The organism is Ruegeria sp. HKCCD7559 (assembly GCF_013110575.1).
In the GTDB taxonomy this organism is placed as follows: domain Bacteria; phylum Pseudomonadota; class Alphaproteobacteria; order Rhodobacterales; family Rhodobacteraceae; genus Ruegeria.
This window is the reverse complement of sequence record NZ_WVQU01000004.1, coordinates 1-225940: the sequence shown is the minus strand read 5'-3', so window position 1 is coordinate 225940 and position 225940 is coordinate 1. Positions and strand designations below refer to the sequence as shown.

Sequence of the window (225940 nt, the reverse complement as noted above, 5' to 3'; positions counted from 1 at the left end):
CTCATCCCCGTGACGCGCAGTGGCGTTCAGGCGGACCGGGGCGTCGGGCGCATAATGCGACTGCAATTGCCCCGGAGCGGTCAGCAGATCGCTGGATTGATGCAGGTGCAGGTGCATGTTCAGCACGCTTTCGATCCGGTCCAACGCAACGCCGCCCGGACGCAGCAATGTGAGCTCTCCGGCCAGACCGACAATGGTGGATTCCAGCCCCACCGCACAGGGGCCGTCGTCCAGAACTGCCGCGATCCTTCCGCCAAGACCGGACCACACATGAGCCGCCGTCGTGGGGCTGATCTGACCCGAGGGATTAGCCGAAGGGGCCGCGACCGGTCCGTCAAAGTCGGCCAGCAGCGCACGCGCCGTCGGATGCGCAGGCACCCGCACGGCCAGAGTGTCCAGCCCGGCGGTCACCAGCGAGGAAACCCCGTGCCCTTCGCGCAACGGCAGAACCAGGGTCAGAGGACCGGGCCAGAAGGCCTGCGCTAGCTGCTCGGCCAGATCCGACCATTGCACAAAGCGCTGGGCCGCTTCGACCGAGGCGACATGGGCGATCAGCGGGTTGAAGCTGGGCCGTCCCTTGGCCTCGTAAATCGATGCGACGGCCTGTCCGTTGCGGGCATCGCCGCCAAGGCCATAGACCGTTTCGGTCGGAAAAGCGACCAGAAGACCCTGGCGCAATAAATCGGCAGCCTGCGCGATGCCGCCGGGATCTGCCGTCAATTCCTGTGTGCCGGATGAGATCATATCTGATGACGCCGCGTTTTGGTTGCCTGGAACTTGAGGTAAGGTACGTAATCGGTTCAGGCCCACACGCTTACCGGCGCTTGCATTTGATTCCAAGCCCGCCGATGTATTCTGATCCGTTAGACCCCGAGAGAAATCATGCCATATCGCGCCCCAATCTCAGATTATCAATTTCTGCTGGACCATGTCGTCGGGTTCGACCAGGTCGCCGCCACCGAGATTTTCGAAGATGCCAGCGCCGATGTCGTCACGGCCATCCTGACCGAAGCGGCCAAGATGAGCGAAGAGGTTCTGGCCCCGTTGCAGCGTGCCGGTGATCTGGAACCGGCGCGGCTTGAGAATGGCGTGCTGCGCAGCTCTCCGGGTTATGCCGATGGCTGGAAGGCGATTGCCGAAGGCGGGTGGATCGGGATCAGCGCTGATCCCCAATTCGGCGGAATGGGCCTGCCGATGGCTGTCACCACTGCCGTGAACGAGATGATGAGCGCGGCTTGCCTGTCGCTGCAACTTGCTCCGCTGATGGCGCAGGGCCAGATCGAGGCGTTGGAACACCACGCCAGCGACGACTTGAAGTCACTGTATCTGCCCAAAATGATTTCCGGTGAATGGTCTGCGACCATGAACCTGACCGAAGCTCAGGCCGGATCGGATGTGGGTGCGCTGACCTCGAAGGCCGAGCCAAATGGTGATGGCACATACTCGGTGACCGGGCAGAAGATCTTCATCTCTTGGGGCGACAACGACTTTGCTGAAAATGTCTGCCATCTGGTTCTGGCCCGTTTGCCGGATGGTGTGCCCGGCACCAAGGGCATTTCCTTGTTTCTGGTGCCGAAATACATCCCCGATGCGGATGGCAATCCCGGCCTGGCCAACGACCTTAAGGTTGTTTCCGTCGAACACAAGATGGGCCTGCATGGCTCACCCACCTGCGTGATGCAATATGACGGCGCCAAAGGATGGCTTGTCGGTAAGGAACATGGCGGTATGGCGGCCATGTTCACCATGATGAACAACGCCCGCCTGGGCGTGGGTGGCCAGGGTGTGGGCGTTGCGGAAGGCGCCTATCAGCACGCTTTGGCCTATGCGCTGGAACGCAAGCAGGGCAGGACGCCTTCTGGTACGATCATCGATCATGCGGATGTGCGTCGCATGATCATGGATATGCGCGCCGATATCTTTGCCGCTCGGGCTATTCTTCTGGCCAATGCGACCGCGATTGACATGGCGAAAGCCACCGGCGACGCCGATTGGGCCGCGCGGGCCGCGTTGTTGACGCCAATCGGCAAGAACTTTGGGGCCCGGACCGGGATACGCGTGGCCGAAACCGGCGTACAGGTGCATGGCGGAATGGGCTTTGTCGAAGAAACAGGCGCGGCGCAATATTCCCGCGATGTTCGCGTGACCGCGATTTACGAGGGAACCGACGGCATTCAGGCCATGGACCTTGTTGCACGCAAAATGATGGACGGGGGCGAGGCGGCGTCGAACCTTCTGGACGAGATCGAAGAACAGGCCGAGCGCGCGCGCGCGACGATGCCCGATCTGGCCGGTCCAGTGTGGGAGGCAACAGAAACCCTGCGCGAGGCAACCGAATGGTTGGTGGCACAAGACGACATGAACGACCGATTTGCAGGCGCAACGTCCTATCTTCAGGCGTTTGCCCGGGTTCTTGGCGGGCATTATCACCTGTCCGCGGCTCTGGCTGACCCGGAAGGACCACGGGCCAAACTGGCGCGCTACTACATCAACGCCTTGTTGCCCGAGCATTCCGGGCTTCTGACGCGGGTGCAAAGCGGTGCGGGTGACCTCTTTTCGCTCAGCCCGGATGAGTTGGCGGCGTGATGGACGGGGATCGCGTATCGGGGATCAGATATCCGTGGGCTGAACCGCCCGCGCCGGGTGAAGCCGTCGAAGTTGCCGAGGGTGTACTGTGGATGCGCCTGCCTCTTCCGATGGCGCTGGATCACGTCAATATCTACGCGCTGGACGATGGCGAAGGTTGGACGGTGATTGACACCGGGCTGTCGTCAAACAAGACGCGGCGTATCTGGGAAACCCTGATGGGCGGGCCTTTGAAAGGCAAACCGATCACCCGTGTTGTGGTGACGCATCATCATCCAGACCATGTTGGCAATGCCGGGTGGTTTCAGTCGGAACACGGGGCTGAGCTGGTCACAAGCCGCACCTCATGGCTGTTCGCGCGGATGCTGACGCTGGATGTGCAAGAGACATGGCCGCAGGAAACGCTTGATTTCTATCGCAGCGCCGGCATGGCACCCGAGGTTCTGAATGCGCGGATGAAGGATCGTCCGTTCAACTTTGCCGACACGGTTTACCCCATGCCGTTGGGCTTTGCCCGGATCAAGCAGGGCGACGTGATCCGAATGGGAGGGCGCGACTGGGATGTGCATATGGGCAATGGCCACGCGCCGGAACACGCCACCTTCTGGAGCAGTGACGACAATCTGGTGTTGAGCGGCGATCAGATTCTCAGCTCGATCAGTCCCAATCTGGGCGTCTATGCCACGGAACCGATGGCCGATCCGGTTTCAGCGTGGCTGGAAGCCTGCGAGCGGTTGCAGACGCTTGCCCGGCCCGATCATCTGGTTCTGGGCGGGCACAAGCTGCCGTTTTCGGGCCTGCCGCTGAGGATGAAACAGCTGATCGACAACCACCACGGCGCGTTGGGCCGCCTGTTGAAACATCTGGATCAACCCAGAGCGGCCGCAGATTGTTTTCTGCCCCTGTTCAAACGCACGATCCGCGAAGGCGAATATGGGCTTGCGCTGGTTGAGGCGGTTGCGCATGTGAATCATCTCTACCACATTGGTGCGGTAACTCGGACGCAACGCGCTGACGGGGCATGGCTGTACCAGCGCAAAGGGTAGAAGAATGCAGGACCAGATCGAAACCTCGGCCGAGGCCGCCGAAGCCGCCGCTTTGCCGCGGTGTCACGAGGTGCACGCGGATCCCAATGCCGAATCCGGAGCCAAGGACCTGCCCGAGGGGTTGAAAAAGCCTGTTGCCAACAAAAGCCCGGCGCAATGGGCTTACGAGCGTTTGATCATGTATATCCAGAACTTTGAAAAGACGCTGGACGGTGATCACGAAGTCGCGATGGGCTTTACCGGCGGCGATGCCGGCGTCATGCGGATCGAAGGGATGGGGTATTTCGACCCCGACATGATCACCTTTTACGGATCCGACGGAACCGGGGCCCGCACGCAATTGGTGCAGCATGTCAGCCAGTTGAACGTGATGCTGCGCGCCCTGCCCAAATCGGTCGAGGACAAACCCGCCAACCGCATCGGTTTCCGTCTGGCGGCGGATCTGGAAGACAGCTGACTTGCAATTCACGCTTGCGCGCCTTTGAATGACTGCATCAGTCCGGAGGCGCCCACGTGACAAGATTTTTTCAAGCAGTAACACATGCCTATGCAGGTGCCTGGGAACGGCGCCGGGTCTTTGTGCCAATTTATGTCGCTGTTCGCTTGCTGCTGGTGGCGCTGATCGCGCCGGGTGTGGCTGTGGCGGTCAATCTGGCGGTCTCACTGTCAAATCAGACCGCTCTGACCGATCAGGACATTGCGATGTTCCTGCTGTCTCCGGCAGGGTTCATTGCGGGTGTTGCGGTGCTCAGTCTGTTTTTGCTGGCTGAGGTTATTGTGTTCGCGGTCATGGCCGGGTCCTTGCGTATGGGAGAAAATGACCCTTGGCGCGCAGGCAGTGCGGCACTGGCACTGAACCTGTCCCGCTTTCCGGCGCTGTTCGGATTTGCCGTTCGGTTCATCCTGCGCGTCCTGCTGCTTGCCCTGCCGTTTGTGGCCGTCGCGGGGTTGATCGCATGGTGGACGCTGACGGAATATGACATCAACTATTACCTGACATTCCACCCTCCGGCCTTTCAGGTGGCCGTGGTACTGATCGGGCTTGTCGTTCTTGCGTTGGCATGGGTGTTGATCCGCCGTCTGTCGGGATGGGCGCTGGCGTTGCATCTGGTCCTGTTCGAGGGGGCCTCACCACGCGGAGCATTTGCGAAAAGCGAACAAAAGATGGAAGGCAAGCGCGGGCGTTTGAAGATCGAGCTTGCTCTTTGGCTTGGACTGCGGCTTGTGATTGCAGCTTTGATCGCGGCGGTGGCCAGTCTGTTGTTTGCAGTTGTGCCTTTGCAGGAAGGCGGCAGCCTCAGACTGGCGTTGATCCTCAGCCTGATCATTGCGGGGCTTTGGTCCCTGGCGGGGTTGGTTCTGGCGGCGACGGCGCTGGGCGCATTGGCGGTCTTGCTGGACGGCTTCTTTGAAGCTGAGACCAAGGACGTTCCCCATCCCGAACCCCGAAGGATTCGCGTGCCGGTTCTTGTCACTGTCGCGACGGCCTTGGCCGCATTGGGCGTGGGCTTCTGGCTTGGGCAAAGCTTGCTGGAACGCGTGCAGGCGCCGGATCAAGCCGAGGTCATCGGCCATCGGGGCGCTGCGGCCTTGCGACCTGAAAACACAATGGCCTCGGTCCTGAAAGCGATCGAGGATGGAGCGGACTGGGTTGAGATAGACGTTCAGGAAACGGCGGATGATGTAGTTGTCGTGGCCCATGACAGCGATTTCATGAAGTTGGCCGGCGTCAACCTGAAGGTCTGGGATGCGACGATGCAGGATGTTGCTGATATCGACATCGGAAGCTGGTTCGGACCGGAATACGCCGCAGAGCGGACCCCGACCCTGCGAGAGGTTCTGGAAGCGGCCAAGGGCAAGTCGAAGGTTCTTATCGAGCTGAAATATTATGGTCACGACGTCGATCTGGAAAATCGGGTGATCGGCCTTGTCGAAGAGCTAGGGATGCAGAACGACGTTGCCACCATGTCGCTGAAATACCCGGCCGTGCAAAAGATGGAAAAGTTGCGGCCCGACTGGCGCTCTGGTGTGCTGGCGGCCACGGCCATTGGGGATCTGTCGGGGCTGGAAGGTGAATTTGTCGCCGTCAATGCAGGCATGGTTACACCTGGGCTGATCCGCAAAGTGCAGGACGCTGGTAAGGATATCTATGTCTGGACGGTGAATGATCCGTTGCAGATGTCCAGGATGGCCTCGATGGGTGTGGATGGTTTGATTACCGACCGCCCGGCCATGGCCAATGAGGTTTTGCGCGTCCGCGCTGAAATGGGGCCGGGCGAGCGGCTGTTGCTGTGGCTGGCAACCACCTTTGGATTGCAGGTCGATACAGAGGCAATGCGCGATGAAAGTCCTTAACATGGCGCTGTTTCTGTCTCTGCTGCCACTGTCGGCATGGGCACAGGATCTGATGCGCGGATTTGAGATGCCGGGCCACCGCGCCCTGATCGAGCAAAGCAAGGACGCCGAACTGACGCCGTTTGAAACCGATGGCTGTTCAGGCGGGTTGTCAGCCAGTTGGCGCTGGGTGGCAAAGCAATTCCCACAGGTTGGCGCGCTATATCAAGAGCACCCGCCGTGGGAGTACTGCTGCGTCATCCACGACCGGGCATATCACAATGCTGGCGGTGCAGAGACAGCCAGCGAAAGCTATGAGGCACGTCTGGCAGCGGATGACGCCTTGCACGCCTGTGTGGTGCAGCACGGAGACAACCATGCCGAGGACTATGCCGACCAGTACGACATGTCGCCTGAACAGATTCGCAGCGTGCACGCGATCACCGCGGATGCAATGTACGGGGCGGTGCGATTCGGTGGCGGGCCGTGCAGCGGCCTGCCCTGGCGGTGGGGGTTCGGGTATCCCGGTTGTTCGGTTCTCAAGTAACAGCGTCCTGCGCGCGAATGACGTGGTGACAGGCGTTCTGTTTTCTATTATCCAACAGATCAAACACGCGAATTGGGAATCTGAGACTCATGGCTGAACACAAGCACGGCGAAATGGACATCACGGTCCAAACCAAGACATTCAACGGTTTCATCAAAGCCACCACGTGGTGTGTGGTCGCCATTGCCTTCCTTTGCCTGTTCCTGGCGGTTTTCGCCTCCTAATTGTTTCGGGGGCTGACTTGCTCAGGATATTGATTGCTTGCTTGCTGGCAGCGACAGTGGCGGGCTGCGCCAATTCGAACCGACCACAGGCGGATCGGAACGAAATCGTGTCCCGGTCCTACCGTGATCCGGGGCCAGCGACCCTGACGCTGTACACAATGATCAACACACGCACCGGATCGGGCGCGCATACGTCGTTGATGATCTCGGGCAGCGAGCGGGTGATCTTTGACCCTGCCGGTTCGTTCCGGGCGGATGTGGTTCCGGTGAAGGATGATGTGCTTTACGGCATTACCCCGGCGGTCGAACGAGCTTATCGCAGCTCGCACGCGCGCGAGACGCATTATGCCCGCATACAGACCATTCAGGTGAGCCCGCAACAGGCTGAAATCGCCTTGCAACTGGCAAAGCAATCCGGTCCGGTCGCTGGCGCGTTCTGCACCAACTCGACTTCCCAACTGTTGAAGCAGGTACCGGGGTTCGAGCAGATTGATGTGACGTTCTATCCGGTGAACCTGTCGGAACAGTTCGCGCAGATTCCGGGCGTCGTGACCGAAGAATATCGGGAAAATGACGATGCGGATCTGCAAAAGGGGCTGGCGGCAAACAATGCGCGTCTCAACCAGCTCGACGCTGTCTCAACTCAGTAGATAAAGCAGACCATAGAGCGTGGCGGCCCCGGAAAAGATGGCCGCTATCACGTTTTTGCTGATCACTCCCACCGCCAGGGCAACGGCTGCCGCCGACATACGTGGCAGATCAGGCTGCCCTTCGGTGGCAGAGGGCCAAACGACCAGCGGTGCGATCAATGCAGGAAGGATGGCCACTGCTGTATATCGCAGGTGACGCAGCAGCCAAGGCGGCATTGGGCGATCACCCACAAAACCGATAAAGACAAAGCGCAGCGCATAGCTGCCTATGGCAAGCCCGATGATAATGGCCCAGATGGTGACGGAATCGGGCTGAGTCATAACTGCGCCTTTCTACGTTCGAGGATCAGTTCCGCCTGTGCTCCGGCAATCATTCCAGCGCATCCGGCGATCAGCAGGCCCAGATTGAACGGGATTACGACGGTCAGCAAAGATACCGCAATGGCCACAAGGGCCGCGACCACATGTGCAAAGGTCCGCATCATCGGCCCTATCATGGCCAGAAAGGTGATCGGCAGGGCAAAATCCAGTGCCCAGCTTTCCGGTATTTGCGCACCCAGCACTGCGCCCAGATAAGTGCCCAGAATCCAGAGCGGTGTGATCGGCGTGACAGAGCCCACGAAATAAGCCATCCGTTGCGGCACTGACAGGTCGGGCTCTTTCTCGAACCGCACGATCGAGCAGGCATAAGATTGATCCACGGTCAGGTATGCCGCAAAGGCACGCTGCCACATGGGCGCGGAACCCAGGTAAGGTGTCAGTGATGCGGAATACATCGCCATACGCAGATTCACAGCCAGCGCCGAGACTATGATGATCACGGTCGGGGTGTTGTCCTGCAACAATTGCAACGCCGCGAATTGCGCGGCACCTGCAAAAACGGTCGATGTAAAAGCCATCGTCTGGACAAGGGTCAACCCGGCTTCGGTCGCAAAAACACCGAACAGAAGGCCAAAGGGCACGGCGACGAAGACAAACGGCGTCCCATCCCGAAAACCTTTCCAGAAGTATGACTTGGATGTGGCAGAGGCCATGGCTAAATCCTATGGTGATTCATGCAGCAGTAACTGTCTTGGGAAGGGGTTGCAATTGGCCACGGAATTCGATCTGTCGGACTATCTTATCGCCCCTGATCCGGCTGCGATGCGCCTGACCCGAGCGGTCGAGGGTGTGGATCAGAACGGTGAAATCAGCCAGATATCTGTGGTCGAGGAACGCCCGCTTACGATCTTTCTCAATTCGCAGGAAATCGTGACGGCGATGACGATTGGCGATTATCCCGAATATCTTGCGCTGGGCTTTCTGCGCAATCAGGGGATGCTGCTGTCGGATGATGAAATCACGCGCGTGGAATATGACGAGGACCTTGAAACCGTGATCGTCCGAACCGCGCGCGAAACATCTTATGAAGACAAACTGAAGAAAAAGACCCGCACCAGTGGGTGTGCCGTGGGTACTGTGTTTGGCGACATGATGGAGGGCCTGGAAGACGTACAACTGCCACAGGTTCAGGTGCGAACTTCCTGGCTGTATGATCTGGCCTCGAAGATTAACCGCACTCCGTCGCTGTACCTCGAAGCCGGAGCGATTCACGGCACGGTCCTGTGCCGTGAAAACCGCCCGCTGGTCTATATGGAGGACGTGGGCCGCCACAACGCCGTCGACAAGATCGCAGGCTGGATGCTGTCAGAAGGAGAAAGTGCCGAGGACAAGATCCTCTATACCACTGGTCGCCTGACATCCGAGATGGTGATCAAATCGGCGATGATGGGGATTCCGGTACTGGCGTCCCGCTCGGGCTTCACCGCCTGGGGCGTCGAGATCGCGCGCGAGGTCGGGCTGACGCTGATCGGGCGGATGCGCGGCCAGCGCTTTGTGTGCCTGTCGGGTGAGGATCGCCTGCTGCGCGACGTGGACCCGTCAACCGTTGCTGTCGAAGACAGGAAACACCGCCGGAAAAGTGCAGGATGATTTTGGAAACCCTTAGACTTTTTTTCTTGTTTGTTGTTGCAGTCAGTATCTTGCCGCTGAGCATTCTTGCTGCACGAAACTACGCACGCAGCAAACGGACAATCGTAGATGGGATGGCGCGGTTGGACGAAGAAACTTTGGATCGATTGGGGTGGGAGGCAAGAGAATACATCGGCACATTCGACCTGTTTGCCCCATTCCGGATGGGATGGGCAGCTTGGGGATTGGCGGTGCAAAAACAACGCGCCGTATTGCAACGTATCCTTCTTCAAAGTTTGCCAGACTCAGTCGTTTTGCCAGGCGAAATCAGTCGATCACTTCGCAGGTATCGGTGCTTGTTCTGGGCGTTTTTCGCGCCTGTGACGGTTTTGGTGCTCTTTTCCGCTTTCATTCGCTTGAGCCATGTCTTGGCCGGCTTTTCCGGACTTCCTTTGAGCCTGTGTTTCATTTTGCTGGGTGCGGGCAACGGGGTTTGGATTTTCACACCGCTGGAGAAATTTCGAAAATGGCCGGAAATCGAGGATTTATCATGACGAAACCGCTCGGAATCATTCTTGCAGGCGGGCAGGCCACACGTATGGGTGGCGGCGACAAGGGCCTGTTGCAGATCGGGGGGCAGAGCCTGCTGTCCTATGTGATTGACCGTTTGTCCCCACAGGTAAGTGGGCTGGCCTTGAACGCGAATGGCGACCCTGAGCGCTTCGCTGATCTGGGCCTGCCCGTCCTGCCTGACACGATCGAAGGGTTCGCCGGGCCTCTGGCCGGTGTGCTGGCCGGGCTCGACTGGGCGGCAGAGCAGGGGGCGGACAGCATCGTGACAGCTGCTGCGGATACGCCGTTTTTCCCGCGCGATCTGGTGGCGCGACTGACGCAAGCTGCGGAAAGGCAGGTACACCCGTTGGTTTTGGCTACCACGCCGCGTTCGGGCGACGAGGCGCTCAAATCCGGTGGCGGCAAGCGAGTCAACCGACACCCGACATTCGGGCTTTGGCCCGTGGCGCTGCGCGATGATCTGCGGGCGGCGCTGATGGACGGGTTGCGCAAGGTGGTGTTGTGGACTGACAAACATGACGGGCGCGAGGCTTTGTTTTGCGCCGACCCGTTTGATCCGTTTTTCAACGTCAACACGCCTGAAGATCTGGATCGTGCCCGAACACTGTTGGAGCAGGCATGAGGGTCTATGGCGTCACGGGCTGGAAGAATGCCGGCAAAACCGGGCTGATGGAACGGCTGGTGGCCGAGATCACAGGCCGGGGCTTTACGGTCTCTACGGTCAAGCACGCGCATCACAGTGTCGATGTGGATCAGCCGGGCACCGACAGTCACCGGCACCGCGTTGCGGGGGCCAGCGAGGTGCTGCTTGCCTCGGGGCAACGCATTGCTTTGATGCAGGAATTGCGGGGCGCGCCTGAACCGCCGCTGGCCGAGCTGTTGGCGCGGCTCTCGCCGGTCGATCTGGTGTTGGTCGAAGGGTTCAAGCGCGAGGTCCACCCCAAGATCGAAGCGTATCGCGCCGCGGCGGGCCATGTGCTGATGGCACCTGAAAATGGCACCATCCGCGCCGTGGCCAGCGACACTCCGCTGGATTTGGACCGCCCGGTCTATGATCTGGACGATACTGCTGGGATTGCTGACTTCATCCTGAAAGAGGTTGGTTTGTGAGCCTGTTCCAGACCTTTGCAATGGTGGATTGGTCTGGCGGAAACGACACCGGGCCGACCCCGCGCAAGGATGCGATCTGGGCCTGCATTGCACGAAACGGAAAAGCGTTTGACCCCGAATACCTGCGCAACAGGCGGATAGCCGAGCAGAGGTTGGATGCTCTGATCCGGGCCGAGCTTAAGGCCGGTCGCCGTCTGCTTCTTGGGTTCGATTTTCCTTTTGGATATCCTTGCGGCTTCGCACGGGCGATGACCGGAACGGACGATCCGCTGGTGTTGTGGGATTGGTTCGACCAACAAGTCGAGGATTCTCCGAAGGCCAACAACCGCTTTGATCTGGCGGGTCGGATCAACCTTCAGTTTGGCGGCCGTGGTCCGTTCTGGATGAATGGATTGCGCCGAGATATTAACGGCCTGCCGCGTACCAAATCGGACTATTCCAACCCGTTCCCGAACCGTCGTGTCGTTGAGACTTTGGCAAAAGGAAGCTTCACCTGCTGGCAGATGGCAGGGGCAGGCGCGGTTGGTGGCCAAGTCATGATGGGGCTGCCGATTCTGAACCGGCTTCGCCACCGGTTTGCCGGGCAAATCTCGGTCTGGCCGTTCGAGCCGCTGGATAAACCTGTTGCCTTCGTGGAAATCTGGCCGTCTTTGACCCTTGGCGCTGCGCCGGATGGGCGGATCAAGGATGCCTGGCAGGTTGAACAGGTCGCCTTGACTCTGTCGCGTTTGACAGAGCAGGAGTTGGATGCGCAATTGAACGTCTCAGCGGCAGAGGAAGGTTGGATATTGGGTGTACCTCAGGACAAGCCGAACATAGCCCCGCCCCCGTTGCGGAACGATTGCTTCGCGTTGCCCGCCGGTGTCAACTGGACACCGGTGGATGAGGCGCTGACTTGTTTGCGTGACAGGCTGCACCCGATTACCGCGTCTGAGACGATGGCGCTGACCCAGGCATGCGGGCGCGTTCTGACCGGGGATGTGGTCGCCCGACGCTCGAATCCGCCGCAACCGAATACGGCCGTGGATGGGTACGGGTTTGCCGGTCCCGCCCCTGATGGCCCACAGATCATGCCATTGGTTGACGGGCGCGCGGCGGCAGGGATCCCGTTCGATGGTGACGTGCCTGAAGGCCGGGCCTTGCGCGTGCTGACGGGGGCGGCGCTGCCCGCCGGTGTCGACACGGTCATTCTGGAAGAGGATGTCACGGTCAAGGACGGCCACATAGCCTTCCACGGCCCGCTGAAAAAAGGCGCCAACACACGGCGCGCGGGAGAAGATGTGGCCGCAGGCGATATCGCCCTTCCTGCCGGGCGCAGGCTGACCCCTGCCGATCTTGCGCTGCTGTCTGCCGTGGGGATTGCCGAAGTCAACGTGCGCAAACCGCTTCGCGTGGCCGTGGTCTCTACGGGCGATGAATTGGTCGAAGCCGGAGAGAACGCTGGTCCGGGTCAGATTTTCGACGCCAATCGCCCGATGCTGCTGTCCTTGATCGATCGTATGGGGTTCGTACCCGTGGATATGGGGCGTGTTTCGGATGATCGGGACGCCTTGCGGGATCGATTGGATCAGGCCGCAGAGCAGGCGGATGTGATTTTGACCAGTGGCGGCGCGTCAGCGGGTGACGAAGACCATGTTTCGGCCCTTTTGCGTCAGGCCGGAGCGATGCAGCACTGGCGCATTGCGTTGAAGCCCGGGCGGCCGCTGGCTTTGGGTTTGTGGTCTGGCGTGCCGGTGTTTGGCCTGCCCGGAAATCCGGTTGCCGCCATGGTCTGTACGTTGATCTTCGCGCGTCCGGCCTTGGGGCTGATGTCCGGCGAAGGCTGGGCTGAACCGCAAGGTTTCGAAGTGCCTGCCGCCTTTGAAAAGCGCAAGAAGCCCGGTCGCCGGGAATATCTGCGCGCCCGAATGCGGGACGGGCGGGCCGAGGTCTTCCACTCGGAAGGATCAGGCCGGATCAGTGGCCTCAGCTGGGCTGAAGGGTTGGTTGAAATCGAGGACGGTGCGCGCCATGTCAAACCGGGCGATATGGTCCGGTTCCTTCCTTATGGAAGTTTCGGGTTGTGACGGTCACGATTTCCAGAGGGTTCGCCGATCAGGAACGCGCGCAAGCGGCGGTACTGTTCTGGCAGGCATTTGCGGCAAAGCTGGGCAAAGTCATGGGGCCGGACGAAAAAGGACTGGCTTTCTTTGAAATCGCATTGAACCCGGATTTCGCGCTGGTTGCACGGGATGAAGCGGGCCGGATGCTGGGGCTGGCAGGTTTCAAGACACGCGACGGCTCTTTTGCGGGGGGCAATATGTCTGATCTGGCTCGGGTCTATGGCTGGTTCGGGGCGACCTGGCGCGCCTTGGTTCTGAGCGTGCTGGAGCGCGAACTGAAACCGGGCGTGTTCCAGATGGATGGTATTTTTGTCGCTGCCGAGGCGCGCGGCAAAGGAGTTGGCACGGCATTGCTGAATGCCATCAAGTCCGAGGCCCGCAACCGAGACATCTCAGAGGTTCAGCTTGATGTCATCGACACGAACCCCCGCGCCCGCAACCTTTACGAGCGCGAGGGATTCCAGCCCCGGGGTCAAGAAAAAACCGGACCGCTGAAGTATCTGTTCAATTTCAGCAGCGTGACCAAAATGTCGTGGATTGTCGGGGCGGATTAATCAAACGTGCCCGCCACGCGACCCAGCAACATGAATGCGCGGGCCGTTCGGGTTTCACCCAGTTCACTCAGTTCCGCATCGCTTGCCGTGGGTTCGAACTCGGCCATCATCTTGTCAAACCGGCGCAGGAAATGGTGCGCGGCGTCGCGGAAAATCGGATCCTGTTTCATCCGGGCTGCCGTCAGCGCAAGTGAGGATCTGTCGCGTACCCCCCCCAGCGCCGCCACGGCGCGCCCGCGTGTGCCCTGGGCGAACTGGCGCCAGATTTCTGGCCGGGCCTTGTCGGGCCGCAGGTCATCCATGTAGATGCCTTCCTGGCTGAGCAGCGTCAGAACATCCTGCGAAGCTTGCACAAGCTGTGCCGTCTTGCGGTCCTTCAATGCAACACGCAGCGCATTGAACCCCTCGGTGTCATCCTGCGTTTCGGGGAAGTTCAGGGCGCGGATGAAAACCTCGGTACTCAGCGGCGGTGTGATCTCTTCCGCAGGTGTGCCCAGTTCCAACGAGGTCTGGTCGCCCTGAGCGGAACTCTGCGCGGCCGTTGCAGAGCGCGCTGTGCGTTTGGTCGAGAACGTTGCCAAGGCGTCTTCGGTTTTCCGTGTGGCCGCAGCGATTTCATCCAGCTTTTTTGTCACCGCAGGTTCATAGGTGCTGGAGGCGCGCTGCTGCTGCGCCACATAGGCCTGCCGGATCGCGTCGATTGCCGTTTGCAACCGCGCACTTTCCTCTCGCATCACCCGGCTGGCGCGCATCGCGGTGGCCGCAACCCAGATCATCGCCACGGGCATGAACACGGCCAGAAAGGCGACGACAAAGCCGCCGTTCTGCCCCTGACCGGGCAGCACGAGAAAGACGACCGACACCACCAGCCAGATCAGGCTGAGCACCAGTGCGGCAATCTCGATTTCGGTGACAGCCGGAGTCTTCGGGCGATCATAGATGCCCAGCGACGTCGGCTTTTCGGTTTCCGGGTCAGGTTTTGGCCCCGACATTACATGCGCTCCGGTCAGGCGTACTCGATACTCAGGATTTCGTAAGAGCGCACGCCTCCGGGGGTGCGCACTTCGACACTGTCCCCTTCATCTTTGCCGATCAGGGCGCGGGCGATGGGGGATTTGATGTTCAGCAGGCCGTTTTCGATATTGGCCTCGTATTCACCAACGATCTGCCAGGTCTTTTCTTCATCGGTATCTTCGTCGACCAATGTGACTTTTGCGCCAAACTTGACCGCACCCGACAATTTTGCCGGATCGATGACATCGGCCAGCGACAGAATACCTTCCAGTTCCTTGATGCGACCTTCGATGAAGCCCTGTTTTTCACGGGCAGAATGATATTCGGCGTTTTCCTTCAGGTCGCCCAGCTCGCGCGCCGAGGCGATGGCTTCGATGATCGCCGGGCGTTCAACGGATTTGAGGTTCTTCAGCTCAGCCTCGAGCGCGGCATTGCCCGCAGGCGTCATCGGGATCTTTTCCATACTCTCTACGTCCACGCATAAATTGAGTCGCCCCGCCGCACAGGAGCGTCGGGGCGAATGTTAGATTGGCAGTTACCTGACCCAAATGCCACGTGAATTGCAAGAGGTGACAGCGTCAGCAGCGGTCAATTCGCGACTTCGCGCCGTTTTGGTTTGGGGTGGGGCCTGTGCCGATGATCCGGATGCCGCGACCTGCGCCAACGCTGCGATGGAGTGCAAAGCCAAATCATCTCAATCATATTGCACCACTTCGAACTCGATCCCGTTGTCATCGCGAAAATAGAACCGGCGCCCTGGTTCGTAATCGGCATGGTTGTGGGGCTCGAATCCTGCCTTGCGAACCTTGTCTTCGGTGGCATCGATGTCTTCGACCAGAACACCCACGTGGTTCAGCCCGCCGATCACATCATAGCTGCTTTCATCCGACTGTTTCGGATCATCAGGTTTGTAAAGCGCCAGATACGTGTGGGCCGAGCCGACATGCACAGTGTATCCGCCGGCAATTGCGGGGCCTTCCCAACGGGTCTTCCAGCCAAAGACCTTTTGCATCCAATCGGCCGAGGCTTTCGGGTCGCGGACAGTGAAGTTGGTGTGTTCAAGCGTCGCCATCATGGGATCTCCTGTGTTTTTTGGCTTGTCCCGACTCAGCGTAATTTCTAAACCTAACTTTAGGTCAAGGAATTTTTCATGAGGGTTTGATGGCGGTATCAGAGGGGCTGGCGATTGGCGCATTGGCCCGGCGCACAGGTCTGGCCGTGTCGGCCATCCGGTATTACGAAGCGCAGGGTCTGATTTCGCCCTGGCGCAACGCGGGCGGACAGCGACGCTATCAGCGGGCCGATATTCGGCGACTGAGCTTTGTCATGATTGCGCAGCAGTTCGGCCTGACCCTGCCTGAAATCCGTCAGGTGCTGTCGGGCCTGCCAGGAAACCGCACGCCGACGCCCCAGGACTGGAAGGCAATCAGTGTACAGCTGAGGGCCCATCTGGATCAGCGAATCGACACCCTGATGCGGTTGCGCGACAATCTGGATGGCTGCATCGGATGCGGGTGTCTGAGCCTGCCGAAATGCGCGCTCTACAACCCCGATGACCGGGCAAAATCGCATGGTAGCGGTCCCAGGTACCTGATGGGGGATGCACCAGAGGGGTGATGTGTCGAATAGCGCCCTTGTTACGCCGTGTTTCGATTGACCAATGTCTTTCCGACCATGTAATCAGCCGTGAAACAAAATTGCGCAGATCATGCGGTGACAGCGCCAATTCGGAAAGTTAGCTAGGGAGCCCGCGATGGCCGAGATTGAACGCGAAGCGATGGAATACGATGTGGTGATCGTGGGTGCAGGACCTGCGGGCCTGTCGGCGGCCATCCGTCTGAAACAGCTGGATGCCGACCTGAACGTTGTCGTTCTGGAAAAGGGTTCCGAGGTTGGCGCGCATATCCTGTCGGGCGCGGTTCTTGATCCCTGTGGTCTGGACGCGCTGATCCCGGATTGGAAGGAAAAAGGCGCGCCGCTGAATGTGCCCGTGAAGGACGACAAGTTCTACATGCTGGGTGAAGCAGGCCAGGTCCGCATCCCGAACTTCCCGATGCCGCCGCTGATGCACAACCACGGCAACTACATCGTTTCGATGGGCAATGTGTGCCGCTGGATGGCGGAACAGGCCGAAGAACTGGGTGTCGAGATCTTTCCGGGCATGGCGTGCTCGGAAATGGTCTATGGCGACAATGGCGAAGTCAAAGGCGTGGTAGCAGGTGTTTTTGGTCTGGAGGCAGACGGTTCCTACGGCCCCAACACCGAACCGGGGATGGAGCTGCACGGCAAATATGTCTTCCTGTCAGAAGGTGTGCGCGGGTCGCTGTCCAAGGAAGTGATCGCCAAATACGACCTGTCTGCGGGCAAAGAGCCGCAGAAATACGGTGTCGGCATGAAAGAGATCTGGGAGATCGACCCTGCCAAGCACAAGGAAGGCAGCGTGACGCACACGATGGGCTGGCCTTTGGGCAGCAACGCAGGCGGCGGATCCTTCATCTATCATCTTGAAAATAATCAGGTCTATGTCGGCTTCGTGGTGCACCTGAATTACAAGAACCCGCATCTGTACCCCTATATGGAGTTCCAGCGTTTCAAGCACCATCCGATGGTGGCCGATCTGCTGAAAGGCGGCAAGCGGGTCGCTTACGGCGCCCGTGCGATTACGGAAGGCGGCTATCAGTCGATGCCGAAACTGGTCGCGCCGGGCGTGGCGCTTTTGGGCTGTTCGGCGGGCATGGTCAACGTGCCGCGCATCAAAGGCAACCACAACGCGATGCTGTCGGGCAAAGCTGCGGCCGAGGCTGCTTTCGAAGCGATCAAGGCCGAACGTTCGGGCGATGAGCTGACGGCTTACGAGACCGAAGTTCGCAATGGTGCGATTGGTTCCGACCTGAAAAAGGTTCGCAATGTCAAGCCGATGTGGTCGAAATGGGGTCTTACCGCCAGCCTGATGTTGGGTGGTCTGGACATGTGGACCAACACGTTTGGCTTTTCGCTGTTCGGCACGTTGGGCCATGGCAAGAACGACGCGGAATCGACCGAGGATGCCAGCAAGCACCAGCCAATCGATTATCCAAAGCCGGATGGAACGCTGTCCTTCGATCGTCTGACGAATGTCTCGTTCGCAGCGACAAACCACGAGGAAAGCCAGCCCTGCCATCTGCGCCTGGCCGATCCCGAGATCCCCGTGAAGGTCAACCTGCCTAAATACGATGAGCCGGCACAGCGGTATTGCCCGGCAGGTGTGTATGAAGTGGTCGAGGATGAGAACGGCCCGCGATTCGTCATCAACTTCCAGAACTGCGTTCACTGCAAAACCTGCGACATCAAGGATCCCAGCCAGAACATCACCTGGACCACACCGCAGGGCGGCGACGGTCCAAACTATCCGAACATGTAAGCAAAAAACGGGCAATGGCTGCGCTGTGAAGGCTCTGCCATTGCCTCTTGCCTGCCGAAGCCCTAGCTTACCCCTCAGTCAACGATAGCAAGGCAGGATTTCGGTGTTTTCCCTGGTTCGTCGCGCGGCTTTGTCCGTGCTGTTCATGTCGTCGGTCGCAGTTCCGGCCTATTCGGAAACGGGCGCCGGGTCTTATCTGGCCGGGCGGCAGGCGATTTACGAAAACGACTATTCTGCCGCTGAAAGATACTACGCTCAGGCTCTCAGGTTTGATCCCCAAAATGCGCTGTTGCAGGAAAGCGTTGTCGTTGCACGCATCGCCTTGGGGGAAGTGGCGCGCGCGCTGCCGATCGCCCAGCAGATCGAGGAAGCAAACCTGCCCAGCCAGGCTGCGCGTATGGTAATTTCGGCCAATCTGATCACCGATGGGAAATTTGACGACCTGCTGGCCCGTGACCCTGAAACACAGGGTGTTGGCCCCCTTGTTGACGGCCTGATGATCGCCTGGGCCCATCTGGGGCAGGGTGAGATGACCAAGGCGATGGAACAGTTCGATTCTGTCGCGACACAGGATGGTCTCAGGGAGTTCGCGCTTTACCACAAGGCGATGGCATTGGCGTCTATCGGTGATTTCGAAGGCGCCGAGGCGATACTTGCCGACAATGATGGAACGGTTGCCCGGTTCTCTCGTCGTGCTGCTTTGGCCCGCACCGAGATTCTGTCGCAGCTGGATCGCAACGAAGACGCCGTTCAGTTTCTGGACGATGTGTTTGTGGCGGGCAGTGACCCGACCATCGAGTCGTATTTGAGCCAGTTGGCGGCGGGTGAAACATTGCCGTTCACCCATGTCCGATCCGCTCAGGACGGCATGGCCGAGATTTTTTTCACCGTCGGTGCCGCATTGAACAGCGAAGCATCAGCCGATTACGTTCTGCTGTACGCACGCCTGGCCAGTTTCCTGCGCCCCGATCATGTGGATGCCATTTTGCTGAGCGCGGATCTGCTGGACAACTTGCAGCAATATGATCTGGCGGTTGAGGCATACCGCCAAGTCCCGGCGGACAGCAACGATCACCATGCGGCCGAATTGGGCCGCGCCGAAGTTCTGGACCGTTCGGGAAAAACCGATGCGGCCGTCGAGGTGTTGCAGAACCTGGCTGCGCAGGACCCTGATTTTCCGGGTGTGCATGTCGCTTTGGCAGATTTGCAGCGCCGACAGGAAAACTATGCCGCTGCCGTGGCCTCTTATGACACTGCGATCGCGCTGACGGATAGCGCGGCGGGTGGGAATTGGTTCCTGCATTACGCACGTGGCATCAGTCATGAAAGGCTGAAGCACTGGGATCAGGCCGAAGCTGATTTCCGCCGAGCGCTGGAACTAAACCCGGATCAACCTCAGGTTCTGAATTACCTTGGGTATTCTCTGGTTGAGCGCAAAGAAAAGCTGGATGAAGCATTGGATATGATCGAGCGCGCAGTAGCTGCGCGTCCGGACAGTGGCTATATCGTGGACAGTCTGGGCTGGGTACTGTTCCGTCTGGGGCGTTATGACGAGGCCGTCGAACACATGGAACGTGCGGTTGAGCTGATGCCGGTGGATCCGGTGGTCAACGATCATCTGGGTGACGTCTATTGGGCTGTCGGGCGCGCGCGCGAGGCCGAGTTCCAGTGGAGCCGCGCCTTGTCCTTCATCGACCCGGAAGACACCGACGGCGAAGCCGATCCGGATCGAATCCGGCGCAAGATCGAAGTCGGGCTGGATGCCGTTCTGGCCGAAGAAGGTTCGGAGCCATTGAAAGTCGCCAATGGAAATTAAGGCGTTTGCGCCCGCCAAGATCAACCTGACCCTTCATGTGACTGGCCGTCGAGACGACGGCTATCACCTGTTGGATTCGCTGGTTGTATTCGCCGATCTGGGTGATCGGCTGACATTCACCCCCGGCCCCGAATTGTCCATGGACGTGCGCGGCGAGTTTGCCGGCGGAGTCCCTACGGACAGCCGAAATCTGGTCTGGAAGGCGGCAGAAGCTGTCGGTTGGACCGGTCATATTCAACTGACCAAGTCCTTGCCCCATGGGGCGGGCATTGGCGGAGGGTCGTCTGATGCCGCGGCCACGCTTGGGGCCCTGGCAGATCAGGGCCACGACCTTCCGCGGGGCCTGCCGTTGTCATTGGGGGCGGATGTCCCCGTCTGCCTGGAAGGTCGGGCGATCAGAATGCAGGGCATTGGCGATCGTTTGAAGGCGGTGAACCTTCCGCACCTGCCCGCCCTTTTGGTCAACCCAAATGTCCAGGTGCCCACCGGTGCCGTTTTCAACGCGCTGGCGTCCAGAGACAACCCGCTAATGCCTGAAAGCATGCCTGAGTTTGACAATGCTGATGAGTGCGCCCAGTGGCTGCGCAATCAACGCAACGATCTGCAGGTGCCCGCCATGGACATCGCACCTGAGATCGAGCAGGTGTTGGACGAGTTGCAGATGACCAATCGCGCGCTCATGGTGCGCATGTCAGGGTCAGGATCAACCTGTTTTGCGTTGTATCCGACGATGAAAGACGCGCATTTTGCGGCCTATGAGATCGGCGCAGCCCATCCTGATTGGTGGTGCCGCGCCACACAGCTCAGTTGAGACGTGAAACCACGTAATCGGCCAATTCGCGCAGCAGACTGCGAATATCGTGGTCAGGCAATACATCCAAAGCGGCTTTGGCCTTGTTTGCCCAACCCAAAGCGTCTTGCCGGGTTTCTTCCAGCGTGGCGTATTTGTTCATCAGACCCAGCGCCTGATCCAGATCCCCGTCCTGTTGGCGGCCCTTTTCGATCGTACGTTCCCAGAAGGCGCGTTCTTCCGGCGTGGATTGCGCCACGGCTTTGATGACGGGCAGGGTCAGTTTCCGTTCACGGAAGTCATCGCCAACATTCTTCCCGGTCGCCTTGCTGTCGCCCTGATAATCCAGCAGGTCATCGGCAATCTGGAACGCGATGCCCAGTGAATCACCATAGTCGAAAAGCGCTTTGACCTGCTCTTCCGAGGCACCTGCGATCACGCCGCCCACTTCGGTCGCGGCTGAAAACAATGCCGCCGTCTTGCCACGCACGACCTGAAGGTAAACGCTTTCATCCGTACTCAGATCGGTTGCGGCCGTCATTTGCAGCACTTCGCCTTCGGCAATGGTTGCAGAGGCATTGGCCAGAATATCCAGAACGCGCAGCGAGCCCGTTTCCACCATCAGCTGGAAACTGCGTGAAAACAGGTAATCGCCAACCAGAACACTGGATTTGTTGTCCCAAAGCAGATTGGCGGTCGGGCGGCCCCGTCGCTGTGCGCTTTCATCCACGACGTCGTCATGCAGCAGGGTGGCGGTGTGAATGAACTCGACCGTCGCGGCAAGGCGCACGTGATGGTCGCCGGAATAGCCAAACAGGCGTGCTGCGGCCAGTGTCAGCATCGGGCGCAGGCGTTTTCCACCTGCTTCGACCAGATGCCGCGTCACTTCCGGGATGCGTGGCGCATGGTCCGATGCCATCCGCGTGCGGATCAGCCCGTTCACGGCCTCCATCTCGCCCGCCAGAATTTCAGCGAGACGCTCATGCGGTTTTGAGATCATGTCGACGGTCATCACACTCCTGATACAAGGCTCGACTTTCGCCTCGCCTTGCCCTTACATCCATCCCCATGAAAGAACTGTTGCGCAGTACCGATCCGACAATCCTGGCCTTTGCATCCGCTCTCCTTGAGGGCGAGGATATAGACTGCTTTCAGATGGACGTAAATATGAGCATCCTCGAAGGTGGTATCGGGATTTTCCCTCGTCGGCTGATGGTTCGGTCCGAAGACCTGACCCGGGCCGAGCGTGTGATGCGCGACAACGAGATCCCGCTGGGCCGATGATGCGCTTCGACGACAATGAATTGACGTGCAACGATTTCCTTGGTGGCCGGGTGCGATTGCTGCAACCTGCGTCAGGTTACCGCGCCGGGGTAGACCCTGTTCTGCTTGCCGCATCGGTCCCTGCAAAGGCCGGGCAATCCGTGCTTGAACTGGGATGTGGCGCGGGGGCTGCCATTTTATGCCTGTCCGCGCGGGTGGCGGGGCTGCAAATGGTTGGGATCGAATTGCAACCGGCCTATGCGGATTTGGCCCGCCGCAATTCGGAAATCAACGGCTGTGATCTGGACGTGATCGAGGCTGACCTGAACGCTTTGCCTGATGACCTCCGACAGCGGCACTTTGATCACGTAATCGCGAACCCGCCCTATTACCGTTCTGGGGCGCATAGCCCCGCCAGCGACACAGGGCGAAGCATTGCACTGGGCGAAAATACGCCTCTGATCGACTGGATCACCGTTGCGGCCAAACGCCTTGCCCCTCGGGGGTTCCTGCACGTGATCCAGAAAGCCGACCGTCTTCCCGATATGCTGACGGCTTGTGAGGGGAAACTGGGTTCAATCGAGGTGCTGCCGCTCAGCGCGCGGGTGGGCCGCGAGGCAGAACTGGTCATCCTGAGCGCCCGCAAAGGGGGACGCGCGGCATTTCGCCTCCATGCGCCGTTGATTCTGCACGCCGGTGAGCGCCACGAAAAAGACGGTGAAAGCTATACCGAGGCGGTCTCAGCCGTGCTTCGACAGGCCGCTCCGTTGCCTCGGGACTTGTGCCATCGGCAATGACCAGCCGAATTTGTCGGATTTGTTACAGATTCTGTGCGTCTGCAGCGTGACAGGGTGGAAACGATGTGGTCAAATTCTTACGTGACATACAGACACATAAACAAGGAGGATCGCAATGAGCGTGAGCGCACATCTGACGGAACTGAAGAAAAAGCACGAATCTCTCGGTCTAGAAGTGGAACAAGCCCAACGCTCGCCAGGTATCGATGATCTCCATATTGCTCAGTTGAAAAAGCAGAAGCTCAAGCTGAAAGAAGAGATCGAACGCCTGTCCGCTTAAGTTTTCAGGCTGGCGCGGGCCGCTATCAAGGCCCCGCCGGTGATCAGAAAGGCCGCGATCGCAAGCCCCCAGGACGGGGTCGCGATCCCGGCCACTACCAAAGCAAGGGTCGACAGTAACGGGGCCGCATAGGATGAGGTTCCGAGGATTTGGATGTCGCCTTGCTTGACGCCTATGTCCCAGACGTAGAACGCCAGCCCGACGGGCCCAAGGCCGAGTGCCAGCACCGACGCCCAGCCCAGTGCCGTATCGGGCAGTACAGTGTCTTCCACCGCCAGATGAAGCAGTCCCGAAGCCGATGCAGCCGCAAGGCAGAAAATTGCGACGGAACTGGTCGGCGTGCCCTCCAGTTTGCGTGATAGAACGGAATAGCCCGACCATGTCAGTGCGCACAGCAAGGCCAATGCGTATCCGGGCAGGTATTGGGCCTGAAAGCCCGCGCCGCCACCCCCGGCAATGATTACAGCGGCCCCTGCGAATCCAAGGCATGCCCCGATCAGGTGGCCGATACGCAGATGCTCACCCGGAAGCAGGCCCGACAGAAGCACAATGAGCAGAGGCCAGAGATAAGCGATCAGCCCGGCCTCGGCAGCCGGCGCCATGCGCAGGGCCGAAAAATACAGCGCGTGATAGCCAAATAGGCCCAATGCGCCAAACAGGTAGGTCGTCCAGGGAACTTGCTTTAGATCGCTCAAACCACCTGTCGCCGTTGCCCAGACAAGCCCAAGCGCACCACCAATCGAAAAGCAGATCGTGTTCAGCAGCAGGGGCGGCGTGGGCGCCGACCCGACAGTGAACAACGCCAGCAAGGCCCATAGCAAGACAGCCACGAAACCGATGGCCGTTGCGCGCATTTTGGTCATGGGCGGGAAACCTCTTCAATCGGTACAATTTTGAACTCATCCGATATATGCGCGGTTTTTTCAATCTCGGTCAGGAACCAATCGCGAAACGCCGCGATCTGAGGTTTCTTTTCAGCCCCCGGCAGGCACAGAAACCGGAACCGGCCTTGTGTTTCCAGGGCCACCTTGAACGGTGCAATCAGGCGGCCTTCGGTCAGGTCCTTGAGAATCATGGCGCGTCGCCCCAGTGCCACGCCGACACCGGCAACAGCGGCATCAATCGCGTGATCGGCATTGGAAAAATGCGCGCCATGGGTCGGAGTAAAATCCACCCCCACGGCACGGAACCAAGCGGGCCAATCGCAAGGCGGGGTCAGAAAGCTGATCGAATCGTCATGGATCAGCGGGGCGTCGCGCAGGCTGTCTGGCGTGGTGAATTGTTCTGCAAGTTCCGGTGTCATGACCGGGGTCAGCCATTCCTTTCTGACGGGAAAGGAATACAGCCCGTCATCGGCCGAATTCCCGAAACGGATGGCGACGTCCACGTCGTCCCGCTCCAGATCCATGTTGCGCAGCGTGGCCGAGAATTTCAGATCGATCTCGGGATGCGCCCGAGCAAATTCGTAAAGCCGCGGCGCTAACCACTTGGCGGTCAAAGCTGGGCCCGCGGTGACGGTCAGGCTTGTGTCATCTTCCTGTCTGCGCACTGCACGCCATGCGGCTTGCAAGGTGGCAAACCCTTCTGCCGCACCAGGCGCAAGGGCACGGCCCGCCTCGGTCAGTTCTACGGCGCGGTTCAGACGACGAAACAGCGGCCGCCCAAGGTGTTCTTCAAGCGACTTGATCTGAAAGGACAGGGCGGCTGGCGTCACATGCAGCTCTTCCGCCGCCTTCGAAAAAGACATGTGCCGGGCTGCGGCGTCAAAAGCACGCAACGCGGTCAGCGGAGGCAGATAGTCACTCATAGTGAAGGAAAACTTAACTGATGTCTCAAGAAAGCTCGTTTGTCGTGTTTGTTTTTAGCCTCTATATTCACATCAGGTCAAATAAAACTGATTTGAAAAGGAGGCTGTCATGATCGAGATGACAACAAATCCCGCCGCCCAGATGGCGATTCTGCGTGCCCACCAAGAGCGCAGCAGGGTGATCTGGCAGTTTTGGGGATGGATATTCGGTTCCCGCTGATCGCAGCGCGCGCGTTCTTACGGGATCAGAAAGGGCCGGCCCAAAGGGACCGGCCCGTTTTTAGTTCACAACTCTGGATCAGACGAAGAACTGCGCACCGTTGGCCGAGATCGTCGAACCGTTGATGAACTGCGAATCGTCCGATGCCAGGAAGACCACGCAGCGCGCGATTTCCTCTGGCTCACCCAGGCGGCCGGCCGGGATTTGGCCAATGATGGACTCGCGCACCTTCTCGGGCACAGCCATGACCATTTCGGTTGCGATATAGCCGGGGCAGATCGCGTTGGCAGTGATCCCCGCCCGCGCGCCTTCCTGCGCCAGGGATTTTACGATGCCCAGGTCACCTGCCTTGGTCGCTGCATAGTTCACCTGAGCGAACTGGCCTTTCTGACCGTTGATCGAGCTGATGACGATGACACGACCGAACTTGCGCTCTCGCATGCCGGGCCAGACAGGGTGCACCGTGTTGAACACGCCGGTCAGGTTGGTGTCGATCACGTCTTTCCACTGATCAGGTGTCATTTTGTGGAATGGTGCATCGCGGGTGATGCCGGCGTTGGCGACGACCACATCGATGGGGCCAACCTCGGCCTCAACCTTTTCAATACCTGCTTTGGATTCGTCATAATCGGCGACGTTCCACTTGTAGGTCTTGATCCCGGTTTCGTCAGTGAAATTTGCGGCGGCTTCGTCATTTCCCGCATAGGTGGCCGCAACGTTGTATCCTTCGGCTTTGAGCGCCTTGGAAATTGCTGCGCCAATGCCGCGGGAACCGCCGGTAACGAGTGCTGTTCGTGCCATTTATGACTCCTTCAATTATAGTCGTCTTAGTAATGCTGTTACTCTGAGAGATGGTTGTGCGCAATATTGTTTCGTCTTGAATCTTGGATTCCGGGCGGCAATATCGTCGCATCCAACGGTTGGAACCTCAATGTAACAAAAAAAGGCGCCCACCGGGCGCCTAATTCTATTTGATTGCCAACGCGCTTAGTCGCGCTCCACACAAAGGGCAACGCCCATGCCGCCGCCGATGCACAAGGTCGCCAGACCCTTTTTCGCATCGCGACGCTTCATTTCGAATAGCAGGGTGTTCAAAACACGGCACCCCGAAGCGCCGATCGGGTGGCCGATGGCAATGGCGCCGCCGTTTACGTTCACGATCGACGGATCCCAGCCCATATCCTTGTTCACGGCGCAGGCCTGTGCGGCAAAGGCTTCGTTGGCTTCGACCAGGTCCAGATCGTCTACCGACCAGCCTGCTTTTTCCAGTGCTTTGCGCGATGCATAGATCGGGCCGACGCCCATGATTGACGGGTCCAGACCGGCGGTCGCATAGGACGCGATGCGCGCCAGAGGTTCGATTCCCCGCTTTTCGGCGTTTTCGGCTGACATCAACAGTGTCGCGGCCGCGCCGTCGTTCAATCCCGAGGCGTTGGCAGCGGTGACCGAACCGTCCTTGGTGAAGGCCGGACGCAGTTTGGCCATGGCTTCCATGGTTGCGCCATGACGGATGTATTCGTCCTTGTCCATCACGATGTCGCCCTTGCGGGTCTTGATGGTGAAGGGCACGATTTCGTCTGCGAACTTGCCGGCCTTTTGTGCTGCTTCGGCCTTGTTCTGCGAAGCAACGGCGAATTCATCCTGCATCTCGCGGCTGATCTGCCATTTCTCTGCAACATTCTCGGCAGTCTGACCCATGTGATAGCCGTTGAAAGCATCCCACAAGCCATCGCGGATCATTGTGTCGATATACTTCATGTCGCCCATCTTGTGACCGGCGCGCAGCGCGGCGGCGTGGGGCGACAGCGTCATGTTTTCCTGACCACCAGCAGCGACGATTTCCGCGTCTCCCAGCTGAATATGCTGGGCGCCCAAAGCAACGGCGCGCAGGCCCGAGCCACAAACCTGGTTGATTCCCCAGGCCGCGCTTTCCTGCGGCAGACCGGCGTTGATGTGGGCCTGACGTGCGGGGTTCTGCCCCTGGGCGGCTGTCAGAACCTGCCCCATGATGGTTTCGCTGACTTCGCCTTTTTCCACTCCGGCGCGCTCGACAACTGCTTCCAGAACGGCAGCGCCCAGATCATGGGCAGGTGTGTTCGCAAACGAACCACTGAAGCTGCCAACACCTGTTCGTGCGGCGGATGCGATTACTACGTTGGTCATATGATCAGTCCTTTACCGTCATGGGACAGCGGAATTTCTGACGGCGCAGGTCGAAAGATGTCCTCTCGAAACAAGAGCGCCCCGTGATCCCCCGCTCAAGTACTCTTGCAATAGCGTAACGCTGCACATGCAGCAACGGGCAGCTTGTCTCAGTGTCGGAAATGGTAGGAAAATGTCGATGAACAGGCAATCAACTGCCTGTTTTTGATCTGTTTTCCTGCTTCCAGGGTTCCGCAACACTGGGTGCGCCATACAAGAATCCTTGCAGGCAATCCACGCCACTTGCCACCAAGAAAGCGGCATCCTCCTGCGTTTCAACCGATTCGGCCGTGACCAGAATTTCGAATTCACGGGCCACCGCGATCAGGGCCCGCACCAAAGTCTGGTTGTCGGGATCGTTGCTGATGCCCCGCACGAACTGGCCATCGATTTTGGCTGCGTCGAACAGAAACTCGCGAAAATGGCGAAAGCTGAAATTGCTGGCGCCAAAGTCATCCAGCGCAAAAGCGATGCCGCGATCCTGCAAGCGGTCCATGAAGTCGACAACCAGCTCAGGCACTTGCATGGCCGAGCTTTCGGAGATTTCGAGGATCAAGCGTTCGCCCAATCCGGCATCTCGTTTCAGGAATCTGTCCAGTATTCTGGACCAGTTGGAATAACCGATCGAGCGCGCAGACATGTTGATCGACAGGCGTATTTCCGGGTTCCTCGCCAATGTGCGCAACCCAAGCTCCAACGCGACGCAGTCCAGATCGCGGCCGATAGGAGTGTTTTCGACCTGAGGCATGAATTCTCGCGCCGGGATGACGCGGCCGGTTTCGTCCAGAACCCGAATGAACCCTTCGTAAAACGCGACTCGGTACGGGGCGTGCGCCTGTATCACCGGCTGAAAAGCCAGTTTGCACTGCTTATGCTTCACTGCATCGGTTGCCATCTGCACAACCGAACGATCCCGCGTCGAAACGGCCGTATTCAACGGACTTTCCGACCCCTCAGGCAGATGTGCCAGTTTTTTATTTCCCATAAGCGCGGATTCCCATGTGTCCGGGACAGGTGTCCGGTCACAGTCTCGGGGCAAAGAGATGAATCTGCGGTTAAGGGTTCGGAAAAATTTCCGTCTCGCGGGCTCAGCGGGTGGATTGCCACGCGCGTGTCAAAGAAGCTGCCGCGCCAAGTATCGCGCCCATCGCACCTAGCGCCATCATTGCAAAACCCAATGCGATCAGGGCTGCAACGGCGCCCCCAAGGGCTGCGAGCATGGCCATCAACAGGCCGAACAGGCCGAAAAAGGTTGAAATGGTTGTCAAACGATTCATAAAGACCCTCGCTCACTCACACACGGCGCCTGTCGTCTGATATGGCGCTCAATGGCCGAGATTCAAGGCACAATCAGGGTGCAGCCGGCTGTTTCAAGCCTGTTCTGCTTGTCCGCTGGGCAGCTTTTTGTCCAGATGCTCAAAACCGGGCGTTCCGCGGTCTTCCGGGTGGCGCGCCAGATGCTTGGCCTTGATCTGTTCCGAACTGTCCCGGCTGCCGTCATGGCTGTACCCAGGTGGGGCAAAGCAGTAGGCCAGCCGCTGTTTCAGGGTCAAACCCGGCTGGGTCGCGTCGCGCCAGATGGCCACCCATTCGTGAAAGGCCACCCGCAGGGGATTGAAAGTGCCGATATTGTGCACCAGGCCATAGTCCACCCGGTCGTCCTCCTGCTCGGGGACGAAGGTGCCGAACAGCTTGTCCCAGATGATGAACACCCCGGCATAATTGCAATCCAGATAGCGTGCGTTGCGGCCGTGATGGGCGCGGTGGTGACTGGGGGTGTTCATTACCGCCTCGAACCAGCGGGGCATCTTGCCGATGGCCTCGGTGTGAATCCAGAACTGATAGATAAGATTGAGGCCACCGACGAACAAAACCATCGCAGGATGGAACCCAAGCAGGATCAGTGGGGCGCGTACGACCATCATGAAAGTAAACGTATAAGTCCAGGTCTGCCGCAGCGCGGTCGTCAGGTTGTAGTGCTGCGAGCTGTGATGGTTTACGTGGCTGGCCCAGACCCAGCGGATGCGATGGCCAAAGCGGTGGACCCAGTAGTAACGCAGATCGTCCAGGACAAAGCACAGGATGATAACCGGAATTGACGTACCCAGGTTCATCGGCGTGATCTGCCAAAGCCACATGAAAAACGCATAGGCGATAAAGCCCAGCAAAAAGCCCGATGCGATGTTTCCGGCCCCCATGATCAAAGAAGTCACCGCGTCGCGTGTTTCATAACGCCCGCCTTTGCCTTTGACTGCGATCCACAGAAACTCGGCCAGAATTGCTGCGATGAAAAAGGGAACGGCCCATTGCACCGCATCGGGAAAACTAATTTGGTCTGTCATGCGGGCTCCATCAGGTCACGCCAGTGATGGCGTTCGAATTCGTCCAGTCGGATGAGTGTTTTGGGCACCGAGAATTCGTGAAACAGAATCTCAAATCCTTCCGGATGATCCAGAAGATCATAGTCCAGCAGATGCCGGGCCACGGTGTCGGCCCCGAAGGACCAAAGCAACCCATTGCCTGAACTGGTGCGCACCATCGCGGCGTGGCCATCATGGGAAACCGTGACGTCGACCACATCATCGTCCGGAAAGTGACGTGCCCATTGTGATCGTGCAATGTCGGGCGTCAGCATCACTTGCTGCGATTTGCCGGTGAGATGCAATAACAGGGTGACACCAGCTATGCCGCCGACGACCAGCGTCAGTAGAATTTCAAGTGGCATTCCATCCTCCTGAGCGCAGAGTGCAAAGGAGTTGAAACTCTGTCAAAGGTGGCGTTGCGTCAGCTGTTTTCCAGCCGTTCCAGTATCTCGTGTTGCACCACACGTTCGACGAAGGGCACCAGCCCCTCGGGGCCGGATGTACGATCCTTCAGATGGATGCAGATATCCGGGCGCCGGGCGGCAATTATGCCCACCATTTCACCACGGATCGTGTCGTCAAGCCCCGCGCCCAAGATGGCGCAGGCAATTCGGGGCTCGGCATCCAGCTGTTTCCGGACCTCGTCCGTGTCATGTGCGCCCAGCCACTGAATCGGCAGATGATCCAGTTGCCGTGCCACATCACCGATCACATTTGGCAACCGTCCGATCAAAAGAACCACCGGCTTCATCGTCGCCTCCTTCCTATAAGGTCACAAACGAAAACCGGCCCAATTGGGCCGGTTCGAGTGTATCACAAACAGGCGGACGCTGCGCCATTCGTCAGCTATTGGATTCCACAAGCGTCGAGATAATCGCCTTCGCACTGTCCGAGTTCCACTCGGCGTCGCCGATCAGCCGGGCGATTTCCTGCCCTTCGGGGTTCAGGATGACCGTGATCGGCAAGGCGATGACGCCGAACTCACGGGCAGCGGCTGAACTGGGGTCCTGGTGACGGGGCAGGTTGGCGATGCCGTTCTCTTCAAAGAACTTTTTGATGCCGGCAGGCGAGTTGCGGCCCGTGGCCAGTGTCAGAACCTGAAACTTGTCGCCGCCGAACTCTTCCTGAAGTTCAGCGATCTGAGGCATCTCTTTGCGGCAGGGCGCACACCAGGTGGCCCAGAAATTCAGCAGCACAAACTTGCCCTCATAATCGGCAAGCGTGCCGACACCGCCGTCATCTTCCAGCTGGAATTCGATTGATTTGGCGGGTTTCGGTTCCTTGTGCAGGATAAGACGTTTCAGGCTCTCTTCCCGCAGAGGGGCAAGCGTCTCGGCATCGGTCGCCAAGGCGGCATTTGCACCCAGCGCAAGGGCCATATAAAGGGGGATCAGACGAAATAGGCGCATATCAACTCCGGGTTTTCTTACATGACCGATCAATCCTCGAACCAGATGTGGGGCGGCCGCTTTGCCGCCGGTCCAGACGCGATCATGGAGGCAATCAACGCCTCGATCGGGTTCGATCAGCGGATGGCAGCCCAGGACATCGCAGGCTCGCGCGCCCATGCGGCCATGCTGGCAGCCACAGGCGTCATAAGTGATAGTGACGCCGAAGCCATTCGGGAAGGGCTGCTCACCGTTTTGTCAGAAATCCAGAACGGAGAGTTCCAGTTCTCGACCGCGCTGGAAGACATTCACATGAATGTCGAGGCACGTCTGAAAGAGATCATCGGAGAGCCCGCAGGCCGTTTGCACACAGGCCGGTCACGCAATGACCAGGTCGCAACCGATTTCAAGCTCTGGGTTCGTGATCAGCTGGACGCTGCTGAGAGCGGCTTGCTGGCCCTGATCCGCGCGCTTTTGGCGCAGGCCGAGGCCGGGGCTGATTGGGTCATGCCGGGCTTTACCCACCTGCAAACGGCGCAGCCGGTGACATGGGGCCATCACATGATGGCCTATGTCGAGATGTTTGGCCGTGATCTGTCCCGCGTTCGTGACGCCCGCGCCCGGATGAACGAATCGCCACTGGGTGCTGCGGCGCTGGCCGGGACATCGTTCCCCATCGACCGCCATATGACGGCCGAGGCGCTGGGCTTTGACCGGCCTGCCGCCAACTCGCTGGACGCCGTCAGCGATCGTGACTTCGCGCTGGAGTTCCTGTCCGTGGCCTCGATCAGCGCCGTGCATCTGTCGCGGTTTGCCGAGGAACTGGTGATCTGGTCTTCGGCGCAGTTCCGTTTCGTTACCCTGTCGGATCGGTTCTCAACCGGATCGTCGATCATGCCGCAGAAGAAAAACCCCGATGCGGCAGAGCTGATCCGCGCCAAGGTGGGTCGGATCTTTGGCGCCAACACGGCGCTGATGATGGTGATGAAGGGCCTGCCACTGGCCTATTCCAAGGACATGCAGGAAGACAAGGAACAGGTCTTTGACGCCGCCGACAACTGGATGCTGGCGCTGGCCGCGATGGAAGGCATGGTCAAGGACATGACCGCCAACCGCGACAGCCTGGCCGCCGCCGCCGGCTCGGGCTTTTCAACCGCGACCGATCTGGCCGACTGGCTGGTTCGGGTGCTGGGCCTGCCCTTCCGCGACGCGCATCATGTTACCGGATCGCTGGTGGCCATGGCCGAGAAGAAGGGCTGCGACCTGCCCGATCTGACGCTGGACGACATGCAGTCGGTCCATGCCGAGATCACAAATGACGTCTACTCTGTCCTTGGAGTCGAAAATTCTGTAAACTCACGCCAGTCCTATGGTGGCACAGCTCCTGATCAGGTGCGTGCTCAGGTTGAACGATGGAAGGCAATGGTGTGATGACCGTGCTGCGCGCGATTCTGATTGCAGGGTCCGGCCTGATGCTGGCCGGATGCGGAGCCGATGGTGAGCCCGTTCAGCCAGCGCCCGCTCAGCCAACTGTCAGTGCAACCGTCGGTGTCGGCTCTGGCGGAGCGTATGTAGGCGGTGGCGTAGGTCTGAGCCGTGGCCCGCTGGGGATCTACCTGGGATTCTAAACCACTTTCATATTGCGCATCGGTTTTATATCCACCAACGTGAGTTGGCATGTCGGTGCGCATGTCATCCAAAGAAAAGATACTGAAATGAGAACACTAGGACTGTTTCTGGTATTTGCGGCTTTGACGGCTTGCGAACCTACATCGGCAAGACGCCCGGAACCTGCGGCAGAGCCCAAACAATCGGGCACCGGAGTTTCGATCTCGGGCTATGGCCGGGTTGGAGTTTCGACCCGAAATTAAACTTGGTCGATGGGTTCGGAATCCATTGATCCGAAGCTATCTTCTGGTCTAAGCGCGCAGACATGGATCATTTTCTCTACCGCGACGGCGCGCTATTCGCCGAGGATGTCCCTGTCTCCGAAATCGCTGCCGCGGTCGGAACGCCGTTCTATGTCTACTCCACAGCAACCTTGCTGCGGCATTTTCAGCTGTTTGACGATGCGCTTGACGGCACGGACCACCTTGTCTGCTATGCGATGAAAGCGGCCAGCAATCAGGCGATCCTGAAAACTCTGGCAAAGGCGGGCGCAGGGATGGACGTGGTTTCGGGCGGGGAATACCTGCGCGCCAAGGCGGCGGGCGTTCCGGGCGACAAAATCGTGTTCTCTGGCGTGGGTAAAACGGCGGATGAGATTCGTACCGCACTGACCGGCGGCATCCGTCAGTTCAACGTCGAATCCGAGCCCGAGATGGAAGTGATCAACGCCGTTGCACTAGAATTGGGTGTGGTTGCGCCGATTACTGTAAGGGTGAACCCGGATGTCGATGCCAAGACCCATGCCAAGATTGCCACGGGCAAGTCCGAGAACAAGTTTGGCATTCCGATTGCCCGTGCCTCGGAAGTTTACGCCCACGCTGCCAGCTTGCCGGGGTTGGAGGTGATCGGCATCGACGTCCATATCGGCTCGCAACTGACCGAACTTGAGCCTTATGAGCTGGCCTACACAAAAGTAGCCGAGCTGACCGAACGCCTCCGTTCTGAAGGTCACAACATTCGGCGTCTCGATCTGGGTGGCGGTCTGGGCATTCCTTACACCCGGTCGAACAACGCACCCCCCTTGCCGATTGAATATGGTGCGCTGGTCAAGAAAACATTGGGGCATCTTGGCTGTGAGATCGAGATCGAGCCGGGCCGCCTGATCGCGGGCAACGCCGGGATCATGGTTAGCAAGGTCATCTACGTGAAATCAGGCGAAGGTCGCGATTTTTTGATCCTTGATGGGGCGATGAATGACCTGATCCGCCCGGCAATGTACGAAGCTTACCACGATATCGTCGCGGTGCAGGAACCTGTCGCCGGTGTGGAACAGCGCCCTTATGACATCGTGGGCCCGGTCTGCGAATCCGGTGACACTTTTGCCAAACAACGCAACATGCCGCCGCTCAAATCGGGTGACCTGATCGCCTTCCGCAGCGCGGGTGCCTATGGCGCGGTGATGGCCAGCGAGTACAATACCCGCCCGCTGATCCCCGAGGTTCTGGTCAATGGTGATCAATTTGCAGTCATTCGTGAACGACCAAGCTTTGACGAAATCATAAACCGCGATACCATACCTTCATGGCTTTGACGCGATGATCGCGCGGGCCTAACCCCGGAGGCCCGTCTTGTCCGACCGTTCAAACCTGCCCATTCCGCGCCTGTCCGTGTGGCTGACTCATGTCGGCATGGTGGCAGAACAGGTGTTGCGCGCGTTCTGGCCGGCGTTCTCGATTGTACTTGCTCTGCTTGCGGCTTTGATGCTGGGGCTTCAAGATGTTGTTTCCGTGGAAATTGTCTGGGCGGTCGGCGCGCTGTCCTTGGGGTCGTTTTTGACGGCTGCGGTGCTTGGCCTGAGGGGTCTCAAGTTGCCTTCGCGCGCCGAGGTTTTGATGCGGCTGGATGAGACCTTGCCGGGACGCCCAATTCAGGCCTTGATGGATGATCAGGCTATCGGTGCGGCCGATCGGGATTCCGTGGCGCTGTGGCAAGCCCACAAAGCCCGGATGGCGCAACGGGTCGCGACGGCCGAGGCCGTGAAACCAGACCTTCGGCTGGCATCGCGAGATCCTTATGCACTGCGCTACGCGGCGTTGCTGGCTTTTGTCGTAGCGCTTGTTTTCGGCTCTTTGTGGCGCGTGGGGTCTGTGGCGGACATGGCCCCGGGCACTGCTGCCGCCGGGCAGGGGCCGACTTGGGAAGGATGGGTCGAACCTCCGCGCTATACGGGCCTTCCAACGCTGTATCTTGCGGACCAAACGGATGCAGAGCTTGCCGTTCCCAAGGGTAGCCGCGTTACCTTGCGGCTTTATGGTGAGGTTGGCGCACATAGCCTGACGGAAAACAGCTCGGCCCTGGGGGCCGAGGCGGCGACCGACCCCGAGCAGGAGTTCGTGGCAGAACGCTCTGGCCAATTGCGCATCGACGGGCCAGCGGGGCGGGAATGGGCCGTTGAGATCATTGACGACACGGCACCACAGATAGCCGTGGCTGGATCGGCTGAGGCCGAGGCGGGCGGGCAGATGAAGCTGCCATTCGTCGCAGGAGATGACTATGGTGTGGTTGCAGGCTCTGCCCTGATCGAACTGGATCTGGCTGCCGTTGATCGCCGCTATGGTCTGGCGGCAGAGCCCGAACCACGCGAAGCGATCGCAGTTGAACTGCCTATGCCGATCACCGGCGACCGGGTGGATTTTGCAGAAGATCTGATCGAGGATTTCTCGCAACACCCATGGGCGCATTTGCCGGTTCGGATCACCTTGATGGCCACGGACGCGGCGGATCAGCAATCGTCTTCCGAACCTTATGTGACCGATCTTCCGGCCCGCCGGTTCTTTGATCCGCTGGCCGCTGCGGTGATCGAACAACGGCGCGATCTGCTGTGGTCGCGGTCCAATGCGCCTCGGATCGCGCAACTGCTGCGGGCTGTATCTCATCTGCCAGAGGACCTGTTTCGCTCGGAAACTGCCTATTTGCGTCTGAGGGTCGTGCTGCGGCGGCTTGAGACCTTTGATCAATACGGGCTGAAACCCGAACAGCAGGCAGAGATCGCCCAGGCGCTCTGGGATCTTGCCGTGTTGATCGAGGACGGCACGCTTGCGGATGCGCTGGAACGGATGCGGCGCGCGCAGGAACGTCTGACCGAAGCAATGAAGAACGGCGCCAGCGACGAGGAAATCGCGGAACTGATGCAGGAATTGCGCGAAGCGACGCAGGATTACCTCCAACAACTGCAACGGTTGGCCCAGCCGAACGGCGAAGATGGTGAGCGTCAGCAGGGCCAGAACGGCGAGTCCCTGCAAATGACGCAGGATGATCTGCAACGCATGATGGACCGCATTCAGGAGCTCATGGAACAGGGCCGGATGGCCGAAGCCCAGCAGGCACTGGAAGAGTTCCAGCAGATGATGGAAAACATGCGTGTGACTCAGGGCCAGGGCGGAGGGCAGCAGTCCGAAGGTCAGCAGGCCATGGAAGGTCTTGCGGAAACCCTGCGCGAGCAACAAGGTCTGAGCGATCAGGCCTTCCGTGATTTGCAGGAACAGTTTAATCCAGGTGCTCAATCCGGTGAAAGCCAGGGCAATGAGGGACGCAATGGCGGGCAAGGCCGGGGGCAAAGCCACGAAGGTCAGGGCGGTCAGGGGGAAGGCTCGGATCAGGCTGGCGAAGGCCAGCAGGGTCAAGGCTCACTTGCGGATCGGCAGCAAGCGCTAAGAGATGAGCTGAGCCGCCAGCAACAGGGTTTGCCCGGCGCCGGTACGCCCGAAGGTGACGCCGCGCGCGAGGCGCTGGACCGGGCCGGGCGCGCCATGGACGAGGCGGAACAGGCCCTGCGTGGGGATGATCTGGCCGAAGCCATCGACCGGCAATCCGAGGCGATGGAAGCCCTGCGCGAAGGGATGCGTTCGTTGGGTGAGGCGATGGCGCAGAACCAGCAGAACCAACCGGGGCAAGGAACGCAGGATGGCGACATGCAAGCCAACAATCGCGATCCGCTGGGCCGAAATCCGGGTGCCGCCGGTTCGATTTCAACAGATGAGAATTTGCTGCAAGGCGAAGACGTGTATCGCCGGGCGCGGGAACTGCTGGATGAAATCCGGCGCAGAACCGGGGAATCGGACCGCCCCCAGATCGAACTGGAATACCTGAAACGTTTGTTGGAGAGGTTCTAGACCTCAGTTCTGGGCACCGGATCCAGCCTGTGCTTCAAGCCAGATACGCGCCTGATCCACAAGCGACACGTATGAGCTGAGCAACGGGTCGGCCTGAGGGACCGCTTCGCTGATCTGTTGGGCATTGCCATAGATCAGATACAGAACCACGCCGATGATCAGCATCAACGCGAAGCCGCGCAGGAATCCGCCCGATTTGCGGGGTGGCTGCGGGACTTCTTCCGACTCGTCAGATCGCATTGTCGAATTGATGGCTTCAACATCCGGCAGCGCGTCTTTCTGCCCGGCATCGACAGCGGTTTCCGAAGCCGAAGGCCGCTTGGGGCGCACCTTGGGTTCTGGTGGCGTATCCAGCCCCAGATCGGGCTGGCTCTCAAGGCTGCTGCCTTCCTGCGCCCGCAATTCCGCTTCGCGGGCAGCTTCCTCTTTCAGAATGCTGGCAACGGACGGATCGACATTCCCTGTAGGCGCAGCGGGTTCTTCAACTTCTGGCTTGTCTTCGGATACCGCTTCTTCAACAGGACCCGGCTCGGCGTCTTGCGGAGCGTCGACCACGTCGGGCGATGTGTCATCCTGTTCGGGGGTTTCCGCTTTTTTGTCCGGTGCGCCTGCGGCTTCGGCAGGGTGCTTCGCTTGAAACCAGGTCTGATCACAGTTGGAACACTGTACGTCGCGGCCTTCCTCGGGGATGACCTCGTCAGGAACCTCGTACTGCGCGCTGCAATTCGGACATGTAAGACGCATGCTGCCTCCTCGGCCGGGCGAAGGGCCGATAATAGTTTTTTCAGGAATGATATTCGGTTAAGACCCAACAGCAAAGAGCGTTTTCGGTTTCGCGGGTCAAGTGTCACCAATTGGACCCGGTAGAGCCATTGAAACCATCACCATGCTCGGGCAAGAAGAGCGGCAAAATAACGGGGGCACGTGTGATCGAGCTGGAAAATGTCAGCTACACCTACGGTGGCGGCGAGTTGCTGAGTGATGTCTCGGTACAATTGCAGCCGGGTTCGTTTCACTTTCTGACCGGGCCTTCCGGGGCGGGCAAGACCACGTTGCTCAAGCTGTGCTATGGTGCCCTGCTGCCGAGCTCGGGGCGGTTGAGTGTGTTTGACCAGGATATTTCAACCCTTGATCGCGACCAGCTGGCCGTATTGCGTCGCCGCGTTGGTGTCGTGCATCAGGATTGTCAGTTCCTTGACCACATGACGCTTGCCGAAAACGTCGCGTTGCCGCTGATGGTGTCCGGGCGTTCGGAAACATCCGAGCAGGAAAACCTGACCGAGCTGCTCAGCTGGGTGGGACTTGGCGCCAGGCTCGAAGCGCTCCCGCCTGAACTGTCCGGCGGCGAGCGGCAAAGGGCCGCTCTGGCGCGTGCCGTCATATTGTCGCCTGACGTGGTTTTGGCGGATGAGCCGACGGGCAATGTTGACTGGGAAATGTCGCAACGGCTGCTGCGTCTTCTGATCGAACTGAACCGGATGGGCAAAACCGTCCTGATCGCCACCCATGATCTGAGCCTGATCCGCGCGGCCAAAAGCCAGGTACAGGCTCGTGTCCTGCGTATTTCGCAGCGCAAGCTGCAACTGGCGGGGGCGGATCTATGATCATTCCTGATCTCAAAAATCTGTTGCGCGGTGACAAACGGGCAGACCGGGTTGTTCCCCCAACGGGATATACGGCACACCTGACCCTGTTTGTCGCGGGTGCGATGGCGTTTCTTGCAGTATTCGCACTGGCCCTGTCTCTGGCTTCGGGGCGCATTGCGGATCGCTGGGCCTCGGAACTGGCCGGAGCTGCAACCCTGCGCATCAACGCGCCAGTGGAACAGCGTGCGGCCCAGACCGAGGCCGCGCTGACCGTTCTGAGCCAGACGCCTGGCGTGGCCTCGGCCCGTGCTTTGACGCAGGAAGAGCAGGCGGCGTTGCTTGCCCCTTGGTTCGGGCCGGATCTGCCGCTGGATACGCTGCCCGTGCCGCAGCTTATCGAGATCATTGAAACCGAACCGGGCATCGACGTGGCTGGGTTGCGTTTGCGACTGGGGGCCGAGGTGCCGGGCGCCGTGCTGGATGATCATACGCGGTGGCGGGAGCCTTTGGTTGATGCGGCGATGTCCCTGCGTCGTCTGGGGTGGATTTCGATCCTGCTGATCGGTGGTGCGACCGCGGCCATGATTACTCTTGCCGCCAATGCGTCGCTTGCCGCAAATGCCCAGATCATCGAAGTGCTGCGCCTGGTCGGTGCACGCGATGGGTTCATAGCGGGCGCATTCGTAAGGCGGTTTACATATCGCGCATTCTTTGGGGCATCAGTCGGTACATTGCTGGGCATGACCGGTGTTCTGATGCTGCCCGAAGCCTCGGAATCGGGTGGTTTTCTGGCCGGCGTCGGCTTTCAGGGCAAAGACTGGGCGTTGCCGGTTCTTATCCCGATCCTTGGTGCCATGGTCGCGTTTTTTGCTACTTGGGCTGCGGCCCGACGCAAATTGAAGGAGCTTTCCTGATGTTGATGGCTGTTCAATGGGTTAGGTCATTGATCTTCATGATCGTGATCTACGCCTGGATGCTGATCCTTGGCATTGTCTTTCTGCCCTATGCACTGTTTTCCAAGGCTGGCGCCCTGAGGGCGTGCAAGACCTACGCGCGCAGCACCATGTGGCTGGCTCGTTGGATGGTTGGCATTCGGTGTGAAGTGCGGGGTACGGTTCCAACGAATGAAGTGGTCATAGCCGCAAAACACCAGTCGTTTCTTGATATCATCATAATTTTTGATGCCATTCCGCACGGCAAGTTCATCATGAAGCGCGAGCTTTTGTTTACACCCGTCATTGGAATGTATGCGCGGCGACTTGGCTGTATTCCGGTCAATCGCGGCAAGCGCGGTGCTGCCGTGACCAAGATGGTCAAGGATGTATCGAAAGAGTTTTCGGAACCCGGGCAGCTAGTGATTTACCCGCAAGGGACACGTGTGGCGCCCGGTGCGAAGAAACCTTACAAGGTTGGAACAGCCGTTCTTTACGAAGGGCTCGGCTTTCCCTGCGTTCCGGTCGCGACGAATGCCGGCGTCTTCTGGCCCCGAACGGGTGTCATGCGCAAACCGGGCCTTGCGATCGTCGATTTCCTCGACCCAATCGAGCCGGGTGTTGGTCGGGACGAATTCCTTGCCCGGCTGGAAGATGTGATAGAAACGCGTTCCAACGAGTTGATGCGGGAAGTGGGGTTTGATCCGGATGGAGCACATTCGTGACATCGAAACGCTTGAATCTTTGTATGGTCGGCCCGGTGCTCCGTCCTTGCGAAAGGTCGTTCATCAACTGACGCCCCTCTATCGCAAGTGGATCCTTGCATCGCGCCTGTGTGTGCTCAGCACAGTTGGCCCTGAAGGTGTGGATGGTAGCCCTCGGGGCGATGATGGCCCGGTGGTGAAAGAGCTGGATGCGAATACGCTGGCTCTGCCGGACTGGCGCGGCAACAACCGTCTGGACAGTTTGCGCAATATCGTGCGCGATCCACGTGTTTCGCTGATGTTTCTTGTTCGGGGGGCCAACAACGTCGTTCGGGTGAACGGGTTGGCGCGGGTAACGGCGGATGAGACCCTGCGGCACCAATTCGAGAAGGTCGGCAAACGCCCGGCGACCGTTATCGTCGTTGAAATCGCCGAGATATACAGCCAATGTGCCCGTGCTTTGATCCGGGCGCGCATCTGGTCAAGCGGTGATGACAGCGGCGATCTTCCCACGATAGGTCAGCTTCTGTCCGAGGCATCAGACGGCGCGGAAGGCGGCGCGCAATATGACGAGGAATGGCCTGCACGCGCCGCAAAAACGATGTGGTAGATGTGGGTGTCGGCTGTGGTTCAAACCGCAGCGGCCCCGATCCTTGATACTTTTTCCACCCAGCGATCTACGCTGCCGGGCTTGGGATAGCTTGCGCCGGAAAAATAGGTGAAACGGGTTGGTTTGAAGCCGACGAACCCAAGAATCTGGTCCCGTACCTGACGGATTAGCGCCTGCCGGTATATCAGGCGCATGAACCATCCCGGGGTGTCTGACGTCAGGATGACGCGTGCAGTACGCCCAGTCAGCATGGGCGCCGGAAATCCGATCTTGGTGGTGTTCCGTGTGTCAAAGGTTCGTCCCGGAATGAACATTCGGTCGATCAGTCCTTTGAGTTTGGCTGGAAGGCCGCCCCACCACATCGGGGTGGTCAGGACCAGGTGGTCGCTCCACTCAAAGTCCTGAAGCACTTGTTCCAGAACCGGCTCAAGTGGTTTGAAGTCGTGATAATTGCCCTGACCGAAGTCAAAATCGAATTGCAGATCGCTCAGATGAACCAACCGTACATCGTGCCCGTTTTTGCGGGCCGCGTCTCTGTATGTTTCGGCAAATGTGCGTGACAGGCTGCTTTCTGCGGGGTGTCCGTCAAGGATGAGAATCTTTTTCGGTTGCATCGGGTATCTCCTGAAAAATGACCGTGGTCAATTTATAGAATCAAAAAATGACTACGGTCAATAAAAATTTGACCACGGTCAGAAATTATGCGATTGAGCCGTATGCAAAAGACAATTCAGAAACGTACGATCAAGACCCGCGCCAAGCTTCTCTCGGCCGCTGAAGAGGTCATCCGCAATGGCGGATATGAAGCGTTACGGGTGGAAGAGGTCGTGAAGGCCGCTGGGGTCGCGAAGGGCACCTTTTTCGCGCATTTTCACGACAAGGATGCGCTGATGGAAATTCTGATCGCAGACAAGCTGAACGCCTGTCTGGATCAGGCCGAGGCCGGAACACCGCCCAAAACTGTTGCAGAAATCGTCACTGCGCTGGAACCGGTTCACAGTTTCATGACGTCCGAGCGATATGTATTCGATTTGTTGATCAGGTATTCCGGTGCTACGGCTGTCGCCGAAATAGGACCGGTGGCCTATTGTTTTGAGCGATATTTCCGCATCGTGATGCTGTGGCTCGAAGATGCAGAGGTGCGCAAGGTTGTGCCACCCGAGTTGTTGGCCGAAGGTGTGCAGGCCTTTGCCATTCAGGCCATGTCACTAAGATTCTGCGCATTGCATTCCGCGACGACTTTCACCGACAGGTTGGAGACCTATCTGGATGCCTGGTTGACCCCGACAGGCTGATCGCTGCCGGGGTCAAGGTTGTCAGCTGTGGATCGGACCGTCGCCGCAGGCCAGTGCGGCCTCGCGCACGGCCTCGGAATAGGTCGGGTGCGCGTGGCAGGTCAGGGCCAGATCTTCGGCGGATGCGCCGAATTCCATCGCCACGCAGACCTCATGGATCAGGTCGCCTGCGCCGGGGCCGATGATGTGGCAGCCCAGGATACGGTCGGTTTCCTTGTCGGCCAGGATCTTGACGAACCCGTCAGAGGCAAAGTTGGCTTTGGCGCGGCCGTTGCCCATGAACATGAACTTGCCGACCTTGTAGGCACGGCCTTGTTCTTTGAGCGTCGCCTCGGTTTCACCAACATTGGCGACCTCGGGCCACGTATAGATCACACCCGGAATGACACCATAGTTCACATGCCCATGCTTGCCCGCAACCTGTTCCGCCGCGGCCATACCTTCATCTTCGGCCTTGTGCGCCAGCATCGGGCCTTCGATCACGTCGCCGATGGCGTAGATGCCCGGTACGTTGGTCTGCCAGTCCGCACCCACCTTGATCTGGCTGCGCGGGGTCATCTCGACGCCCAGAGCGTCCAGCCCCAGACCATCGGAATAAGGCTTGCGCCCGGTGGCCACCAGCACGGTATCGGCGTCGATCACATGCTCGCTGTCGTCCTTGAGCAGCTTGTATGTCACTTTGGCCTTGGTCTTGGTTGCTTCGGTTTTCTGCACCGCTGCACCCATGATGAAGTTCAACCCCTGTTTCTTGAGGATACGCTGGAATGTCTTCTGCACCTCAGGGTCCATGCCCGGCGTAATGTCCTTGAGGAATTCGATCACCGTTACATCTGCGCCCAGGCGGCTGTACACCGAACCCAGTTCCAACCCGATCACACCCGCGCCGATCACCACCATTTTCTTCGGGATCTTGCCCAGAGACAGCGCTCCGGTTGAGGTCACAACGACTTTCTCATCGACTTCGACACCGGGCAGCGAGGACGGTTCGGAGCCTGACGCAATGATAATGTTCTTGGTTTCATGGATTTCATCGCCAACCTGAACTTTGCCGGCCGCAGGGATCGAGCCCCAGCCTTTCAGCCAGTCGATCTTGTTCTTCTTGAACAGAAACTCGATGCCCTTGGTGTTGCCCTCGATCACCTCATCCTTGTAGGCCTGCATCTGTTTCCAATCGACCGAAGGCGATTTGCCCTTCAGGCCCATCTTGGCAAAGTTGTGTTCGGCTTCATGAAGCTGATGGCTGGCATGCAGCAGAGCTTTTGACGGGATGCAGCCCACGTTCAGACAAGTGCCACCCAGCGTTTCGCGCCCCTCGACCACAGCGGTTTTCAAGCCCAGTTGAGCGCAGCGGATCGCGCAGACATAGCCGCCGGGTCCGGCGCCGATTACGATGACGTCATAGTTTGCCATTACATTCTCCTAAACCGACCGGACGATCCGGCGCTTTCCCGACCCGATCTGGCGGGTCGGGAATATCTTTGTCAAACGGGTTCCAGCAGCTTGATCGAGATATGCGCAATGCCGCCTCGTTCATGGTGCATTGCCAATTCTTCGGATCCGAAAAATGCCTTGGCCTTGTCCAGGTTGATCACCTCGAACATCGCGATCGCATGGTCCTTCTGATCGGGGTCGCGCCAGACATGCAGGTCGCGGATACCCGCGGCCTTGCGCATCGGCTTGTCCTCGCGGAACACTTTCAGCCAGGCGTCGAAATCGGCCACATCGGCCTGCCAGAGTACATGTGTCGCCATGGTCACAGATCCATCAGCAGGCGGCGCGGATCTTCAAGCGCCTCTTTCACGCGAACCAGGAAGGTTACCGCGCCCTTGCCGTCAACAATGCGGTGGTCATAGGACAGGGCCAGATACATCATCGGACGGATCTTGATCTCGCCATTGATGACCATCGGTCGTTCCTGAATCTTGTGCATGCCCAGAATGCCCGACTGCGGGGGGTTCAGGATCGGCGAGGACATCAGCGAGCCGTAGACGCCACCGTTCGAGATTGTGAAGGTACCGCCCTGCATCTCGGCCATCGAAAGCTTGCCATCGCGGGCGCGCTTGCCCTTTTCGGCGATGGCCTTTTCAATGGCTGCAAAGGACATGCTGTCCGCGTCGCGAATGACCGGAACCACCAGACCCTGCGGCGTGCCGGCCGCAACGCCCATGTGAACGAAGTTCTTGTAGACGATGTCGGTGCCATCGATCTCGGCATTGACCTCGGGCACTTCTTTCAGGGCATGGCAGCAGGCCTTGGTGAAGAAGGACATGAAGCCCAGGCGCACACCGTGCTTCTTCTCGAACTGGTCTTTGTACTGATTGCGCAGGGCCATGACTTCGGTCATGTCCACCTCGTTATAGGTGGTCAGGATCGCGGCGGTGTTCTGCGCATCCTTCAGGCGCTTGGCGATGGTCTGACGCAGACGGGTCATCCGTACACGCTCTTCGCGAGCCTCATCTTCGGCAGCAACCGGTGCGCGCGGAACCTGAGCAACGGGCGCCGGCGCAGCCGCCGCAGGTGCGGGGGCCGAAGCAGCCGCGACTGCCTTGGCGACATCTTCCTTCATGATGCGACCATCGCGACCGGTGCCGGTGACCTGATCGGCTGACAACCCGGCTTCGGCCATCGCCTTTTCGGCAGACGGCGCATTTGCAACATCCTTGCCGGTGCTTGCCGCAGCAGGAGCCGCAGCAGCAGCTGCCGGTGCAGGGGCTGCGCCTGCGGCCGCGCCCGAGATGACTGCCAGCTTGGCGGTTGCATCAACGGTTGCACCTTCCGGCGCGACGATTTCCGCCAGAACACCCGCAGCCGGGGCGGGTACCTCGACCGAGACTTTGTCGGTTTCCAACTCACACAGCATCTCGTCCTGCGCGACGCTGTCGCCGACTTGCTTGAACCAGGTCGAAACAGTCGCCTCAGTCACAGATTCGCCAAGCGTGGGCACCATCACGTCAACCGACCCGCCCGATGCAGAGGGTGCGGCCTCGGGGGGTGCTGCGGCTGTTGCCGGGGCAGGCGCGGCCGCACCTTCACCGGCAGCAATCGTCGCCAGCAGAGCATCGACACCAACCGTGTCGCCTTCGGCGGCCACAATCTCACCCATCACGCCAGCTGAGGGAGAGGGCACTTCGACCGTCACCTTGTCAGTCTCAAGCTCACACAGCATCTCATCCATGGCGACCGCATCACCGGGCTTTTTGAACCATGTTGCAACAGTGGCTTCGGTGACCGACTCGCCAAGCGTGGGAACACGAACTTCAATCGTCATCGCTTATTTTCCTTCGAGGCTCAGCGCTTCGTTAACCAGCGCTTCTTGTTGGGCTTTGTGTTGGCTGGCCAGGCCCGTCGCGGGCGAGGCCGAGGTTGCGCGACCGACATAAGCCGGACGGGTATGTTTCGCGCCGATCCGGGACAGAACCCATTCGATATTGGGTTCGATAAAGGTCCACGCACCTTGGTTTTTGGGCTCTTCCTGACACCAGACCATTTCGGCATTCTTAAACCGTTCAAGCTCGTTGATCAGAGAATGCGCCGGGAAAGGATAGAACTGTTCGATCCGCATCAGATAAATGTCGTCGATGCCGCGAGCATCGCGTTCCTCCAGCAGGTCGAAATAGACTTTTCCGGAACACATCACCACACGTTTGATCTTGTCATCCGCCACCAGTTTGGTGTCGGAATTGCCCTTCTGTGCATCATCCCACAGTACCCGGTGGAAGCTGGATCCGGTGGTGAAATCATCGGCGGTGCTGACGGCCAGTTTGTGACGCAGCAGTGATTTCGGTGTCACCAGGATCAACGGCTTGCGGAATGTCCGGTGCAGTTGGCGGCGCAGGATGTGGAAATAGTTCGCAGGCGTCGTGCAGTTCGCCACAATCCAGTTGTCCTGACCGCACATTTGCAGGAACCGCTCCAGCCTTGCCGACGAGTGTTCGGGGCCTTGCCCCTCGAACCCGTGCGGCAGCAGACAGACCAGGCCGGACATCCGCAGCCATTTCGATTCACCCGAACTGATGAATTGGTCGAACATGATCTGCGCGCCGTTGGCGAAGTCCCCGAACTGGGCTTCCCACAGGACCAGCGCATTTGGTTCGGCCAACGAGTATCCGTATTCGAAGCCGAGCACTGCATATTCGGACAGCATCGAGTCGATCACTTCGTAATGCGATTGACCTGCGCGAATGTTGTTCAGCGGGTAATACCGTTCTTCAGTTTCCTGATGAACGAATCCGGAATGGCGTTGGCTGAAGGTGCCGCGCGTGGCGTCCTGCCCTGCAAGGCGTACCGGGTAGCCCTCGGTCAGCAAGGATCCGAAAGCCAACGCCTCACCAGTGGCCCAGTCAAAGCCTTTACCGGTTTCAAACATCTGTTTCTTGTGCTCAAGCAGACGACCAACCGTCTTGTGCATGGCAAATCCGCTTGGTGCGCGGGTAAGGGCATCCCCGATTTCGGCCATGGTTTCCGGCGTGATCGCCGTCTCGCCGCGCATGTATTCGTCTTTGTTCTTGTCAAGATGCGACCAGCGCCCATCCAGCCAATCGGCCTTGTTGGGTTTATAGTCCTTACCGGCCTCGAATTCGTCGTTCAGATGAGCCTGGAAGGCCGCTTTCATATCCTCGATCTCACCCTCGGGGATCAGGCCATCCTTGACGAGGCGCTCAGTGTACAAAGACAGAGTGGTCTTATGCGTCTTGATCTTCTTGTACATGATCGGGTTGGTGAACATGGGCTCGTCGCCCTCGTTGTGACCGAACCGGCGATAGCAGAAGATGTCGATGACCACGTCCTTGTGGAACTTCTGGCGGAACTCGGTCGCCACCTTGGCTGCATGAACAACTGCCTCGGGGTCATCCCCGTTCACGTGGAAGATCGGCGCCTCGACCATCAGCGCGATATCCGTCGGATAAGGGCTGGAGCGTGAGAAATGCGGCGCGGTGGTAAAGCCGATCTGGTTGTTCACCACGATATGCATTGTCCCGCCGGTGCGATGCCCGCGCAGACCGCTCAGGCCAAAGCCTTCGGCCACGACGCCCTGTCCGGCAAAGGCCGCATCCCCGTGCAGCAGAATGGCCATGACCTTGGTGCGGTCCGTGTCGCCCAACTGATCCTGCTTGGCGCGGACCTTGCCCAGAACCACAGGGTTTACCGCCTCAAGATGCGACGGGTTCGCCGTCAGCGACAGGTGCACGCTGTTGCCGTCGAACTCGCGATCGCTTGAAGCACCGAGGTGGTATTTCACGTCGCCCGAACCATCCACGTCTTCGGGTTTGAAACTGCCGCCCTGGAATTCGTTGAAAATGGCGCGATAGGGCTTGCCCATCACATTGGCCAGAATGTTCAAACGGCCCCGGTGCGGCATCCCGATCACGATATCGCTGAGGCCGAGCGCACCACCACGCTTGATGATCTGCTCCATCGCCGGAATAAGCGCCTCACCGCCATCCAGGCCAAAGCGCTTGGTGCCCATGTACTTGACGTGCAGGAATTTCTCAAAGCCCTCGGCTTCGACCATCTTGTTCAGGATCGCCTTGCGGCCCTCCTTGGTGAAGGCGATTTCCTTGCCATACCCCTCGATCCGTTCTTTCAGCCAAGCGGCCTCTTCCGGGTTCGAGATATGCATGTATTGCAGCGCAAAGGTGCCGCAATAGGTCCGCTTGACGATCTCGACGATCTGCCGCATCGAGGCGACCTGAAGTCCCAGAACGTTGTCGATAAAGATCGGGCGATCCATGTCGGCATCGGTGAAGCCGTAGGTCTTTGGATCCAGCTCTGGGTGATTGGATGCCGTGCGCATCCCCAACGGGTCAAGGTCGGCGGCCAGATGGCCCCGGATCCGATAGGCCCGGATCAGCATCAGCGCCCGCAGACTGTCCAGCACCGCGCGCTTGATCTGGTCATCGCTGACTTCGACACCTTTGTCGGCGGCCTTTTCCTTGATCTTCTTGCCTGCGGCCTTGGCGTCAATCTCGGCCCACTCGCCGGTCAACGCACCGGTCAGATCATCCGCTGGCATGGGCGGCCAGTCCGTGCGCGCCCACGAAGGCCCTTCGGCCTCGCGCTGCACATCCGGCGCGGCGTCACCCATGGCCTTGAAGAACTCGACCCAGGCAGCGTCTACCGCACCGGGGTTCTTGGTGTACTGCGCATAAAGCTGTTCCAGGTACTCGGCGTTGTGCCCCTGCATGAAGCTGGAGGCGTGAAAGGCAGTATTGGGCGAGTGTTCGGTCATTGGGCTACCTCATGTGGGTTGGGACCGTATTGATTGGTGCCTGGCTGGCTGGGGCGGGTCAGCCACCACAGCACCAGGAGGGGCGACACCACCAGAACGATAAGTGTCGGGATGACGATCAGCAATGTTGCGCGGGTAAACAAAATGTCGAGCGTTCCGCCATGCTGGAAACTCGAGGCGATCCCGATACCAAAGATCAGGACGACAAAGGCCCCAAGGATCAGCAGGATCGGCAGCAGAGCATACAGCCCACTGCGCCCGGTGTCGTGCATCCGCCGCCACGCAACGGCCAGATGCGGGAAGAAGACGATCAGGCCGACGATGCTCTGCACCGGAGCCGAGGACGTTGCGGTGACGGACTTCACCTCATCGCTTTCGGTGATCGCGACCTGAGTGAAGAACTGCCAGTCGATGATGCCGGCAATGATGTTCCAGATCACGATGAACAGGAAAAAGAACCAGTACTCGGGCCGCGAGGCACGACCTGAGAAGGTGAAGACATTGGCAAAACAGGTGCGGATGGCGTCGGAGAAGGTCATGGTGTCACTCCTCCCTCGGGCGCTCCGAAGCGATTGCTTTGCGGATCTGATGCTACAAGCATCATGCCAAGAACGTTGGCTGCAACCAGTGCGCTTGTGATAAATCCAATAAGGAGCGCTGCGGTGATAAGCACGATGACGAACAACCCGAGAAAGAGGATGCCGAAACCGCTACCGGCTAGCAGGACTAACCCAAGCCAGTATGTCACCTGATAACCTAACCAGAGAATAATTAAAGGCATGAATGGATAGAATGCCTGACGACCCTCCTCACCAGTATCTTGCAACCGGCGGCTCATGGCCGATAGCAGAGGGACACAGGCTACCATAACGACAAACAGTTGCCAGATGCCCCAAGTCTCGGCTTTCTGCCATTTAAGCTGTGTTGCTGTAACGATCGGCAAGACAAGCGCGACCGGTGCAAACCACCAGAATTCTGAGCGTGTGGCTCTGCCGGAGCAAACAAAGGTTTTCCGAAATCCGGTCGATATGGCCTGCATTGGTACCATCAATACCCACCTGCCCGGCGACACCGCCGGGCAGCGCCCGACCGCCCCCATGGGCGGGCGCTTTGCACCCACCCGCGGTCGGGCGCTGCCCTCAGCACATATGCGCTATGGGCAATCACAGCTTACCCAATCGCTTCCAGCACAGCCTCGCCCAGCTGAGCCGGGCTTTCGGCCACGACGATCCCAGCACTGCGCATGGCTTCGATCTTGTCCTCGGCACCGCCCTTGCCGCCAGCGACAATCGCGCCCGCGTGGCCCATGCGGCGGCCCGGAGGGGCTGTGCGGCCCGCGATGAAACCGGCTGTCGGCTTCTTGCGGCCCTTCTTGGCCTCATCCGCCAGGAACTGCGCGGCTTCTTCCTCGGCCGAACCACCGATCTCACCGATCATGATGATCGACTCGGTCTCGTCATCGGCCAGGAACCATTCCAGCACGTCGATATGCTCGGTGCCTTTGATCGGGTCACCGCCGATGCCCACACAGGTGGACTGGCCCAGACCCACATCGGTGGTTTGCTTGACGGCCTCATAGGTCAGGGTGCCGGAACGCGACACAACACCGACCGAGCCGCGCTTGTGGATATGGCCGGGCATGATGCCGATCTTGCAGGCGTCGGGCGTGATGACACCGGGGCAGTTCGGGCCGATCAGACGCGACTTGCTGCCTTCCAGCGCGCGCTTCACCTTCATCATGTCCAGAACCGGGATGCCTTCGGTGATGCAGACGATTACTTCCATCTCGGCATCAATCGCTTCGAGGATCGAATCCGCCGCAAAAGGCGGCGGCACGTAGATCACGCTGGCGTTGGCTTCGGTCACGTGCTTGGCCTCGTGGACCGAGTTGAACACGGGCAGGCCCAGATGCTCCATCCCGCCTTTGCCGGGGGTGACGCCGCCGACCATCTTGGTGCCATAGGCAATGGCCTGTTCGCTGTGGAATGTACCCTGCGAGCCGGTAAAGCCCTGACAGATCACTTTGGTGTTTTCGTCAATGAGGACTGCCATTTTGTCCCTTTCTCTAGGCGGTGTTGGATTGATTGGGTTCGGTCGCCGGCAGAACCTGCGGCGCATAGGTAATTTTCTCGAGCGTGGCGCGTCCCAGCGCCAGATTGGCCGTCGTGCGCAGGCCGCTGCTGATTTCAGCGATGCCGCGCCTGACTTTTTGCCGGATCAGGGGCCAGCCTGTTGGCCGCGCGCGCGGTGCACCCATATTGTATTCGCCGGGCGCTTCGTTGCCCTGTTCGACCATGGCCGGGATCACCTGATAGATGTTGATCTGACGCGCCGCCGGCGAGGCGGACGGGTTGAACAACAAACCATCCAGCGTGATGTCAAAGGGTTTCTGCGCCAGAAAGTGCCGGGCCGCTTCGCGTGTCAGCGCATAAGCTGCACCACCGGGATGGCGCGAGCGCATCAGGCGCAATTCCCGCCCCAGATGGGGCAGCCGCTTGCGCCCAAGGGCCACGTAAAGCTTCGTGCTGCGCCAGCGTTCAAACCGCACGATGTCGGCATCCTCTGGCCACCATGATGCATCATTCAACCAGTCTGCCAATTCCGGTGTCAGAAACACATCATCCTCAAGGATCAAGGCCTGTTCCGCCCCCGAGGCGATCAGCGCCTCCCACGCTTTGGCATGGCTGAGGGTGCAGGCCATGTCCTTGGTGTGGAAATAGCCCCAAGGTCCTTCCGCCCGGCAGTCTCGCAGGAAATCCTCACGGGTGGCGGCATCGCAATCAACAGCGTTGACGCGCGTCGCTGACAGGCCTGCTTTGTGCAGCTCCTGCTCCATCAAACGCGCACGCCCTGTGGCGCGTTCTAGGCCTATGAGGAAGATGGGGATGGTCATGGGTTACGTTCAGTTTCCAGAAAGATCAGACAGTCCACACCGAGTGCAATCCGTTATGCGAGCCGGTAAAACCCTGACAGATCACTTTAGTGTTTTCGTCGATGAGGACTGCCATTTGGCGTTCTCCTTTATTGGATTTCTGTGGGCAGCGCCTATCCGTCGAAAATCAGCGACGGGACTCTTCCCTGTGGAACTGGTTGAGAAATCAGAAACACGTTGCTTGTCGTGCTTCCCATGTCTTTTGCGTCGTGTGTAAGAAGGCTGCCGTTCGGAAGCTGGATAGCGTATTCGAACCTTTCGGATGGAAACTCTTTTTCAGTTCCAGAACCTACCGATGAGCGAGCTGCATTCAGAATAGCATCTCCAACGACTGACGAGGGCTCAGAACTAACTGCTCTAACACCGCAGACTTCAACGTCAGATGCACCTGGTAGATTCTGAAGCCCGACAAAAACCTTGCTGTTCGGCACTACGTATACAGTATGAATATTGCCTAGGTTCTCTGATGGTTTCAGTGATGCGGCGCGAGCGTTAGTCTGAAAGCGATCGAAGCCGGGCAAACTCTCAAGGCATGTGCTTGAGAATGCTTTGGCTGCTTGTTGCGCAACGCTTCCTCCAGAAGAAAGCCTTGAAGGGCTTTCAACACATGCAGAAAGCAAAGCGCTCGCGGCCAATAATCCCGGCAATAGGCTTATACGACGGGCTGTGTTCACCCCTTAACCGCCTTCACGATCTTCTCGGCACCGTCTTTCAGGTTGTCCGCAGCGATCACGTCCAGGCCAGAGGTGTTGATGATCTCTTTGCCCTTTTCGACATTGGTGCCTTCCAGACGCACGACCAGCGGAACTTGCAGGCCGACCTCTTTCACCGCGGCCACAACGCCCTCGGCAATCACATCACAGCGCATGATGCCGCCGAAGATGTTGACCAGAATGCCTTTGACCTGCGGGTCCGAGGTGATGATCTTGAACGCCTCGGTCACTTTCTCTTTGGTGGCACCGCCGCCCACGTCGAGGAAGTTGGCAGGCTCAGCCCCGTACAGCTTGATGATGTCCATCGTCGCCATCGCCAGACCGGCACCGTTGACCATGCAGCCGATCTCACCATCCAGTGCGATGTAGTTCAGGTCGTACTTGGAGGCTTCCAGTTCCTTGGGGTCTTCCTCGGTCGTGTCGCGCAGTTCGGCAATATCCGGGTGGCGGTAGACCGCGTTGCCGTCAAAGCCGACCTTGGCGTCCAGCACCTTGAGGTCGCCGCTGTCCGAGACGATCAGCGGGTTGATCTCCAGCATCTCCATGTCCTTCTCGACGAAGGCTTGATAGAGCTGACCCATCAGTTTGACGCATTGCTTGACTTGCGGGCCTTCCAGACCCAGCGAGAAGGCGATGCGGCGACCGTGATACGGCATGTAACCGGTGGCCGGATCGACCGAGAAGGACAGGATTTTCTCGGGCGTCGCTGCGGCCACTTCTTCGATGTCCATGCCGCCCTCGGTCGAACAGACGAAGGAAATGCGGCTGGTCTGGCGGTCCACCAGCAGGGCCAGGTACAGTTCACGCTCGATGCCCGAGCCTGCTTCGATATAGATGCGGTTGACCTGCTTGCCTGCCGGACCGGTCTGATGCGTGACCAGTGTACGGCCCAGCATCTTTTTGGCTTCTTCAGCGGCTTCTTCAACCGATTTGGTCAGACGAACACCGCCTTTTTCACCGGCGTCGGCCTCTTTGAACGAACCCTTGCCGCGACCACCTGCGTGGATCTGTGCTTTGACAACCCAAAGCGGGCCGTCCAGCTCACCTGCTGCGGTTTTGGCTTCTTCGGCGCGCAACACGGCGCGACCATCGGACACCGGTGCGCCATAGCTGCGAAGGAGGGCTTTGGCCTGATATTCGTGAATGTTCATCGAAACTGTCCCGTCTGACTGCGTTTAATCGTTATAGGGGTGTCTAGCGGGCAAGTTTAAAGGGTTTTTTGATGCTCGATGGGTTTTTAGCGAAGATTTTCAACATTTGTGATCACGGGTTTTTAGGGTGTGATCACAAAATTTCTGATGCGGCAAAACGATTCGAAAAAACGGCGCCGCGTCAGAAAATCACATTCGAAAAAAGGGATTTGCGGCGTTTGCGCCAACATTTGCGACCGGGACATGCGCGAACCAAAAGAAAACCGGCCCTGAAACGGGCCGGTCTGTTATTCGGACTTCAGAGCTGTTTTACGCCAGCGAGCTGTCAATGCCCTTGCATGCGTCGATCAGACCCTTTACGGCGTTCACCGAGTTGTCGAACCCTGCCTGCTCGTCTTCGTTCAGCTTGATGTCAACGATACGCTCAACGCCGCCTGCGCCGATCACGGTCGGAACACCGACATAGAGCCCGTCTACACCCAGTTCGCCGTTGCAGTAGGCCGCGCATGGCAGAACGCGCTTCTGGTCTTTCAGATAGGCTTCGGCCATTTCGATCGCCGACGTTGCAGGCGCGTAGTAGGCCGAACCGGTTTTCAGCAGGCCAACGATTTCGGCGCCGCCGTCACGGGTGCGCTGCACGATGGCGTCCAGTTTCTCTTGCGTGGTCCAGCCCATCTCGACCAGATCAGGCAGCGGAATACCGGCAACGGTCGAGTAACGGACCGACGGCACCATGGTATCGCCGTGGCCGCCCAAAACGAAGGCGGTGACGTCGCGCATCGAGACGTTGAACTCTTCCGACAGGAAATGTGCAAAGCGCGCCGAGTCAAGCACCCCTGCCATGCCGCAGACCTTGTTGTGCGGCAGGCCCGAGAATTCGCGCAAAGCCCAGACCATCGCGTCCAGCGGGTTGGTGATGCAGATCACGAACGCATCGGGTGCGTGGGCTGCGATGCCTTCACCAACCGACTTCATGACTTTCAGGTTGATGCCCAGCAGATCATCGCGGCTCATGCCCGGTTTGCGGGCCACGCCTGCGGTCACGATGCACACATCCGCGCCAGCGATATCGGCATAGTCGCTGGTGCCTTTCATCGAGGCGTCGAACCCTTCCGAAGGGCCGGATTCAGCGATGTCGAGCGCCTTGCCCTGAGGCAGCCCGTCTGCGATGTCAAACAGGACAACGTCACCCAGTTCTTTGACAGCTGCGAGATGTGCGAGCGTGCCACCGATGTTCCCCGCGCCGATCAGCGCAATCTTGGGTCTGGCCATTTGGAATTTCTCCATATCCGGTCGGTATTGAAATCGCGGTCGTGCTAGTCGTTAAAACGTCAATAGGCAAGAGTTCTGCGACGTGGCATACAACCGCATACTGTTTGCAGGCCCCGCTTTGATTGCGCTAAACGGCCTTTGAGACAAGCCAAAACCGGGACTGTCACATGTTCGAATTGAACTTGATGTTTTTTGCCGTGGCGATCCCTGCCGTGATCTTTGCCGGTATTTCAAAGGGCGGTTTCGGTTCCGGCGTGGCATTTGCCTCGTCGTCGATTCTGGCCTTGATCCTGACGCCCGGGCAGGCTTTGGCCTTGATGCTGCCAATCTTGATGGTGATCGACGTGGCCACGTTGGGTCCCTATTGGAGGCGGTGGAGCTGGCCGGATTCCCGTCTGCTGATCCTTGGCGCGCTGCCCGGTGTGGCGGTGGGGGCGTGGCTTTACCGTGCAACGGATGATGATCTGTTGCGTCTGCTGATCGGTGGCATCTCGGTCGCGTTCGTAATCTGGCACATCGCGCAGTCGAAAGGGTGGGTGCGCGGGTTTGCCAGGCGATTGCCGCCGTCTTCCGGTTTGTTTGCCGGGCTGGTCGCGGGTTTCACAAGTTTCGTCAGCCATGCCGGCGGTCCTCCGGCAGCGGTCTATCTTTTGTCGCAACGCCTGACGAAAACCGAATTTCAAGCCAGTACGGTACTGGTTTTCTGGGTGATCAATATCGCGAAATTCATACCCTATGCGTATCTGGGTATGTTCACATGGCAGACGTTATGGGCGGATTTGCTGCTGACACCCTTTGCGATCCTGGGGGCATGGCTGGGCGTCCGGGCACATTTCATGTTGTCCGAACGCCTGTTCTTCGGGCTTGCCTATGTGCTGTTGACCCTCACCGGCAGCAAGCTGATCTGGGACGCGCTTACCTGATCAGGCATTGGGTGGCAGCGCCTCGACCACCTCTTCAAAAGCCTGACCCGAAGCCACAAAGCAGGTGATCCCGTTTGGCAAAGTCACCGTGATCGTCCAACTGCCGGTTTCGTCCGAGGCAAAAAGCTCCATGACGGCGCCTTTCCGGGCCAGTCCCAAACCCCTGCGCGTTTCGCCATAGGCCTCGTGCAACCGTTCCAGCACAGCCTCTCTGGGCGCACAGTTTTGACCCTGAGCGTGCACATGTTGCGCGGCCAGGACCATGATCCCAAGCCCCATCGTCATCTTGAACACCGTCTTTTGCATGCCGCACCCTTTTTGATTCCAGCTGCCGATCAGGGTGCGTGGCAAGGGACGAAATCCGGTTAAGGGAACGCACGTTGCGCAGGGTTTGCTGCGGTGCGGCGATTTTGTGCTTGAACTTTCCTGCAAAAAATGTCCCATTCCGCGCAACTTTATTTCAATGGGAGTGGTCCATGGATCCTCGTCTGCGCCCCTATCGTTCGGTTCTCTACATTCCTGGTTCGAGGGACCGGGCCCTGGACAAGGCCCGATCTTTGCCTGTGGATGCGATCATCTTCGACCTGGAAGATGCAGTTGCAGCGGACGAAAAAGAAAACGCTCGCGAAACGCTGAAAGGGGCCTTGGCCGCTGGGGGCTATGGTGCGCGGGTCAAGATCGTCCGGATCAATGGGCTGGACACCGAATGGGGGCGTGCCGATGCCGAGGCGGTGCGCGACATGGATGCCGATGTTGTCCTGTTGCCCAAGGTGAATTCGGCGGCTGACGTGGATGCTCTGGCGGCGATCACCGGAGAATTGCCGATTTGGGCCATGATGGAAACGCCGCGCGGAATGCTGAACGCTGCCGAGATCGCGGCGCATCCGCTGATGGCCGGATTCGTGATGGGCACAAACGATCTGGCCAAAGAGCTGCAAACCCGCTTTCGCCCCGATCGCCTGCCGATGATGACTTCGCTGGGTCTGTGCCTGTTGGCCGCCAAGGCCGAAGGGCTGATCATCATTGATGGCGTTTACAACGCTTTCAAGGATGCCGAGGGTCTGGCCGCCGAGTGTGCGCAGGGCCGCGACATGGGCTTTGATGGCAAAACACTGATCCATCCGGCCCAGGTCGATGTGGCCAACACGGCCTTCGCACCATCGGATGACGAGATCGATCTGGCCCGCCGCCAAATTTCGGCATTCGAAGAGACCGAAGCGCAAGGGCAGGGTGTTGCCGTCGTGGATGGCAAGATCGTTGAAAACCTGCACGTTGCAACGGCCCGTGAAATTCTGGCAAAAGCAGAGGCGATTTCAGCTTTGCAAGCGGGGTAAGCCAGCATGGGCTTTGTTCTTCTGATCTTGGGCGTGGCACTGTGGTGGGCCGCGCATCTGTTCAAACGTGTGGCGCCTGAACGCCGTGCCGCGATGGGCGACGGGGGCAAGGGTGCAGTAGCCCTGGCGCTGGTAGCGTCGATCCTGCTGATGGCGTTCGGCTATCGCATGACCGACTTCATCTATGTCTGGGCGCCGCCGACCTTCCTGATTCACGTCAATAATCTGTTGGTTCTGATCGCGATCTTCATGATGAGCCCCGCGGGCACCAAAGGCCGGGTGCTGAACAAGTTTCGCCATCCGATGCTGGGTGGTTTCAAGCTGTGGGCCTTTGCGCATTTGCTGGTGAACGGAGATCTGGCCTCGATCATCCTGTTCGGCGGTCTTCTGGCATGGGCCGTGGTCGAAGTTGTTGTGATCAACAAGACCGAACCCGACTGGACGCCCAGTGAGCCGGGAACCTATGGCAAGGATGCCATGTTCTTTGTGGCGTCGATCGTGCTGCTGGGGATTATCGGATATATCCACGGCCTGGTCGGTCCGTCTCCGTTTGGCTCATGAGGACCTGACCCCATGGCGAAACTCTATCGTTTGTTGACCGAAGAAGACACGTCAGCCTTCTGCCACAAAGTGTCAGATGCGCTGGCGAAGGGATGGGAGCTGTACGGCGACCCGTCCTATGCCTTTGACTCAGCCAACAATGTAATGCGGTGTGCGCAGGCTGTGACCAAAGAGGTCGACGCCGACTATTCCCCCGACATGAAACTGGGACAGCAGTAATGGTAAAAACAAATCCGGGCCGATTCTTCGAGGATTATTCTGTAGGGCAGGTGTTGCATCACGCCGTGCCGCGCACAGTGACCGAGGGCGAACGCGGTTTGTATCACGCGCTTTATCCCGCGCGTCACGCGCTGTATTCTTCGGACGAATTTGCCCGGGATTGCGGTTTGCCGGAAAGTCCGCTTGATGATCTGGCGGCGTTTCATCTGGTGTTCGGCAAAACGGTTCCGGATGTCTCGTTGAACGCGGTTGCCAATCTTGGCTATGGCGAAGGCCGCTGGCTGAAACCCGTCTATGCCGGTGATACCCTGCGATCTGTGTCCGAGGTGATTGGCGTCAAACAGAATTCCAACGGGAAAACAGGTGTCGTCTGGGTCCGCACCCGTGGATTGAACCAATTAGACGAAGTCGTCATCGAATATGTCCGTTGGGTGATGGTGCGCAAGGCAGACGTGAATGCGCCAGCGCCCGAAACGGTTGTTCCCGAATTGAAGAAGGCCTTGACGCCCCAGGATCTGATCGTGCCCGAAGGTCTGGATTTCTCGAATTACGATTTCGCTTTGGCCGGTGAAGCGCATCGTTGGGGCGATTATGAAATCGGAGAGAAAATCGACCACGTGGACGGCGTCACCGTGGAAGAGGCCGAACACATGCTGGCCACGCGATTGTGGCAGAACACCGCCAAGGTGCATTTCGACCTGACGTTCCGCCCGGAAGGCAGGTTGATCTATGGCGGGCACGTGATCTCGATGGCGCGGACATTGTCGTTCAATGGGCTTGCGAACGCGCAGATGATTGTCGGCCTGAATGGCGGCGCGCATGCCAACCCATGCTTCGCGGGCGACACGATCAAGGCCTGGTCCGAAGTTCTGGATAAGGCGGAAACCGGTGTTCCCGGCGTGGGTGCGATCCGCCTGCGTCTGGTGGCGACAAAGGGTGGTGATCCGTTCGTGTTGAAGAATGACGAGGGCCGGTATTTGCCGGATGTGCTTCTGGATCTCGATTATTGGGCGCTCATGCCGCAATAGGCCTGCTGACGGTAATGTGAGCCATTTGCGTGCAAGCCGTGTTAGGCTTGCACCATGCATATTCTGCGCGCGATATTGACCAGCGTTTGTCTGGCGCCGGCGGCTCAGGCCTGCGATCTGGCGCTGGCCTTGGCGGTTGATGTTTCCGGCTCGGTCGACGCCAGCGAGTTTCGTATTCAGATGGACGGGTTGGCCGCTGGTCTGCGCGACCCGATCGTGTCCGAGGCATTGGTTCGTGGTCAGGCTCAGTTGATGCTGGTTCAATGGACCGGGTCGTCGCGCCAGCAGGTCACGATCCCCTGGACTCGAGTCGACAGTTTCGCGGCGCTGGATCGTTTCGCCGATCAGGTTGCCGAAGATCCACGCATCTGGCGGAACTTCTCGACCGCGATTGGCGAGGCGCTGCACACGACGCTGGACGCGTTTGAGTCCGTATCCGATTGCAAACGGAGACTGATCGATCTGTCGGGGGACGGCGTATCCAATGAAGGCGTCGAACCGACGCAAGTTCACGCGGCTTTGCGGGACCGAGGCATTGTCGTCAATGCGTTGGCCATCGAAGAAAGTGAACCGGACCTGACGGCCTATTTCTTCGAAAATGTCATCGTGGGCGAGGGCGCTTTTGTCGTTTCGGCTTCGGGCTTCGCGGACTACCCGGAACGAATTCGCAAGAAACTGCTGCGCGAAGTGACGCAGCAAACAGCGGGCCTGAAATGACAGTCAGGAGATTCGTGATCACATGCCTTTGGTCTTGAAATCGCTAACATTGATGAAGGGGAATGTTAAATGTGATCACGACAATATTTTGTGTGATCACATACCGGAATAATCCGTCAAATTGCGCTGAATTTAGTGGTTTTTGCACCCGCAGCACGTGACAGTGTCGCAAAAAACAGTAAAACGTTCGGTAGCCAACCGAAAAGGAGCCGCCATGGCCGATGTAAATCGGGGCAACCGCCCACTTTCGCCGCACCTGTCGATCTATCGTCCACAGCTGACGTCGGTCACATCCATCCTGACACGCATCACCGGAAACGCGCTACTGCTGGCGGCGCTGCTGATCGTCTGGTGGTTTCTGGCCGCAGCAACGTCGCCCGAGGCCTTCGCCGTTGCGAACGGAGTGATTACTTCGGTGCTTGGCGATCTGGTGATGGCTCTGTCCGTATGGGGTCTTTGGTATCACACGCTGGCCGGTGTACGGCACCTGATCTGGGACAATGCGATTGGGCTGGACCTTCCCACAGCGACAAAGCTGGGCTGGGCCGTTGTCATCGGATCGGTCGTGCTGACCCTTCTGACCCTTGTCATCGTCGCGTGATTGGAGGCCTGACATGCGTTATCTGACCGACCGCAAACGCGCCGCTGGCCTTGGCTCGGCGAAATCCGGCACCGCCCATTTCTGGGCGATGAAAGTCAGCTCGGTGGCTCTGCTGATCCTTGTTCCTTTGTTTGTTTTCACCTTCGGCCCGGTTCTGGGTCAGCCGTTTGACGTGGTACTTGAATACTATTCGCGGCCCTTCCCTGCCATCGTGGCAGCACTGACGCTGGCAGTTGGCTTCAAACACTTCGCAGACGGTGCGCAGGTGATGCTTGAGGACTATGTTCACGGCACGCTTGAAAAGGTCCTGATCATTCTGGTGACCTGCCTGTCCTACGGTGCGGCTGCGGCCGGCATCTTCGCCATCGCGCGCATTGCCCTCTAATTCCCGGAGCTGAAAGAAATGGCTGCATACGAATACGAAACGCATGAATATGACGTGGTCGTTGTTGGCGCCGGTGGGGCCGGTCTGCGGGCGACATTGGGTATGGCGGAACAAGGCCTGCGTACGGCCTGCGTGACCAAGGTTTTCCCAACCCGTTCTCATACCGTGGCCGCGCAGGGTGGCATTGCCGCGTCGTTGTCGAATATGGGCCCCGACCATTGGCAATGGCACATGTACGATACCGTCAAGGGCTCGGACTGGTTGGGCGATACCGACGCGATGGAGTACCTTGCCCGCGAGGCGCCAAAGGCGGTCTACGAGCTGGAGCACTATGGCGTTCCGTTCAGCCGTACGGAAGAGGGCAAGATCTATCAGCGCCCCTTCGGTGGACACACCACTGAATTCGGAGAAGGTCCTGCGGTACAACGCACCTGTGCAGCTGCCGACCGGACCGGCCACGCGATTCTGCATACACTGTATGGGCAGTCGTTGAAGAACAACGCCGAGTTCTACATCGAATATTTCGCCATTGACCTGGTCATGTCCGAAGACGGTCAATGTCAGGGTGTCGTCTGCTGGAAGCTGGACGATGGCACCATGCATGTCTTCAACGCCAAGATGGTGGTATTGGCGACCGGCGGCTATGGCCGTGCCTATTTCAGCGCCACCTCGGCCCATACCTGCACCGGCGATGGCGGCGGCATGGTGGCCCGTGCCGGGCTGGCCTTGCAGGATATGGAATTCGTTCAGTTCCACCCTACCGGCATCTACGGTTCGGGCTGTCTGATCACCGAAGGCGCGCGCGGCGAAGGCGGGTACCTGACAAACTCGGAAGGTGAACGGTTCATGGAGCGCTATGCGCCCCAGTACAAGGACCTCGCACCACGCGATTACGTTTCGCGCTCGATGACCATGGAAATCCGCGAGGGACGTGGCGTAGGGGCCGAAGGGGATCACATTCACCTGAACCTCAGCCACTTGCCTGCCGAAGCTCTGGCGGAGCGCCTGCCCGGTATCTCGGAAAGCGCCAAGATTTTTGCGGGTGTGGATGTCACGAAGGAACCGATCCCGGTTCTGCCCACCGTGCATTACAACATGGGCGGTATCCCCACGAACTATTGGGGTGAGGTTCTGAGCCCAACTGCCGAGGATCCGACTGCGGTCGTTCCCGGTTTGATGGCCGTTGGCGAAGCCGGTTGTGCCTCGGTCCACGGTGCGAACCGACTGGGGTCGAACTCGCTGATTGACCTTGTGGTCTTTGGCCGGGCGGCGGCGATCCGGGCTGGCAAGGTTGTCGACGCCGAATCCCCCAACCCGGTTCTGAACCAGGCGTCGGTCGACAAGGCGTTTGACCGTTTTGATGCGGTGCGTAACGCCAGCGGTTCAATCCCAACCGCCGATCTTCGGCTTGAGATGCAAAAGACCATGCAGGCGGATGCGGCCGTGTTCCGAACCGCCAAGACCATGGCCGAAGGCGTCGAGAAGATGACGGCGATTGCCGCAAAGATGGACGACCTGAAGGTCACAGACCGTTCGTTGGTCTGGAACAGCGATCTGATGGAAACCCTTGAACTGACCAACCTGATGCCAAACGCGCTTGCCACCATCGTCGGCGCCGAGGCCCGCAAGGAATCCCGAGGGGCCCACGCGCATGAGGACTTCAGCGAGCGAGATGACGAAAACTGGCGTGTTCACACGGTCAGCCGGGTCGAGGGCAACAAGGTTGAGCTCAGCTATCGTCCGGTCATCGTTGATCCGCTGACGACCGAGAACCAAGGCGGTATCAGCTTGCAGAAAATCGCGCCCAAAGCGCGGACGTTCTGAGGGCTGGGCAGGAACAGGGGCGAGATGGCTGAGTTTTCTTCGACCGATTATTGGCAACGCCGATATGAGCGCGGCAAGACCTCGGGAGCGGGGTCTTACGGGCGTCTTGCTGTCTACAAAGCGAATTTCATCAACACGATGGTCGAGATGGAAGGCGTGGACTCGGTTGTAGAATTGGGATCGGGCGACGGAAATCAGGCGCAATTGTTTGATATCCCGAATTATACCGGTCTAGATGTCTCGGACCTCTGCGTTCGGCGCTGCAACGAAGTTTTTCGATCCCGCCCCAATTGGGTGTTCAAAAACGCCGATTCCGAGGTTGAGCCGCATGACGTTTCTCTTTCGCTGGATGTCATTTATCATCTGACCGAGGACAGCGTTTTCGAAAACTACATGCGGCGGTTGTTCGGACTGGCAAAGCGTTTTGTCGTTATCTATTCGTCTGATTTTGACCAGAACCCTTCCAATCAGCATGTGCGCCATCGCCCGTATTCCCTGTGGGTTGAAGAATTCATGCCCGGCTGGCAGCTCTATTGTGAAGAAGAGAACCCGTTTGCCGTCAAAGGGCATGCGCATGCCTCAAAGAACAGCTTTGCCGCGTTCAAAGTGTTCGAGCGGAGTTGAACGTGTGACTGGCGCAAGCACCATATCAACCCGGGAAGCCAAACAAGCCGCTTTTGATCATGTCACATGCCGGAGGGGCGTTCAAAAAAGCGCAAGTCATGGTGAAATCCCAGGCGTGCCAAGGCGTATGCTTTGCTGGTGCCCGCAATGACGGTCGAGAAACTCAAATCCGGGCAAAGCGATCCCAAGATCATCCTGATCGGCTTGAACCGCTGTGCGACGACCTCGTTTCACAAGCTGTTTCAGAACAGCGGGATTCCTTCGGTGCATTGGGAAGATGAACAGGGTCTAAACCTTGCACATCGGATGGTAACCAATATTGCCATGGGGCGCAGACCGCTGGATGGGTTTGGTGCCGTCCGGGCCTTCACCGATATCGCCTTTGTCAATTCGCGCTTCATGCTGGACGGCGCGCGGTTCTTTCGAGAGCTGCACGCGGCTTACCCCGACGCCTTTTTCTTGCTGAACACGCGCAATCGCGATGACTGGATCGCATCACGTGCCAACCATTCCGGCGGTAGGTACCTAGAGCGATGCTGCAAGGCCAATGGACAGACGGCCGACGAGGTAAAACGGGGCTGGGCGCATATGTATGACGTGCACCATTCCGAGGTCGAAGCTTTCTTTGACGACAACCCGCGCTTTCTGCGCTTTGATATCGACCGGGACGATCCGCAAAGCCTTGCGGATTGGCTTTCGCCGGATTTCGACGTGAACATCGCCCATTGGGGGCATTATAACCGAGGGGCGTCTGAATGCGCCCGGACAGGCTGAAAGGCGGCCTTGTGCTGAATGGAGAATTGACATGGTTCAACTGACCCTGCCCAAGAATTCCCGGATTACCACCGGCAAGACCTGGCCAAAGCCGGACGGCGCCACGAACGTGCGCAAGTTCCAAATCTATCGTTGGAACCCCGATGACGGGCAGAACCCGCGTGTCGACACCTATTTCGTTGATATGGATACGTGCGGTCCGATGGTACTGGACGCGCTGATCAAGATCAAAAACGAGATTGATCCGACGTTGACGTTCCGCCGGTCTTGCCGCGAAGGCATCTGTGGATCTTGCGCGATGAACATCGACGGGATCAACACGCTAGCCTGTATCTATGGCATGGATGAGATCAAGGGCGATGTGAAAATCTATCCGCTGCCGCATATGCCGGTGGTCAAGGACCTGATCCCTGATCTGACTCATTTCTATGCCCAGCATGCGTCCATCATGCCGTGGCTGGAGACCAAGACCAATCGCCCTGCGAAGGAATGGAAACAATCCATCGAAGATCGCAAGAAGCTGGATGGTCTTTATGAATGCGTGATGTGCGCCAGCTGCTCGACCTCATGCCCCAGCTACTGGTGGAATGGTGATCGCTATCTTGGCCCCGCGGCCTTGCTGCATGCCTATCGCTGGATCATCGACAGCCGGGATGAAGCCACTGGTGAGCGTCTGGATGAACTGGAAGATCCATTCAAGCTCTACCGCTGTCACACCATCATGAACTGCGCCAAGACCTGTCCGAAAGGTCTGAACCCGGCCAAGGCGATTGCCGAGATCAAGAAGATGATGGTCGAGCGCGCGGTCTAAACACAGGCCCGATTTGCGATTTTCGCATGTCCATCTTGCAAAAATAGGCGATGCAGCCCCGGCTGCATTGCCTTATTTTTTTGGCAGGGAGGAGTGATGAGCTTTAGTCAGGATCACTCCAATGAGCAAAGACACATCCAAACGGAAAAGCGCCGCCCAAGACGCGCTGGAACTGCTTGAACAGGCATGGGCCTATTACACGCCCGAACCTGCGAAGGCTGACAAGGAACCAGAGCTTTTCGAATACGCAAACGCAGCCTGATACAGGCTGCAAGGCTTGCAAACTGACGGTTTATCGGCAAAGCAGAGGGATGCCTGTTCTTCTGCTTCTTCTGGCGGCCGGCGTGTTTGCCTATTTCCTCTGGCGCTCGCGCCATACCGGGCTGACACGTGATTGCAGGTGGCGGCAGGACAAGAGCCACGGCATCTGGCGGTGCAGCTTCTGCGGTGCCGAAATCACTGCACTGGACCAACCTTTGCAGTGTTTAAAGGCGCGTGACCCCTGAAAGATAGGGCTTTCCGAGGGTTGAATAATGCGCCACTCTGCCCGGCATGACCGTTTCAGAAAACACTCTCCACCCGCCTGAAGATGCCGAAGCCCGTCGCGCGGTTTCCCCTGTCATCTGTTACCCGAACGAGGCATTGCCGCGACCGGATGTGACTTGGATGAAGTCCCTTCGCGAACGCGCAAGCAAAACGGGCGAAGTGCTGGTGCCGCCACGTGATGCACGTTGTTTTGAAGTGCCTGCCGGCCATTTCTTTCGCATCACTTCCGTCGAGGGGCCGCAGGTTGGCGATCTGAACCTCTGGAACCGAAACAACCTGTCGGAACGCTTCTATTCCGGAAAAACCCGGGCGCTGCATGGCACGCATCTGACCACCGGAGAGCGGATGTGGTCCAGTTTTCCTCATCTGCGCCCGATGGCCACGATTATTGCGGATACGCTGGAGTGGTACGGGATCGATTCCTATGGGGGGTCGGTTCATGACGTCATCGGCACGCGATGCGATCCGTATACGGGCAACCTTTTGTCCGGTACGCAATACCATCATTGTTGCCACTCCAACCTGACTCGCGCGCTTGCGGATCACCTCAATATTCCGCTGACCGAAGCCGAACCAGCGGTGCACGACGTACTGAACGTCTTCATGTGTACCGGTTTCACCCGCGACACGGGTCAGTACTTCATGAAAGCCTCACCCGTGCGCCCCGGAGATTTTCTTGAAATTTTTGCCGAGATTGATTTGCTGGGAAACCTCAGCGCCTGCCCGGGCGGGGATTGTTCCTCGGAACATTCCTCGGACACGGCTGCATGCCACCCCTTGCTGGTCGAGGTATTCGCTCCTGCCAGTGGTGATTTGAAGGGGTGGGACAGCCCTGCGAGCAATGGTTATGATCGCTCGCACGGGCGTTAGCAAAGGCAGGCACCCGTTTCCTCGTGCCTGCCCACCATCAGCTGTTGGGGAACGCAGCCTGAAGCGCGATTTCCACCATTTCACCAAAGCTGCTTTCACGTTCTGACGATGGCAGGGCCTCTCCGGTCAACAGGTGGTCGGAAACAGTGAGAACGGCCAAGGCTCGGCATTTGTGGCGCGCCGCCAGGATATAGAGTTCGGCCGCTTCCATCTCGACCCCCAGAATGCCGTGACGCACCATCTGTTCATTGAGATCTGGACGTTCGTCATAAAAGACATCTGACGAGTAAATTCCACCAACATGGGTCGGCGTTCCCTTGGCGGCAGCCGCTGTGGCGGCAGCTTGCAGAAGCCCCCAATCGGCGCAGGGCGCAAAGTTAAGCTCTTTCATGATGCCGCGCGACGGCGTGCTCAGCGTGGTTGATGTCATGGCCAGAATAACGTCACGAATTTTGACGCTGTCCTGCATCCCCCCGCAGGATCCGATGCGGATCAGGGTTTTCGCATCGTAATCGCGGATCAACTCGTTTACATAAATGGAAAGGGACGGCATTCCCATGCCGCTTCCCTGAATTGTTACGGGGTTACCCTTCCAGTTTCCGGTAAAGCCAAGCATTCCCCGAACGTTATTGACCTGTTTGGCATCATCCAAAAACGTCTCGGCCGCCCATTTCGCCCGGTAGGGATCACCGGGCAATAGAACGGTTTCAGCTATTTCGCCTTTTTCGGCGCCAATATGAATTGTCATTTTCCAAATCGCTCAGATTAGATTTCCAGATCAGAAATATCCGCGCCTGCCGTCAGCGCGTCATGCACCCATTGAGGTTTGCGGCCGCGACCGGTCCAGGTTTGATCGGGATTCTCCGGATTACGGTATTTAGCCTTTGTTTTTGTGGGCTTAACGCCGCGCGACGTTTCTTCGGACAGTTCAGACAAAGAGAAGCCGAATTCTGCCGCAGCCTTTTCTGCAGCTTTCAAAGCCTCCTGTCGTTCGCGTTTTTCTGCCCTGACCAAAGCTTTTTCAATGTCATTGCGCAAAGCCAAAAGGTCTTTGCGTGACATATTCTCAAGATTGATCCCCATCATTCTTCTCCATCAGATAATAATTACGGTGCACATGAGCGCGCACCGTAATTCCAATTATCAGCGTATTCCATCCCGAATTTTTCAGAGACGGAAACAGGAGAAAAAGTGCCTTGCAGCTAATTTACTCTGCGGCGAGGTTCCGAGGATCCGCCAGAGTAACAATATCGCCCATTATCGAATTGAGTTCGAAGTTTTTCGGGGTGTAGACCTTGGCCACACCCATGGTTTTCAGTTTTTCGGCATCTTCGTCCGGAATAATGCCGCCCACCACTACTGGGATATGAGATAACCCTGCCTGCCGCAGACGTTCCATGACGTCTTTGACCAGTGGAAGGTGGCTGCCGGACAGGATCGACAGTCCAATGACATGCGCGTCATCTTCGCGGGCGGCCGCAACGATTTCTTCGGGAGTCAGGCGAATGCCCTCATAGCTGATGTCCATACCGCAATCGCGGGCACGGAAGGCGATCTGTTCGGCACCGTTGGAATGGCCGTCCAGCCCGGGTTTGCCTACAAGGAACTTCAGACGCCGGCCCAGCTTGTCGCTGACGGCATCAACGGCGGCACGCAGGTCGTCCAGCCCTTCGGTCTTGTTCGAAACAGACCCCGAAACACCAGTTGGGCCGCGATAGGTTCCATAGACTTTGCGCATTTCTTCGGCCCATTCGCCCGTTGTCGCGCCGGCCTTTGCGGCGGCAATGGACGGTTCCATGATGTTTGCCCCGGTCTGTGCCGCTTCGCGCAGCGCGGCCAGGGCGGCGGTTACGGCCGCTTCGTCCCGTCCTGCGCGCCACGTGTTCAGGCGGTCGATCTGTTCTTGTTCCACGGCAGGATCAACAACCATGATGCCACCGTCTTCGGTTTGCAGGGGTGATGCCTCGCCTTCGATCCATTTGTTCACACCAACAACAACGGTTTCGTTGCGTTCGATCCGGTTCAGGCGTTCAGCGTTGGAATCCACCAGTCGGGACTTCATGTATTCGATCGAAGCGACCGCGCCGCCCATCGAATCCAGGTTGGCCAGTTCGGCCCGCGCGCCTTCTTTCAACTCTTTCACCTTGGCATCGACAGCGGGGTTGCCATCGAACAGGTCATCGTATTCCAGGAGATCGGTTTCGTAGGCCAGGATCTGCTGCATCCGCATCGACCACTGCTGGTCCCACGGGCGAGGCAGACCCAGCGCCTCGTTCCAGGCGGGCAACTGCACCGCTCGGGCGCGGGCATTCTTCGACAGGGTAACGGCCAGCATCTCGATCAGGATGCGATAGACGTTGTTTTCGGGCTGCTGCTCGGTCAGGCCCAGAGAGTTCACCTGCACGCCATAGCGGAATCGACGGAATTTCGGATTTTCAACGCCATAGCGTTGTTGCAGGATCTCATCCCAAAGATCCACGAAGGCACGCATTTTGCACATTTCGGTGACAAAGCGGATGCCAGCATTCACAAAAAAGGAAATCCGGCCGCAGAGCGCCGGGAAATCCTCGGCAGGTACACGTGGGCGCAATTCGTCCAGCACGGCGATGGCAGTGGCTAGGGCATAGGCCAGTTCCTGCTCTGGGGTCGCACCTGCCTCTTGCAGGTGATACGAGCACACGTTCATCGGGTTCCATTTCGGAACATTGGTATAGCAATACTCGGCCACGTCCGCGATCATCTTGAGCGACGGCTTGGGCGGGCAAACATAAGTGCCGCGGCTCAGATATTCCTTGATCAGGTCGTTTTGAACTGTGCCCTGTAGTTTGGATACATCCGCGCCTTGCTCTTCCGCGACGGCGATATAAAGCGCCAAAAGCCATGGCGCAGTGGCGTTGATCGTCATCGAGGTGTTCATCTGCTCAAGCGGGATCTGGTCGAACAGAACCCGCATGTCGCCCAGATGACAGACCGGCACACCGACCTTGCCGACTTCACCGCGGGCCAAGGTGTGGTCGCTGTCATAGCCTGTTTGCGTGGGCAGATCGAAGGCCACGGACAGACCGGTTTGGCCTTTCGCAAGATTCCCCCGATAAAGCGCGTTCGAGGCTTTGGCCGTGGAATGACCGGCATAGGTTCGGATGAGCCAGGGGCGATCTTTCTGCGTCTGCGTCATAGCGGGGCCTCGCGTTTCAGTGGGCAATAAAATTACGTCTTGAGGTTCTAAAGCGCAATTTTCGGGACATGTCAATTCGCTGCGTTGCGGCATGTCGCAATTGTTCAGATTGTGGGCGGCTGTGATTGGTGGCAATCTGCCGCCATGACGCAAACCGTGGAACTTCCGCTTTGGCTTTTCGTGCTGATCGTGGTCTTTGCCATGGTCACTTTCGCATCGCATTTCCTGTTTCCGTCCGTCCGCTGGTTTTTCCGTCGCAGACTGGAACGCGCGGTGGCGCGCCTGAACCAGCGCCTTCAACGCCCGATCCAGCCCTTCAAGCTGGCGCGTCGACACGACATGATCCAGCGCTTGATCTATGATCCGCAGGTCGGCCAAGCGGTTCAGCAACATGCGCGTGAAACCGGCATGCCCGAGGCCGTCGCCTCGGAGCAGGCACGTCGTTATGCCCGAGAGATCGTTCCGTCCTTTTCGGCCTTCGCCTATTTCAGCTTTGCGATCCGGTTGGCCCGCTTGCTGAGCAACACATTCTACGAGGTGCGGCTTAGCTATCAGGACGAAGAATCCGTCAGGAGCATTGACCCCGAAGCTACGGTTGTCTTTGTCATGAACCACCGGAGCAACATGGATTACGTTTTGGTCACGTATCTTGCAGCCCGACATTCTGCACTGTCTTATGCTGTCGGAGAGTGGGCCCGGGTCTGGCCGCTCAGCCGATTGATCCGGGCGATGGGGGCGTATTTTATCCGGCGCAAGTCCGGCAGCGAACTCTATCGTCAGGTTCTGTCCACCTATGTGCGCCACGCAACCGAAGCCGGCGTAACTCAAGCCATGTTTCCAGAAGGCGGGCTGAGCCTGACCGGGGCTATTGCGCGCCCCAAGCTTGGACTGCTCAAATACATTATGGACGGAACATCGCCACAGGGGCGCGATGTGGTGTTTGTCCCGGTTGCCCTGAATTACGACCGTGTGTTGGAAGACACCATCCTGACCCGCGCAGCACTTGGGACAGAGCGACGGTTTCGCGCACGGATCGGCGTCATCACGCGCTGGATAGTGAAACAGATCTGGCGTCGTTTGATCGGCCGATACAAGCGGTTCGGTCTGGCGTCCGTCCGGTACGGCAGGCCGATCTCTCTCAGGGAATTCCGCGCTGAAGGCAGTGACGACATGATGACGGATTTGGCCCGGGCGCTGATGCAGCGTATCCAGCATGCTATTCCGCTGGTGCCGGCACCAGCGGCCTGTTTGCTGGTGCGCGACAACGGCCCGATGTCCGAAGAAGACGTGCTGTCACAAATCCGACAGATGATGGAGCGCGATGATCCGCAGACCAAGGACAATTCGCAGGCCATATCAAATGCTCTGGATCAACTGGTTGAACGCCGGGTTCTGAACCGACAGGGGAATATGCTGTCCGTATCAGGTCAGCGCGGCGATCTTCTGGACTATTACGCCGCATCCGTCCCAACGGATTCAAGTTACCAGGTTTCTGCAGCCGCAAAATAGCTTTCTGCAACCGCTGGGTCATAAAATTACAATATGGCACCAAAAACGGTTGCAATATTACTCATCGACCAATATTCCAGTCTGTGAAGCGCGCGATTCTGCGTCGCGGCAAAGGCACTGAACAGAGGAGGCCGGCATGGCTTTGGACACCGAAAGTGGTATCGCGTCGTACGAGGCACCTGAAAAAGATCTGTATGAAATGGGTGAAATCCCACCCATGGGATATGTCCCAAAGCAAATGTACGCTTGGGCCATTCGCAAAGAACGTCATGGTGAGCCGAACACCGCCATGCGGCAGGAAGTTGTAGATGTTCCAACCTTGGACAGCAACGAAGTGTTGGTTCTGGTTATGGCCGCAGGGGTCAACTATAACGGCGTCTGGGCCGCTCTGGGGCAGCCGATCAGCCCGTTTGACGGTCACAAAGCACCCTACCATATCGCGGGTTCGGATGCGTCGGGCATCGTTTGGGCCGTTGGCGACAAGGTGAAGCGCTGGAAAGTTGGCGATGAGGTTGTGATCCACTGCAACCAGGACGACGGCGATGACGAGGAATGCAACGGCGGTGATCCGATGTATTCGCCCAGCCAGCGGATCTGGGGCTATGAAACGCCGGATGGCTCGTTCAGCCAGTTCACCCGCGTGCAGGCACAGCAGCTTATGCCGCGCCCCAAGCATCTGACATGGGAAGAAGCGGCGTGCTACACCCTGACGCTGGCAACCGCATACCGGATGCTGTTTGGCCACGAGCCACACGATCTGAAACCGGGTCAGAATGTCCTGGTCTGGGGCGCATCCGGGGGTCTGGGGTCCTACGCAATCCAATTGATCAATACCGCAGGCGCAAATGCAATCGGTGTGATTTCAGACGAAAGCAAGCGTGATTTCGTTATGGGGCTGGGCGCCAAAGGTGTTCTGAACCGTCGCGACTTCAACTGCTGGGGTCAATTGCCCACGGTCAACACACCGGAATATGCCGAATGGTTCAAAGAGGCCCGCAAATTCGGCAAGGCGATCTGGGACATAACCGGCAAAGGCAACAATGTTGACATGGTGTTTGAACACCCGGGTGAAAGCACTTTCCCGGTATCAACCTTCGTTGTGAAAAAAGGCGGTATGGTCGTGATTTGCGCCGGAACATCGGGTTTCAACTGTACATTCGATGTGCGCTACATGTGGATGCACCAAAAGCGTTTGCAGGGCTCGCACTTTGCTCATCTGAAGCAGGCGGCAGCCGCGAACAAGCTGATGGTCGAGCGCCGCCTTGACCCCTGCATGTCCGAGGTGTTCACCTGGAATGACTTGCCCGAGGCCCACATGAAAATGCTGCGGAACGAGCACAAGCCGGGCAATATGTCCGTTCTTGTTCAGGCGCCGCGTACTGGTCTGCGTACCCTCGAGGAAGTCCTGGACGCAGGTTGATAACGCGCCAGGGTTGTAGACAAAAAACGCCCGCGAATCACTTTGCTGGTTCGCGGGTGTTTTACGTTTTTCAGGCCTCTGACAATCTTTCAAATGCTTGCAATTTTGCCCATCGCTATTTTTGGGGAGTAGAAACCGGTGAATAGGCCAAAAAAGATCATACATGTTATGGTTGTGTTAACCCTTCGTTAACTGTTTCAGAGAGACCCTGATGGCGCAAAATGAGTGGATATTGGACGTATTGTCGGACCTCAATGCTTTCGCCGTTGCGAATGGTTTGAGCGCGCTTGCAGAGCAGCTTGATGACACAAGACTGATCGCGGCTGCCGAGATTGCGTCCTTGAAGAACGAGGCACGAGCGCCCGCGAATGGCAACGAAGGTCGATTTGGGTCAAATCCTTCAGGATTTGGAAAACACCAACACGCTTGAAGAACTCAGCGCCGTAGCTGAGCGTTTGCGGGACGCGTTGAAGGTCGAGCACCTGACGTATCACTGGGTTGACGGTGCCGGAGATCAATACGGCTACACCACCTATTCAGACGCCTGGGATGAGCGCTACAGGGAAAAAAACTATCACCGTATCGACCCTGTGATCTTGGGGTGTTTCCAGCGGTTTCATCCGGTTGACTGGAAGTCGTTGGATTGGTCCGGCAAGGTGGCAAAGGCCTTCCTTCTGGATGCGCAAAACCATGGCGTTGGAAATCAGGGGTATTCCATCCCAATTCGGGGTCCAAATGGTCAGTTTGCCTTGGTGACGGTCAACCACAGTTGTGATGATCAAACCTGGAAGAACTTTATCTCGACTTACGGGCGAGATTTGATTCTTGTTGCGCATTACATAAATCGCAAGGCGCTGGAGTTTGAAAAAGACAGGCAGCCGGACTGCCCGCGCAGCTTGTCGCCAAGGGAAATCGACGCGATCACACTTTTGGCGTTGGGATACAGCCGCGCCCAAGTGGCCCATTCCCTGACGATTTCCGAGCATACGTTGCGCGTTTACATTGAAAGCGCGCGCTCAAAGCTGGGTGCACATAACACAACCCACGCAATCGCCACGGCACTCAGCCGGGGATTAATAGTGGTTTAAGAGGCGAACGGCCTCCACACGCAAAATTAACCACGACTCTGTACTCCCTTCGCTCCTGCACAGGACGACAAGGGGAACAAGTCATGTTGCGTTATCTATATGCCGATGAGATACACAGATTTCCGACTCTGGCAGAGGGGATGTTCAAAGATCGTGCGGATCAGTTCAAGACCCGGTTGGGGTGGGATGTCCACGTCAACGAGAAGGGCGAAGAACGGGACGAATACGATGATCTCAATCCGCTTTATGTCATCTGGGAAGAGCCGGATGGCAGCCACGGAGGGTCGATGCGTGTATTGCCTACGACCGGTCGGGTGATGATCAATGAGGTTTTTGGTCATCTGAATGGCGGCAAGCCGATTTGCAGCCCCCTGATCTGGGAGGTCACCCGGTTCTGCCTGTCCCGAACAGCCAGCCCGCATACTGCCGGCGCCATCATGTTGAGCGGCGGTGAAATGATGGAAGGTTTCGGCCTGACGCATATTGCCGGTGTATTCGATGCCCGGATGATCAGAATCTATCGCCTGATCGGGTCATCGCCCGAGGTTCTGGGAACCCAGGGCAGCGGGCGCGATCAGATTTCAGTCGGATTGTGGCCCTATTCCGCGGATGACTGCAACCGTGTGGCAGAGCGTGCGGGCATCCCGCGCGACCTGTCTCGGATGTGGTTCAAGGCCGCATTCGGGCCGAAGAGACAGCACCGGTTCGCCCTGTCCGCTTAAGTGTCGGAAAACGCCAATCCACATCTGGTGATGGCTGGCGCGGCCCTGTAGGGTCGCGCCATGTCCTTGCCGAATGTAACGTTCTCAGATGATCAGGCCGCCGCGTATGACAGCATCGCCGAGATGCTGCGGGCAGCAGGTGTTGATCTGGAAGATGATGCCCTTCTGAAACTGCCGGGCGCAGGAAAATCCGGTGTGATGGCCGTGATCGGCAAAGCCGGCTCGGGCAAAACACTGCTGTTGGCCGAGCTGTACAAGGCACTGGCAGAGACGGGTGTTCAGATCGTGTCCGGCGATTATGAAAGCCGCAAATCGAAAGACAAGCGCAGCCTTGCCATCCTGGCCCCGACGAACAAGGCTGCAAGCGTTCTGCGATTGCGCGGCGTGCCTGCGACCACGATTCACCGAATATTGTACACGCCGGTTTATGATCCGGAATACGAGCGCATTGCGGAATGGCTGGCCGGCAATGACGAACGCCCCGATATCGAAGGTTTGACGGATGAAGCCTTGGATCGCGCGGCTGCTTTTTACCAAAACAACAAATCGATCCCCGGGGCGTTGGCCGCCGCCGGTTTGCGAGGGTCGGATTTCATCACCGGGTGGAAGCGCCGTGATGAACCGCTTGATATCGGGTTCGTCGATGAGGCGTCGATGCTGGATGACCGTCAGTTCGATGATCTCAAAGAGATTTTTCCGACCCTTCTGTTGTTCGGCGATCCGGCTCAGCTGGCACCGGTAAATCAGTCCGGCAGCATGGTGTTCGAGGCTTTGCCCGAACCCAGGAAGCTGACACTTCAGCGCGTGCACCGCCAGGATGCGGACAACCCAATTCTGGATCTTGCGCATGCGCTGGCTGACCCGGAAATGGGCTTCGAGGATTTCGAGCGACTGATCGAAGAAACAGCCCGTAGGGATGACCGAGTTGTCTGGGGCCAGCGGGTTGAGGTCGATCTGATGGCCCGAAGCCCGGTTCTCGTCTGGCGCAACGCCACGCGCATTCGTTTGATACAGGCCTTCCGGAAAGTTCACGGCGCACCGGATACAGAATTGCTGGCAGGTGAACCGCTCATTTGTGATGGGATCGAATTGCCCCTGAAACATCGCAAGAAACGGCTGGACCTTGAGGCGCGTGGGCTGATCAAAGGAGCTCAGGTGGTATATCTGGGGCCGGGACGAAAGCCGGGGTTCTCGCGTCTTCACGTGATGGGGGCCGAAGACCCTCAGGTCAGTGCCGCCTCGATCGTTCAGATCGAAAAACCGGACGAGGAAGAGCCTTTTATTCCCTACGCTGCCCGCATGGGGGCGACCTTTTTGCACGGAGCGGCCGTGACGATCCACAAGGCGCAGGGGTCACAATGGGATACGGTTCAGGTGTTCGCTCCGGACCTCTATGCCGCCGCTCGTATGGGCCGGACCGAGGCCGGACAGCCATTGTGGAAGCGTCTGGCATATGTCGCGATCACGCGCGCGCAAGAGCGGTTGATCTGGGTGGTGCGAAATCGCCTGTCAAAGCCCACGCACCCCCTGCGTGTGGATGACTTGAGGGCGATTCCGGCGGCGTCGCTGACATTGGAGGCGGAAGAGACATGAAATCCATCATCGTAACGGGTGCCAGTTCAGGTATTGGCCGGGCAACGGCCCTGCTGTTCTTGTCTCAAGGGTGGACGGTCGGGCTGTTGGCGCGCAGCAAAGACAAACTGGATGCTCTGGCAAAAGAGCATCAGGCAGCCATCGTCCTGCCTGCGGATGTGACCGACCCGAATGCGGTTGGACGGGCTTTTCGGTCTTTTACAGACCGCACCGGGCGGCTGGATGTTCTGTTCAACAACGCCGGGATCTTTGCGCCGGGCGGCACGATCGACGAGATCGCTCTGGACGATTGGTACCAAAGCGTCAACGTGAACCTGAACGGCATGTTCCTCTCCGCGCGTGAAGCTTTCAAAATCATGCGTCACCAAAATCCACAGGGCGGTCGGATCTTAAACAACGGCTCGATAGCGGCACATGTTCCGCGCCCGAATTCGGTACACTATTCGGCCACAAAGCACGCCATTACAGGGCTGACGCGCAGCCTTTCGCTGGATGGGCGTCGCTTTGGAATTGCCTGCGGGCAGATCGATATCGGAAATGCGCGCACGCAGATGGTTCAGGGCCTTGTGGACGCGGCGCAATCCGCGGGTGAGACACCAGACCCGACGATGGCCGTGGAAGACGCCGCGCGTTCGGTTCTGCATATGGCAAGCCTGCCGCCCGAGGCCAACGTGCAGTTCATGACCGTCATGGCCACGACCATGCCCTATATCGGCCGAGGATGACGGTTACTTTTCTCGCAACAGCCGGAAGGCTGTCGAGGCGCCCCAGCCTGCCGCGATCGCTATAACCAGCGACATCAGACCGTACCAGACGGGTTGCTGGCGGGACATATTGTACAAAAAACGCTCTAGGCCAACTTTCCGGACATCAATGATCGTTTCATATTGCGAGACGACCTCTCCGCCACGGGTCAGGAAAATCCGGGCGGTATAATCGCCTTCGGTCAGGTCGGCGGGCATATCGATCGAGGTGCGGAACAGGGTCTGTTCATCCACTGCCACGGTATTTTCGCGGATCGAATACAGGTGTTCGTGTTCTCGAATTCTTATTACGGCGTCTGCAAAATCCTGTGCGCCCCGGATATGCATCGCGGCACCGACCGAGCGGATCGCGCGTTCGATCGAAATCCGGTAGCGCAGGTCTTCGGTGTCGGACAGGATGTCGTCAAAGGGTCCGCTGGTTGCGACGGCGTAAAAGCTGGGTGCAAGATCGACAAGAACACTGTCGGTGTTCACCCAGATCCCAAGCTTGCGTTCCTTGCGTCGCACGGTGACAGGTTCGGACGGACCAGCAACCGCGACGATGACTTCGACCGGAGGGCCTGAAGGGATTGGGGTTTCCCGCTTGATTGCCCCAAATATCAGAAGTTCCGATCCGTCGAATGTCGCGGTGATGGCAACCCGGTCCTGGCTGAGACCAAGGACAACCTGCTCTTCCGCCGCCAAAGCGGGCATGCAGAACAAGCACAGGGCGGCAATAAACGAACGCAACATCCTCAGTGCCCTCCACCGCTGCCAAGCGAGTAGAGCTCGGCAGGTTCAATAAGCAGATCAAGTGCCAGCTTGCCACATACGGCCAGTACCAGAGCGGCAAGCAGCACGCGCAATTGTTCCGCCGGCATGCGGGCTCCGATCACGGTTCCGATCTGGGCGCCAATGACGCCGCCCACCAGCAACAAGACCGCCAGAACAACATCAACCGTATAGTTGGTGGTGGCGTGCAGCATCGTGGTGAAGGCTGTCACAAAGATGATCTGGAACAGCGACGTGCCGACAACGACCTTGGTCGGCATACCCAGCAAATAGATCATGGCAGGAACCATGATGAAGCCGCCGCCAACGCCCATGATCGCGGACAAAACCCCAACGCACAGACCGACCAAAGCTGGCGGGATGACCGAGATATACAGGCCCGAGGTGCGGAAACGCATTTTGAAGGGCATGGCATGGACCCAGCCCCGCTGCCGACGCTTGGCAGGGGCCGCGCCGCCTTTCTTGGCTTTACGCAGGGCCCTCAGGCTTTCGACAAACATCAGGCTGCCGATGACGCCAAGAAAAACAACGTAACAGAGTGTCACCAGCAGATCGACCTGACCCAGGCTTTTGAGATAGTTGAAGACAACCACGCCCAGAGCGGCCCCAACAAGCCCGCCAACCAGCAATACCGTTCCCATCTTGAGGTCCACGGTCTTTCGTCGGAAATGTGCCAGAACTCCGGAAAAGGATGATGCGACGATCTGATTGGCTTCGGTAGCAACAGCCACCGCCGGCGGAATACCGATGAAGAACAGCAGCGGGGTCATCAAAAAGCCGCCACCGACACCGAACATGCCGGACAGGATGCCGACCATACCGCCCAACCCCAACAAGAGGAAAGCGTTTACTGAGACTTCGGCGATGGGCAGGTAAATGTGCATGGTACCGTTACTTTGCGTATGGCCGTGGCTTGCCTGTTATGGGTTGAGATTTCAAGGGTGGTAATTGTCGTGTGCCGTGGGTCAAACAACATCAAACTCCCCCGGGTTCCGCCAAAGAAAAGATCTCTTCTGGCGGTAGAAAAAGGTCAAACCCGATTTTACCGGCGACGCCCATGACAAGAAGCGCCAAAAGGATACGCAATTGTTCGGCTTTCAGACGTGCACCAATCTGCGTTCCCAATTGCGCACCCAAAACACCGCCCAGCAACAGGAACAGGGCGAGGACAACATCGACACTGTAGTTGGTCGACGCATGTATCATCGTTGTGAACCCGGCAACGAAAATGATCTGGAACAGGGATGTCCCGATAACCACCTTTGTCGGGATGCCAAGGACATAGATCATTGCGGGAACCATGATGAACCCACCGCCGACTCCCATGATCGCCGACAGAACACCAACGCCGAAACCGACCAGCGCCGGAGGTATGACAGAGATGTAAAGTCCAGATGCCGGGAACCGCTTCTTGAACGGCAGGGCGTGAACCCAGGTTCGCTGACGTCGCTTGGGGGCAGGACCATTGCCTGACTGGCTGGCCTTTCGGATGGCCGCAAGGCTTTCGATAAACATCAGGGTTCCGATGGCGCCCAAAAACACGACATAGCAAAGCTGTACCGCCAGATCGACCTGCCCGAGATGCTTCAGGAAATTGAAAACCACCATTCCAAGGGCCGCACCAAACAGCCCTCCGGCCAGCAGAACGCTTCCCATTTTCAGGTCCACGGTCTTGCGTCTGAGATGGGCCAGCAAGCCCGAAATAGACGAGGCAACAACCTGATTTGCTGATGTGGCCACAGCAATCGCCGGGGGTATGCCGATAATGAACAGCAACGGGGTGATCAAAAACCCGCCTCCAACCCCGAACATGCCGGACAGAATGCCGACAGCCCCACCGATCCCCAAAAGCAGGAATGGGCTGACAGAAACTTCTGCTATGGGAAGGTATACGTGCATACCCTCTTAGAACGGTTGCGGCATGCAAAATCAACTCTGCATGCCGCTCCGCAGCGAACAGGACTGAAACTCAGTTCGGAACTGGCCTTATCAGCGCTCTTTGACGTAGGGTTCTCCGCCCGCCCGAGGTGGGATGGCTTTGCCGACGAACCCGGCAAGAATCACCACCGTCAGGATATAGGGCAGGGCGTCCATCACCTGCACGGGAATCACGACGCCACCCAGGTCGATATTTTGGAACCGCAGCGCGATCGCTTGCAGCAGACCGAACAGCAAGCAGGCCCACATGGCATGCCACGGGCGCCACTTGGCAAAGATCAGCGCGGCCAAGGCGATAAAGCCACGACCAGCGGTCATTTCCTTGACAAATCCTGCCTGCAAGGCCGTAGCCAGATAGGCGCCTGCAATACCGCACAGCACACCACAGATGGCGACGGCGGCGAACCGCAGGCCAACAACCGAGACACCGGCGGTGTCCACTGCGGCAGGGTTCTCACCCACCGCCCGCAGGCGCAGACCGAACCGGGTGCGATACAGAATCCACCACGTGGCCGGAACCATCAGGAACGCGACATAAACCAGGATCGAGTGGCCCGAGAGCAATTCGGAATAGATGGGACCAATAATCGGCACACCGCTGAGGGACTCGGCGAATGGGAAGTTGATCGGTTCGAACCGGCCCCCGCCAAACAGGGAGGGTGTCCGCCCACCTTGCTGAAACCAGCTTTGCGCGACCAGGACAGTCAGGCCCGAGGCCAGAAAGTTGATGGCCACGCCCGATATCAATTGGTTGCCCCGAAATGTGATCGACGCCAGCCCGTGCAGCCCCGACAGCAACAATGAGGATGCGATACCGGCCAGCAGGCCCAGCCACACGGACCCTGTGACAGCTGCGATTGCAGCCGAAAAGAACGCTGACATCAACATTTTGCCTTCGAGACCGATGTCGAAAATCCCGGCCCGTTCCGAAAACAGACCGGCCAGACAGGCAAGCAGCAGTGGCGTGGACAGGCGAATGGTCGAATCCAGAACCTGAATGAGGGTTACGAAAAATTCCATCACTCAGCCCTCTTCCGCATACCCAGGAACAGCTTTTCAAGCGGCATGCGCACCATATTGTCCAATGCGCCGGTGAACAGGATGACCAATGCCTGAATGACCACGATCAGTTCCCGCGGAATCGAAGCCCACAGCGCCAGCTCGGCGCCGCCCTGATACAGAAATCCGAACAAGAGCGCGGCCAGAAACACGCCGAACGGATGTGAACGCCCCATCAGAGCCACGGCGATGCCAATGAAGCCCGCGCCCTCGGTCGAGTTCATAACAAGTCGCTCGGCTTCGCCCATGACGTTATTGATGGCCATCAGCCCCGCCAGTCCGCCGGAAATCAGCATCGCGACAATCGTGATGCGCACAGGTGAAATACCGGCATAGACAGCGCCAGTCTCGGAATGGCCGTAAGCCCGGATTTCATAACCCAGACGCGTGCGCCAGATCAGTGCCCAGACAACGACGCAGGCAAGCAATGCGATGAAAAAGGTGATGTTCGCCGGGGCGCCGCGGAAAACAACGTTCTCTGCGGTCGAGAACATTTCCTGGAAAGAGGGCAGATGCACGCTTTCAGAGAACCGCGCGGTGGCCGGGTCCTGCGACCCTTGGGGGCGCATGACATTGACCAGCATGTAATTCAGGAAAGCAGCGGCGATGAAGTTGAACATGATCGTGGTGATCACGATATGGCTGCCGCGCTTTGCCTGAAGATAGGCCGGAATGGCTGCCCAGAGCGCGCCGAACAGCATCGATGCCGCACAGGCGGCAAGCAAGGCAATGCTCCAATGCGGCCAGTCGACATAAAGACAGACCATGGCCACGCCCAGCCCGCCCAGCATCGCCTGACCTTCGCCCCCGATGTTGAACATACGGGCATGGAAGGCGACGGCCACCGCAAGACCGGTAAACATGAAGTTTGTCGCGTAATAGAGCGTATAGCCCCAACCATAGGTCGACCCCAGCGCACCAGTGACCATCAGTTTGACGGCTTCGACAGGGTTTTCGCCAATGGCGAGGATGACCAGCGCCGAAAGGATTGCGGCCAGTATCAGACTGATCAGCGGGATCAGAACGACATCGGCCCATTTAGGCATTTTTTCCATGTTACGCGGCCTCTCCCGCAACACCGGCCATCAGAAGGCCCAGTTCTTTTTCATCTGTCTCATGGGGCAGGCGTTCTCCCATGATATGTCCGTCAAACATCACCGCGATCCGGTCCGAGAGCGAGAAGATTTCTTCCAGTTCGACCGATACCAGCAGGATTGCCTTGCCCTGATCACGCAGCGCGACAATCTGTTTGTGAATGAACTCGATGGCGCCGATGTCCACGCCCCGCGTGGGTTGCCCGACCAGCAACAGGTCGGGGTTGCGTTCAATCTCGCGGGCGACAACGATTTTCTGCTGGTTGCCGCCCGAGAAACTCTTGGCTGCCAACCAGGGATTGGGCGGGCGGACGTCGAATTTCTCGATCTTGGCTTCGGTATCGGCGCGCAACGCAGCGTTGTCCATGAATATACCGCGTTTATAGGCCGGGTCGCGGTGATACCCGAAGGCCACGTTTTCCCAGGCGTGGAAGTCCATGATCAGGCCTTCGCGCTGCCGGTCTTCGGGCACGTGGGCAATGTGTTGCGCGCGGCGGGCCTGACCATCTGATCCGGCCCCACTCAGTGCCAGCGGTTCGCCGTTCAGCTTGATCGTGCCCTGTCCGGGGCGCATTCCACCAAGAACTTCCAGCAGTTCGGATTGACCATTGCCCGCCACGCCGGCGATGCCGACGATCTCACCTGCGCGCACGGTCAGGTCGATATTTTTGACCCGTTCAACGCCCGCCGAATCAAAAACGCTGAGATTTTCGATCTCGAGAATGGGTTTGCCGGGCGTCGCGGGCACTTTGTCGACTTGCAGCAGAACCTTGCGGCCGACCATCAGTTCGGCCAACTCCTCGGGGCTGGTCTCGGATGTTTTGACCGTGGCCGTCATTTGCCCGCGCCGCATAACCGACACCGTGTCGGTGTTTTCCATAATCTCGCGCAGTTTGTGCGTGATCACGATGACTGTTTTGCCCTCGGACCGCAGTCGGTCGAGAATGCGGAACAGCTGATCGGCTTCGGCTGGGGTTAACACGCCGGTCGGTTCGTCCAGAATCAGAATTTCGGCCTTGCGGTACAGTGCCTTCAGGATCTCGACCCGCTGCTGCATCCCCACGCCGATCTCGTCGATGCGCTTGTCGGGATCGACGAACAGTTCGTATTCTTCCTCGAGCTCTTTCAGCTCTTTGCGGGCTTTTGCCAGTGATGGCGCCAGCAACCCGCCATCCTCGGCGCCCAGTACGATGTTTTCCAGAACTGTGAAATTTTCCACCAGCTTGAAATGCTGGAACACCATCCCGATGCCCGAGGCGATGGCCGCCTGGCTGTCCGGGATGTCGGTCTTTGTCCCATTGATCCAGATCTCACCTTTGTCGGCTTTGTAAAAGCCGAAGAGAATGCTCATCAACGTGGATTTGCCCGCGCCGTTTTCACCGATGATCCCATGGATCGTACCGGGTGCAACGCTGATCGAGATGTCTTTGTTGGCCTGAACTGGCCCAAAGGCCTTGGATATCCCTTTGAGCTCAATGGCTGGGACGGTCATGTCTTGCCCTCAACTGCCGAGAAACCCATCCAGCTGTCCGCTCGGATGGCGAAGTGGGTGGCGAGGCGGAAGGCACTCTCCCGCCCCGCCCGTAATCAGAACTGCAGTGCCGGGCAGCTGTCGTTCTCGTAATAGCTTACAACATTGATGTCGCCGTTGATGATCGCCTTGCGGGCTTCGTCGACGGCGTCGCTCATGCGAACCGAAACAAGCTCTTTGTTGTTTTCATCCATGGCAACGCCAACCCCATCTTCGGCCAGACCCATGGTGAAAACGCCGGTTTCGACGTTTTCGCCTGCTTTCATCGCTTCATAAACAGCGACGTCCACACGCTTCAGCATCGAAGTCAGCACTTTGCCTGGGTGCAGGTGATTCTGGTTGCTGTCCACACCAATCGACAGGATGTCTTCGTCAGCTGCAGTTTGCAGAACACCTACGCCGGTTCCGCCGGCAGCAGCGTAAATCACATCAGCGCCCTGGCTGATCTGTGCTTTTGTAAGCTCCGAACCTTTTACCGGATCGTTCCAGGCAGCAGGCGTTGTTCCTGTCATGTTGGCAACAACATTGATGTCTGGGTTCACGGCCTTCGCGCCCTGGGCATAGCCGCATCCGAAATGGCGAATCAACGGGATGTCCATGCCTCCGATGAAACCAACGGTGCCGGATTTCGACGCCATGGCGGCCATCATGCCGACGAGGTAGGACCCTTCGTGCTCGGCAAAGCCAATCTGGCGGATGTTTGGAGCGTCCAGCCAAGTCACGTCAACAGCGACGAATTTGGTGTCGGGGTAGTCACTTGCAACAGCGGCCAGGGCGTCAGCGATTCCGAACCCCATGGTGATGATCGGATTTGCACCGGATTCCGCAAAACGGCGCAGGGCCTGTTCGCGCTGCGGTTCTGCCTGAATTTCGATTTCCAGATACTTGCCGCCGGTTTCATTCGCCCAGCGCTGCGCGCCGTTATAGGCGGCCTCGTTGAAGGACTTGTCGAACTTGCCGCCCAGGTCAAAGATCACGGCCGGCTCGGCCAGAACCGCTCCGGCTGACATTGCGACCGCAGCGGCAGCACCCATCAAGGATTTCATCAGGGTCATTTCAGTCTCCCAATATTATTTTGTTGGCACAGGGTCAGATTAGCCCCGTTCACCCACTTTTAGCGAGCATAACTGTTGTGATGGCGGGTATTAAGGGGGTTTGCAACCACCATGGTCAAATGAATTCTGACCAAATGGTCTAAAAAACGGGCGATTGCCGTTGGGGCAGGCGGCATTCCATTACAAGTGCATCAGTTTTTTGGCCCGTTTCGCGTGCATAGTACGCCTTGCGCAGCCCGCACTGCCGATATCCGCATCGATTGTACAGGGAGATGGCCGCAATGTTGTCGGCCGCGACATCCAGAAAGGCACGGGTTGCCAGCAAATCGATCGCCTGATCATGCCATTCCTGCATGAGTCGAAGTGCCAGGCCCTGCCTTTGAAACGAAGGGTGGGTCGCAATTGTCAGCAACTCGGCTTCGCCCGCAATCACCTGAAACAGTGCAAAGCACCGGGAATCTCCGACGGCATAAGTAAAGCGGTTTTTAAGAAGGGCGGCGAATTCGTCTTCTGTCCAGCCGCGCGATTGCGAAAACGCTGCGGCATGGGTCGATGCCATCTCGTGCGGCGTCATTCGTTCAGCAGGACAGGGGGTGTATCGCGGGACGGAGCCGCATCGGCGGGCCTTACGTACAAAGGTGCAGGCGGCAAGCTGGTGCGATCCCAGTGCCGTGCGGCCAGCCGGGCAATGGCTTGTGCCAGCAAGGCAGGGTCAGAGCAGGAATACAACGGCCCGCCAAGTTCCGCTTCGGCCCGAGGCAAGAGACACGGATCGGCACCGGGCATTTTCACATAAACCTGGTCGCGCGGGGCAGGGATCGCCGGTATCTGCCCGTCTTCCGCCAGCTCACGCAAGGCATCGAAGCCGGAAACTCCGACCGCAGGGATTTCAAGCCCAAGTGCAAGACCGCGCGCGGCCGAGACCGAAATACGGATGCCGGTGAAGTTACCGGGCCCTATCCCAACGCCGATCGCGTCCAAACTGGCCCAATCACATCCGGTTTCCGCCAGCACGTCTTCCAACAGCGGAAACAATCGTTCGGCTTGTCCGCGTGACATTGCTTCGGCACGAGACGTCACGATTTCGCCATCACGCAACAAAGCGGCCGCGCAATGCGCGGCCGATGTGTCAAACGCCAGAATCGTCGGGTTAGACGGCAACAGGGCGAACCTCGGTCACTTCCGGAATGTAATGGCGCAGAAGGTTTTCGATACCCATCTTCAGGGTCAATGTCGAAGACGGGCAACCCGCGCAGGCCCCCTGCATGTGCAGATAGACCACGCCGCGATCAAACCCGTGGAACGTGATATCACCCCCATCCTGAGCCACGGCAGGACGCACACGGCTGTCCAGCAAGTCCTTGATCTGGTTGACGATATCAGCGTCCTCACCAGAGTGCTCGGCATGGCCCGAGGCCCCGGCGGAATCTGCGCCCATAACAGGTTGGCCGGATTGATAATGCTCCATCACCGCGCCAAGAATGGCCGGTTTGATGTGGTCCCACTGTACGTCGTCCGATTTGGTAACGGTGACAAAATCGTTGCCAAAAAACACGCCAGTCACACCGTTGACCGCAAATATGCGTTTGGCCAGAGGCGATTTTTCGCCCGCTTCCGCAGTTGGGAAATCCGCTGTTCCAGCTTCCAGCACCGTTTGGCCGGGCAGGAATTTCAACGTGGCCGGATTGGGGGTGGATTCGGTCTGGATGAACATGTGGGCGCTCCGTCTGATATGCTTCTGATATGCGCGCAGGCGCACGGGAAGTCAAGATTTGGAACGATTCTAAATTGTGGAAGAGTATTCTAATGCGTCATCCAGACGGTCATCGCCCCAGAACAACTCTTCCCCGGCCAAAAAACTTGGTGCACCAAACAGACCAAGCGCCTTGGCGCGGGCAGATTGTTCAAACAGGGCCTGTTTTATGTCCGTGTCCCCTGCGCGGTTCATCACGCTGCTGTGCACCCCTGCTTCGTCGAGGCAGGAGGCCAGAACGCTGTCCTCGGAGATATTCTGCCCGGCGCCGAATTCGGCGCTGAAGACGGCCCGAACAAACGCCGCCCGTTCCCGATGATCCTCGATGGCCAGAGCCAGACGCGCTGCCCTGAGCGAATTCTGCGGAAAAGGATCGGGCTTTGCAAAAGGAAGCCCGCGCGCCTTGCACAGACGTTCCATATCGCGCCACATGTACCGGCCTTTGGCCGGATACAGGTTGAAAGGTGAGGTGCGCCATCCCTGTTCCGCGAAAATCGGACCCAACAGGAACGAGTGCCATTCGATGGCGACGCCTTTGTCTTGCGCGGCCGCTTCGATCCGCATCGCGCTGAGGTAGGAATAGGTCGAGGCGAATTCGAACCAGAACTGTATCGTTTTCGCCATCGCCGCTCCTCAGGTTATTTCTTCCAGTTTCTCTTTGCTCAGATTACCTGGAACGATCGTGATCGGAATCGGCAGGCTACCCGAGTTCTTTGTCAGTTGAGTCACCAACGGACCGGGACCTTTCTTGTCGGTCCCCGCCCCAAGAACAAGAACACCAATCTCGGGATCGGACTGAACATGTTCGATGATCTCTGGCACGGGATCGCCTTCGCGAATGGCCAGTTCAGGTTCCACGTTCTGTTTGTCCCGCATCCATTTGGCAAACACTTCGAAATGCGCGTGGATACGTTCGCGGGCTTCTTCACGCATGGTTTCGGCCACACCGATCCAGTGATTGAACTCGTCAGGCGGGATGACGGAAAGGACCGTCACACCACCTCCGGTATGGGCAGCCCGCATTGCGGCAAACCGCATCGCGTTCAGGCATTCGCGGCTGTCATCCAGAACGACTAGGAACTTACGCATGGGTATCCTCTTTAGGTTTCCGGGATCATGCCCGACCGATCGCGCGCTGGCAACTCGGGCAAGCCTGGGGCATTGCGCTAGCGTTCGCTTGCAGCCCAATCCCAATAGAGCGCGCGGGCACGGCGAGCAATAGGACCCACCTGAAATTGCGTATCCTCCAGCGCAGTTACCGGTGTGACCTTGCTCATGTTTCCGGACATGAAGACCTCGTCGGCCTCGTGGAAATCCTCGAAGCTCAGAACCGTTTCGTGGACCTTCACACCATCCGCGCGCAGGTTTTTGATATGCCGGGCCCGGGTAATGCCGGCCAAGAAGGTTCCGTTCGGGATCGGTGTAAAGACTTCGCCATCCTTCACCATAAAGATGTTGGCCGTCGCCGTTTCCGCTACATGCCCCATCGCATCGGCCACCAAAGCGTTGGAAAAGCCTTTCGAGCGTGCCTCTTGCAGCATGCGGGCGTTGTTGGGGTAAAGGCACCCCGCTTTGGCGTTTACGACCGCGCTTTCCAGAACCGGGCGGCGGAAGCGCGTGGTCGACAGAGTGACCGACGAGGTTTCCGGGGCCATTGGGATTTCTTCCAGGCAGATGGCAAAACCGGTGCTGTTTTCCTGCGGGACTATTGCCGTGCTGTCACCGTCGATTCCCCAGTACATCGGACGAATGTAAACGGCTGTGTCCGGGCTGTAGGCCTGCAACCCTTCGCGTACCAACTCGACCATCTGTTCGGTCGTCATGGTCGGCGTCAGCATCAAGGCTTCGGCTGACCGGTTCACCCGTGCGCAATGGGCCTCCAGATCCGGGGCCACCCCGTCAAAATACCGCGCGCCATCAAAGACCGAAGATCCCAGCCAGGCGCCATGATCCGCCGCGCGCATGATGGGTGCGTCCCCCTCATGCCATTGGCCTTGAAAATAGGTCCGGATGTTCGTGCCGGTTGCCATGACGCCCTCCTTTGATTCAGGCAAACCCTAGGAGGGCGTCAGGCGAAGGTCCAGTGCAATCAGCGTGATGCGGCGCCGACCATGCCAACGATTTCGTAGGTCTTTTGCAGGATCGGAGCAGCGATTTCACGTGCGCGCTCGGCACCGCGGGCGAGAATCCGGTCAATCTCGGCCTGATCCCCCATCAGACGTGACATTTCGGTCGAGATCGGAGCCAGTTTCGCCACTGCCAGATCGGCCAGCATCGGTTTGAACTCACCGAACTGCTTGCCGCCTACTTCGGACAGAACCTGTTCGATGGTTTGATCGTTCAGGGCCGCGTAAATATTGACCAGGTTACGCGCCTCGGGGCGGTCCTCGAGCCCTTCGGCTTCTGACGGCAGAGCATCGGGGTCGGTCTTGGCTTTGCGGATTTTCTTGGCAATCGCTTCGGCGTCATCCGTCAGGTTGATCCGGCTCATGTCAGAAGGGTCGGATTTCGACATCTTCTTGGATCCGTCCCTCAGGCTCATGACACGTGTGGCCGCACCTTCGATCACTGGCTCGGTGACGGGGAAGAAATCGACGCCGAAATCGTTGTTGAACTTGATGGCGATGTCGCGGGTCAGCTCAAGATGCTGTTTCTGGTCTTCGCCGACCGGTACGTGGGTTGCGTGGTAGATTAGAATGTCCGCAGCCATCAGAGCAGGATAGGCAAACAAGCCAAGCGAAGCGTTCTGCTGGTTCTTGCCGGCCTTGTCCTTCCACTGGGTCATGCGCTGCATCCAACCCATACGAGCAACACAGTTAAATATCCAAGCCAGTTGCGCGTGTTCCGGCACTTGGCTTTGATTGAACAAAATCGATTTTTCGGGGTTTAGTCCAGAAGCGATGTAACCGGCACAAAGCTCCCGCGTTGCATGCTGTAACTCGATTGGATCTTGCCATACCGTGATTGCATGAAGATCGACCATGCAATAGATGGTTTCAAATTCCTCGCTTTGCATTCTCACCCAGTTCCGAAGCGCACCGAGATAATTGCCGAGGTGCAGGTTACCCGAAGGCTGTGCGCCGGAAAACACGCGGGGCGTGAACTGGGTCTCGGTCATCAAAGGGAACTCCTGTCTGGAAAAATCAGCCTCCGTCGCTTACCCATGAGGCAAAGGGACGTCAACAGCCGCGAAAGGCCATCCCAATGAGCAGTGAGCATTACACACCCGCCGTTAACCCGTTGCCGCCCGTTGTGGTGGCGCTGGTTCTGTTCATCATCGGCGTCGAACTGGCCTTCACGCTGGGATCGCGCGGTTTGATCGGAGGACCGGCGGCCGTGGGTTGGCGTCTGGACGCGATACAGCACTATGCCTTCTCGGCGGATATTTTCGATTGGATGGTGCTGAACGGGCGTTGGCCGTTCGAACATCTGGTCCGGTTCGTGACCTATCCCTTTGTATCCGCCAACTTTACGCAGGCGATTTTTGTCTGTGTCTTCGTTCTGGCGATGGGAAAAATGGTTGGTGAGGTTTTCGGTGGTGTCCCCATGCTGCTGATCTTCGTCGTCTCGGGGATTGGCGGCGCGTTGAGTTATGCCGTTTTGCTGGACCCGCGCTATCCCCTGATCGGAGGGTTTCCACCTGTTTATGGCCTGATCGGAGCATTCACGTGGTTGTTGTGGCGCAAACTGTCTCTTGTGGGGGCAAATCAGGCGAGGGCGTTTCAGCTGATCGCCGTTCTGATGGGCATTCAGTTCCTGTTTGGTCTGATCTTCGGCGGAAACGCGGAATGGGTCGCCGATCTGGGCGGGTTTGCCACCGGCTTTGGCATGTCATTTCTGGTGGCGCCGGGGGCCTGGGCCCGGATCGTCGGGCGCATCCGACGCGATTGATCAGGCCCGGCGCAAGGCGCGTTTGAACTCTGACAATTTGAACGCTCCCAGGACATGACCAAGACAGAAATACGAGACGGCGGCGACCACGATCAGGACCAAAAGCGCAAGATAGCGCCAGCCTGGAATGTCCAGCGTCCAACCCAAGAAGTGGATCAACGCAAACAAAACCGCGCCCATGCCGACCGAGGCCAGAACGATCCGTCCCGCACGTGCCCTGAAACGGTCATCGAAACGCGCTTCTTCGCCCATGCGACGTGCCCCGATCGCCAGAAGAACAACCATGGCCCAGCCGGCAGTTGACGCGGCAATCGCAGGGGCGATCCAACCCACCAGCGGAAATAGGCCAAACGCCAAGGCCGCGTTCACGACCATTGCGACCACCGCATAACGGAACGGGGAACGCGTATCCTCGCGCGCAAAGAAAAGGGGTTGCAGCAATTTTTGCAGCATGAATGCAGGCAGACCGATGCCATAGATCGCGACCGCCAGCGCTGTCGCAGCGGTATCCTCGGGACTGAACTGTCCCCGTTCGAACAGCACCGAAACCAGCGGGTTCGGGATGATCAGGAACGCCACGGTCGACGGCAGCGTCAACAGCAGCATAAATTCCCCGGCGCGGGAAAACGCGTTGCGGGCTCCTTCCTTGTCGTCGACGCGCAGGCGGCGGGACAGGTCTGGCAGCAGGACAATGCCAATGGCGATTCCGACGACGCCCAAAGGCAGTTGGTAAAGGCGATCCGCGGCAAACAGCCAACTCACGGCCTTTTCAGTCTTTGATGCCACCAGTTGTCCGACCACCAGATTGACCTGCGTAACCCCCATGGCCAAGGCGGCGGGAACCGCGATGCGGACCATCCGGCGCATATGGGGCGTCAGGTGGGGCAGGCCGGGTCGGATACGGATACCGGCACGCTCGGTCGCCACCCAGACCAGCACCAGTTGTGCGACGCCGGCGACCGGAATGACCGAGATCAGCCATCGTATCACCTCACCGCCAGAGATGGCCCCGGCGATCAGCGCGGTGCAGGCAAAGATGTTCAGCAAAACAGGTGCCGCTGCGGCCGCTGCGAACCTGCCGGTGGCGTTCAATACCCCCGAAAATAACGCCGCCAAGGACATGAAAAGGATATACGGGAACACGACATAGCCATAGTCCACGGCCAGATCGAAACGTTCATCCCCATGGAACCCTTCGGCCGTCAGCCACACCAGACCCGGCATAAAAACCATGGCCAGCCCGACCAGCGCCAGAACGGCCACGGCCAACAGATTGAACGCATCCTGCGCGAACCCCTGGGGGTTCTCGTCCGCCTCCAGCCGTTTCGAGAACATGGGCACAAAAGCCGCGTTAAACGCGCCTTCGGCGAAAAAGCGGCGGAACATGTTCGGCAGGCGAAAGGCCGCGACGAAAGCATCCATCACCGGCCCGGGGCCGATGAAGGCGGTCAGCAGAATTTCCCGCAGAAACCCCAGTATTCGACTGGCCAGCGTCCAGAAGCCGACCGTAAACAGGCCTGAAAACAAACGGATTTGCTTCATGAGGCCGCACGCTCGGCGCCTTCGGTGATCGCCTTGCGCAGCTTGGCCTCAAGCCCACGTTGCTTGTTTTCGGAATGATATTTCAAGCCGAACATATCCTTGACGTAAAACGTATCGACCACCTGTTCGCCATAGGTCGCGATCACGGCATTGGCGATGTAAACATTCGCTGCCGCGAGGGTCCGGGTCAGATCAAACAGCAGACCCGGACGGTCGCGGGTGTCCACTTCGATGATCGTGTATATTTCAGAGCCGTCATTGTCGAAGGTGATATGCGTTGGAACGTTGAAGGCACGCTCGCGTTTCTTGATCTTGTCGCGTGATTTCAACGCCTCCTTCGCAACCACTTCGCCGCGCAGCGTCTTGTGGATCATCTGCGTAAGACGTGGCAGGCGTGAGGCTTCAAACGGGTGCCCTTCGGCGTCCTGAATCCAGAATGCATCGGTGACATAGCCGTCTTTGGTCGTATAGCTGCGCGCATCCACGACATTCGCGCCGACCAGGGCCAGCGCGCCGGCAATGCGGGCAAAGATACCGGGGTGGTCGCCCATTGCAAAACAGGCTCGGGTTGCGTCGCGATCCTCGTCCGGTTGCAGGCGGATCTCCATCGCGCCGGGGTCGCCGCTTTGTTCCAGCGCACGCAGCATGTTCGCAAACTCGACATGTGTGGCCAGATTGAGACCCTGCCAATACGGGTCATAGTGGCGCCCCGTCTCGGATTTGAGATCGGCCTTGGACCAGGCCGCCAGTTCGGTGCGCAGGGCCTTTTTTGCCTCGGCGCCGCGATTGGCGCGGTTGAGGTCCTCCATCCCGGTCTCCAGCGCGCGCTTGGTTTCGGCGTGAAGGGCACGCAAAAGCGTGGCTTTCCAGTTGTTCCAGGTGTTCGGTCCCACGCCGCGAATGTCGCAGACGGTCAGAACGGTCAACAGGTCCAGCCGTTTGACGGTTTGAACTGCCTTGGCGAAATCGCGCACTGTGCGGGGGTCTGAAATGTCACGTTTCTGTGCCATGTCGGACATCAGCAGGTGATAACGCACCAGCCATTCGACCGTTTCCGAATCTGCTTTGTTCAGGCCCAGTCTTGGTGCCACCTTGCGCGCGATCTGTGCTCCAAGAATCGAGTGATCCTCGGGTCGCCCCTTCGCGATATCATGCAGCAACAGGGCGACATATAGCACCTTGCGATTGACCCCACCTTTCAGAATCGAAGAGGCAAGAGGCAGCGATTCAATCAACTCTCCGCGTTCGATCTGGGCCAAGTTCACGATGCACTGGATGGTATGCTCGTCCACCGTATAGCTGTGGTACATGTTAAACTGCATCATTGCCACGATGGGCTCGAATTCGGGCAGGAAGGCTGACAGCACACCCAGTTCGTTCATCCGCCGCAAGGCACGCTCTGGGTTGCCGTGTTTCAGCATCAGGTCCAGAAAGATGCGCCGCGCCTCTTTGTCATTGCGCATTTCGTCGTCGATCAGATGCAGATTTGCCGCCACCAGACGCATGGCATCCGGATGGATCAGCATTCCTGTTCGCAAGCCTTCTTCGAACAGGCGCAGAAGGTTTACCTTGTCGGACAGAAATTTGTCAGGGTCCGCTACGTCCAGACGACCGTGAACAACCCTGTATCCCGCTTTGATCCGCCGGCGTCTGCGGAAAATGCGCTCCAGCAATGGTGCGCCTTTCACGTGCAGCGCCTCAAGCTTCGTCAGAAAAATCCGCGTCAACTCGCCCACACGCGTGGCTTCGCGGAAATAGCGTTGCATGAACACCTCGACCGCCCGGCGACCGGCGTGATCCTCATAGCCCATGCGCGCGGCGACCTCGACCTGCATGTCAAAGGTCAGTTGCTCGGTGGCGCGACCCGTCACCAGATGCAAATGCGAACGAACGGCCCAAAGAAATTCTTCGGCCTGAACGAAGGTCTTGAACTCTTCCGGGGTGAACAGACCCAAAGGCACAAGTTCGGCCACGTCCTGAACGCCATAGATGTACTTTGCGATCCAGTAGAGGGATTGGAGGTCGCGCAACCCCCCTTTGCCCTCTTTCACGTTGGGCTCGACCTTGTAGCGTTCTCCCTGTTTCAGGTGCCGCTCATCTCGTTCGTTCAGTTTGGCTTCGATGAACTCCCGCTCGGTTCCTTTGAACAGCTCGGTTTTCAGGCGCCGTTCAAGCTCGTCGGCCAGCGCCTTGTCACCCGCCAGATAACGTTGTTCAAGCATTGCTGTGCGGATCGTGAAATCCTCGGTGCCCAGCCGAAGGCAGTCTTTGATCGTGCGCGAGGAATGCCCGACCTTAAGCCTGAGATCCCAAAGGATATAAAGCATCGATTCGATGACGCTTTCGGCCCAGGCGGTGATTTTATAGGGGGTCAGAAACAGCAGATCGACATCCGAAGAGGGCGCCATTTCACCGCGCCCGTATCCGCCAACGGCCAGTACGGCGATCTTTTCACCTTGCGTTGGCGTCGCAAGCGGGTGCAGGCGCGTGCTGGAGACCAGCATCGCGGTTCCGACCAGCTGGTCCGTCAGGTAGGTATAGGAGCGGGTCAGCGCGCGCGCGTCGAACGGACGCTCGCTGAAGGCATCGGCAATGGCTTTGCGACCCGCTTTTTGAGCGTCGCGCAGAATGCGCACTGTTTCAGAGCGCATTTTGCTGTTGTCAGAGCAGGTCTCGAACACCTCGGCCAGCGCATCATTGACGCTGACGCTGTCAAAGATGTTTTCGGCAGGGCAAATTAGCGCGCCATCCGGCGCCATGGTCTCGCCCGATCGCTCAGAAACCGGCACCAGAGAAGCTTTGCGGGGCAGGGTCAATCACAACCACCTGTTTATTCTGAATCGTCGCTACGGCAAGGCCGCGTTCATTGGTGCCGTTCGGGCGGAGACGGAAGATACCGCCAACACCTTGGAAACCGGCATTTTGCGTCAGGGCAGCACCGGTCAGCGCATCGGATTTGCCCTGGCTGACCAAAGCACCAATCGCCGCAATGCCGTCATAGGCCAGACCGCTGATCGGATGAGGCGCTTCTCCATATGTCGCGTTATACCGTTGACGATAGGCTTGGGCTTTGGACGGGTCGGGCAGGGCGAACCATCCCCCTTGCACGCCTGGCAGCTCCAGCGTTTGCGGGGGGATATCCCAACGGGTCAGACCGATGAATTGTGTCGTCGCCGGAGAAACGCCGGCCTCAGGCAGCAATTGCGAGAAAAGTGGCAAGGCACCCGCTGTCGTTGCCGTCATGAAAATCGAGTCCGCCCCTGTCGAATCGACGGTGGCCTTGATGGTGGGAACCGAGTTGATAACACCCTGTTGCGACCGGTCGTATCCGACCGTTCCCGCATTGTTGACCCGGCTGTTTGCCAGTGCATTGGCGATGGCAGCTTGCCCCACTTGTCCCGCAGCATCATTGCTGTGCACGATAACCGTGTTCGTTTTGCCTTGCCTGCCCGCATAATTTACCAGCCGGTTGGCGGTGTTTTCAAAGGTCGGTCCAAGTACAAATACATTGCCACCCGCAATGCTGGTGTTGTTCGAGAACGACAGGACATTCACGTTATTGTTCAGTACGGCCAGCCCGGCAGCGTTTGCCGCCTGGGCGTAAACAGGGCCGACAATGATCTTGGCGCCTTCGGCAACGGCCTGCTGGGCCACCGCTGTCGCCGTGGTCGGATTTCCTGCCGTATCGTAAACACGCAGGTCGATTTTGACGTTAGGCAGATCGGACATTGCCATACGGGCCGCATTCTCAAGGCTCTGCGCCAGCGCGGCGTCGCCCGAGCGGGGAACCAGCAAAGCAACCGGAACAGGATTCGACGTGTCAATCGAAGGGCCACCCCCAACGCCGCCGGGCTCACAAGCGGCCAGAAACGCTGCGGTCGTCAGGGCAATGGCGGCTTTCGCCAGCTTGCTTACGGGCTTGCAAACGGTAAACATCTAAATGAAAACTCCCTGATCCGGCGGCTGTGAATGCTTCTGTTCTGTTGAGCCGCGATAATAAACGTCACGCTGTGAGGGTCCAGCTTTGAATTTCCAAAAGATCAGATTGGCTGCGGGCCTGTATTTTGTTGCCACTCCGATCGGAACCGCGCGCGATATTACGCTCAGGGCGCTGGATGTTCTGGCCTCGGCCGATGTGATAGCGGCGGAGGACACCCGGAGCCTGCGGCGGTTGATGGAAATCCATGGCATCCCGCTGGAGGGTCGGCATATCCAGGCCTACCATGATCACAGCGGCGCCGGGGCGCGTGGCAGACTCATGGATGCCCTGGCGCAGGGGCAATCTGTCGCCTATGCATCCGAGGCGGGTATGCCACTGATCGCTGATCCGGGATATGATCTGGGCAAGCAGGCGGCCGAAGCCGGGCATATGGTGACCTGTGCGCCCGGGGCATCCGCCGCAATAACAGCGCTGACCCTGGCGGGCCTGCCAACGGATTCATTCTTCTTCGCAGGTTTCTTGCCCAATGCATCGGGCGCACGCCGGACCCGGATTGAGGCTTTGAAAAACATACCAGGCACCTTGGTGTTCTACGAATCCCCCAAACGCGTCTCGGCCAGCCTTGCAGATCTTGCGGATTGCCTGGGGGCAGACCGTCAGGCGGCCTTGTGCCGTGAACTGACGAAAAAGTTCGAAGAAATCCGCCGTGGAAGACTGGCCGATCTGGCGGCAGAAATTCAGGAAAAACCGGTCAAGGGTGAGATCGTTCTGCTGGTGGACCGTAGTCATTCGCAAAGTGTTAACGAATCCGACGTAGAAGAGGCTTTGAAGCGAGCTTTGGAAACCCACTCGGTTCGGGACGCAGCGGATCTTGTGTCAGAAATGTATGATCTGCCGCGCCGTCCGATTTACCAGAAAGCTCTGAAACTGGGAAAGGGATGACATGGGGCGGCGTGCAATTCAGGGCTCGGTTTCCTATCAGGCGGGGCAGTCGGCCGAGCTTCGGGTCGCCTCGGACTATGAGCGCCGGGGTTTTGCAATTGCGCATCGCCGGTGGCGGGGTGCCGGTGGTGAAATCGATCTGATTGTGCGGGATGGCGACGGGCTCGTGTTCATCGAGGTCAAGAAAAGCTCCAGTTTCGAAAAAGCTGCAGCCCGGATCAGTCAAAGACAAATTGACCGAATCTGTGCCTCGGCCGCGCAATACTTGGAAAACGAACCGGGTGGGCAATTGACCAATGTCCGATTTGACGCGGCACTGGTAGATGGCACTGGCGCGGTTCAAATCATCGAAAACGCCTTCGGTCACGCCTAAGCCCCATTGAACCCTCAGGCCTGCTGGGCCATGTATCTTGCGTGAAACTGAGGGACACGACATGAAAATCGCCTTTCAAATGGACCCGATCGGGGCCGTGGACATCAACGCCGACAGCTCATTCCGTCTGGCGGAGGAGGCGCAGGCGCGCGGTCATTCGTTGTTTTTCTATGGGCCGGATCAGCTGGCCTATCAGGAAGGTCGTATCACGGCGCGCGGCCATGACATGACCGTGCAGCGGGTCGCCGGCGATCCGGCGATTCTGAGCCCCGAACGTGAAGTTGACCTGGCCGATTTCGACGTGGTCTGGCTGCGTCAGGATCCACCCTTTGACATGCATTACATCACGTCCACCCATCTGCTGGACCGCCTGAAAGGGCAAACGCTGGTGGTCAACGACCCGTTCTGGGTGCGGAACTATCCTGAAAAACTGCTGGTTTTGGATTTCCCTGACCTGACGCCGCCGACAACGATTGCCCGTGACATAAAAACGATCAAGGCGTTCAAGGAAAAGCACGGCGATATCATCCTAAAGCCGCTTTATGGCAATGGCGGTGCGGGCGTGTTCCGACTGGATGCCAATGACCGCAACCTGACCTCTCTGCACGAGCTGTTCACGGGGTTCTCGCGCGAGCCTCTGATCGTGCAAAAGTTCCTGCCGGATGTCAGCAATGGCGACAAGCGGGTGATCCTCGTGGACGGTGAACCGGTTGGCGCAATCAACCGGGTGCCAGCCGCGGGCGAAACGCGGTCAAACATGCATGTGGGCGGACGCCCGGAAAAGGTCGGGTTGTCAGAGCGTGATCTGGAGATCTGCGCAGCCATCGGACCGCTACTGAAAGAAAAAGGCCAGATTTTTGTCGGGATCGACATCATTGGCGACTATCTCACCGAAATCAACGTGACCTCGCCCACCGGCATTCAAGAGCTGGAACGGTTCGACGGCGTGAACATCGCCGAGAAGATCTGGCAGGCGATTGAAGCCAAGATCTAGGCCATGACCCGGGCGCTGATGCGAAAGCTCAGCGCCTCTGCAACATGTGGCCTGCGGATGTCGGCTGAACCGTCCAGATCGGCGATCGTCCGCGCCACCCTCAGGATCCGATGAAAGGCACGCGCCGATAGGCCGAACCGATCTGCGGCCTTCAGCAAAACGGCTTTTCCTTCTGCATCGGGTGTTGCGATCTGTTCCAGAACTTTGCCTTCGGCGTCGGAATTCTGACGCAGGTCCGGCATTCCCCGAAACCGCTCTGCCTGTATGGCGCGGGCGTTTTCAACCCGCGCGGCAACTGTCGCCGAGCTGTCGCCGGATGGGGGCAGATCAAGATCGGTGAAGCCCACAGGCGGAACTTCGATCCGCAGGTCGAACCTGTCCATCAGGGGCCCCGAGATACGGTTCAGATAATCCTCGCCGCAGCCGGGTGCGCGAGAGCAGGCGCGCGATGGATCCGTCAGGTAGCCGCATTTGCACGGGTTCGCGGCGGCCACCAGCATGAAACGGCAGGGGTATTTCACGTGGGCATTGGCACGCGCCACCATGACTTCTCCGGATTCTATTGGCTGGCGCAGGGTCTCCAGAACCGTACGGGGAAATTCGGGGAACTCATCCATGAACAGCACGCCGTTATGCGCCAATGAGATCTCACCGGGCTTGGCACCTTTGCCCCCGCCGACAATGGCTGCCATCGAGGCCGTATGATGCGGTTCCCGAAATGGACGCGTGCGGTTGATGCCGCCTTCATCCAGCAACCCGCACAGGGACTGGATCATCGAAGTTTCCAACGCTTCGACTGCGGTCAGCGGTGGCAAGATGCCCGGAAGCCGTGCGGCCAGCATGGATTTGCCCGACCCCGGCGTGCCGATCATGATCAGATGGTGACGCCCGGCTGCCGCGATTTCCAAGGCGCGCTTGGCGCGTTCCTGCCCCTTTACATCGCGCAGATCCCGCACGCTGGGCGCCAGATTCACCTCGCCGGGTTGTGCCGCCGGCAAAGGGCACTGTCCCGAGAAATGGCGGACAACATCGCCCAGGGAACCCGCGCCGATAACCTGAGTGGCGTCGACCCATGCAGCCTCGGCGCTGGAGGCTTTGGGACACAGCAACATGCGATCTTCTGACGCGGCCGTCATGGCCGCGGGCAGGGCGCCGACGACAGGCACCAGAGATCCATCAAGCGACAACTCTCCCAGTGCAACTGTTCCTTCGGCGGCATCGGCTGGGATGACCTCGAGTGCCGATAACAGCGCGACTGCGATGGGCAGGTCGAAATGGCTGCCTTCCTTGGGCAGATCCGCAGGAGACAGGTTGATCGTAATTCGTTTCGACGGCAGAGCGATGGCCATCGCACTCAGCGCGCTGCGGACGCGGTCGCGGGCTTCGGACACGGCTTTGTCGGGAAGGCCAACGATGGAAAAGGCCGGCAAGCCGGGCGATACGGCACATTGCACCTCGACCGGGCGGGCTTCGACGCCGTGAAAGGCAACAGTGTGGGCGCGGGCGACCATGGCAGTCCTGTTCTTGGTTAACAGGGTGTTGCTGCCATGATTGTGGTTTAAGAGTCGTTAACGGTTGCGCGCAATGCAGCGAATTTTGGCCACGCGTCGGGATCGGCAATTGTTTTGTCGCGGCAGAATGGATTGCAGAAGCCCCAGCATTTTCCATCCAACTCCAGAAATTCCGCAACGGGTTTGCCGGAATACGGGCAAACTTGGTTGATTGACGGGCCGGAGACCGGCTTGGCGGTTGAAACCCCTCCGATCGGCCAGGGCTTGGACGGCAAATCCTGACGATAGGGAAAAGGGTCGTATCTGACAGTCAGGCCCATTGCGCGCCATTGTCTGACGGCGGGGTCTGACAACAGGTCCAGGCAATAGGTCCGGTTCGCCTTGGAAACTGGCAGCCCATATCCGATGATCCGCGCTGCGACAGGTGTGTAAAACACGTCCGCCAGCGAATACGCGCCGAACAACGGGCCTTGTCCCGCACCGGACACTTTGCGTGCATGGTCCCAGAGTATTGCGATGCGTGCCAGATCTGCCAGTGTTTCATCTGAGGGGTCGAAACCCTGCCAGACGTGCAGCAATTGCATCGGGCATTCATCCCGCAAGGCACCAAACCCTGCCACCATCTCGGCGCATAGCCAGCGGGCGGTTGCCCGGGCGGCGGGATCTGATGGCCACAACCCGGCATCAGGGTGGCGCTCGGCCAGGGTTTCAGCCATGGCCAGGCTTTCGCCCACCACAGTTCCTTCCGGCAGGCGCAGGGCAGGCACAAGTCGCGCTGGGGCCAAGGGCTCCATATCCTGTGCCATGGTGCCCGAATACAGGCCAATCATGTGGCTTCTGTAGGGAAGGTTGAATTTCTCAAGCATCAACCAGCCACGCATTGACCAGCTGGAGAAGAGGCGGTCGCCGATATGCAAATCATATGTCATACGCAGACGATGCCGCAGGTTCGCAACCCGGTAAAACAGTGATTTGTGTGGGGTCTGTTCACGGAAGGTGATTGATCGTACCGACGGACCACCTGCCTGCGTCGATCAGGATATCCGTTACCGACAGGTTGTCGATTCGGTGTGAAAAGGTCTGTTGTCCGTCCAGATCAAGGGCGCGCTGCACCTGAGTAAGGATAACGCCGAAATGCGCGACGATGACCAGATCGCGGCCTGAATGTACTGAAACAAGCGTGTCGATCGCCGCATCAACCCGATTGCGGATGTCGTTCCAGCTTTCACCTTGCGGCGGGCGGACATCGCCGGGGTTGTCCCAATATGAAAAGGCCAGTTCCGGGTCTTCGGCTTCGATTTCGGCAAATCCGCGCAACTCCCAGTCGCCAAAATGGATTTCCCGCAAGCCCGGTTTATGGGGAAGGCGTTGACGTTGACCTTGTATGGCCGTGGCGGTGTCAACCGCCCGTGACAGATCGGACGAGATCACAAGCGCCTTGGGCGGCAAATGGTCGTGCAGACGTTTCAGTGCGGCTGTATCGCTAAGGTCAGCGGGCAGGTCGGACCAGCCGACCATGGTTTTCGCATGTGTCGGCCCGTGTCGAACAAGGTGAAGGCGCATCACGGCATTTGCCCTTTCAGAACCAAGGGCAACCCGGCAGTGATCTGCACCACCAGATCGGCCTGCGCTGCAAGCGCGATGTTCAGCCGCCCCTGTGCTTCGCGAAACCGGCGGGCCAGGGTGTTGTCCGGGACAATGCCGTGGCCAACTTCGTTCGAGACGATCACGATTTGCGCAGGGCATGCACGAAGGGCGTCAAGCAGGGCGGTTTGTGCCGCTTCCAGATCGGTTTCGGCCAGCAGGTGGTTGCTCAGCCACATGGTGGCGCAGTCAATCAGGCAAATCTGATCGGGCGACAACGTGGCCAGAACCGGCCCCGGGTCGAAGGGTTCTTCAACCGTGGTCCAACCGTCGCCGCGCTGTTCAAGATGGCGCTCAATCTTCTGGCGCATCTCGTCATCAAACACTTGTGATGTCGCAAGGTAAACTCGGCTTTTCCCCTGAGAAACAACCAGTTCTTCGGCGAAAACCGACTTGCCCGACGCGGCCCCGCCCAGAACCAAGGTTAAATCCGGCGACACAGTACTTACCTATAGTTGATCCGTTTGGTGCTGTTTTGCGTAATGGTCATAGGTCGGCAAAGCAAGTCTGACCAGTACCTGCAAACAGGGGAGAGGTTTATGGCACTGGATAATGCGACGGACTTTTCGATGTCCCGGCAAGCAATGAAGGCCGAGCTGCTGGATGCGGAAACCGAACTGAAACTGGCTTATGCATGGCGTGATGAGCGTGATGAACAGGCGTTGCACCGTCTGATCACCGCCTATATGCGTCTGGCGATTTCGATGGCGGCCAAGTTCAAGCGCTATGGCGCGCCGATGAATGATCTCATTCAGGAAGCAGGCCTTGGCCTGATGAAGGCCGCAGACAAGTTCGACCCAGATCGCGGCGTGCGGTTTTCGACCTATGCCGTATGGTGGATCAAGGCAAGCATTCAGGACTATGTGATGCGGAACTGGTCCATGGTTCGGACCGGGTCAACCTCATCTCAAAAATCGCTGTTTTTCAACATGCGTCGCGTTCAGGCCCGGCTGGAACGGGAAGCCGCCACCGAAGGGCAGGAATTGGACCGTCATCAGTTACACCAGATGATCGCCACGGAAATCGGTGTGCCGCTGCGCGACGTCGAGATGATGGAAGGTCGTCTGTCCGGCTCTGATTTTTCGCTGAATGCGGTGCAATCCGCTGATGAGGATGGGCGCGAGTGGATCGATGCCCTGGAAGATGACCGCGAGCAGGCAGCCGAAGCAGTTGAACACAGCCATGATACCGAACAGTTGCGCAAGTGGCTGTTGACGGCGATGAATGCCTTGAATGATCGCGAGCGTTTCATTGTGCGCGAGCGCAAGCTGCGAGACCCTGCGCGAACCCTGGAAAGCCTGGGAACCGAGCTGGGTCTGTCAAAAGAACGTGTACGACAGCTTGAAGCCGCAGCCTTTGCGAAAATGCGCAAGAACCTTGAAGCCCAGTCGCGCGAGGTGCAACACTTCATCGCATGAAACAGTTTGCGATTCTTGCGTTTGTTCTGGGTCTTACGGTTGCGGCAGCGCGACCGGGGCTGGCAGATAGACTTGTTCCCGCTGATGCCATGTCCGCGATGCGGGACGCCGATGTCTTGATATTGGGGGAAGTTCACGACAACCCGACGCATCATTTGGTGCAGGCCGAGGCGCTTGAAGCTGTTTCACCTTCGGCCGTCGTCTGGGAAATGGTCACGGAAGAGGGCGCGCAGAGACTCGCTCAGAAAGCTGTGTCAAACCCGGAAGAACTGAGCCGCATTCTGAAATGGGCTGAAAGTGGCTGGCCGCCGCTCAGCATGTATTATCCGGTGTTCGAGGCGTCAGGCGCGCCGGTTTACGGGGCTATGGTTCCGCGTGCTGCCGCGCGTGCCGCGATGGAACGCGGTGCCGCCACGGCGTTGGGGGCAGACGCGGCGCGTTATGGCCTGACGGTGCCTCTATCGCCCGAAGAACAGGCCGCGCGCGAAGCCGACCAGTTGGCGGCGCATTGCGATGCGCTTCCGGCTGAAATGTTGCCCCAGATGGTTGCGATCCAACGATTGCGCGATGCTGTGCTGGCCCGTGCCGTGGTCCGTGCGATGGACGAAACCGGGGGTCCGGTTGCCGTGATAACTGGAAATGGTCACGCGCGAAAGGATCGGGGCATACCGACCTATCTAGCGCGCCTCAGACCAGGTTGGAAAGTCGTGGCCGTCGGACAATCCGAGGATGGAGCGATCGACGGAGAATTCGATATCGTGATTGATAGCCCCACGGCCGAGCGCGAAGACCCCTGTGCGGCATTTCAGGTTCAGAATTAATCGCTGGAACTACCTGCGGGCCTTGCCTAATGTCGGGGCCGACCGGGACGGGAAGGGCTGAACATGCTGTCATCCAAACGCATTCTGCTGATTATCGGTGGCGGAATCGCGGCCTACAAATCGCTGGACCTGATCCGCAGGTTGCGCGAGCGTGGCGCGGACGTAACCCCTGTATTGACGCGCGCTGCGGAAGAGTTTGTGACGCCGCTGTCCGTATCGGCTCTGGCAGGTGAAAAAGGCTATCGCGATCTGTTTGATCTCACCGATGAGGCCGAGATGGGGCATATTCAACTGTCCCGCTCTGCGGATCTGATCGTCGTGGCCCCCGCAACGGCGGATCTGATGGGCAAGATGGCCGCAGGGTTGGCCAACGATCTGGCCTCGACCCTTCTGATGGCCACGGACACACCCGTTCTGTGTGCGCCCGCGATGAATGTGCGGATGTGGACCCACCCGGCAACACAGCGAAACCTGAAGCAGCTGCAAGCGGATGGCGTGCGCTTTGTGGGCCCGAACGAAGGCGACATGGCCTGTGGCGAATACGGCCCGGGGCGCATGTCCGAGCCGCTGGAAATTGTCGCGGCGATTGAGGCTCGGTTGTCTGCGGGGCCTTTGACGGGCAAGCGGGTGCTGGTGACGTCCGGCCCGACGCATGAGCCGATAGATCCGGTCCGGTATATAGCCAACCGCTCGTCCGGGGCCCAAGGTGCCGCCGTAGCCCGGGCGCTGGCGGAATTGGGGGCCGAAGTAACCTTTGTGACTGGCCCGGCAGACGTGCCGCCCCCGGCGGGTGTGCGGGTCGTACCTGTCGAAACCGCGCAACAGATGTCTGATGCGGTTGATGCAGCTCTGCCCGTCGATGCCGGAATATTCGCGGCTGCGGTCGCGGACTGGCGTGTCGCCAGCGCGTCGGACAAGAAGCTGAAGAAAAGTCGCGATGGCCTGCCGGTACTGGAATTCGCCGAAAACCCGGACATTCTGAAACGTGTTTCCGGGATGGGCGCGAACCGTCCGCCATTGGTTGTCGGCTTTGCTGCCGAGACGGACAATGTGATTGAACACGCCACGGCCAAGCGTCTGCGCAAAGGCTGTGACTGGATCGTCGCCAACGATGTCAGCCCTGCAACAGGCATTATGGGCGGGTCAGAGAATGCGGTCATCCTGATTTCGGACAACGGGGCCGAGGAATGGCCCCGTATGGGGAAAGACGAAGTTGCCCGGCGTCTGGCGGCGAAAATCGCGGACGCGTTGGCAGGCTGAAGGAAAGGCAAGGGCATGGTTGCAATCCGGGTGATCCGCGAAGACGGGGCAGACCCCGCCGTGGCGCTTCCCTCTTACGAAACCTCGGGGGCGGCCGGCGCGGACGTGCGTGCCAATCTGCCCGACGGCGCGCCGATTACGCTGGACCCCGGTCAGCGGGCGCTGGTGCCGACCGGCCTGCGCATTGAAATCCCGCAAGGGTATGAGGTGCAGGTTCGGCCCCGCTCGGGCCTTGCGTTGAAACATGGGATTACACTGCCCAACACGCCGGGCACCATTGACAGCGACTATCGTGGGCCCTTGGGCGTGATCGTGATGAATGCGGGCCAGGAACGGTTCGAGATCGCCCACGGAGATCGTATCGCGCAGCTTGTGGTCGCGCCGGTGGTGCAGGCCAGGTTTGAACTGGCTCAGGCGCTGGGCGAAACCGATCGCGGGGCTGGCGGTTTCGGCTCGACCGGGCGCGGCTGATGCTGTTGGTTTTCATCCTGGCTGCGGGGCTTTGGGGCGTCGGTTATTTCGCCGGCACGTCCCCAAAAGCGCGGGTGGTTTCCTTGAGTGTGTTGTTGGCCGGCGTCATACTGTCCCATCTGATCTTACCGGATGGGCACCCTCTTCGCGAAGCAACGGGTGGGTCTGCGGCGCTTTGGCTGATCCTCGTGGGTTTCGCGGCGCTGGCTTTGCTGTATGGCAGAATACTCAAAGCCTTACGCAACCGCGCAGTTTCAACTTCGGAACCGGAGCCCGACATGCCCTCGGACCGATTTACCGAGGCCGAGCTGGACCGCTATGCCCGCCATATCGTGTTGCGCGAACTGGGTGGGCCCGGTCAGAAAAAACTTAAGAAAGCCCGCGTGCTGGTGATCGGCGCAGGTGGTCTGGGCGCACCTGCGCTGCAATATCTGGCGGCTGCGGGTGTCGGCACGATCGGGATCATCGACGATGACGTCGTCGAGAATGCCAACCTGCAACGACAGGTTATTCACCGGGACGCGGATATTGGAATGCCCAAGGTCTTTTCGGCCCAGCGGGCAATGGAGGCGCAAAACCCGAACGTCGTTGTTCTGCCCTATCACCGCCGCTTGAGCGAGGAAATCGCCACCGACCTGTTTGCAGACTTCGATCTGATTCTTGACGGAACCGACAATTTTGAGACCCGGTATCTGGCAAACCGAACCGCTGTCGCGCTGGGCAAACCGCTGATTTCGGGGGCTTTGTCGCAGTGGGAAGGTCAACTGAGTGTGTTTGCCCCCACCAATGGCAGCCCCTGCTATCAGTGCATCTTCCCAGAGGCCCCGGCCCCCGGTCTGGCCCCGTCCTGTTCCGAGGCCGGTGTGATCGGCCCGCTGCCGGGCGTCGTCGGATCAATGATGGCGGTCGAGGCGATCAAGGTGATAACGGGCGCCGGCATGGCGCTGCGTGGCGAGATGCTGATCTATGACGCGCTGTACGGTGAAAGCCGCAAGATTGTTCTGACCCGCCGGGGCGATTGCCCTGTTTGTGGCATGAGAAACGATTAACCTTTCTTCACATGGGTTGGGTGTTCTGGAACACCCGGCCGTGGCGACATAGCTATGGGATCAAAGGAGATCCGCATGACCAACCCGATCCTGTCCAACTGGACCACACCGTTTGAAATCGCCCCTTTTTCCGATATCTCGGATGATGATTTCTCGCCGGCACTGGAGCAGGCGATGAAAGAGCATAACGCCGAAATTGACGCGATAGCGGCAAATCCGGATACCCCCACATTCGCCAACACGATCGAGGCGCTCGAGGCTGCGGGCGGGCAACTGGACAAGGTTCTGTCGGTCTTCTTCACGATTGCGGGCGCGGACAGCAACCCCAAGCGGGAAGAACTGCAACGCGCGTTTTCCCCCAAGCTTTCGACGCATTTTTCGGGCATTTCTTCCAACAAGTCGCTGTTCAAGCGTGTGGCCGACCTATGGGCACGGCGCGATGATCTTGACCTGACCGAGGAACAGGCGCGTGTGCTGATGCTGACCCACCGGGGCTTTGTGCGTGCCGGTGCGGCTTTGGTAGGGGACGAAGACACCCGTATGCAAGAGATCAAGTCGCGCCTTGCGTCGCTGGGCACCTCGTTTACCCAGAACCTGCTGGCGGATGAGCGGGACTGGTACATGGATCTGACCGAAGGGGATCTGAACGGCCTGCCGGATTTCGTCGTGGACGCGGCGCGTGCCGCGGGGCAGGAGAAGAAAGCCAAGGGGCCGGTGGTCACCTTGTCACGGTCGCTGATCGTGCCGTTTCTGCAATTCTCGCCCCGCCGGGACCTGCGTGAAAAAGCCTATCGCGCCTGGGCCGCACGCGGCGCCAATGGGGGCGAGACAGACAACCGAGACATCGCGGCCGAGATTCTGGCCTTACGCCAAGAACGTGCCAAGCTTCTGGGCTATGACACGTTCGCCGACTACAAGCTGGAAACCGAGATGGCGCGCACGCCGGATCGGGTGCGTGAACTGTTGATGCAGGTTTGGGAACCGGCCAAGTCCCGCGCAGACGCCGACGCGGATGTTCTGACGCAGATGATGCAGGAAGACGGCATCAACGGCCCGCTGGAAGCTTGGGATTGGCGGTACTATGCTGAAAAGCGGCGCAAGGCGGAACACGATTTGGATGAGGCTGCGTTGAAACCCTATCTGCAACTGGATCGTATGATCGAGGCTTCGTTTGCCTGCGCCAACCGGCTTTTCGGGCTGGATTTCAAACCGTTGGACGTACCCCTCTATCACCCGGATTGCCGGGCTTGGGACGTTACCCGCGACGGGCAGCATATTGCCGTATTTATCGGAGACTACTTTGCACGAGGGTCCAAGCGGTCAGGCGCCTGGTGCAGCGCGATGAGGGCGCAGGCCAAATTCCCGAAGAAGCAGACACCGGTTGTCATCAATGTCTGCAACTTTGCCAAAGGGGATCCCGCCTTGCTGTCCTATGATGACGCGCGGACCCTGTTTCATGAATTCGGCCATGCCCTGCACCAGATGCTGTCCAACGTGACATATGAAAGCATCTCGGGCACGTCCGTGGCGCGCGATTTCGTAGAATTGCCCAGCCAGCTTTACGAACACTGGCTGGAAGTGCCCGAGGTTCTTGCCGAGTTTGCGACCCATGCGGAAACGGGCGAGCCGATGCCGCAGGAAATGCTGCAAAAGGTGCTGAAGGCGGCCAATTTCGATCAGGGATTCCAGACGGTGGAATATGTCGCCTCGGCCCTTGTTGATCTGGCCTTCCACGATGGCGAGGCACCGGCAGATCCGATGGCGAAACAGTCAGAAGTTTTGGCCAGGTTGGGGATGCCGAAAGCCATTGGAATGCGCCACGCTACTCCGCATTTCGCGCATGTCTTTGCAGGCGATGGCTACAGCTCGGGGTACTACAGCTATATGTGGTCCGAAGTGATGGATGCCGACGCCTTTGCCGCCTTTGAAGAGGCGGGAGGTGCCTTTGACCCCGAACGCGCCAAAGCGTTGGAGGACAACATCCTGTCCACTGGCGGTTCGCGCGAGGCAGAAGACCTGTATCTGGCGTTCCGGGGAAGATTGCCGGGGGTTGACGCCCTGTTGAAAGGCCGCGGTCTGATCGCGGCCTGAAATCAGTAGCCCAAAGCGCGATCCACCAGGTGCACGAAGGGCTCTCCGGCTTCGCCACGCCGGATGTTTTCGCAAATGACCTGCGCGGCTGTGACCGGGCGGGTCTCGGACGCGATATGAGGGGTCACCGTCACGTTCGGATGTGCCCAATACGGATGATCGGGGGGCAGGGGCTCGACCCGGAACACATCCAGCGTCGCGTGACCGACCTGACCCGCGTTCAAGGCATCCAGCAGCGCATCGTCATCGATCAGGGGTCCGCGACCCGGGTTGATGATCCGCGCGCCCTTGGGCAGCAGGGCCAGCGTTTCAGCATTCAACGCGTTTTCGGTGGCAGCGGTGTCAGGCAGCAGCAGAACCAGTATCTCGGCCCGGGAAAGCGCGTCACGCAGACCGTCAGGACCATGCAGGCAGGTTACGCCGGGGATGTCCTTGGCGGTGCGGCTCCAGCCTGTGACCGTGAAATTCAGCGAGGCCAGGGTGCGGGCCGCGGCTTCGCCCAACGCGCCGAGGCCTAGAATGCACACTTTGCGCTCTTGCGCCAAAGGTGGGGCATCCGGGGCCCAGACGCCATCCTGGATGGTGATGTGGCGATCCATTCCCAGATGATAGCGCAGCACATGGCCCACCACCCATTCGGTCATACCTTGCGTCAGCCCGTGATCCACCATTCGCGCCAAGGGGACGGTCAGCGTGTCATTGTCCGCGATCTTTTCAACCCCGGCCCAGAGGCTCAGAACCGCCTTCAGGCGTGTAAAGGGCGAAAAATCCAGTAACCCGCCATTCGGAGCGTAGACAACGTAATCGACCTGATCCGGGTCAAATTCCGTACCGAGCCGCGCCTCAACGCCGGCCTCCGCAAGGTATCGAGTGAGCAGCGGTTCATACACGGGCCACAGGGCAGGGCGCGCGGAAAACAGAACGTTTACGGGCATCGGGGGCCTTTCGGATCAGCGGGGACGATGGATATGAGCGCTTTGGACGATGCCGAACGCGGCCATCAGCACCAGCATGGCCGATCCGCCATAGCTGACCATTGGCAGTGGGACGCCCACAACCGGTGCCATGCCCATCACCATCGACATGTTGACGGCAAAGAACAAGAAGAAGTTCAGCGCGATGCCCAGAGTAACCAGTGACGAGAATCGATCCTTGGTGGCCAGTGCGGTCGCCATGCAGAACACAAGGATCAGGGCATAGAGAATCAAGAGCGTGATGCCACCGACGAATCCGAATTCCTCTGCGAGGGTGGTGAAGATGAAATCGGTGTGTTTCTCGGGCAGGAAGTTCAGCCGGGATTGCGTACCCTGCATGAAACCGCGCCCGTTCCAGCCCCCGGAACCAAGGGCGATCTTGGATTGCGTGATGTGATACCCGGCACCCAAAGGATCGGTAGAGGGGTCAAGAAACGTGTCGATCCGGCGGAACTGATAATCCTTGAGCAACTGCCATTCGGTCCCGCGACTGTTGAACACGGCGGCGATCAGGCCCACGACGGCGGCAATGACGGCTGCAAAGTAGGCCCAGTGGACACCCGCAAGAAACATCAGCCCGCCACCGGCAGCCAACAGCAGGATCGACGTGCCGAGATCCGGCTGTTTCAGAACCAGCAGGGTTGGCAGGACAATCAGGGCCACGGGAACAAAGACCCACAGAGGGCGGGAGGTCTTGTGCGATGGCAGCCAGTCGTAATACGCCGCCAGAACCATGACCAGGGCCACCTTCATGACTTCTGAGGGTTGCAGGCGCATGAACCCAAGGTCGATCCAACGCTGCGCGCCCATGCCGATGGTGCCGAACAACTCCACGAATACCAGCAACGCGACCGACCCGAGATAGGCCAGCACGGACATGTTGCGCCAGAACCAGATCGGAACCAAAGCAATGATGAACATCGCGATCAGGCCAAGCCCGAACCGCTCCATCTGTGGTTCCGCCCAGGGTGTCCACGACCCGCCTGCAACCGAATACAGCATCAGGAACCCTGCGCTGGCCGTGCTGATCAGCAACAGGGTCAGCGGCCAATTCATGTACAGGAATTTCCGAAACCCCGACGGCGTGGATTTCACGGCATATTCAAGATAGCTCATGCGCGGTCCTTTCCGTCGGGACGCGCTTTGGGGCGACGGTCGCCCTCGAGCCGTTTTTGCTGTTCCTTGATCCGCTCGCGGTCGGCAACCGGATATGCCTCAAGCGGCGGGGTACCGTTGTAGAGCGCCTGAAGCATGATATCGCGGGCGACCGGTGCCGCCGCCTTGGACCCGCCGCCGCCATGTTCAACGACCACGGCAACCGCGTATTTCGGATTGTCATAGGGCGCGAAGCAGACGAACAAGGCGTGGTCGCGACGCTCCCATGGCAGGTCTTCGTTGCGGATCACGCCGGCGGCACGTTCGGCCTTGGTGATGTTGCGGACCTGGCTGGTGCCGGTTTTGCCGGCCATGCGGAACTCGTCTGCGATGATGCGGCTGCGATAGGCCGTCCCACGCCGATCGTTCGAGACCGAGTACATGGCCTTGCGCACCTGTTCCAGATTGTAGGCGTTGATGTCCAGCGGTTCCCCTGCGCCCGAGGGCTGTTCGACACCGTCGATCGAACGTACAAGGCGCGGTGTCACCGATCGGCCGGTGGCGATACGAGCCGTCATGACGGCCAGTTGAAGCGGTGATGCCAGCATGAACCCTTGCCCGATGGACGCGTTGGCCGTGTCGCCCACCAGCCAATCCTGACCGTGTGTCCGCTGCTTCCATTCCTGATTGGGGGCAAGTCCAGCGGCGACCGCCGACATCGGAATATCGTGTTTGACGCCCAGGCCCAAAGTACGAGCCATTTCGGATATCTTGTCGATCCCGACCCGCAAAGCCACGTCGTAGTAATAGACGTCGCAGCTGCGTTTCAGCGACAGGTTCAGATCGACCGTGCCATGCCCGCCGCGCTTCCAGCAGTGGAACCTGCGGCTGCCGACCTTAAGGTGCCCGGGGCAATACACTGTGTTTCCAGGGCCTATCACGCCGGCCTCCAGCGCGGCCAATGCAGTGACCATCTTGAACGTCGACCCCGGAGGATAAGTGCCTTGTACGGACTTGTTGGCCAGAGGGCGATACTTGTCCCCCGTCAATGCCCGATAATCCGCGACCGAGATACCGCGCACAAACAGATTTGGATCAAAACTGGGTGTAGAGCTGACAGCGCGCAGGTCCCCGGTTTCGCAATCCAGAACAATTGCCGCCGCGCTTTCTCCTGCCAGCCGCGCTTGCGCATATTGTTGCAGGTCGGCATCGATCGCCAATTGCAAGTCCGCACCCGGCTGACCTTCCTGCCGGTCCAGCTCGCGCATGACCCGCCCTGTGGCATTGACTTCGACACGCTTTGCACCGGCTTTGCCACGCAGGGCTGTTTCCTGCTTGGCTTCCAACCCGACCTTGCCAATCTGAAACCTGGGAATTCGCAAAACCGGCTCGGGGTCTTCGAGCTTGCTGAGATCGTAGTCGCTGACCGGGCCGACATAGCCGACGATATGGGCGAAATCCTCATAGCGTGGGTATTGCCGTGTCAGGCCCACTTCGGGCGTCACACCCGGAAGGGCCGGGGCATTGACTGCGACTTTCGAGATGTCTTCCCAAGTGACCTGATCCGCCAGAGTGACCGGCAGGAACGGGGCTGATCGGCGCATTTCAGTCCGGGCGCGTTCGATCTCATCATCGTTCAGCGGGATGAGTTCCGACAATTTGGCAATCACCTTGTCGACGTCACCTGCGTCTTCACGCACGATGACGATGCGATAGGATGGTGAGTTCTGACCGATGATTTGACCATTGCGGTCATAGATACGTCCACGGGTTGGCGGGATGAGTCGAATGTTGATGCGGTTTTCTTCGGCCAGCAGGCGGTATTCGTCGGCCTGATCCACCTGCATGAAACGCATCCGTGCGGCCAGCCCGCCGATAAAAGCCGCCTGCAAACCGCCCAGCAGCAGCGCCCGGCGTGGCAGGCGTTTATAGGCAAGGCCCTGCGACTTGGGTTTGCGTTGTTTCATGCTCCGCCCCCTACGGCTCCGGCATCCGCAGCAGACAGGCGGTGGACGCCAAATACGCTTTGGCTCAACAGCACGATGAACGGGTAGAAGGCGATTGTCAGCACAAGTTGCATAACGACTGGCCACAAAGCGGCCTGCTGCACAGACAAGATCGACAAAACGACTCTGTTCGTCAAAAAGACCATGGCAATCACCACACCGACAGACATCCATTCTCCGACAAACCCAGTGTCCTTCATACCCGGAGCGGCAGAGCGCAGATAGGCTGTGCCAAACACCACCAGCGCAGCCAGAAGGCCGGGCGGGCGTTGCAGCAACAGATCCGCCATCAGCATGACAAACGCGACCAACAGGGTGGGCACATAATCGGGGCGCCGCAATACCCAGGCAAAGGTCAGCGCAACCAATACATCAGGAAAAGGCCAGCGATCCGGTTGCGCATCGAGCGGCAGCAAGTGCATGAACAGCACGACAAAGGCCAGCGCAACGTAAAGGCCGCGCATGGCCCAGTTGTATGAGGCGGGCCTATCCATCGCTTACCTCATCCGGTACCAGCGCAGTTTCGGGCCGAGTTGGCCCGACGATCCCACCCGGATCCTGAATTGGCGGGGGCGAATGGAAGCGCAGAACACGAAGAAACTCGAGCCGTTCAAAATCCGCTGAAAGGCGAACGCGCAGACGGCCGCCCGGATCCGCGGCGATCTGGCCGATCAAAAGGCCTGCCGGAAAAACGCCTCCGTCGCCGGATGTGATCACCCGATCACCGGGGCGGACCAGCTCTCGGTTTTCCAGGAACTCGACCACTGGGGCCGGAGTATTGTCTCCTTTGATCAACGCGGTCTGGCCAGAAGGCTGAATCGTTGCCGGAATGGCACTGGTGGCATCCGTCACCAGGATCACCCGAGCCGTATCTGGTCCGACGCCGGAAATTCGGCCAACCAGCCCGATTCCATCCATCGTGGCCCAGCCATCAACGATCCCGTCGCGTTCCCCCACATTCAACAGGATGGACTGCCGAAAGGGTGATCCGCTGTCGGCCATCACAACACCCGTGATGTATGTCAGGCGCGGGTCGAGGCGGACATTGTTCAGATCCAACAGCCGCGCATTTTCCTGTTCCAATTGCAGTGCGGCCTCTTTCCAGGCACGCATCAGGCGCAGTTCGCTGCGCAGCTCGCGGTTCTGCTCGCTCAGACGCTGGTAGCTTTGGAAATCGCGCACAAGGTTCACAGCGGCGGTCACGGGCACCATGGCCCAATCCATCGACGGTACGACCGCGTCCACCACCTGCGCGCGGAACCGCTCGACGCGCGGGCTGTCGATCCGCCAAACCAGAAAGATACCCAGCAAGCACAGGATGACGATCCCCAACAACAAGCGGCGCAGAGGGGTCGTGTAGTCATCGCGCTGTGATCGGTCTTTTGCCACAGGTTACCTTCCCGTGCTGCTCGTGCCGAATTCAGACTGCCCCTAAAAGGTGCGCGCCTCAGCTTTCGTAGTCAATCGCGTGGCGCAGCTGTTTTTCGTATTCTAGCGCCTTGCCGGTGCCCAAAGCCACACAATTCAGGCTTTCGTCCGCGATGGACACGGCCAGGCCGGTCTGTTCGCGCAGGGCCAGATCCAGATCACCCAGCAATGCACCACCGCCTGTCAGCATGACGCCCCGATCCACGATATCGGCGGCGAGATCGGGCGGAGTGGTCTCCAGCGCGGTCATCACCGCTTCGCAGATCTGCTGGACGGGTTCCGACAGCGCCTCGGCGACCTGGGCCTGGCTGATCTCGATTTCCTTTGGTACGCCGTTCAACAGGTCACGACCCCGGATATGCATCGACTGGCCGCGGCCATCATCAGGCATCCGCGCCGTGCCGATCGTCGTCTTGATGCGTTCCGCAGTGGATTCACCGACCAGCAGGTTCTGCTGACGGCGCAGGTACGAGATGATGGCTTCGTCCATGCGGTCGCCACCTACGCGGACCGAGCGGGCATAGACGATGTCGCCCAGCGACAGAACGGCCACTTCGGTCGTACCACCGCCGATGTCGACGACCATGTTGCCGGTCGGGTCGGTGATCGGCATGCCCGCGCCGATGGCGGCGGCGATCGGTTCCGCGATCAGGCCGGCGCGGCGGGCACCAGCGGACAGAACCGACTGACGGATTGCGCGTTTTTCGACTGGGGTCGCACCGTGAGGTACGCAGACGATGATCTTGGGTTTCGAAAAGGTCGAACGTTTGTGCACCTTGCGAATGAAGTGCTTGATCATTTCCTCGGCGGTGTCGAAGTCGGCGATCACGCCTTCACGCATGGGGCGGATGGCTTCGATCGAACCGGGCGTCCGGCCCAGCATCAGCTTGGCATCTTCGCCGACGGCCAGAACTTTCTTCACGCCGTCCTTGACGTGATAGGCTACGACCGAAGGCTCAGACAGGATGACACCGCGCCCCTTGACGTAAACCAGCGTGTTCGCCGTTCCAAGGTCGATGGCCATGTCCGCTGTGAACAGGCCGCCCAGATTGCCAAAGATCCCCATGTTTCCCCTGATCCTGTATGTCGGTTTTTCTACTGCCCGCGACTCGACGGTTCCGGGACGGATGACTTATAGGGTGCCATCACGCCCGGTAAAAGGGCTGATTCCGCGACAATCAGCACCTTTCCGCCTTATTGAATGGGACTTTAGAAGGCAAAATGCTCTCTTATCAACATATTTACCACGCCGGGAATCTGGCTGATGTCCAAAAGCACGCATTGCTGGCCTGGGTGCTGAATTATTTGACGCAGAAGGACAAGCCGCTCAGCTATGTCGAAACGCATTCCGGGCGGGGGCTGTACCAGTTGGACGCGGACGAATCCATGAGGACGGGCGAGGCGGCGGCGGGAATCGAGCGCGCGAAACGAGAAGGGTGGTTCGGCCCCGGACATCCGATGGCGCGGGTTCTGGAAAACGCACGGGCCCGGCACGGCGACGCGGCCTATCCGGGATCGCCGATGATTGCAGCACATCTGTTGAGGGATCAAGACAGTCTGCATTTTGCCGAGCTGCACCCCCAAGAACATGCCGCGCTGTCTTTGGCTATGTCGCCGTTCGGGGCGAAGGTGTATCGGCAGGACGGGTTTGAACTGGTGCAATCCCTGCTGCCTCCGACGCCGCGTCGGGGGCTATTGCTGATTGACCCAAGCTATGAGGTGAAGACCGACTACGATCGACTGCCGGCAGCGATTGCCAAACTGCACCGGAAATGGAATGTCGGGGTGATCGCGCTGTGGTACCCGGTTCTGACGGACAAACGCCACGCCCGGATGATCGCGACGCTAAAAGCGCAAAACTTCCCCAAGGCCATTTGCCATGAGGTGACATTCCCACCGGTGCGCGAGGGGCATCGGATGGTGGGGTCAGGGATGTTCATTCTGAACGCACCATTCGGCATCGAGGAAGAGACGACACGCCTGTCGCAGCTATTTGCAGGTCTCTGAGGCCAGCCAAAGAAATGCAACCGATACTCCCGCCCTGTTTACCTGCATCAGAGATGCCGTCAAACATGTTGGGCCCGGCAGCGCGCCGCAGGCGCGCTGCCGGGCCCAAAGCTGCAAGGGTGCTCGGCGCAGCCGGGCACCCGCAGGTACGGGAGCCCCTCACCGCGCCAATTATGATCAGGTCAGGTCTTTGTAGCTGATTTCGCGGGCATCCGCGCCCGGGCCGGTCTTTTCCCGGCGCACGATCAGGCGGTTCAGCGCGTGGATATAGGCTTTGGCCGAAGCCACGACAGTATCCGTGTTCGCCGACTGACCCGTGGCGATCATGCCATCTTCTTCCAGCCTGACCGAAACCGTGGCCTGCGCATCGGTGCCTTCGGTCACCGCATGAACCTGATACAGCTGCAAACGGGCCGTGTTGGGGTAAATCGCACGGATCGCCTTGAAGGTTGCGTCTACCGGCCCGTCACCGTGTTCAGTTGCGATGACGTCCTTGCCGTCGACTTCCAGCTCGACAGTCGATTCCGCCTGGCCGCCGGTGCCGCAGGTGACTTTCATCGACACCAATTGCAGATAGTCGTCCGCCTCATCCAAGGTCATCAGCGCAATGAGATCGTCGTCGAACACTTCTTTCTTGCGATCCGCCAGATCCTTGAACCGCACGAAGATGTCTTTGAGTTGATTGTCGCCAACTTCAAAGCCCAGCGTTTCAAGTTTGTCGCGCAGGGCCGCGCGGCCCGAGTGCTTGCCCAGAGGCAGGGATGTGCCCGACAAGCCGATATCCTCGGGGCGCATGATCTCGAAATTGTCGCGGTTCTTGAGCATTCCGTCCTGATGGATGCCGCTTTCGTGGGCAAATGCGTTCTTGCCGACAATCGCCTTGTTGAACTGCACGTTGAAGCCCGAAACCGTGGCGACCCGGCGCGAGATATGCATGATCTTGGTCGTGTCGATCCCGGTGTGGAAGGGCATGATGTCATTGCGCGTGCGCATCGCCATCACGACCTCTTCCAGCGCAGTGTTACCGGCGCGTTCGCCCAGGCCGTTGATGGTGCATTCGATCTGGCGTGCGCCACCGATGACGGCCGCCAGCGAGTTCGCTGTCGCCATGCCAAGGTCGTTATGACAATGGGTAGCAAAGATCACCTCATCTGCGCCCGGAACCGTTTCGATCAGGCGTTTGATCAGGTCAGCGGATTCCAGAGGCGCAGTATATCCCACGGTGTCGGGGATATTGATGGTGGTTGCCCCGGCCTTGATCGCGATTTCGATGACGCGGCACAGGTAATCCCATTCGGTCCGGGTTGCATCCATCGGCGACCACTGCACGTTTTCGCACAGGTTGCGCGCGTGGCTGACCGTTTCGTGGATTTTGTCAGCCATCTCGTCCTGTGTCAGGTTCGGAATGGCGCGGTGCAGTGGAGAGGTGCCGATGAAGGTGTGAATGCGGTTCTGTTCCGCGTGTTTGACCGCCTCCCAGCAGCGATCGATATCGGCGAAATTGGCGCGGGCCAGACCGCAGATGCGGCTGTTTTTGGATCGTTGTGCGATCTCGGTTACCGCTTTGAAGTCACCTTCGGATGCGATCGGAAAACCGGCTTCGATGATGTCGACGCCCATGTCATCCAACAGTTCGGCAATCTCGAGCTTTTCGTCATGGGTCATGGTCGCGCCGGGGCTCTGCTCGCCGTCGCGCAAAGTGGTATCGAAGATCAAGACGCGGTCTTGGTCGGTCACGTTGGTCATGGGAATCTCTTTCTTGTCTGTCCTAAAGCCTGTTGGCGCGCTGGCGTCCTCCTCTGAGCGGGCGCGCCGGATGGCACGCTCAGAGGCGGATTAGGATCAGTAGGCCACGCAGAACCGCGCCGCGAGGGGCGGCTTTGGCAAAAGGGATATCTGCGCAGTTGATCATGGGTCTGAGGTTATACAGACGCCGCCGGGAATGAAAAGAACCAATTTTCGACAAGTTGCGGTGCAGGGGGTTGGAAATTCCCGTCCCTTGATTGATCCGTCCATGCCGCTAGCTGGTCACAGATGGATACTGCTTTGATCATTGGTGCGTCCGGCGGGATTGGTGCGGCCGTACGCGAGCAATTGGAGGCACAGGGCGTTGCGGTGACGTGCCTCTCGCGCTCTGTCGAGGGGTTCGATCTGATGGAGCCAGATCAAGCGAGCCGGATGCTTGATCGCTTATCGGGCCCGTTCGATCTTGTTCTTGTCGCTTCCGGGGCGCTGGAAATTTCAGGCAATGCGCCCGAAAAGACCATTCGATCTGTTTCGGCAAGGGCAATGATGGACCAGTTTGCTCTGAATGCCGTAGGTCCGGCGTTGGTGCTAAGCCGGGCCCATCAGTTGTTGCCGCGACAGCGGCGTTCGGTATTTGCTGTATTGTCCGCGCGGGTCGGGTCCATTGGCGACAATCGGATGGGCGGCTGGATCAGCTACCGCGCGGCCAAGGCCGCGGTCAATCAAATCGTCCATACTTCGGCAATTGAATTGGCCCGGACCCATAAACAGGCGATATGTGTTGCGCTGCATCCCGGCACGGTCAAGACAGAGTTTACTCGGAAATATCTGGGACGGCACCCTGCCGTTGAACCCGGTGAAGCCGCGCGCAACCTGATGTCCGTGATCGGCGGGTTGCGCCCGGCGGATACCGGTGGGTTCTTTGACTGGGCCGGAAAACCTGTTCCTTGGTGAGCGATCATTCGCCAGACGGATCTGGTTGTGCCGCCTCTGAATCCGGGTCTGTCTGCTGTGCCGGAGCGTCTGCGCCGCCCTGCTGGTCCGGGGTTTGATTTGGCAAAACACCGTTTTCCCAGATACCAGTTTCTTCTTGTCCGTTGGCATAGCGCATGGTTCCGCTGCCCTGCCTCTTGTTGTCGACAAAGTTGCCCTCATAGACGTCGCCGTTCGAATAGGTCGCTATGCCTTCACCGTTGATTTTGCCTTCGGACCAGTCGCCGACATACTTGAACCCGGCAGGGGTCACGATTTCTCCTTTGCCGTGACGCTTTCCGTTCACGAAGTCCCCGGTGTAGACCGTGCCGTCAGAGTAGGTCGCCTTGCCTTTTCCCTGACGGACCCCGTTGACCCAGTCTCCGTCATAGATCGAACCGTCCGCGCGGGTCATCACACCCTTGCCGTGGCTTTGTGCGTTTTTGAACTGACCCTTATAGATCATGCCGGTGGCATAGGTCGCCGTACCCTGGCCTTCGATGACGCCGGCGATCCACTCACCCTCGTAAGTGGAGCCGTCGGGATAGGTGATGCGGCCGTTTCCTTCCGCCAGATCGGCCACGAAATCGCCCACATAGACCGAACCGTCGGGATAGGTCAGCTCACCCAGGCCTTCTATCTGACCCTGGTTCCAGTCGCCGGTGTACACAAAACCATCGGTTCCGGTGAACGTACCTGTGCCATGGCGGCGATCATCGACAAAATCGCCCTCGTAGACGTCCCCTGACGCGTGAGTTACTTTGCCTTTGCCCTGACGGCGCCCCTGCACCAGCTCGCCTTCATAAACATCGCCATTGGCATAGGTCAGGCGACCTGTCCCGGTGATCTGGTCCTGCGTCCATTCGCCTTCGTATACCATTCCGTCAGGCATTGTCTGGGTGCCCGTGCCATCGCGCAAGCCGGCGTTGACATCGCCTTCGTAAACGCTGCCATCGGCATAGGTGATCGTGGCCTTGCCTTGCCGCTGACCGTCCACCCAGTCGCCATCGTAGACGTATCCGTCGGGAAAGGTCAGTTTGCCCTTGCCGTGCCGTTGTGCGTTCCTGAACTCACCTTCATAGCGCGAGCCATTGGCAAATTCAGCGATGCCCGTGCCGTTAATGGATCCGTTGGACCATTCACCGTCATAGCTGCTGCCATTGGCGTAAACGATCTTGCCGCGCCCGTCCGGCTGACCTTTGACGAACGCGCCTTCATAAACCGATCCATCCGGGTACTTGGTGACGCCTTGGCCCTGAATTTCGCCTTCCACCCACTGGCCGGTGTATTCGAACCCGTTGGGCAGCCGATACGTACCCGTCCCGTGGCGCAGGCCATTCTCATAAGTGCCCTCGTAGACGCCGCCCACTTCGTCATCCTTGACGATAATCGTGCCGTCCTGCGCAACAGCGGTCGCAGCTGCCAGGCTCATGGCCACAGCCCCAATTGAGTTTCGGATCACGTTCATTTTGGTCCTGCCTGCCGGATCATCGTTGGTTGCATCCCTGGGCGCAAAACTAGGACACCGTCGAGGGCAGGGCAACGGGTTTTGCCGCATTGGCCTTTTACTCGCGCGGTGATCTGCTAAATGGCAGTAGGACTGACGAGGCAAGAGGGCAGCATGGCCGACCGTTTCCGCATCACTCTGGCGCAACTGAACCCGACCGTAGGGGATATCGACGGCAACGCGGCCAAGGTCGTTGCCGCGTGGGAACAGGGCAAGGTGGCGGGCGCCGATCTGGTGGCGTTCCCCGAGATGTTCATCACCGGATACAACACGCAGGATCTGGTGCTGAAGCCGGTGTTTCATCGCGCGGCCATGGATGCGGTCGAGTCTCTGGCCGGAAAATGCGCCGATGGGCCCGCGATTGCCCTGGGTGGTCCGTGGGTCGATGATGGCAAGTTGTACAATGCCTATCTGATCCTGAAGGGGGGGCGGATCACCAGCAAGGTTCTGAAGCACCACTTGCCGAATGAGACTGTTTTCGACGAAGTGCGCCTGTATGATGCGGGTCCTCTGGGCGGTCCGTATTCGGTTGGCAACTTCCGGATCGGCAGCCCCATCTGCGAGGATAGCTGGCACACTGACGTCGCCGAAACGCTTGAGGAAACCGGGGCCGAGTTTCTGCTGATCCCCAATGGGTCGCCCTATTTTCGGAACAAATACGATGTACGTCTGAACCATATGGTCGCGCGCGTGGTCGAAACGGGCCTGCCGCTGATCTACCTGAACATGGTCGGCGGGCAGGACGATCAGGTCTTTGACGGCGCCAGCTTCGGTCTCAACCCGGGCGGAGAGCTGGCCTTCCGGATGCCGGTATTCGACGAAGTGGTTGCGCAGGTGGATCTTGAGCGTGGCGACGATGGCTGGCGCATTGTGCCGACAGAAATCGTGCCCCAGCCGGATGTGTGGGAGCAGGATTATCGCGCGATGGTGCAGTCCCTGCGGGACTATATGGGCAAGACCGGTTTCAAAAAAGCAGTTCTGGGACTGTCCGGAGGGATCGATTCCGCGTTGGTGGCGACCATCGCGGTGGATGCCATCGGGGCCGACAATGTTCGCTGCGTGATGTTGCCGTCGGAATATACCAGCCAAGCGTCATTGGACGATGCCGAGGCCGTCGCCAAGGCGCTGGGTGTGCACTATGACCATGTGCCGATTTCGGAAAGCCGGGCTGCCGTCACCAACACGCTCGCTCCGCTGTTTGCGGGGTTGGACGAAGGCTTGACCGAGGAGAACATTCAGTCGCGCCTGCGCGGGCTTTTGCTGATGGCGATCTCGAACAAATTCGGCGAAATGCTGTTGACCACCGGCAACAAGTCCGAGGTCGCGGTGGGCTATGCCACGATCTATGGCGATATGAATGGCGGCTACAACCCGATCAAGGATCTGTACAAAACCCGCGTGTTCGAAACCTGCCGCTGGCGCAACGCCAATCATCGAGACTGGATGATGGGGCCTGACGGAGAGGTCATTCGCCCGTCCGTCATCGACAAACCCCCCAGCGCCGAACTGCGCGAAGATCAGAAGGACAGTGACAGTCTGCCGGACTATCCCATACTGGACGCGATACTTGACATTCTGGTCGATCAGGATGGCTCCATCGCGGATTGCGTCGCCGCCGGATTTGACGAGGCGGACGCGCGAAAGGTCGAGCACCTGATCTATATCAGCGAGTACAAACGGTTCCAGTCCGCTCCGGGCACACGCTTGAGCAAGCGGGCATTCTGGCTGGACCGGCGGTACCCGATCGTAAATCGCTGGCGTGATCGTCACTGAAATCGAAGCCAAACCCGTCAGATCGGAGACAGTGAAGTTTCCGCGCTGCGCATTGTCCCCTGATCGAGGGGCAAAGCCCGTGCAACGGGGCGAAAAAGGCCATCTCTGGCTTGCTTGGGTGACATTTTTCTGACACATTTTTGCTTGGAAGTTGCCCAATGTGGGGCGGATGCGACGCATTGTTGTTGATGGCGACGGCCAGCCGTGGTGATCGCGGCGTATCCGGGGTTGGATGTCTGAGTAAATGGTTTGGTGTTAAAATGTACGAGAATGTTGAAAGATCGCTTCATGCGCCTTTGAAATGGCGCACAATGGAATCTTTGCCGCAAGATTTGGATGAAGAAAAGCTGGATGCAGCAATTGCCGATCTGTTGAATGAGCAGCGGCAGTCGGAAGATCAGAAAGCGGCCATGTTGCGGCCAGAGTTTCCGCAATTGCTTCCACAGGAAGACGTATCCGCGCAAGCGGCGCTGAAGGAAAACCGGTTGTCCGCGATCTTGCGCCAGAAATGGGCGGAACTGTCCGGCGCAGCGTAACCTTTGGCCCCGCGCTTTTAACCTCAGGCGTCTGGGTCACAGAAGCCGAAAATCGTATGTTGCGGTGGCAGTTTGTATTGCCCATGCTTTGTCTTTTGGTCTCCATAGCGGTCCAAGTGACAGAGTAAGGCTTATTGATGACCGCGCCCAAACCGACTCCTGTAGAACCTGATCTTGCCCTGCCCAAAACCGTGGATGTCGTGGTCATCGGTGGCGGAATCATCGGCGTTTCAACCGCATTGGAACTGGCAGAGCGGGGCGCTTCGGTTCTTTTGTGCGAAAAAGGGCAGATTGCAGCCGAACAAAGTTCTCGCAATTGGGGTTGGGTCCGTCTTGGGATGCGGGACCCCAGAGAGATACCCCTGATGCAGGAATCGTCGCGCATCTGGCAGACGCTCGATGACCGGCTGGACCGCAAGACAGGTTACACCCGATCCGGTATCCTTTTTGGCGCATCCGGCAAGCGGGATGCCGGCAACATGGAACGTTGGCTGCACCATGTCGAAGGATTGCAGACCGGCGCGCGGATGGTTTCGGGCGGTGAGTTGGCAGACCTTTTGCACGGCAACCAATCGGGCTTTGAAACCGCTTTGTACATGCCGCAGGACGGTCGTGCCGAACCTCAATGGACAGCCCCCGCCATTGCCGAAGCTGCGCGGGCTCGGGGCGCGGTGATCATGACGAATTGCGCCGTGCGCAGTTTGGACATTCAGGCTGGACGTATCGCCGGTGTTTTCACCGAGCGCGGCAAAGTTGCCAGCGGCCGCGTCGTTCTGGCCGGGGGTGCGTGGTCGCGCCTGTTTGCAGGAAATGCTGGGATCGAGCTGCCGCAGTTGAAGGTTCTGAATACGGTCCTGCGCACATCCCCTATCGCAGAGGGGCCCGAGGCGGCATTGTGGTCGGATGACTTTGCGATCCGAAAACGGGCAGATGGCGGGTACACTATTGCGTCCGGTCATGAGAATACCGTGGACATCGTGCCGGACAGTTTTCGATTGGCGATTCAGTTCCTGCCGGCTTTTGTGCAGGAGTGGAAATCTCTGCGCTTTCGCCTGTCCAAACGCTGGACGATCGAAGCACAACAGAACCGAAGATGGCTGCCAACCGATGTGACACCATTCGAACAGTGCCGGATCTTGGACCCTGAGCCGTCTCAAAAAACGTTGCGACGCGCCTGGGCCAGTGCATGCAAGGGATACCCCGCTGTGCAAACAGGCGAGATCGTACAAAGCTGGGCAGGTATGATCGATGTGACGCCAGATGCCATTCCCGTCATCTCGGGCGTGGATGATCTGCCGGGAATGTACATTGCCACGGGGTTTTCGGGCCATGGTTTCGGAATCGGGCCCGGGGCGGGGCGGCTGATGGCCGATCTGGTTGCCGAAACAACGCCTTGCGTGGACCCGGCCGCCTTTCGCTTGTCGCGGTTTAGTGACGGTTCAAAAGTGCGGCCAGATCCGGGGTACTGAACGCTCAGCCCATCATCTGGTAGCTGACCGGGACAAAGCGAAAGCCTTCTCCACGGGTCTCAACATACCCGGCGCCGGGGAATGGCATGTGATAGCCGACCATAGGTACCTTGTCGGCAGCCAGCATGCCAAGAACATCGCGGCGTGCGGCAGTGGCTGCGGCCTTGTCCATGTCAAACCGGACTTCCCATTCGGGATGGGCGAAAGACCAGACATAGTGGTTGGCCAAATCCGCCGTCAGCACCAGACGTTGCCCGTTACTTTCCAGATGGTAGACCGTGTGGCCCGGTGTGTGGCCATAAGCGGCCACTGCGGTAATGCCCGAGGCAACCTCGCCCCCGTCTTCGACAAAGGTCATTTTCTCGGCCAGCGGTGTGACTTTTTCAGCGACCAGATCGCCCACGCGATTGCCTGCGTCCTGCGCAGCCCAGAAATCATACTCCGGAGACGCCGTCACGTAGCGCGCATTGGCGAAGGTGGGCGCGCCTTCGGTGGTCATGCCACCGATATGGTCAGGGTGCATATGCGTAATCACGACCACATCGATCTGATCCGGGGTCACACCCGCATCTGCCAGCGCGGCCTGTATGCCACCTTGCCCCAGACCGGTATCAAACAGAACCAGCTCTGATCCTGTGTTGACCAGTGAGGGGGTAAAGAAAAACTGTGCGACGTCTGCCGGAATGAAGTTTTCAGCCGAAACCTTGGCAAATTCATCGTCCGTCGCTCCGCCCCCAAAAATCTCTTTGGCTCCGTCGCGTGGAAAGCTGCCATCCAGCAGGGTCGTGACCGTGAAGTCGCCAATATGAAATGACCTTGCGATGGTCGAGTTTGCTTTGGTTTCCGGGCTGGCGGCCAGAACCGGTGCGGCCGCAGCTGCAAACGGCAAGGCAGCGGCACTTCCCAAAGCGGCGCGGCGTGTAAGTTTTATTGTCATCTTCGTTCTCCCTGTCAGGACATCAATGTTGCAGTTAGGGCGTCGAGAGTTTCTTGCCAGTTTATACGCCATTCAGATGGGGTGCATGGATGAATAATACGTGTTAATTTTTGTTCATGGCGCGATCAGACAATAAGACAGTTCCGACAGATCAAAGCGTCGAGAATTTCCTGAAAACGGTTCAACCGGCGCGCCGTGCTGAAGACGCGCACCAGCTTGACAAGTTGTTTCGCGCCACCACCGGGTTTAAACCGGTCATGTGGGGCCCGTCGATCGTCGGGTATGGCCGCTACCATTATCGCTACAAAACGGGTCGTGAAGGGGACTTTCTGGCAACCGGTTTTTCGCCGCGCAAATCAGCTTTGGTGATTTACATCATGCCGGGTTACGCAGATTTTGCGGATCTCATGGCCAGATTGGGAAAGCACAAGCTGAGCAAGTCCTGTCTTTACGTCAACAAACTGGCGGATATCGACACGGGCGTTTTGCGCGAACTCATTCGCGCCGGACTGGACGACCTCGACAGGGTGTGGCCGGTGAAACCTTTCTGAATCACCTGATGGATCAAGCGGCGGCTGGACAAAAACGCCCCCATGTGACAAGAGCCGCGCCAACAGGAGACACCCATGACAACCACCCGTTTCGCCCCGTCGCCCACCGGCTACATCCATGTGGGCAACCTGCGCACCGCCCTGATGAACTATCTGATTGCCCGCAAGGCAGGCGGTACGTTCATCCTGCGCATCGATGATACCGACCCAGAGCGGTCGAAAGAAGAATATGTCGATGCCATCAAGCAGGACCTGGAATGGCTGGGTTTGCATTGGGACCGGGTCGAGCGTCAGTCGGACCGTCTGGACCGCTATGCCGAAGCGGCCGACAAGCTGCGCGCGATGGGTCGTTTGTACGAAGCGTTCGAAACGCCGACCGAGCTGGATCTGAAACGCAAGAAGCAACTGAACATGGGCAAGCCGCCGGTCTATGACCGCGCTGCGCTGAACCTGTCCGAGGCCGAGAAAGAGAAGCTGCGCGCCGAACGTGGCAACGGCGTCTGGCGCTTCAAGCTGGATCATGAACGTATCGAATGGAATGACGGCATTCTTGGCGACATCTCGATTGATGCGGCTTCGGTTTCCGATCCGGTTCTGATCCGTGGCGATGGCCAGGTTCTCTATACGATTGCGTCGGTTGTGGATGATACTGAAATGGGCGTGACGGATGTCGTACGGGGTTCGGACCATGTGACCAACACGGCGACGCAGATCCAGATCATCGAGGCGCTGGGCGGGCGTTGTCCGCGTTTTGCCCACCATTCTCTGCTGACTGGTCCGCAGGGTGAGGCATTGTCGAAACGGCTAGGCACGCTGGCCTTGCGCGATCTTCGCGAACAGGGTGTGCAACCGATGGCATTGCTGAGCCTTATGGCGCGTCTGGGCTCGTCTGATCCGGTTGAGCTGCGCTCGGAAATGGCCGAGCTGATCGAAGGGTTCGATGTAAACCGGTTTGGCGCCGCGCCGACCAAGTTCGATGTACAGGACCTGTTTCCGCTGACCGCCAGGCATTTGCAATCGCTGCCGCTGTCCGATGTGGCCAGTGCCGTTGCGGATGCAGGTGTTCCAGATGAATTGGCAGAACCTTTCTGGGCCATGGCCCGTGAAAACATCACCAACCTGGCCGATCTCAAGGGCTGGTGGGAACTGTGCCGTGACGGGGCCGATCCCCTGATCGCCGATGAAGATCGGGAATTCATTACCCAGGCGATGGCTTTGCTGCCCGAAGGCCCGTTCGATGGTGACACGTGGGGCACCTGGACCAAAGCCGTGAAAGAGGCAACCGGTCGCAAGGGCAAAGGCCTGTTCATGCCACTGCGCAAAGCGTTGACCGGCATGGAGCGCGGCCCGGAAATGGCTGCGCTGATGCCGTTGCTACAGGTGATCCGCGCGCGCGGCTAACGTGGTGGCACACCAATTTTCTGGGCCACGTCATCGGCGTGGCCCTTTTTTTGTTACGCCGGCTGTACGAACCGAACCGACAAACTTGTCAGGCGGTCATCGACAAAATCACGTTCGACAGGTTTGAGTTGCTGGTGGCGTGGGTAACGCGGTTCGGCGCGATCATTCAGGATCGGGGCGTCCCAGCCTGTTGTCGTCTCAAAGAATCGATCCGCGCCGTCCTCGCCGAATGCCCGCAAGTAACCCTGCACGACAACATCGATATAGCTGAGCAGCAACGGGTGGTGATTGCTGGGCTGGCTGTGCCGATCCTGCGGGACGGCGTAGACAGCTATTTCGACGTCGTGCGTCAGGGGATGTGAAACCGACTGCGTTGCAGGAATCCGGTCATACGCCCATTCCCGTTCATCCAGCGCGGCCCAGTCATTATTGGGAACATGCGCAATCATGCCTTCGATCTCTGACTTCGGGTCGGGCACGGCAGTCAGAAACGCCACGGGTCGCAGATCGGTATGCCGCCAGGCCCGCCGCCAACCCTTCAGTCGCGCGGGGCGCGGATCGGGGAAATCATGCGTCGCGAGGTTCACGAGGCTGCCATAGCCAAAGAAATAGGGGTCGGCCATCCAAGAAGTGTCCTTTGGGTCGATTGATGTATGTCAAACCGCTTTTTTTCCGGACATGCAATAAGGTTGCATCTTGAATTTAGGGAGGCCCTCATGCGGATTACCAAAAGGACGAATATCGCTGTGCGCCTGTTGATGTATTGCGCAGCTCACCCGGACAGGCTGGTCACGAAATCCGAAATCGCCGAAGTGTGCAACATTTCGGAAAACCACCTGGCGCAGGTGATCAATCAGCTGAGCCAGCTGAACTATCTGAGCACGCAGCGCGGTCGTAACGGTGGCATGTCACTGGCGCGCCCCGCGGATCAGATACGCATCGGTGCGGTGTTCCGGCATGTTGAAGGGGCTTTGCCCATTGCCGAATGTTTCGCCGACGCGGACAACACGTGCCCTCTTACGGATGCCTGCCGGCTGAGGCTTGCGCTTCAGGACGCGGCAGAGGTGTTCTATGCGTCCCTGGACGATGTTACCCTGGATGCGCTGGTATGTGACAATGATCCGCTGCTGAGGCTCTTGCAGCCCGTGGCCTGCGTGCGCTGATTTCAATCGCTCGCGCGCAATATGCGCGCCGGACGCACCGAAAGTGGACGCAGGGCAAATGCCAGCCCAGCACATAACGTGACGCCTATCCCGGCCAGAACGATGCCGAAGGCCGATGACCAGATGACCGTGAACTCTGTGTCGAAGATGTAGGTGGCAACGGCCCAGCCGCCCAGAATGCCAACGAACAGCGCGACGCATCCCGCAGCGGCCCCAAGCAGAACGGATCGCAGGCCAAAGCTGCGCAGGATACGGCCACGATCTGCACCCAATGTCCTGAGGATGGCTGCTTCGTATCTGCGGGCAGGTTCGCCCGCCGCCGCTGCGCCGATCAGAACCAGAAATCCGGTCAGCAGCGATACTCCTGCACCGTACGAGGTCGCTGCGGCGATGCCTGCCAGCAGGCCCGAGACACGATCAATGGCGTCGCGCACCCGGATGGCCGTGATATTGGGGAACTGGCCTGCAAGATCCCGCAGGATGGCCGCCTCGGCCTGTTCTTCGGCATAGACCGTCGCGATAAAGCTGTGCGGCGCACCGGCCAGCGCAGTGGGGTTCATCGACATGACGAAGCCCATTCCCGCGGTAGAGAAATCTACCTCGCGCAGGGACGTCAGCTCTGCCGTGATGTCACGCCCAAGGATATTGACGGTCAGTTGGTCGCCCAGGTTCAGGCCCATCTCTTCGGCTTCTTCGGCGGCAAAGCTGACCTGGGGTGCACCTGCGTAATCTTCGGCCCACCATTCCCCTGCGGTCAGGCGTGCCTTCGGTGGCGGTTGAACCGAATAGGTCACGCCGCGATCCCCTTCCAACACCCAGTGATCTCCGGCCACGTCCCGAGCGGGCTGGCCGTTGATCTGCGTGATGATCCCGCGCAACATCGGCGCGCTTTCAATGCGGCTGACCGCGGGGTCGCTTTGCAGGCGTTCGGTGAAGCCGGGCATTTGATCTTTCTGGATGTCCACGAAGAAGTACGACGGCGCGACATCCGGCAGGTTGCCCGAAATGGCGTTGCGCAGGGTACCGTCGATCTGCCCGACCGCAGCCAGCACCGACAGGCCCAGCCCCAGTGACAGAACCACAGACCCTGCGCCTTCGCGTGGGTCCGAGATGGCCGACAACGCCCATCTGACTGTGGGTCGCCCGCGGGCCAACGAAGCCCCAGCCCGAGCCAGTTTGCGAATGGCATAAGCGGCGAGGGCCAACAGCGCCAGTGCACCGACAAGCCCGCCGCCGGTCCAGACGGTAAGCCGCGTCGAGCCGCTGAACCATGATGCCAGGGCGATCAGCAACAACAGCCCGACACCCGTTGCCACGACGTAAATCAGACGTGGAAAGGGGCGGGCCGAGCTCAACGCGTCGCGAAACAACGTCGCGGCGCGCACATCTTCGGTGCGGGCCAAAGGCCAGAGTGTGAACAGGAACGCTGTGAGCAGACCGTATATTGCTGCCTCGATCAGCGGCTGTGGATACAGGGAAAACACTGCGGGAACTGGCAATTGGCTTTCCAGCAGCGGGGCCAGAACAAGCGGCGCCAACCCACCCAGCGTCAGGCCAATCACAATCCCGAAGACGGACAGAACGCCAATTTGAATCATGTAGGTTTGAAAAATGGTGGCGCGATCGGCCCCCAAGGTGCGCAGCGTCGCAACGGTTTCCGTCTTCTGCGTCAGATAAGCACGCACGGCGGCAGACACGCCGATGCCGCCGACGGCAAGCCCCGACAGCCCGACAAGGACAAGAAAGGCACTCAGGCGATTGACAAACTCGGATATCCCGGGGGCACCGTTGCGCGCGTCCGTCCAACGCATCCCGGTGCCTTCGAATGCCGCATCAGCCTTTGCGGATACATCCGAAAGATCTGCGTTCCGGGGCAGGATCATCCTGTACTTGGTCGAAAACAGTGTTCCGGGTTCCAGCAGACCGGACGCCTGCAACGCCTCGGTTCGTACCAGAGTACGCGGCCCAAGACCAAACCCATCCGCCGCACTGTCGGGCTCGTCCAGCAAGGCAGCCGTCAGGATGAACTCTTGCGTCCCAAGTGAAAACCGATCACCGACGGACACCCCAAGCCGGTCCATCAGCACAGGTTCCATCACGGCCCCGGGCAAGCCGGAACTGCCGTTCAGGGCGTCTTCCAGCGGGATCTCTGGTTCCAGCCGTGCCGAGCCGACAAGTGGGTACGCGTTGTCGACCGACTTGACCTGAGTCAGTGCTCGTTCCGGATCTGTCGCGCCGGGCACAACGGCCATCGAGCGGAAATCAACAACCTCGGACATCTGGACGGATGTCTGTTGCATCCAGGCGCGCTCGGCCGGGTCGGCAAATCGATAGGTGAATTCAAGTTCGGCATCGCCCCCCAGCAGCGAGGCCCCTTCTTGCGCAAGCCCAGCCAGTATGGCTTGCCGCACCGACCCGACGGCCGCGATGGCGGCGACCCCCAACGCCAAACAGGCCAGAAAGATCCGAAAACCACTCAGGCCTCCGCGAAGCTCGCGGCGGGCGAGCCGCCCGGCCATCCGCAGGCTCATTCCGCGGCCTCCTGCCGGGTCTCTTCGGCGATCCTGCCGTCACGCAACCGAACGACCCGGTCACATCTTTCGGCCAATGAATGGCTGTGTGTCACCAGAACCAGGGTTGCATCGTATTTCCGGCGCAAACCAAACAGCAAATCAACAATTGCGGCCCCGTTGGTTTCGTCCAGATTCCCGGTCGGTTCATCAGCCAACAGGATTTTGGGGCGCGGCGCAGATGCTCGTGCCAAGGCAACACGCTGTTGTTCTCCGCCCGACAGTTGCGCCGGGTAATGATCGCGACGGTGCGACAGGCCAACGGCGTCCAGCTCTTGCTTGGCCCGGTCGAACGCATCCTTGTGCCCCGCCAGTTCCAGTGGGGTTGCTACGTTTTCAAGCGCGGTCATCGTCGGGATCAGGTGGAAGTTCTGAAACACCACCCCCATACTATCGCGTCGAAACCGGGCCAGAGCGTCCTCATCCATGTCGGTCAGCTCCTGACCCAGCGCCATGATTTGACCGCGCGTCACTTGTTCCAACCCCGCCATCAACATCAGCAGCGAAGACTTGCCCGAGCCAGAAGGCCCGATAAGCCCCAGAGTCTCGCCTTTGTCCACAGTCAACGTAATGTCATGCAGAATATCGACCCGCCCGGCATTGCCATCCAGGGACAAAGAGGCATCTTGGAGGGCGAGAACAGCAGTCGTCATGGGTCTACCCGAAAAAGGAGCGGTCTTTTGGGATATGGAGCGATCACCGCATTGCGCAAGGCTTTGATAGCAGGCCTTTTCACGTGGTGCGGTTTTGCGGCCACAGCCGAACAAGTGGTGATTGCGGCATTGGGGGACTCGCTGACTCAGGGCTATGGGCTGGTGGAGGAAAGCGGGTTTGTTCCGCAGCTTGAACGCTGGTTGCAGACGCAGGGCGCGGATGTCCGCGTCATCAACGCAGGCGTTTCGGGTGACACGACGGCGGGCGGGGCCGCGCGTGTGGACTGGACCCTGACACCGGATGTGGATGGCATGATCGTTGCCCTTGGCGGCAACGACCTGCTGCGGGGGATCGACCCTACCGTATCAAAGGCCAATCTGCGCAGGATCCTGGACGTGGCGCAGGGCGTGAATGTACCGGTTCTGCTAATCGGTATGCAGGCGCCGGGCAACTACGGGGCCGATTACAAGCAAGCTTTCGACGGGATGTACCCAGACCTGGCGAAAGAGTTCGACGTCCTCTTCACCGCCAGTTTCTTTGAAGGTCTTGCGGCAGAGGGCGACCCCGGTGCGGTATCGCAGTTCATGCAGTCGGACGGAATACATCCAAACGCGGATGGGGTGGCAAAGATCGTTGAATCACTGGGGCCGTCCGTTCTGAAGCTTGTTGATCAGGCGGGTCAAGCGGAATAGGCGCCCATCCATGGGCACCTAGACGACCGTGACAACTGTTCCGATCGGGACCCGGTTGTACAAATCGATCACATGCTCGTTCAGCATCCGTATGCAACCGTTGGACACTGCCCGGCCAATGGTCTGCGGCTGCGTCGTGCCGTGGATGCGGAAATAGGTATCGACACCGTTCTGGAACAGGTACAGCGCGCGCGCGCCCAGCGGGTTATCTCCGCCGCCGGGTTGGACATAGTCATTGTCCTTGAATTTGGCGTAAGCGACGGGATCACGTTCGATCATCTCATCCGTCGGGCGCCAGGTCGGCCATTCCTTTTTCACATCGATGGTGGCCGTGCCGGTAAACTCCAACCCCGCTTTGCCGACGCCGCATCCATAGCGGATCGCCTTGCGAGGTTCCGTGACGAAGTAAAGGTAGAACGACCGGGGCGCGACCAGCAGCTGTCCTGGTACGAACTGTTTCTTGATGCGCACGAATTGCGGCGTCGGATCATACTCGACCGCCTTTTTGGCGCGGGCGATGCCCGGCAACATGCTTGCTGCTGTTCCGGCCAGAAAAATACGGCGTGTAAACATCGAAACCCTCGTCGAATGACCAATGAAACTGAAACCAATTTCATCATCATATGATATTTGGTCAATTCTAGGGCAGTCATCACGTGGACGTGATGTGTCCTGTCTGCCACCCGAGGTTGTGGCGAGAAAGGGGCGAGGGGGATCCCCTCACCCGATATCAAGCTCAGGCCAGCTGGATGCTGTCGGCGCTTTCGCGGCCGTCACGACCGGCGCGCAGCTCGTACGTGACTTTCTGGTTGTCGGCCAGACCGGTCAGGCCCGAACGTTCGACAGCCGAGATGTGTACGAATACATCTTTGCCGCCCTCTTCCGGTGCGATGAAGCCGAAGCCTTTGGTGGTGTTGAACCATTTTACGGTGCCTGCTGGCATATCCGTGTCTCCTGTTTGAGTGCTGCCCACGGAGTTGCGGCAGCCTGGCGTCGTCGGTCTGTATCGATAGACTGACTGCCGATGAAGGAGACAGTAGGTCGAATAGAAAAACGTAAGCTCTTTGCATATGGCATCGGGGCGGGGGTGTGACAAGGGATTTCGTTCGATTTGTGCAAGGGCATGACCGATTTCTGCCGTGCCCACATGCGCGGGGGGCGAGTATTCTTTTACGGTGCCCACGCCTTGCCCAGTGTCGACGAACGGGTTGAACGGCCGCATTTGGTCATCACAAATGCCGTGCAGAGTGGTGTTCATGTCACCAGATGGTCACGCGACCTTTTCGCAGCAATGCAGGGCGCGATGCGGTTTGCGGCAATCTTGATCGCTGTCCCGTCCAGGCGTCGGCGACCAAACCAGCCGCGATCCGGATGAAGATGTCTTTATCTCGCCTGCGTTTGCTTCGGCTGAATACTGGTTTGTGACGCGCGCATTCTCTGTCAACATAACGCCCACCAAAGTCGTCGCGATGGATGGAGATTGTCCCGCGCCACACGCCTGCCGTTGACGCAAGGCATGCGCTTTGATTTCAGAAATGAAAGCGCCGGGCATGCCTGTTACCCATAAAGTGCGCGGGCCTCGGCGAAGGACAAAAGACGACGGTTCTTCTCGTCCCACAGGTGAAGCCGCGCATTGGCGAGGCTTTCCCGGATGGTCATTCGGTTGCTGTTTGCCAGTTCTTCATGATCGCGCAGCACTTCGGTCAGACGGTAGAACGGAATGCGGCTGTAGAGGTGGTGTACATGGTGGATGCCGATATTGGCACTGAACCACTGCAACACCGAGGGCAGGATATAGTGCGAACTTCCGTGCAGCGCCGCTTCATGCAGTTGCCAGTCTGCATCGGCGTCCCAATGCGTGTTCTCGAACTGGTGTTGTACATAAAACAGCCAAACGCCGGCCGTTGCGGCAATCAGAGTCGACGGCAGAAAGATCAGCAACATCGGCATCAGCCCGCCAAAATAGTAGATGGCCACAAGGGCAACCAGAATCGCAAGATTCGTCGCCATGGCGCTGACCCAGAACCTGACGCTGTCTGTCAGGCCCAGCGGAAGGCGGTTTTGAAACAGGAACAGATAGCCAGGGCCAAGCACGAACAAGGTGATCGGGTTTCGGTACACGCGGTACCAGAACCTGTTCAGTGGTGTTTTGGCCCGATATTCCGCCACGGTCAGGGTGTGGATATCGCCCATCCCGCGCTTGTCCAGGTTGCCGGAACTGTTGTGATGCGTGGAATGCGTGCGGCGCCAGACATCATATGGTGTCAGTGTCAGAACTCCGATGCCGCGCCCGATCCAGTCGCTGACGGCGCGGTTTTTGAAGAACGCGCCGTGCCCGCAATCATGCTGGATGGCAAACAAGCGCAACAGAAAGGCAGCATTGAGGACGGAAATCACAAAGGCCAGCCAATAGCTGACTGACAGCGACATCCAGGACAAAGCCCACAGCCCGAAAAAGGGGACAATGCTTACGCCCAGTTCAAAAGAGCTGCGCATTTGGTCCGGTTCGCGATATTTGGCAAGCGTTGTTACCCAGTCACGTGCGGCGGTGGTCTCCGGCTTGTCGCGGAGGGAGAGAGAGGGTTCAGTCATATGCCTGCCAGTCAAGTGTTTGCAGGCCACCGGATAGACGACCCCCCCGACATAGCAAGCGGTTTTTGTAAAGGTCGCTGCATTTCACGGTCACTTTTCGGTCAAATGCCAGCAGAGGTGCCCTTTGCGTAACACTGGGCTCAAGACCTCATGCCGACACTTCGCGGCGCAGGACAATCTACAGGCTTGTCAAGTGCGGTCATCGGGCCTATACGCCTGCGGTGGCTTTCCGCCACGAGAATCAAAACCAAGAAATGCCGTGTTTGGCCCATCACGCTTCGGGGTCACATCCGGCTTAGGAGAAGCGATATGAAACTGAACGAACTGCGCGACAATCCTGGCGCCGCACCGAAACGCACCCGCGTTGGCCGTGGTCCCGGTTCCGGCAAAGGTAAAATGGGTGGCCGTGGTATCAAAGGCCAGAAATCCCGTTCGGGTGTGGCCATCAATGGCTACGAAGGCGGCCAGATGCCGCTGTACCAGCGTCTGCCCAAGCGCGGCTTCAACAAGCCGAACCGCAAGGAATTCGCCGTTATCAATCTGGGTCTGATCCAGAAATTCGTCGACGCCGGCAAGCTGGACGCTTCGGCTGCGATCACCGAAGACGCTCTGGTTGCGTCCGGTCTGGTGCGCCGCAAGCTGGACGGTATCCGCGTTCTGGCCAAAGGCGAAATCAGCGCCAAGGTGAACCTTGAAGTAACCGGTGCTTCGAAATCTGCCGTCGAGGCAGTTGAGAAAGCGGGCGGTTCACTGAAGGTCACAAAAGCTGCTGCGGCAGAGTAATCGCTTGTGAGCGGGCAAAGACCCGCTTACATAGACCTCAGAGTTTTCCAAGACGCCGTCCGAGCCGGAAAACGGTTCCGGGCGGCGTTTGCATAAGAGAGACCGATTTATGGTATCAGCAGCAGAACAAATGGCAGCCAACACAAGCTGGGCTGCTTTGGGCAAGGCCACCGATCTGCGCAACCGCATCCTGTTCACGCTGGGTTTGCTGATCGTCTATCGTCTGGGCACCTTTATTCCGGTGCCGGGGATTGACGGAGCAGCTTTGCGCGAATTCATGGAGCAGGCGGGGCAGGGCATCGGCGGCATGATTTCGATGTTCACCGGCGGGGCGCTGGGGCGGATGGGTATCTTTGCCCTCGGCATCATGCCCTACATCTCGGCCTCGATCATCGTTCAACTGCTGACATCCATGGTTCCCGCGCTCGAACAGCTCAAGAAAGAGGGCGAGCAGGGGCGCAAGAAGATCAACCAGTACACCCGGTTCGGCACCGTGGCTCTGGCCACCGTTCAGGCCTACGGTCTGGCCGTTTCGCTGGAATCGGGCGATCTGGCGACTGATCCGGGGCTCTATTTCCGCATGTCGACCATGATAACGCTGGTTGGCGGCACCATGTTCCTGATGTGGCTGGGTGAACAGATCACCGCGCGCGGGATCGGCAATGGTATCTCTTTGATCATCTTCGTCGGCATCATCGCCGAGGTTCCGGCTGCTCTGGCGCAGTTCTTTGCAAGCGGCCGCAGCGGAGCGATCAGCCCTGCCGTGATCGTTGGCGTGATCGTCATGGTAATCGCGGTCATCACCTTCGTGGTGTTCATGGAGCGTGCCCTGCGCAAGATCCACATTCAGTATCCGCGTCGTCAGGCCGGTATGAAAATCTACGAAGGCGGCTCAAGCCACCTGCCGGTCAAGGTCAACCCTGCGGGTGTCATTCCGGCGATCTTCGCCAGCTCGCTGCTGCTGCTGCCGGTCACGATCTCGACCTTCTCGTCCGGTGCTGCCAACGGGCCGGTCATGTCGTGGCTGCTGGCCAATTTCGGCCCCGGACAGCCGCTGTATCTGCTGTTCTTCGCGTCGATGATCGTGTTCTTCGCCTATTTCTACACGTTCAACGTGTCGTTCAAGCCGGACGATGTGGCGGACAACCTGAAAAAGCAGAACGGGTTCGTGCCCGGTATCCGCCCCGGCAAGAAAACCGCCGAGTATCTGGAATACGTGGTCAATCGCGTGCTGGTTCTGGGTTCGGCCTATCTGGCCGCCGTGTGTCTGCTGCCTGAAATCCTGCGGGGCCAATTTGCCATCCCATTCTATTTCGGTGGCACCTCGGTTCTGATTATCGTCTCTGTGACCATGGACACGATCCAGCAGGTTCAGAGCCATCTTCTGGCGCATCAATACGAAGGGCTTATCGAAAAGTCCCAGCTGCGCGGCAAAGGCAAGAAACGCGGCAGGAAGGGACCCTCTCGTCGATGAATATCATTCTGTTGGGCCCCCCGGGGGCCGGGAAAGGAACGCAGGCGCGTCATCTGGTGGAAACACGCGGGATGGTGCAGCTCAGCACCGGAGATATGCTGCGCGAGGCCAAGACCAGCGGAACCGAAATGGGCCAGAAGGTTGCTGCGATCATGGACGCGGGCAAGCTGGTCACCGATGAGATCGTGATCGGCCTGATTGAAGAGAAACTGACCACCGAAAAAGGCGCCGGTTTCATCTTTGACGGTTTCCCTCGCACTTTGGCACAGGCCGACGCGCTGTCGGCTCTGCTGACCAAGCTGGGCCAGTCCCTGCATACCGTGATCGAGATGCGCGTGGATGACGATGCTCTGGTGGAACGGATTACCGCACGGTCAACCTGTGGCGGATGCGGTGAGGTCTATAACGACAAGACCAAGCCGATCCCGGCTGACGGCAAGTGCACCAACTGCGGCAAGGAAAATGACTTCGTTCGTCGCGCCGACGATAACGAAGACAGTCTGCGCACGCGGTTGATGGAGTACTACAAGAAGACCTCTCCGCTGATCGGCTATTACTACGCCAAGGGCGATCTGCGCCCCGTGAACGGGCTGGCGGACATCAAGGAAGTCACGGCGTCGATCGAGGCCATTCTCGGCTGATTTCAATATGGGCTTGACGGCACCGCCAAAAGCCCATATCGACCCCCATCCCTAAAGGGAATCAAGACCGCGTGCGGGATTCGTCCCAACCGCCCCGACCACCTCGAATAATGCTGAACCCTCTGGCCACACTGCCACGGTAAAGCGTTGTGAAAAAAGGTTCTGGAGTTACGGAACCGCAACGAAAAGGAAAGTGACACGTGGCACGTATTGCCGGCGTAAACATCCCGACTGCAAAGCGGGTACCTATCGCCCTCACATATATCACCGGTATCGGAAACACTTCGGCCAAAGCGATCTGCGAAGCCGTGGGCATTGAAGCGCACCGTCGCGTCAACGAACTGTCCGACGCCGAAGTTCTGGCCATCCGCGAGCACATCGATGCAAATTTCACCGTTGAAGGTGACCTGCGTCGCGAAGTTCAGATGAACGTCAAACGTCTGATGGACCTGGGCTGCTATCGCGGTCTGCGTCACCGCCGCAACCTGCCGGTTCGCGGTCAGCGTACCCACACCAACGCTCGTACCCGCAAAGGCCCCGCAAAGGCCATCGCTGGTAAGAAGAAATAAGGGAGGGTCTGACCGATGGCACGTGACAAGACTCGCGTTAAGCGCAAAGAGCGCAAGAACATCGCATCGGGCGTTGCCCATGTGAATTCGACCTTCAACAACACCAAGATCCTGATCTCGGACGTACAGGGAAACGCCATCTCGTGGTCGTCTGCCGGTACCATGGGCTTCAAGGGATCGCGGAAATCGACCCCCTACGCCGCTCAGATGGCTGCCGAAGACGCAGGCAAGAAGGCGCAGGAACATGGCGTTAAGACGCTGGAAGTCGAAGTTCAGGGCCCCGGTTCGGGCCGTGAATCGGCACTGCGCGCGCTGGCTGCAGTGGGCTTCAACATCACGTCGATCCGCGACGTGACACCGATTGCTCACAACGGCTGCCGTCCGCCGAAGCGTCGTCGCGTCTAAGCGATTTTGAATTGAGCTGGGGCTGTGTTTCTGCACGGCCCCAGCACGTCATTTTGAACCTCGGGCGTCTGCACCTTGTTGGTCATGGGGCGCGGACAGGAATGGAGGGATTACATGATCCACAAGAATTGGGCAGAATTGATCAAGCCGACCCAGCTGGAAGCCAAGCCGGGCAATGATCCTGCACGTCAGGCCACCCTGGTTGCCGAACCGCTGGAGCGTGGCTTTGGTCTGACCCTGGGCAACGCCCTGCGCCGCGTCCTGATGAGCTCGCTGCAAGGCGCGGCCATCACCAGCGTCCAGATCGACAACGTTTTGCACGAGTTCTCGAGCGTCGCAGGCGTTCGCGAAGACGTCACCGACATCATCCTGAACCTCAAGCAGGTTGCCCTGCGCATGGAAGTCGAAGGCCCCAAGCGCCTGTCGATCAATGCCAAAGGCCCCGCAGTCGTCACCGCGGGTGACATCAGCGAAAGCGCCGGTATCGAGGTTCTGAACCGCGACCACGTCATCTGCCACCTCGACGATGGCGCTGACCTGTTCATGGAACTGACCGTCAACACCGGCAAGGGCTATGTCTCGGCCGAGAAGAACAAGCCTGAAGACGCGCCTATCGGCCTGATCCCGATTGATGCGATCTATTCGCCGGTCAAAAAGGTCGCTTATGACGTTCAGCCGACCCGTGAAGGTCAGGTTCTGGACTATGACAAACTGACCCTGAAGATCGAAACCGATGGTTCGATCACGCCGGAAGACGCGCTGGCCTTTGCCGCTCGTATCCTTCAGGATCAGCTGTCGATCTTCGTCAACTTCGACGAGCCGGAATCGGCAAGCCGTCAGGACGAGGACGATGGTCTGGAGTTCAACCCGCTGCTGCTGAAGAAGGTGGACGAGCTGGAACTGTCGGTCCGTTCGGCAAACTGCCTGAAGAACGACAACATCGTCTATATCGGCGATCTGATCCAGAAGACCGAAGCCGAGATGCTGCGCACTCCGAACTTCGGTCGCAAGTCGCTGAACGAGATCAAGGAAGTTCTTTCCGGCATGGGCCTGCACCTGGGCATGGATGTCGAGGACTGGCCGCCCGACAACATCGAAGATCTGGCGAAGAAATTCGAAGACGCGTTCTAAGCGCGTCTTCCCCAATGCCCGGCCCGAAGTGGGAATATCCGGGGACAATATGGGCATTTCCGCCCCAAGGAGAGCCGGTGACACGCATCGCCGGCCAGACAAAGCAAAACGCGAAAGAAGGAACTAGAAAATGCGTCACGCACGTGGTTACCGCCGCCTGAACCGTACTCATGAGCACCGCAAGGCGCTGTTTGCGAACATGGCTGGCTCGCTCATCGAGCATGAGCAAATCAAAACGACTCTGCCCAAGGCAAAAGAACTGCGCCCGATCGTTGAAAAACTGATCACTCTGGGCAAGCGCGGCGACCTGCACGCCCGCCGTCAGGCCGCAGCACAGCTGAAGGAAGACAAAGACGTCGCCAAGCTGTTCGAAGTTCTGGGCCCCCGCTACGCCGAGCGTCAGGGCGGTTATGTCCGCATCCTGAAGGCTGGCTTCCGCTATGGCGATATGGCCCCGATGGCGATCATCGAATTCGTTGATCGTGACGTCGACGCCAAGGGCGCGGCCGACAAAGCCCGCGTTGCCGCCGAAGAGGCAGCAGACGAAGAATAAGATCTGACCCAGGGTCACGGTCGAACCTCCGTTCGGGAAACCGGACGGAGGTTTTTTCGTTATGGCATGCCGGCATGTTGCGGGGCATACCCGACCGCCGACTTGCAATTCGGATTTTGTGTCAGCATATCTGGGCCAATCGCAAAAAACGGAGCCACCATGATCCGCGTAATGCTGACCCTTGTTGCCTTGACCTGCGCGACGCAAGGAATGGCCGAAACGAAAGTTCCGCAGTCACAGGCCGAGATTTCGTTGGGATTTGCCCCGGTCGTAAAACAGGCTGCGCCGGCGGTTGTGAATATCTATGCCAAGATCGTCCGGCAGGGCCGGGCTAGCCCGTTTTTCTCGGACCCGTTCTTTCAGGATTTCTTTGGCCGGGGATTTGGCGAACCCCGTCAGCGTGTACAAAACTCGCTGGGTTCCGGGGTTATTCTGTCTGACGATGGGTACGTCGTTTCCAACTATCACGTGGTCGGGTCCGCGACCGAGATCCGGGTTGTCACGACGGACCGGCGCGAGTTTTCGGCTGAGGTTGTGCTGGGCCATGAGGAAAGCGATATCGCGATCCTGCGTCTGGAAGGGGCCGAAGACCTGCCTTTCCTGACCCTTCGCGATTCAGATCAGGTCGAAGTCGGAGAGCTGGCCCTGGCCATCGGAAACCCATTCGGGGTGGGGCAGACGGTGTCGTCCGGCATCATCTCGGGGCTGGCGCGCACGGGCACGGCAACCGGGAATGGCCGCGGGTATTTCATTCAGACAGATGCTGCAATCAACCCCGGCAACTCCGGTGGGGCGCTGATCGACGTGAATGGCCAACTTATCGGGATCAATACCTCGATTCTGACCCGATCGGGTGGATCAAATGGCATCGGCTTTGCCATCCCTGCCAATCTGGTGGCGCAATTCCTCAAGCAGGCGCAGCAGGGAAATGACAGTTTCGTCAGCCCGTGGGCGGGTATGTCGGGTCAACACATGAGCGCGGATATCGCGGAATCCCTCGGTCTGGCTATCCCGTTGGGCGTAGTGATCTCTGACCTGCATGAACTCAGCCCTTTGCGCGACGCAGGGTTCAGAGTTGGAGACGTGGTAACCCATGTGGACGGGGATGAGGTCAATTCACCCGCCGAGATGAAGTTTCGGATGTCGGTCGCCGGAGTGGGCGGAACCTCGGTTCTGACCCGTCTGCGCGGCGACCAAAGTGACCAGGTTGAGGTGGCGCTTATCAAAGCCCCCGATGTTCCGGCCGCCGAAGAAACGACGTTGAACGACAGAACCGTTCTTCCGGGGTTGGTGGTGTCCCGGGTCAACCCCGCGGTGATCACCAGGATGGGATTGCCGCTGTCGCTGACCGGTATCGTCGTGGTGGATCCCGGCCCGTATGGCGGAAGGGCGGGATTGCGAACCGGTGATATTCTTGAAAGCATCAATGCCGATGAGATCCAGCGCCCTCGGGACGTTGAGACCGCGCTGACCGATCCGGGCCGTTACGTGCAGATAGGTCTGGTGCGCGGGGGGCGGTCCGTCTCTTTGCGGTTCCGGCTGTGACCTGTGAGTGATCTGTTCGATACCGGGGCGGCAGAACCCGCCGCTTCTCCTCACCGGCCTCTGGCTGACCGGTTGCGGCCTCGATCCCTGGCCGAGGTGATCGGGCAGGAGCAGGTGCTGGGCCCCGAGGCCCCTCTGGGTGTCATGCTGGCGGCAGGCAGTTTGTCCAGCCTGATCTTCTGGGGCCCACCCGGAGTTGGAAAGACCACGATTGCACGGCTGTTGGCACAGGAAACCGATCTGCATTTCGTTCAGATCAGTGCGATCTTTACCGGTGTGCCGGATCTGAAGAAAGTCTTCGAGGCCGCGAAAATACGCCGCCAGAACGGGCAGGGCACCTTGTTGTTCGTGGACGAGATTCACCGCTTCAACAAGGCTCAGCAAGATGGGTTTCTGCCCCATATGGAAGACGGGACAATCCTGTTGGTCGGCGCAACCACCGAGAACCCGTCATTCGAACTGAATGCCGCTGTGCTTAGCCGGTCGCAGGTGCTGGTGCTGGAACGGCTGAGCCTTGCCGATCTGGAGCGTCTGACCCAGCGGGCCGAGAAAGAGCTGGGCCACGCGTTGCCATTGACGCCTGCCGCCCGCGATGCGTTGCAAGAGATGGCCGATGGCGACGGTCGGGCTTTGCTGAACCTGATCGAACAGGTTTCGGCGTGGAAGGTGGATGCGCCGCTGGGCCCCGATGCGCTGTCTACGCGTTTGATGCGGCGGGCTGCAAAATACGACAAGTCTGGTGATGAGCATTACAACCTGATCTCGGCACTGCACAAGTCGGTGCGCGGATCTGATCCCGATGCGGCCTTGTATTGGTTCGCGCGCATGCTGACCGGGGGCGAAGACCCGCGGTATCTTGCGCGCAGGATCACACGCATGGCGGTCGAGGACATAGGCCTGGCCGATCCGCAGGCGCAGGCCATTTGTTTGCAATCGTGGGAAACCTACGAACGTCTGGGTTCACCCGAGGGCGAGTTGGCGCTTGCTCAGGCGCTGGTCTATCTTGCCCTGGCGCCAAAATCCAACGGCGCCTATGTCGGCTACAAGGCGGCAATGCGGCTGGCCAAGCAATCCGGCAGCGAGCCACCGCCCAAGCATATCCTGAACGCGCCGACCTCTTTGATGAAGGAACAGGGTTACGGCGCGGGCTATGCCTATGACCACGATGCCGAGGACGGGTTTTCCGGTCAGAACTACTTCCCCGAGACGATGAAACGCCCGGTTTTGTATCAGCCGGTCGAGCGCGGTTTCGAGCGTGAGCTAAAGAAACGCCTCGATTATTTTGCCAAGCTGCGGACACAGCGGAACAGCTAGTTACGCGAGGTCAATCGTAAAGGTTCCGCGGCGCCACAGGCAACTGGATTGAAATTGGGCGCTTCCCCTGGGTCAACGCTTGCAGCGGAGGACTTGATATGCCGGTCGATCATCGAAACGCGTGGAATACCGGTTTGTGACGCGCTTAAGGTTGAATGGGCCAACGGGTTGGATGCCATTCGCCGCGCAGGAACCGCTGGTGCGACCCGTTTCCGGGACGGAGCAGGGCGGCACGGCGACTTCTCGAACATCTGAGATCCAGAGCCAGATACCTTGACTCTTGCCGCGTTGCGCGCGACAGACGCCCATGATTTCTGGGACACGGATAAACACGCAATCCGGGCGGATCACCCGCGCGGAACAAGGGGTAATGGCATGAGTGGCGTGCAGATGATTACAGTCGCTGAAGGTGATGGGGACCAGCGCGTGGATCGCTGGCTGCGCCGCCTGTTTCCGCATGTCAGCCAGGGGCGCATTGAAAAGATGTGCCGCAAGGGAGAATTGCGTGTTGACGGAAGCCGCGCCAAAGCTTCGACCCGGTTGGAGGCAGGGCAGGTGGTTCGCGTGCCGCCCTTGCCGGACGCTGATCACAAACCGGCTGAGGTCAAGCATCACATCTCGGATGCGGATGCCAAGATGATCCAATCCTGCGTGATCCACCGTGACGATCACGTTCTGGCGCTGAACAAGCCGCATGGTCTGCCGGTGCAGGGCGGCAGCGGGCAGACAAGGCATGTTGACAGCCTGTCCCAAGCGCTGCGGTTCGACTATGACGAGAACCCTCGGCTGGTCCATCGGTTGGACAAGGACACGTCAGGTGTTCTGCTGCTGGCCCGCACCCGCGAAGCCGCCAAGGGTTTGACGGCCGCTTTCCGCCACCGCGATACGCGCAAGATCTACTGGGCGCTGGTTGCCGGGGTGCCGACACCGTATCTGGGTGAGATCAAGACCGGCCTTGTCAAGGCGCCTGGTCATGGCAAGCACGGCGAGGGCGAAAAGATGATCCCCGTGCATATGAACGAAATTGACAGAACTCCGGGCGCGAAACGCGCGCATACGCATTACGCAACCCTTTATCGAGTTGCCGGCCGCGCCGCCTGGGTCGCGATGGAGCCGATCACCGGACGTACGCACCAGTTGCGGGCGCATATGGCCGCAATCGGACATCCGATTATCGGCGACGGAAAATACGGCGGTTCGGGTCAGGAAAACCTTGGCGACGGATGGGGTGCGCAACTGGGTGGGATCATCAGCAAAAAGCTGCATCTGCACGCACGGCGGCTGTCCTTCCTGCATCCGGTGACGCGGAAACCAGTGACCGTGACGGCGCCCTTGCCCGAGCATATGAAGCACAGCTGGGACACGTTCGGATGGAGCGAGGATCTGGCGGCTGATGACCCGTTTGAGGCGCTGCAATGAGCGCACCCTTGCGGCTGGTCCTGTTCGACGTCGACGGTACTCTGGTCGACAGTCAGGGCAGTATCGTTCATTCCATGACCGCCAGCTTTCAGGCCGCCTCCGTGCCGGTTCCGACGCGAAAGGCGATCCTGTCCATTGTCGGCTTGTCGCTGCCGCATGCCATCGCCCGGTTGGCGCCGGAACAGCCCCTCTCGGTCCAGAACGATCTGGTCGACGGGTATAAAGAGGCCTATCACGCCCATCGTCTTGAATTGGGCGCGGCAAGTTCGCCGCTGTACCCCGGTGCGCGCGAGGCGATTGAAGCGTTGCATGCCGTGCCCGAAGTGCTTCTTGGCGTGGCAACCGGCAAGTCGCAGCGCGGGTTGGACGCATTGATCGAAGCCCATGGGCTGGAACCGTATTTCGTGACCCGGCAGGTCGCGGATCACCACCCGTCAAAGCCGCATCCGTCCATGGTGCAGACCGCATTGGCGGAAACCGGGGTCGATCCGGGTTGTGCAGTGATGATCGGCGACACGAGCTTTGACATGGATATGGCCGCGGCTGCCGGTGTTCGCGGCATCGGCGTCACTTGGGGCTATCATGACCGATCGGCTTTGACCGCAGCTTCTTGCATTGTCGAAACCTTTGACCAGTTGCCCAATGCTCTGGCTGAGATGTGGGATTGAAAGATGAGTGACTGGAAACCGAAACGCTTCTGGAAGGACAGCACCGTTGTCGCGGTTGATGGCGGGTTCACCGTCGAACTGGATGGCCGCAGGGTCAAAACACCCGCCAAGGCAGACCTGATCCTGCCAACCCGCCCCATGGCCGAAGCGGTGGCAGGGGAATGGGATGCGCAGGAAAAAGAGGTTGATCCTGCCGTGATGCCGTTCACCCGTTCTGCCAATGCAGCGATTGACAAAGTCCGCATCCAGCACGGGGAAGTGGCCGACATGCTGGCCGATTACGGCGATTCCGATTTATTGTGTTATCGCGCAACCCACCCGCAGGAGTTGCAGGATCGTCAGTGCTCCGAATGGGATCCCGCCCTGGATTGGGCCGAGACCGCGCTGTCTGCCCGTCTGGTTCCGGTTGCGGGCGTCCTGCATCAACCGCAGCCGGAATCCGCCCTGGCGACATTGCGTTCTCGGGTGCACGGGCTGGATGCGTTCCAACTGGCCGCTTTTCACGATCTTGTCAGCTTGTCGGGGTCATTGATTCTTGGCTTTGCGGCCGCCATGAATTGGCGCAAACCGGACGAGATATGGCGCATTTCAAGATTGGATGAAACCTGGCAGATTGAACAATGGGGCCATGACGAACAAGCCCATCAGGTTGCCGAGGCCAAGAAAGCGGCCTTTATGCATGCCAAACGCTTCTTTGACATATCGGTTTGATCCTAAATTCCGGTTTTTTGAGCAAATCTGTAAACAGCTTGGGGCCTGATCCATCGTTTTCGATGATCCGGCCCTTGACGTTTGTTTATGAATACGCCCAAACTCAGTGCCACTAAAGGGGAGACACCTTTGGGGTAACCTATCCGGCATCCACTTGCCGGGCAGAGCCGTCTCGGACGGGGCGGAAAATCAGGAAGAGGTAAAAATGAAAAAATCCGTAATCTTGGGCGCGGCAACGATTGCCGGTCTTGCTGCTGGCGCAGCCATGGCAGGGACCGTTGACGACGTTAAAGCACGCGGCAAGCTGAATTGTGGTGTGACCACCGGTCTGGTTGGTTTTGCTGCGCCCGACGCCAATGGCGAATGGCAGGGCTTTGACGTATCGCTGTGCCGCGCCGTTGCTGCTGCTGTTCTGGGTGACGCCAACGCCGTTGAATTCGTTCCGACCACTGGTAAGACACGTTTTACCGCTCTGGCCTCGGGCGAGATCGACATGCTGGCAAGAAACACCACCTGGACCTTCAGCCGCGACGTCGACCTGAAGTTCGAATTCACCGGTGTGAACTACTATGACGGGCAGGGCTTCATGGTTCCCAAGGCGCTGGGCGTCAGCTCGGCCAAGGAACTGGACGGCGCCCGTGTCTGCATCCAGACCGGTACCACCACCGAGCTGAACCTGGCCGATTTCTTCCGTGCCAACAACATCAGCTACGAGCCGGTTCCGATCGAAACCAACGCCGAAGCGCAACAGCAGTACCTGGCCGGTGCATGTGACGTTTACACCACCGATGCTTCGGGCCTGGCCGCAACCCGCGCCACCTTCGAAGCGCCGGACGAGCACATCCTGCTGCCCGAGATCATCTCGAAAGAGCCGCTGGGCCCGCTGGTCCGTCATGGCGATCACGAGTGGGGCGACGTTGTCCGCTGGACGCTGAACGCACTGATTTCGGCTGAAGAGCTGGGCGTGACCTCGGCAAATATCGACGAACTGAGCGCCGGCACCGACAACCCGGAAATCAACCGCCTGCTGGGTACAGAAGGCACTCTGGGTGAAATGCTGGGTCTGGACGCTGACTGGGCGGCCAAAGCGATCAAAGCTGGCGGCAACTATGGTGAAGTGTTTGCCAAGAACATCGGTGAGGAAACTCCGATCGGTCTGGCGCGGGGCCTGAACGCACAGTGGACCGAAGGCGGCCTGCTGTACTCGCCGCCGTTCCGTTAAGGCATCAATGGAAGAGGGCGCGGGGCAACCTGCGCCCTTTTCTACAATAAATTGCTGCGGGCAGATGCAGAGCGGGGAAAACCTCGCCGAAATGAAACAGCTCGCAAGCCACGGGGATTCCAAAATATGTCGACTATGACTGACCCACCGAAAGCTGATTTTCGGTTGTCTATGCTCATAAACGATACCCGCTATCGCTCTCTTACATTTCAGGTGATTGCGGCCATCGTCATTGCGCTTTCCATCTGGTATCTGGGCAACAACCTGATCCAGAACCTCAGGGCCGCAGGGCTCAATATTTCCTATTCTTTCCTCGGCGATTCAGCCGGGTACGACATCAACCAGCGTCTTGTTGAATATGACAGTCAGTCATCGCATGCACGCGCGGCACTTGTCGGTTTGCTGAACACACTGCTTGTGGCCTTTCTGGCCTGTATCACCGCAACTGTTTTCGGTGTGATCGCGGGCGTTCTGAGACTGTCGAACAACTGGCTCGTGTCGAAGCTGATGGCCGTGTATGTCGAGATCTTCCGGAACATCCCGGTTCTGATCTGGATCATCATCATCTTCACGATCATGACGGCCGTGCTGCCGGCGCCAAGCGCGTTCCGGGGGGAAAACCCGACGTCTTCAATGCTGTTTGGGTCCTTTGCCTTTACCAATCGGGGCATCTATTTTCCGCGTCCCGAATTCGCCAATGGCCTGTTTGCATCGACAGCCCTGAACTGGTTGCTGGTCATCGCCGTCCTGATCGGATCGTGGTTCGTCAGTGGCGAAGTTGAAAAACGCGCAACCAAGAAGCAGGAAGAAACCGGCGAGCGCCCCGCGACACTGTTGCCGAAACTGGCAATCTGGCTGGTGCCTTTTGTGCTGTTGATGGTCATCATGGGCCTGACCTGGGATGTCCCCGAACTGAAGCGCTTTAACTTCAGCGGTGGAATGAATGCCGGCGGCCCCCTGATTGCGCTGTGGTTTGCCCTGTCGATCTATACCGGTGCCTTTATCGCGGAAAACGTGCGTGCGGGTATTCAGGCGATCAGCAAAGGTCAGACCGAGGCTGCCGCCGCGCTGGGCCTGCGTCAGGGACGGATCATGAAACTGGTCATCCTGCCCCAGGCATTGCGGGTCATCATCCCGCCGCTGATCTCGCAGTATCTGAATATCACCAAGAACTCGTCTCTCGCGATTGCCGTTGGCTATGCGGATATCACCGCAACACTGGGTGGTATTACTCTGAACCAGACCGGCCGGGCGATTGAATGCGTTCTTCTGCTGATGTTGTTCTACCTCACGGCCTCGCTGCTGATTTCGACGGGGATGAACATCTACAACGCTTCCGTCAAGCTGAAGGAGCGCTGAGCCATGAGTGATCAAGCAACAAACCCGATCGCCTTCGTGGCCGAAGGCACCATCCCGCCCTCACCGCCGCCGGCAAATGAGACCGGCGTTATAAAATGGCTGCGCGAGAATCTGTTTTCAGGGGTCGTCAATTCGATCCTGACAGTTCTGTCGCTGATCCTGATCTACATTCTTCTCAAGAATACCTTGCCATGGATTCTGAACGGAGTGTGGAATGCAAACTCGCTCGCGGAATGCCGCGAGATTCTGGGGGACAAGACCGGAGCCTGTTTCGCAGTTCTGACGGAACGCTGGCCGCAGCTGATCTATGGGTTCAAGTACCCCGTCGATGCCTATTGGCGGCCGAACCTGGCCTTTGTGCTGATGCTGGTGGCGATTGCGCCGGTGCTGTTCTTTGACTTGCCTCGCAAGATGCTGTTGTTCACTGCGGTCTATCCCTTCCTGGCTTTCTGGCTGATCTGGGGTGGCACGATCCTCGTGCCTCTGGTTGCGCTTGTTGGCTGCATGGCCGCCGGTGGTGTCTTCCAGAAGCTGGGCAACAACAACTTTGCCGCCGGGTTCTTCGGAGCGATTGTGACGGCACTGGTCATCTGGAACGTCGGAGGGGCCCTGATCCCGGAAGGCGCATCAGAAAACGCGTGGCTGACGGCCGTTCCCAGCCGTGATTTGGGCGGTTTCATGCTGAACATGATGCTGGGCGTGACCTGTGTGTCGCTGTCGGTACCACTTGGGATCGCACTGGCCTTGGGGCGACAGTCGAACATGCCGCTGATCAAGTGGGTCTGCGTCATCTTCATCGAGTTCATCCGCGGCGTGCCTCTGATCACGCTGCTGTTCGTGGCTTCGGTGATGCTGGCCTATTTCTTCCCGCCTGACAGCACGGTCGACCTGTTCCTGCGCGTTGTGATCATGATCACCATGTTCTCGTCCGCCTATATCGCCGAGGTGATCCGCGGCGGTCTGGCAGCGCTTCCGCGCGGGCAGTACGAGGCCGCAGACAGTCTTGGGTTGGATTATCCGCAGGCGATGCGGCTTATCATCCTGCCGCAGGCGCTGAAGATCTCGATCCCCGGGATCGTGAACGTGGCCGTTGGCCTGTTCAAGGATACGACACTGGTCTCGGTAATTTCGATGTTCGATCTGGTGGGTATGATCCGGGGACCCATCCTGGCGTCGACCGAATGGAACGGCGTCTACTGGGAGCTTCTGGGCTTTGCCGCGCTTCTGTTCTTCGTCGTCTGTTACGGCATCTCTCAATATTCTCAGTGGCTCGAGCGTCGCCTTGCCACAGATCATCGTTAAGGAGTTCAACACATGTCTGAACTTGCAATTGACCGCGAAATCGACCGCTCCAAGATGCAGGTGAGCGACGAGGTCGCTATCGAAATCAACAACATGAACAAGTGGTACGGGTCCTTCCACGTGCTGCGCGACATCAATCTGACTGTCAATCAGGGCGAGCGGATCGTGATCGCGGGCCCGTCAGGGTCGGGCAAATCCACCCTGATCCGCTGCCTGAACGCACTGGAAGAACACCAGCAAGGCAAGATCGTGGTGGACGGGATCGAGCTGTCGAATGACCTGAAGAACATCGACAAGATCCGGTCCGAGGTTGGAATGGTGTTCCAGCACTTCAACCTGTTCCCGCATCTGACCATTCTGGAAAACTGTACGCTGGCCCCGATCTGGGTGCGCAAGACGCCCAAGAAAGAGGCTGAAGAGAGGGCGATGCATTTCCTGGAAAAGGTCAAAATCCCTGAACAGGCCGACAAGTATCCCGGTCAGCTTTCAGGTGGTCAGCAGCAGCGTGTCGCGATTGCCCGCTCACTGTGCATGATGCCACGGATCATGTTGTTCGATGAACCGACATCGGCGCTGGACCCCGAGATGATCAAAGAGGTGCTCGACACCATGATCGAACTGGCCGAAGAAGGTATGACCATGCTGTGCGTGACGCACGAGATGGGCTTTGCCCGTCAGGTCGCCAACCGCGTGATCTTCATGGATGCCGGTCAGATCGTGGAACAGAATGAACCCGAAGAGTTCTTCAACAACCCGCAAAGCGAGCGGACCAAACTGTTCCTGAGCCAGATTCTGGGTCACTGACCTGCACAAAGGCTGAATGAATGAAGGCGGGGTATTGCCCCGCCTTTTTCTATTCGATCAACTCACGCGGGATGGTGAACCCCAGCACTGTCCCGGTTTGCCATCGGACCTCGGCCCAGCTGTTTATTTCGAACGACATGACGGTTGTTGCACAGGTTGGATAATCGAAAAAGCGTGTATGATTTGGCGGTTGCCGCACCAGACGGTTGGCAAAATCGGCGATCCCGGGATTGTGGCCCATCATCAAAACAGCCGGTTCCGTAGCACCTGAAAGTTCCCGCAGCATGACCTTTGAATCAGCGTGGTAGAGCGCGCTGTGAAAGCTGACTTTATCGGCCTGCAAACCCATGCGATCCCATGTCTCGCGGGTGCGGGTTGATGTAGAGCTTAGGACTTCATCCGGCAACCAGCCGTGGTGACGCAACCAAGCAGCGATGGCCGGGGCCGACTTTCGTCCACGTTTGTTCAGCGGGCGGTCATGATCGCCAAGACCCGGGCTATCCCAGCTGGATTTCGCATGACGTGTCAGGATCAGAATTCGGGTCATGACGGATGAAAGGCTTTCATGTGATGGGCAGATTGTTCCGGGTTGCGTCCTGCGCCCGCGCTCAGAGGGCAGGCAAGGCGGGCCAGACACCCGCCCGCCATACAGGTCTGACCTTCAGCAGTGCCCAGATGGTCGTGGCATGCAGCGACGTCATAGAACTCCTGCGCGTTCAGCGCCCTGACCGGACAGGTCGTCGTGCAAGGCGCGGCGCAGGTTTCGCAAGGCGACACGCCGGAAGGTGTTGGGATGGCGAACTCTTTGGCAAAATGCAGTGCGCCCCGATAGGAAATCATCATCCCAACGGTATCATGCACCAATGCCCCGACCGGGCTGCTGAACGTTCGCCCAGACTTGAGTGCCCAGTCAATGAATGGCGTGTACGGAGGGCCGCCGAACGGGAAATACGCCTGTGCGCCGAGCCTTTCGGCCATCTGATCGACGACCCTTTGCGACCATCGGTCAACGGGGTCGGCCTGGTGCCATTCCGGTGAGGCTTTCAGTACGGGCCAGAATCCCGGCCCGGCCCCCAACAGGATCAGCGTGCCGGTTTCGAGGTCTTTGGCTGCAACGTGGCGAGGATGCAGTGCGCCCATGACCAACAAACCAGTATCAAGGGCGGCGTTTTCAACCTGTTCATAGGGCGTCGCGTCAGGATCAGAGGAAGGCTGTGCAAGATGTGTCATGTCTCCTCCTCTCTTGCGGGGTCAGTCCGGGCGTATCAGCGACCCGGCCCCATGTTCGGTGAACAGCTCCAGCAGCACGGCATTGGGTGCGCGCCCATCAAGTATGACGACAGCCCGAACGCCGCTGTGCAGGGCGTCCAGTGCGGTTTCTGTCTTGGGTATCATACCGCCTGCAATGGTGCCTTCGCGGGTCATTTCCCTTATCTGACCGGCCTTGAGTTCGGTCACGACATCGCCCGCCGCGTTCTTGACACCGGAAACATCCGTCAGCAGCAACAGACGGTCTGCCTTGAGCGAAGAAGCGATTGCTCCGGCTGCCGTGTCGCCGTTGACGTTGAATGTTTCACCGTCGCGGCCTGCACCAAGCGGGGCGATGACCGGGATTACGTCATGTGAAAACAGATCATGCAAGATCTTCGGATTCATCTCGGCAGGAGTGCCGACAAAGCCCAGCGACGCATCCGTCTGATCGCAGACCATCAGGCCTGCGTCCTTGCCAGACAGGCCTACGGCTGATCCGCCCTGATCATTGATCGCCTGTACGATGCGCTTGTTCACGAGCCCGGACAGAACCATTTCGACCACTTCAACCGTGGCCTTGTCGGTCACTCGCTTGCCGTTCACGAATTCGGATTGAATGTCCAACTTGCCCAGCATTGCATTGATCATCGGACCACCGCCGTGGACGACCACCGGGTTTACACCCACCTGGCGCATCAGAACCACGTCCCGGGCAAAGCTCTCCATCGCCTCGTCGCTGCCCATGGCGTGTCCGCCAAGTTTGATGACGACGATGGCTCCGTCATAGCGCTGCAGATAGGGCAGGGCGCTGTTGAGTGTGGCTGCGGTGGCGATCCAGTCCCGGTTCATATCTCGTGTCTTCATTGCTAAAGTCCTTCTGGAAAACCGTGTTAGGACCTTTGCCCCACGCTGCCAAGGGTGAAGCTATTCCAGATGCGCAATGATGGACCGCAGGGTCGCGATGCCGTCACCCTTTTCGGAAGAGGTAAGCACGATTTCCGGAAATGCCGCGGGATGTTTGGACAACACGGCCCGGGTTTGTTCCAGAACCTTTTCACGATCCTTGGCTTTGACCTTGTCTGCCTTGGTCAGAACGCATTGAAATGTCACGGCGCTGGTGTCCAGCAACTTCATAATTTCGTCATCGACCGGTTTCACCCCGTGGCGCGAGTCGATCAGGACAAAGGCGCGGCGCAGTGTCTGGCGCCCGCTGAGATATTGTTTCAGCAGCTTCTGCCACTTCTCGACCACTTTCACCGGGGCGTTTGCATAGCCATAGCCCGGCAGGTCCACGAGATAGAGTTCAGGGCCTTGGGTGAAAAAGTTGATCTCTTGCGTGCGGCCGGGCGTGTTGGATGCGCGGGCCAGACCCTTCGTGCCGGTCAAGGCATTGATCAGGCTGGATTTGCCCACGTTCGAACGCCCCGCAAAACAGACTTCCAACCGGTCAGGTGCGGGCAGGCCATTCATGGCGACAACGCCTTTGACGAACTCGGACGGGCCTGCAAACAGCTTGCGGCCTCGCTCCAGGGCGAATTCATCCGGGTCTTCGGCCAGGGGGAAGGGAAGCGTGGTCATAGCACCTGCACCTCATCGTTGACGCGGATTTCGCCGCCCTGAACGACCTCGGCGTAAACGCCGAAATCCTGATGGTCCCAGCTGTTCAGGGCGCGCAGGGTGTCTGCGTCCCTCTCACCGGTTTCGGGATTGGCGGTGGTGGCCATACATCGCGTGATCCGCTCGCGGACGCGAAGCACGGCCTCGCCAATGCGCAGGTCCCGGCCCAGCCAGTCAAACTCATCCCACAACGGCAGACCTTCGAACCAGATATTGCCGCGCCACCGAACAATGGACAGAGTCTGGCCCAGCTTCTGTTCGACTGCGCGATGCGATGCCATGTTGCACAGGCTGATCGATGGAAAGTCGCTGTCCGTCATACCGCGCCCCGGAACCCGAACGATCCGGGCAGATGCAGCGCGGTCCGCCGGCATAAGTGGCTTTACCCAGTCCAGAAAAGCTTCTTGTTCGGTGTCCGGCGCAACGCTGAGATCCGGTCGCTGCGGGTGGCGCAATGTAACCCGGTCGCCCTGCAATTCGGCCGAAATGGCCATCAACTGAGGCGCTTTTGAACCGCGGCTGAAATTGAAACAGGGTGCCCATTCCGAACCATCGGTTTTGGCGGCCTCATGAGCGACCGCCCAAACGCGATCCCCGGGCATGGTCTGCCCGGGGATGAGTGTGACTTGGCTCAGGGCTTCTCGCCCATGGCTTTTGATCGGGTGGCGCCAAAGGCTTGAGACCGTTCCGCTCATTTGTTGTCCGTTTTTGGCGTCCGCTTGAAACCGGACTTTATGTTTCCGAATACATCCGGCTTATAGCCCTGGCTGCGCATGATCAGATATTGCTGTGTGAACGTGATCGTGTTGTTCGCGATCCAGTACACGACCAGACCACTGGCGAAACCACCCAGCATGAACATGAAGACCCAAGGCATCCAGGCAAAGATCATGGCCTGCGTCGGATCGGTTGGCGCCGGGTTCAGTTTCTGCTGCAACCACATCGAAATACCCAGCAGCAGCGGCAGAATACCGATGAAGATCAGCGCCATCAGGCTGTCAGGTTGCGGCCCGGCCCATGGCAGCCAGCCAAAGAAGTTGAAGATCGAGGTTGGATCAGGTGCGCTCAGGTCCCGGAACGGGCCGAACCATGGGGCCTGACGCAGTTCGATCGTCACGAAAATCACCTTGTACAGCGAGAAGAAGATCGGAATTTGTAACAGAATTGGCAAGCAGCCTGCGGCAGGGTTCACCTTTTCCTTTTTGTACAGCTCCATCATGCCCTGCTGCATTTTCTGGCGATCATCGCCTGCGGCTTCTTTTAGGGCCTCCATTTGCGGCTGCAGTTCCTTCATCTTTGCCATCGAGACGTAGGACTTGAAGGCAAGCGGGAACAGGATGGCCTTTATGATCAGTGTCAGGCCGATGATTGACCAGCCCATGTTTCCAATCAGGGCATTGATGTTGTGCAGCAGCCAGAAGATCGGCTTGGTCAGGAAGTAGAACCAACCCCAGTCGATGCTGTCGATGAACTTCTGAACACCTTCCGCCTGATACTCCCGGATGGTTTCCCACTCCTTGGCACCGGCGAACAGTCTGGTCGTGACCTCTTCCGTTGTACCGGGCGCGACTGTCAGTGTCGGCAGCACCGTTTCCGTTTGATAAATGTTGCGACGTGAATCGTATTTGGCAGCGGCCTTGAACGCTGCACCCTCGGCCGGGATCAGGGTGGTCATCCAGTAGTGATCCGTGAACCCAATCCAGCCTCCTTCTTTGACCTGATAGACCTCGGCCTGTGCGCGTTCATTGGGGTCGATATCGAAATCGCGCACATCGCCATAGTCGATCTCATCCAGAACGCCGTCAGCCATGACCATGACGCCTTCGTGAAGAATAAAGAAGTTCTTCAGGCCCGGCAGGTCACCGTCTTCGCCCATGCCGTGGCGTGCCAGAATGCCGTAGGGGGCCATGCCGACCTCGGCGTCGGTGGTGTTCTCGACCGACTGGGTGACCGAGAACATATAGTCTTCATCCACGGCAATGGTGCGGCGGAAGGTGAGGCCGTTACCATTGTCCCAAGCCAGCGTGATCGGAGTGTCAACACCCAGAGTTTCGCCCTGCTCAAGCGTCCAAAGAGTGTTCGGGCCGGGAACGTCCGTGACCGACAGGCCCGCGCCGGGGGCCCAGCCATAAAGCGCATAATAGGCAGAGTCACTTCCAACCGGGGACAGAAGTTCGACGATCGGAGAATCCTCAGCCAGTGAAACCTTGTAATCCTTCAGCGACAGCTCATCAATTCGGCCACCGGCAAGCGACAGGCTGCCCGTCAGGCGGGGCGTGTCGATGCTCACGCGGGGCGCCTCGGCTTCGGCTTCAGTGGCGCTTGCAGTTGCTTCGCCGACCGTTCCGGTATCAGCGGCGCTGGGCGTCTGAACCTCATTCCCTTCGATGCTGGCGATTTCAGCCTGTTCCGTGGTTGGCGTCTGTTCCGGCGGAGGGAACAGCACGAACCAGACCAGGATCACGAGAAAGCTGAGCGCGGTTGCGAGGATGAGATTCTTGTTCTGATCGTCCATCTGGGACAGCCACCTTGAGCAGTGAAAGACACCCGCAGGGTTCAACAGAGTGCAGGCCCAAAGGTCAAGCGGAATCGCTCGTTATTTCGCTACGGATCGGTCTTCTGTGGCGCAGTTTCCGGTTCTTCAGCCCGTTTGCCGCCCGATTTTGGGCATTCCGTCGATCTTGTCGCGATGAGACGTGATCCAGTCCTCGGCTTTTTCGAAAGGCATGGGCTTGCCGATGCCAAACCCCTGAACATGGTCACATCCAAATTGCGCCATCAAGGCGTGTTCTCCGGGCGTCTCGACGCCTTCAGCAAGGGTTTCCAGATTCAGCCGTTCTGCCATGGTCAGAATTGCGCTGGCCAACTGCTGCTGGCTTGGGTCCTGGTCCGCCTTTGTCACGAAAGAACGGTCGATTTTGATCCGGGACACGTTGAACCGCTTGATTGAAGCGATCGAGGCATGCCCTGTGCCGAAATCGTCCAGATCGATACAGCACCCCATCGCGGCCAAGCCCGTGACATTGCGGGTGATTACGTCATCCGGTCCTCTGGAAAACACGGTCTCCAATACTTCGACCGCCAATCTGTCCGGGGTCAGATCGCATTGATCCAATTCCCATTTCAGGCGGTCGATCAGCCCCGGGTCGCGCAATTCGTCCGACGAGAAGTTGATGCCGATGCGTGGTACGGTCAGACCGGCGCGATCCCATTCGCGCATTGCGCAAAAGGCGTGATGCCGCATCGCCTGTCCCAGTTTGCCCATCAACTCTGCCTGTTCGGCAAAGGGCAGAAAGATATTGGGGCCCAGCACTCCCTTTGCCGGGTGTTCCCAGCGGGCCAGAGCCTCGAACCCGGACACACGCCCGGTATCCGTCGAGATCTGCGGTTGAAACCATGGTCTAATTTCACCGCTTTCCAGCGCCGCATCAAATTCCTTGCGCAGATTGGTTCTGACCTGAGCTCGGCGACGTGTTTCGGACGAAAAGGCACGAATCGTTGACGGCCCGTTTTGCTGTGCTTCTTGCAGCGCGTTGTTAGCAGCGTTGCACCAGTCTTTCGCGGTGCCGTCGGGGACATTGCTGCTGAGGCAGAAACCGATGGAGCAGGACATGTAAACTCCGGTTCCGTTCAGCATGATGGGGTCTTCGACCGCGGATTGTATTCGTCCCGACATCTGAATGCAGGTTTCCAGATCAAGCTGTTGCGTCGGGTGCAGAACAACCATCATCTTGTTTCCATCGATCCGGGTTGCGGTGTCACTGGAGCGGATCATGGACATGATGCGCAAACAGAATTGCTGCGCCACATGGTTCGCTGCTGCTTGGCCATGCAGATCGAGCATTTGCATATAGTCGTCCAGGATCACAGCGAAACAGGCCGACGTTTCACCTTTGCGGCGACTATCCCAGAGCACCTCAGCCAGAACGGTTTCGAACTGGTCATTCGGCAGCAGGCCACCCTGTTGCCGTTTCCTGTCTGCCGGGTTGGGGGCCATTGCCCCTATACCGGCAATCATCAGGGGCAAGCCCAGGGCCACCGCGACCAAAGCGCGTTCACCGCCAAGCCAGAACGCCCCCAGGCTTGTTGCCGGAACAAAGGCCAGAAAGGCTGGGCCGTATGCCACGTTTCTAAAAGCTTCAGTAATACGGTCGACGAAAGGATGATTCCGCATCGGGTCCTGACCTTGGGCATGAATGGTATGCCGAGCCTAGGAAACCAGTCTGAGTCAGTCGTTAACGCAGCAGCGGTATTTCTTCCAAATTTTCCGATTTTTCGTCAGAGTTTACGGAAAGATTAACAAAATCAAAGAGTTTCGCATCCAACAGGTGCGACGGGCGCGCGTTTGTTAACGCGCGGAACATAACCTGACGCCGACCCGGGCTGTTCTTTTCCCATTGATCGAGAATCTGTTTGACCTGCTGCCGTTGCAGCCCGTCCTGACTGCCGCACAAATCGCAGGGGATGATCGGATACTGCATGGCCTTGGCAAATTTCTCGCAATCGGCTTCGGCGACGTGGGCAAGCGGACGAAAGACAAAAAGATCTCCCTCTTCATTCACCAGTTTCGGTGGCATGGTGGCCAGTCGGCCTCCGTGGAAGAGGTTCATGAAAAACGTCTCGAGAATATCGTCGCGGTGGTGTCCCAGCACGACGGCGGAACAGCCTTCTTCCCGGGCAATGCGATACAGGTTGCCGCGGCGCAGTCGCGAGCACAGGGCGCAATATGTTCGGCCCTGCGGGACCTTGTCCATCACAACAGAGTATGTGTCCTGGTACTCGATCCTGTGTTGCACACCCATGCGGTCCAGAAACTCGGGCAGGACCGTTGCCGGAAATCCGGGTTGTCCCTGATCCAGATTGCAAGCCAGAAGATCGACGGGCAACAATCCGCGCCATTTGAGTTCGTAGAGGACAGCCAGCAGCGTATAACTGTCCTTGCCGCCCGACAGGCAGACAAGCCAACGCGGCGGTGTGCCGTCCTTGTCATGGGCGGACGGGTCCACCATCCCGTATTGCTCGATCGCTTCGCGGGTCTGGCGCACGATGCGTTTGCGCAGTTTCTTGAACTCGGTGGTCGAGGGCGCGCCGGCAAAGAGCGGGTGGATATCGTCTGCATCATCAAACATGCGCTGCCCCTACAGCAGATGGCGCAACCGGGCAAGTGGCGGGTCAGCCAAGCCGCGCCAGCAGGGCGCCGGTATCCAACCCGGCTACTGCTCCGGGAATGCGGCCGCCATCGCCGGAAAGGCGTGTGGCAACAAAGCGGTCAGCCACAGCGCCCGGCGCGTGACGCAGCAATTGCGAGGCCGTCAGCAGCAGTGCCGTACGTTCAGCGTACCAACGCGCTTCGGCCTCGGGCGGAAGACCGGGCCAGCGGTTGCGATGCGCGGTCAAAGCTGCGTCATACCTTCTGTCCGTGCCTCGTACCGCATCCAACTCGGCCCCCAGAACCTCGGCGGCCAGCGGCTCACGCGTCAGGGTGCGCAGGATATCGAGGCAGATCACATTGCCTGACCCCTCCCAGATGCTGTTCAGGGGCGCTTCACGATAGATCAGGGGCAAGGGCGTGTCTTCGACGTACCCCATGCCGCCCAGCACTTCCATCGCTTCGACGACGACGACCGGGCAACGCTTGTTGTTCAGGAACTTGGCCAATGCGACGCCGATCCGGGCAAAGGCCTTGTCTTCGGGTGTCTGACCGTCAAATGCTTGTGCCACACGCATCCCCAGGGTCACTGCGCCTTCCCAGTCCAGAACAAGGTCGGACAGGACCGCTCGCATCAGCGGTTGATCAATCAATCGGCGCTGAAACGCGCTGCGGTGTTCCACCCAATGATGCGCTGCGCTGAGCGCGGCACGCATCAGCCCGGCCGGTGCCATGGCTGTATCAAGCCGCGTGTGGTGCACCATTTCCAGTATGGTGCGCACGCCCGCGCCTTCTTCGCCCAACTGATAGGCCAGCGCGTCATGATACTCGATTTCCGAGGATGCGTTGGATTTGTTGCCCAGCTTGTCTTTCAGGCGCATCAGGTGGATCGCATTGCGTTCGCCTTCGAGCCAGCGGGGCACCAGAAAACAGGTCAACCCGCCGGGCGCCTGCGCCAGTGTCAGGAACCCATCCGACATTGGCGCGGAACAGAACCACTTGTGCCCTCGCAAGCGCCAATGATCCCCGTCGCGTGCCGCAATGGTCGTATTGGCGCGTATGTCCGAACCGCCCTGTTTTTCGGTCATCGCCATCCCCAGCGTCGCGCTGGTCTTTTGACCGATCGGTTCCTTCGAAGGATCATAGTGGCGGGCCATGAGTTTTGGCTGCCAGAGCGAGGCAATGTGTTCATTGGCGGCCAGTGCAGGGATTGCTGCATAGGTCATGGTCATCGGGCAGCAATGCCCGGGTTCGACCTGTCCGGCCAAATAGACCATCGCCGCATGGGTCGCATGCCCTCCGGGTTGTCCATCCCAGGCCAGTGCGGCATAGCCCGCCGATTGGCTGATCTGCATCATCTGATGATAGGCCGGGTGAAACCGCACCTCGTCCAGGCGCCTGCCGCCGGGATCGAACAGCCGCAGCTCTGGCGGATGCCGGTTGGCTTCCCGACCCAGTTCCCGCGTTTCTTCGGTTCCGAGTGTTTTGCCATATGCCGCCAGCTCCAAAGCGCGCGCGCCCGCTGTCTTTGCTGCGTCTTGCAGGACCGGATCGGACAGCCAAAGATCGGTGCCGCCGCGCGTGGGCGGTTGGTTCAGGACATCGTGGGTTGGCAGGGTGTCGCGCGCTGGGGATTTCATCGGGACCTCGGGTTGTGCTGGTCCAACTGTTCAGGCGCGGCACTAGCCGGTCAAGTCTGACGAGGGGTCAGGACGAAGGGTCGTTATGCTTGTCGTCAGGTACCGGATCATATCCGTCGCCGCCCCAAGGGTGGCAACGGCAGATCCGGTGAGCGGCCAAGTAGGATCCTTTGACCGCCCCGTGTTTCTCCAGCGACTCAAGCGCATAGGCGGAACAGGTGGGTTGGTAGCGACAGTTGAAACCGACCCATGGGCTGAAGATCAGCCGATACGCCCGAACAGGCAGGGCGACGATATGGGACAGGAAGGTCATTTTTCCGCCGCATGCACCTTGCGGAGCGCATAGCGCAGGTCGTCCAACAATGCGTCATAGGGGCGGTTGGCGGTAACTTCGGCACGGCCGATCAGAACGTAATCCCACCCGTCGCGGCCGGCTTCGGGCAACACGGCCCGCGCGGCTTCGCGCAGACGGCGCTTGGCGCGGTTGCGGGCCACGGCATTGCCCACTTTTTTCGAGCAGGTGAACCCCACGCGAATCCCGATGCCCTCGCCGGGGGCACGCTTGCGGGCCTGCACCATCATCGAAGACGTGCCTTGTCGGCGGGCACGCGCCGCTTTCAGAAAGTCGGACCGTTTCTTGAGAACGGTCAGGGGTGCAGATGCACAAACGGACGCCGCCGGGGGCTTGTTCCCGGGGTGGTTCCTACCAACCTCAGGGGCCTCCGGCGGCGTCATGTTCATAACCTGATCGGTGAGCGGTTTACGCGCTCAGCGATTTGCGGCCGCGTGCGCGGCGTGCATTCAGGATCTTGCGGCCGGCCTTAGTGGCCATGCGCGCGCGGAAACCGTGGCGGCGTTTGCGAACCAGGTTCGAAGGCTGATAGGTGCGTTTCATCGCTCCGTCTCCAATCTATGCGGTCGGGTGCGGCGCGGATTCGCCTGCCCGTGGTGTTCGAAGCCCGTCCTCTACTGCCAAGCGGGGGGTAAGTCAAACCCCAACGGCCAGGTTTTCGCAGCTTTTGCAACAATTCTGTAACCGGCAACGGCAAAAGGTTTCAAAATACCCGTTTATCGCCGAAATTCCTCACATTCGGTGCCACAAAGATCAAGGCCCCGTGATCCCACTGTTGCTGGCCCGTCAGTCAGCGCATCTTGGGCACAAGATGAAGCACAAAGAACCGGAAAATCTGATGTCCGACACAAGCCAGGCGCCGCGCAACGGTTTCGCACGCCACATTCCGCTGCTTGTAATCCTGAGCGTTGCCGTTGTCGGCTTTTTCACACTTGGGGATTACCTGACTTTCGAGACCTTGCGGGACAATCGCGAGGCGCTTCTGGCGTGGCGGGACGGTCACTATTGGATCATGGCAGCCGCTTTTGTCGCCACTTACATCGTCATAGTGGCCTTTTCACTGCCCGGTGCCGCGGTGGCTTCGATGACGGGCGGTTTTCTTTTCGGTCTTTTTGCGGGAACTGTTTTCAATGTCGTGTCCGCCACCATCGGTGCGTCGGCGATCTTTCTGGCGGCGCGCTGGGGCTTGGGCGAAGCCCTGACGTCGCGCCTGGAATCATCAGAAGGCACGGTCAAAAAACTGAAGGACGGTCTGCGGGAAAACGAAATCTCGGTGTTGTTTCTGCTGCGTCTGGTGCCGGTGGTGCCGTTCTTTGTTGCCAATCTCGTGCCGGCTTTGGTCGGTGTGAAGTTCCGCAATTTTCTTTTGACGACCGCGCTGGGCATCATTCCCGGAGGTATCGTGTACACTTGGATCGGGGTCGGTTTGGGCGGTGTATTCGACCGTGGGGAAACGCCTGATGTTTCGTTGCTGTGGGAACCGTTCGTGATCGGGCCGATTATCGGGTTGTGTATATTGGCCGCCTTGCCCATCGTTTTCAAAGCACTGCGCGCGAAAAGAGGCACCTGAACCATGAAAGAGTTGAAAACCGACCTCCTGGTCATTGGCGCCGGGTCCGGAGGATTGTCCGTCGCCGCGGGTGCCAGCCAGATGGGCGCGGATGTTGTCCTGCTGGAAGGGCACAAGATGGGTGGGGATTGCCTGAATTTCGGCTGTGTCCCGTCGAAGGCGCTGATCGCAAGCGGCAAAGCGGCCCATGCTCAGGCGCATTCCGTTCGTTTTGGCATCGCTGATACAATCCCTCAGGTCGACTACGCCGCAGTAAAGGATCATGTTCATGATGTGATCGCGCAGATCGAACCGATGGACAGCCAGCAGCGGTTCGAAGGCTTCGGCGTGAAGGTCATTCGCGAATATGGCACGTTCATATCCGCTGAAAAGGTGCAGGCCGGGGATCATGTCATCTGTGCACGTCGCATCGTCATCGCGACCGGTTCATCACCGCTGGTGCCGCCGATTCCGGGGTTGGACACGGTGCCCTATTATACGAACGAAACCATCTTTGACTTGAGAGAGCGGCCAGATCATCTGCTGATCATCGGGGGCGGCCCGATCGGGATGGAGATGGCGCAGGCCCATATACGCCTCGGCAGCAAGGTGACGGTCGTCGAAGGGTTCAAATCCTTGGGCAAAGACGATCCCGAGGCTGCCTCCGTGGTGCTGGATACCCTGCGCAGTGAAGGCGTGGACATCCGGGAAAACGCCATGATCGCTCAGGTGCGCGGAACAGAGGGCGCTGTGGAGGTCGTTGCCGAAAACGGTGAAATTCACCGGGGCTCTCATCTTTTGATCGCTGCCGGTCGCAAAGCCAATATCGAGCGTCTGAACCTGGAAGCAGCCGGAATTGAACGCACAAAAACCGGCATCAGAACGGATGACGCGTTGCGCACGGCCAATCGCCGCGTCTATTCGATCGGAGATGTAACGGGTGGCCTGCAATTCACCCATGTTGCAGGGTATCATGCAGGTGTCATCATTCGTTCGGCCCTGTTCGGTCTGCCGTCCAGGGCGAAAACGGCACATATCCCTTGGGCCACCTATACGGATCCAGAGCTGGCCCAGGTCGGACTGACCGAAGCTCAGGCCCGCGAGGCGCATGGAGACAAGCTCGAAATCGCGCGCTTTGACTATCTCCACAATGACCGGGCGATTGCCGAGCGCAAAACCAAAGGCTTCGTCAAGGTCATGGTCGTGAAAGGCCGACCCGTCGGCGCCACAATCGTCGGGCATCAGGCGGGTGAGTTGATCAACTTGTGGTCGTTGGCTTTGGCCAATAACCTGAAGATGGGGCAGATCGCCGCCATGGTTTCACCCTATCCGACGATCGGAGAGCTTAACAAACGTGTGGCGGGTGCTTATTTCTCGCCAAGGCTGTTTGAGAATCAGACAGTTAAACGAGTGGTCCGGTTCGTCCAGCGCTGGATTCCCTGACCTGAGGAGGGGCGCAAATTGAACTCGCTTTCGGGCCGATTTCTGATCCTGACGACGGTCTTCGTCATGTTGGCCGAGGTTCTGATCTTTGTCCCGTCGATCGCCCGGTTCCGCGAGGACTTTCTGCTGAACAGGCTCGAACGCGCGCAGATCGCCTCGCTGGCTTTGCTGGCGGACGACATGCTGGCCGAAGATCTTGAGGCAGAACTGCTGGAAAACGCAGGCGTCTACAATGTCGTATTGCGACGGGATGAGGTTCGGCAACTGATGCTGTCGTCGCCGATTCCCGATCCAATCGCCGACACGTTCGATTTGCGGGATGCAAGCCCTTGGATTCTGATCCGGGATGCGATTAGCCGCTTTCTCAAACCCGAAAACGAAGTCATCCGGGTCATCGGAGAACCGGTCAAGGGGGCGGGCCTTCTGATCGAAGTCACCATGGATAGCATGCCGTTGCGAACGGCGATGATTGACTACGGGTTGCGTATTCTCGGTCTGTCCTTTGTGATCTCCATCATCACAGCGTTTTTTCTGTTTCTCGCCGTGCGCGTCGTACTTGTGCGGCCCATCAAAAGCGTCGTCGGCTACATGCAACGCTATGCCAGTGCGCCAGAGGACGCGCGTGGCATAATCTCGCCGAACTCGAAGGTGACGGAGTTGCGAGAGGCCGAGGAGGCACTGAAGATGCTGCAAACGGACCTGACCCAGGCGCTCAAACAGCGGGAAAGGTTGGCGCAGCTTGGGGGGGCCGTCGCCAAAGTCAGCCATGACCTGCGCAATATCCTGACGTCGGCGCAGCTGTTTACCGATCGGATCGAGGCCAGCGATGATCCGCTGGTGCGGCGGATGGCGCCGAAACTGGTGAATTCCATCACCCGGGCCGTGTCCCTTTGTGAAAGCACATTGGCCTTTGGCCGCGCGGAAGAACCCGCGCCCACTCTGACTATGGTTCCGATCCGCGCAATCGCGGCGGATGTCGCGGCCAGCGAACAACTCGCCGTCGCGGATGCCTGCGTCGAAATCGTGAACGAAGTGCCGGACGCGCTTGTGGCCCGCGCCGACCCCGAACAATTGTACCGCGTCATCATGAACCTCGTGCGCAACGCAAGACAGGCTCTGGTTGCCTCGGGAAAACCTGGCCGGATTACGATTGCGGGGTGTGAATACGACGATGCTTGGTGCATCGAAATCCGCGACACGGGGCCGGGTCTTCCCCCCAAGGCGCGCGAAAACCTGTTTACACCTTTTCAGGGTGGGGTCCGAAAGGGTGGCTCGGGTCTGGGGCTGGCAATCTCGCAGGAGCTGGTGCGCGGCCATGGCGGGGACCTGGTTTTGAAAGAGACCGGACCCGAGGGAACAGTCTTTGAAATCAGCCTTCCGCGCGGGGATATGACTTTTTGATTTTTTTTTGAAGAATCGGCTTGCACGTCTCGGGCAGCAGGTCTAAACACCGCCTCACCAACGCGGACCGATAGCTCAGCTGGATAGAGTACTTGACTACGAATCAAGGGGTCGGGGGTTCGAATCCTCCTCGGTCCGCCACTGGTTTCCTGTTGAACTTCACACGAACCTGACCCAACCGTCACAGTTGGACCAGAAACAGGGTGAACGTTCGACATCGGAAGGCACCCCCAACGTTGGACATCAGTTGAATTTGACCTTTGCGTCTCAAACTGACCCAAATCTCCCATTTTAATTCTCCCGCTAAGAGTTTCGGTTGATCTGGCTTCCCTTTTGGGAAATCAGGGCTGATTTGCAGATCAGACAGCGAAGCTGCCTGTTTCTGCTGATCTGCCACGTGGCGAACGCGGGAGGGGGCGAGGCAATGCTATTCGACAGGGGTGGTGCGGCCCGCAGGCACAGCCGAGGACACGGCTCTGTCTAATGGGGTTGCCCGAGGGGGAGGGTCGCGCCCTAACCCTGACGGCCAGGGGCGTTTGGCTTGTCCAAATCCCGCTGGCCCACGAAAGTAAAGCGGCGGGGAGGATGACCCGCCACTATTGGCGATTGCTACATTCTGTCATACAGCAATAGTGACAGTCGGCCCAATACGGACATTGACCGTGCTTATCCACGCTGCCGTGCGGTTTCCCCGAAGCAGACATCCATTCCCTGTGAATTTTTGACTAGGTGTGAGGGCCAATTTTTGCAGGCCTTAGCTAAAATCAAACTGTCTAGAACTGCTCAAACTTAGACAAGTTGGCATAAGACTAAAGTGCAACCCAAGTACACGCTCTAAAAATATTAGAAATTGGCTCCCAGACTAACTAGGCAAGTACGGGTCGCTTTGATCATCTGCAACCTGATAAGTCGCGACCTCGACCTTTACTGCATCTGGCAGGCTCTCTTGAATCTTTGCTGCTAGATTGTCACGCGCACGTTCGCCATCTGCTCCGCAGACAATATACAACTTGTTCGGTCGAACCTTCTCCGCGAACGCCGAGAGTTTCTGGATTTCTGTTTCTTTCAGCGTTTTGGAAGTCGTCGCTTCAACCGCAATAGTTTCGCCATCTACCACCGTCAAAAGGTCAATTTCACAGTCATTGCTTCCATCTTCCCTGTACTTGTCAAACCAGATCAACGTAGAGGGCAAGAAATAGAATGATGTTCGCGCGCGTTCGGCAAGTTGCCAAAGTGCCCAAATAGCCGGTTCAGTTCCGTGATCGCTGTAAGCTTCGACAATGAACCCGCTAGATTTGAACTGCCATCCCCCTGAAACGGGCGGACGTTCTTTGGTTTGGCATACATTGCACGTCATCTTGCTGGACAAGTCATCAATTGAGACCCAATTCCTATTGAAACAATTCCTGCACTGCCATTCGTGACCCTGAAACAGAACTTTTTGCTCGCAGAGATATTGGATGGACGCGTCCAACTCATCTGCTGAAAAATTTTCACCAACGGAACCCTCTTGAACATGCGGGTGCTCTTCAATGAATTTTGAGACCAGTTTACTGTAACGCGAGGCCAGCTTGTCATACTGTACGAAGCGCTCCGGACGGCGAAGCTGAGAGGCGATCCTTAACGCTTCTCGTGCAACTACTTGCCGGTCTTGTGGGTTGTTCACCTCCCATTCTTCCCCGTTTGCTCTCAATCTCCTAGCCATGATTTTTTGAAACCGCGCCTCTAGCTCTTCATCCAAGTGGGAGGGGTCCGCCCCTAACTTGCGTAGGGTATCCCGCCAAAAATTATGCATCAAAGTTCGAAAGGCATCAGGCAAGCTGCCGAAATGTTGAAGCGTTCCCAACAGATATCGTCCCTTATCGGAATACTTCGCATCCATAACCTTCGGAGGAGGCGGTATCTGTTGGCCATCCGCACCCGTTAACGTCCGAAGGAAATGATCTCTTTGAACGTCCTGCAGCCCACCAAAAAGTGCATCATCATCAGTTGGTACAACAATGGACGCTTGACGGATGGTCAGTTCAATCGAAGCGCTCAAATTCCCTGATCTCGTTGGTCTTTGGCAGTATCGCGGATACATCTGAGAGGACGAATTGTCCCGACTGATCGAAAAGAATGGATCAATGCGAAGTCTACGAGGCAGCACCCACTTGTGAACAACATTTATTGCTTCGCAGTGATCGTTTTCCCGTTCAATCGACAGATCCACCATCCACTGTCCTGCTCGCACGCTAGGCGGCAAGTAGTTTTCTGATAAGTGCCACGGGGTTGCTAGAGGGAGTTCTGCGCGACCATCCACCAGTTCGCTGCTCTGCCGCCCTTTTGGTTCTCTCGACACGGCCACCGAACCTGTTGTGAAGTGGGCTCGCTCCTCCCAAAACTCTGGAATCGACCAGTTTGCATCTGAAATGACTTCAGTCTCGAAGCGCTTCCACGTCATACCTTCCGGCTTGATACGCTCGGCAATTTCGGCAAGTGCACTTTCATCGAGTGAGGTTGACCGAATTGTAGCCGTCGGAGAGCTTTGTTCGCCTCGCACACCACGACGGTCCAAAATCCGGCCTATCAACTGCATAAATTCAGTATCTTTTGACTGCGCGACCGATATGCGAATAGACGATGTTCCAGTAAACTCATTGCGGGGAAATCGGTTGTGCCCGTTCCAGCACACCAAGCGATCCGCTATTTCGTCCCCCACAACGACGTTCACGCCACCTCTTTTCAAAGAGTTTTTCGGCTCAAGATAATGACAAAACAACTCGGACAATTGGCTGGGGGGTAGAATTACTTGCGGTTCAGCAAGGGCTTCCAACAGAGCCAGAGGCTCACTTTCATACTTGGCGTGTTCACTCTTTCCGTATTGGCGATTTTCTAATGCTTCCTTTGAAATCAACGTCAGACACTTAAACAATTCGGGAGCTGAATCAGCCAATTGGCCGTTACCAAAGCTGTTCGAGATGAAGCCAAAATTCTCGCGAATGAAGGGATCGTCAGAACCATCCCAATATCTGTCGAAACTCAAAATGTCCTTGGGCTTATCTCCAAAACCCCAGCGACGGCTAGCAAACACTGGCAAAACAGATAGGCATGACAGACCCTGAATCGGAAGCTCAATGCGATACCGCCGGTCGCCGTTGGGCTCCCTGTACCTATCCTCGTGGTGGTGAAGAATTCCGGGTGCTAACTCTTCGTCTAACGAAGCAATGGCGTCATCGGTTAGATCGGAAAAGCTATAGATTACATCCGCATCGTATGCGTGCAGCCACGACTCATAAGCGGGGTCGACCCCATCTGGGGAAGCCGGAATTATCGGCGTTCTTCGACCGGACCAGCGACTGAAACTCTCTGCGATAATCTCGTCAATCAAAAGGTCTTCGCACGTCTCTAAATCGACTAGATAAGCTACTCGCAGCGGTCTTGCTGTCCCTTCTATTGTGCGATGAACACGCTTTTCCCACATAGCAAAATCCTAGATCAAAGACCGTTTCTGAACAGCAAAGGTGGCGCCATCAACTTGCTTTCTGGTGAGCAGCCCTGCGAGAATGGGCTTTGAAAGAAGTTGCAAGTCGGCCCGTGTCCCGACCAAAGCGAGCAACTCAGCAAAAAATTCAGCCGCCTCATTGGTTGCTCTACTTTCCGCATACCGAACAGCCCTATTGATAAGCGTCCGAGGAGAGATGGAATTGTCTCGCCGTATGCTTGACCACAAATAAGCAGCCATTTCTATATCGCTTCTCTTCGCCAGCTCTTCGTCAAGGTTTCGGAACGCTGCTTCGTCGTTGATTTGCTTGAACGCCCAGCTCTCTTGCGAGAGCCTCCCATCCAAATGTTCACGACGCCAGTCGTCGAAACCTTTGTCTTTGCATTCATCCCAAAGCTGATCGATCAAACGACTCTCGAAGTATTCAAGGTAGGGTTCGAGAGCTTCCAGTTGCTGCACGTCAGTAATACCCGGTCTGTCAGGATTGCGAAAACCGTATGCAAATCCGAGAAGCTTAAAGTACTCATTTTTGTCTTCGATGGTCTCAAAGTGGCGCGCGTGAAGACTGAGTGTCTCTGGGGCAGCGATACTCAGTAGCACGTGAGGGTAGTTGTAGCGGTGCTTTAATTGATCCCAATGTTGGATCATCGTGTTCACAGCAAATTTGTCGCGGCGATCTGCAAGAATATCTGTGATGACGGAGTCCGCGAAATAGTCCGGTTTTTCTCCCCTATCTATTGCGCTGGCATACTCTTCCAACGCCTTCAGGATAAGGTCTTCGAACAAACGGCTGTCAAAATGACGAATGAGCTGAAACCAATAAATGTTGCCCGTGCTGCCTTGTTCGATCTTTTTTCGTAGATCAGCAACCGCAGTGACATCTCCCAGGCGGCATCGCGTAAAAAGTAGCTCTTCTTCGAGCCCTTTGGGCGGACTTTCCGCAAGTCGCCGCAAATGCTTCATGCTAATTGACTCCCTCCAAAGCTGAAAGCAGCGTTTTCGAAAGAAAAATTCATTCTCAGTGTTTTCCCATTCGGCTTGGAGCGTCCGCAAAGCAGGCTCTGAATAACGAACATTACGTTCAATATCTGAGCCAAAGAATGAAAATCTCGAACTTGCAAGGAAGTTAGACTTGTCGTCGTCGCCTTCGATCCGATTGTCAATTTCGGCAATGCGAGACGCAACAAAAACAGCGGCAAGCGGATGATCTACCCCTTCAAGGCAACCGTAAACCACGTGCCCCATGTCTTCGTTGGTTTGTGCTAGCTGGACTAGTGGTTTCAGCGTTCTTTCGCTTTTCACTCTTCGCAAACCACCGGAGAGGCAGTCTTTTCCTACATAATATCGTTTATCACTTAGGCCTGACTTGTCTTTGCCTTCTGGGTCTTCGGTTGGCATCGCCTCCCACGCTGTGAAGACATCATATAAGGTCTCTTCATCGTGCCCACTCAGACAGGAAACGGCAGCAAACAACATCCCATGAGTTAACTCATCTCCACGATCCTTCGCGACTCTCCAATGCTCAGCAACTGCACCTGCCAATCGCTCGTCGGCGCATTCACCGGCGAGATAGAGGGCTGCTTCATTCTGCTGCGTCGTGCCAGTGGTGTCGCTGACCAACACAGCTATGTTTTCTAACCACTTTTCTCCATGTCGCTCGCGAGCGTGCGCGAGAAGGCGGTCACGAAACGGCGCGTTGGTATATGGCTCAGCATAGAAGCAAAGATTCGCCGCTGCTTCGACATTCCCGTTTATAACTCTCGCTTCCCGACCAGCATGTGTATTCGCTCGAATGGATTCAATCAGTTCCACGAACTGCGGACCTCGAAGACCTGCTATCTGCCATTCGATTTCCCTACGAACTTGTTCATGCACGTCTTGGAGCACCCCCCGGTCAACCAGCTCTTCGCAGATAGTTAACAGCCGCTTGGTTGCAGACGAATTCCCTGCTTGAGAGTGTTTCAATGCGCTAAAGCAGACCAACGGGATGTTGATCTTTGCGAAGTCCCAGAAATCCTCTGATGTACTCGTTTGGATAGCAGCACGTGCCACCAAATCCGTATAGTAGGGATCAGCGAGGTATCCCCGAGAATAGTGGCCTGCGGACAATTCGTTCGCAATCGCTTCAATAAACAGATAGTCCCTCACACGATCATGGGGAAAGCCAAGTTTCGACTGGCCATCTTGGATAACTTCTCGGAACAGGGGTCCTGCATTCGAAATCGCTTCCAAATTTGAGAACACGTCTGACGAACGAAATTCGGCGAACAGCACATCAAACAAGGGTTCATTCGTACGGTTTTCAAGCATCCAAGCCGCGACTGATATCGCTGATCGACGAAGTGAAAAGACCGAGCCAAATTGAGACCTACTGACTTCCGTCAAGGCATTAGCAACAAATGATGCAAGGACCTCACTTTCGCGGCCAAGTTCTTCTCCCGTCCATAGCCCGATCAACAGAGGATCGTTACCGAGATGTTCACGGACGTTATCCGCTTCGAAGTTTGTCAGTTCGAAACCAACGGCAAAACTTCGTTTCTTGATGGCCTCTCTGGCTTCTTCATCGCTGAAATCCAAAAGATCGACGGTCCGGCTTTGCACGACCTTGTTCAATTCGCTCGGAAGTGCGCGAAGGTTCTCTGGCCACAAGGGGCAAAGAACCTTCAATGTGCTCGCCTGCAGATCGCTATCTGCCCCCCTCAGCTCATTGGCGGAACGATCAACTTTGGAAATCAAATCGGTAGGCGACGCAGAAGAGTTAATATCCTCGACCCAAATTTGGATTTCTCGCCCTTGAGCAATGCGAAGTAGATCAGGTATCGGATCCTCTAAGCCTAAGGAGGGAACCTCTGCCACTAAGCTCTCACGAATGGCTTGGGAAATCGAAGAGCATCTTTCTAACGCGTTATGGCTAACTACAAATGCCAATCCCCCGTCATTGAACAGCGTACTACAAAACTAGTGACAGAACGCGGATTTTCCAGATCCCGAGTTGCCGTTCAGAAAAACCACTGGCGATGACATCGCGTCAAGAGCGGGGCATGCGGTACGCACGTCTCTTTTTACCAACTGGTTACTCGAGACTAATGGAGCGTACCTCGCCAACTGTCTCTTGGAAATCTCGACTGCCAAATCGCGAGACAATCTTGTTTGGTGAGTGCCAAAAAACTTTGAACGAATGAACTGCCCATTCGGATCGACATCTAGAACCGTGGAGAGCCTATCACTTGACCAAATGTCTAGCTCGACCAGATTTCTTGTTGCTTCGCTGTGGGCCTTTTGAACCAAGTCTGATGATGGAGGGTTCTTGCTCGTTAGCACGACTCTGAGAAGAGACTCAGGATTTTCCTGTTTGAAGGATTTGAGTTTCCCGATGGCTTTAACTAAGTCCCCCTTAATGGGGTCAAGCCACTTCTCTGCGAGATTAGACCGCGCCGTGATCGTGTGTTCACAAGCGATTGCATATCTCTTTCCATCTGAGATCTCGCAAATCGAAATCCCGTCCAACGGGTCAACAATCGTTTGACCTGCCGTGTTCACCCCCGTGTGAACAATACTTTGGTACAGAGGATTAGCGATCCTCAGAACGTTTGTTGCAAGCCGTTCGAATTCTCCGGCGTCGTTCATCGCTCCGATCAACATTTCTGTTGAGTTACTTGGTTGAGGCATTTCTGATAATTCTATCTACAAATTTTCATGGTTTTATCTTGCACGGATTAATCCTGGCGCACAGTAATACCGCGTTGTTGGCTAATTCTTTTGGTTTCAGTGCTTTGGATCACCACCATAATGTCAGCTTTCGGAAGACTGACACTGGTTTTATGTACTTGCGGCGAACGTCTGAAATCCCGCCCGACTAAACTGCTGGAATTCGCGCGAGCGCCGATGAAAGTGTATCCGTCTATTTGAGGCCTATTTCTCTTACGATCTTATCTGCGGTCGCCCAAGACATGCCAAATTCGATCTGAATTCTGCGCACGGATTTTACTTCGGCGTATCGAAGTGCAACTTTTGCTTCGTCGTACATGGGGCGGCGGCGTCCCTTGGATACTGTTGTTCCGGTCACCTGAATTATTTTGACGAGGAGTTTTTGCGATATTCCTTGTTCATTGGCTAAGTCCGGCAACAGCTCGCCCAAACGAAACCGTTGAGCAAGTGTCTCGCTAAAGCAAATACCATACGTATCAAGGACGCGGGCAGCGAACGGGGTACGTATGGAAAAGTGCTTTGCAAACTCTCGCAAGGTACTGTGCACCTTCCACGCGCGATAGACGTCAGCATGGGAGACTACACGTCCCGAGCGGACCCACTTCTTCAGTTTTGCGTGGATTTCGTTTCTTTGGCTGGATCGTCGTGAAGCCTGGCTAGGCATGTGTTCTGGAAAAAGGTCGGGGCACCCGCAATGGTTGATCTTCCCCATTGAAGGCGGTTTGGCTGCCTCCTCCGTTATCGAAGCCGCCCGATATTCTTCGAGATGCCTTTCTAGTACGTGTTCACAAAAATACGACATGATATCTCACTAATTGGCATCTCACTATTTTAGACATGTGCCATATTTATATCTTGTTTTCAATCTTCTAAAGCCGAACCTATGTTGACCGATCAGTGCCTTAGGGTCTTTTTTCAGGTAACAAAGTTGGACTAACCATGACTATTGACCTGACTCGGCACGAATTAACGAAAGCGAGACTGAAGATAGCGCAGTCTTCAATGTCTGACGTCGCGCGAGAAGTTGGGGTCAGCCATTCATCTGTGACTGTTGTTTCACAGGGCTATCGACGTTCGGCGCGCATTGAGGCTGCCATTGCCGGTAAGCTCGGAGTGCCGGTCGAAGAGCTGTATCCTGAGCGGTATCCTTCAAAGAAAGCGTGAATGTTATGCATATGACATCAAAGTCAAAAAGGGAACGGAGCAGAGAAGATAGAAACCATCTGAGCGGCAATCCAAGGCCAGCTCGAAAATTCGTTGGTCAAGACTCTTTGGATTGTGTCCATCACAATGAAAAATGTTAGACCACTTTCCTTCTATCAGGCGGGTGAGCGGCGCCAGACTAGCAGTCCTGACTCGTAAGCTCGCTGCCTTCAGAACTACAATCGTTCTTGCCAGTTTGCGCAGTTTGCAGAATGCGCGGATTGAACAGGCGTTGGCGGATGCGTTGGCGTGCGCATCTCAAAGCTTCTTAAAGCACTCCAAATAGAGGAGAACAACAAATGAGCCCCTAGAAAAAGCAAAGCCCCCGAGAGTTGCAGCTCTCAAGGGGCTTGATGCAAATGAATAGGAACTCTTTGCACCTCATTCATGACCCAAAATTTGTGACCCGTCAACCGCGCTGACCGTTTCAGCGGGCGGGTCGCCTTTTGTCTCCACAAATGAAGAGGAGCCGAATGGCGCGGGCAGAGCTCGCAGCCACGGCAAGAGATATGTCTAAAGATGACGACGACGATTTCTATCGTCCCCCCGAGCCAACCACGGCTGGGCTGATGTTTCCTGCACGCTCAAAATTCACTGTGCGCGGTTTTACGTTGGCCATGACGCCTGCCGAAATGTACTGGCGGCAGATTATCTCTGCTAGCCAACATGAGCGGGCAACCTGCCTTCTTGCGCTGGCAAATCCCAATCTTTGGAACCTGCATGATCAGCCTCGTCCCGTTAGCTACATTGACGCTGTTGGTCGACAGCGTTCGCACCGTTTTGACTACCTGGCCGAGTATCGGGACGGATCCAAGGTTGCGATGGCCGTCAAACCTGCGGAACGGGTCGAAAAGCTAAACTTCCGAAGCGCGCTAACAGCCATCCGTCGCGATCTGCCTAAAGGATTTGCTGACAAAGTTTGCCTTATCACAGAGCGGAACCACCACCCAAAAGAAGTCCAAAACGCTGAGCTGCTGAATTTCTTTCGACGTTGCCCGGACCAAGAAGCTGATGAGCTAGTTGCCGATTGCACGATTGGGCTCACAGACCAACTGTCCATCGGTGAACTCCTTGATCCCTTGGATCTTGGTGCGCGCGGGTTCCGCGCGGCTTTCCGAGCCATCTACGCGGGGCTGCTGCAGGCCAACACGCGTGAACTCATCTCCATCAACACAATCGTTGCCCCCGGAAAGGATCAGCCATGAAGGATATCCAGTTTCAACTCAACATCAGCCATGAAGATGCCGTGCTTGGAAAGGGTGAGCTTCACTTTGTTCAAAAGGTCTCGGATTACACGCTGACCCTGCTGGCAAAGCAAACGGGAGCTGTACCTCTGACCTTTACCCATGCGGAGCTCGCGAGTTTGCTCGAAGATGGGCATTTCTCAATCGAATATGGCTATTTCTCCGACCGACAGGCTGCACGCCGGGCGCGGGCTGGGCGTGCGTTGCTCTCGCGTTTGTCTCTGAAGACCCAGTTCAGGGCGTTTATTGGCGAGGCCTGGTGTGAATCGATGAGTGAGGGTGAAGACGAAGAGTGGTTCAACAGATCATCAAAGCGGTGGCCTGAGTTTCTGCCGAAGCTGCAGGAACGCGTACAGCAGAAGCTCCGCGATGGGCTGCTCAAAGGCATGAATGGCGAGGGGGTTGATCCCGCATTGCTCTCCTATGTGCCCGGTCGCAGTAGCATTATGAAAAAACACCGTGAGTGGGAAAAGACCAGAGATCCGATGATCTTCGTCAAAAAATCGATCTTTAACGGTCAAAACGGAAAGCGCGTCCAGCCCCAGGTTGAAGCGATCATTCAGCTTGAGCTCTCAAACTACCTTCACCCCAACGAGATCTACCCTTCTCAAGTGTTGGAAGCCGTAAATGCTGAAGTGCGGCGAAAGAACACTGCCCTTGGCTTTGCTGGCGAAGACCTTCTTTTGGAAGCCTCCCAGAGCACGATTGAACGGCGCATCAACGAGTTGGATCGGTTTGAAGTCGAGGCCGCGCGCAACGGCGTCGCGCATGCCAAGAACAAGCTGGGCGCCCATACTGGCGGCATCAAGCTTCACGCACCACTGCTGCGCGTCGAAATGGATGAATGGGAAATTGATCTCATGTCGATCTTGCAAGGTGCTGGGGCCGATGTCACCCATCCGAGCCTGCGTGATCTTGAGCTTGGCCGCTACTGGGTATGCGCCGCCATTGATGTCGCTAGCCGCTCGATACTCGGTCTCAAACTTTCGACCAAGCCAAGTGCCGAAGATGCGAAAGCAGTTGTCTGGATGGCCATGCGAGACAAGACCATGCTCGCGTCCCAGTTGGGGTGTGAAACATCCTGGTCGCAGCATGGACATGTCTGTCATGTTGTTGTCGACAACGGTCCGGCTTTTGTAAACGCAGATTTCAAGGCAGCGCTTTCGGACTTGGCGATCGACTATTCTGTCCTACCTGCTGGGGTTCCCAAATTGAGAGGGGTTATCGAGCGTTTGTTCCGCTCGATGGCGACTTTGTTGATGCCATATTTGACGGGGCGCACTTTTTCCAACCCGCAGCAAAGGGGGGATTATCCATCGGAAAAATACGCGGTGCATACCGCCGAGAGTATCCTGGAGTTGCTGGTGCGGTTCACCGTCGATGTCTACCACAATCGCAATCACCGGGGATTGGAGTACGCAACACCAAACAACATGTGGGACAAGCTGGTCAGCGAGTTCGGCTGGTCTCCCCCAATGAGCAAGCACAAGCTCCGTCATATCCTGGGGCTGAAATTCAATCGTGAGACTGGCCGGCACGGTGTCCTGATGAACGGCGTGAACTATCATTCCAAACGTCTGGCAGAACATTTCCAAAAATACGGTCAGCAGAGTGTCGAAGTCAGTATCGATCCCGAAAATATGGGGCACATTTCTGTCTGGTTAGAGCGCGGAAAATACAGTGGGTGGTCTACGCTGGGCGCAAGAATCGAAGGGCTCGAAGGGGTATCGTTCGCCTCCTGGGAGCGGTCAGTCTTTGAATTGCGTCAGAACAATCGCGCGGCCGCCAGTTTGACTCAGAGTGTGGTGGACCGTGCCATTCGCAGGATCAAGGAGATCGACGCTGAGCAATGCGCAGTGCGGCAGCTTGGCCCGATCAAGCTCACCAGCGATCAGATCAGACGTGCGCAGAAAGAGACGTTTTGGGGTCTGTCTTTAGGTTCTGATCCGGACATTGCCTCTGACAAAAAGGCGGCAATACCTGATCCGGACGTTGGTTTCCTATCAGATGAAATTCCCTACCTTCCCGGCCCGCTGCCCGAGGAGGAGCCAATACTGACAGAGGAGACCGAGAGGGAATGGCTCTTCAGTGATGAACTCGAGGACGACGATGGAGATCGGAGCGGATCAGACGATTCCCAGGAAACCGAGGAGAAGGGCGATGAATAAGCACAGCAAAAAGTTTCAGTTTGACAAGATCATTCGCAAAACCGTGCAAAGCTTGAGGCAGCTCTACATCCCGCTATCAGAATACGACAAGCTAGATGCGCGTTTTGGCAACATTCTTGAACAGCGACGCGCCGATGAGGCCGATGGTGTCGCATTCCAAGCTCGAAGCATCATGCTGGTGGGGCCATCCGGGAGCGGAAAAACTACTGCCGTGCGGTATCTCAAGCATAAATACAGGCACGCGTTGGCGACGGACCCGGAGAAGGAATTCTGCGAGTTTGTTGACCTTCAGGTGCCAAGCCCGGCAACTATGAAGTTCGTTGGTGCAGCTACGCTTCGGGCGCTGGGATACCCCTACGCTGGCAACAAGCAAGGTCCGGCGATCTGGGATCAGGTCAAAGTGCAACTCAAATTGCGGCGGACGCTCTTTCTTGGTTTCGACGAGGCGCAAGATTTGGCCCGTTACCAAACCGAAAAAGAGCGCCAGTCAGTGGTCAACACCCTGAAGTCCCTGATGGAGAACTCCGTCTGGCCGGTAGGACTGCTGCTGTCGGGGATGCCGGATCTCAAGAAAATCGTAAATCAGGATGCACAGCTCGCTCGGCGGGTTGATCCAATCGAATTCAAACGATTGCACGCGGTGCGCGATGTCGAGCATGTCATCAAGATCGTTCAAAGATACGCGGATCGGGCGCAGATCGATGTAGATGCTTCGGTTAGGAACGAAGCATTTGCCATGCGGTTGATTCATGCGGCGGACGATCAGTTTGGGCTTTTGGCCGAGATTGTTGTCCTCGCGGTTTCGCGTGCGCTGTTCACAGAAGGGTTCGAAGCGAAACTAGGCATTCGGCATTTTGCTGAGGTCTACAGCGAACGGAATGGAGCTGAAGCCTGGATGAATGTCTTCATCGCTGAGGACTACGGGCGCATCAATCCCAGAAAGCTCCTGGACGACGGAGACGGGCCTGAAGATGGAGAAGACGCATGAAGCCCCTGCTGAACCCAATTCTCCCCTTCACAGAAGGGGAGACCCCGTCAAGTTACGTTGCTCGGTTGGCCCGACTGTTCACGAGCACGCCCCGTGATTTCTGCTCGGATCTTGGAATGCGATGGCCCCATATCTGCTCGGCGCATTTGGACCAGTTGGAGACGTTGTCACTGCTAACCAGTGTGCCGCTTAACACACTGGATCAAGGAGCGGCCAGGTTGATTGGTCCCTGCCGGTATCTCGTCGGGCTGTCATCAGCCACCAATGGTACGCTACGACGTGCAACCATCCGCATTTGTCCGAGATGTATTGTGGAGGCTATGGAGGCTTCTGGTCCTGGGAGCGCGTTTCAACTTCTCGAGTGGTTGGTGCTGCCGATCGGGACCTGTGCCAAACACGGCGTTCCGTTACTCCAGCTTCCCAATGCACCGCATGCACATCTCACCTATGACGTGATTGAACAAGTGGCGCGTCATAGGGATCTGATCTTGGAGGCCGCTCAGGTCGCGAAAACACATGGGCGATCCTCGTTTGAAACTTACCTGAGCCGCCGTATCAAGAATGGAGTTTGTGGTGACTGGTTAGACTCTTTGGACCTGACACATCTTCATCAAGCCGCTCTTACATTAGGCATGACACTTGCCATGGATCGAGGCGTTAGTCGTTCGGATTTGGACTTCGACCAGGAGCGTACCGCCATGTCGACTGGATTCGAGGTTTTGAAGAATGGACCGGAAACCCTGAATTCTGAGCTGGCGCGTGCCAGGCGCCGACCTTCCTCCAAGCGGTCTTATTTTACGTCAGATATGGGCGAATTCTATACCTGGCTGAAAGACACTGAAGAGGACCCGGCAACAGCCGAGCTCAGGGCTTGCGTGCAGGATTTTGTACGGGAGAACTATCCGCTGCAGACCGGCGCGAAAGTTCTGGGTACGGAAATTTCAGCACCCAAACTCATCACGCTTGAACGTGCGCGGGAGCTACATGGAGTCGGCGAGGTTCGGGTGCGAGGCATTCTCGCCCATCTTCGCGGTCAAAACGCGAGCGACCTTTCAAATATGAAAGATGTCAGCCATGAAGATCTGGCTGCCGTGCTCGACTTTTGGTCTGGATTACAGAATATCAAAGCCACCGCGGTCCAGCTCAATATCCATCCGGTCCAGGTGAAGGCGCTGATCCGACAGAATGTTCTGGAAGCCTATCGTTTTGGAACGTCTCTGCGCTACGTGACATCGTCTTCTGTGCAAACTTTGATGACCCGTCTTGAGAATCTGCAGTTAGCATCACCGACACGTCGTAGGTTGCCACTCAAGGAATTCAGCCGAAAGAGCAGGGTTCCTTTGGCACGCGTTGTCGCCGATTGGGCGGCAGGTCGATTGACCGGCGTGTCGCGTGATCCAGAAGTCGATGGTTTGGCTGGTATGCTGATCGATCAAGCCGAAGGCTTAGAAAGGCAGGAGCGTGCGTTTTCTGGCGACCTGCCGCTCTTGGATGCGGCGGCACGTTTGAAAATGAATGTGATATCGATACGACGGTTGCGGAATGGTGGCTTTCTTAATCAGGTCATGGTGCGAAACCCGGACACGCAGCACAACCGGTGCTATATCACGGCCCAAAGCCTGCAAGCGTTTGAGGCGCGTTATGTAACACTGGGTCAAATGGCAGAGCAGTTTGAATTTACCGCGATCCATTTGGCTCGGGCGTTGGACCGAAGAGAAATCGAGACAATCCCCTGTGACGACGGGTTTGTTCGCGCGTATCCGAGAGAGATACGAGATATTGTTCGGGAATTGACGATGAGGGGTTACACGTCAGACCAACCCGAAAATACCAACGACTGTTTGAGCCAAGAAAAGCAAGTGGCGGAGCCAAGCTGATGCTCCGCCGTGCATGCTCACCAGTAGTAGTGATGGGGTTTGCGGCTATCCGGCCAAGCAATGTCATCAGGATCAGCGCCTTTCAGGATGCCAAGCCCAAGGGCCTTGGATTTGCGTCTTGTTGGACGTGTGTGAAAGATGATGTTGTGGCCGCGCGGCCAATTGCCGAGCCACCGGACATCATCCGGGTCTTTTCCGAGACGACGGCTCAGACCCAGGCGCGAGTACCCATTCCCAGACGCGGTGCGGGGACGTTTGCGTTTGTAGTGGGCCATGTTTGTGGCCTTTCATGCAGTTTCAGAACTACATGGCACCCTCCATCGGTTGCTTCTTTGGTTTTGGGCTGGGCTCGGCTTTGACACTAAACACGCAGCCAGACTGGATATCGGATTGGGTCTTCAAAATCAATCGAAGGGAATAGGACGGCTTTGCATAGGGATTCGTGCGTCGGGTCAGGTAACCAGAGAAGCCCTTTAGCCAGGGCAGTCTGCAGGCAATGGATCGTTACAAGTATTTCATTGCGTAGGCCGCTGTCAGTTTTCCCTATAGGCCAACTACAAGCAATTGTTAAACTGCGAGGTGAAGAGACATGACTGATGGTCGAAATGATCTTTTTGAACGGCTCAATCCAATTTGGGAGGCCGTGGTTAAGTTGGGCGAGAACGCCCCCGAACTCAGTAAGAAGGCCTATCTCAATGAGATGAAGGGTGAAGTGGACAAAGTACGGACCGCTTCATTTGGGACTGAAAATAGTGCGGATCGGTGTGACGAAAAAGTAGCGGAGGATCCTGAAGCTCAGTTCAAGATGATTGCAGTCGCCTATGCCACCGGAGACATGGATGAGGTCGATCAAGTGATAAACTACCTTGCTTTTATACGTCGTATGAAAAAACAGGGCATTTATGAATTGGGGCACTGGAGTGATGACGACCCAGATGGCCGATGATACAACCAGAGATCGCTTCACATAACACCCGTTCAGTGATGTTCGCGGTTTGTTATGACGCTGCAATTCGTGCATTGGTTGCAGAAAACTGCCATTCGAGACGCGGTTCGAAGTCGACCGCTGTTTGGGACATAGCCGCCGTTCGAACCAAGGCTAATTTTCGGTCTGATACTTCGCCAAAAGTGGGAGCATCACGATGTTTTCTATATGCGAAGTAGGCGCCAGCTCGGTGTCAAGCTCGATTGCTCGCAAAAAGTGCGAGTATCCAGCCCCGAAAACACTCCATCTTGCGCGACAAGGACTGTGCGCCAACCCCGTGCTGCTGCACCGAGGATATCGGTGTGAAGAGTGTCACCGCACATCGCGATGCGTTCGGGCGGAATTCCTGGAAGCGTGGCTTCGACCATTTCAAATACTTCCGGAAATGGCTTGCCAAAGAACTTGATGTCTTGAAGGCCCTCATCTGCCAGCAAATGCCCGTAGTGACCGGGCTCCAGTGAGAATCCGAAGTCTCGTGGCGCTGCCAGATCAGCATTTGCGATCACCACTGGGCGCGGGTTCGCCAACAAGCTGTCGCAAAGCATGGATTGTTGAGATTGTTGCCAGATTTCGGTCGAGAGAAACAAGAAACCGTCAGCGCGGTCAAAGTCTGTCTGGTCTGCCTCAAGCCTGATCGTCTCGGATAAGATGTCCGTCAGATCGTCAGACGGAGAGGCGATGCAGCCCCACAGAACGTCGTTCAGGTTTGCCAAGGCTGCGTCGCGACTGGTTACAATCTCATCTGAATCAACCTGCATTCCGAGCTTTTGAAATTTGGCAGTCGCGCCCTCGTGATTATAGCTGGCAGCATTGGAAAGAATGCGAATCTGGTGCCCTCCCTCCCTGAGCTCTTTCAAACGAGTTGCCGCGCCGGGAATCGGAGTTTCGCCAACATTTAGAACGCCAAAAGCATCAAAAACAAAGGCGTCTACTTCGTTGCCAATATCCAGAAGTGACTCGATATCCAGAGTGGCTGCGGTGAATGTTGCTTTTGGGAGTCTGGGACGTATGGACTGATAACGCGAAAATATCGAGTTGGCGTCAAGCATGTGTCCAAATGTCCTTTTTTGATGGGCGTCCCCGACAGGTTTGACGCAATTCGGAATGTAACATCAACAAAATAAAATGGAAGAAAAAACAACATTTTTAGCAAGTCGCCACTAGCGGGTTTTGAAGCTTTGCGCGCAAATCTTTGAAAAATATAATTTTTCGACACTTGCGATTAAGTCACCCTTCAACGTTCCATGTGGTTTTGACTAAAAAATGTTGTTTTGTTGTTTTTTGGTGGTATGGTTTTGGCAACTTGAAGGGGGATAAATGGCGTCAAAGAAGATCAGACGGAGGGATTTTATCCAGCAGATCGTGCAAGAGCGTGGCGGTGTCAGTGTGGGGGCCTTAGCGGAAATGCTAGGGGTCTCGACGCAAACCATCCGCCGTGATCTGGACATTTTGTGCGACGGTGAAAACCTGCGACGCGCGCACGGGCGGATCGAGCTGGCTGAAAGCTGTTTGAATACCCCGTTTGATCAGAGAGCCGGAACGAACTTACGTGGCAAACGGTCGGTTTCCGAACTTGTTGCGAGCATGATTCCCAATGGGGCGAACGTGTTCCTTTCAATTGGGTCGACTCCGCTCGAAGTGGCTAAGGCACTGTCCGGCCACCAGGAGTTAACGGTCATCACGAACAACCTAAGTGCCGCGATGGCGCTGAGTAATGAAATCTCAAACCGTATCCTTTTGCCAGGAGGCGAGCTGCGCCTGCCCGATCGTGATTTTATCGGCGAAGAAGCAACCGACTTCTTTGACAGGTTTCGTGCCGAGTTCGCAATATTTGGCGTTGCCGGTGTGGCGCATGATGGTGGGTTGTTAGAATTTCATCCAGCTGAGGTTCGGGTGAGAATGAAAATGCAGCAGCACGCAGCCAAATCGATTCTCGTAATAGACAGCAGTAAATTTGGTCGCATTGCGCCAGCATTGGGCGGCAACATCTCGGATGTCGACGTTGTCGTGTGCGACCGTCCTCCGGGCCCTGAATTTTCCGATCTCGCAGACAGTTTGGGCGAAGCCATTACTTACTCACAAGGAGAGCGCTGAATATGGCAGAACCGTTTGTTCACGTCGACAATATTGCTAAGCGCTGGAATGGGCAGCTTGGCGTCGAGAATATTGATCTTTCGATCCCGCGTGGTTCGTTCGTAGCGCTGCTTGGCCCGTCGGGCTGCGGCAAGTCAACGACGCTGAGATTGCTGTCGGGACTAGAATTGCCGGATGAGGGGCGGATCGTCATTGACGGGCGTGACATCACTACTTCTGCCCCTGCAGAACGCAATCTGTCGATGGTGTTCCAGTCTTATGCATTGTTCCCGCATCTGAGTGTCGCGGAAAACGTTGTTTTTGGCCTCAAGGTGCGGAAAGTCGGTGCGGCGGAACGGCGCGAGAAACTGACCCGGGCGCTCGAGATCACTGGCTTGCTGGGCTATGAGCAGCGTAAGCCGGGGGAATTGTCGGGTGGTCAGCGCCAGCGTGTGGCGCTTGCACGTGCGATCGTGGCAAACCAGCCGCTGTGCCTGATGGATGAGCCGCTTTCGAACCTTGATGCCAAGCTGCGCGCCTCTGTGCGCAAGGACATCAAAAAACTTCAGGTCGATTTGGGCATCACCGTAGTTTACGTCACGCATGACCAAACCGAAGCGATGAGCATGGCCGACATGGTCGTGCTGATGAAAGACGGCCATATCCAGCAGACAGGTTCACCGGAAGAGCTTTACTACAAGCCTGCTAACACCTTTGTCGCCGAGTTTGTCGGTGCCCCGCCAATGGCGCTGATCAAGTCTGAAGGCGTGCCGGGATTTGAGCGCGCCACGACAATTGGACTTCGCGCCGAAGCGGTGAAGGTGGTGGAATCGGGCAAGGGCAGGCTGACTTGTAAAGTGTCGGAATGCGAATTCCTGGGTTCCGAGACCTTCATTGGCCTGTCACATCCTGCTGCCAATGGTCTGACCGTATCCATGCCCGGACTAAAACATATTCCGGCAGGAGAAGATCTGGAGATCAGCTTTGCCGATGAAGACCTGCATTTCTTTGACGACATGGGCAAGCGACTGGCCGGATAGGTCAAGCAACTGAACTTTGGAAAGACAAGAATAACTGTCATCACTGGGAGGAAAAAATGAACGTTATTAAGAAAATAAGTTTGGCTGCCGTCTCGGCCACTGCGCTGACATCGGCGGCGGCGGCTGAGACGGAACTAACAATGTATTATCCTATCGCGGTTGGCGGCGCGCTGACCGAGGTAGTGGATGGCATCGTTGCCGATTTTGAAGCCGCCAACCCTGACATCAAGGTCAACGCGATCTATTCAGGCAACTATGATGACACGCGCGTTCGTGCCTTGTCTGCACTTGCATCGGGTGAACCGGCTCAGCTGGCGGTGATGTTCTCAATCGATGCCTATGATCTGATCGAGCAGGATCTGATCGTGGCTTACGAAGATATCGACGGGGTTAACCCGGACTGGCTAAACAGCTTTTATCCTGCATTGATGGCCAATGGCCGGATCGAGGGTAAAACTTGGGGCATTCCGTTCCAGCGTTCAACTATCGTTGCCTATTACAACAAGGACCAGTTTCGTGCGGCAGGTCTTGACCCCGAGGCGCCGCCCAAGACCTGGGACGAGCTGATCAGCATGGGCAAGGCACTGACCAACGACGACACCTATGGCCTGATGATCCCATCGACAGGCTATCCCTATTGGATGTTCCAGGCGTTGGCGATCCAGAACGGCAAGGAGGTGATGTCCGATGACGGCCTGACCACCTATTTCGATGACGAAACTGTTGTCGATACGTTGGAATTCTGGCAGTCGCTGTCGCAGGAGCATGGCATCATGCCCACTGGCACCGTTGAATGGGGTACCCTGCGGCAGGCGTTCCTCGAAGGTCAGACCTCGATGATGTGGCATTCGACCGGCAACCTTACGGCTGTGAAGAACAACGCCAGTTTTGACTTTGGCGTCGCCGAGCTTCCGGCCAATGTGCGGCTGGGTTCGCCTACCGGCGGCGGCAACTTCTATGTTTTCAAGGAGACATCGGACGAAGAGCGCGCGGCTGCCATGAAGCTGATCGAATTCATGACCTCGCCCGAGCAAGCGGCAGCGTGGTCCATCGCGACCGGATATATGGGCGTGTCTCCGGCAGCGTATGAAACCGAGGCTCTTAAATCCTATACAGAAGAGTTCCCACCCGCTCTCGTTGCCCGAAACCAACTGGAAAATGCTGTTGCCGAATTCTCGACCTTTGAAACCGCACGCGTGCGCGAAGGTCTGAACAACGCAATTCAGGCGGCTTTGACCGGCACAAAATCGGCTGAAGACGCGCTGGGGGAAGCCCAGGCGGCGGCTGTGCGCCTGCTGCGTGATTACCAGTAACCTCAACTCCCTGGCGTCGGGCAGAGATGCCCGACGCGCCCAACCTTGAGGGTCGCTATATGGCAGAGCATGTGAACATCGAGCGTCGTCGACAGGCCATCTACGGTTGGATCCTGTTGTCACCAGCGGCAATCCTGCTGACGACGTTTGCATTTTATCCTTCGCTTGCGACCTTGTGGTCGAGTTTGTTCAGCCGAGAAACCAGAAGACGCCCCAGCGAATTTGTCGGCGGTGAGAACTATGCTGACCTGTTTGCCGACCCAACCTTTTGGAAAGTTGTTGTGAACAACTTGATCTATGCGGGCGCGACCATCCCTATTTCTATTGCAATTGCGCTTTCGATGGCGCTTTGGGCGAACTCAAAGATCCCGGCTCGCGGGTTTGTACGCACCGCCTATTTCACGCCCACGGTCCTGCCAATGATCGCAGCGGCAAACCTTTGGCTGTTTTTTTATACTCCCGGATTGGGTGTGCTTGACCAGATCGGCGGTCTGTTTGGCCTTCCCTCAATCAACTGGCTGGGACAGCCTGAAACTGCGCTGTGGGCTGTAATCATCGTGACGATCTGGAAAGAGGCTGGGTTTTTCATGATCTTCTATCTGGCGGCCTTGCAGACGATCCCTGAGGACCTCAAGGAAGCTGCCGACATTGAAGGCGCCAGCCGCTGGACCTATACGCGCCGGATCGTGCTGCCGTTGTTGATGCCGACGACGCTATTTATCATGGTCAATGCGTTGATCAACTCTGTGAAATTGATCGATCATTTGTTCATCCTGACCAAGGGCGGGCCCAACGACGCCTCCAAGCTTATCCTTTATTACATCTGGGAAATGGCCTTTGCCTTCTTTGATGCGCCCCACGCAGCGGCAATGACCATCCTGGTGCTTGTCGTGCTTGGCGTGGTTGCCGGCGTCAAGTTCACCATACTCGACAAGCGGACCCACTACCAATGAGCGGATTTTCCAGGCATATCGAATCCTTTGGCGCACTATTGTTGGCCGTGATCTGGATTTCCCCGCTGGTCTTTGCCTTTTGGGCGGCGTTCCACAGCACCTCTGACGCGGTCAACTTTAACATCACGTCGCCATGGACGCTCGACAATTTCCGCACAGCTTGGGAGGGGGCGCCGTGGCTACGCTATTTCCTCAATACCTTCCTTTTAGTGACGGTGATCCTTATTGGTCAGTTCTTTGTCACGACGCTGGCAGGATTTGCCTTTGCCCAGGTCCAGTTTCCGGGTCGGGATTTCGTGTTCATCCTCGTGCTGATGCAACTTTTCATCCTGCCTGAAGTGTTGATCGTGGAAAACTATGCAATGGTGTCACGCCTCGGGTTGTTTGACACGATTCTTGGCGTCGGAATGCCCTATATGGCCTCTGCCTTTGGCATTTTCCTAATGCGGCAGGCGTTTAAGGGTGTTCCTATAGAACTGCATGAGGCAGCGCGCGTCGAAGGCTGCGGCTGGTTCGGAATTCTTTGGCGAGTCTATGTGCCCTTGGCGCGCCCGACATATCTTGCTTATGCGTTGGTGTCGGTATCGACCCACTGGAACAACTTCCTCTGGCCGCTCATCGTGACCAACTCTCCCGACACACGACCGCTGACGGTTGGCCTGTCGATCTTTGGCGCACCGGAAAATGGTGTGGATATAAGCGTCATTTCGGCGGCTACGATGATGTCGGTTGCGCCCTTGTTGATCGCGTTCCTCGTGTTCCAGCGTCAATTCGTTCAGGCCTTCCTGCGCGCGGGGATCAAATAGTCATGGCGACATTTCTGCATCTAAGTGACTTGCACGCGGTAGGGCATGGCGATCTGTGTTCAGGCGTGCTTGATACCCGCGCGATCCTGATCGGGGCCATCGACCGATTGATCGATAAAGGCGAAGCTCTTGGCCCGCTCGACGCGGTTTTAGTCACTGGTGACGTCAGCGAAGATGGTAGCCCGGACAGCTACGATTTCGCACGCACTCAACTGGAGCGGTTTGCCCTGCCGATTTACGTTGTTCCTGGAAATCATGATGCGCGCAAGCCAATGCAAGAGGCCTTTTCAGGCCTTGGCATCATGCCGCCGGACGGGCTTGTCGACTGGGCGGATACAGTGGGCGATACGCGTGTTATCGGGCTTGATACGCTGGTCGAAGGACAGGGCGGTGGCAGGCTGCGCCGGGAAAGTCTTGATCTTTTGGAGCGGGAACTCTCTGGGTTTGACGGGCCGGTTGTCGTTATGTTGCACCATCCGCCGTTTAGCATCGGGATTGATTTCATGGATGTTATCGGATTGGAGAACCGTTCCGATCTGGCAGAAATTCTTTCAATGCACTCAGAGGATATCACGGTGCTGGCTGGGCATGTCCACGGCGTTCACATTGGTCGCGTTGGCGGTCACGTTGCCATGACAGCGCCGGGCCTTTGCAGCGGTTTTGCACTGGACCGGCGCGCGGTGGCTCCTGCTGGTTTTTTTTCTGGTCCTACGGGCTGTGCAGTTCTCGAAACCGGAAAGAGCGGTATATGGAGCGTTGTTTCGCTAGACGCTGCCGAGGGACCGTATTCATTCTGAAGTGGCCGGATTGGCCCGGAAACCAAAGACCCGGTGATGATGGATAGCTCACCCATAATTATTGTTTTGAATTTGGCTGCTGCTGCGGCACTTCTGATCTGGGCTGTTCGCCTCGTGCGCACCGGTTTTGAGAGAGCCTTTGGAAGCCAGTTGCGGCTTTGGTTGCGTCGGTCGACGGGAAACCGGTTGGCCGCGACGGGAACCGGCACGCTGACTGCGATCCTGCTGCAAAGTTCCACTGCCGTCGCAATGCTGCTTGCCGGATTCATGGCCGCGGGTTCGGTTGGCGGCACCGCCGGGTTGGCCATTATTCTGGGGGCGGACCTTGGCTCTGCCATCGTAGCCCAGATCATGAATTCCCGGATTGCTTTGCTGACGCCCTTGCTACTTTTGATCGGGGTGCTGATTTTCCTGCGCAGTTCCCGACGCAGCGTGCGCCAAGTTGGTCGGATCCTTATTGGGTTGGCCCTGATTTTTCTGTCGCTTGACCTTATTCGCGATGCCAGCGCGCCGCTGGCAAACAGCGAGGCCGCTTCGGGGGCCTTGATTTACCTGTCTGCTGATCCGTTGACGGCCTTTTTGCTGGCCGCTTTTTTTGCCTGGCTGGTGCATTCCAGCGTTGCAGCGATATTGTTGTTTGCAACCCTTGCGGCTCAGGGCGTTCTGCCCCTGTCGGCGGCTTTTGCCATGGTCCTTGGGGCCAATCTGGGCGGTGCCTTTATTGCGTTTGTTCTGACCTTGCAGGCCGATGTCTCGGTGCGGCGGGTCGTGTCTAGCAACTTGTTCCTGCGTGGTGGTGGGGCGGGGCTGGTGCTGTTTTTGCTCTACCGGCTTGACGGTGTTGACCTCGTTCCCGGGGCCAGCCCCGTTCAGCAGGTTTTGAACCTGCATCTTCTGTTCAACCTTGCGCTACTTGTTGTCTGTATTCCGTTTCTTGGCCCGATAATGCGTTTGGCGGAGAGTATAATCGCTGATGACAATAAAAACAGCGCCAAGACCAACGGACGTACGGCCCTGGATCCTTCGGTTCAGAACCAGCCGTCGCGCGCCTTTGCCTGTGCCCATCGTGAGTTGGTCGAAATGGGCAATAGGATCGAGATCATGGTGCGGGACTCAATGACACTTTTTGACAATTACGATGATGCCATTGCTCAACAACTGAAAAGGGAAAAGGTCGACATTGACCGGATGTCGCTCGACCTGCGGGTTTATTTGTCTGGAGTCAAAAGCGAAAATCCGAAAGAGGACACCGGTACGCGGGCATTTGATCTGTCCGGCGTGGCGGTGAACCTTGAGGCCGGGGCGGATACGATTGCGCGGAAAATGGTCGAATTGGCCAAGCGCAAGAGTGCGGAAAACGTGAATTTTTCGAACGAGGGCTGGCAGGAACTGACTGATTTCTATGACCGTGTGTTGCGCAACGTTCAGCACGGAATCGCAGTACTGATGACTGAGGATGCCGGGGCAGCACGGGAACTGGTGCAGCAAAAGGAAATGATCCGCGAGATCGAGAGAAAGCTGGAGCGCGCGCACCTTACCCGGCTGCGTGCTGGGGTGTCCGAAACCATCGAAACCAGTGCAATTCACCTTGATCTGTTGCGCGCCCTGAAAATGTTAAACACGGCATTCGCGATGATCGCCTATCCGCTTTTGAAAGAAAGTGGACAGTTGTTGGAAAGCCGATTGGCAAATGAATAGACGGTTTCATAGAGTGATGAAGATACAGTCCTAGTTCAAGACAATCCACTTTCCCGAGCCGGGAAGCGCTGGCAATCAGACGAAAAAATGGAAATTGATCAAACTTAAAACAGTTCATCCAATGGGTCAGCTTATTAAGTTGATTGGAAATAATACTGTGTCAGCCAACCACGGTCGCTCAAATTCAAATTGACCGGGGGCGTACCAGAAAAATTTATGAGTGTGTTGAGAGGAAATAGCTAAATATTTGTTTCCCATTGTTTTGTTGCCAAGGCTACGTGGTTGCCACGAAAATTGAGTGAATGATTGGTCAAATGTCTCGCCATCGGTTGTGGTATTCACAATCGCCCTATCGTATGCTGGCAAACTGCTCGGCGTCAAAAAAACTATGCCTGCTGTGGGCTGGACAACCGCCATTGTTTGCGATTTTGCCGATGGCGAATTTGTTTGCGTCTTGCTTGTTCATGCGGTGTGTAGCGAAAGTCGATCCATATCAGACCCGCCCTTAGCGCAGATCGCGGCGAAGGTGCCAGGAGAGCCCGGAATTGCCGATGCTGCGTGATGCACGAATGTCCGCATGCACGCCGCACCTGCTTCCGTCTACCGCACGTTCTTCAACAGCGCTTCCGCCGCCAACCTTCCAAATGCGTTCGCCGCTTTGGGGCTTGCGCCCGAAACGAGACGGCGGTCGATGTGGCATGTGGCGTCGGCCTTGGAATTGATGATTTCCACACCGAGAGCGTTCAGCTTTTCGCCGAACTTCCACGGCATATGGCCCGGCATGTAGCCGATCATCGGCGTTTGTTTGTCGACCGCATCAGGAAAGGCCGCGATCTTGTAACCGTTGTAGATGAACGATGGGCCATCGCCCGCAGCAAGCAGGGCGGCCGGTCCGTGGCAGATCGCCAGCGTGAAAAGGTCCTGTTTGTGCGCCCACCGGAGAAGTTTTCCCAGGTCTTCGTTCTCTGGCAGGCCCAACATGGCCCCGTGGCCACCCGGCAGATAGACCCCCACGTAAAGCGCATCATCAGTCATTGTATTCGCCACGAAATCGGCGAGGCTGCCGGGGTTGGCAAAGGCATCGGCATAGTCGCGATACAGCTTCATAACGGCTTCGTCTTCGCGCGGCATGGCCCAGTCTTCAATAACGGCAGGGGCACCCGTGGGTGTGACAATGTCGATCTGGAAACCGGCGGCCAGCAGGTGCAACATCGGCAGGCCCATTTCGACCGGGTGGTTCCCGGTCGAAAATTTCTTGCCATTGGCCATGGTCATGTTGCGCTCTTCGGTGCAGATCATCAGCACGCGCTTGTCACCGCCCCTGTAAGGGTTGGCATAGGCCCCGCCATAATAATCCGTCTTGGATGCGGTCGCGAGTTTCAAGGCAAGGGGTGACGGATGAAAGGCACCGTCCTCTGTGGGCGTGGGGGCTGCTTTGAACAGATTTCTTAGAAAGCTCATGTGATTCCGTCCGCGCTCATTTGATTTCTGTCACGATAGCATCGCGCGACTTGCGGACCTTTGGCATCGGCAGCAGCCAATCGCTGGCCTCTTCTCGATAACCCAATGGCATCAAAACGACGGAACGAAGACCACGTTCCCTAAGACCAAGAATGTCGTCAACAGCATCGGGGTCAAACCCTTCCATCGGCGTGCTGTCGACCTCTTGTTCTGCGGCTGCAATGAGGGCAATGCCCAATGCGATATAAGCCTGACGCGCTGCATGGGCATAGTTCACCTCGGCCTCGCGCGGCAAATAGTTGGCTTTCAGATTGTCGTAGTAGCCATGGATCAAAGGCAGGTCGCCTCGGGCCGCAACATTTAATTGCTTGACTGTATCAACACGATCTTCGGTGTAATTGTCCCAAGCGGCAAACACCAAGAGGTGCGACCCATCTGTGATCTGTGCCTGACCTGACGCCGCTTCGGCGATCTTTGCCCGGATATCGGAGTTTGTGACCACAATCAGCTCAAATGGTTGTGTGCCGCTTGACGTCGGCGCCATGCGAACAGCTTCGACGATGGCATCGACTTGGTCTTGTGGAACGGCTTTGCCAGATTCCATTTTCTTGGTGGCGTAGCGCCAGTTCAGGTGGTCGTTCAGTGTTTTTGCGGTCACAGTTGTTGATCCCATTGTCAGGGCCCGAGATGAGCAGTATATATTTGTGACTGACTAACTAATGAGAACTGATTTCTGCCGCAAGAAGGCACATTTTTGACCCTTGGTCACAAATTGGGAACTGCCATGCTGGACGACAAACAATGCCCCGATTGCAAGCGTATCAACGAGGTCCTGTCACGAGTGGGCGACCGTTGGAGCGTTCTGGTGGTCATCTCGCTGGCTCAATACGGAACCATGCGCTTCAACGAGATCAAGCGAAACCTGGGCATTTCGCAGCGTATGCTGAGCCTGACGCTGAAGGAGTTGGAACGGGATGGGCTTGTGAACCGGACCCAATATCCAACGATCCCGCCCAAGGTCGAATATAATCTGACTCAGATGGGGCAGTCGTTTCGCGAGCCGGTCAGCGCTTTGGGCTATTGGGCATTGGAACACTTGAGCGAGATTGATGCCGCACGGGAAGCGTATGACAGGTCTGACTGAAGCCAGACAATTTCCCGAGAACCACTGTTTTTTGATAGGAGACATTGATACTCCCGCAGCGAATTGCCCCTTTGTCCGCTACTTTATCTTCGCCCTCTAAGTAGCTCTCCGCGCCCCGAACGAATGGCAGGTTTTTCCGCTGCCTAGCAGCGCCGAGAACCACGCAGGCGCAGCGATTTTCGCGCTGCGTGTGCGCACAGCACAAAGTCACTATGACTGCCTTGGGCTCTTCGCTGACTTTCTCTGCAAACAGGATCAATGACTGCAATCCGGCGATTGAAGTAGTGGTTCGTTTGGTCCGCTTGGGGGCTGAGCACTCAACCAGAGATCGCTTCACATAAAACCGCTTCAACGATGTGCGCAAGTCGTCATCGAAGTATCAAACATCAATGGTTGCCAAATCTGGCGCTCGTTATGTCGCTCTCCGTCTACCGCGAAGCGGACAAAGATGACCTTTTCAGCGCTTACTTCCGTGCGAGATTTCGGAAACTGAATGCGAGACGCAACAATGTCCGGGCATTATACTCTACCAATCTGGAAAACGTGTCGTGAAATAACTAGGGAACCGGACTGTAAACAGCCGCTGCAGCATGGATCTCAAGGAAATGCCCAATGTTATTTTCGCGGGGCTTCCATCCTTTGGAGAATAGCCAATCGCTTGTCGTGTTTCGGTGATGTCCCAGCGCATACCTGGGTTATCTGACATTAGGTTCAGGGCTGCGAAGGAAATATCCTCGGCATCTATTGCGGCGCGCATTCCGCCTAGAAAGTCCCGATCACTCAACCACATTTCCTGACCCCACCGGCCCATCGCCATGTGTGTGCCGGGTTGGTTGTCGTGGGTCCATTGTGTCCAGCCGATGCGCAAGCAGATGACCGACAGTCCGTGATGCTCGGCGAAATAGGCCCCTGTCCGTTCACAGAACAGCTTTGACATGCCGTAAGCGTTTACTGGCCCTGGTGGTGTCGTACTGTTGAGAACGTCGTACGTGAATCTTTTGTCGCCGTGGACCCAGTTGGAACTGGCAAGAACCACGCGGCTGACGCCCATGGCTACCGCATGGTGATAGAGAGAAAGCGTTGCATCCATATTGTGTTTGATCGCGGAGGCCCAAGTGGCGGAGGGCTCTCGGTCTCCGGCAAGATGCACGATAACGTCCACTCCCTTAAGCAAACTGACCCAACTGCTGTCGTCGGACAGGTCTGCGGTGTGAATGTCGGGATGGTCAACGGGGCGAATGTCGATGCCAGAAACGGTGTAGTCGGGGTCGCTTTCTAGCGCGTCAAAAAGTTTGCGGCCGAGATGCCCGCCTGCGCCTGTAATCAAGACATGCATGACAGGAACTCCTTGTTGTTTGTGAGCCCCAATGGCATTTGGGTTGCATCTTCATCCGTCAAGACGCAGAACGTCTGCCGAAAACTCAGCGTTTCATTTGGTGCAAGCTTGCGTGCCGGGGAGTGCCACTCCGCTTCGCAATAGGCGTAATCGGCTGAATTAAAGACCTCAAACGGATAGTCGTGTGCAAATTGATCGCCCTGTTGAGGTTCTGGTACCGAGCACATTAGCAACGGGGCATCAGCGCCGCACCGTATCAATGTACGACCGTTGGGGTTCGGTAGCCCGACCTTGAATTCCTGCTGTCTGTTGCAATCCACGACAATGCTTTTGCCGTGCGTCGCTATCATCCCTTCGGCAGAGCCAAAAACAGGATAAAATGCAGGGTCTTCCAATTCGACACCGACCTTGGTGGGGGTGTTAAGCATCATGACTGACCAAATGCCGGTCAGGCGCGAGGAGGTCCCATGGTTGACCACGATGTGTTCTATTTCCAAGCTTTCCGCCGAGGTTAGCGTGATGCGGCGCGACACTGACAAGTGCGAGGTCGGGCATACTGCGCTGGTCATGTCGATACGAGTGCTGCTTCTTGAAGTGATCTGGTAAGAGCCGCTGTCCAACACGGGAAACGGAGCGCCGTTTACCCAGGATGCATCTGGGGCGATCCACGTCTTCTCTCCGCCCCAGAGCGGAAAACCAAATTGTGGAGAGCGTGTGGGCAGATCAGTAAGCCGTGTGTCATCGACATCCAAACCGTCGAGATCTGCGTTCTTAAACAGGAGGGAGCGACCTTGGAAGTTTATATCCCATAGGCGGCCCCCGATGCCGGGCAGGAGTGCCAGCTGCAGATCGTTTTGCTGCAGGTGAAGAACGCTCCATCTGTCCGACATTTAACCCCCTCCTATCGGTTTCCCGGCGCGATCGAATGCGCCGGGACAATCCCTTAGGTGTGCTTGAACTGGACGACGTTCTCGGCAGTAATCGGCATAACCCCGGTTTCAACGCGCTCGGGTAGAGGATTGATGCCAGCCGCCTTCCAATCGGGCAAGACCTTCAGCGCATCAGTGTTCTGCCAATGCATCATGTGGAAGGCGAGAAAGATCTCCAGATAGGATTTCTGAGCCACAGCGCCGTGAATTGTGCCGTCTTCGATATAGGGAAGCATATCATCATTTCGGTCCATCGCGACGATCTTGATGTCCTTGCGTCCTGCCTCATTGACGGCAATTGCCGCGCCTTTGCCGCTGTCGCCGTCCGTGCCGCCAATGCCAACAATATCCGGGTTCGCCTGAATTGCCTGAAGGTAGGCTGTCGGCGCATAGGACGGATCGGCCTTATCGTTGACGACGTCGACGACCTCGATATCTGGGTATTTCTCAGCAAAGATTTGTTTGTACCCCTCGACCCGCTCCAATGTGGAGGGGGCAGGGAAAGTGCCGAGGATAACCTTGCCTTTCCCGCCAATCGCTTGCGCGAGCATTTCACCGCCGACACGTCCTGCCTGAACGCCGTTGATACCAAGGAATGTGGACCGGGGACTGTCGGGAATATCGCCAATACAACATGTGACCGGAATGCCCGCCTCGACCGCACGTTCGACGCCGGGAGCCAGAGTGGCCGGATCACCGGGGAAGATAAGGATGCCTGCGGGACGTCTTGCGATCAGTTCATCCAACTGGCGTGCTTGTGCGGCCGTGTCGAAATCCAACGGGCCCGTGAATGTGGCCTTGATGCCCATCAGTTCCTCAAGGTCTTCCATCGCATTTCGATAGTCCACCCAGAACGGCACCTGCGTGACGATGGACAGGAACACATACTCCTTGCCGGCCGCTTGCGCCATGGCTTCTTTGGACAGCATGGGCAGTCCGAACGCTGCGGCCAATCCAGCGGTGGTGCCCGCTGTCAGCAGCCTGCGCCGATTCACATTCAATTCAGTCATCGTAGTCTCCCTGTTTTGGATCTTTAGTTGTTGTTGAGTTTTGGAAAGCTTCGGGCTCAGCCCCGTTTGCTTCGGATCAGCATGTCCAAGGCGACCGCTGTAACGAGTACACCGCCGATGACGATCATCTGCCAGTAGATCGATACGGCCAGCATCGTCATAGTGTTGTTGATCAACGCGACGAAAACGACGCCGAGGAAAGCACCAAGAATAGTACCTTCGCCGCCGCGTAGGGATGCGCCACCGATGACAGCCGCTGCCAGAACCTGAAGTTCGATACCGTTTCCTGCCGTGGGCGTGCCGCTCATCAGACGGGAGGCCAGCAATACACCCGCCAAAGCAGCCAGAATACCGGTCAGTGCGTACAGAATGATACGCACGCGTGTGACATGGATGCCTGACAACATCGCGGCCTTTTCATTGGCGCCGATGAAATAGACCTGACGGAAAAAGCGCGTATGGCGGACGGCCAGGTCAAACAGAACGACGAGCAGAATGGTGAACAAGACGATTACCGGAAAGCCGCCTATGTCAGCTTTGCCGATCCAGGCAAATGATGCCGGCAGGCTTGAGACAGAGAAACCTTCCGTCAGGACAAGAGCGATGCCTCGCGCAATCGACATCGTGCCGAGGGTCGCGATAAGCGGATTGATCCCGAGGCCGGTCACGAGCAAACCGTTGACTACCCCGACAATTCCACCCAACACTAATCCGCATACCACAGCGAGCGGAATTGGCATGCCAGTCAAAAGCAGCATGGCTACGACGGTAGAAGACAAAGCCATAACCGATCCAACGGAAAGATCGAACCCGCCGGATGCAAGTAGGATCGCCATACCGATCACGATGATCGCGGTGGGGGCCATGCCCACGGCCACGGCTCGAAAGTTCGAGAAGCTGAGGAAATAGGGATTAACGTTGGACATCACGATGATGATGGCGGCGATCAGAACGATCAGCGTCAGTTCACGAATATCGACAAAAGCTTGTAGAACACGGCGCAGCAGCGGACGCTTCATGGGCAAGTTGGCTTGAGCGGTCATGGTCACGTCGCGACTCCTGATTGATTGGTTTGGGGTGCGTCCACAATAGGAACGGAATTTCCAGCGGCCATTTGAAGAAGCGTGGTTTCGGTTGCCTCAGCGGCTGCGATGTCTCCCATGAGGCGACCGTCGTGGACGACAAGGATGCGGGTCGAGAGAGAGACCAGTTCGGGAAAATCGGATGACACGACGAGGATGGCCATTCCCTCGGCTGCTCGACGCAAAAGTTCCGTGTGGATTTGGAATTTGGCTCCGACATCGACCCCTTTTGTGGGCTCCTCAATGATCAGAAGAGCTGGCGCGCGTTTGAGCCACTTGGCCAACATTATCTTTTGCTGATTGCCCCCTGAGAGATCACCAACAAGTTCGTTGATCCCGCTGGTTTTGACACTGAATGCGTCAATGGCTGTTTGGCTGGCTTCTTTGATCGAGCCCGAACGCATGAACCCAGCAGACGCATGATCGGAAAGACTGGCCGCGATCAGGTTGTCGCTGAGTGATTGTTCCAGAAAGAGGCCTTCAGTCTTGCGTTCCTCGGGAACAAACCCGACCCCAGCACGCATCGCCTGCCGCAAGGACGCAAAGTTAACAGGCTTGCCGTGCAGTCTGATCTCCCCGGTCGCGCCATGCATCAACCCGACAATCGATCGAACAATCTCGCTGCGGCGAGCGCCCATCAACCCTGCCATCCCTACAATCTCTCCGGCTTTAATGGAGAAAGAAATGTCTTCGTATTCATCTGGATGGGTTAATTCTCGGACATGCAAAACCTCTTCGCCGTTAACCTTACCTGACCGCGTGACATCACCGGGGTGAGCACCGCCGATCATCTCGGCGACGACTTGTTCCTGAGAAGTTTCCGAAACCGGTAAAGTGCTGATGTGGCGCCCATCTCGCAAAACGGTAATGCGATCCGAGATCTGGAAAATCTCGGCCATATGGTGGCTGACATAGACGATGCCAATCCCTTTCTTTGTCAGGGACTTTAGGACTTCGAATAGTGCGTCTACTTCGTCGGGTGCCAATGCTGATGTCGGTTCATCCAGCAAAAGGACGCGGGAATTCAACGACAGCGCCTTGGCGATTTCAACAATCTGGCGGGAGCTTATTGGCAAGTTTTCCACGGGTGTTGAGACGTCGATATCCAGACCGAATTCCGCCAGTAACGCCTCCGCACGGCGGCGCAGTTCAGGCCAGTCAACTACGCCAAACCGGGTGGGTACGCGCCCCGCATAGATGTTTTCCGCAACAGAGAGCGCGCCAGCGAGGCTGAGTTCTTGAAAAACACAGCCGATGCCCAGGGATTGCGCGTGCGATGGGCTTTCGACTCGCTGTTCCTTGCCGTCGCAGAGGATACGCCCAGCAGAAGGTTGGTGAAGTCCATAAAACAGGCCGAGACAAGTGGATTTTCCGGCGCCGTTTTCCCCGCATAGCGCGTGAACTTCGCCGGGTCTCAATTCAAAGTCGACGCCATCCAAAACAATGTTCGTGCCGAAGCTTTTGCCAACCCGATCCAGCTGGATCAGTGGCTGTAGCCCCGGTGAGTCAGGTTTCATTGCTGGCGTCATACAAGCTTCCTCCCGCCTTTTGATTGGCATCTGATATCTCAGATGTCAACTGAAAAAGAAAAGACCGTGAGGTGCCCAAAAGAAAGGGGCGGCGCCGTTCTGGCCCGGCCCCCGTCACAACGAAGCTACGTTTTTTGCTAGGATGCGGTCGCTCCTTCGAGGACGATGGCGGCGCTTTTGTAGGCTTGTCTGGTGCGGTCAATATGCGCTGTGAGAAGAGATTTGATTTTGGCCATGTCACCTTCGCGAACGGCAATAGCGATTTTCGAATGCTCGTCGAAGGAGAGCTCAGTATGCTGTGGCAGCTTCGCCAAATGGGTTCGCAATGCGGCAATCTTACCGATGTAGCGTGTATAGCTGGCCGTCAGATAATCGTTACCGGCATGTTCAAAAATCAACTGATGAAATGTGGTATCCAGTGAAAGGTAGCCCTTTTCATTACCTCGCCTGCGTTCTTTCTCCATGTCCTTCACAACACGCTGCATGTCGCTGGCAAGACCTTCCGGGTTCCGCAACAATGCAAGTTCAAAGGCGGCAGTTTCGATAGCCTGTCTGAAATCGCAGATCTGAGTCACTTCCGGCTCAGACAGCGAAAAAACGCGTGCGCCTTTTTGAGGCTCGATACTGACCAACCCTTCGTCACGTAATTGAGCGAGTGCTTCGCGTACTGGCGATTTTGATACGCCCAGCTCTTCGGAGATTTTTCGCTCCGACAAAACCTGACCCATTTTCAGGGAGCCATCGATAATACTATTCCGCAAATGTTCCAGTGCGAGTTCACGCAAAGACTTGGGTCTCTCAAGCGCCATCTGAGGATATCTCCAAAAAAAGGTGTTGCCAGATGCAAGATATCTGATACACCAGATTAGGCAAGCTGGTATATCAGATATCAGAATGTATTTGGGAGATCAAAAAGTGCGCGCAGAGTTGGTCGTCGATTGTAAGAACCAGCACGGGGAAGGGATTTTCTGGAATCCCGCCGATGGTCTTGTCTGGTGGACCGACATTGAAGGCTGTGCGCTTTGGTCATTTGATCCTGCAACGTCAGAAACTGCCTCTCATGAGATGTCGGAGCGCGTGTGTTGCTTCGCGCCGCGCGCGTCTGGCGGTCTGATCGTTGCCTATGCGGATCGAGTTGTCTTGTTCGATTCGCCCAATTGCGAGCAAACCATCGTGGCACGATTCGAGCCGAACAACCCAGAAACACGGCTGAACGACGGGCGAACCGATCGACAGGGGCGATTGATTGTTGGAGGCATGAACGAAGTGTCTGGCAACGCCGATTCATCGGTCATCTGCGTTGATAAGGATTTGAGTGTACGGACGATTATCGAAGCAGTGTCTTGCGCCAATTCGACTTGCTTTACGTCCGACGGTGAGACGATGTTCTTCGCCGATACCCCGGATCGGGAAATCGTCGCGTTTGACTACGACACCCGCAGTGGAACCGTTTCGAACCGTCGGCAGCACGCTTCCTTCAATGATGAACCTGGCTTGCCTGATGGGTCCTGTGTCGATGCCGAAGGGGGCGTTTGGAACGCCGAATGGGAAGGCCATCGCGTTGTTCGCGTCGCACCTGACGGCACGATAGATCGAGTGATCGAGGTGCCGGTCTGGAAGCCTACCTGTTGCGCTTTCGGTGGGCCTGATCTCGATACGCTGTTCATCACGAGCTCAAGGCTGATGAGTGACGAAGCAGCTTTAACAAAAGAACCGGAATCCGGCGGCCTCTTTGCTGTGAAACCCGGCGTTCGTGGCGTGATCGACGCGCCATTCAAAGGATAACCAACGAAATTCTGGAGGAGAAAACTATGTTGAAAACGCTAATGACCACTACGCTTGCCGCGGGGTTCGCCACGCTAGCAACGGTCGCTCTGGCGGAAAATTATCCATCACCGGTTCCACTTGAGGACGGGGCACAAGCGCCAATCGATGCAATAGAACCCAAAAACGAGACGTTCCGGATCGCGTATATGCCGCCGGCGACCGAGTTCAACTACTACATTGCCATTGGTGAAGGCATCAAAGCGGTTGCTGCTGAGGCCGGGGTCGAAGTCTTCATGCTTGCGCCCCAGTCCGGTGCGGACATCAACGGCCAAATGGGAATGATCCAGGATGTGCTGACGCAGGATGTGGATGCAATCATCTTTGGGACACACGATGAATTTGCTGCCGCACCACTGCTAAAGCAGGCAGTAGACAAGGGCATGGCAGTTCTGATGATCAATTCGGACATCCCGAACTTTCCGACACCAATTCATGGCGTTGTCGGGTACTCTCAGCGTAACGGCACGCATGCTATCGCTGATTGGGCCATTGAAACTTATGGTGATCGACCGCTGAAGGTCGGCATTATCGAAGGGCAGCCTGGCTATCACTCGACCGAACGTGTGGGCGGCTTCCTCGACGGTATCGAGGGCAATGATAACTTCGACGTTGTGGTATCCATTGATGGTAAATGGAACGTTGAAGGCGGCAACACTGCTGGTATGGATATCCTGCAGTCGAACCCCGATCTCGACATGATCTTCGCAGCGAACGACTACATGATCATTGGGGCATCCTTTGCTGCGAAGGCACTTGGCCGCAATGACATCGTTCTTTTGGGTAACGATGGCGACACGTCCGGCCTTGAAGAAATTGCGGCTGGCAACATCACGGCAACCGTCAACACCTCACCGTTTTTGATGGGTAAAGCGGCTATGCACGCAACCATTGATGCGCTCAACGGGTCCTATCCCGGCGGTTGGATCGAAACGCCCACATCGATTGAAGACAAAGACGGAGCGATAAGCGTGCTGCAAGAGCCAGAAAAGCTCTTCCCGCAGCCGTCCAAAGAGTACTGAGCTTTCTCCCCGCTTCCCGGTGGCGCGTGCGCGTGCTGCCGGGTCGCAACTCAACCGAGTTTCACTTTTGTCGAGGCAATCGCGATGACACCCGCAACGCCCCTTTGGGAGTTTGTCGATATTACCAAGGCCTATCCTGGGGTTTTGGCGAATGACAAGGTCTGCATCCGGCTTTTGCCCGGTTCCATTCATGGGCTGCTGGGTGAAAACGGCTGTGGCAAGTCGACTATGATCAAGACACTGTCCGGCGTGCAGCAACCCGATAGCGGTCAAATCCTGCACAATGGCAAGCCGGTCACGATCAGCGACCCGCAGGCGGCACGTGAACTGGGCGTCGCAACAGTTTTTCAGGAATTCTCTATCGTGCCCACCTTGTCGGTTGGCGAAAACATCTTCCTTGGCAATATGCCTCGGTCCCGCTTTGGCGTGATCGACTGGGCCAAGGTCCACAACGAAGCCGCTCGGGTTCTGGCGGAAATGGATGTCGATGTTTCACCCGAAACCATAACCGGCTCGCTATCGGTAGGCGAGCAACAACTGGTCGAGATCGCGAAAGCTGTCGCGATGGACGCCCGCATGATCATCCTGGATGAGCCGACGGCGGCATTGGGTGAAGATGAAATCGAGCGCCTGCACGAGCTACTGCGCAATATGCGCGAGCGCGGCACCGCTATTCTCTATGTGTCGCACAGGCTGGATGAGGTTGAACGGATCGTTGATGAAGTGACGATCTTGCGCAACGGCTGTGTTGTGCGTGCAAGTGGCGAGACCAAGATCAACGTCTCTGAGATTGTCAGCGCAATGGTCGGTGAGGACATTGGTGAGCATTATCCCAAGGAGCAGAACGCGACCAAGGATATTGTGCTAGAGGCGGCGGGTCTGGCCACCAATTCGGGCGTGAGAGATGTATCGTTTTCGTTGCACCGAGGTGAAGTTCTGGGCTTGGGTGGTGTATTGGGCAGTGGCCGCACAGAGATTGCCCGCGCCCTATTCGGGACAGATGAGCTAACCGCCGGGCAGATATCACTGAACGGCAAACCGGTTCGCTTTCGTCGGGAAATTGATGCGATCCGTGCTGGATTGGCCCTTGTTCCGGAGAACCGTAAGTTTGACGGGTTGTTCTTCAATTTCCGCGCAAGCGGGAACGTCACCGCAGCGTCCCTTGGCGGGCTAAGCCGGTTCGGCGTGTTGAATCTTAAGGCGGAAGAGCAAGCCACCCATGACCTGATCCGCGATCTGGAAATCTCGACCCAGGCCGAGGAAAAGACGGTCAACTTCTTGTCTGGTGGTAATCAGCAGAAGATCGTGATTGCACGTTGGCTGTTCTCAGCCTCTGACATCCTGATCCTTGATGAACCGACGCAAGGGATCGATATCGGCGCCAAGATCGCTGTTTATAAGTTGATTAACAGGCTCACGCGGGCGGGAAAATCGATCATTCTAATCAGTTCAGACCATGATGAGTTGCTTGCGATGAGCGATCGGATTGCCGTCGTGCAGCACGGAACGATAGTGCGCACGGTCGATGCATCCGACCTTACGCATGACGATCTTGTTCGCGCGTCCGCCGACACCCCCCAATCCAAGCCTAAGGAGGCTTTCGCATGAAGCGGATCTTTGACACCCAGTTGATCGGGCCATTCGCAGCAATGGTGATTGTCGCACTGATCGTGGCCCTTACGACCGAACGCTTCCTGAACCCGGGCAACCTTTCTAACCTTTCGCTACAGGTAAGCATCGTGGCCTTGATCGCAATCGGGTCTACTATCGTGATCTTCGCTGCGGGCATCGATCTGAGTTCCGGGTCTATGGTGGCTTTGCTGACCATGATCCTTGCGCAAATGTTGAAATTTGTCGGCATTCCACTGGTTCTGGCGCTGCCCCTCATACTCTTCATGGGCGGATTGCTTGGTCTGTTCATTGGGCTGATAACAGCCTACGGGCGTATCCCGTCGTTTATCACGACATTGGCGGCGTTGATTGCCTTCAGGGGCCTTGCCCTGACCTTCAACAATGGGTCTCCGATCTTCTCGCTGGATCCGGCGTTGGAGCCAATCTTCTACGGCAAGCTGTTCGGCGTTCCGATGCCTTTCTTCTACCTCGTATTTTTCTACGTCCTTGCTGCGTTCACCATGAACTTCACGAAACTTGGGCGTGAGATCTATGCCGTGGGTGGTAACCCAGCCGCTGCCGTTCTGACGGGTATCAACGTACGAAAAGTTCAGACGACGACATTTGTCATCGCTGGTTTCATGACGGCTGTTGGTGCGATCCTGATGTCAGCGCGCCTCAACTCTGGTTCGCCCAACTATGGCCAGACGTTGGAACTGCAGGCCATTGCCGCTGCTGTTGTCGGCGGAGCCAGCCTTGCAGGCGGTCGTGGCAACATCCTCGCCACGCTGATGGGGGCGATGACAATCGTTATCGTCCAGAATGGTTTGAACCTGAACGCTGCGCCATCTTCGGTTCAGAACATCGTGTTGGGCCTGATCATTCTGTTGGCCGTCGGCATAGACATGTGGCGTGCAGAGATTTCGGGCTTGATGGGTCGAATGTTCGGCCGCACTTCATCGCAGCAGTCGTCTAACGTAAAGAAGGAGGCCTGAGATGGATCTGGGGCTTAAGGATAAGCTGGTCCTGGTGACTGGTTCAGGTTCCGGCATCGGCAAAGCCACTGCCCGGGTCTATCTTGAAGAAGGCGCGCGGGTCATCGTGCATGGCCTGACCCAGACGGAAGTGTCCGACTGCGTCGACGACCTGTCATCTCTGGGCAAGGTCGAAGGCATTGCGGCCGACCTGACCAAGACCTCAGATGCAGAAACACTGGCGGATTTTGCCCGCGCGCGCGGGGCGGTGGATGTTCTTGTGAATAATGTCGGCATCTTCTCGGTCAAACCGTTCGAGGATCTCACGGATGACGACTGGATGCACTACTTCAACATCAATGTCCTGTCCGCCGTTCGGATGAGCCGAATTTTCCTGCCTGACATGCTTGGCCGGGATAAGGGATCTATCATCAACATGGCCAGCGAAGCGGCAGTGAAACCGCTCCCTCAGATGGTGCATTATTCTGTCACTAAAACTGCCATGTTAGGTCTGACACGCGGCATGGCAGAACTGACAAAGGGCACGAAAGTCCGGGTTAACTCGATCCTGCCTGGTCCGACCTGGACCGAAGGTGTCGAAGCCTACTTTGACGGTCTCGCGGATCAAAAGGGTGAGCCGCTCGATACGATCGTCGACAATTACTTCAAATCAGATGAGCCCACATCGCTCATACAACGCTTTGTCCAACCAGACGAAGTCGCCCGCATGATCGTCACGATCTCAGCAAGCACGGCCTCCAATGGTTCTGCGCACCGGATCGAAGGCGGCATCGTTCGCAACATTCTTTAACTTCTAACTGGAGGAGCCCTACATGGCCGCTCTCACTTTCTCTCACATCGGCATCACAGTTCCCGACCTGGAAAAAGCCGTGGAGTTTTATTCCAAGGCATTCGGCCTCTACGTGCTGATGGAACCAACTGAAATCCTGCATGACGAAAGCGCCATCGGTCAGATGTGCGACGATGTATTTGGGGAAGGTTGGGGAAGCTTCCGCATCGCGCATTTGTCGATGGGCGACGGTGTTGGCATCGAATTGTTTGAGTTCCCGAAGACCGTCGAAGAAGAACGCCCGTTTGAATATTGGCGGCGTGGCTTGTTTCATTTCTGCGTACAGGACGAGGATCTGGAAGGCCGCGTCAAGGTTATCGAAGACCTGGGCGGGCGCCAGCGCATGAGCCAAGTGCGCAAGTATTACCCAGGTGAAAAGCCCTATCGCATGGTCTATATGGAAGACCCTTTTGGCAACATTTTCGAGCTCTACAGCCACTCGTACGAATTGACCTATTCGGCGGGTGCTTATGACTGATCGCGCCGCCTTTCCCCCCAGAACGGACAAACCCAAGGTCGTGATAACCGATTACGACTTTGGTGATGTTGCCGTTGAGACGGAAATCCTGGAAGCCGCAGGAGCCGAGGTGATTGCGCTTCAGGCCAAGCGCCAGGAAGACCTGTTCGATGTCGCGCCGCATTGCGCAGCGATGATGAACCAATATGCCCGGATCGGGAAGGAAACGATTGCGCGGATGCGGAACTGCGAGGTCATCGCGCGTTATGGCGTAGGCGTAGATATCGTGGATGTCGGCACGGCGACGGAAAAGGGCATTCTCGTCACCAATGTGCAAAACTATTGCACCGAGGAAGTCGCCGACCACGCGATTGCCCTTTGGCTGACCCTGGCGCGCAAGTTGCCCGACTATGATCGAGCCACTCATGCAGGGGTCTGGAAGTGGCAAAGCGGGCAGCCGGTCTACCGGTTGCGCGGGCGGACGATGGGTGTCGTCTCGCTGGGAAAAATAGGGCAAGCCATCGTAGCGCGAGCGCAATCTTTCGGAGTTACGGTCATCGCCTTCGATCCGTATTTGCCAAGAGAAGTCGCGGCAAAGATTGGGGTCGAGCTGGTGAGCAAGCCTGAATTGCTGGCAAGGTCCGACTATATCCTGATGCAGGCGCCGATGACGCCGAACACGCATCACTTTTTGTCGGATGCCGAATTTTCGGTCATGAAACCCGGTGCGATACTCGTGAACACTGGACGCGGACCAACGGTCGACAACAAAGCCCTGTTCCGGGCGCTGACCGAAGGCCATCTGGCAGCCGCAGGGCTCGACGACCCCGAAGAAGAACCGGCCAAGCGCGCCAACTGGACGCCTGATGACAACCCGTTGTTCAAACTGCCCAACGTCCTCGTAACGCCACATGCGGCCTACTATTCCGAGGAATCCATACACGCAGCGCGGGTCACTGCGGCCACTCAGGTGGCCAAGGTCCTGACAGGACAAAAACCCGACTACACAGTCAATGCCGACGCATTGGCCGTATCTACCGCATAACAGGAGACAAGAATGCCAGACGTCAGCACGGACCTCAGGGTTTTCAATGATTTTGAAAGAAACCCGGAACTTCTCAAAAAATTCGACAAGGTGTTGGAGGCGTACTCTGCCGCTGCCATTTTTGCGGATGTGCAGTACCGAACAGGCGTGATGGACAGCGCCATCAAACCCGCTTTCCGCGCCAAGGTGACAGGCCAGGCCGTGACGGTTCAGCTTTCAAAAGGCGATCTGGTCGACCCATTGCGAGCGCTTGAAATGGGACAACCCGGGGACGTGATTGTTGTGGACGCGGGTGGTGATCGTCAAACGTCAGTCTGCGGCGGTTTGATGGGCGGTCTGGCCAAGAACCGTGGCATTCGCGGTATGATCGTAGATGGCACAGGGCGTGACACAGATGAGTTGGAAGACATCAACTGGCCAATCTGGACGCGTGCGATCACGCCGCGTGGAACGCACACGATGTTCTCAGAACGTAAAGAAGAACTTTCGATCAATGTGCCAATCGCCTGTGGGGGCGTCGTCGTAAACCCCGGAGATTTCATTGTAGCTGATCTTATGGGCGTCGTCGTGGTTCCACAGGAAATTGCAGAAGAAACCGTGCGCCTTGCTCAAGAGCAAGCTGACCGTGAGGAAGAAACCCGTAAATGGGTGGCCCAAGGCAAAACCGTTGAGGATCTGCTGAATGAATTCGGTCGCATCTGAGCCAGCGCTGATCGGCGTAGATTGGGGCACTTCATCGTTCCGTGCATTTCTCATTGGTGCGGAGGGCGAGGTGATCGATGGGGTCTCGTCGCCTGAAGGTATCATGCAGGTTGCGGGGCAAACCTTTGACGCGGTCCTTGATCGTCTCATCGGCCCTTGGGTCGCCAAAGCTAACCTGCCGATCCTGGCATCTGGCATGATCACCAGCCGCAACGGCTGGGTAGAAACGCAATATGCCGAAATGCCTCTGGGTGCTGGCGGTCTTGCGCGGGCGTTAGTCCCCCACGAAGCGGCCAACGGAGCGCGTATTCATTTTGTGACTGGTGCTTCGACAGAACATGCCGGAGGACCCGACGTAATGCGCGGCGAGGAGACCCAGATCATCGGGGCATCTTCGCTAGGCTTGAGCGAAGGTATGTTCGTGATGCCGGGAACGCACAGCAAATGGGTTCAGGTTGCGGATGGGAAGATCGTGGATTTCTCGACCTACATGACAGGTGAAATCTTTTCGGCACTGAAAGAACACACGATCCTTGGCACCTTGATGAAGGAGGACGCCTTCAGCGAAGACGCGTTCGTGATGGGCGTCAAGGCGGGCCTCAGTGGTGAGGCGAACTTGCTGCACAGCCTGTTCCATGTTCGGACGCTTCCTCTCATGGGCAAAATCCCGAAGGTTGCTACGGCCGACTACTTGTCGGGCTTGTTGATCGGGACCGAGGTTGCCGCTGCGACTGACGAAGTAAAAGACGTCGGCACGATCACTGTTGTTGGACGCAGCGACTTGTCCGACCGATACGAAATAGCGCTTCGAACTGCTGGTTTCGACAGCCGTCGCGCTCCGGATGATATCGTTGCGAAAGGGCATTTTCTGATTGCTCGTGCTGCGGGGTTGGTCGGATGATTGACCTCACCGCAGCTCTTGCCGAGAACCCGCTGATTGCGATTTTGCGGGGGCTGGCACCAGAAAATGCGCGCCCGGTGTCTGATGTGCTCTTCGATGCCGGGTTTCGGATAATCGAAGTGCCGCTCAACTCACCGGACCCGCTGGAATCGATAGGGCAGATCGCCGTGAAGCATGGCGCTCAGACCATCGTCGGCGCTGGCACAGTATTGACTGTGGATCAGGTCGCGGCGGTTGCTGATGCAGGCGGGCGTATCATCGTGTCGCCCAATATGAACCCGGACGTTGGGCGCGCGGCTGTCGCACGGGATCTGTATTGGTGTCCAGGTGTCATGACCCCCTCCGAGGCCTTTACGGCATTGGATATCGGGGCATCGGTCCTCAAATTCTTTCCGGCGGAAATGGTGCCACCAGCTGCCATCGCTGCCATGCGCGCCGTATTGCCTGCAGACGCAATCATCGCTGCGGTAGGGGGCATAACGCCGGATACGATGGCGTCGTATCATGCCGCGGGTGCAAATGGATATGGGCTGGGATCCGCGCTGTTCAAACCGAGCTATACATTGGATGATATCGGCAGGCGCGCGCGCGCCTTCACCAGTGTATTGGAGGAACTTGGATGAAACAGGCCCTTGTTACGGGCGGTACGCGAGGAATCGGTGCGGGTGTTGCACGGTCTCTGGCAGACGCAGGTTGGTCCGTCATTGCCGCATCCGCCTCCCAATCCGAACTGGATGCATTCGAGCCTCGGGACGGGTTAAAGGTGCAGCTCTTGGATGTCACCGACCAGACGTCCATCAATGATGTATTCGGCGAACTCACGGGTCTCGATGCCTTGGTGAACTGCGCAGGTATTCTTTTGCGTGGCGAAGAATATGACATCGACGTCTTCGCCAAGGTGCTCGATGTGAATCTGACAGGCACCATGCGCTGCTGTCTTGCCGCGCATCCATTGTTGGCTGAAGCGAGTGGGGCCATCGTCAACACCGCCTCTATGCTCAGCACTTTTGGTGGACCTTTGGTGCCGGCCTATTCCGCTTCCAAGGGCGGCGTGGCACAGTTGACCAAGGCACTGGCAGGTCGCTGGGCCGAAGACGGTATCCGGGTCAATGCCATCGCGCCGGGCTGGATCGAGACAGAGATGACCAATGGCCTTCGGGAAGACCCTGAACGAACGGCGGGGATCATGGCGCGTACGCCGATGAAACGCTGGGGAAAACCCGAAGAGATCGGCGCGCTTGTGCAATGGCTTTTGAGTGAAAACGCCAGTTTTGTGACCGGATCGATCTATCCGGTCGATGGCGGCTATCTCGCTATGTGAGGAAAATCTATGAATGACGATGACACCGCCCGAATGCCATATCAATTGCCATTCCCCAAGGATGCGCAAGACGAAATCGTGATCCCGAATGCCGTGAGTGCGGACGACAGACTATGGGTTCCGCAGGCAGAGAACGTCTGGTTCCGACCGCTCTGCTTGAACCGCTCGCAAGGTTATTGGATGAACCTTCTCAAAGTGCGCAAAGCTGGTGTTCTTTCGCGGCACCGCCATCCTCAGCCAGTCCATGGCTTCGTCCTGAAAGGGCGCTGGCATTATCTGGAACATGATTGGGTCGCGGAAGAAGGGGGATATGTCTTTGAGCCGCCAGGTGAGACTCATACTTTGGTCGTTCCCGACGATGTCGAAGAGATGGTCACCTATTTCCAGGTCAATGGCGTGATGTGCTATGTTGATCCGTGGGGCAAGGTCACTGGCTACGAAGATGTCTTTACCAAGATTGATCTGTGCCGAAAACACTTCGCGGAAGTCGGTCTTGGAGAAGATTACGTTGAACAGTTCATCCGGTGATGCGCCGCGTTTCGCCCTCGTGGCCCATGATGCGCGAAAGGACGAAATCGTTGAATGGGTGGGTCTGCAATTGGCCCGCCTGTCCAGAGTACAAATCTTCTCGACAGGGACCACCGGCAGTCGCATTAAGCAAGCCTATCCACAACTGGATGTGACCTGCCTGAAAAGCGGACCACTCGGAGGCGACCAACAGATCGGCGCCATGATCTGCGAAGAGAAACTGGATGCATTGATTTTCTTTGTCGACCCTCTCTCACCCATGCCACATGACGTCGACGTTAAGGCTCTGACCCGTCTCGCCACGGTATATGATCTGCCAATGGCATGTTCGCGCTCAACCGCGGATCTGATCGTCAAGGGGCTGATTGACGAGGATGACAACGCGCCTGGGTGATACGCCACGCGCCGCAAGCGCCGATCAGCCAGTTCTCAGAAGGTGCTCTGCCAGACTGCCGAGGTTTTCGCTACCAAGCTGGCTCATGTTGGCCTCAATGTCAGCTTTCAGGATGTGAACGAGATGGTCGATCCCTCGTGCTCCAAACGCTGCAACAGCATATTGAAAGGCGCGTCCGACCATGACGAAATCTGCACCCTTCGCCAGGGCACGCATGATGTCCAATCCCCAGGCAACGCCAGAGTCGTAGATCAGTGGCACATCTATTCCGACCGCCTCGCGGATGTTCGGGAGTTGGTCAATCACGGCGGGCCCGGCTTCGAATTGACGCCCGGAGTGGTTTGAGACCCAGATGCAATCCACGCCTTCGGCCACCATTTTTTGCGCGTCCTCCGGCCGCAGGACACCCTTGACGATCAGGTGACCCTCCCATTCCCGCCGCAGTTCGCGCAGGTAGTCCCAATCTGGAATCCCACGGATCAGAGCGCCTGCATGAGTAAAGCTTTCTCGCCCACGCGCGGGGACGTAATCGTCAAAGAACCGCATACGTGGCATGATGCCCTCGCGCAGATGTGCAAGGCACCAGGCGGGTCGTGATGCCATTTCAGTCAGCGTGCGCAGGTCAGCTTTTGGAGGCACCGTGAGATTGGCGCGGCGTTGTCGTTCGCGCCGACTCTCTTCTGGAACGTCCACCGTGATGATCAGCGTATGAAATCCCGCTGCCTTAATCCTCGGGAGCATCGCGCGGCGCAAATCGCTGGAGTTCACCGGGTAATGCTGAAACCATCCGTTTTTGCCAATGTAAGGTGCCACATCTTCCGGTGAAGCAACCGCCACGCTGGATAACGAAAACGGAATGTTGTGAGCAACTGCTGCCTTTGCAAGCATCCGCTCTGCTCCTGCCCACATCAGGCCGGACATACCTACCGGTGCTATCCCGAATGGCAGATCGTAAGTTTGACCCATCAATGTAGTCTGCAGGTCGGCCTTTGTTCGGCCGCATAGTACACGCGGCATGAATCCGATGGCATCAAGTGCGTCCCGGTTGACCTTCAACCCCAGCTCCCGGCCAGTCGCGCTGTCGAGGTATTCGAAAGCAAACTTCGGAATGCGCTTTTGCGCGGTTTTCCGAAGGTCTTCTATCGACGGGTGGGATAGGTCCAGATCCATCCGGGTCCTCTGTTCGTTGTCTAACGGTTGAAGCTCCTCAGTCGGTCACCAAAGGGATGGCAAGGCCAAGGAAATTGCGGGCACATAGGTGATGAACATCAACAAGATCAGCATGCCGACAAAGAATGGCAGGATCGCCCGGCTGAGGCTTTCGATGGAAACCTTGGAAATGCTGCTGGCCACGAATAGGTTTACACCCAACGGAGGTGTGCAGAACCCAATGGCCAGGTTGACCGTCAAGATGACACCAAAAACGATTGGATCGACACCCAGCGCGGTTGCAACAGGCAGCAGGATAGGCGTCATGATGATGATCGACGAGATCGTCTCCATGAACATTCCGATCACGAGCAACAGCAGATTGATCAGCAACAGGATGATGATTGGGTTGTCGGACAGGCTGGTGATCGTTGTTGCGAGCTCTGTCGGGATTCTTGCGAGCGTGATCAACCTGCCAAAGGCGGTCGCCATGATCACCAATATCAGAATCGTCCCGCTGGTCTTTGCACTGCCCGCCAAAACCTCTGGCAGGTCCTTGAGGGTGATGTCGCCATACACGAAGATGCCGATGAAAGCGGCATAGACTACGGCCACGGCACCGGCTTCGGTTGGGGTAAAGATGCCGCTATAGATACCCCCAAGAATAATCACGGGCACGAGAAGCGCCCAGATGGAAGACCGGAAACTCTGCCAGACGCCAGGGCCTGAGAACGTGGTTGTCGATTGCTGAACAACCTCGTCCTTTCGCAGCAGAACACGAGCGACCAACATGAACATGAGGGCAAAAAGGATGCCAGGAACAACGCCTGCAAGAAACAGTTTGCCGATCGAAACCTCGGCAGTAACACCATAGATGATGAAGGGAATACTTGGCGGGATCATTACACCGATCATTCCTGAGGATGCTGTCAATGCGCCGCTGAATTTGCGCGTATAGCCGACCTTTTCCATCTCTGGGATCATGTTCGACCCGATGGCGGCTACGGTCGCAGGAGATGAGCCGGATATGGCGGCAAAAAACACACAGGCGAGCACGTTCACATAAGCCAGCCCACCCCGGATATGACCGATCAGCGCATTGGCAAATCCAACTAGTCGGCGAGACATTCCGCCGTGTTGCATCAGGTCGCCTGCCAATATGAACAGAGGGACGGCAATTAGAGGAAAGGAGTCCGCGCCTGTTACCACCGACCGTGCCAGAAGAACCATGGGTGGTGTGCCATCTACAAAGACCATCACGATCATAGTGGCCAAGCCCAGACAGATGCCAATAGGCGCGCTGAAGAGCAACAGGGCAAAGAGCGTCAAGAAAAGCGTTGTTGCAAGCATGCCGGGTTCCTCACGCTTTGGTTCCTGCGATCAGACGCAGGGTTCGGAACAGATGTTGAGTGACGCGGATCGCGGACAGGCCAGCGCCAATCGGAGCCGAAGCATAAAGGATCGGAATCGGTAGCCCCAAAACGACCGAAGTCTGGCTGGCGACAAAAGGCTGTCGGATAAGCTTGATGCATTCAATTGTCAGAACGATCAGAAATCCAAGGACAAGAAGCGCGATCACAAAATCCGCGTAAAGCCTTGCGCGCTCGCTTAGGACATCACGCAGGACCGTGATACGCACATGATCACCTGTGTGGAACGCATAGCTGACGCCTAGCCAGACAAACCATACAAACAGCCAAAGCGTTAGCTCTTCGCCCCATGAAAGAGAGGCATTCAGAATGTAGCGCATGAACACATTTCCAAAGATCAACAAGACAATCGCGGCCAAAAGTGCACTGGCTAAGACCTTTTCGGCATTCATATCGATCCATTTGATAACCGACACCGTTCACCTCCCCTTGAACGAAAGGGGCGCCCGAACTTTCATGGCGCGGGTGCCCATATTGGCTGAGTAGTCCGAGTGTCAGCTTCCGCTCGCTGCGGAAACCGCTGCTACCCAGTCGTCATAGGCTTCAGCGCCAACCTCGTCGCGATACTGCAGACGGACGCTTTCAGTTTTGTCGGCAAAGGCCTGTCGCTGCTCTGCAGTCAGTTCCAGAACCTCGACACCAGCAGCACGAATCTGTTCCAGTTGTTCCGCATCTTCGCTCGCGACCAGTTCAGCCTGATATTCACGTGCGGCGGCCATCGAGTCCCGGACCAGTTGCTGATGCTCTGCGGACAGCGAGTCAAAGAACGGTTTGGAGATGACGGGCATATAGACCGCAAAGACATGGCCCGTGGTCGAAAGGTATTTCTGAACCTCGTAGAAACGCTGTGAGGTAATGATCGCCAGTGGGTTTTCCTGGCCGTCGATCACGCCTTGCTGGAGAGCAGAATAGACCTCACCAAAGTTCATTGGCGTCGGGTTGGCCCCGAGCGTTTCGAATGTCGCCACATGAGCCGGAACCTTCATGGTACGTAGCTTGACACCCTCGAGATCTGCGGGGGTTGCAACCGGGCGGACGTTGTTGGTCACATTGCGTACACCCAATTCAAGCCAGCCAAGACCTACCAATCCCTGGTTTTCGACCCGTGCAAGCATGCCATCACCAGCATCACCATCAAGAACATCAAAGGCGATGTCCTTGGAGGAATACATGTAGGGCAGTTCAATTACTGCAAAAGCCGGATCCCAGCCCGCGAAGAAAGAGGAAGGAGGAATGGCCATTTCCAGAACGCCGGTTTGAACACCTTCGATCATTTCGCGATCAGGGCCCATCTGCGACGAAGGGAATATCTGTACGTCGATCTCACCATTCGAGCCAGCTTCGACCAGTTCTTCAAATTTCAGTAGCGCGCGATGCATATGAAACGCTTCTGCTGCGCCATGCCCAACCTTAATGACTGTTTCAGCGGATGCTGCAAAAGCAAGCCCGGCTGACATGACGACGCCAAGCGCCAATGTTGATTTCTTGAACAAGGTATCCTCCCACGGATTTAGTAATTTACGATCTATTATCTGAGATATCAGATATAATATAGAAATCAAGCTTACATGTGCTATTGTGTTAGAGAGACGAAATAGGACGAAGTGAAAATGACCGAGATTTTGCCGATTAAGCGCCCGGATTCGTTGAGTAAAACTGCTGAAGAGCATATCCGAAAAGGTATAATCAATGGCACGTTTCAATTGGGTGAATCGTTGCCGGAAGTGAAGTTGTCAAATGCCATGGGCATCAGCAAAACTCCGATTCGCGAAGCTCTATCAGCTTTGAATCTTCAGGGCCTCGTTCAGATCTTTCCTCATCGAGGAGCCTTTGTATTCTCTCTTTCTCATGAGGACGTGGTGCAGCTTTGCCAGTATCGGCTAATCCTAGAATCTGCAGCTTTGGAGCAGGCGCTTGAAAAGAACCCTTCGGTTCTGATCAATGAGCTGTCTAAAATTGTTTCGAAGATGTCGGAAGCGCAGGAAACGGATGAATTCGAACAGTACTTGGAACTTGACGCCGAGTTTCACGACGCGTTTTTCAGGTCCTGCGGAAACAGTTACCTGCGGGATGGATATCAAAAAGTCAGTGATATCGTCCAAACTATGCGGACACACCTGTCCAAACGTTCCAATCGAACGAAGAAATCTTTCAAGGAACATCAAGCGATCACATCGCTATTGGACGAGGGTAAAGTAAAAGCAGCAACGAACACCCTCAAACGTCAAATCACTCGCGGTGAGCGTTCTTACTCCGATTTGGTTGGTCTAAGGCAAGCATAGGTGCCCACCACTTGGTCACGATGTTCACCAAAAGCGCATCTGGCAGCAAATCTAATGCCGCGTGCGTGGGCAACATAAGTTCAAAGTGGCGGAGTTGGGCTGTTCTTAGACAAGGGCCGTGGCCACGATTAGAGGGCGGTTTTTGTGTTGGGTCAGAAATGCTTGACGATTGGGTCAGAAATGAATGACGCGATTGGCCGATTTATTGAGGTTTTGTCTGTCGATTGAGTCAAATATCAGTGACGTTCCACATTTCCTTGTCAGGCGACACATAGTTCTGCCACCAGCGACAGAACCTTGCCTTTTTCGCCTCACGTCCTTCATCTAGCACCTAGACCGATTTCAATGATCCTGACTTCCCTATTGGGAAATCAGGGCTGATTTGCAGATCAGACGCCGAAGGCACCTGTTCCTGCTGATCTGCCACGTGGCGAACGCGGATGGGGGCGAGGCAATGCTATTCGACAATAGTGGTGCGGCCCGCAGGCTCAGGCGAGGACACGGTGTTGTCTAATAGGGTTGCGGTTCTTCAACCAGCACCAGATGTAGTGGTTCGTATTGAACGTCATCGTTAGCATTGGCAGCCTTGCCGACGCGCATCCAAGAGTCGCGAAAGCTCATCAACCTGAAAATCATCGAAATTAGGTTTTGGTATCCGAGCCCATTGTTGTTTTCTGGAAGCCGCAGCAGCGGCACCATATCTTCACTTTCCGTAGGGGCCACATCAACGACAAATGTTACAGCCGAAGAGTGATTTAACCCGTCGATTGCCTTTAATCTCGTAGAAACCTTTGGTTTCGGGTCTGTTACGCTTGGGTGACTCATTTCTTCAACTTCACTAAATGCAGCTGCGAAGCTTTCGGTTAGCTTTTGATCAAACGCGTCTTGCGCCGCTTCAATGGCTTGAAGCGCGCCTAAATCATTTGCATCAGGTCCTTTCGCCGGATCGAGGTGTTTTGAATAGTAGCTGCGGAGTTGATCCGAAAGCTTGCTACCAGGAGATCCTGCGGGAGCGTCGTCGTCTTCCTCGCCTGCCGCTTCTTCACCGAATCCACGCTGCGCAGGGATATCGTGAATTCGTACTAGCCCTTTCAATGGCTCACCTTCGTAAGGAAGACAGTTTGACGGCAATTCCTGCAAGGCCGCTTGTCCACGTACAGGGTCGGCAGCTTTTGCAGGGTCAAGCGGATAGACGCGGACAATAAAGTATTTTGATAGTCGCTTTCGAAGAAAGTCGGTCAAGGTTCTCGGCCAGAGGGTAAGCTTCGGTGCAGGCTGTTTTGTGTCCGTAGTCTCGGAGCTATCTACGTGCTTCGTTTCTGCGGCGCTTTTGAGTTCTTCTGCATCCCTTGTTGCAGATATGAAGTCCTTAAATAGCTCTTCGACGTCGCTTGGCTCAAAGCGAAGACGTACACCGAGGGAACCGCCCTCCCAATCAAGCGTTGGGATCAACTCGCGAACATGCCTTATGTACTCGTTCCGCTGAAGGGCCACTACTCAACCAGAGATCGCTTCACATAAAACCGTTTCAAGAATGTTCGCGGTTTGTTGTGGTGGTGCAAAGCAACCCTTGGTTGCGGAAGCTTAGCGTTCTCATCTCTGTTTAAACGGCTGCCTGATGTAGCGGGTTCGGATGTCGAATCATAAACTTACGGAATTCGTCTGGTAAGCACAGTAATTAAACTTGCCTTTCAGGTCCCGTGCCGTTGATTCAGGTGATGGAGATAGGCGGCAACAACAGCGAGCTACATAGCCTCCAGCGTATGTGAAAGACCGTTTCGGATGTGATCTTCTAACAGCTTCTTAGCGGTGCCCGCGTCTCTGGCCAATGCGGCATCGAACATGCCCTTATGCTCCTTGACTGCCTCTTCGCCGCGATAGGTCAGCACGAGCATCTGATACCGCAAATACTTGTCGTAGATGATCGAGTGCAGAGACAGAAGGTTCTTGGAGTTGCAGGCCGCGATCATCGCTTGGTGAAACTCCCAATCATATCGTTTCCAGGTTTCTTTCTCGGACTCGTCGCCCTTGAGAAGCTGCTGTTCCATCAGGTGCAGTTTGTGGTGCGCGGCAACGAGGTTGCCTTCCCAGTCCGTGTCGCCATTCGCAATGGACAACTCCAACGCGTGGCATTCCAGCAGGACACGCAACTCTGATATCTCGGTCAGGTCTTCGCGAGAGACCGGCGTAACCAGGAAGCCTCTTTGTTCGGGAGCTTCGACAAAACCGTCGCTGGCAAGCCTGTTCAGGGTTTCACGAAGTGTTGAAAGGCTTGCTGAGTAGCGCTCTTTCAATGCGTCCAGCTTCAGTTTGGAGCCGGGTTGCAACTCTCCGAAGATGATATCCCGCTTGATGCGCTGATAGGTGCTTGCACCTATCGTAGACGGCTGTTTCGCCATGCGTTTCACCCGATATTTTTAGATTCCTCCTTCAAATACCACTTTATAGAGTTATCAGCAATCCAATCTGATGTATGGTAGAAATAAAAATATCATACATTATTGTGGAATCGCAAAAACCCCAATACGGTCGAATTCAAGTTGGGCAAAGCAGCTCAGTCATAAACATTGGTTTCGGAGTTTCCGAACCCTCTGGAAGGAAGCAAAGTGTCAATGAACTTTCGCATTGCCATTGTCGGCATTGGCCTTGTTGGACGCCGCCACGCAGACGCGATCCGCGCGTTGCGTCATGTCGATCTTGTTGCGGTTGTTGATCCCAGTGACGAAGGGCGCACCTACGCTGCGGAGCATGGCGTTGCGTGTTACGAGACCCTCGAGAATATGTTTGCAAATCAGACGCCGGACGGAGCTGTGCTCGCGACGCCCACGACGCTTCATGTCGAACAAGGGCTCACATGTGTTCGGCATGGTTGTCCCGTACTCGTCGAAAAACCGATCGCCGTGGAAGCCTCCGCTGCACTGGAGCTTGTCCAAGAAGCGGAAAAGGCCAATGTGCCACTGATGGTCGGACATCATCGTCGGCACAATCCTCTGATCAAGTCAGCGAAGGAAGCCATTGTCGACGGGAAGATTGGAGATGTGCGCGCTGTCCATGCGAATTGCTGGTTTTACAAGCCCGATGAGTATTTTGACGCCGCACCCTGGCGTAAGAAACCCGGTGCGGGGCCCATCTCGGTCAATCTTGTCCATGATGTCGATCTTCTGCGGTACCTGGCCGGAGAGGTCGTGACCGTACAGGCGCAGTCGGCTACCTCGCAACGCGGCTATGACAACGAAGATGTCGCCGGAGCGCTATTGACGTTTGAAAGCGGAGCGATTGGGACCATTAGCGTATCCGACAGCATTGTTGCTCCGTGGAGCTGGGAGATGACGTCTCAGGAATATCCAATCTATCCGTCGACCACTGAGAGTAGCTACATGATCGGTGGCTCTCATGGGTCGTTGTCTGTCCCTGATCTAAGATTATGGACCTACCAGGGTGAGGAAAGGGATTGGTGGATTCCAATTTCGTCAACCGCGCTGAAGAAGGGTTCCTCTGACCCACTGGTCAATCAACTCGGGCACTTTGTTGACGTTGCTCGGCACGAAGCAGATCCGATTGTGTCCGGCTGGGAAGGCTTCAGAACACTTCAAGTTATTGAAGCTATTCAGAATTCCTGCAGAACAGGTGATACGGTCAAGATCAAAAACTTACAAAAAACACCAATGGCAGGTATGACGGCAGTCTAAAATATCAGATATTTTGCAAAACATCTTGCAAAATGTCCAAAATAGGTCAAAACTCTGAATCGCAAAAAAGAAGCATCATGATGTCTCAGGGAGGAGCAAAGTGATTACCAAACTTACCCGCCGGGCTGCTGTATCGGCCCTGGTCGCAACCGGTGTTCTGTTTAGCGCAACAAGTGGTGCGCTGGCGGAAGACAAAGTGCAACTTCGCCTCGCAACATCAGGATCGGAGACCGATCAGCGCTCGGTCGCTATGGCCGAGGTTTTCGCGCCCATGGTCGCTGATTTCGCAAGCTACGAGCCCAGCTATAATGGAACCATCTTCGCCCAAGGCACCGAGTTGGACGCCATCAGCCGGGGTAACCTGGAAATGTCGATCACCTCGGCGCAGGAACTGGCCCAGTTCTTCCCCGAGTTTTCGATCTTTACCGCAGGCTATGTCCACCAGGACGCTGCGCATCAGGTGGCTGTCTTCAACGATCCCTTGATGGATGCCTTTAAGCAGAAGGCTGAAGAAGAACTAGGCGTCAAACTGCTGTCGGTCATGTATCTGGGCCGTCGTCAGGTGAACCTGCGCCAGCCCAAGGATGAGCTGACAGTCACGACGCCAGCAGACTTGGAAGGCGTGAATCTGCGGATGCCGGGCACCGACGCATGGCAGTTCCTTGGCAAAGCGCTGGGTGCCGCGCCGACACCGATGGCCTTCTCCGAAGTCTATACCGCGCTGTCGACCGGTGCCGTTGACGGGCAGGATAATCCGTTGCCGACCGTCGTCGACGCCAAGTTTTATGAAGTGACCAATCAGATCGTCCTGACATCGCATCTGGTCGACTTGAACTATATCGCCATCGGCAAAGAGGTTTGGGACGGGCTTACACCGGAACAGCAAGCCAAGGTTCAGGAAGCTGCGGACGCAGCAGCTGAATCAGGCCGCCAGAAACAGCTTCAGAAAGAAGAGGATCTTGTCAGCTTCCTGAAAGAGCAGGGCATGGAGATTTACGAACCCGATCTCGCTGCGTTCCGCGATCAGGTACAGTCTATGTACCTGGAAAGTGAATTCGCCGGATCATGGCCGGACGGTGTGCTTGAGCAGATCAACGCTCTGGGCAACTAAAGTCGTCTGAAGAAGGGAGGGAGAACCATAATGAAAGCCTTTATGAAGGGGTTCTCCCGACTGACCGAAGCGATTGCCGGCGGGATGCTGGCGGCAATCTTCCTGATCTTCCTATTGCAAATACTCTTGCGCTACTTCTTTACCCCCGCCGGATGGACGCTTGAACTCATCGGCATTCTGTGGGTCTGGGTGATCTTCTTCAGTTGCGCTTTCATAGTGCGAGAACGGGATCACGTGAAGTTCGACATTATCTACCTTTCCGTACCGATGCGCGTGCGGCAGGTCTTTGCGATGCTGGCGGCCGCAGCGATCGTGGTCGGTATGCTCTACAGCTTCCTTCCGACGTGGGACTACATCGACTGGATGAAAATCCGCAAGACATCGACTGTCCGCAATCCGTTCTCCGGCGAGAAGATACCGCTGCGCACAGTATTCTCGATTTACGCGGTATTCATGCTGGTCGTCGCAGCGCGGTACGCGTGGCTATTCTTCGACGTCATGCGCAATGGCCCACCAAAGACAGAGTTGGAACTGGTCGTTGGGTACAACGTCGTTGACGACCATCCGCGTGTCGACGTCGAAGAGGGCGAGGAAGTTAAGAAATGAGTTTTGAACTTCTTTCCTGCCTGCTCGCTCTCTTTCTTCTGGCAGGCATCGGGACACCTATCGGCTATTCCATCCTTTTGGCCTCATTGGTGTATCTGGGCACGGCCGGATTGGACGTCGCCCTCGCGGGCGAGAAAATCCTGCAAGGCTTCTACAAAAGCACGATCCTGCTTGCCGTGCCTTTGTTCATCGTCGCCGCGAATATCATGAATGCTGGGTCGATCACGGACCGTCTGCTGAACTTCTGCGTAGCCGCTGTCGGTCGTTTCAAGGGCGGCCTCGGGCACGTCAATGTGGTAGCGTCTCTGATCTTTTCCGGTATGTCCGGCTCGGCTGTCGCGGATGCCGCGGGGATCGGCAAGATAATCATTGAAATGATGACCAAAGATGGCCGCTACAGCCGAGGCTACGCAGCTGCAATCACGGCGGCGTCGGCAACGATCGGCCCTATTATTCCACCCTCGATCCCGATGGTTTTGTACGCGCTCGTTTCCAAGGCCTCTATTGGGTCGCTGTTCCTGGCCGGTATTCTGCCGGGTCTGATCATGGGCGTCGTTCTGATGGCGATGAACTACTATCTGGCCGGAAAGCGGAACTTTGCTTTGGAAGAACCTGTTCCGCTGCGCGAGTTGCCCGCAAAAACCGCCAACGCGTTTCCGGCGCTGCTGATGCCTGCAATCCTGCTGTACGGAATCTACGGCGGCGTCACCACTCCGACCGAGGCTGCAGCAGTGGCTGCTTTCTATGCGCTGCTTCTCGCCGCCCTGTTCTATCGTGCCTTGACTTTCCGTGGCCTGTATCAAGTGTTCGTCGACAGCGCGCGCTCTTCCGCCGCCGTCGGGGTGGTCATTGGCGGCGCGTTCATTCTGAACTTCATCGTCATTCAGGAACAGATTCCACAGTCGATCTCGGTACTGCTGGAGGGTTCAGATGTTAGTCCGATTGTTTTCCTGATCCTGGTTAACCTGCTGATCCTCGCGCTGGGTTGCGTGTTGGACGCGACAACGATCATTCTTGTGATCGTGCCCCTGTTCATTCCAACCTGCGAAGCGCTTGGAATTGATCTGGTGCATTTCGGAGTGCTGGTCGTCGTGAACTCGATGATCGGTCTGATCACGCCTCCCTATGGCATTCTACTCTTTGTGATCAACGCCGTGACGGACATTCCGCTGCGTGAAATCATCTCGGAAATCTGGGCCTTCCTGGCGGTTCTCATCTTCGCCTTGGTGATCATGATGCTGATGCCGGATCTGGTCCTGTGGTTGCCGCGTATGTTTGGATATCAGGGATAATGTGCCTCTCGGTTTCGACAACGTCGATCCCCGGTGATCTGGCTGAAAAGCTGAGTACTATCGCTGACGCGGGATTCGGGGGTGTCGAATTACACGAGCCGGATTTGACTGCTTTTGACGGGTCGCCATCTCAGATCCGGAACATTGCGTCAGATCTCGGCCTTAAGATTTGCCTGCTGCAACCCTTCCATAACCTTGAAGGCCAGTCCGGCGGTGGACGGGAGCGCGCCTTTGATCGGCTGAAACGCAAACTCGACTTGATGACCGAGTTGGGAACGGAATTACTGCTAATCGGGTCTGCCTTCGACGTCGATGCCGCTGCAACCGAAGAACAGGTAATCGCAGATCTTGGCGAGGCGGCCCAAATCGCTAAAGAAATAGGGATGCGTCTGGCCTATATGGGCTTGCCATGGTCGGATCTTACTCGCTCGGATGAGCAGGCGTTACGCGTCGTGGAAGCCATCGACAGCCCCCATTTCGGGCTGGCCCTGAATTCCTTCTTCTCGCTTGCCGATGGGTCCAAACCAGCCCGCCTTCGGGACATTCCCGGAGAGCGGCTGTTCCATGTGCAACTGTCCGATGCACCCCGGCTTGAGATGGATATCCGCAGGCTCAAGCGGCATTTCGGGCTTTTGCCCGGGCTCGGATCGCTGAACCTTGCGGGCTTCGTGCGGGTGTTGTCGCGCGCCGGTTACAAGGGGCCTTGGTCCATTGCGCGCGTTAACGAAGCGGCGCCGCAACCCGGAGGCAGGACGCTGGCCCGAGACAGCTACAGGTCGCTGGTGAACCTCCTGGATGAGGTATCTCGGACCGAACCGGGAACCGATTTCGGTATCCCGGACCTGCCGGAACGCGTCTATGTATCAGGCTTTGAGTTCGTCGAATTTACAGCTGATGAATTAAGCGGCGCGCAGCTTGCAGAGATGCTGTCAGCAATGTGCTTTCGAATGGAGCGAAAACACGTCACCAAGTCCGTCGAGCTGTGGCGGCAGGGTGCCATAAACATCGTTGTGAATACCGAAAAGGAAGGTTTTGCCCATTCGGCGTTCCTGGGTCACGGTCCCTCCGTTTGTGACATGGGGTTGCGTGTCAAAGATGCGGATCAGACGGTTCAGCGGGCGACCGCGTTGGGCGCGCCGAATTTCTCACAGCCGGTGGGAACAGGGGAACTGGATATCCCGGCCATTCGGGGTGTTGGTGGCAACGTCGTTCATTTCATCGATGAGAAATCCGATCTGCATCGGGTTTGGGACATCGAGTTTGAGCCAGTCGCCAAGACCAAAGCGACCCAGCCCGCCGGTCTGCGCCGCATCGACCATCTGGCACAGACGATGCGTCACGATGAGATGCAGAGCTGGCTGCTCTACTACATTTCGACTTTTGAGATGGCAAAGTCTCCTATTGTGAACGTCGCCGATCCGTCCGGCGTCGTGCAAAGCCAGGCTATCGAAAGTCCAGAAGGCGAAGTGCGCCTGAACCTGAACGGGGCCGTTGGGCGCCGAACTCTGGCGGCGTCATTCCTTGAAGATGGCTTTGGCGCCGGTGTTCAGCACATTGCCTTCCAATCGGACGATATTTTTGAAACTTCAGCCCAGTTGCTCAAGTCCGGCTTTCCCAGCCTGTCCATCCCGGAGAACTACTACGCTGATCTGCAAGCGACATTCGGATTGGATGACGATTTGGTCGCCCAATTGCGCAGGGGGAACATTCTCTACGATCGGGCGGCGGGTGCTGAGTATTTTCAGATTTACAGCCGCCCCATCTTTAACGGCTTCTTCTTCGAAATTGTTGAACGCCGTATGGGCTATGCCGGTTATGGCGCGCGCAATGCACCCATTCGCCTTGCTGCGCAAAGCAAAACCCAGACGGTGAAAGAGGTGCAGACGCAATGACCGCGCAGATGAAAGACGATGAGCGCGCCGTTCGCCAATGGTGGCGTACCTCCATCATCGACATGAAACCCGGACAGATCTCTTTTCGTGGAAACGCCATAGAGGACCTGATCGGAAACGTATCTTTCCCGCAGATGATCTGGCTTATGGTGCGGGGCGATCTACCCAGCGACGCGCAAGCGCGCCTGTTCGAAGCCGCTTTGGTCGCAGGCGTGGATCACGGCCCACAGGCTCCCTCAATCGCGGCTGCGCGTATGGCCGCCACCTGCGGGGTAGGTCTCAATAATGCGATGGCGACTGCGGTGAACATGCTGGGCGACGTGCACGGCGGGGCAGGAGAGCAGTGTGCAGAGCTGTACAATGATACCGCAGTCCGCATGGATGCGGGAGCTTCGCTGAATGACGCTGTTCGGGATGGCTTGGACAGCTGGCGCGAGACCTACGGCAAGATCGTATCGGGCTTTGGTCACAGGTTTCACAAGCCTGTCGATCCACGCGCACCACGATTGATGCAACTTGTTCGTGATGCGGCGGCAGAAGGCACAGTATCTGGCCGGTTTGCCGATATCGGAGAAGAGGTTCGCGCCGAACTCGGTCGTCAACGCGGCGGTCGGCCAATTGCCATGAATATCGACGGCGCGACAGCTGTGATCTTCTGCGAACTTGGCTTTCCTGCGCCCTTGTCGCGGGGGCTGTTCTGCCTGTCCCGCTCGGTCGGAATACTTGCCCACGCCTGGGAGCAGACGAGCCAGGGCGGTCGGAACAAAGGGCCTATGCCCCCAAATTACTTACCCCTCTACGAAGACAGGAATGATGACACGTGAGACATCGAAATCCTTCCGGGTCGGCCTTATCGGCTGTGGTCGTATCAGCGATATTTATCTAAAAACACTATCCAAATTCTCAAACGTTGAGGTCGTGGCTTGCGCAAGCCTTGACCCTTCTGAAAGCCGCGCCAAAGCGGATCAATACGGTGTCGCCAAGGCCTGTGCGCCAGATGAGGTGTTTGACGATCCGACGATTGACTGTGTTCTGAATCTGACAATCCCGGCGGCGCATGCGGAAATCAGTTTGCGCGCGTTGGAGGCGGGGAAACACGTCTATTCCGAAAAGCCACTGGTCATGAACCGAACGGATGGTAAGGCGATCCTGCACATGGCCTCTGAAAAGGGGTTACTGGTCGGTTGCGCACCCGACACATTTCTGGGCGGTCGCTGGCAGACCGTTCGGCGCTTGATCGACGAGGGTGCCATTGGCAAACCGACAGGGGCTTTTGCCCATGTCGGGACCCACGGGACGGAGCGCCACCATCCCAACCCGGATTTCTACTATAAGGCGGGTGGTGGGCCATTGCTGGACCTTGGGCCGTACTACCTGACCGCCATGATCTGCTGCCTTGGTCCCGTTGACCGGGTTGCCGGAATGGCTCGGCGCACGTTCGACAATAGGATGATCGAAAACGGCCCTCGCAACGGCGAATGGATAGATGTCGAGGTCGACACGCACTCTCTAAGCCTGCTGCAGTTCTCTTCCGGAGCTATAGGGTCGATGACCATGAGCTTCGACGTCTGGGACAGCGAAACTCCACGGTTCGAGATCTACGGTGAAAACGGCACCATCAGCATCCCAGACCCAGACCCGGTTCATGGTGCCAATATCTTTCAAGGGGATGTCTGGCTGAAAACGCGGGAGACCTCGCGCTGGTCTCATCAGCCTCGTCCAACCGGTCGCGAAGACTGGCAGGTGGTCGAAAACAAACACGGGTTCAATGAAGACAGCCGCGGGCTCGGCCTTTTGGATCTGGCCCTGGCGGCGCAAGAAGGACGCCAACCCCGTGCAAGTGGAGCGCTTGCCTACCATGTATTCGAGGTCATGGACGCGATTGAACGGGCGCCGAAATTTGGTGCCTATCAGACGATAGAAAGCCGTTGCGAGGCTCCGGAACCTTTGCCGGTCGATTTCCTGAACGATGAGAGGAAGGAGTTGGTCCATGCCGATTGAGACACTCGACTTTGCTCAGCCATTCTTTCGCGTCCAGCACATAACTGACGAGCGCAGAATTTCCATAGAGGGTCGCGCCATCGTCCTTAACCTTGGGGGGCGAAATCTCTCTGTCGAGGATCAGACCATTGCACCGCTTTCGTCTGTGATCGTGCAAGACAGCACGCTTAGCGGCGTGGAACGTGCAGTCATTGTCCACGATTTCGACGCCCATGCGGATGAGAACGAGTTGTTCGCATGGGTGAAAGATACATGGCCATCTGCTTTTGATGTTCGCCAAGAGGAGCGTTTGCGCGGTGTCAGCCACTACATGTCGCCAAAGGTTCTCGTGGGTAACGTTGGACTGACCATGTACCATTCCGGTTCGGTCCCATTGAATGTCGGATTGCACAAGGATCATCCGTTCTGCCCGGTACCGGGGTTTCGCGAAGTGCATACACAAATCGTAGGCTTTGGCAAAATGCAGCAATGCCGTGAGCGGGATGTTGAAACCCTTTACCTCGAAGAATTCATGGCCCCCGGCACGACGCACAAACCGATGTATGACGCTGAAGGCAACTATCCCTGGCATCAATACGAGACGATTACCCCCAGCATCTTCATGGCGGTGGAAATACTGCCAGAAGGCGTACGGGCCCCGGAAATAGAGGTTCAGAATGGCTGAGAGACTTTTACCCAAAGACCTGAACTTTGACGGACCTTTCCCCCGGTTGTCTCGCCGTTTGCGGCTGGGCGTTGTTGGCGGCGGACGGATCTCTGTCACGCAGGCAACGGCCGCGCGGATGACCGACCGGTGGGAGGTCACCGCAGGCGCGCTCAGTTCTGACGCCGCGCGAAGCAAGGCGCGCGGGGCCGAGTGGTTCCTGCCGGCAGACAGGTGCTATGCGTCGTTCGACGAGATGGCGCAGGCCGAGGCGGCGCGCCCGGATGGCGTAGATGCCGTCATGATCACGACCCCGAACCACGTTCATTTCGAAGCTGCCAAAGCGTTTCTTGAGGCGGGCATTGACGTGCTGTGCGACAAGCCCCTGACCAACGAAGTCGCCGAAGCCGAGGGGCTTGAGGAGATCACCGCGCGTACGGGGCAGGTATTTGCTGTCGGTTATGCAATGTCGTGTTTTCCAGTGATCCGGCAGGCCAAGCAAATTGTCACCGAAGGAGGCATCGGCAAAATCAACCAAATCCATGTTGAGTTCATGCAAGACTGGATGACGCCCGAAGATGTGGCTGATGCGCCTCATGTAAAGTGGCGGCTGGACCCCAAGATTTCAGGACCAACGAGTTGTGTCGGCGATATCGGTACCCATGCAGCTCATCTCGCCAGTTTTGTCTCGGGCCTGCCCTTGACCGACCTACGGGCCGAGTTTCATGTCTGCGGTGCGCCAAAGCCTTTGGAAGACACGGTTTTCATGTTCACCCGCTATCAAAACGAGGTTCCAGGAACCCTGATGGCGACGCGCCTTGCCCCCGGAAATCGGGGTGGGTTGCGGTTGCGGATATTCGGTAGCGAAGGAGGCCTCGAGTGGGACTTGGAGAATTCGGAACAGCTGAAGTTCAATCGGTTCGGTGAGCCGGATCGTATCATCAGCCGAGGTCACGGGCATGGCATCGGCCCCGGTGCGGAACGTCTGATCCGTACGGCGCGCGGCTTCCCCGAAGGAATTATCGAAGCCTGGGCAAATCTCTATACGGAATTTGCCATGGCTGTCGCCGCGCGTCGGGATCGCGTTACCGTTCCGGCCGATTGGCTCTCTTATCCCAGTGTCGATCAAGGCGCAGACGGTGTTCGATTCATTGATGCCTCTGTGCGCTCTCACCAGTCCGGAGGCGACTGGGTCACTATCTAAAGCTTTGCCAATACGAAGGTTAAGCACGCCCGGGCTAGGGCCCGGGCATTTTCATTTCCTGCTCGGTATTAAAAGTTGATATTTTAAAAAATATCAGATATTTTTTACTACGTGTGATGAATTTTAGATTCGCAGACACGTGGAGCTGTCGTTCATGGTGAAACCCGAAGAGGCTGGCGCAGGCCCCTCTCTCTATTCCTTGGCGCATCTGACGCTGATTGGCTGTACGCCGCCCGAGCTGGTCTATATCGCCGCGCGGGCCGGTTACGATGCCGTCAGTCCCCGGTTCATTCCGATGCATGTGCCCGGTGAATTCACCCAATCCCCGATCGACAAGGCGCAAGTGCAGGCCACCAAAACTGCTCTTTCTGCCACTGGCCTGAAGGTTCTGGATATCGAGATTGCGCGCATCACCGAAGATGTCGATCCGCGCAGTTTTGAACCTTCTCTTGAGATCGGTGGGGAACTGGGCGCCAAACGCATGATCATGAGCGCGTGGACCAACACCCGCGATGATCGTGACTTTCTGATCGACGTCTACTCTGAAACCTGCGAACTGGCGGCGCCCTACGGGCTAACAGTGGACTTGGAATTCCCAAGCTTCTCTCGCTTGCGCACTCTGGATGAGGCCCTGGATATTGTCCGCGCCTCCGATCAACCGAATGGCGGTATTCTGGTCGATACGCTTTATCTGCACCTCAGTCGCGTTGATCTCGGAGAGCTTCTGCACGTCCCCTCGGAGTTGTTTCACTTCCTGCATATCTCCGATTGCCTGCCCGGGATCGCCGATACGCGAGAGGGCATGATCCAACTGGCCCGCGATGCGCGGCTCTATCCCGGCGAAGGCTGGATTGACTTCACCGGCATCATCGAACGGATGCCGCCCGTCGACTATTCCATCGAACTGCCCAACCAAAGCCGCGTTGCCGAGTTGGGATATGAAGAACACGCGC

The 225940-nt window shown here is 57.5% G+C and carries 227 protein-coding genes and 1 tRNA gene (1 of these 228 cut by a window edge); 127 read left to right on the top strand and 101 right to left on the bottom strand.

The features are described from left to right. Window positions 1–744, bottom strand: partial view of an L-threonylcarbamoyladenylate synthase gene (locus tag GS605_RS13435; RefSeq protein ID WP_171724291.1) — the 5' portion only. Its footprint begins 207 nt before the window's first position; the window shows 744 of its 951 coding nt (coding positions 1–744); its start codon is at window positions 742–744; its stop codon lies off the left edge, out of view. A gap of 138 nt (window positions 745–882) precedes the next feature. Here GS605_RS13435 and GS605_RS13430 point away from each other — a divergent pair, with 138 nt between their 5' ends. From GS605_RS13430 to GS605_RS13400, 7 genes are all read left to right on the top strand, one after another. After that, window positions 883–2586 carry an acyl-CoA dehydrogenase gene (locus tag GS605_RS13430; protein WP_171724290.1) on the top strand — a complete coding sequence of 568 codons (1704 nt, stop codon included), beginning with the start codon at window positions 883–885 and terminating at the stop codon, window positions 2584–2586. Beyond that, window positions 2586–3632, top strand: coding sequence for an MBL fold metallo-hydrolase (locus GS605_RS13425; RefSeq protein WP_171724289.1), 1047 nt, complete (start codon window positions 2586–2588; stop codon window positions 3630–3632). Before GS605_RS13430 ends, GS605_RS13425 begins: the two co-directional genes overlap by 1 nt. 4 nt (window positions 3633–3636) lie before the next feature. Continuing rightward, a complete protein-coding gene (locus GS605_RS13420; RefSeq protein WP_170346311.1) occupies window positions 3637–4089 on the top strand; it encodes a DUF6173 family protein in 453 nt (150 codons plus the stop codon). 56 nt (window positions 4090–4145) lie between these two features. Then, complete coding sequence (locus GS605_RS13415) at window positions 4146–5987, top strand: glycerophosphodiester phosphodiesterase (RefSeq protein ID WP_171724288.1); 1842 nt, start codon at window positions 4146–4148, stop codon at window positions 5985–5987. Beyond that, a complete protein-coding gene (locus tag GS605_RS13410) occupies window positions 5974–6513 on the top strand; it encodes a hypothetical protein (protein WP_171206075.1) in 540 nt (179 codons plus the stop codon). Before GS605_RS13415 ends, GS605_RS13410 begins: the two co-directional genes overlap by 14 nt. A gap of 89 nt (window positions 6514–6602) precedes the next feature. Beyond that, window positions 6603–6737 carry an aa3-type cytochrome c oxidase subunit IV gene (locus GS605_RS13405; RefSeq protein WP_050604020.1) on the top strand — a complete coding sequence of 45 codons (135 nt, stop codon included), beginning with the start codon at window positions 6603–6605 and terminating at the stop codon, window positions 6735–6737. 17 nt (window positions 6738–6754) lie between these two features. Next, window positions 6755–7387, top strand: a complete 633-nt coding sequence (locus tag GS605_RS13400; protein WP_171206074.1) for a hypothetical protein — start codon at window positions 6755–6757, stop codon at window positions 7385–7387. On the opposite strand, the gene GS605_RS13395 is transcribed toward GS605_RS13400, so the two are convergent. Both GS605_RS13395 and GS605_RS13390 read right to left on the bottom strand, forming a co-directional pair. Further along, on the bottom strand, window positions 7376–7708 hold the full coding sequence (locus GS605_RS13395) for an AzlD domain-containing protein (protein ID WP_171634997.1): 333 nt from the start codon (window positions 7706–7708) through the stop codon (window positions 7376–7378). The genes GS605_RS13400 and GS605_RS13395 overlap by 12 nt on opposite strands. Beyond that, the gene (locus GS605_RS13390; protein WP_171634995.1) at window positions 7705–8421 is read right to left on the bottom strand and encodes an AzlC family ABC transporter permease; all 717 of its coding nucleotides are present in this window, start codon (window positions 8419–8421) and stop codon (window positions 7705–7707) included. Before GS605_RS13390 ends, GS605_RS13395 begins: the two co-directional genes overlap by 4 nt. A gap of 49 nt (window positions 8422–8470) precedes the next feature. Between GS605_RS13390 and fdhD the strand changes: the two genes are divergently transcribed. Genes fdhD through GS605_RS13360 form a run of 6 tightly spaced genes read left to right on the top strand, consistent with a single transcriptional unit; the run spans window position 8471 to window position 13676 of the window. Then, a complete protein-coding gene (gene fdhD / locus GS605_RS13385; protein ID WP_171724355.1) occupies window positions 8471–9358 on the top strand; it encodes a formate dehydrogenase accessory sulfurtransferase FdhD in 888 nt (295 codons plus the stop codon). Further along, complete coding sequence (locus GS605_RS13380; protein WP_171724287.1) at window positions 9355–9891, top strand: hypothetical protein; 537 nt, start codon at window positions 9355–9357, stop codon at window positions 9889–9891. The genes fdhD and GS605_RS13380 overlap by 4 nt, the downstream gene beginning before the upstream one ends. Then, window positions 9888–10532 (top strand): molybdenum cofactor guanylyltransferase MobA, encoded by a 645-nt coding sequence (gene mobA, locus GS605_RS13375; RefSeq protein ID WP_171724286.1) that lies wholly within the window; start codon window positions 9888–9890, stop codon window positions 10530–10532. The genes GS605_RS13380 and mobA overlap by 4 nt, the downstream gene beginning before the upstream one ends. Further along, a complete protein-coding gene (gene mobB, locus GS605_RS13370) occupies window positions 10529–11020 on the top strand; it encodes a molybdopterin-guanine dinucleotide biosynthesis protein B (RefSeq protein ID WP_171634989.1) in 492 nt (163 codons plus the stop codon). Before mobA ends, mobB begins: the two co-directional genes overlap by 4 nt. A 20-nt stretch (window positions 11021–11040) precedes the next feature. Next, complete coding sequence (gene glp, locus GS605_RS13365; RefSeq protein ID WP_171724354.1) at window positions 11041–13086, top strand: gephyrin-like molybdotransferase Glp; 2046 nt, start codon at window positions 11041–11043, stop codon at window positions 13084–13086. Further along, window positions 13083–13676 (top strand): GNAT family N-acetyltransferase, encoded by a 594-nt coding sequence (locus GS605_RS13360; RefSeq protein WP_371807761.1) that lies wholly within the window; start codon window positions 13083–13085, stop codon window positions 13674–13676. The genes glp and GS605_RS13360 overlap by 4 nt, the downstream gene beginning before the upstream one ends. On the opposite strand, the gene GS605_RS13355 is transcribed toward GS605_RS13360, so the two are convergent. The 3 genes from GS605_RS13355 to GS605_RS13345 form a co-directional block, all read right to left on the bottom strand. Beyond that, entirely contained in the window at window positions 13673–14668 is a 996-nt protein-coding gene (locus GS605_RS13355) for a hypothetical protein (RefSeq protein WP_171634986.1), read from the bottom strand. The genes GS605_RS13360 and GS605_RS13355 overlap by 4 nt on opposite strands. A gap of 14 nt (window positions 14669–14682) precedes the next feature. Further along, complete coding sequence (greA, locus tag GS605_RS13350; RefSeq protein WP_170346321.1) at window positions 14683–15153, bottom strand: transcription elongation factor GreA; 471 nt, start codon at window positions 15151–15153, stop codon at window positions 14683–14685. A gap of 231 nt (window positions 15154–15384) precedes the next feature. After that, complete coding sequence (locus tag GS605_RS13345) at window positions 15385–15765, bottom strand: VOC family protein (RefSeq protein ID WP_171206067.1); 381 nt, start codon at window positions 15763–15765, stop codon at window positions 15385–15387. A gap of 86 nt (window positions 15766–15851) precedes the next feature. On the opposite strand from GS605_RS13345, the gene soxR reads away from it, so the two are divergent. From soxR to GS605_RS13325, 4 genes are all read left to right on the top strand, one after another. Beyond that, window positions 15852–16307, top strand: a complete 456-nt coding sequence (soxR, locus tag GS605_RS13340; RefSeq protein WP_171724285.1) for a redox-sensitive transcriptional activator SoxR — start codon at window positions 15852–15854, stop codon at window positions 16305–16307. A gap of 136 nt (window positions 16308–16443) precedes the next feature. Beyond that, window positions 16444–18090 carry an electron transfer flavoprotein-ubiquinone oxidoreductase gene (locus GS605_RS13335; protein WP_171634982.1) on the top strand — a complete coding sequence of 549 codons (1647 nt, stop codon included), beginning with the start codon at window positions 16444–16446 and terminating at the stop codon, window positions 18088–18090. Window positions 18091–18235: 145 nt separating this feature from the next. Further along, on the top strand, window positions 18236–19906 hold the full coding sequence (locus tag GS605_RS13330) for a tetratricopeptide repeat protein (RefSeq protein ID WP_171724352.1): 1671 nt from the start codon (window positions 18236–18238) through the stop codon (window positions 19904–19906). Next, the gene (locus tag GS605_RS13325; RefSeq protein WP_171724284.1) at window positions 19896–20717 is read left to right on the top strand and encodes a 4-(cytidine 5'-diphospho)-2-C-methyl-D-erythritol kinase; all 822 of its coding nucleotides are present in this window, start codon (window positions 19896–19898) and stop codon (window positions 20715–20717) included. The genes GS605_RS13330 and GS605_RS13325 overlap by 11 nt, the downstream gene beginning before the upstream one ends. Here GS605_RS13325 and GS605_RS13320 read toward each other — a convergent pair. After that, window positions 20710–21708: a polyprenyl synthetase family protein gene (locus GS605_RS13320; protein WP_171724283.1), complete on the bottom strand. Its 999-nt coding sequence runs from the start codon at window positions 21706–21708 to the stop codon at window positions 20710–20712. The genes GS605_RS13325 and GS605_RS13320 overlap by 8 nt on opposite strands. Window positions 21709–21764: 56 nt before the next feature. Between GS605_RS13320 and GS605_RS13315 the strand changes: the two genes are divergently transcribed. The 3 genes from GS605_RS13315 (at window position 21765) to GS605_RS13305 (ending at window position 23036) form a co-directional block, all read left to right on the top strand. Continuing rightward, entirely contained in the window at window positions 21765–21980 is a 216-nt protein-coding gene (locus GS605_RS13315) for a DUF2007 domain-containing protein (protein WP_152456800.1), read from the top strand. Further along, window positions 21977–22756, top strand: coding sequence for a tRNA1(Val) (adenine(37)-N6)-methyltransferase (locus tag GS605_RS13310; protein ID WP_171724282.1), 780 nt, complete (start codon window positions 21977–21979; stop codon window positions 22754–22756). Before GS605_RS13315 ends, GS605_RS13310 begins: the two co-directional genes overlap by 4 nt. A gap of 115 nt (window positions 22757–22871) precedes the next feature. Beyond that, entirely contained in the window at window positions 22872–23036 is a 165-nt protein-coding gene (locus GS605_RS13305; RefSeq protein ID WP_083445267.1) for a YdcH family protein, read from the top strand. Here GS605_RS13305 and GS605_RS13300 read toward each other — a convergent pair. The 10 genes from GS605_RS13300 to GS605_RS13255 all read right to left on the bottom strand — a co-directional run bounded on the left by GS605_RS13300 (window position 23033) and on the right by GS605_RS13255 (window position 31037). Then, on the bottom strand, window positions 23033–23899 hold the full coding sequence (locus tag GS605_RS13300; RefSeq protein ID WP_171119723.1) for a DMT family transporter: 867 nt from the start codon (window positions 23897–23899) through the stop codon (window positions 23033–23035). The genes GS605_RS13305 and GS605_RS13300 overlap by 4 nt on opposite strands. Next, entirely contained in the window at window positions 23896–24843 is a 948-nt protein-coding gene (locus GS605_RS13295; protein ID WP_171724281.1) for a transcriptional regulator GcvA, read from the bottom strand. Before GS605_RS13295 ends, GS605_RS13300 begins: the two co-directional genes overlap by 4 nt. Window positions 24844–25141: 298 nt before the next feature. Further along, window positions 25142–25864, bottom strand: a complete 723-nt coding sequence (phbB, locus tag GS605_RS13290; RefSeq protein WP_171724280.1) for an acetoacetyl-CoA reductase — start codon at window positions 25862–25864, stop codon at window positions 25142–25144. A gap of 186 nt (window positions 25865–26050) precedes the next feature. After that, on the bottom strand, window positions 26051–27226 hold the full coding sequence (locus GS605_RS13285) for an acetyl-CoA C-acetyltransferase (RefSeq protein WP_170346332.1): 1176 nt from the start codon (window positions 27224–27226) through the stop codon (window positions 26051–26053). 190 nt (window positions 27227–27416) lie between these two features. Continuing rightward, complete coding sequence (locus tag GS605_RS13280) at window positions 27417–28250, bottom strand: EAL domain-containing protein (RefSeq protein ID WP_171724279.1); 834 nt, start codon at window positions 28248–28250, stop codon at window positions 27417–27419. Window positions 28251–28353: 103 nt separating this feature from the next. Then, window positions 28354–28542, bottom strand: a complete 189-nt coding sequence (locus tag GS605_RS13275) for a hypothetical protein (RefSeq protein WP_171634969.1) — start codon at window positions 28540–28542, stop codon at window positions 28354–28356. Window positions 28543–28635: 93 nt separating this feature from the next. After that, window positions 28636–29607, bottom strand: a complete 972-nt coding sequence (locus GS605_RS13270; protein WP_170346335.1) for a sterol desaturase family protein — start codon at window positions 29605–29607, stop codon at window positions 28636–28638. Next, window positions 29604–29990 (bottom strand): hypothetical protein, encoded by a 387-nt coding sequence (locus GS605_RS13265; RefSeq protein ID WP_171724278.1) that lies wholly within the window; start codon window positions 29988–29990, stop codon window positions 29604–29606. The genes GS605_RS13270 and GS605_RS13265 overlap by 4 nt, the downstream gene beginning before the upstream one ends. 59 nt (window positions 29991–30049) lie before the next feature. Then, a complete protein-coding gene (locus GS605_RS13260) occupies window positions 30050–30379 on the bottom strand; it encodes a hypothetical protein (protein WP_152456810.1) in 330 nt (109 codons plus the stop codon). Window positions 30380–30470: 91 nt separating this feature from the next. Continuing rightward, entirely contained in the window at window positions 30471–31037 is a 567-nt protein-coding gene (locus tag GS605_RS13255) for a TlpA disulfide reductase family protein (RefSeq protein WP_171724277.1), read from the bottom strand. Window positions 31038–31058: 21 nt separating this feature from the next. Between GS605_RS13255 and argH the strand changes: the two genes are divergently transcribed. The 5 genes from argH to GS605_RS13230 all read left to right on the top strand — a co-directional run bounded on the left by argH (window position 31059) and on the right by GS605_RS13230 (window position 36796). Then, complete coding sequence (gene argH, locus GS605_RS13250) at window positions 31059–32447, top strand: argininosuccinate lyase (protein ID WP_171634964.1); 1389 nt, start codon at window positions 31059–31061, stop codon at window positions 32445–32447. After that, window positions 32429–32644, top strand: a complete 216-nt coding sequence (locus GS605_RS13245; RefSeq protein ID WP_224854660.1) for a hypothetical protein — start codon at window positions 32429–32431, stop codon at window positions 32642–32644. Before argH ends, GS605_RS13245 begins: the two co-directional genes overlap by 19 nt. A gap of 87 nt (window positions 32645–32731) precedes the next feature. Next, a complete protein-coding gene (locus GS605_RS13240; protein WP_171229797.1) occupies window positions 32732–32887 on the top strand; it encodes a hypothetical protein in 156 nt (51 codons plus the stop codon). A 62-nt stretch (window positions 32888–32949) separates the two neighbouring features. After that, window positions 32950–34215: a diaminopimelate decarboxylase gene (gene lysA / locus GS605_RS13235; protein WP_171634961.1), complete on the top strand. Its 1266-nt coding sequence runs from the start codon at window positions 32950–32952 to the stop codon at window positions 34213–34215. 37 nt (window positions 34216–34252) lie between these two features. Beyond that, window positions 34253–36796: a TIGR02302 family protein gene (locus GS605_RS13230; protein WP_371807760.1), complete on the top strand. Its 2544-nt coding sequence runs from the start codon at window positions 34253–34255 to the stop codon at window positions 36794–36796. A 3-nt stretch (window positions 36797–36799) separates the two neighbouring features. Here GS605_RS13230 and GS605_RS13225 read toward each other — a convergent pair whose 3' ends face one another. Next, window positions 36800–37540, bottom strand: coding sequence for a zinc-ribbon domain-containing protein (locus GS605_RS13225; RefSeq protein WP_171634958.1), 741 nt, complete (start codon window positions 37538–37540; stop codon window positions 36800–36802). Window positions 37541–37722: 182 nt separating this feature from the next. Here GS605_RS13225 and GS605_RS13220 point away from each other — a divergent pair, with 182 nt between their 5' ends. Genes GS605_RS13220 through GS605_RS13205 form a run of 4 tightly spaced genes read left to right on the top strand, consistent with a single transcriptional unit; the run spans window position 37723 to window position 40628 of the window. After that, the gene (locus GS605_RS13220; protein WP_152456816.1) at window positions 37723–38400 is read left to right on the top strand and encodes a cell division ATP-binding protein FtsE; all 678 of its coding nucleotides are present in this window, start codon (window positions 37723–37725) and stop codon (window positions 38398–38400) included. Then, window positions 38397–39296, top strand: coding sequence for an ABC transporter permease (locus tag GS605_RS13215; protein ID WP_171724276.1), 900 nt, complete (start codon window positions 38397–38399; stop codon window positions 39294–39296). The genes GS605_RS13220 and GS605_RS13215 overlap by 4 nt, the downstream gene beginning before the upstream one ends. After that, window positions 39296–40039 (top strand): 1-acyl-sn-glycerol-3-phosphate acyltransferase, encoded by a 744-nt coding sequence (locus GS605_RS13210; RefSeq protein ID WP_171233122.1) that lies wholly within the window; start codon window positions 39296–39298, stop codon window positions 40037–40039. The genes GS605_RS13215 and GS605_RS13210 overlap by 1 nt, the downstream gene beginning before the upstream one ends. Beyond that, on the top strand, window positions 40023–40628 hold the full coding sequence (locus GS605_RS13205; protein WP_171724275.1) for a pyridoxamine 5'-phosphate oxidase family protein: 606 nt from the start codon (window positions 40023–40025) through the stop codon (window positions 40626–40628). Before GS605_RS13210 ends, GS605_RS13205 begins: the two co-directional genes overlap by 17 nt. Window positions 40629–40648: 20 nt before the next feature. On the opposite strand, the gene GS605_RS13200 is transcribed toward GS605_RS13205, so the two are convergent. After that, entirely contained in the window at window positions 40649–41242 is a 594-nt protein-coding gene (locus tag GS605_RS13200) for an NAD(P)H-dependent oxidoreductase (RefSeq protein WP_171171173.1), read from the bottom strand. Window positions 41243–41344: 102 nt separating this feature from the next. Here GS605_RS13200 and GS605_RS13195 point away from each other — a divergent pair, with 102 nt between their 5' ends. After that, entirely contained in the window at window positions 41345–41923 is a 579-nt protein-coding gene (locus GS605_RS13195) for a TetR/AcrR family transcriptional regulator (RefSeq protein WP_171724274.1), read from the top strand. 21 nt (window positions 41924–41944) lie between these two features. Here the strand turns inward: GS605_RS13195 and lpdA are convergent, their stop codons facing one another. The 10 genes from lpdA to mdh form a co-directional block, all read right to left on the bottom strand. Then, window positions 41945–43333, bottom strand: a complete 1389-nt coding sequence (gene lpdA / locus GS605_RS13190) for a dihydrolipoyl dehydrogenase (protein ID WP_171634953.1) — start codon at window positions 43331–43333, stop codon at window positions 41945–41947. Between the two features lie 71 nt (window positions 43334–43404). Further along, complete coding sequence (locus GS605_RS13185; protein WP_152456823.1) at window positions 43405–43674, bottom strand: hypothetical protein; 270 nt, start codon at window positions 43672–43674, stop codon at window positions 43405–43407. Between the two features lie 2 nt (window positions 43675–43676). Beyond that, complete coding sequence (gene odhB / locus GS605_RS13180; protein WP_171634952.1) at window positions 43677–45191, bottom strand: 2-oxoglutarate dehydrogenase complex dihydrolipoyllysine-residue succinyltransferase; 1515 nt, start codon at window positions 45189–45191, stop codon at window positions 43677–43679. Between the two features lie 3 nt (window positions 45192–45194). After that, window positions 45195–48152, bottom strand: a complete 2958-nt coding sequence (locus GS605_RS13175; RefSeq protein WP_171724273.1) for a 2-oxoglutarate dehydrogenase E1 component — start codon at window positions 48150–48152, stop codon at window positions 45195–45197. After that, a complete protein-coding gene (locus GS605_RS13170) occupies window positions 48149–48691 on the bottom strand; it encodes a DUF805 domain-containing protein (RefSeq protein WP_171724272.1) in 543 nt (180 codons plus the stop codon). Before GS605_RS13170 ends, GS605_RS13175 begins: the two co-directional genes overlap by 4 nt. Further along, a complete protein-coding gene (locus tag GS605_RS13165) occupies window positions 48688–49200 on the bottom strand; it encodes a DUF805 domain-containing protein (RefSeq protein ID WP_171724271.1) in 513 nt (170 codons plus the stop codon). The genes GS605_RS13170 and GS605_RS13165 overlap by 4 nt, the downstream gene beginning before the upstream one ends. Before the next feature lie 122 nt (window positions 49201–49322). Next, window positions 49323–50204 carry a succinate--CoA ligase subunit alpha gene (sucD, locus tag GS605_RS13160; protein WP_152456828.1) on the bottom strand — a complete coding sequence of 294 codons (882 nt, stop codon included), beginning with the start codon at window positions 50202–50204 and terminating at the stop codon, window positions 49323–49325. 13 nt (window positions 50205–50217) lie between these two features. Further along, entirely contained in the window at window positions 50218–51045 is an 828-nt protein-coding gene (locus GS605_RS13155) for a glycosyltransferase family 25 protein (RefSeq protein ID WP_171724270.1), read from the bottom strand. A gap of 709 nt (window positions 51046–51754) precedes the next feature. After that, window positions 51755–52948 carry an ADP-forming succinate--CoA ligase subunit beta gene (sucC, locus tag GS605_RS13150; RefSeq protein ID WP_170346359.1) on the bottom strand — a complete coding sequence of 398 codons (1194 nt, stop codon included), beginning with the start codon at window positions 52946–52948 and terminating at the stop codon, window positions 51755–51757. A gap of 309 nt (window positions 52949–53257) precedes the next feature. Next, the gene (gene mdh, locus GS605_RS13145) at window positions 53258–54220 is read right to left on the bottom strand and encodes a malate dehydrogenase (RefSeq protein ID WP_117870353.1); all 963 of its coding nucleotides are present in this window, start codon (window positions 54218–54220) and stop codon (window positions 53258–53260) included. 167 nt (window positions 54221–54387) lie between these two features. Here mdh and GS605_RS13140 point away from each other — a divergent pair, with 167 nt between their 5' ends. Beyond that, window positions 54388–55143 carry a sulfite exporter TauE/SafE family protein gene (locus GS605_RS13140; RefSeq protein WP_171724269.1) on the top strand — a complete coding sequence of 252 codons (756 nt, stop codon included), beginning with the start codon at window positions 54388–54390 and terminating at the stop codon, window positions 55141–55143. Here the strand turns inward: GS605_RS13140 and GS605_RS13135 are convergent, their stop codons facing one another. Next, the gene (locus GS605_RS13135; RefSeq protein ID WP_171724268.1) at window positions 55144–55449 is read right to left on the bottom strand and encodes a hypothetical protein; all 306 of its coding nucleotides are present in this window, start codon (window positions 55447–55449) and stop codon (window positions 55144–55146) included. A 170-nt stretch (window positions 55450–55619) separates the two neighbouring features. Between GS605_RS13135 and GS605_RS13130 the strand changes: the two genes are divergently transcribed. The 13 genes from GS605_RS13130 (at window position 55620) to GS605_RS13070 (ending at window position 65437) form a co-directional block, all read left to right on the top strand. Beyond that, a complete protein-coding gene (locus GS605_RS13130; protein ID WP_152456833.1) occupies window positions 55620–56477 on the top strand; it encodes a CoA ester lyase in 858 nt (285 codons plus the stop codon). 6 nt (window positions 56478–56483) lie between these two features. Further along, the gene (locus GS605_RS13125; protein WP_171724267.1) at window positions 56484–57038 is read left to right on the top strand and encodes an NnrU family protein; all 555 of its coding nucleotides are present in this window, start codon (window positions 56484–56486) and stop codon (window positions 57036–57038) included. Window positions 57039–57050: 12 nt separating this feature from the next. Beyond that, on the top strand, window positions 57051–57257 hold the full coding sequence (locus GS605_RS13120) for a DUF1737 domain-containing protein (protein WP_171634933.1): 207 nt from the start codon (window positions 57051–57053) through the stop codon (window positions 57255–57257). Further along, window positions 57257–58285: a MaoC family dehydratase gene (locus GS605_RS13115; protein ID WP_171634931.1), complete on the top strand. Its 1029-nt coding sequence runs from the start codon at window positions 57257–57259 to the stop codon at window positions 58283–58285. The genes GS605_RS13120 and GS605_RS13115 overlap by 1 nt, the downstream gene beginning before the upstream one ends. Window positions 58286–58339: 54 nt before the next feature. Next, window positions 58340–59002: a DUF1194 domain-containing protein gene (locus GS605_RS13110; RefSeq protein WP_171171150.1), complete on the top strand. Its 663-nt coding sequence runs from the start codon at window positions 58340–58342 to the stop codon at window positions 59000–59002. Window positions 59003–59216: 214 nt separating this feature from the next. Then, window positions 59217–59603, top strand: coding sequence for a succinate dehydrogenase, cytochrome b556 subunit (gene sdhC, locus GS605_RS13105; protein WP_152456838.1), 387 nt, complete (start codon window positions 59217–59219; stop codon window positions 59601–59603). 13 nt (window positions 59604–59616) lie between these two features. Continuing rightward, window positions 59617–59988, top strand: coding sequence for a succinate dehydrogenase, hydrophobic membrane anchor protein (sdhD, locus tag GS605_RS13100; protein WP_117870336.1), 372 nt, complete (start codon window positions 59617–59619; stop codon window positions 59986–59988). 18 nt (window positions 59989–60006) lie between these two features. Then, window positions 60007–61812: a succinate dehydrogenase flavoprotein subunit gene (gene sdhA, locus GS605_RS13095; RefSeq protein ID WP_171724266.1), complete on the top strand. Its 1806-nt coding sequence runs from the start codon at window positions 60007–60009 to the stop codon at window positions 61810–61812. A gap of 24 nt (window positions 61813–61836) precedes the next feature. Beyond that, complete coding sequence (locus GS605_RS13090; RefSeq protein WP_171634926.1) at window positions 61837–62436, top strand: class I SAM-dependent methyltransferase; 600 nt, start codon at window positions 61837–61839, stop codon at window positions 62434–62436. A 147-nt stretch (window positions 62437–62583) separates the two neighbouring features. Further along, window positions 62584–63210, top strand: coding sequence for a sulfotransferase (locus GS605_RS13085; protein ID WP_171634924.1), 627 nt, complete (start codon window positions 62584–62586; stop codon window positions 63208–63210). A 31-nt stretch (window positions 63211–63241) separates the two neighbouring features. Beyond that, a complete protein-coding gene (locus tag GS605_RS13080) occupies window positions 63242–64021 on the top strand; it encodes a succinate dehydrogenase iron-sulfur subunit (RefSeq protein WP_152456842.1) in 780 nt (259 codons plus the stop codon). Between the two features lie 121 nt (window positions 64022–64142). After that, on the top strand, window positions 64143–64283 hold the full coding sequence (locus tag GS605_RS13075) for a hypothetical protein (RefSeq protein WP_171634922.1): 141 nt from the start codon (window positions 64143–64145) through the stop codon (window positions 64281–64283). 290 nt (window positions 64284–64573) lie between these two features. Next, window positions 64574–65437 carry a DUF1989 domain-containing protein gene (locus GS605_RS13070; protein ID WP_171724265.1) on the top strand — a complete coding sequence of 288 codons (864 nt, stop codon included), beginning with the start codon at window positions 64574–64576 and terminating at the stop codon, window positions 65435–65437. A gap of 37 nt (window positions 65438–65474) precedes the next feature. Here GS605_RS13070 and deoD read toward each other — a convergent pair whose 3' ends face one another. From deoD to GS605_RS13055, 3 genes are all read right to left on the bottom strand, one after another. Continuing rightward, window positions 65475–66185, bottom strand: coding sequence for a purine-nucleoside phosphorylase (deoD, locus tag GS605_RS13065; protein WP_171634918.1), 711 nt, complete (start codon window positions 66183–66185; stop codon window positions 65475–65477). Window positions 66186–66202: 17 nt separating this feature from the next. After that, window positions 66203–66520 carry an H-NS family nucleoid-associated regulatory protein gene (locus GS605_RS13060; RefSeq protein ID WP_171724264.1) on the bottom strand — a complete coding sequence of 106 codons (318 nt, stop codon included), beginning with the start codon at window positions 66518–66520 and terminating at the stop codon, window positions 66203–66205. Window positions 66521–66644: 124 nt separating this feature from the next. Next, window positions 66645–68705 carry a protein meaA gene (locus GS605_RS13055; RefSeq protein WP_256369017.1) on the bottom strand — a complete coding sequence of 687 codons (2061 nt, stop codon included), beginning with the start codon at window positions 68703–68705 and terminating at the stop codon, window positions 66645–66647. A gap of 51 nt (window positions 68706–68756) precedes the next feature. On the opposite strand from GS605_RS13055, the gene GS605_RS13050 reads away from it, so the two are divergent. From GS605_RS13050 to GS605_RS13025, 6 genes are all read left to right on the top strand, one after another. Further along, window positions 68757–70121 carry a 1-acyl-sn-glycerol-3-phosphate acyltransferase gene (locus GS605_RS13050; RefSeq protein ID WP_171724262.1) on the top strand — a complete coding sequence of 455 codons (1365 nt, stop codon included), beginning with the start codon at window positions 68757–68759 and terminating at the stop codon, window positions 70119–70121. Between the two features lie 136 nt (window positions 70122–70257). Further along, window positions 70258–71541 carry a crotonyl-CoA carboxylase/reductase gene (ccrA, locus tag GS605_RS13045; protein ID WP_171634911.1) on the top strand — a complete coding sequence of 428 codons (1284 nt, stop codon included), beginning with the start codon at window positions 70258–70260 and terminating at the stop codon, window positions 71539–71541. Between the two features lie 368 nt (window positions 71542–71909). Further along, complete coding sequence (locus GS605_RS13040; protein ID WP_171724261.1) at window positions 71910–72629, top strand: LuxR family transcriptional regulator; 720 nt, start codon at window positions 71910–71912, stop codon at window positions 72627–72629. Window positions 72630–72712: 83 nt separating this feature from the next. Beyond that, entirely contained in the window at window positions 72713–73351 is a 639-nt protein-coding gene (locus GS605_RS13035; RefSeq protein ID WP_171634909.1) for an acyl-homoserine-lactone synthase, read from the top strand. A gap of 60 nt (window positions 73352–73411) precedes the next feature. Next, window positions 73412–74944, top strand: coding sequence for an ATP-dependent RecD-like DNA helicase (locus GS605_RS13030; RefSeq protein WP_171724260.1), 1533 nt, complete (start codon window positions 73412–73414; stop codon window positions 74942–74944). After that, window positions 74941–75669 (top strand): SDR family oxidoreductase, encoded by a 729-nt coding sequence (locus GS605_RS13025; RefSeq protein ID WP_171724259.1) that lies wholly within the window; start codon window positions 74941–74943, stop codon window positions 75667–75669. The genes GS605_RS13030 and GS605_RS13025 overlap by 4 nt, the downstream gene beginning before the upstream one ends. 3 nt (window positions 75670–75672) lie before the next feature. On the opposite strand, the gene GS605_RS13020 is transcribed toward GS605_RS13025, so the two are convergent. The 14 genes from GS605_RS13020 to trpS all read right to left on the bottom strand — a co-directional run bounded on the left by GS605_RS13020 (window position 75673) and on the right by trpS (window position 88027). Then, complete coding sequence (locus GS605_RS13020) at window positions 75673–76440, bottom strand: TIGR02186 family protein (protein WP_171634903.1); 768 nt, start codon at window positions 76438–76440, stop codon at window positions 75673–75675. A 2-nt stretch (window positions 76441–76442) separates the two neighbouring features. Further along, on the bottom strand, window positions 76443–77363 hold the full coding sequence (locus tag GS605_RS13015; protein ID WP_171634900.1) for a sulfite exporter TauE/SafE family protein: 921 nt from the start codon (window positions 77361–77363) through the stop codon (window positions 76443–76445). A gap of 91 nt (window positions 77364–77454) precedes the next feature. Then, on the bottom strand, window positions 77455–78378 hold the full coding sequence (locus GS605_RS13010) for a sulfite exporter TauE/SafE family protein (RefSeq protein ID WP_171724258.1): 924 nt from the start codon (window positions 78376–78378) through the stop codon (window positions 77455–77457). Window positions 78379–78468: 90 nt separating this feature from the next. Continuing rightward, complete coding sequence (locus GS605_RS13005; protein ID WP_171634895.1) at window positions 78469–79437, bottom strand: ABC transporter permease; 969 nt, start codon at window positions 79435–79437, stop codon at window positions 78469–78471. Next, entirely contained in the window at window positions 79437–80531 is a 1095-nt protein-coding gene (locus GS605_RS13000; protein WP_171634892.1) for an ABC transporter permease, read from the bottom strand. Before GS605_RS13000 ends, GS605_RS13005 begins: the two co-directional genes overlap by 1 nt. Before the next feature lies 1 nt (window position 80532). Further along, window positions 80533–82062, bottom strand: a complete 1530-nt coding sequence (locus GS605_RS12995; protein ID WP_171634889.1) for an ABC transporter ATP-binding protein — start codon at window positions 82060–82062, stop codon at window positions 80533–80535. Between the two features lie 95 nt (window positions 82063–82157). Continuing rightward, window positions 82158–83156 carry a BMP family protein gene (locus GS605_RS12990; RefSeq protein WP_171634886.1) on the bottom strand — a complete coding sequence of 333 codons (999 nt, stop codon included), beginning with the start codon at window positions 83154–83156 and terminating at the stop codon, window positions 82158–82160. Window positions 83157–83295: 139 nt separating this feature from the next. Beyond that, window positions 83296–83730 carry an N-acetyltransferase gene (locus tag GS605_RS12985; protein ID WP_171724257.1) on the bottom strand — a complete coding sequence of 145 codons (435 nt, stop codon included), beginning with the start codon at window positions 83728–83730 and terminating at the stop codon, window positions 83296–83298. Continuing rightward, window positions 83727–84317, bottom strand: coding sequence for a tRNA (adenosine(37)-N6)-threonylcarbamoyltransferase complex dimerization subunit type 1 TsaB (tsaB, locus tag GS605_RS12980; protein ID WP_171724256.1), 591 nt, complete (start codon window positions 84315–84317; stop codon window positions 83727–83729). The genes GS605_RS12985 and tsaB overlap by 4 nt, the downstream gene beginning before the upstream one ends. Next, window positions 84307–84870 (bottom strand): NifU family protein, encoded by a 564-nt coding sequence (locus tag GS605_RS12975; RefSeq protein WP_152456863.1) that lies wholly within the window; start codon window positions 84868–84870, stop codon window positions 84307–84309. Before GS605_RS12975 ends, tsaB begins: the two co-directional genes overlap by 11 nt. A gap of 69 nt (window positions 84871–84939) precedes the next feature. Then, window positions 84940–85533 carry a 2-hydroxychromene-2-carboxylate isomerase gene (locus GS605_RS12970; protein WP_171724255.1) on the bottom strand — a complete coding sequence of 198 codons (594 nt, stop codon included), beginning with the start codon at window positions 85531–85533 and terminating at the stop codon, window positions 84940–84942. Between the two features lie 9 nt (window positions 85534–85542). Continuing rightward, on the bottom strand, window positions 85543–85998 hold the full coding sequence (locus GS605_RS12965; RefSeq protein WP_171634880.1) for a universal stress protein: 456 nt from the start codon (window positions 85996–85998) through the stop codon (window positions 85543–85545). A gap of 77 nt (window positions 85999–86075) precedes the next feature. Then, window positions 86076–86939, bottom strand: a complete 864-nt coding sequence (locus GS605_RS12960) for a branched-chain amino acid aminotransferase (RefSeq protein ID WP_171724254.1) — start codon at window positions 86937–86939, stop codon at window positions 86076–86078. A gap of 59 nt (window positions 86940–86998) precedes the next feature. Then, complete coding sequence (gene trpS / locus GS605_RS12955) at window positions 86999–88027, bottom strand: tryptophan--tRNA ligase (protein WP_171641678.1); 1029 nt, start codon at window positions 88025–88027, stop codon at window positions 86999–87001. An 86-nt stretch (window positions 88028–88113) separates the two neighbouring features. On the opposite strand from trpS, the gene GS605_RS12950 reads away from it, so the two are divergent. Then, the gene (locus GS605_RS12950) at window positions 88114–88800 is read left to right on the top strand and encodes a rhomboid family intramembrane serine protease (RefSeq protein WP_171171106.1); all 687 of its coding nucleotides are present in this window, start codon (window positions 88114–88116) and stop codon (window positions 88798–88800) included. Here the strand turns inward: GS605_RS12950 and murJ are convergent, their stop codons facing one another. Genes murJ through GS605_RS12935 form a run of 3 tightly spaced genes read right to left on the bottom strand, consistent with a single transcriptional unit; the run spans window position 88801 to window position 94278 of the window. Beyond that, window positions 88801–90342, bottom strand: coding sequence for a murein biosynthesis integral membrane protein MurJ (gene murJ / locus GS605_RS12945; protein WP_171724253.1), 1542 nt, complete (start codon window positions 90340–90342; stop codon window positions 88801–88803). It lies immediately after the preceding gene. Next, on the bottom strand, window positions 90339–93158 hold the full coding sequence (locus GS605_RS12940; RefSeq protein WP_371807759.1) for a [protein-PII] uridylyltransferase: 2820 nt from the start codon (window positions 93156–93158) through the stop codon (window positions 90339–90341). The genes murJ and GS605_RS12940 overlap by 4 nt, the downstream gene beginning before the upstream one ends. Then, window positions 93118–94278, bottom strand: coding sequence for a penicillin-binding protein activator (locus GS605_RS12935; RefSeq protein ID WP_171634868.1), 1161 nt, complete (start codon window positions 94276–94278; stop codon window positions 93118–93120). Before GS605_RS12935 ends, GS605_RS12940 begins: the two co-directional genes overlap by 41 nt. 88 nt (window positions 94279–94366) lie before the next feature. On the opposite strand from GS605_RS12935, the gene rsmI reads away from it, so the two are divergent. The 3 genes from rsmI to gshB all read left to right on the top strand — a co-directional run bounded on the left by rsmI (window position 94367) and on the right by gshB (window position 96591). Further along, complete coding sequence (gene rsmI, locus GS605_RS12930; RefSeq protein ID WP_171724252.1) at window positions 94367–95224, top strand: 16S rRNA (cytidine(1402)-2'-O)-methyltransferase; 858 nt, start codon at window positions 94367–94369, stop codon at window positions 95222–95224. 1 nt (window position 95225) lies between these two features. Then, on the top strand, window positions 95226–95597 hold the full coding sequence (locus tag GS605_RS12925; RefSeq protein WP_152456873.1) for a YraN family protein: 372 nt from the start codon (window positions 95226–95228) through the stop codon (window positions 95595–95597). A gap of 61 nt (window positions 95598–95658) precedes the next feature. Continuing rightward, window positions 95659–96591 carry a glutathione synthase gene (gshB, locus tag GS605_RS12920; protein WP_171634863.1) on the top strand — a complete coding sequence of 311 codons (933 nt, stop codon included), beginning with the start codon at window positions 95659–95661 and terminating at the stop codon, window positions 96589–96591. Here gshB and GS605_RS12915 read toward each other — a convergent pair. Genes GS605_RS12915 through cobU form a run of 4 tightly spaced genes read right to left on the bottom strand, consistent with a single transcriptional unit; the run spans window position 96588 to window position 100186 of the window. Continuing rightward, on the bottom strand, window positions 96588–98102 hold the full coding sequence (locus GS605_RS12915; protein WP_171724251.1) for a YifB family Mg chelatase-like AAA ATPase: 1515 nt from the start codon (window positions 98100–98102) through the stop codon (window positions 96588–96590). The two genes, gshB and GS605_RS12915, sit on opposite strands and share 4 nt — an antisense overlap. 47 nt (window positions 98103–98149) lie before the next feature. Continuing rightward, the gene (locus GS605_RS12910; RefSeq protein ID WP_171724250.1) at window positions 98150–99031 is read right to left on the bottom strand and encodes a glutathione S-transferase; all 882 of its coding nucleotides are present in this window, start codon (window positions 99029–99031) and stop codon (window positions 98150–98152) included. A 58-nt stretch (window positions 99032–99089) separates the two neighbouring features. Then, window positions 99090–99668 carry a histidine phosphatase family protein gene (locus GS605_RS12905; protein WP_171724249.1) on the bottom strand — a complete coding sequence of 193 codons (579 nt, stop codon included), beginning with the start codon at window positions 99666–99668 and terminating at the stop codon, window positions 99090–99092. Next, window positions 99665–100186: a bifunctional adenosylcobinamide kinase/adenosylcobinamide-phosphate guanylyltransferase gene (cobU, locus tag GS605_RS12900; RefSeq protein WP_171724248.1), complete on the bottom strand. Its 522-nt coding sequence runs from the start codon at window positions 100184–100186 to the stop codon at window positions 99665–99667. The genes GS605_RS12905 and cobU overlap by 4 nt, the downstream gene beginning before the upstream one ends. Before the next feature lie 99 nt (window positions 100187–100285). Here cobU and GS605_RS12895 point away from each other — a divergent pair, with 99 nt between their 5' ends. The 6 genes from GS605_RS12895 to GS605_RS12870 all read left to right on the top strand — a co-directional run bounded on the left by GS605_RS12895 (window position 100286) and on the right by GS605_RS12870 (window position 106856). Continuing rightward, entirely contained in the window at window positions 100286–101164 is an 879-nt protein-coding gene (locus GS605_RS12895; RefSeq protein WP_152456879.1) for an RNA polymerase factor sigma-32, read from the top strand. Continuing rightward, window positions 101161–101985, top strand: coding sequence for a ChaN family lipoprotein (locus GS605_RS12890; RefSeq protein ID WP_171634850.1), 825 nt, complete (start codon window positions 101161–101163; stop codon window positions 101983–101985). The genes GS605_RS12895 and GS605_RS12890 overlap by 4 nt, the downstream gene beginning before the upstream one ends. Before the next feature lie 63 nt (window positions 101986–102048). Continuing rightward, window positions 102049–103245: a bifunctional phosphopantothenoylcysteine decarboxylase/phosphopantothenate--cysteine ligase CoaBC gene (coaBC, locus tag GS605_RS12885; RefSeq protein WP_171724247.1), complete on the top strand. Its 1197-nt coding sequence runs from the start codon at window positions 102049–102051 to the stop codon at window positions 103243–103245. 15 nt (window positions 103246–103260) lie between these two features. After that, window positions 103261–103716 (top strand): dUTP diphosphatase, encoded by a 456-nt coding sequence (gene dut / locus GS605_RS12880; RefSeq protein ID WP_152456882.1) that lies wholly within the window; start codon window positions 103261–103263, stop codon window positions 103714–103716. Beyond that, the gene (locus GS605_RS12875) at window positions 103716–104765 is read left to right on the top strand and encodes a HesA/MoeB/ThiF family protein (protein ID WP_171724246.1); all 1050 of its coding nucleotides are present in this window, start codon (window positions 103716–103718) and stop codon (window positions 104763–104765) included. The genes dut and GS605_RS12875 overlap by 1 nt, the downstream gene beginning before the upstream one ends. Before the next feature lie 75 nt (window positions 104766–104840). Next, window positions 104841–106856 carry a M3 family metallopeptidase gene (locus GS605_RS12870; RefSeq protein WP_171724245.1) on the top strand — a complete coding sequence of 672 codons (2016 nt, stop codon included), beginning with the start codon at window positions 104841–104843 and terminating at the stop codon, window positions 106854–106856. 2 nt (window positions 106857–106858) lie between these two features. On the opposite strand, the gene GS605_RS12865 is transcribed toward GS605_RS12870, so the two are convergent. From GS605_RS12865 to GS605_RS12840, 6 genes are read right to left on the bottom strand one after another with little or no spacing between them, the layout of a single operon-like run. Continuing rightward, complete coding sequence (locus GS605_RS12865) at window positions 106859–107791, bottom strand: glyoxylate/hydroxypyruvate reductase A (RefSeq protein WP_171724244.1); 933 nt, start codon at window positions 107789–107791, stop codon at window positions 106859–106861. 15 nt (window positions 107792–107806) lie between these two features. Next, window positions 107807–108946 carry a rod shape-determining protein RodA gene (gene rodA, locus GS605_RS12860; protein WP_171634836.1) on the bottom strand — a complete coding sequence of 380 codons (1140 nt, stop codon included), beginning with the start codon at window positions 108944–108946 and terminating at the stop codon, window positions 107807–107809. After that, on the bottom strand, window positions 108943–110892 hold the full coding sequence (gene mrdA, locus GS605_RS12855) for a penicillin-binding protein 2 (RefSeq protein ID WP_171331337.1): 1950 nt from the start codon (window positions 110890–110892) through the stop codon (window positions 108943–108945). Before mrdA ends, rodA begins: the two co-directional genes overlap by 4 nt. Further along, entirely contained in the window at window positions 110889–111425 is a 537-nt protein-coding gene (locus GS605_RS12850; RefSeq protein WP_171724243.1) for a rod shape-determining protein MreD, read from the bottom strand. Before GS605_RS12850 ends, mrdA begins: the two co-directional genes overlap by 4 nt. After that, window positions 111418–112320, bottom strand: a complete 903-nt coding sequence (mreC, locus tag GS605_RS12845; RefSeq protein ID WP_171724242.1) for a rod shape-determining protein MreC — start codon at window positions 112318–112320, stop codon at window positions 111418–111420. Before mreC ends, GS605_RS12850 begins: the two co-directional genes overlap by 8 nt. Before the next feature lie 58 nt (window positions 112321–112378). Further along, on the bottom strand, window positions 112379–113425 hold the full coding sequence (locus tag GS605_RS12840; protein WP_039523195.1) for a rod shape-determining protein: 1047 nt from the start codon (window positions 113423–113425) through the stop codon (window positions 112379–112381). 155 nt (window positions 113426–113580) lie between these two features. Here GS605_RS12840 and GS605_RS12835 point away from each other — a divergent pair, with 155 nt between their 5' ends. Then, the gene (locus tag GS605_RS12835) at window positions 113581–114366 is read left to right on the top strand and encodes a 23S rRNA (adenine(2030)-N(6))-methyltransferase RlmJ (RefSeq protein WP_171724241.1); all 786 of its coding nucleotides are present in this window, start codon (window positions 113581–113583) and stop codon (window positions 114364–114366) included. Between the two features lie 177 nt (window positions 114367–114543). Here the strand turns inward: GS605_RS12835 and GS605_RS12830 are convergent, their stop codons facing one another. Further along, complete coding sequence (locus GS605_RS12830) at window positions 114544–116112, bottom strand: 2-isopropylmalate synthase (protein ID WP_171634829.1); 1569 nt, start codon at window positions 116110–116112, stop codon at window positions 114544–114546. Between the two features lie 288 nt (window positions 116113–116400). Between GS605_RS12830 and GS605_RS12825 the strand changes: the two genes are divergently transcribed. After that, a complete protein-coding gene (locus GS605_RS12825; RefSeq protein ID WP_171634821.1) occupies window positions 116401–117066 on the top strand; it encodes an SDR family NAD(P)-dependent oxidoreductase in 666 nt (221 codons plus the stop codon). Between the two features lie 4 nt (window positions 117067–117070). On the opposite strand, the gene GS605_RS12820 is transcribed toward GS605_RS12825, so the two are convergent. Next, window positions 117071–118552 carry a 2-isopropylmalate synthase gene (locus GS605_RS12820; protein WP_171724240.1) on the bottom strand — a complete coding sequence of 494 codons (1482 nt, stop codon included), beginning with the start codon at window positions 118550–118552 and terminating at the stop codon, window positions 117071–117073. A 153-nt stretch (window positions 118553–118705) separates the two neighbouring features. On the opposite strand from GS605_RS12820, the gene GS605_RS12815 reads away from it, so the two are divergent. The 3 genes from GS605_RS12815 to GS605_RS12805 all read left to right on the top strand — a co-directional run bounded on the left by GS605_RS12815 (window position 118706) and on the right by GS605_RS12805 (window position 122369). Continuing rightward, window positions 118706–120364 carry an NAD+ synthase gene (locus GS605_RS12815; RefSeq protein ID WP_171724239.1) on the top strand — a complete coding sequence of 553 codons (1659 nt, stop codon included), beginning with the start codon at window positions 118706–118708 and terminating at the stop codon, window positions 120362–120364. A 311-nt stretch (window positions 120365–120675) separates the two neighbouring features. Continuing rightward, the gene (locus GS605_RS12810; RefSeq protein ID WP_253283304.1) at window positions 120676–120900 is read left to right on the top strand and encodes a hypothetical protein; all 225 of its coding nucleotides are present in this window, start codon (window positions 120676–120678) and stop codon (window positions 120898–120900) included. A 137-nt stretch (window positions 120901–121037) separates the two neighbouring features. After that, entirely contained in the window at window positions 121038–122369 is a 1332-nt protein-coding gene (locus tag GS605_RS12805) for an FAD-binding oxidoreductase (protein WP_171724237.1), read from the top strand. Window positions 122370–122373: 4 nt separating this feature from the next. Here GS605_RS12805 and GS605_RS12800 read toward each other — a convergent pair whose 3' ends face one another. Next, window positions 122374–123306 (bottom strand): MBL fold metallo-hydrolase, encoded by a 933-nt coding sequence (locus GS605_RS12800; RefSeq protein WP_171724236.1) that lies wholly within the window; start codon window positions 123304–123306, stop codon window positions 122374–122376. A gap of 116 nt (window positions 123307–123422) precedes the next feature. Between GS605_RS12800 and GS605_RS12795 the strand changes: the two genes are divergently transcribed. Beyond that, window positions 123423–123857, top strand: a complete 435-nt coding sequence (locus GS605_RS12795; protein ID WP_171724235.1) for a DUF1801 domain-containing protein — start codon at window positions 123423–123425, stop codon at window positions 123855–123857. 75 nt (window positions 123858–123932) lie between these two features. Next, a complete protein-coding gene (gltX, locus tag GS605_RS12790; protein ID WP_171724234.1) occupies window positions 123933–125258 on the top strand; it encodes a glutamate--tRNA ligase in 1326 nt (441 codons plus the stop codon). Between the two features lie 53 nt (window positions 125259–125311). Here gltX and GS605_RS12785 read toward each other — a convergent pair whose 3' ends face one another. Beyond that, the gene (locus GS605_RS12785) at window positions 125312–125881 is read right to left on the bottom strand and encodes a gamma-glutamylcyclotransferase family protein (protein WP_171331328.1); all 570 of its coding nucleotides are present in this window, start codon (window positions 125879–125881) and stop codon (window positions 125312–125314) included. 93 nt (window positions 125882–125974) lie between these two features. Here GS605_RS12785 and GS605_RS12780 point away from each other — a divergent pair, with 93 nt between their 5' ends. Beyond that, window positions 125975–126421 carry an Rrf2 family transcriptional regulator gene (locus GS605_RS12780; protein WP_170346430.1) on the top strand — a complete coding sequence of 149 codons (447 nt, stop codon included), beginning with the start codon at window positions 125975–125977 and terminating at the stop codon, window positions 126419–126421. Window positions 126422–126423: 2 nt separating this feature from the next. Here the strand turns inward: GS605_RS12780 and GS605_RS12775 are convergent, their stop codons facing one another. Continuing rightward, window positions 126424–128952: an ABC transporter permease gene (locus GS605_RS12775; RefSeq protein WP_171724233.1), complete on the bottom strand. Its 2529-nt coding sequence runs from the start codon at window positions 128950–128952 to the stop codon at window positions 126424–126426. After that, window positions 128949–129644, bottom strand: a complete 696-nt coding sequence (locus tag GS605_RS12770) for an ABC transporter ATP-binding protein (RefSeq protein WP_171724232.1) — start codon at window positions 129642–129644, stop codon at window positions 128949–128951. The genes GS605_RS12775 and GS605_RS12770 overlap by 4 nt, the downstream gene beginning before the upstream one ends. Before the next feature lie 27 nt (window positions 129645–129671). Between GS605_RS12770 and GS605_RS12765 the strand changes: the two genes are divergently transcribed. After that, window positions 129672–130337, top strand: coding sequence for an arylesterase (locus GS605_RS12765; protein WP_253283303.1), 666 nt, complete (start codon window positions 129672–129674; stop codon window positions 130335–130337). Window positions 130338–130355: 18 nt separating this feature from the next. Here the strand turns inward: GS605_RS12765 and GS605_RS12760 are convergent, their stop codons facing one another. The 3 genes from GS605_RS12760 to GS605_RS12750 all read right to left on the bottom strand — a co-directional run bounded on the left by GS605_RS12760 (window position 130356) and on the right by GS605_RS12750 (window position 132929). Then, window positions 130356–130910 (bottom strand): L,D-transpeptidase, encoded by a 555-nt coding sequence (locus tag GS605_RS12760; protein WP_152456903.1) that lies wholly within the window; start codon window positions 130908–130910, stop codon window positions 130356–130358. 163 nt (window positions 130911–131073) lie between these two features. Continuing rightward, window positions 131074–131280, bottom strand: a complete 207-nt coding sequence (locus GS605_RS12755; protein WP_152456904.1) for a cold-shock protein — start codon at window positions 131278–131280, stop codon at window positions 131074–131076. Window positions 131281–131894: 614 nt separating this feature from the next. Then, on the bottom strand, window positions 131895–132929 hold the full coding sequence (locus tag GS605_RS12750) for a fatty acid desaturase (RefSeq protein WP_171634793.1): 1035 nt from the start codon (window positions 132927–132929) through the stop codon (window positions 131895–131897). Window positions 132930–133238: 309 nt separating this feature from the next. Here GS605_RS12750 and rplO point away from each other — a divergent pair, with 309 nt between their 5' ends. The 16 genes from rplO (at window position 133239) to GS605_RS12670 (ending at window position 148829) form a co-directional block, all read left to right on the top strand. Further along, window positions 133239–133712 (top strand): 50S ribosomal protein L15, encoded by a 474-nt coding sequence (rplO, locus tag GS605_RS12745; RefSeq protein WP_171634791.1) that lies wholly within the window; start codon window positions 133239–133241, stop codon window positions 133710–133712. A gap of 109 nt (window positions 133713–133821) precedes the next feature. Beyond that, complete coding sequence (gene secY, locus GS605_RS12740) at window positions 133822–135186, top strand: preprotein translocase subunit SecY (protein WP_171634788.1); 1365 nt, start codon at window positions 133822–133824, stop codon at window positions 135184–135186. Next, a complete protein-coding gene (locus GS605_RS12735; RefSeq protein ID WP_152456908.1) occupies window positions 135183–135827 on the top strand; it encodes an adenylate kinase in 645 nt (214 codons plus the stop codon). The genes secY and GS605_RS12735 overlap by 4 nt, the downstream gene beginning before the upstream one ends. 200 nt (window positions 135828–136027) lie before the next feature. Further along, a complete protein-coding gene (gene rpsM, locus GS605_RS12730) occupies window positions 136028–136396 on the top strand; it encodes a 30S ribosomal protein S13 (RefSeq protein WP_008757392.1) in 369 nt (122 codons plus the stop codon). A gap of 15 nt (window positions 136397–136411) precedes the next feature. Continuing rightward, window positions 136412–136801 (top strand): 30S ribosomal protein S11, encoded by a 390-nt coding sequence (rpsK, locus tag GS605_RS12725; RefSeq protein ID WP_008757289.1) that lies wholly within the window; start codon window positions 136412–136414, stop codon window positions 136799–136801. 114 nt (window positions 136802–136915) lie between these two features. Continuing rightward, window positions 136916–137932, top strand: a complete 1017-nt coding sequence (locus GS605_RS12720) for a DNA-directed RNA polymerase subunit alpha (RefSeq protein WP_117870179.1) — start codon at window positions 136916–136918, stop codon at window positions 137930–137932. Window positions 137933–138062: 130 nt separating this feature from the next. Further along, window positions 138063–138485, top strand: a complete 423-nt coding sequence (gene rplQ, locus GS605_RS12715; protein ID WP_170687292.1) for a 50S ribosomal protein L17 — start codon at window positions 138063–138065, stop codon at window positions 138483–138485. A gap of 159 nt (window positions 138486–138644) precedes the next feature. Continuing rightward, window positions 138645–140030, top strand: a complete 1386-nt coding sequence (locus GS605_RS12710; RefSeq protein WP_171724230.1) for a trypsin-like peptidase domain-containing protein — start codon at window positions 138645–138647, stop codon at window positions 140028–140030. A 3-nt stretch (window positions 140031–140033) separates the two neighbouring features. Beyond that, window positions 140034–141344 carry a replication-associated recombination protein A gene (locus tag GS605_RS12705; protein WP_171724229.1) on the top strand — a complete coding sequence of 437 codons (1311 nt, stop codon included), beginning with the start codon at window positions 140034–140036 and terminating at the stop codon, window positions 141342–141344. A 375-nt stretch (window positions 141345–141719) separates the two neighbouring features. Further along, window positions 141720–142763, top strand: coding sequence for an RluA family pseudouridine synthase (locus tag GS605_RS12700; protein ID WP_171724228.1), 1044 nt, complete (start codon window positions 141720–141722; stop codon window positions 142761–142763). Further along, window positions 142760–143431, top strand: coding sequence for an HAD-IA family hydrolase (locus GS605_RS12695; protein ID WP_171724227.1), 672 nt, complete (start codon window positions 142760–142762; stop codon window positions 143429–143431). The genes GS605_RS12700 and GS605_RS12695 overlap by 4 nt, the downstream gene beginning before the upstream one ends. A 3-nt stretch (window positions 143432–143434) precedes the next feature. Further along, window positions 143435–144142 (top strand): ATP12 family chaperone protein, encoded by a 708-nt coding sequence (locus GS605_RS12690; protein WP_171724226.1) that lies wholly within the window; start codon window positions 143435–143437, stop codon window positions 144140–144142. A gap of 205 nt (window positions 144143–144347) precedes the next feature. Then, on the top strand, window positions 144348–145364 hold the full coding sequence (locus tag GS605_RS12685; RefSeq protein WP_171724225.1) for an amino acid ABC transporter substrate-binding protein: 1017 nt from the start codon (window positions 144348–144350) through the stop codon (window positions 145362–145364). Window positions 145365–145490: 126 nt separating this feature from the next. Beyond that, window positions 145491–146723: an amino acid ABC transporter permease gene (locus GS605_RS12680; RefSeq protein WP_171724224.1), complete on the top strand. Its 1233-nt coding sequence runs from the start codon at window positions 145491–145493 to the stop codon at window positions 146721–146723. Between the two features lie 3 nt (window positions 146724–146726). Next, on the top strand, window positions 146727–148025 hold the full coding sequence (locus GS605_RS12675; RefSeq protein ID WP_171205993.1) for an amino acid ABC transporter permease: 1299 nt from the start codon (window positions 146727–146729) through the stop codon (window positions 148023–148025). Between the two features lie 12 nt (window positions 148026–148037). Continuing rightward, window positions 148038–148829 (top strand): amino acid ABC transporter ATP-binding protein, encoded by a 792-nt coding sequence (locus GS605_RS12670; protein ID WP_171724223.1) that lies wholly within the window; start codon window positions 148038–148040, stop codon window positions 148827–148829. A 49-nt stretch (window positions 148830–148878) separates the two neighbouring features. On the opposite strand, the gene GS605_RS12665 is transcribed toward GS605_RS12670, so the two are convergent. The 12 genes from GS605_RS12665 to rpmH form a co-directional block, all read right to left on the bottom strand. After that, the gene (locus tag GS605_RS12665; protein WP_171724222.1) at window positions 148879–149376 is read right to left on the bottom strand and encodes a histidine phosphatase family protein; all 498 of its coding nucleotides are present in this window, start codon (window positions 149374–149376) and stop codon (window positions 148879–148881) included. After that, on the bottom strand, window positions 149373–150059 hold the full coding sequence (locus GS605_RS12660) for a ferredoxin (RefSeq protein ID WP_171724221.1): 687 nt from the start codon (window positions 150057–150059) through the stop codon (window positions 149373–149375). The genes GS605_RS12665 and GS605_RS12660 overlap by 4 nt, the downstream gene beginning before the upstream one ends. A 21-nt stretch (window positions 150060–150080) precedes the next feature. Next, window positions 150081–150944, bottom strand: coding sequence for an acetylglutamate kinase (gene argB / locus GS605_RS12655; RefSeq protein WP_171119631.1), 864 nt, complete (start codon window positions 150942–150944; stop codon window positions 150081–150083). Window positions 150945–151004: 60 nt separating this feature from the next. Further along, window positions 151005–151658, bottom strand: a complete 654-nt coding sequence (gene yihA / locus GS605_RS12650; protein WP_171724220.1) for a ribosome biogenesis GTP-binding protein YihA/YsxC — start codon at window positions 151656–151658, stop codon at window positions 151005–151007. Next, the gene (locus GS605_RS12645; protein WP_171724219.1) at window positions 151655–152392 is read right to left on the bottom strand and encodes an MOSC domain-containing protein; all 738 of its coding nucleotides are present in this window, start codon (window positions 152390–152392) and stop codon (window positions 151655–151657) included. Before GS605_RS12645 ends, yihA begins: the two co-directional genes overlap by 4 nt. Continuing rightward, window positions 152389–154212: a membrane protein insertase YidC gene (gene yidC, locus GS605_RS12640; protein ID WP_171724218.1), complete on the bottom strand. Its 1824-nt coding sequence runs from the start codon at window positions 154210–154212 to the stop codon at window positions 152389–152391. Before yidC ends, GS605_RS12645 begins: the two co-directional genes overlap by 4 nt. A gap of 126 nt (window positions 154213–154338) precedes the next feature. After that, a complete protein-coding gene (locus tag GS605_RS12635) occupies window positions 154339–155871 on the bottom strand; it encodes a bifunctional diguanylate cyclase/phosphodiesterase (protein ID WP_171724217.1) in 1533 nt (510 codons plus the stop codon). A 61-nt stretch (window positions 155872–155932) separates the two neighbouring features. Next, window positions 155933–156826 carry a tRNA 2-thiocytidine(32) synthetase TtcA gene (gene ttcA, locus GS605_RS12630; protein WP_171724216.1) on the bottom strand — a complete coding sequence of 298 codons (894 nt, stop codon included), beginning with the start codon at window positions 156824–156826 and terminating at the stop codon, window positions 155933–155935. Between the two features lie 43 nt (window positions 156827–156869). Further along, entirely contained in the window at window positions 156870–158486 is a 1617-nt protein-coding gene (locus GS605_RS12625) for an acyl-CoA dehydrogenase family protein (RefSeq protein ID WP_171724215.1), read from the bottom strand. Window positions 158487–158553: 67 nt separating this feature from the next. Then, a complete protein-coding gene (gene yidD, locus GS605_RS12620; protein ID WP_171724214.1) occupies window positions 158554–158799 on the bottom strand; it encodes a membrane protein insertion efficiency factor YidD in 246 nt (81 codons plus the stop codon). Continuing rightward, window positions 158796–159221 carry a ribonuclease P protein component gene (gene rnpA / locus GS605_RS12615; RefSeq protein WP_171724213.1) on the bottom strand — a complete coding sequence of 142 codons (426 nt, stop codon included), beginning with the start codon at window positions 159219–159221 and terminating at the stop codon, window positions 158796–158798. The genes yidD and rnpA overlap by 4 nt, the downstream gene beginning before the upstream one ends. 25 nt (window positions 159222–159246) lie before the next feature. Further along, complete coding sequence (rpmH, locus tag GS605_RS12610) at window positions 159247–159381, bottom strand: 50S ribosomal protein L34 (protein ID WP_005980833.1); 135 nt, start codon at window positions 159379–159381, stop codon at window positions 159247–159249. Window positions 159382–159676: 295 nt separating this feature from the next. On the opposite strand from rpmH, the gene GS605_RS12605 reads away from it, so the two are divergent. From GS605_RS12605 to GS605_RS12590, 4 genes are all read left to right on the top strand, one after another. Beyond that, the gene (locus tag GS605_RS12605; RefSeq protein ID WP_171724212.1) at window positions 159677–160408 is read left to right on the top strand and encodes a TVP38/TMEM64 family protein; all 732 of its coding nucleotides are present in this window, start codon (window positions 159677–159679) and stop codon (window positions 160406–160408) included. Window positions 160409–160411: 3 nt separating this feature from the next. Next, window positions 160412–161830: an NAD(P)/FAD-dependent oxidoreductase gene (locus tag GS605_RS12600; protein WP_171724211.1), complete on the top strand. Its 1419-nt coding sequence runs from the start codon at window positions 160412–160414 to the stop codon at window positions 161828–161830. A gap of 18 nt (window positions 161831–161848) precedes the next feature. Next, window positions 161849–163231, top strand: a complete 1383-nt coding sequence (locus GS605_RS12595) for a sensor histidine kinase (RefSeq protein ID WP_245218112.1) — start codon at window positions 161849–161851, stop codon at window positions 163229–163231. Window positions 163232–163295: 64 nt separating this feature from the next. Beyond that, window positions 163296–163372: transfer RNA gene (locus GS605_RS12590), tRNA-Arg, on the top strand. Window positions 163373–164093: 721 nt separating this feature from the next. Here the strand turns inward: GS605_RS12590 and GS605_RS12585 are convergent. From GS605_RS12585 to GS605_RS12570, 4 genes are all read right to left on the bottom strand, one after another. Continuing rightward, complete coding sequence (locus tag GS605_RS12585) at window positions 164094–166694, bottom strand: hypothetical protein (protein ID WP_171724210.1); 2601 nt, start codon at window positions 166692–166694, stop codon at window positions 164094–164096. Window positions 166695–166703: 9 nt separating this feature from the next. After that, window positions 166704–169571: a hypothetical protein gene (locus GS605_RS12580; protein ID WP_171724209.1), complete on the bottom strand. Its 2868-nt coding sequence runs from the start codon at window positions 169569–169571 to the stop codon at window positions 166704–166706. A 102-nt stretch (window positions 169572–169673) separates the two neighbouring features. After that, on the bottom strand, window positions 169674–170342 hold the full coding sequence (locus GS605_RS12575; protein ID WP_171724208.1) for a hypothetical protein: 669 nt from the start codon (window positions 170340–170342) through the stop codon (window positions 169674–169676). A gap of 274 nt (window positions 170343–170616) precedes the next feature. Beyond that, window positions 170617–171225, bottom strand: a complete 609-nt coding sequence (locus GS605_RS12570; protein WP_171724207.1) for a hypothetical protein — start codon at window positions 171223–171225, stop codon at window positions 170617–170619. Window positions 171226–171362: 137 nt separating this feature from the next. Here GS605_RS12570 and GS605_RS21265 point away from each other — a divergent pair, with 137 nt between their 5' ends. The 5 genes from GS605_RS21265 (at window position 171363) to GS605_RS12545 (ending at window position 177903) form a co-directional block, all read left to right on the top strand. Beyond that, window positions 171363–171587: a helix-turn-helix domain-containing protein gene (locus GS605_RS21265; RefSeq protein WP_171724206.1), complete on the top strand. Its 225-nt coding sequence runs from the start codon at window positions 171363–171365 to the stop codon at window positions 171585–171587. A 512-nt stretch (window positions 171588–172099) separates the two neighbouring features. Continuing rightward, window positions 172100–172831, top strand: a complete 732-nt coding sequence (locus tag GS605_RS12560; RefSeq protein WP_171724205.1) for a hypothetical protein — start codon at window positions 172100–172102, stop codon at window positions 172829–172831. Next, complete coding sequence (locus tag GS605_RS12555; protein ID WP_171724204.1) at window positions 172828–175038, top strand: Mu transposase C-terminal domain-containing protein; 2211 nt, start codon at window positions 172828–172830, stop codon at window positions 175036–175038. The genes GS605_RS12560 and GS605_RS12555 overlap by 4 nt, the downstream gene beginning before the upstream one ends. Further along, window positions 175031–176026, top strand: coding sequence for a TniB family NTP-binding protein (locus GS605_RS12550; protein ID WP_171724203.1), 996 nt, complete (start codon window positions 175031–175033; stop codon window positions 176024–176026). The genes GS605_RS12555 and GS605_RS12550 overlap by 8 nt, the downstream gene beginning before the upstream one ends. After that, complete coding sequence (locus GS605_RS12545; protein ID WP_171724202.1) at window positions 176023–177903, top strand: TniQ family protein; 1881 nt, start codon at window positions 176023–176025, stop codon at window positions 177901–177903. The genes GS605_RS12550 and GS605_RS12545 overlap by 4 nt, the downstream gene beginning before the upstream one ends. Window positions 177904–177920: 17 nt before the next feature. Here the strand turns inward: GS605_RS12545 and GS605_RS12540 are convergent, their stop codons facing one another. Next, the gene (locus tag GS605_RS12540; protein WP_171724201.1) at window positions 177921–178178 is read right to left on the bottom strand and encodes a hypothetical protein; all 258 of its coding nucleotides are present in this window, start codon (window positions 178176–178178) and stop codon (window positions 177921–177923) included. A 314-nt stretch (window positions 178179–178492) separates the two neighbouring features. On the opposite strand from GS605_RS12540, the gene GS605_RS12535 reads away from it, so the two are divergent. Further along, window positions 178493–178849 carry a hypothetical protein gene (locus tag GS605_RS12535; RefSeq protein ID WP_171724200.1) on the top strand — a complete coding sequence of 119 codons (357 nt, stop codon included), beginning with the start codon at window positions 178493–178495 and terminating at the stop codon, window positions 178847–178849. Between the two features lie 203 nt (window positions 178850–179052). Here the strand turns inward: GS605_RS12535 and GS605_RS12530 are convergent, their stop codons facing one another. Further along, window positions 179053–179937 (bottom strand): HAD-IIA family hydrolase, encoded by an 885-nt coding sequence (locus GS605_RS12530; RefSeq protein WP_170637904.1) that lies wholly within the window; start codon window positions 179935–179937, stop codon window positions 179053–179055. Between the two features lie 268 nt (window positions 179938–180205). Between GS605_RS12530 and GS605_RS12525 the strand changes: the two genes are divergently transcribed. Genes GS605_RS12525 through GS605_RS12495 form a run of 7 tightly spaced genes read left to right on the top strand, consistent with a single transcriptional unit; the run spans window position 180206 to window position 187568 of the window. Beyond that, window positions 180206–180982, top strand: a complete 777-nt coding sequence (locus GS605_RS12525; RefSeq protein WP_170637906.1) for a DeoR/GlpR family DNA-binding transcription regulator — start codon at window positions 180206–180208, stop codon at window positions 180980–180982. Window positions 180983–180984: 2 nt separating this feature from the next. After that, entirely contained in the window at window positions 180985–182001 is a 1017-nt protein-coding gene (locus tag GS605_RS12520; RefSeq protein WP_171724199.1) for an ABC transporter ATP-binding protein, read from the top strand. A 56-nt stretch (window positions 182002–182057) separates the two neighbouring features. Continuing rightward, window positions 182058–183314: an ABC transporter substrate-binding protein gene (locus GS605_RS12515; RefSeq protein ID WP_171724198.1), complete on the top strand. Its 1257-nt coding sequence runs from the start codon at window positions 182058–182060 to the stop codon at window positions 183312–183314. Between the two features lie 59 nt (window positions 183315–183373). Continuing rightward, window positions 183374–184267: a carbohydrate ABC transporter permease gene (locus tag GS605_RS12510; protein ID WP_117872581.1), complete on the top strand. Its 894-nt coding sequence runs from the start codon at window positions 183374–183376 to the stop codon at window positions 184265–184267. After that, on the top strand, window positions 184264–185073 hold the full coding sequence (locus GS605_RS12505) for a carbohydrate ABC transporter permease (protein ID WP_170352096.1): 810 nt from the start codon (window positions 184264–184266) through the stop codon (window positions 185071–185073). Before GS605_RS12510 ends, GS605_RS12505 begins: the two co-directional genes overlap by 4 nt. A gap of 2 nt (window positions 185074–185075) precedes the next feature. After that, window positions 185076–185870 (top strand): metallophosphoesterase, encoded by a 795-nt coding sequence (locus GS605_RS12500; protein WP_171724197.1) that lies wholly within the window; start codon window positions 185076–185078, stop codon window positions 185868–185870. Window positions 185871–185906: 36 nt separating this feature from the next. Continuing rightward, complete coding sequence (locus tag GS605_RS12495; protein WP_253283302.1) at window positions 185907–187568, top strand: Na/Pi cotransporter family protein; 1662 nt, start codon at window positions 185907–185909, stop codon at window positions 187566–187568. Window positions 187569–188168: 600 nt separating this feature from the next. Here GS605_RS12495 and hchA read toward each other — a convergent pair. Next, entirely contained in the window at window positions 188169–189029 is an 861-nt protein-coding gene (hchA, locus tag GS605_RS12490) for a glyoxalase III HchA (protein WP_171724196.1), read from the bottom strand. 16 nt (window positions 189030–189045) lie between these two features. Next, window positions 189046–189702 (bottom strand): nitroreductase family protein, encoded by a 657-nt coding sequence (locus GS605_RS12485; RefSeq protein ID WP_171724195.1) that lies wholly within the window; start codon window positions 189700–189702, stop codon window positions 189046–189048. 111 nt (window positions 189703–189813) lie between these two features. On the opposite strand from GS605_RS12485, the gene GS605_RS12480 reads away from it, so the two are divergent. Beyond that, a complete protein-coding gene (locus GS605_RS12480; protein ID WP_171724194.1) occupies window positions 189814–190173 on the top strand; it encodes a helix-turn-helix domain-containing protein in 360 nt (119 codons plus the stop codon). A gap of 526 nt (window positions 190174–190699) precedes the next feature. Here GS605_RS12480 and GS605_RS12475 read toward each other — a convergent pair. The 6 genes from GS605_RS12475 to GS605_RS12450 form a co-directional block, all read right to left on the bottom strand. Beyond that, window positions 190700–191509, bottom strand: a complete 810-nt coding sequence (locus GS605_RS12475; RefSeq protein ID WP_171724193.1) for an NAD(P)-dependent oxidoreductase — start codon at window positions 191507–191509, stop codon at window positions 190700–190702. Next, window positions 191497–192399: a hypothetical protein gene (locus GS605_RS12470; protein ID WP_171724192.1), complete on the bottom strand. Its 903-nt coding sequence runs from the start codon at window positions 192397–192399 to the stop codon at window positions 191497–191499. Before GS605_RS12470 ends, GS605_RS12475 begins: the two co-directional genes overlap by 13 nt. A gap of 53 nt (window positions 192400–192452) precedes the next feature. Then, window positions 192453–193448 carry a substrate-binding domain-containing protein gene (locus GS605_RS12465; RefSeq protein WP_010437236.1) on the bottom strand — a complete coding sequence of 332 codons (996 nt, stop codon included), beginning with the start codon at window positions 193446–193448 and terminating at the stop codon, window positions 192453–192455. 56 nt (window positions 193449–193504) lie between these two features. Beyond that, a complete protein-coding gene (locus GS605_RS12460; protein ID WP_174818509.1) occupies window positions 193505–194491 on the bottom strand; it encodes an ABC transporter permease in 987 nt (328 codons plus the stop codon). 2 nt (window positions 194492–194493) lie between these two features. Next, window positions 194494–196059: a sugar ABC transporter ATP-binding protein gene (locus GS605_RS12455; RefSeq protein WP_171724191.1), complete on the bottom strand. Its 1566-nt coding sequence runs from the start codon at window positions 196057–196059 to the stop codon at window positions 194494–194496. Window positions 196060–196196: 137 nt separating this feature from the next. Beyond that, window positions 196197–196868: a GntR family transcriptional regulator gene (locus GS605_RS12450; protein ID WP_170431691.1), complete on the bottom strand. Its 672-nt coding sequence runs from the start codon at window positions 196866–196868 to the stop codon at window positions 196197–196199. Window positions 196869–196974: 106 nt separating this feature from the next. On the opposite strand from GS605_RS12450, the gene GS605_RS12445 reads away from it, so the two are divergent. From GS605_RS12445 to GS605_RS12385, 13 genes are all read left to right on the top strand, one after another. Then, the gene (locus GS605_RS12445; protein WP_171724190.1) at window positions 196975–197844 is read left to right on the top strand and encodes an SMP-30/gluconolactonase/LRE family protein; all 870 of its coding nucleotides are present in this window, start codon (window positions 196975–196977) and stop codon (window positions 197842–197844) included. Window positions 197845–198032: 188 nt separating this feature from the next. Further along, window positions 198033–198905, top strand: a complete 873-nt coding sequence (locus GS605_RS12440; protein ID WP_253283301.1) for a sugar ABC transporter substrate-binding protein — start codon at window positions 198033–198035, stop codon at window positions 198903–198905. 84 nt (window positions 198906–198989) lie between these two features. Beyond that, the gene (locus tag GS605_RS12435; RefSeq protein ID WP_171724188.1) at window positions 198990–200513 is read left to right on the top strand and encodes a sugar ABC transporter ATP-binding protein; all 1524 of its coding nucleotides are present in this window, start codon (window positions 198990–198992) and stop codon (window positions 200511–200513) included. Continuing rightward, a complete protein-coding gene (locus GS605_RS12430) occupies window positions 200510–201511 on the top strand; it encodes an ABC transporter permease (RefSeq protein ID WP_108861951.1) in 1002 nt (333 codons plus the stop codon). Before GS605_RS12435 ends, GS605_RS12430 begins: the two co-directional genes overlap by 4 nt. 1 nt (window position 201512) lies before the next feature. Beyond that, window positions 201513–202301, top strand: a complete 789-nt coding sequence (locus GS605_RS12425; protein WP_010437253.1) for an SDR family NAD(P)-dependent oxidoreductase — start codon at window positions 201513–201515, stop codon at window positions 202299–202301. A 22-nt stretch (window positions 202302–202323) separates the two neighbouring features. Further along, window positions 202324–202818, top strand: coding sequence for a lactoylglutathione lyase family protein (locus GS605_RS12420; protein ID WP_010437254.1), 495 nt, complete (start codon window positions 202324–202326; stop codon window positions 202816–202818). After that, window positions 202811–203842 carry a C-terminal binding protein gene (locus tag GS605_RS12415; protein ID WP_171724187.1) on the top strand — a complete coding sequence of 344 codons (1032 nt, stop codon included), beginning with the start codon at window positions 202811–202813 and terminating at the stop codon, window positions 203840–203842. The genes GS605_RS12420 and GS605_RS12415 overlap by 8 nt, the downstream gene beginning before the upstream one ends. Before the next feature lie 12 nt (window positions 203843–203854). Further along, complete coding sequence (locus tag GS605_RS12410; protein ID WP_108861947.1) at window positions 203855–204544, top strand: RraA family protein; 690 nt, start codon at window positions 203855–203857, stop codon at window positions 204542–204544. Further along, the gene (locus GS605_RS12405) at window positions 204525–205445 is read left to right on the top strand and encodes a 2-dehydro-3-deoxygalactonokinase (protein WP_171724186.1); all 921 of its coding nucleotides are present in this window, start codon (window positions 204525–204527) and stop codon (window positions 205443–205445) included. Before GS605_RS12410 ends, GS605_RS12405 begins: the two co-directional genes overlap by 20 nt. After that, a complete protein-coding gene (locus GS605_RS12400) occupies window positions 205442–206068 on the top strand; it encodes a 2-dehydro-3-deoxy-6-phosphogalactonate aldolase (RefSeq protein ID WP_171634687.1) in 627 nt (208 codons plus the stop codon). The genes GS605_RS12405 and GS605_RS12400 overlap by 4 nt, the downstream gene beginning before the upstream one ends. Further along, a complete protein-coding gene (locus GS605_RS12395; RefSeq protein WP_171724185.1) occupies window positions 206065–206766 on the top strand; it encodes an SDR family NAD(P)-dependent oxidoreductase in 702 nt (233 codons plus the stop codon). The genes GS605_RS12400 and GS605_RS12395 overlap by 4 nt, the downstream gene beginning before the upstream one ends. 9 nt (window positions 206767–206775) lie before the next feature. Beyond that, the gene (locus GS605_RS12390) at window positions 206776–207294 is read left to right on the top strand and encodes a 2,4'-dihydroxyacetophenone dioxygenase family protein (protein ID WP_171634682.1); all 519 of its coding nucleotides are present in this window, start codon (window positions 206776–206778) and stop codon (window positions 207292–207294) included. Continuing rightward, window positions 207260–207688, top strand: a complete 429-nt coding sequence (locus tag GS605_RS12385; protein WP_371807758.1) for a methylglyoxal synthase — start codon at window positions 207260–207262, stop codon at window positions 207686–207688. Before GS605_RS12390 ends, GS605_RS12385 begins: the two co-directional genes overlap by 35 nt. 24 nt (window positions 207689–207712) lie before the next feature. Here the strand turns inward: GS605_RS12385 and GS605_RS12380 are convergent, their stop codons facing one another. From GS605_RS12380 to GS605_RS12365, 4 genes are all read right to left on the bottom strand, one after another. Further along, the gene (locus tag GS605_RS12380; RefSeq protein WP_171724184.1) at window positions 207713–208858 is read right to left on the bottom strand and encodes an alpha-hydroxy acid oxidase; all 1146 of its coding nucleotides are present in this window, start codon (window positions 208856–208858) and stop codon (window positions 207713–207715) included. Window positions 208859–208903: 45 nt separating this feature from the next. Then, window positions 208904–210187: a TRAP transporter large permease gene (locus GS605_RS12375; RefSeq protein ID WP_171724183.1), complete on the bottom strand. Its 1284-nt coding sequence runs from the start codon at window positions 210185–210187 to the stop codon at window positions 208904–208906. 10 nt (window positions 210188–210197) lie between these two features. Beyond that, window positions 210198–210683: a TRAP transporter small permease gene (locus tag GS605_RS12370; protein WP_010437264.1), complete on the bottom strand. Its 486-nt coding sequence runs from the start codon at window positions 210681–210683 to the stop codon at window positions 210198–210200. Window positions 210684–210761: 78 nt separating this feature from the next. Further along, the gene (locus GS605_RS12365; protein ID WP_010437266.1) at window positions 210762–211760 is read right to left on the bottom strand and encodes a TRAP transporter substrate-binding protein; all 999 of its coding nucleotides are present in this window, start codon (window positions 211758–211760) and stop codon (window positions 210762–210764) included. Window positions 211761–211877: 117 nt separating this feature from the next. On the opposite strand from GS605_RS12365, the gene GS605_RS12360 reads away from it, so the two are divergent. Then, complete coding sequence (locus GS605_RS12360) at window positions 211878–212549, top strand: GntR family transcriptional regulator (protein ID WP_171724182.1); 672 nt, start codon at window positions 211878–211880, stop codon at window positions 212547–212549. A gap of 510 nt (window positions 212550–213059) precedes the next feature. Here GS605_RS12360 and GS605_RS12355 read toward each other — a convergent pair. Next, window positions 213060–213791, bottom strand: a complete 732-nt coding sequence (locus tag GS605_RS12355; protein WP_171724181.1) for an AAA family ATPase — start codon at window positions 213789–213791, stop codon at window positions 213060–213062. A 503-nt stretch (window positions 213792–214294) separates the two neighbouring features. Continuing rightward, window positions 214295–214948 carry a GntR family transcriptional regulator gene (locus GS605_RS12350; RefSeq protein WP_170417164.1) on the bottom strand — a complete coding sequence of 218 codons (654 nt, stop codon included), beginning with the start codon at window positions 214946–214948 and terminating at the stop codon, window positions 214295–214297. Window positions 214949–215161: 213 nt separating this feature from the next. Here GS605_RS12350 and GS605_RS12345 point away from each other — a divergent pair, with 213 nt between their 5' ends. The 10 genes from GS605_RS12345 to GS605_RS12300 all read left to right on the top strand — a co-directional run. Next, window positions 215162–216238 carry a Gfo/Idh/MocA family protein gene (locus GS605_RS12345; RefSeq protein ID WP_216598221.1) on the top strand — a complete coding sequence of 359 codons (1077 nt, stop codon included), beginning with the start codon at window positions 215162–215164 and terminating at the stop codon, window positions 216236–216238. A 100-nt stretch (window positions 216239–216338) separates the two neighbouring features. Then, window positions 216339–217349: a TRAP transporter substrate-binding protein DctP gene (dctP, locus tag GS605_RS12340; RefSeq protein ID WP_171724180.1), complete on the top strand. Its 1011-nt coding sequence runs from the start codon at window positions 216339–216341 to the stop codon at window positions 217347–217349. 30 nt (window positions 217350–217379) lie between these two features. Then, the gene (locus GS605_RS12335) at window positions 217380–217955 is read left to right on the top strand and encodes a TRAP transporter small permease (protein WP_171634653.1); all 576 of its coding nucleotides are present in this window, start codon (window positions 217380–217382) and stop codon (window positions 217953–217955) included. After that, the gene (locus GS605_RS12330) at window positions 217952–219247 is read left to right on the top strand and encodes a TRAP transporter large permease (protein WP_171634650.1); all 1296 of its coding nucleotides are present in this window, start codon (window positions 217952–217954) and stop codon (window positions 219245–219247) included. Before GS605_RS12335 ends, GS605_RS12330 begins: the two co-directional genes overlap by 4 nt. After that, window positions 219247–221139: a bifunctional sugar phosphate isomerase/epimerase/4-hydroxyphenylpyruvate dioxygenase family protein gene (locus GS605_RS12325; RefSeq protein WP_171724179.1), complete on the top strand. Its 1893-nt coding sequence runs from the start codon at window positions 219247–219249 to the stop codon at window positions 221137–221139. The genes GS605_RS12330 and GS605_RS12325 overlap by 1 nt, the downstream gene beginning before the upstream one ends. 8 nt (window positions 221140–221147) lie before the next feature. Beyond that, the gene (locus GS605_RS12320) at window positions 221148–221963 is read left to right on the top strand and encodes a citryl-CoA lyase (protein ID WP_171724346.1); all 816 of its coding nucleotides are present in this window, start codon (window positions 221148–221150) and stop codon (window positions 221961–221963) included. Continuing rightward, window positions 221953–223140, top strand: a complete 1188-nt coding sequence (locus tag GS605_RS12315; protein WP_253283299.1) for a Gfo/Idh/MocA family protein — start codon at window positions 221953–221955, stop codon at window positions 223138–223140. Before GS605_RS12320 ends, GS605_RS12315 begins: the two co-directional genes overlap by 11 nt. After that, window positions 223130–223804 carry a hypothetical protein gene (locus GS605_RS12310; RefSeq protein ID WP_171724177.1) on the top strand — a complete coding sequence of 225 codons (675 nt, stop codon included), beginning with the start codon at window positions 223130–223132 and terminating at the stop codon, window positions 223802–223804. Before GS605_RS12315 ends, GS605_RS12310 begins: the two co-directional genes overlap by 11 nt. Continuing rightward, window positions 223797–224987 carry a Gfo/Idh/MocA family protein gene (locus GS605_RS12305; RefSeq protein WP_171724176.1) on the top strand — a complete coding sequence of 397 codons (1191 nt, stop codon included), beginning with the start codon at window positions 223797–223799 and terminating at the stop codon, window positions 224985–224987. The genes GS605_RS12310 and GS605_RS12305 overlap by 8 nt, the downstream gene beginning before the upstream one ends. Before the next feature lie 154 nt (window positions 224988–225141). Further along, window positions 225142–225940: sugar phosphate isomerase/epimerase (locus GS605_RS12300; protein WP_171724175.1), on the top strand; the 799-nt coding region annotated here is incomplete at its 3' end.

Excerpts from the sequence above, each read along its gene's own strand:
- GS605_RS13430 (WP_171724290.1), top strand. The coding sequence starts at position 883 with ATGCCATATCGCGCCCCAATCTCAGATTATCAATTTCTGCTGGACCAT.
- GS605_RS13425 (WP_171724289.1), top strand. The coding sequence starts at position 2,586 with ATGGACGGGGATCGCGTATCGGGGATCAGATATCCGTGGGCTGAACCG.
- GS605_RS13420 (WP_170346311.1), top strand. The coding sequence starts at position 3,637 with ATGCAGGACCAGATCGAAACCTCGGCCGAGGCCGCCGAAGCCGCCGCT.
- GS605_RS13410 (WP_171206075.1), top strand. The coding sequence starts at position 5,974 with ATGAAAGTCCTTAACATGGCGCTGTTTCTGTCTCTGCTGCCACTGTCG.
- GS605_RS13405 (WP_050604020.1), top strand. The coding sequence starts at position 6,603 with ATGGCTGAACACAAGCACGGCGAAATGGACATCACGGTCCAAACCAAG.
- GS605_RS13395 (WP_171634997.1), bottom strand. The coding sequence starts at position 7,708 with ATGACTCAGCCCGATTCCGTCACCATCTGGGCCATTATCATCGGGCTT.
- GS605_RS13390 (WP_171634995.1), bottom strand. The coding sequence starts at position 8,421 with ATGGCCTCTGCCACATCCAAGTCATACTTCTGGAAAGGTTTTCGGGAT.
- GS605_RS13380 (WP_171724287.1), top strand. The coding sequence starts at position 9,355 with ATGATTTTGGAAACCCTTAGACTTTTTTTCTTGTTTGTTGTTGCAGTC.
- mobA (WP_171724286.1), top strand. The coding sequence starts at position 9,888 with ATGACGAAACCGCTCGGAATCATTCTTGCAGGCGGGCAGGCCACACGT.
- mobB (WP_171634989.1), top strand. The coding sequence starts at position 10,529 with ATGAGGGTCTATGGCGTCACGGGCTGGAAGAATGCCGGCAAAACCGGG.
- glp (WP_171724354.1), top strand. The coding sequence starts at position 11,041 with ATGGTGGATTGGTCTGGCGGAAACGACACCGGGCCGACCCCGCGCAAG.
- GS605_RS13355 (WP_171634986.1), bottom strand. The coding sequence starts at position 14,668 with ATGTCGGGGCCAAAACCTGACCCGGAAACCGAAAAGCCGACGTCGCTG.
- greA (WP_170346321.1), bottom strand. The coding sequence starts at position 15,153 with ATGGAAAAGATCCCGATGACGCCTGCGGGCAATGCCGCGCTCGAGGCT.
- GS605_RS13345 (WP_171206067.1), bottom strand. The coding sequence starts at position 15,765 with ATGATGGCGACGCTTGAACACACCAACTTCACTGTCCGCGACCCGAAA.
- soxR (WP_171724285.1), top strand. The coding sequence starts at position 15,852 with ATGGCGGTATCAGAGGGGCTGGCGATTGGCGCATTGGCCCGGCGCACA.
- GS605_RS13335 (WP_171634982.1), top strand. The coding sequence starts at position 16,444 with ATGGCCGAGATTGAACGCGAAGCGATGGAATACGATGTGGTGATCGTG.
- GS605_RS13330 (WP_171724352.1), top strand. The coding sequence starts at position 18,236 with ATGTCGTCGGTCGCAGTTCCGGCCTATTCGGAAACGGGCGCCGGGTCT.
- GS605_RS13325 (WP_171724284.1), top strand. The coding sequence starts at position 19,896 with ATGGAAATTAAGGCGTTTGCGCCCGCCAAGATCAACCTGACCCTTCAT.
- GS605_RS13320 (WP_171724283.1), bottom strand. The coding sequence starts at position 21,708 with ATGACCGTCGACATGATCTCAAAACCGCATGAGCGTCTCGCTGAAATT.
- GS605_RS13315 (WP_152456800.1), top strand. The coding sequence starts at position 21,765 with ATGAAAGAACTGTTGCGCAGTACCGATCCGACAATCCTGGCCTTTGCA.
- GS605_RS13310 (WP_171724282.1), top strand. The coding sequence starts at position 21,977 with ATGATGCGCTTCGACGACAATGAATTGACGTGCAACGATTTCCTTGGT.
- GS605_RS13305 (WP_083445267.1), top strand. The coding sequence starts at position 22,872 with ATGAGCGTGAGCGCACATCTGACGGAACTGAAGAAAAAGCACGAATCT.
- GS605_RS13300 (WP_171119723.1), bottom strand. The coding sequence starts at position 23,899 with ATGACCAAAATGCGCGCAACGGCCATCGGTTTCGTGGCTGTCTTGCTA.
- GS605_RS13295 (WP_171724281.1), bottom strand. The coding sequence starts at position 24,843 with ATGAGTGACTATCTGCCTCCGCTGACCGCGTTGCGTGCTTTTGACGCC.
- phbB (WP_171724280.1), bottom strand. The coding sequence starts at position 25,864 with ATGGCACGAACAGCACTCGTTACCGGCGGTTCCCGCGGCATTGGCGCA.
- GS605_RS13285 (WP_170346332.1), bottom strand. The coding sequence starts at position 27,226 with ATGACCAACGTAGTAATCGCATCCGCCGCACGAACAGGTGTTGGCAGC.
- GS605_RS13280 (WP_171724279.1), bottom strand. The coding sequence starts at position 28,250 with ATGGGAAATAAAAAACTGGCACATCTGCCTGAGGGGTCGGAAAGTCCG.
- GS605_RS13275 (WP_171634969.1), bottom strand. The coding sequence starts at position 28,542 with ATGAATCGTTTGACAACCATTTCAACCTTTTTCGGCCTGTTCGGCCTG.
- GS605_RS13270 (WP_170346335.1), bottom strand. The coding sequence starts at position 29,607 with ATGACAGACCAAATTAGTTTTCCCGATGCGGTGCAATGGGCCGTTCCC.
- GS605_RS13265 (WP_171724278.1), bottom strand. The coding sequence starts at position 29,990 with ATGCCACTTGAAATTCTACTGACGCTGGTCGTCGGCGGCATAGCTGGT.
- GS605_RS13260 (WP_152456810.1), bottom strand. The coding sequence starts at position 30,379 with ATGAAGCCGGTGGTTCTTTTGATCGGACGGTTGCCAAATGTGATCGGT.
- GS605_RS13255 (WP_171724277.1), bottom strand. The coding sequence starts at position 31,037 with ATGCGCCTATTTCGTCTGATCCCCCTTTATATGGCCCTTGCGCTGGGT.
- argH (WP_171634964.1), top strand. The coding sequence starts at position 31,059 with ATGACCGATCAATCCTCGAACCAGATGTGGGGCGGCCGCTTTGCCGCC.
- GS605_RS13245 (WP_224854660.1), top strand. The coding sequence starts at position 32,429 with ATGGAAGGCAATGGTGTGATGACCGTGCTGCGCGCGATTCTGATTGCA.
- GS605_RS13240 (WP_171229797.1), top strand. The coding sequence starts at position 32,732 with ATGAGAACACTAGGACTGTTTCTGGTATTTGCGGCTTTGACGGCTTGC.
- lysA (WP_171634961.1), top strand. The coding sequence starts at position 32,950 with ATGGATCATTTTCTCTACCGCGACGGCGCGCTATTCGCCGAGGATGTC.
- GS605_RS13225 (WP_171634958.1), bottom strand. The coding sequence starts at position 37,540 with ATGCGTCTTACATGTCCGAATTGCAGCGCGCAGTACGAGGTTCCTGAC.
- GS605_RS13215 (WP_171724276.1), top strand. The coding sequence starts at position 38,397 with ATGATCATTCCTGATCTCAAAAATCTGTTGCGCGGTGACAAACGGGCA.
- GS605_RS13210 (WP_171233122.1), top strand. The coding sequence starts at position 39,296 with ATGTTGATGGCTGTTCAATGGGTTAGGTCATTGATCTTCATGATCGTG.
- GS605_RS13205 (WP_171724275.1), top strand. The coding sequence starts at position 40,023 with ATGGAGCACATTCGTGACATCGAAACGCTTGAATCTTTGTATGGTCGG.
- GS605_RS13200 (WP_171171173.1), bottom strand. The coding sequence starts at position 41,242 with ATGCAACCGAAAAAGATTCTCATCCTTGACGGACACCCCGCAGAAAGC.
- GS605_RS13195 (WP_171724274.1), top strand. The coding sequence starts at position 41,345 with ATGCAAAAGACAATTCAGAAACGTACGATCAAGACCCGCGCCAAGCTT.
- lpdA (WP_171634953.1), bottom strand. The coding sequence starts at position 43,333 with ATGGCAAACTATGACGTCATCGTAATCGGCGCCGGACCCGGCGGCTAT.
- GS605_RS13185 (WP_152456823.1), bottom strand. The coding sequence starts at position 43,674 with ATGGCGACACATGTACTCTGGCAGGCCGATGTGGCCGATTTCGACGCC.
- odhB (WP_171634952.1), bottom strand. The coding sequence starts at position 45,191 with ATGACGATTGAAGTTCGTGTTCCCACGCTTGGCGAGTCGGTCACCGAA.
- GS605_RS13175 (WP_171724273.1), bottom strand. The coding sequence starts at position 48,152 with ATGACCGAACACTCGCCCAATACTGCCTTTCACGCCTCCAGCTTCATG.
- GS605_RS13170 (WP_171724272.1), bottom strand. The coding sequence starts at position 48,691 with ATGACCTTCTCCGACGCCATCCGCACCTGTTTTGCCAATGTCTTCACC.
- GS605_RS13165 (WP_171724271.1), bottom strand. The coding sequence starts at position 49,200 with ATGGTACCAATGCAGGCCATATCGACCGGATTTCGGAAAACCTTTGTT.
- sucD (WP_152456828.1), bottom strand. The coding sequence starts at position 50,204 with ATGGCAGTCCTCATTGACGAAAACACCAAAGTGATCTGTCAGGGCTTT.
- GS605_RS13155 (WP_171724270.1), bottom strand. The coding sequence starts at position 51,045 with ATGACCATCCCCATCTTCCTCATAGGCCTAGAACGCGCCACAGGGCGT.
- sucC (WP_170346359.1), bottom strand. The coding sequence starts at position 52,948 with ATGAACATTCACGAATATCAGGCCAAAGCCCTCCTTCGCAGCTATGGC.
- mdh (WP_117870353.1), bottom strand. The coding sequence starts at position 54,220 with ATGGCCAGACCCAAGATTGCGCTGATCGGCGCGGGGAACATCGGTGGC.
- GS605_RS13140 (WP_171724269.1), top strand. The coding sequence starts at position 54,388 with ATGTTCGAATTGAACTTGATGTTTTTTGCCGTGGCGATCCCTGCCGTG.
- GS605_RS13135 (WP_171724268.1), bottom strand. The coding sequence starts at position 55,449 with ATGCAAAAGACGGTGTTCAAGATGACGATGGGGCTTGGGATCATGGTC.
- GS605_RS13130 (WP_152456833.1), top strand. The coding sequence starts at position 55,620 with ATGGATCCTCGTCTGCGCCCCTATCGTTCGGTTCTCTACATTCCTGGT.
- GS605_RS13125 (WP_171724267.1), top strand. The coding sequence starts at position 56,484 with ATGGGCTTTGTTCTTCTGATCTTGGGCGTGGCACTGTGGTGGGCCGCG.
- GS605_RS13120 (WP_171634933.1), top strand. The coding sequence starts at position 57,051 with ATGGCGAAACTCTATCGTTTGTTGACCGAAGAAGACACGTCAGCCTTC.
- GS605_RS13115 (WP_171634931.1), top strand. The coding sequence starts at position 57,257 with ATGGTAAAAACAAATCCGGGCCGATTCTTCGAGGATTATTCTGTAGGG.
- GS605_RS13110 (WP_171171150.1), top strand. The coding sequence starts at position 58,340 with ATGCATATTCTGCGCGCGATATTGACCAGCGTTTGTCTGGCGCCGGCG.
- sdhC (WP_152456838.1), top strand. The coding sequence starts at position 59,217 with ATGGCCGATGTAAATCGGGGCAACCGCCCACTTTCGCCGCACCTGTCG.
- sdhD (WP_117870336.1), top strand. The coding sequence starts at position 59,617 with ATGCGTTATCTGACCGACCGCAAACGCGCCGCTGGCCTTGGCTCGGCG.
- sdhA (WP_171724266.1), top strand. The coding sequence starts at position 60,007 with ATGGCTGCATACGAATACGAAACGCATGAATATGACGTGGTCGTTGTT.
- GS605_RS13090 (WP_171634926.1), top strand. The coding sequence starts at position 61,837 with ATGGCTGAGTTTTCTTCGACCGATTATTGGCAACGCCGATATGAGCGC.
- GS605_RS13085 (WP_171634924.1), top strand. The coding sequence starts at position 62,584 with ATGACGGTCGAGAAACTCAAATCCGGGCAAAGCGATCCCAAGATCATC.
- GS605_RS13080 (WP_152456842.1), top strand. The coding sequence starts at position 63,242 with ATGGTTCAACTGACCCTGCCCAAGAATTCCCGGATTACCACCGGCAAG.
- GS605_RS13075 (WP_171634922.1), top strand. The coding sequence starts at position 64,143 with ATGAGCAAAGACACATCCAAACGGAAAAGCGCCGCCCAAGACGCGCTG.
- GS605_RS13070 (WP_171724265.1), top strand. The coding sequence starts at position 64,574 with ATGACCGTTTCAGAAAACACTCTCCACCCGCCTGAAGATGCCGAAGCC.
- deoD (WP_171634918.1), bottom strand. The coding sequence starts at position 66,185 with ATGACAATTCATATTGGCGCCGAAAAAGGCGAAATAGCTGAAACCGTT.
- GS605_RS13060 (WP_171724264.1), bottom strand. The coding sequence starts at position 66,520 with ATGGGGATCAATCTTGAGAATATGTCACGCAAAGACCTTTTGGCTTTG.
- GS605_RS13055 (WP_256369017.1), bottom strand. The coding sequence starts at position 68,705 with ATGCCGCAACGCAGCGAATTGACATGTCCCGAAAATTGCGCTTTAGAA.
- GS605_RS13050 (WP_171724262.1), top strand. The coding sequence starts at position 68,757 with ATGACGCAAACCGTGGAACTTCCGCTTTGGCTTTTCGTGCTGATCGTG.
- ccrA (WP_171634911.1), top strand. The coding sequence starts at position 70,258 with ATGGCTTTGGACACCGAAAGTGGTATCGCGTCGTACGAGGCACCTGAA.
- GS605_RS13040 (WP_171724261.1), top strand. The coding sequence starts at position 71,910 with ATGGCAACGAAGGTCGATTTGGGTCAAATCCTTCAGGATTTGGAAAAC.
- GS605_RS13035 (WP_171634909.1), top strand. The coding sequence starts at position 72,713 with ATGTTGCGTTATCTATATGCCGATGAGATACACAGATTTCCGACTCTG.
- GS605_RS13030 (WP_171724260.1), top strand. The coding sequence starts at position 73,412 with ATGTCCTTGCCGAATGTAACGTTCTCAGATGATCAGGCCGCCGCGTAT.
- GS605_RS13025 (WP_171724259.1), top strand. The coding sequence starts at position 74,941 with ATGAAATCCATCATCGTAACGGGTGCCAGTTCAGGTATTGGCCGGGCA.
- GS605_RS13020 (WP_171634903.1), bottom strand. The coding sequence starts at position 76,440 with ATGTTGCGTTCGTTTATTGCCGCCCTGTGCTTGTTCTGCATGCCCGCT.
- GS605_RS13015 (WP_171634900.1), bottom strand. The coding sequence starts at position 77,363 with ATGCACATTTACCTGCCCATCGCCGAAGTCTCAGTAAACGCTTTCCTC.
- GS605_RS13010 (WP_171724258.1), bottom strand. The coding sequence starts at position 78,378 with ATGCACGTATACCTTCCCATAGCAGAAGTTTCTGTCAGCCCATTCCTG.
- GS605_RS13005 (WP_171634895.1), bottom strand. The coding sequence starts at position 79,437 with ATGGAATTTTTCGTAACCCTCATTCAGGTTCTGGATTCGACCATTCGC.
- GS605_RS13000 (WP_171634892.1), bottom strand. The coding sequence starts at position 80,531 with ATGGAAAAAATGCCTAAATGGGCCGATGTCGTTCTGATCCCGCTGATC.
- GS605_RS12995 (WP_171634889.1), bottom strand. The coding sequence starts at position 82,062 with ATGACCGTCCCAGCCATTGAGCTCAAAGGGATATCCAAGGCCTTTGGG.
- GS605_RS12990 (WP_171634886.1), bottom strand. The coding sequence starts at position 83,156 with ATGACCCTGATGAAATCCTTGATGGGTGCTGCCGCTGCGGTCGCAATG.
- GS605_RS12985 (WP_171724257.1), bottom strand. The coding sequence starts at position 83,730 with ATGACGCCGCACGAGATGGCATCGACCCATGCCGCAGCGTTTTCGCAA.
- GS605_RS12975 (WP_152456863.1), bottom strand. The coding sequence starts at position 84,870 with ATGTTCATCCAGACCGAATCCACCCCCAATCCGGCCACGTTGAAATTC.
- GS605_RS12970 (WP_171724255.1), bottom strand. The coding sequence starts at position 85,533 with ATGGCGAAAACGATACAGTTCTGGTTCGAATTCGCCTCGACCTATTCC.
- GS605_RS12965 (WP_171634880.1), bottom strand. The coding sequence starts at position 85,998 with ATGCGTAAGTTCCTAGTCGTTCTGGATGACAGCCGCGAATGCCTGAAC.
- GS605_RS12960 (WP_171724254.1), bottom strand. The coding sequence starts at position 86,939 with ATGGCAACCGGCACGAACATCCGGACCTATTTTCAAGGCCAATGGCAT.
- trpS (WP_171641678.1), bottom strand. The coding sequence starts at position 88,027 with ATGACCGAGACCCAGTTCACGCCCCGCGTGTTTTCCGGCGCACAGCCT.
- GS605_RS12950 (WP_171171106.1), top strand. The coding sequence starts at position 88,114 with ATGAGCAGTGAGCATTACACACCCGCCGTTAACCCGTTGCCGCCCGTT.
- murJ (WP_171724253.1), bottom strand. The coding sequence starts at position 90,342 with ATGAAGCAAATCCGTTTGTTTTCAGGCCTGTTTACGGTCGGCTTCTGG.
- GS605_RS12935 (WP_171634868.1), bottom strand. The coding sequence starts at position 94,278 with ATGTTTACCGTTTGCAAGCCCGTAAGCAAGCTGGCGAAAGCCGCCATT.
- GS605_RS12925 (WP_152456873.1), top strand. The coding sequence starts at position 95,226 with ATGGGGCGGCGTGCAATTCAGGGCTCGGTTTCCTATCAGGCGGGGCAG.
- gshB (WP_171634863.1), top strand. The coding sequence starts at position 95,659 with ATGAAAATCGCCTTTCAAATGGACCCGATCGGGGCCGTGGACATCAAC.
- GS605_RS12915 (WP_171724251.1), bottom strand. The coding sequence starts at position 98,102 with ATGGTCGCCCGCGCCCACACTGTTGCCTTTCACGGCGTCGAAGCCCGC.
- GS605_RS12910 (WP_171724250.1), bottom strand. The coding sequence starts at position 99,031 with ATGACATATGATTTGCATATCGGCGACCGCCTCTTCTCCAGCTGGTCA.
- GS605_RS12895 (WP_152456879.1), top strand. The coding sequence starts at position 100,286 with ATGGCACTGGATAATGCGACGGACTTTTCGATGTCCCGGCAAGCAATG.
- GS605_RS12890 (WP_171634850.1), top strand. The coding sequence starts at position 101,161 with ATGAAACAGTTTGCGATTCTTGCGTTTGTTCTGGGTCTTACGGTTGCG.
- coaBC (WP_171724247.1), top strand. The coding sequence starts at position 102,049 with ATGCTGTCATCCAAACGCATTCTGCTGATTATCGGTGGCGGAATCGCG.
- dut (WP_152456882.1), top strand. The coding sequence starts at position 103,261 with ATGGTTGCAATCCGGGTGATCCGCGAAGACGGGGCAGACCCCGCCGTG.
- GS605_RS12875 (WP_171724246.1), top strand. The coding sequence starts at position 103,716 with ATGCTGTTGGTTTTCATCCTGGCTGCGGGGCTTTGGGGCGTCGGTTAT.
- GS605_RS12870 (WP_171724245.1), top strand. The coding sequence starts at position 104,841 with ATGACCAACCCGATCCTGTCCAACTGGACCACACCGTTTGAAATCGCC.
- GS605_RS12865 (WP_171724244.1), bottom strand. The coding sequence starts at position 107,791 with ATGCCCGTAAACGTTCTGTTTTCCGCGCGCCCTGCCCTGTGGCCCGTG.
- rodA (WP_171634836.1), bottom strand. The coding sequence starts at position 108,946 with ATGAGCTATCTTGAATATGCCGTGAAATCCACGCCGTCGGGGTTTCGG.
- mrdA (WP_171331337.1), bottom strand. The coding sequence starts at position 110,892 with ATGAAACAACGCAAACCCAAGTCGCAGGGCCTTGCCTATAAACGCCTG.
- GS605_RS12850 (WP_171724243.1), bottom strand. The coding sequence starts at position 111,425 with ATGGATAGGCCCGCCTCATACAACTGGGCCATGCGCGGCCTTTACGTT.
- GS605_RS12840 (WP_039523195.1), bottom strand. The coding sequence starts at position 113,425 with ATGGGGATCTTTGGCAATCTGGGCGGCCTGTTCACAGCGGACATGGCC.
- GS605_RS12835 (WP_171724241.1), top strand. The coding sequence starts at position 113,581 with ATGCTCTCTTATCAACATATTTACCACGCCGGGAATCTGGCTGATGTC.
- GS605_RS12830 (WP_171634829.1), bottom strand. The coding sequence starts at position 116,112 with ATGACCAACGTGACCGACCAAGACCGCGTCTTGATCTTCGATACCACT.
- GS605_RS12825 (WP_171634821.1), top strand. The coding sequence starts at position 116,401 with ATGGATACTGCTTTGATCATTGGTGCGTCCGGCGGGATTGGTGCGGCC.
- GS605_RS12820 (WP_171724240.1), bottom strand. The coding sequence starts at position 118,552 with ATGAACGTGATCCGAAACTCAATTGGGGCTGTGGCCATGAGCCTGGCA.
- GS605_RS12815 (WP_171724239.1), top strand. The coding sequence starts at position 118,706 with ATGGCCGACCGTTTCCGCATCACTCTGGCGCAACTGAACCCGACCGTA.
- GS605_RS12810 (WP_253283304.1), top strand. The coding sequence starts at position 120,676 with ATGGAATCTTTGCCGCAAGATTTGGATGAAGAAAAGCTGGATGCAGCA.
- GS605_RS12805 (WP_171724237.1), top strand. The coding sequence starts at position 121,038 with ATGACCGCGCCCAAACCGACTCCTGTAGAACCTGATCTTGCCCTGCCC.
- GS605_RS12800 (WP_171724236.1), bottom strand. The coding sequence starts at position 123,306 with ATGACAATAAAACTTACACGCCGCGCCGCTTTGGGAAGTGCCGCTGCC.
- GS605_RS12795 (WP_171724235.1), top strand. The coding sequence starts at position 123,423 with ATGGCGCGATCAGACAATAAGACAGTTCCGACAGATCAAAGCGTCGAG.
- gltX (WP_171724234.1), top strand. The coding sequence starts at position 123,933 with ATGACAACCACCCGTTTCGCCCCGTCGCCCACCGGCTACATCCATGTG.
- GS605_RS12785 (WP_171331328.1), bottom strand. The coding sequence starts at position 125,881 with ATGGCCGACCCCTATTTCTTTGGCTATGGCAGCCTCGTGAACCTCGCG.
- GS605_RS12780 (WP_170346430.1), top strand. The coding sequence starts at position 125,975 with ATGCGGATTACCAAAAGGACGAATATCGCTGTGCGCCTGTTGATGTAT.
- GS605_RS12775 (WP_171724233.1), bottom strand. The coding sequence starts at position 128,952 with ATGAGCCTGCGGATGGCCGGGCGGCTCGCCCGCCGCGAGCTTCGCGGA.
- GS605_RS12770 (WP_171724232.1), bottom strand. The coding sequence starts at position 129,644 with ATGACGACTGCTGTTCTCGCCCTCCAAGATGCCTCTTTGTCCCTGGAT.
- GS605_RS12760 (WP_152456903.1), bottom strand. The coding sequence starts at position 130,910 with ATGTTTACACGCCGTATTTTTCTGGCCGGAACAGCAGCAAGCATGTTG.
- GS605_RS12755 (WP_152456904.1), bottom strand. The coding sequence starts at position 131,280 with ATGCCAGCAGGCACCGTAAAATGGTTCAACACCACCAAAGGCTTCGGC.
- GS605_RS12750 (WP_171634793.1), bottom strand. The coding sequence starts at position 132,929 with ATGACTGAACCCTCTCTCTCCCTCCGCGACAAGCCGGAGACCACCGCC.
- rplO (WP_171634791.1), top strand. The coding sequence starts at position 133,239 with ATGAAACTGAACGAACTGCGCGACAATCCTGGCGCCGCACCGAAACGC.
- secY (WP_171634788.1), top strand. The coding sequence starts at position 133,822 with ATGGTATCAGCAGCAGAACAAATGGCAGCCAACACAAGCTGGGCTGCT.
- GS605_RS12735 (WP_152456908.1), top strand. The coding sequence starts at position 135,183 with ATGAATATCATTCTGTTGGGCCCCCCGGGGGCCGGGAAAGGAACGCAG.
- rpsK (WP_008757289.1), top strand. The coding sequence starts at position 136,412 with ATGGCACGTGACAAGACTCGCGTTAAGCGCAAAGAGCGCAAGAACATC.
- GS605_RS12720 (WP_117870179.1), top strand. The coding sequence starts at position 136,916 with ATGATCCACAAGAATTGGGCAGAATTGATCAAGCCGACCCAGCTGGAA.
- rplQ (WP_170687292.1), top strand. The coding sequence starts at position 138,063 with ATGCGTCACGCACGTGGTTACCGCCGCCTGAACCGTACTCATGAGCAC.
- GS605_RS12710 (WP_171724230.1), top strand. The coding sequence starts at position 138,645 with ATGATCCGCGTAATGCTGACCCTTGTTGCCTTGACCTGCGCGACGCAA.
- GS605_RS12700 (WP_171724228.1), top strand. The coding sequence starts at position 141,720 with ATGAGTGGCGTGCAGATGATTACAGTCGCTGAAGGTGATGGGGACCAG.
- GS605_RS12695 (WP_171724227.1), top strand. The coding sequence starts at position 142,760 with ATGAGCGCACCCTTGCGGCTGGTCCTGTTCGACGTCGACGGTACTCTG.
- GS605_RS12690 (WP_171724226.1), top strand. The coding sequence starts at position 143,435 with ATGAGTGACTGGAAACCGAAACGCTTCTGGAAGGACAGCACCGTTGTC.
- GS605_RS12685 (WP_171724225.1), top strand. The coding sequence starts at position 144,348 with ATGAAAAAATCCGTAATCTTGGGCGCGGCAACGATTGCCGGTCTTGCT.
- GS605_RS12680 (WP_171724224.1), top strand. The coding sequence starts at position 145,491 with ATGTCGACTATGACTGACCCACCGAAAGCTGATTTTCGGTTGTCTATG.
- GS605_RS12675 (WP_171205993.1), top strand. The coding sequence starts at position 146,727 with ATGAGTGATCAAGCAACAAACCCGATCGCCTTCGTGGCCGAAGGCACC.
- GS605_RS12670 (WP_171724223.1), top strand. The coding sequence starts at position 148,038 with ATGTCTGAACTTGCAATTGACCGCGAAATCGACCGCTCCAAGATGCAG.
- GS605_RS12665 (WP_171724222.1), bottom strand. The coding sequence starts at position 149,376 with ATGACCCGAATTCTGATCCTGACACGTCATGCGAAATCCAGCTGGGAT.
- GS605_RS12660 (WP_171724221.1), bottom strand. The coding sequence starts at position 150,059 with ATGACACATCTTGCACAGCCTTCCTCTGATCCTGACGCGACGCCCTAT.
- argB (WP_171119631.1), bottom strand. The coding sequence starts at position 150,944 with ATGAAGACACGAGATATGAACCGGGACTGGATCGCCACCGCAGCCACA.
- yihA (WP_171724220.1), bottom strand. The coding sequence starts at position 151,658 with ATGACCACGCTTCCCTTCCCCCTGGCCGAAGACCCGGATGAATTCGCC.
- GS605_RS12645 (WP_171724219.1), bottom strand. The coding sequence starts at position 152,392 with ATGAGCGGAACGGTCTCAAGCCTTTGGCGCCACCCGATCAAAAGCCAT.
- yidC (WP_171724218.1), bottom strand. The coding sequence starts at position 154,212 with ATGGACGATCAGAACAAGAATCTCATCCTCGCAACCGCGCTCAGCTTT.
- GS605_RS12635 (WP_171724217.1), bottom strand. The coding sequence starts at position 155,871 with ATGCGGAATCATCCTTTCGTCGACCGTATTACTGAAGCTTTTAGAAAC.
- ttcA (WP_171724216.1), bottom strand. The coding sequence starts at position 156,826 with ATGTTTGATGATGCAGACGATATCCACCCGCTCTTTGCCGGCGCGCCC.
- GS605_RS12625 (WP_171724215.1), bottom strand. The coding sequence starts at position 158,486 with ATGAAATCCCCAGCGCGCGACACCCTGCCAACCCACGATGTCCTGAAC.
- yidD (WP_171724214.1), bottom strand. The coding sequence starts at position 158,799 with ATGACCTTCCTGTCCCATATCGTCGCCCTGCCTGTTCGGGCGTATCGG.
- rnpA (WP_171724213.1), bottom strand. The coding sequence starts at position 159,221 with ATGACGCCGCCGGAGGCCCCTGAGGTTGGTAGGAACCACCCCGGGAAC.
- rpmH (WP_005980833.1), bottom strand. The coding sequence starts at position 159,381 with ATGAAACGCACCTATCAGCCTTCGAACCTGGTTCGCAAACGCCGCCAC.
- GS605_RS12605 (WP_171724212.1), top strand. The coding sequence starts at position 159,677 with ATGTCCGACACAAGCCAGGCGCCGCGCAACGGTTTCGCACGCCACATT.
- GS605_RS12600 (WP_171724211.1), top strand. The coding sequence starts at position 160,412 with ATGAAAGAGTTGAAAACCGACCTCCTGGTCATTGGCGCCGGGTCCGGA.
- GS605_RS12585 (WP_171724210.1), bottom strand. The coding sequence starts at position 166,694 with ATGTGGGAAAAGCGTGTTCATCGCACAATAGAAGGGACAGCAAGACCG.
- GS605_RS12575 (WP_171724208.1), bottom strand. The coding sequence starts at position 170,342 with ATGAACGACGCCGGAGAATTCGAACGGCTTGCAACAAACGTTCTGAGG.
- GS605_RS12570 (WP_171724207.1), bottom strand. The coding sequence starts at position 171,225 with ATGTCGTATTTTTGTGAACACGTACTAGAAAGGCATCTCGAAGAATAT.
- GS605_RS21265 (WP_171724206.1), top strand. The coding sequence starts at position 171,363 with ATGACTATTGACCTGACTCGGCACGAATTAACGAAAGCGAGACTGAAG.
- GS605_RS12560 (WP_171724205.1), top strand. The coding sequence starts at position 172,100 with ATGGCGCGGGCAGAGCTCGCAGCCACGGCAAGAGATATGTCTAAAGAT.
- GS605_RS12555 (WP_171724204.1), top strand. The coding sequence starts at position 172,828 with ATGAAGGATATCCAGTTTCAACTCAACATCAGCCATGAAGATGCCGTG.
- GS605_RS12550 (WP_171724203.1), top strand. The coding sequence starts at position 175,031 with ATGAATAAGCACAGCAAAAAGTTTCAGTTTGACAAGATCATTCGCAAA.
- GS605_RS12545 (WP_171724202.1), top strand. The coding sequence starts at position 176,023 with ATGAAGCCCCTGCTGAACCCAATTCTCCCCTTCACAGAAGGGGAGACC.
- GS605_RS12540 (WP_171724201.1), bottom strand. The coding sequence starts at position 178,178 with ATGGCCCACTACAAACGCAAACGTCCCCGCACCGCGTCTGGGAATGGG.
- GS605_RS12535 (WP_171724200.1), top strand. The coding sequence starts at position 178,493 with ATGACTGATGGTCGAAATGATCTTTTTGAACGGCTCAATCCAATTTGG.
- GS605_RS12530 (WP_170637904.1), bottom strand. The coding sequence starts at position 179,937 with ATGCTTGACGCCAACTCGATATTTTCGCGTTATCAGTCCATACGTCCC.
- GS605_RS12525 (WP_170637906.1), top strand. The coding sequence starts at position 180,206 with ATGGCGTCAAAGAAGATCAGACGGAGGGATTTTATCCAGCAGATCGTG.
- GS605_RS12520 (WP_171724199.1), top strand. The coding sequence starts at position 180,985 with ATGGCAGAACCGTTTGTTCACGTCGACAATATTGCTAAGCGCTGGAAT.
- GS605_RS12515 (WP_171724198.1), top strand. The coding sequence starts at position 182,058 with ATGAACGTTATTAAGAAAATAAGTTTGGCTGCCGTCTCGGCCACTGCG.
- GS605_RS12510 (WP_117872581.1), top strand. The coding sequence starts at position 183,374 with ATGGCAGAGCATGTGAACATCGAGCGTCGTCGACAGGCCATCTACGGT.
- GS605_RS12505 (WP_170352096.1), top strand. The coding sequence starts at position 184,264 with ATGAGCGGATTTTCCAGGCATATCGAATCCTTTGGCGCACTATTGTTG.
- GS605_RS12500 (WP_171724197.1), top strand. The coding sequence starts at position 185,076 with ATGGCGACATTTCTGCATCTAAGTGACTTGCACGCGGTAGGGCATGGC.
- GS605_RS12495 (WP_253283302.1), top strand. The coding sequence starts at position 185,907 with ATGATGGATAGCTCACCCATAATTATTGTTTTGAATTTGGCTGCTGCT.
- hchA (WP_171724196.1), bottom strand. The coding sequence starts at position 189,029 with ATGAGCTTTCTAAGAAATCTGTTCAAAGCAGCCCCCACGCCCACAGAG.
- GS605_RS12485 (WP_171724195.1), bottom strand. The coding sequence starts at position 189,702 with ATGGGATCAACAACTGTGACCGCAAAAACACTGAACGACCACCTGAAC.
- GS605_RS12480 (WP_171724194.1), top strand. The coding sequence starts at position 189,814 with ATGCTGGACGACAAACAATGCCCCGATTGCAAGCGTATCAACGAGGTC.
- GS605_RS12475 (WP_171724193.1), bottom strand. The coding sequence starts at position 191,509 with ATGCATGTCTTGATTACAGGCGCAGGCGGGCATCTCGGCCGCAAACTT.
- GS605_RS12470 (WP_171724192.1), bottom strand. The coding sequence starts at position 192,399 with ATGTCGGACAGATGGAGCGTTCTTCACCTGCAGCAAAACGATCTGCAG.
- GS605_RS12465 (WP_010437236.1), bottom strand. The coding sequence starts at position 193,448 with ATGACTGAATTGAATGTGAATCGGCGCAGGCTGCTGACAGCGGGCACC.
- GS605_RS12460 (WP_174818509.1), bottom strand. The coding sequence starts at position 194,491 with ATGACCGCTCAAGCCAACTTGCCCATGAAGCGTCCGCTGCTGCGCCGT.
- GS605_RS12455 (WP_171724191.1), bottom strand. The coding sequence starts at position 196,059 with ATGACGCCAGCAATGAAACCTGACTCACCGGGGCTACAGCCACTGATC.
- GS605_RS12450 (WP_170431691.1), bottom strand. The coding sequence starts at position 196,868 with ATGGCGCTTGAGAGACCCAAGTCTTTGCGTGAACTCGCACTGGAACAT.
- GS605_RS12440 (WP_253283301.1), top strand. The coding sequence starts at position 198,033 with ATGCCGCCGGCGACCGAGTTCAACTACTACATTGCCATTGGTGAAGGC.
- GS605_RS12435 (WP_171724188.1), top strand. The coding sequence starts at position 198,990 with ATGACACCCGCAACGCCCCTTTGGGAGTTTGTCGATATTACCAAGGCC.
- GS605_RS12430 (WP_108861951.1), top strand. The coding sequence starts at position 200,510 with ATGAAGCGGATCTTTGACACCCAGTTGATCGGGCCATTCGCAGCAATG.
- GS605_RS12425 (WP_010437253.1), top strand. The coding sequence starts at position 201,513 with ATGGATCTGGGGCTTAAGGATAAGCTGGTCCTGGTGACTGGTTCAGGT.
- GS605_RS12420 (WP_010437254.1), top strand. The coding sequence starts at position 202,324 with ATGGCCGCTCTCACTTTCTCTCACATCGGCATCACAGTTCCCGACCTG.
- GS605_RS12415 (WP_171724187.1), top strand. The coding sequence starts at position 202,811 with ATGACTGATCGCGCCGCCTTTCCCCCCAGAACGGACAAACCCAAGGTC.
- GS605_RS12410 (WP_108861947.1), top strand. The coding sequence starts at position 203,855 with ATGCCAGACGTCAGCACGGACCTCAGGGTTTTCAATGATTTTGAAAGA.
- GS605_RS12405 (WP_171724186.1), top strand. The coding sequence starts at position 204,525 with ATGAATTCGGTCGCATCTGAGCCAGCGCTGATCGGCGTAGATTGGGGC.
- GS605_RS12400 (WP_171634687.1), top strand. The coding sequence starts at position 205,442 with ATGATTGACCTCACCGCAGCTCTTGCCGAGAACCCGCTGATTGCGATT.
- GS605_RS12395 (WP_171724185.1), top strand. The coding sequence starts at position 206,065 with ATGAAACAGGCCCTTGTTACGGGCGGTACGCGAGGAATCGGTGCGGGT.
- GS605_RS12390 (WP_171634682.1), top strand. The coding sequence starts at position 206,776 with ATGAATGACGATGACACCGCCCGAATGCCATATCAATTGCCATTCCCC.
- GS605_RS12380 (WP_171724184.1), bottom strand. The coding sequence starts at position 208,858 with ATGGATCTGGACCTATCCCACCCGTCGATAGAAGACCTTCGGAAAACC.
- GS605_RS12375 (WP_171724183.1), bottom strand. The coding sequence starts at position 210,187 with ATGCTTGCAACAACGCTTTTCTTGACGCTCTTTGCCCTGTTGCTCTTC.
- GS605_RS12360 (WP_171724182.1), top strand. The coding sequence starts at position 211,878 with ATGACCGAGATTTTGCCGATTAAGCGCCCGGATTCGTTGAGTAAAACT.
- GS605_RS12350 (WP_170417164.1), bottom strand. The coding sequence starts at position 214,948 with ATGGCGAAACAGCCGTCTACGATAGGTGCAAGCACCTATCAGCGCATC.
- GS605_RS12345 (WP_216598221.1), top strand. The coding sequence starts at position 215,162 with ATGAACTTTCGCATTGCCATTGTCGGCATTGGCCTTGTTGGACGCCGC.
- GS605_RS12335 (WP_171634653.1), top strand. The coding sequence starts at position 217,380 with ATGAAAGCCTTTATGAAGGGGTTCTCCCGACTGACCGAAGCGATTGCC.
- GS605_RS12330 (WP_171634650.1), top strand. The coding sequence starts at position 217,952 with ATGAGTTTTGAACTTCTTTCCTGCCTGCTCGCTCTCTTTCTTCTGGCA.
- GS605_RS12325 (WP_171724179.1), top strand. The coding sequence starts at position 219,247 with ATGTGCCTCTCGGTTTCGACAACGTCGATCCCCGGTGATCTGGCTGAA.
- GS605_RS12320 (WP_171724346.1), top strand. The coding sequence starts at position 221,148 with ATGAAAGACGATGAGCGCGCCGTTCGCCAATGGTGGCGTACCTCCATC.
- GS605_RS12315 (WP_253283299.1), top strand. The coding sequence starts at position 221,953 with ATGACACGTGAGACATCGAAATCCTTCCGGGTCGGCCTTATCGGCTGT.
- GS605_RS12310 (WP_171724177.1), top strand. The coding sequence starts at position 223,130 with ATGCCGATTGAGACACTCGACTTTGCTCAGCCATTCTTTCGCGTCCAG.
- GS605_RS12305 (WP_171724176.1), top strand. The coding sequence starts at position 223,797 with ATGGCTGAGAGACTTTTACCCAAAGACCTGAACTTTGACGGACCTTTC.